The sequence below is a fragment of the Citrobacter freundii complex sp. CFNIH4 genome, from assembly GCF_002934505.1.
In the GTDB taxonomy this organism is placed as follows: domain Bacteria; phylum Pseudomonadota; class Gammaproteobacteria; order Enterobacterales; family Enterobacteriaceae; genus Citrobacter; species Citrobacter freundii.
In genome coordinates this window covers 4,405,865-4,636,550 of sequence record NZ_CP026231.1, presented here as the reverse complement: position 1 = coordinate 4,636,550, position 230,686 = coordinate 4,405,865, and the positions used below count along the sequence as shown (strand labels likewise).

At 53.0% G+C, this 230,686-nt stretch carries 222 protein-coding genes, 6 tRNA genes, 3 rRNA genes and 2 pseudogenes (1 of these 233 only partly in view); 91 read left to right on the top strand and 142 right to left on the bottom strand.

Annotated features, from left to right (window positions below):
* From argE to gldA, 6 genes are all read left to right on the top strand, one after another.
* Positions 1-760: the 3' portion of an acetylornithine deacetylase gene (gene argE, locus C2U41_RS23735; RefSeq protein ID WP_003028848.1), read on the top strand. The gene continues 392 nt to the left of window position 1, outside the view; only the last 760 of its 1,152 coding nucleotides appear in the window; its start codon lies beyond the left edge, outside the window; it ends in the stop codon at positions 758-760.
* A 269-nt stretch (positions 761-1,029) separates the two neighbouring features.
* A complete protein-coding gene (gene ppc, locus C2U41_RS23730) occupies positions 1,030-3,681 on the top strand; it encodes a phosphoenolpyruvate carboxylase (protein ID WP_003840542.1) in 2,652 nt (883 codons plus the stop codon).
* Between the two features lie 212 nt (positions 3,682-3,893).
* Entirely contained in the window at positions 3,894-5,627 is a 1,734-nt protein-coding gene (locus C2U41_RS23725) for a phosphoethanolamine transferase CptA (protein ID WP_048216979.1), read from the top strand.
* 151 nt (positions 5,628-5,778) lie between these two features.
* A complete protein-coding gene (locus C2U41_RS23720) occupies positions 5,779-6,627 on the top strand; it encodes an AraC family transcriptional regulator (protein ID WP_044701855.1) in 849 nt (282 codons plus the stop codon).
* Positions 6,628-6,874: 247 nt separating this feature from the next.
* Entirely contained in the window at positions 6,875-7,537 is a 663-nt protein-coding gene (fsa, locus tag C2U41_RS23715) for a fructose-6-phosphate aldolase (RefSeq protein ID WP_048216980.1), read from the top strand.
* A gap of 12 nt (positions 7,538-7,549) precedes the next feature.
* On the top strand, positions 7,550-8,653 hold the full coding sequence (gldA, locus tag C2U41_RS23710; protein ID WP_048216981.1) for a bifunctional L-1,2-propanediol dehydrogenase/glycerol dehydrogenase: 1,104 nt from the start codon (positions 7,550-7,552) through the stop codon (positions 8,651-8,653).
* 86 nt (positions 8,654-8,739) lie between these two features.
* On the opposite strand, the gene katG is transcribed toward gldA, so the two are convergent.
* The 3 genes from katG to C2U41_RS23690 all read right to left on the bottom strand — a co-directional run bounded on the left by katG (position 8,740) and on the right by C2U41_RS23690 (position 13,040).
* Positions 8,740-10,920, bottom strand: a complete 2,181-nt coding sequence (gene katG, locus C2U41_RS23705) for a catalase/peroxidase HPI (RefSeq protein WP_048216982.1) — start codon at positions 10,918-10,920, stop codon at positions 8,740-8,742.
* 166 nt (positions 10,921-11,086) lie between these two features.
* The gene (gene metF, locus C2U41_RS23700) at positions 11,087-11,974 is read right to left on the bottom strand and encodes a methylenetetrahydrofolate reductase (RefSeq protein ID WP_003028830.1); all 888 of its coding nucleotides are present in this window, start codon (positions 11,972-11,974) and stop codon (positions 11,087-11,089) included.
* 157 nt (positions 11,975-12,131) lie between these two features.
* On the bottom strand, positions 12,132-13,040 hold the full coding sequence (locus tag C2U41_RS23690; RefSeq protein ID WP_048216983.1) for a LysR family transcriptional regulator: 909 nt from the start codon (positions 13,038-13,040) through the stop codon (positions 12,132-12,134).
* A gap of 89 nt (positions 13,041-13,129) precedes the next feature.
* Between C2U41_RS23690 and C2U41_RS23685 the strand changes: the two genes are divergently transcribed.
* Entirely contained in the window at positions 13,130-13,507 is a 378-nt protein-coding gene (locus tag C2U41_RS23685) for a carboxymuconolactone decarboxylase family protein (RefSeq protein ID WP_003028825.1), read from the top strand.
* A gap of 38 nt (positions 13,508-13,545) precedes the next feature.
* Here the strand turns inward: C2U41_RS23685 and C2U41_RS23680 are convergent, their stop codons facing one another.
* Positions 13,546-15,102, bottom strand: a complete 1,557-nt coding sequence (locus tag C2U41_RS23680; protein ID WP_048216984.1) for a bifunctional metallophosphatase/5'-nucleotidase — start codon at positions 15,100-15,102, stop codon at positions 13,546-13,548.
* Between the two features lie 133 nt (positions 15,103-15,235).
* On the opposite strand from C2U41_RS23680, the gene C2U41_RS23675 reads away from it, so the two are divergent.
* Positions 15,236-16,411, top strand: coding sequence for a hypothetical protein (locus tag C2U41_RS23675; RefSeq protein WP_048216985.1), 1,176 nt, complete (start codon positions 15,236-15,238; stop codon positions 16,409-16,411).
* Between the two features lie 35 nt (positions 16,412-16,446).
* Here the strand turns inward: C2U41_RS23675 and metL are convergent, their stop codons facing one another.
* Together metL and metB are read right to left on the bottom strand one after the other, a co-directional pair.
* Positions 16,447-18,879 carry a bifunctional aspartate kinase/homoserine dehydrogenase II gene (gene metL, locus C2U41_RS23670; protein ID WP_003028820.1) on the bottom strand — a complete coding sequence of 811 codons (2,433 nt, stop codon included), beginning with the start codon at positions 18,877-18,879 and terminating at the stop codon, positions 16,447-16,449.
* Between the two features lie 2 nt (positions 18,880-18,881).
* Positions 18,882-20,042 (bottom strand): cystathionine gamma-synthase, encoded by a 1,161-nt coding sequence (gene metB, locus C2U41_RS23665; RefSeq protein WP_048216986.1) that lies wholly within the window; start codon positions 20,040-20,042, stop codon positions 18,882-18,884.
* Between the two features lie 264 nt (positions 20,043-20,306).
* Between metB and metJ the strand changes: the two genes are divergently transcribed.
* The gene (gene metJ / locus C2U41_RS23660) at positions 20,307-20,624 is read left to right on the top strand and encodes a met regulon transcriptional regulator MetJ (RefSeq protein WP_003028816.1); all 318 of its coding nucleotides are present in this window, start codon (positions 20,307-20,309) and stop codon (positions 20,622-20,624) included.
* Between the two features lie 52 nt (positions 20,625-20,676).
* Here the strand turns inward: metJ and C2U41_RS23655 are convergent, their stop codons facing one another.
* The 3 genes from C2U41_RS23655 to rpmE all read right to left on the bottom strand — a co-directional run bounded on the left by C2U41_RS23655 (position 20,677) and on the right by rpmE (position 23,413).
* Complete coding sequence (locus tag C2U41_RS23655) at positions 20,677-22,101, bottom strand: MFS transporter (protein WP_048216987.1); 1,425 nt, start codon at positions 22,099-22,101, stop codon at positions 20,677-20,679.
* A 78-nt stretch (positions 22,102-22,179) separates the two neighbouring features.
* Entirely contained in the window at positions 22,180-22,860 is a 681-nt protein-coding gene (locus C2U41_RS23650; RefSeq protein WP_003028811.1) for an oligogalacturonate-specific porin KdgM family protein, read from the bottom strand.
* Positions 22,861-23,200: 340 nt separating this feature from the next.
* Positions 23,201-23,413: a 50S ribosomal protein L31 gene (rpmE, locus tag C2U41_RS23645; protein WP_003028810.1), complete on the bottom strand. Its 213-nt coding sequence runs from the start codon at positions 23,411-23,413 to the stop codon at positions 23,201-23,203.
* A 204-nt stretch (positions 23,414-23,617) separates the two neighbouring features.
* Here rpmE and priA point away from each other — a divergent pair, with 204 nt between their 5' ends.
* The 8 genes from priA to C2U41_RS23595 all read left to right on the top strand — a co-directional run bounded on the left by priA (position 23,618) and on the right by C2U41_RS23595 (position 32,514).
* Complete coding sequence (gene priA / locus C2U41_RS23640) at positions 23,618-25,816, top strand: primosomal protein N' (RefSeq protein WP_048216988.1); 2,199 nt, start codon at positions 23,618-23,620, stop codon at positions 25,814-25,816.
* Between the two features lie 156 nt (positions 25,817-25,972).
* Positions 25,973-26,998 carry a DNA-binding transcriptional regulator CytR gene (gene cytR / locus C2U41_RS23630; RefSeq protein WP_003028807.1) on the top strand — a complete coding sequence of 342 codons (1,026 nt, stop codon included), beginning with the start codon at positions 25,973-25,975 and terminating at the stop codon, positions 26,996-26,998.
* A gap of 93 nt (positions 26,999-27,091) precedes the next feature.
* Positions 27,092-28,072, top strand: coding sequence for a cell division protein FtsN (gene ftsN, locus C2U41_RS23620; RefSeq protein WP_071684741.1), 981 nt, complete (start codon positions 27,092-27,094; stop codon positions 28,070-28,072).
* A 91-nt stretch (positions 28,073-28,163) separates the two neighbouring features.
* Positions 28,164-28,694: an ATP-dependent protease subunit HslV gene (hslV, locus tag C2U41_RS23615; protein WP_003028805.1), complete on the top strand. Its 531-nt coding sequence runs from the start codon at positions 28,164-28,166 to the stop codon at positions 28,692-28,694.
* Positions 28,695-28,703: 9 nt separating this feature from the next.
* Complete coding sequence (hslU, locus tag C2U41_RS23610; RefSeq protein ID WP_003028803.1) at positions 28,704-30,035, top strand: HslU--HslV peptidase ATPase subunit; 1,332 nt, start codon at positions 28,704-28,706, stop codon at positions 30,033-30,035.
* A gap of 67 nt (positions 30,036-30,102) precedes the next feature.
* The gene (gene menA, locus C2U41_RS23605) at positions 30,103-31,032 is read left to right on the top strand and encodes a 1,4-dihydroxy-2-naphthoate polyprenyltransferase (protein WP_003028801.1); all 930 of its coding nucleotides are present in this window, start codon (positions 30,103-30,105) and stop codon (positions 31,030-31,032) included.
* 92 nt (positions 31,033-31,124) lie between these two features.
* Positions 31,125-31,610 (top strand): ribonuclease E activity regulator RraA, encoded by a 486-nt coding sequence (gene rraA, locus C2U41_RS23600; protein ID WP_003028798.1) that lies wholly within the window; start codon positions 31,125-31,127, stop codon positions 31,608-31,610.
* 160 nt (positions 31,611-31,770) lie between these two features.
* The gene (locus C2U41_RS23595; RefSeq protein ID WP_003840511.1) at positions 31,771-32,514 is read left to right on the top strand and encodes an SDR family NAD(P)-dependent oxidoreductase; all 744 of its coding nucleotides are present in this window, start codon (positions 31,771-31,773) and stop codon (positions 32,512-32,514) included.
* Between the two features lie 202 nt (positions 32,515-32,716).
* Here the strand turns inward: C2U41_RS23595 and zapB are convergent, their stop codons facing one another.
* Positions 32,717-32,962: a septal ring assembly protein ZapB gene (zapB, locus tag C2U41_RS23590; protein WP_088732415.1), complete on the bottom strand. Its 246-nt coding sequence runs from the start codon at positions 32,960-32,962 to the stop codon at positions 32,717-32,719.
* Positions 32,963-33,390: 428 nt separating this feature from the next.
* Here zapB and C2U41_RS23585 point away from each other — a divergent pair, with 428 nt between their 5' ends.
* From C2U41_RS23585 to fpr, 4 genes are all read left to right on the top strand, one after another.
* A complete protein-coding gene (locus tag C2U41_RS23585; protein WP_003028793.1) occupies positions 33,391-34,236 on the top strand; it encodes an MIP/aquaporin family protein in 846 nt (281 codons plus the stop codon).
* A gap of 21 nt (positions 34,237-34,257) precedes the next feature.
* Positions 34,258-35,766, top strand: coding sequence for a glycerol kinase GlpK (gene glpK, locus C2U41_RS23580; protein ID WP_003028792.1), 1,509 nt, complete (start codon positions 34,258-34,260; stop codon positions 35,764-35,766).
* Between the two features lie 135 nt (positions 35,767-35,901).
* A complete protein-coding gene (gene glpX / locus C2U41_RS23575; RefSeq protein WP_003840506.1) occupies positions 35,902-36,912 on the top strand; it encodes a class II fructose-bisphosphatase in 1,011 nt (336 codons plus the stop codon).
* 95 nt (positions 36,913-37,007) lie between these two features.
* Positions 37,008-37,754, top strand: coding sequence for a ferredoxin--NADP(+) reductase (gene fpr / locus C2U41_RS23570; RefSeq protein WP_048216990.1), 747 nt, complete (start codon positions 37,008-37,010; stop codon positions 37,752-37,754).
* A gap of 63 nt (positions 37,755-37,817) precedes the next feature.
* Here the strand turns inward: fpr and C2U41_RS23565 are convergent, their stop codons facing one another.
* The gene (locus tag C2U41_RS23565) at positions 37,818-38,246 is read right to left on the bottom strand and encodes a DUF805 domain-containing protein (RefSeq protein WP_048216991.1); all 429 of its coding nucleotides are present in this window, start codon (positions 38,244-38,246) and stop codon (positions 37,818-37,820) included.
* A 100-nt stretch (positions 38,247-38,346) separates the two neighbouring features.
* On the opposite strand from C2U41_RS23565, the gene C2U41_RS23560 reads away from it, so the two are divergent.
* Positions 38,347-38,943 (top strand): YiiQ family protein, encoded by a 597-nt coding sequence (locus tag C2U41_RS23560; protein ID WP_003028785.1) that lies wholly within the window; start codon positions 38,347-38,349, stop codon positions 38,941-38,943.
* Between the two features lie 111 nt (positions 38,944-39,054).
* Complete coding sequence (gene tpiA, locus C2U41_RS23555) at positions 39,055-39,822, top strand: triose-phosphate isomerase (RefSeq protein ID WP_003028783.1); 768 nt, start codon at positions 39,055-39,057, stop codon at positions 39,820-39,822.
* A gap of 39 nt (positions 39,823-39,861) precedes the next feature.
* Here tpiA and C2U41_RS23550 read toward each other — a convergent pair whose 3' ends face one another.
* From C2U41_RS23550 to fieF, 6 genes are all read right to left on the bottom strand, one after another.
* Complete coding sequence (locus tag C2U41_RS23550; protein ID WP_103848533.1) at positions 39,862-41,334, bottom strand: DASS family sodium-coupled anion symporter; 1,473 nt, start codon at positions 41,332-41,334, stop codon at positions 39,862-39,864.
* 113 nt (positions 41,335-41,447) lie between these two features.
* On the bottom strand, positions 41,448-42,752 hold the full coding sequence (locus C2U41_RS23545; RefSeq protein WP_003840496.1) for an SLC13 family permease: 1,305 nt from the start codon (positions 42,750-42,752) through the stop codon (positions 41,448-41,450).
* 73 nt (positions 42,753-42,825) lie between these two features.
* The gene (locus C2U41_RS23540) at positions 42,826-43,575 is read right to left on the bottom strand and encodes a CDP-diacylglycerol diphosphatase (protein ID WP_016151272.1); all 750 of its coding nucleotides are present in this window, start codon (positions 43,573-43,575) and stop codon (positions 42,826-42,828) included.
* Between the two features lie 104 nt (positions 43,576-43,679).
* Positions 43,680-44,669 carry a sulfate/thiosulfate ABC transporter substrate-binding protein Sbp gene (gene sbp / locus C2U41_RS23535; protein WP_048216994.1) on the bottom strand — a complete coding sequence of 330 codons (990 nt, stop codon included), beginning with the start codon at positions 44,667-44,669 and terminating at the stop codon, positions 43,680-43,682.
* A 203-nt stretch (positions 44,670-44,872) separates the two neighbouring features.
* Entirely contained in the window at positions 44,873-45,835 is a 963-nt protein-coding gene (pfkA, locus tag C2U41_RS23530; RefSeq protein ID WP_003028778.1) for a 6-phosphofructokinase, read from the bottom strand.
* 183 nt (positions 45,836-46,018) lie between these two features.
* The gene (gene fieF / locus C2U41_RS23525; protein WP_003028775.1) at positions 46,019-46,921 is read right to left on the bottom strand and encodes a CDF family cation-efflux transporter FieF; all 903 of its coding nucleotides are present in this window, start codon (positions 46,919-46,921) and stop codon (positions 46,019-46,021) included.
* A gap of 286 nt (positions 46,922-47,207) precedes the next feature.
* On the opposite strand from fieF, the gene C2U41_RS23520 reads away from it, so the two are divergent.
* The gene (locus tag C2U41_RS23520; RefSeq protein ID WP_103848532.1) at positions 47,208-47,933 is read left to right on the top strand and encodes a hypothetical protein; all 726 of its coding nucleotides are present in this window, start codon (positions 47,208-47,210) and stop codon (positions 47,931-47,933) included.
* Positions 47,934-47,971: 38 nt separating this feature from the next.
* On the opposite strand, the gene C2U41_RS23515 is transcribed toward C2U41_RS23520, so the two are convergent.
* Positions 47,972-48,208, bottom strand: a complete 237-nt coding sequence (locus C2U41_RS23515) for an ogr/Delta-like zinc finger family protein (protein ID WP_374208663.1) — start codon at positions 48,206-48,208, stop codon at positions 47,972-47,974.
* 52 nt (positions 48,209-48,260) lie between these two features.
* The gene (locus tag C2U41_RS23510; RefSeq protein WP_103848538.1) at positions 48,261-49,388 is read right to left on the bottom strand and encodes a phage late control D family protein; all 1,128 of its coding nucleotides are present in this window, start codon (positions 49,386-49,388) and stop codon (positions 48,261-48,263) included.
* A 161-nt stretch (positions 49,389-49,549) separates the two neighbouring features.
* Between C2U41_RS23510 and C2U41_RS23505 the strand changes: the two genes are divergently transcribed.
* From C2U41_RS23505 to C2U41_RS23480, 6 genes are read left to right on the top strand one after another with little or no spacing between them, the layout of a single operon-like run.
* Complete coding sequence (locus C2U41_RS23505) at positions 49,550-50,746, top strand: phage tail sheath subtilisin-like domain-containing protein (protein WP_103848531.1); 1,197 nt, start codon at positions 49,550-49,552, stop codon at positions 50,744-50,746.
* Positions 50,747-50,758: 12 nt separating this feature from the next.
* Positions 50,759-51,274, top strand: a complete 516-nt coding sequence (locus tag C2U41_RS23500) for a phage major tail tube protein (protein WP_103848530.1) — start codon at positions 50,759-50,761, stop codon at positions 51,272-51,274.
* A 14-nt stretch (positions 51,275-51,288) separates the two neighbouring features.
* Positions 51,289-51,627, top strand: a complete 339-nt coding sequence (locus tag C2U41_RS23495) for a phage tail assembly protein (protein WP_101361061.1) — start codon at positions 51,289-51,291, stop codon at positions 51,625-51,627.
* 8 nt (positions 51,628-51,635) lie between these two features.
* Positions 51,636-51,752 (top strand): GpE family phage tail protein, encoded by a 117-nt coding sequence (locus C2U41_RS30215; RefSeq protein WP_015698216.1) that lies wholly within the window; start codon positions 51,636-51,638, stop codon positions 51,750-51,752.
* A complete protein-coding gene (locus C2U41_RS23485) occupies positions 51,753-54,683 on the top strand; it encodes a phage tail tape measure protein (protein WP_103848529.1) in 2,931 nt (976 codons plus the stop codon).
* A gap of 11 nt (positions 54,684-54,694) precedes the next feature.
* Positions 54,695-55,144, top strand: coding sequence for a phage tail protein (locus tag C2U41_RS23480; RefSeq protein ID WP_063922329.1), 450 nt, complete (start codon positions 54,695-54,697; stop codon positions 55,142-55,144).
* Positions 55,145-55,270: 126 nt separating this feature from the next.
* Here the strand turns inward: C2U41_RS23480 and C2U41_RS23475 are convergent, their stop codons facing one another.
* The 18 genes and pseudogenes from C2U41_RS23475 to C2U41_RS23395 form a co-directional block, all read right to left on the bottom strand.
* Positions 55,271-55,873 (bottom strand): tail fiber assembly protein, encoded by a 603-nt coding sequence (locus C2U41_RS23475; RefSeq protein WP_233901277.1) that lies wholly within the window; start codon positions 55,871-55,873, stop codon positions 55,271-55,273.
* A gap of 1 nt (position 55,874) precedes the next feature.
* Positions 55,875-56,015, bottom strand: coding sequence for a hypothetical protein (locus C2U41_RS30210; RefSeq protein ID WP_442861387.1), 141 nt, complete (start codon positions 56,013-56,015; stop codon positions 55,875-55,877).
* A gap of 716 nt (positions 56,016-56,731) precedes the next feature.
* Positions 56,732-57,710 (bottom strand): annotated as a pseudogene (locus C2U41_RS23470) (phage tail protein); the annotation flags it as partial.
* A complete protein-coding gene (locus tag C2U41_RS23465) occupies positions 57,707-58,315 on the bottom strand; it encodes a phage tail protein I (RefSeq protein WP_103848528.1) in 609 nt (202 codons plus the stop codon). The gene C2U41_RS23465 and the pseudogene C2U41_RS23470, both read right to left, overlap by 4 nt.
* Entirely contained in the window at positions 58,308-59,219 is a 912-nt protein-coding gene (locus C2U41_RS23460; RefSeq protein WP_103848527.1) for a baseplate assembly protein, read from the bottom strand. The genes C2U41_RS23465 and C2U41_RS23460 overlap by 8 nt, the downstream gene beginning before the upstream one ends.
* A complete protein-coding gene (locus C2U41_RS23455; RefSeq protein ID WP_103848526.1) occupies positions 59,216-59,581 on the bottom strand; it encodes a GPW/gp25 family protein in 366 nt (121 codons plus the stop codon). The genes C2U41_RS23460 and C2U41_RS23455 overlap by 4 nt, the downstream gene beginning before the upstream one ends.
* A complete protein-coding gene (locus C2U41_RS23450; protein WP_103848536.1) occupies positions 59,578-60,207 on the bottom strand; it encodes a phage baseplate assembly protein V in 630 nt (209 codons plus the stop codon). Before C2U41_RS23450 ends, C2U41_RS23455 begins: the two co-directional genes overlap by 4 nt.
* A 180-nt stretch (positions 60,208-60,387) precedes the next feature.
* On the bottom strand, positions 60,388-61,020 hold the full coding sequence (locus tag C2U41_RS23445; RefSeq protein WP_060568737.1) for a phage virion morphogenesis protein: 633 nt from the start codon (positions 61,018-61,020) through the stop codon (positions 60,388-60,390).
* Positions 61,021-61,488 (bottom strand): phage tail protein, encoded by a 468-nt coding sequence (locus tag C2U41_RS23440; RefSeq protein ID WP_103848525.1) that lies wholly within the window; start codon positions 61,486-61,488, stop codon positions 61,021-61,023.
* A gap of 57 nt (positions 61,489-61,545) precedes the next feature.
* Positions 61,546-61,830: a hypothetical protein gene (locus tag C2U41_RS23435; protein ID WP_063922335.1), complete on the bottom strand. Its 285-nt coding sequence runs from the start codon at positions 61,828-61,830 to the stop codon at positions 61,546-61,548.
* Positions 61,830-62,354, bottom strand: a complete 525-nt coding sequence (locus C2U41_RS23430; RefSeq protein WP_103848535.1) for a DUF2514 family protein — start codon at positions 62,352-62,354, stop codon at positions 61,830-61,832. The genes C2U41_RS23435 and C2U41_RS23430 overlap by 1 nt, the downstream gene beginning before the upstream one ends.
* Before the next feature lie 41 nt (positions 62,355-62,395).
* Positions 62,396-62,785 carry a M15 family metallopeptidase gene (locus C2U41_RS23425; protein ID WP_103848524.1) on the bottom strand — a complete coding sequence of 130 codons (390 nt, stop codon included), beginning with the start codon at positions 62,783-62,785 and terminating at the stop codon, positions 62,396-62,398.
* Entirely contained in the window at positions 62,778-63,107 is a 330-nt protein-coding gene (locus C2U41_RS23420; RefSeq protein ID WP_103848523.1) for a phage holin, lambda family, read from the bottom strand. Before C2U41_RS23420 ends, C2U41_RS23425 begins: the two co-directional genes overlap by 8 nt.
* Before the next feature lie 9 nt (positions 63,108-63,116).
* The gene (locus tag C2U41_RS23415) at positions 63,117-63,320 is read right to left on the bottom strand and encodes a tail protein X (protein WP_001514728.1); all 204 of its coding nucleotides are present in this window, start codon (positions 63,318-63,320) and stop codon (positions 63,117-63,119) included.
* Positions 63,320-63,808: a head completion/stabilization protein gene (locus C2U41_RS23410; RefSeq protein ID WP_001514727.1), complete on the bottom strand. Its 489-nt coding sequence runs from the start codon at positions 63,806-63,808 to the stop codon at positions 63,320-63,322. The genes C2U41_RS23415 and C2U41_RS23410 overlap by 1 nt, the downstream gene beginning before the upstream one ends.
* A 99-nt stretch (positions 63,809-63,907) precedes the next feature.
* Positions 63,908-64,753 (bottom strand): phage terminase small subunit, encoded by an 846-nt coding sequence (gpM, locus tag C2U41_RS23405; RefSeq protein ID WP_103848522.1) that lies wholly within the window; start codon positions 64,751-64,753, stop codon positions 63,908-63,910.
* A gap of 44 nt (positions 64,754-64,797) precedes the next feature.
* Positions 64,798-65,844: a phage major capsid protein, P2 family gene (locus tag C2U41_RS23400; RefSeq protein ID WP_101360959.1), complete on the bottom strand. Its 1,047-nt coding sequence runs from the start codon at positions 65,842-65,844 to the stop codon at positions 64,798-64,800.
* 38 nt (positions 65,845-65,882) lie between these two features.
* The gene (locus C2U41_RS23395; RefSeq protein ID WP_103848521.1) at positions 65,883-66,722 is read right to left on the bottom strand and encodes a GPO family capsid scaffolding protein; all 840 of its coding nucleotides are present in this window, start codon (positions 66,720-66,722) and stop codon (positions 65,883-65,885) included.
* 146 nt (positions 66,723-66,868) lie between these two features.
* Here C2U41_RS23395 and C2U41_RS23390 point away from each other — a divergent pair, with 146 nt between their 5' ends.
* Both C2U41_RS23390 and C2U41_RS23385 read left to right on the top strand, forming a co-directional pair.
* Positions 66,869-68,587 (top strand): terminase large subunit domain-containing protein, encoded by a 1,719-nt coding sequence (locus C2U41_RS23390; RefSeq protein WP_103848520.1) that lies wholly within the window; start codon positions 66,869-66,871, stop codon positions 68,585-68,587.
* A 2-nt stretch (positions 68,588-68,589) separates the two neighbouring features.
* Positions 68,590-69,636 carry a phage portal protein gene (locus C2U41_RS23385; RefSeq protein WP_060568730.1) on the top strand — a complete coding sequence of 349 codons (1,047 nt, stop codon included), beginning with the start codon at positions 68,590-68,592 and terminating at the stop codon, positions 69,634-69,636.
* Positions 69,637-70,018: 382 nt separating this feature from the next.
* Here C2U41_RS23385 and C2U41_RS23375 read toward each other — a convergent pair whose 3' ends face one another.
* The 15 genes from C2U41_RS23375 to C2U41_RS23310 form a co-directional block, all read right to left on the bottom strand.
* Complete coding sequence (locus C2U41_RS23375; RefSeq protein ID WP_103848534.1) at positions 70,019-70,714, bottom strand: DNA methylase; 696 nt, start codon at positions 70,712-70,714, stop codon at positions 70,019-70,021.
* 103 nt (positions 70,715-70,817) lie between these two features.
* Positions 70,818-71,033, bottom strand: a complete 216-nt coding sequence (locus C2U41_RS23370; protein ID WP_103848518.1) for a hypothetical protein — start codon at positions 71,031-71,033, stop codon at positions 70,818-70,820.
* A gap of 15 nt (positions 71,034-71,048) precedes the next feature.
* Entirely contained in the window at positions 71,049-73,688 is a 2,640-nt protein-coding gene (locus tag C2U41_RS23365; protein ID WP_103848517.1) for a replication endonuclease, read from the bottom strand.
* A complete protein-coding gene (locus C2U41_RS23360) occupies positions 73,681-74,601 on the bottom strand; it encodes a DNA cytosine methyltransferase (protein ID WP_103848516.1) in 921 nt (306 codons plus the stop codon). The genes C2U41_RS23365 and C2U41_RS23360 overlap by 8 nt, the downstream gene beginning before the upstream one ends.
* 9 nt (positions 74,602-74,610) lie before the next feature.
* Positions 74,611-74,784: a hypothetical protein gene (locus C2U41_RS29540; protein WP_181013968.1), complete on the bottom strand. Its 174-nt coding sequence runs from the start codon at positions 74,782-74,784 to the stop codon at positions 74,611-74,613.
* Positions 74,784-75,053: a hypothetical protein gene (locus tag C2U41_RS23355; protein WP_103848515.1), complete on the bottom strand. Its 270-nt coding sequence runs from the start codon at positions 75,051-75,053 to the stop codon at positions 74,784-74,786. The genes C2U41_RS29540 and C2U41_RS23355 overlap by 1 nt, the downstream gene beginning before the upstream one ends.
* Positions 75,053-75,250 carry a hypothetical protein gene (locus tag C2U41_RS23350; RefSeq protein WP_103848514.1) on the bottom strand — a complete coding sequence of 66 codons (198 nt, stop codon included), beginning with the start codon at positions 75,248-75,250 and terminating at the stop codon, positions 75,053-75,055. Before C2U41_RS23350 ends, C2U41_RS23355 begins: the two co-directional genes overlap by 1 nt.
* A complete protein-coding gene (locus C2U41_RS23345; protein WP_233901276.1) occupies positions 75,250-76,110 on the bottom strand; it encodes a DNA adenine methylase in 861 nt (286 codons plus the stop codon). Before C2U41_RS23345 ends, C2U41_RS23350 begins: the two co-directional genes overlap by 1 nt.
* 10 nt (positions 76,111-76,120) lie before the next feature.
* Positions 76,121-76,687, bottom strand: coding sequence for a 3'-5' exonuclease (locus C2U41_RS23340; protein ID WP_103848513.1), 567 nt, complete (start codon positions 76,685-76,687; stop codon positions 76,121-76,123).
* Entirely contained in the window at positions 76,684-76,908 is a 225-nt protein-coding gene (locus tag C2U41_RS23335; protein ID WP_048998574.1) for a hypothetical protein, read from the bottom strand. Before C2U41_RS23335 ends, C2U41_RS23340 begins: the two co-directional genes overlap by 4 nt.
* Before the next feature lie 67 nt (positions 76,909-76,975).
* Positions 76,976-77,248, bottom strand: coding sequence for a hypothetical protein (locus C2U41_RS23330; RefSeq protein WP_016155219.1), 273 nt, complete (start codon positions 77,246-77,248; stop codon positions 76,976-76,978).
* Positions 77,249-77,461: 213 nt separating this feature from the next.
* The gene (locus C2U41_RS23320; RefSeq protein ID WP_016155217.1) at positions 77,462-77,695 is read right to left on the bottom strand and encodes a phage filamentation protein Fil family protein; all 234 of its coding nucleotides are present in this window, start codon (positions 77,693-77,695) and stop codon (positions 77,462-77,464) included.
* A gap of 12 nt (positions 77,696-77,707) precedes the next feature.
* Complete coding sequence (locus tag C2U41_RS29535; protein WP_168188465.1) at positions 77,708-77,881, bottom strand: hypothetical protein; 174 nt, start codon at positions 77,879-77,881, stop codon at positions 77,708-77,710.
* Positions 77,871-78,074, bottom strand: coding sequence for a DUF4761 family protein (locus C2U41_RS23315; protein ID WP_103848512.1), 204 nt, complete (start codon positions 78,072-78,074; stop codon positions 77,871-77,873). Before C2U41_RS23315 ends, C2U41_RS29535 begins: the two co-directional genes overlap by 11 nt.
* A 12-nt stretch (positions 78,075-78,086) precedes the next feature.
* Positions 78,087-78,368 carry a Cox family DNA-binding protein gene (locus C2U41_RS23310; protein WP_032969839.1) on the bottom strand — a complete coding sequence of 94 codons (282 nt, stop codon included), beginning with the start codon at positions 78,366-78,368 and terminating at the stop codon, positions 78,087-78,089.
* Between the two features lie 100 nt (positions 78,369-78,468).
* Between C2U41_RS23310 and C2U41_RS23305 the strand changes: the two genes are divergently transcribed.
* Both C2U41_RS23305 and C2U41_RS23300 read left to right on the top strand, forming a co-directional pair.
* Positions 78,469-78,792, top strand: coding sequence for a helix-turn-helix domain-containing protein (locus tag C2U41_RS23305; RefSeq protein ID WP_103848511.1), 324 nt, complete (start codon positions 78,469-78,471; stop codon positions 78,790-78,792).
* Positions 78,793-78,858: 66 nt separating this feature from the next.
* Complete coding sequence (locus C2U41_RS23300) at positions 78,859-79,839, top strand: phage integrase (protein ID WP_001514704.1); 981 nt, start codon at positions 78,859-78,861, stop codon at positions 79,837-79,839.
* A 176-nt stretch (positions 79,840-80,015) separates the two neighbouring features.
* On the opposite strand, the gene cpxP is transcribed toward C2U41_RS23300, so the two are convergent.
* Entirely contained in the window at positions 80,016-80,516 is a 501-nt protein-coding gene (gene cpxP, locus C2U41_RS23295; protein WP_003028767.1) for a cell-envelope stress modulator CpxP, read from the bottom strand.
* Between the two features lie 150 nt (positions 80,517-80,666).
* Between cpxP and cpxR the strand changes: the two genes are divergently transcribed.
* Both cpxR and cpxA read left to right on the top strand, forming a co-directional pair.
* Entirely contained in the window at positions 80,667-81,365 is a 699-nt protein-coding gene (gene cpxR / locus C2U41_RS23290) for an envelope stress response regulator transcription factor CpxR (RefSeq protein ID WP_003028763.1), read from the top strand.
* Positions 81,362-82,735: an envelope stress sensor histidine kinase CpxA gene (gene cpxA / locus C2U41_RS23285; RefSeq protein ID WP_003840485.1), complete on the top strand. Its 1,374-nt coding sequence runs from the start codon at positions 81,362-81,364 to the stop codon at positions 82,733-82,735. The genes cpxR and cpxA overlap by 4 nt, the downstream gene beginning before the upstream one ends.
* Positions 82,736-82,796: 61 nt before the next feature.
* On the opposite strand, the gene yiiM is transcribed toward cpxA, so the two are convergent.
* Positions 82,797-83,471, bottom strand: a complete 675-nt coding sequence (gene yiiM / locus C2U41_RS23280) for a 6-hydroxyaminopurine reductase (protein ID WP_003028749.1) — start codon at positions 83,469-83,471, stop codon at positions 82,797-82,799.
* A gap of 152 nt (positions 83,472-83,623) precedes the next feature.
* On the opposite strand from yiiM, the gene C2U41_RS23275 reads away from it, so the two are divergent.
* Positions 83,624-84,520, top strand: a complete 897-nt coding sequence (locus C2U41_RS23275) for a dihydrodipicolinate synthase family protein (protein ID WP_003847870.1) — start codon at positions 83,624-83,626, stop codon at positions 84,518-84,520.
* A 41-nt stretch (positions 84,521-84,561) separates the two neighbouring features.
* Here C2U41_RS23275 and kdgT read toward each other — a convergent pair whose 3' ends face one another.
* Together kdgT and sodA are read right to left on the bottom strand one after the other, a co-directional pair.
* Positions 84,562-85,545 carry a 2-keto-3-deoxygluconate transporter gene (gene kdgT / locus C2U41_RS23270; protein WP_048216996.1) on the bottom strand — a complete coding sequence of 328 codons (984 nt, stop codon included), beginning with the start codon at positions 85,543-85,545 and terminating at the stop codon, positions 84,562-84,564.
* A 233-nt stretch (positions 85,546-85,778) separates the two neighbouring features.
* Positions 85,779-86,399 (bottom strand): superoxide dismutase [Mn], encoded by a 621-nt coding sequence (gene sodA, locus C2U41_RS23265; protein ID WP_003840480.1) that lies wholly within the window; start codon positions 86,397-86,399, stop codon positions 85,779-85,781.
* Positions 86,400-86,688: 289 nt separating this feature from the next.
* Between sodA and rhaT the strand changes: the two genes are divergently transcribed.
* A complete protein-coding gene (rhaT, locus tag C2U41_RS23260; RefSeq protein ID WP_003840477.1) occupies positions 86,689-87,723 on the top strand; it encodes an L-rhamnose/proton symporter RhaT in 1,035 nt (344 codons plus the stop codon).
* On the opposite strand, the gene rhaR is transcribed toward rhaT, so the two are convergent.
* A complete protein-coding gene (gene rhaR / locus C2U41_RS23255) occupies positions 87,720-88,568 on the bottom strand; it encodes an HTH-type transcriptional activator RhaR (RefSeq protein WP_103848510.1) in 849 nt (282 codons plus the stop codon). The genes rhaT and rhaR overlap by 4 nt on opposite strands.
* Positions 88,569-88,699: 131 nt before the next feature.
* A complete protein-coding gene (gene rhaS / locus C2U41_RS23250; protein ID WP_103848509.1) occupies positions 88,700-89,548 on the bottom strand; it encodes an HTH-type transcriptional activator RhaS in 849 nt (282 codons plus the stop codon).
* Positions 89,549-89,851: 303 nt separating this feature from the next.
* Between rhaS and rhaB the strand changes: the two genes are divergently transcribed.
* The 5 genes from rhaB to rhaM all read left to right on the top strand — a co-directional run bounded on the left by rhaB (position 89,852) and on the right by rhaM (position 95,049).
* A complete protein-coding gene (rhaB, locus tag C2U41_RS23245; protein WP_103848508.1) occupies positions 89,852-91,321 on the top strand; it encodes a rhamnulokinase in 1,470 nt (489 codons plus the stop codon).
* The gene (gene rhaA / locus C2U41_RS23240; RefSeq protein WP_103848507.1) at positions 91,318-92,577 is read left to right on the top strand and encodes an L-rhamnose isomerase; all 1,260 of its coding nucleotides are present in this window, start codon (positions 91,318-91,320) and stop codon (positions 92,575-92,577) included. The genes rhaB and rhaA overlap by 4 nt, the downstream gene beginning before the upstream one ends.
* A 58-nt stretch (positions 92,578-92,635) precedes the next feature.
* Positions 92,636-93,463, top strand: coding sequence for a rhamnulose-1-phosphate aldolase (gene rhaD / locus C2U41_RS23235; protein ID WP_003847879.1), 828 nt, complete (start codon positions 92,636-92,638; stop codon positions 93,461-93,463).
* 126 nt (positions 93,464-93,589) lie between these two features.
* Entirely contained in the window at positions 93,590-94,738 is a 1,149-nt protein-coding gene (fucO, locus tag C2U41_RS23230) for a lactaldehyde reductase (protein WP_003847880.1), read from the top strand.
* Positions 94,735-95,049, top strand: a complete 315-nt coding sequence (rhaM, locus tag C2U41_RS23225; protein ID WP_003847882.1) for an L-rhamnose mutarotase — start codon at positions 94,735-94,737, stop codon at positions 95,047-95,049. The genes fucO and rhaM overlap by 4 nt, the downstream gene beginning before the upstream one ends.
* 57 nt (positions 95,050-95,106) lie before the next feature.
* Here rhaM and C2U41_RS23220 read toward each other — a convergent pair whose 3' ends face one another.
* Positions 95,107-95,655, bottom strand: coding sequence for a helix-turn-helix domain-containing protein (locus C2U41_RS23220; RefSeq protein WP_003028726.1), 549 nt, complete (start codon positions 95,653-95,655; stop codon positions 95,107-95,109).
* 101 nt (positions 95,656-95,756) lie between these two features.
* Here C2U41_RS23220 and C2U41_RS23215 point away from each other — a divergent pair, with 101 nt between their 5' ends.
* The 6 genes from C2U41_RS23215 to C2U41_RS23190 all read left to right on the top strand — a co-directional run bounded on the left by C2U41_RS23215 (position 95,757) and on the right by C2U41_RS23190 (position 101,629).
* The gene (locus C2U41_RS23215) at positions 95,757-96,416 is read left to right on the top strand and encodes an AzlC family ABC transporter permease (RefSeq protein WP_103848506.1); all 660 of its coding nucleotides are present in this window, start codon (positions 95,757-95,759) and stop codon (positions 96,414-96,416) included.
* Positions 96,416-96,739, top strand: a complete 324-nt coding sequence (locus C2U41_RS23210) for an AzlD domain-containing protein (protein ID WP_003847885.1) — start codon at positions 96,416-96,418, stop codon at positions 96,737-96,739. The genes C2U41_RS23215 and C2U41_RS23210 overlap by 1 nt, the downstream gene beginning before the upstream one ends.
* A 182-nt stretch (positions 96,740-96,921) precedes the next feature.
* The gene (locus C2U41_RS23205) at positions 96,922-97,368 is read left to right on the top strand and encodes a PTS fructose transporter subunit IIA (RefSeq protein WP_003847887.1); all 447 of its coding nucleotides are present in this window, start codon (positions 96,922-96,924) and stop codon (positions 97,366-97,368) included.
* A 10-nt stretch (positions 97,369-97,378) separates the two neighbouring features.
* Positions 97,379-98,824 (top strand): PTS fructose-like transporter subunit IIBC, encoded by a 1,446-nt coding sequence (locus C2U41_RS23200; RefSeq protein WP_003847888.1) that lies wholly within the window; start codon positions 97,379-97,381, stop codon positions 98,822-98,824.
* Positions 98,814-99,884: an aminopeptidase gene (locus C2U41_RS23195; RefSeq protein ID WP_003847889.1), complete on the top strand. Its 1,071-nt coding sequence runs from the start codon at positions 98,814-98,816 to the stop codon at positions 99,882-99,884. The genes C2U41_RS23200 and C2U41_RS23195 overlap by 11 nt, the downstream gene beginning before the upstream one ends.
* Positions 99,884-101,629, top strand: coding sequence for a putative frv operon regulatory protein (locus tag C2U41_RS23190; RefSeq protein ID WP_003847892.1), 1,746 nt, complete (start codon positions 99,884-99,886; stop codon positions 101,627-101,629). The genes C2U41_RS23195 and C2U41_RS23190 overlap by 1 nt, the downstream gene beginning before the upstream one ends.
* A 56-nt stretch (positions 101,630-101,685) precedes the next feature.
* Here the strand turns inward: C2U41_RS23190 and C2U41_RS23185 are convergent, their stop codons facing one another.
* Positions 101,686-101,898, bottom strand: coding sequence for a DUF1471 domain-containing protein (locus tag C2U41_RS23185; RefSeq protein ID WP_003825262.1), 213 nt, complete (start codon positions 101,896-101,898; stop codon positions 101,686-101,688).
* A gap of 129 nt (positions 101,899-102,027) precedes the next feature.
* Here C2U41_RS23185 and C2U41_RS23180 point away from each other — a divergent pair, with 129 nt between their 5' ends.
* Together C2U41_RS23180 and C2U41_RS23175 are read left to right on the top strand one after the other, a co-directional pair.
* The gene (locus C2U41_RS23180) at positions 102,028-102,549 is read left to right on the top strand and encodes a Crp/Fnr family transcriptional regulator (RefSeq protein ID WP_046671348.1); all 522 of its coding nucleotides are present in this window, start codon (positions 102,028-102,030) and stop codon (positions 102,547-102,549) included.
* A gap of 58 nt (positions 102,550-102,607) precedes the next feature.
* Positions 102,608-103,114: a YgjV family protein gene (locus C2U41_RS23175; protein ID WP_071697864.1), complete on the top strand. Its 507-nt coding sequence runs from the start codon at positions 102,608-102,610 to the stop codon at positions 103,112-103,114.
* Here the strand turns inward: C2U41_RS23175 and fdhD are convergent.
* Positions 103,081-103,917, bottom strand: coding sequence for a formate dehydrogenase accessory sulfurtransferase FdhD (gene fdhD / locus C2U41_RS23170; protein WP_071696218.1), 837 nt, complete (start codon positions 103,915-103,917; stop codon positions 103,081-103,083). The genes C2U41_RS23175 and fdhD overlap by 34 nt on opposite strands.
* A gap of 193 nt (positions 103,918-104,110) precedes the next feature.
* Here fdhD and fdnG point away from each other — a divergent pair, with 193 nt between their 5' ends.
* Genes fdnG through fdhE form a run of 4 tightly spaced genes read left to right on the top strand, consistent with a single transcriptional unit; the run spans position 104,111 to position 109,634 of the window.
* On the top strand, positions 104,111-107,161 hold the full coding sequence (gene fdnG, locus C2U41_RS23160; RefSeq protein ID WP_085952512.1) for a formate dehydrogenase-N subunit alpha: 3,051 nt from the start codon (positions 104,111-104,113) through the stop codon (positions 107,159-107,161).
* A 12-nt stretch (positions 107,162-107,173) separates the two neighbouring features.
* Positions 107,174-108,076, top strand: coding sequence for a formate dehydrogenase O subunit beta (fdoH, locus tag C2U41_RS23155; protein WP_003028691.1), 903 nt, complete (start codon positions 107,174-107,176; stop codon positions 108,074-108,076).
* Positions 108,073-108,708 carry a formate dehydrogenase cytochrome b556 subunit gene (gene fdoI / locus C2U41_RS23150; protein ID WP_003028686.1) on the top strand — a complete coding sequence of 212 codons (636 nt, stop codon included), beginning with the start codon at positions 108,073-108,075 and terminating at the stop codon, positions 108,706-108,708. The genes fdoH and fdoI overlap by 4 nt, the downstream gene beginning before the upstream one ends.
* Positions 108,705-109,634, top strand: a complete 930-nt coding sequence (gene fdhE, locus C2U41_RS23145) for a formate dehydrogenase accessory protein FdhE (protein ID WP_003028685.1) — start codon at positions 108,705-108,707, stop codon at positions 109,632-109,634. Before fdoI ends, fdhE begins: the two co-directional genes overlap by 4 nt.
* A 36-nt stretch (positions 109,635-109,670) precedes the next feature.
* Here the strand turns inward: fdhE and C2U41_RS23140 are convergent, their stop codons facing one another.
* Positions 109,671-110,045: a type II toxin-antitoxin system VapC family toxin gene (locus C2U41_RS23140; protein WP_003028682.1), complete on the bottom strand. Its 375-nt coding sequence runs from the start codon at positions 110,043-110,045 to the stop codon at positions 109,671-109,673.
* Complete coding sequence (locus C2U41_RS23135; RefSeq protein ID WP_043018956.1) at positions 110,045-110,287, bottom strand: CopG family transcriptional regulator; 243 nt, start codon at positions 110,285-110,287, stop codon at positions 110,045-110,047. The genes C2U41_RS23140 and C2U41_RS23135 overlap by 1 nt, the downstream gene beginning before the upstream one ends.
* Positions 110,288-110,492: 205 nt before the next feature.
* On the opposite strand from C2U41_RS23135, the gene C2U41_RS23130 reads away from it, so the two are divergent.
* Positions 110,493-111,401 carry an alpha/beta hydrolase gene (locus C2U41_RS23130; RefSeq protein WP_103848505.1) on the top strand — a complete coding sequence of 303 codons (909 nt, stop codon included), beginning with the start codon at positions 110,493-110,495 and terminating at the stop codon, positions 111,399-111,401.
* Positions 111,402-111,551: 150 nt separating this feature from the next.
* Here the strand turns inward: C2U41_RS23130 and fabY are convergent, their stop codons facing one another.
* From fabY to C2U41_RS23095, 6 genes are all read right to left on the bottom strand, one after another.
* On the bottom strand, positions 111,552-112,493 hold the full coding sequence (gene fabY / locus C2U41_RS23120; protein WP_003825286.1) for a fatty acid biosynthesis protein FabY: 942 nt from the start codon (positions 112,491-112,493) through the stop codon (positions 111,552-111,554).
* A 44-nt stretch (positions 112,494-112,537) separates the two neighbouring features.
* A complete protein-coding gene (gene dtd / locus C2U41_RS23115; RefSeq protein ID WP_003840439.1) occupies positions 112,538-112,975 on the bottom strand; it encodes a D-aminoacyl-tRNA deacylase in 438 nt (145 codons plus the stop codon).
* The gene (locus C2U41_RS23110) at positions 112,972-113,844 is read right to left on the bottom strand and encodes a virulence factor BrkB family protein (protein WP_003028669.1); all 873 of its coding nucleotides are present in this window, start codon (positions 113,842-113,844) and stop codon (positions 112,972-112,974) included. Before C2U41_RS23110 ends, dtd begins: the two co-directional genes overlap by 4 nt.
* Positions 113,838-114,437 (bottom strand): glucose-1-phosphatase, encoded by a 600-nt coding sequence (gene yihX / locus C2U41_RS23105; RefSeq protein ID WP_016151258.1) that lies wholly within the window; start codon positions 114,435-114,437, stop codon positions 113,838-113,840. Before yihX ends, C2U41_RS23110 begins: the two co-directional genes overlap by 7 nt.
* A gap of 105 nt (positions 114,438-114,542) precedes the next feature.
* On the bottom strand, positions 114,543-115,346 hold the full coding sequence (locus C2U41_RS23100) for a DeoR/GlpR family DNA-binding transcription regulator (protein WP_032950678.1): 804 nt from the start codon (positions 115,344-115,346) through the stop codon (positions 114,543-114,545).
* Between the two features lie 33 nt (positions 115,347-115,379).
* The gene (locus C2U41_RS23095; RefSeq protein ID WP_103848504.1) at positions 115,380-116,276 is read right to left on the bottom strand and encodes a sugar kinase; all 897 of its coding nucleotides are present in this window, start codon (positions 116,274-116,276) and stop codon (positions 115,380-115,382) included.
* A 166-nt stretch (positions 116,277-116,442) separates the two neighbouring features.
* Here C2U41_RS23095 and yihU point away from each other — a divergent pair, with 166 nt between their 5' ends.
* From yihU to ompL, 8 genes are all read left to right on the top strand, one after another.
* Positions 116,443-117,339, top strand: a complete 897-nt coding sequence (yihU, locus tag C2U41_RS23090; protein ID WP_008323155.1) for a sulfolactaldehyde 3-reductase — start codon at positions 116,443-116,445, stop codon at positions 117,337-117,339.
* Between the two features lie 10 nt (positions 117,340-117,349).
* Positions 117,350-118,225, top strand: a complete 876-nt coding sequence (gene yihT, locus C2U41_RS23085) for a sulfofructosephosphate aldolase (protein ID WP_003028656.1) — start codon at positions 117,350-117,352, stop codon at positions 118,223-118,225.
* 14 nt (positions 118,226-118,239) lie between these two features.
* Positions 118,240-119,481 carry a sulfoquinovose isomerase gene (gene yihS, locus C2U41_RS23080; RefSeq protein ID WP_003028654.1) on the top strand — a complete coding sequence of 414 codons (1,242 nt, stop codon included), beginning with the start codon at positions 118,240-118,242 and terminating at the stop codon, positions 119,479-119,481.
* A gap of 18 nt (positions 119,482-119,499) precedes the next feature.
* Positions 119,500-120,342: an aldose-1-epimerase gene (locus C2U41_RS23075; RefSeq protein ID WP_071687350.1), complete on the top strand. Its 843-nt coding sequence runs from the start codon at positions 119,500-119,502 to the stop codon at positions 120,340-120,342.
* Between the two features lie 48 nt (positions 120,343-120,390).
* Entirely contained in the window at positions 120,391-122,427 is a 2,037-nt protein-coding gene (locus C2U41_RS23070) for an alpha-glucosidase (protein WP_103848503.1), read from the top strand.
* A gap of 45 nt (positions 122,428-122,472) precedes the next feature.
* Positions 122,473-123,855, top strand: coding sequence for an MFS transporter (locus C2U41_RS23065; protein ID WP_003028647.1), 1,383 nt, complete (start codon positions 122,473-122,475; stop codon positions 123,853-123,855).
* Positions 123,856-123,901: 46 nt separating this feature from the next.
* Positions 123,902-125,323: an MFS transporter gene (locus tag C2U41_RS23060; RefSeq protein ID WP_003028645.1), complete on the top strand. Its 1,422-nt coding sequence runs from the start codon at positions 123,902-123,904 to the stop codon at positions 125,321-125,323.
* Between the two features lie 66 nt (positions 125,324-125,389).
* On the top strand, positions 125,390-126,082 hold the full coding sequence (gene ompL / locus C2U41_RS23055) for a porin OmpL (RefSeq protein WP_003028643.1): 693 nt from the start codon (positions 125,390-125,392) through the stop codon (positions 126,080-126,082).
* A gap of 70 nt (positions 126,083-126,152) precedes the next feature.
* Here the strand turns inward: ompL and typA are convergent, their stop codons facing one another.
* On the bottom strand, positions 126,153-127,976 hold the full coding sequence (gene typA / locus C2U41_RS23050) for a ribosome-dependent GTPase TypA (RefSeq protein ID WP_003028641.1): 1,824 nt from the start codon (positions 127,974-127,976) through the stop codon (positions 126,153-126,155).
* 380 nt (positions 127,977-128,356) lie between these two features.
* Here typA and glnA point away from each other — a divergent pair, with 380 nt between their 5' ends.
* The 4 genes from glnA to C2U41_RS23025 all read left to right on the top strand — a co-directional run bounded on the left by glnA (position 128,357) and on the right by C2U41_RS23025 (position 132,739).
* Entirely contained in the window at positions 128,357-129,766 is a 1,410-nt protein-coding gene (gene glnA, locus C2U41_RS23040) for a glutamate--ammonia ligase (protein ID WP_003028638.1), read from the top strand.
* A 281-nt stretch (positions 129,767-130,047) separates the two neighbouring features.
* Entirely contained in the window at positions 130,048-131,097 is a 1,050-nt protein-coding gene (glnL, locus tag C2U41_RS23035; protein WP_003028636.1) for a nitrogen regulation protein NR(II), read from the top strand.
* A gap of 10 nt (positions 131,098-131,107) precedes the next feature.
* Complete coding sequence (gene glnG, locus C2U41_RS23030; RefSeq protein ID WP_003028633.1) at positions 131,108-132,517, top strand: nitrogen regulation protein NR(I); 1,410 nt, start codon at positions 131,108-131,110, stop codon at positions 132,515-132,517.
* A 111-nt stretch (positions 132,518-132,628) separates the two neighbouring features.
* Entirely contained in the window at positions 132,629-132,739 is a 111-nt protein-coding gene (locus C2U41_RS23025) for a YshB family small membrane protein (RefSeq protein WP_003028631.1), read from the top strand.
* Positions 132,740-132,828: 89 nt separating this feature from the next.
* On the opposite strand, the gene hemN is transcribed toward C2U41_RS23025, so the two are convergent.
* The 3 genes and pseudogenes from hemN to C2U41_RS29810 all read right to left on the bottom strand — a co-directional run bounded on the left by hemN (position 132,829) and on the right by C2U41_RS29810 (position 135,257).
* Positions 132,829-134,202, bottom strand: coding sequence for an oxygen-independent coproporphyrinogen III oxidase (gene hemN / locus C2U41_RS23020; protein WP_003847923.1), 1,374 nt, complete (start codon positions 134,200-134,202; stop codon positions 132,829-132,831).
* Positions 134,203-134,390: 188 nt separating this feature from the next.
* A complete protein-coding gene (yihI, locus tag C2U41_RS23015) occupies positions 134,391-134,906 on the bottom strand; it encodes a Der GTPase-activating protein YihI (protein ID WP_016151253.1) in 516 nt (171 codons plus the stop codon).
* Between the two features lie 165 nt (positions 134,907-135,071).
* Positions 135,072-135,257 (bottom strand): annotated as a pseudogene (locus C2U41_RS29810) (hypothetical protein).
* 209 nt (positions 135,258-135,466) lie between these two features.
* Between C2U41_RS29810 and yihA the strand changes: the two are divergent.
* Positions 135,467-136,099, top strand: a complete 633-nt coding sequence (gene yihA / locus C2U41_RS23010) for a ribosome biogenesis GTP-binding protein YihA/YsxC (protein WP_003847926.1) — start codon at positions 135,467-135,469, stop codon at positions 136,097-136,099.
* Between the two features lie 119 nt (positions 136,100-136,218).
* Here the strand turns inward: yihA and C2U41_RS30205 are convergent, their stop codons facing one another.
* Both C2U41_RS30205 and polA read right to left on the bottom strand, forming a co-directional pair.
* Entirely contained in the window at positions 136,219-136,266 is a 48-nt protein-coding gene (locus C2U41_RS30205) for a spot 42 RNA, inhibition of DNA synthesis (RefSeq protein WP_071892919.1), read from the bottom strand.
* Between the two features lie 166 nt (positions 136,267-136,432).
* A complete protein-coding gene (polA, locus tag C2U41_RS23005) occupies positions 136,433-139,219 on the bottom strand; it encodes a DNA polymerase I (RefSeq protein ID WP_003840413.1) in 2,787 nt (928 codons plus the stop codon).
* A 363-nt stretch (positions 139,220-139,582) separates the two neighbouring features.
* Here polA and C2U41_RS23000 point away from each other — a divergent pair, with 363 nt between their 5' ends.
* Complete coding sequence (locus tag C2U41_RS23000; protein ID WP_003028622.1) at positions 139,583-140,518, top strand: acyltransferase; 936 nt, start codon at positions 139,583-139,585, stop codon at positions 140,516-140,518.
* A 13-nt stretch (positions 140,519-140,531) separates the two neighbouring features.
* Here the strand turns inward: C2U41_RS23000 and dsbA are convergent, their stop codons facing one another.
* The 3 genes from dsbA to C2U41_RS22985 all read right to left on the bottom strand — a co-directional run bounded on the left by dsbA (position 140,532) and on the right by C2U41_RS22985 (position 142,504).
* Positions 140,532-141,155 carry a thiol:disulfide interchange protein DsbA gene (dsbA, locus tag C2U41_RS22995; protein WP_003028621.1) on the bottom strand — a complete coding sequence of 208 codons (624 nt, stop codon included), beginning with the start codon at positions 141,153-141,155 and terminating at the stop codon, positions 140,532-140,534.
* Positions 141,156-141,171: 16 nt separating this feature from the next.
* Positions 141,172-142,158, bottom strand: a complete 987-nt coding sequence (locus tag C2U41_RS22990; RefSeq protein WP_102191201.1) for a serine/threonine protein kinase — start codon at positions 142,156-142,158, stop codon at positions 141,172-141,174.
* Between the two features lie 76 nt (positions 142,159-142,234).
* Entirely contained in the window at positions 142,235-142,504 is a 270-nt protein-coding gene (locus tag C2U41_RS22985) for a YihD family protein (protein ID WP_003028616.1), read from the bottom strand.
* 126 nt (positions 142,505-142,630) lie between these two features.
* Here C2U41_RS22985 and mobA point away from each other — a divergent pair, with 126 nt between their 5' ends.
* Together mobA and mobB are read left to right on the top strand one after the other, a co-directional pair.
* Positions 142,631-143,158, top strand: coding sequence for a molybdenum cofactor guanylyltransferase MobA (mobA, locus tag C2U41_RS22980; RefSeq protein ID WP_230320601.1), 528 nt, complete (start codon positions 142,631-142,633; stop codon positions 143,156-143,158).
* Entirely contained in the window at positions 143,155-143,658 is a 504-nt protein-coding gene (gene mobB, locus C2U41_RS22975) for a molybdopterin-guanine dinucleotide biosynthesis protein MobB (protein ID WP_003028613.1), read from the top strand. The genes mobA and mobB overlap by 4 nt, the downstream gene beginning before the upstream one ends.
* 130 nt (positions 143,659-143,788) lie before the next feature.
* Here the strand turns inward: mobB and rrf are convergent.
* The 9 genes from rrf to pepQ form a co-directional block, all read right to left on the bottom strand.
* A 5S ribosomal RNA gene (gene rrf, locus C2U41_RS22970) occupies positions 143,789-143,904 on the bottom strand.
* A gap of 91 nt (positions 143,905-143,995) precedes the next feature.
* Positions 143,996-146,902 (bottom strand): 23S ribosomal RNA (locus C2U41_RS22965).
* Between the two features lie 206 nt (positions 146,903-147,108).
* Positions 147,109-147,184 (bottom strand) — tRNA-Ala (locus tag C2U41_RS22960).
* 105 nt (positions 147,185-147,289) lie between these two features.
* Positions 147,290-147,366: transfer RNA gene (locus tag C2U41_RS22955), tRNA-Ile, on the bottom strand.
* Between the two features lie 72 nt (positions 147,367-147,438).
* Positions 147,439-148,980: ribosomal RNA gene (locus C2U41_RS22950) — 16S ribosomal RNA — on the bottom strand.
* Together the 16S, 23S and 5S rRNA genes with 2 tRNA genes alongside form the textbook arrangement of a ribosomal RNA operon.
* Positions 148,981-149,355: 375 nt before the next feature.
* Positions 149,356-149,901, bottom strand: a complete 546-nt coding sequence (gene hemG, locus C2U41_RS22945; RefSeq protein ID WP_003017846.1) for a menaquinone-dependent protoporphyrinogen IX dehydrogenase — start codon at positions 149,899-149,901, stop codon at positions 149,356-149,358.
* An 11-nt stretch (positions 149,902-149,912) separates the two neighbouring features.
* Positions 149,913-151,364 (bottom strand): Trk system potassium transporter TrkH, encoded by a 1,452-nt coding sequence (gene trkH / locus C2U41_RS22940; protein ID WP_003017848.1) that lies wholly within the window; start codon positions 151,362-151,364, stop codon positions 149,913-149,915.
* A 38-nt stretch (positions 151,365-151,402) separates the two neighbouring features.
* Positions 151,403-152,017: an IMPACT family protein gene (locus C2U41_RS22935; RefSeq protein WP_103848943.1), complete on the bottom strand. Its 615-nt coding sequence runs from the start codon at positions 152,015-152,017 to the stop codon at positions 151,403-151,405.
* Positions 152,017-153,348, bottom strand: coding sequence for a Xaa-Pro dipeptidase (gene pepQ, locus C2U41_RS22930; RefSeq protein WP_103848944.1), 1,332 nt, complete (start codon positions 153,346-153,348; stop codon positions 152,017-152,019). The genes C2U41_RS22935 and pepQ overlap by 1 nt, the downstream gene beginning before the upstream one ends.
* Positions 153,349-153,537: 189 nt before the next feature.
* Between pepQ and fadB the strand changes: the two genes are divergently transcribed.
* Together fadB and fadA are read left to right on the top strand one after the other, a co-directional pair.
* Entirely contained in the window at positions 153,538-155,727 is a 2,190-nt protein-coding gene (gene fadB / locus C2U41_RS22925) for a fatty acid oxidation complex subunit alpha FadB (protein WP_103848945.1), read from the top strand.
* A 9-nt stretch (positions 155,728-155,736) separates the two neighbouring features.
* Positions 155,737-156,900, top strand: a complete 1,164-nt coding sequence (gene fadA / locus C2U41_RS22920) for an acetyl-CoA C-acyltransferase FadA (protein ID WP_061066935.1) — start codon at positions 155,737-155,739, stop codon at positions 156,898-156,900.
* A 178-nt stretch (positions 156,901-157,078) separates the two neighbouring features.
* On the opposite strand, the gene C2U41_RS22915 is transcribed toward fadA, so the two are convergent.
* The 4 genes from C2U41_RS22915 to ubiD form a co-directional block, all read right to left on the bottom strand.
* Positions 157,079-158,059, bottom strand: coding sequence for a LacI family DNA-binding transcriptional regulator (locus tag C2U41_RS22915; RefSeq protein WP_003017867.1), 981 nt, complete (start codon positions 158,057-158,059; stop codon positions 157,079-157,081).
* Between the two features lie 7 nt (positions 158,060-158,066).
* Positions 158,067-158,981: an ROK family protein gene (locus C2U41_RS22910; RefSeq protein ID WP_003844652.1), complete on the bottom strand. Its 915-nt coding sequence runs from the start codon at positions 158,979-158,981 to the stop codon at positions 158,067-158,069.
* 227 nt (positions 158,982-159,208) lie between these two features.
* Complete coding sequence (gene fre, locus C2U41_RS22905) at positions 159,209-159,910, bottom strand: NAD(P)H-flavin reductase (protein WP_003017873.1); 702 nt, start codon at positions 159,908-159,910, stop codon at positions 159,209-159,211.
* 40 nt (positions 159,911-159,950) lie between these two features.
* Positions 159,951-161,444, bottom strand: a complete 1,494-nt coding sequence (gene ubiD / locus C2U41_RS22900; protein WP_003844649.1) for a 4-hydroxy-3-polyprenylbenzoate decarboxylase — start codon at positions 161,442-161,444, stop codon at positions 159,951-159,953.
* 204 nt (positions 161,445-161,648) lie between these two features.
* Between ubiD and rfaH the strand changes: the two genes are divergently transcribed.
* A complete protein-coding gene (gene rfaH / locus C2U41_RS22895; RefSeq protein ID WP_003017881.1) occupies positions 161,649-162,137 on the top strand; it encodes a transcription/translation regulatory transformer protein RfaH in 489 nt (162 codons plus the stop codon).
* Between the two features lie 5 nt (positions 162,138-162,142).
* On the opposite strand, the gene tatD is transcribed toward rfaH, so the two are convergent.
* The 9 genes from tatD to udp form a co-directional block, all read right to left on the bottom strand.
* Positions 162,143-162,925: a 3'-5' ssDNA/RNA exonuclease TatD gene (gene tatD / locus C2U41_RS22890; protein ID WP_032950643.1), complete on the bottom strand. Its 783-nt coding sequence runs from the start codon at positions 162,923-162,925 to the stop codon at positions 162,143-162,145.
* Positions 162,926-162,966: 41 nt separating this feature from the next.
* On the bottom strand, positions 162,967-163,758 hold the full coding sequence (gene tatC / locus C2U41_RS22885; protein WP_103848946.1) for a Sec-independent protein translocase subunit TatC: 792 nt from the start codon (positions 163,756-163,758) through the stop codon (positions 162,967-162,969).
* A 2-nt stretch (positions 163,759-163,760) separates the two neighbouring features.
* Entirely contained in the window at positions 163,761-164,309 is a 549-nt protein-coding gene (tatB, locus tag C2U41_RS22880; protein ID WP_003841235.1) for a Sec-independent protein translocase protein TatB, read from the bottom strand.
* 3 nt (positions 164,310-164,312) lie between these two features.
* Positions 164,313-164,567 (bottom strand): Sec-independent protein translocase subunit TatA, encoded by a 255-nt coding sequence (tatA, locus tag C2U41_RS22875; protein ID WP_003017888.1) that lies wholly within the window; start codon positions 164,565-164,567, stop codon positions 164,313-164,315.
* 78 nt (positions 164,568-164,645) lie between these two features.
* On the bottom strand, positions 164,646-166,286 hold the full coding sequence (ubiB, locus tag C2U41_RS22870; protein ID WP_003841233.1) for a ubiquinone biosynthesis regulatory protein kinase UbiB: 1,641 nt from the start codon (positions 166,284-166,286) through the stop codon (positions 164,646-164,648).
* Positions 166,283-166,888 (bottom strand): ubiquinone biosynthesis protein UbiJ, encoded by a 606-nt coding sequence (gene ubiJ / locus C2U41_RS22865; protein ID WP_103848947.1) that lies wholly within the window; start codon positions 166,886-166,888, stop codon positions 166,283-166,285. Before ubiJ ends, ubiB begins: the two co-directional genes overlap by 4 nt.
* Before the next feature lie 13 nt (positions 166,889-166,901).
* Positions 166,902-167,657, bottom strand: a complete 756-nt coding sequence (gene ubiE, locus C2U41_RS22860) for a bifunctional demethylmenaquinone methyltransferase/2-methoxy-6-polyprenyl-1,4-benzoquinol methylase UbiE (RefSeq protein ID WP_003017897.1) — start codon at positions 167,655-167,657, stop codon at positions 166,902-166,904.
* A 94-nt stretch (positions 167,658-167,751) separates the two neighbouring features.
* A complete protein-coding gene (rmuC, locus tag C2U41_RS22855; protein WP_096890398.1) occupies positions 167,752-169,182 on the bottom strand; it encodes a DNA recombination protein RmuC in 1,431 nt (476 codons plus the stop codon).
* A 140-nt stretch (positions 169,183-169,322) separates the two neighbouring features.
* Entirely contained in the window at positions 169,323-170,084 is a 762-nt protein-coding gene (udp, locus tag C2U41_RS22850) for a uridine phosphorylase (protein WP_003017903.1), read from the bottom strand.
* A gap of 265 nt (positions 170,085-170,349) precedes the next feature.
* Here udp and C2U41_RS22845 point away from each other — a divergent pair, with 265 nt between their 5' ends.
* Positions 170,350-171,156, top strand: a complete 807-nt coding sequence (locus C2U41_RS22845; RefSeq protein ID WP_016151242.1) for a dienelactone hydrolase family protein — start codon at positions 170,350-170,352, stop codon at positions 171,154-171,156.
* Between the two features lie 54 nt (positions 171,157-171,210).
* Here the strand turns inward: C2U41_RS22845 and metE are convergent, their stop codons facing one another.
* On the bottom strand, positions 171,211-173,472 hold the full coding sequence (metE, locus tag C2U41_RS22840) for a 5-methyltetrahydropteroyltriglutamate--homocysteine S-methyltransferase (RefSeq protein ID WP_103848948.1): 2,262 nt from the start codon (positions 173,470-173,472) through the stop codon (positions 171,211-171,213).
* 235 nt (positions 173,473-173,707) lie between these two features.
* Here metE and metR point away from each other — a divergent pair, with 235 nt between their 5' ends.
* On the top strand, positions 173,708-174,661 hold the full coding sequence (gene metR, locus C2U41_RS22835; RefSeq protein ID WP_048217002.1) for an HTH-type transcriptional regulator MetR: 954 nt from the start codon (positions 173,708-173,710) through the stop codon (positions 174,659-174,661).
* Here metR and C2U41_RS22830 read toward each other — a convergent pair.
* The 3 genes from C2U41_RS22830 to pldB all read right to left on the bottom strand — a co-directional run bounded on the left by C2U41_RS22830 (position 174,549) and on the right by pldB (position 177,356).
* On the bottom strand, positions 174,549-175,448 hold the full coding sequence (locus C2U41_RS22830) for a carboxylate/amino acid/amine transporter (RefSeq protein ID WP_049002227.1): 900 nt from the start codon (positions 175,446-175,448) through the stop codon (positions 174,549-174,551). The genes metR and C2U41_RS22830 overlap by 113 nt on opposite strands.
* 75 nt (positions 175,449-175,523) lie before the next feature.
* Positions 175,524-176,324 carry a sugar/pyridoxal phosphate phosphatase YigL gene (gene yigL, locus C2U41_RS22825; RefSeq protein WP_003017910.1) on the bottom strand — a complete coding sequence of 267 codons (801 nt, stop codon included), beginning with the start codon at positions 176,322-176,324 and terminating at the stop codon, positions 175,524-175,526.
* Between the two features lie 15 nt (positions 176,325-176,339).
* The gene (gene pldB / locus C2U41_RS22820) at positions 176,340-177,356 is read right to left on the bottom strand and encodes a lysophospholipase L2 (RefSeq protein WP_003017911.1); all 1,017 of its coding nucleotides are present in this window, start codon (positions 177,354-177,356) and stop codon (positions 176,340-176,342) included.
* Positions 177,357-177,466: 110 nt separating this feature from the next.
* Between pldB and rhtB the strand changes: the two genes are divergently transcribed.
* Entirely contained in the window at positions 177,467-178,087 is a 621-nt protein-coding gene (rhtB, locus tag C2U41_RS22815; RefSeq protein WP_003828938.1) for a homoserine/homoserine lactone efflux protein, read from the top strand.
* 162 nt (positions 178,088-178,249) lie between these two features.
* On the top strand, positions 178,250-179,134 hold the full coding sequence (locus C2U41_RS22810; RefSeq protein WP_032938478.1) for an Rpn family recombination-promoting nuclease/putative transposase: 885 nt from the start codon (positions 178,250-178,252) through the stop codon (positions 179,132-179,134).
* A gap of 38 nt (positions 179,135-179,172) precedes the next feature.
* Here the strand turns inward: C2U41_RS22810 and rhtC are convergent, their stop codons facing one another.
* The 3 genes from rhtC to pldA all read right to left on the bottom strand — a co-directional run bounded on the left by rhtC (position 179,173) and on the right by pldA (position 182,644).
* A complete protein-coding gene (gene rhtC / locus C2U41_RS22805) occupies positions 179,173-179,793 on the bottom strand; it encodes a threonine export protein RhtC (RefSeq protein ID WP_003828942.1) in 621 nt (206 codons plus the stop codon).
* A gap of 63 nt (positions 179,794-179,856) precedes the next feature.
* Positions 179,857-181,686, bottom strand: coding sequence for an ATP-dependent DNA helicase RecQ (gene recQ / locus C2U41_RS22800; RefSeq protein WP_003841217.1), 1,830 nt, complete (start codon positions 181,684-181,686; stop codon positions 179,857-179,859).
* A gap of 88 nt (positions 181,687-181,774) precedes the next feature.
* On the bottom strand, positions 181,775-182,644 hold the full coding sequence (gene pldA / locus C2U41_RS22795; protein ID WP_003017916.1) for a phospholipase A: 870 nt from the start codon (positions 182,642-182,644) through the stop codon (positions 181,775-181,777).
* 165 nt (positions 182,645-182,809) lie between these two features.
* Here pldA and yigI point away from each other — a divergent pair, with 165 nt between their 5' ends.
* Entirely contained in the window at positions 182,810-183,277 is a 468-nt protein-coding gene (yigI, locus tag C2U41_RS22790; RefSeq protein ID WP_103848949.1) for an acyl-CoA thioesterase YigI, read from the top strand.
* 51 nt (positions 183,278-183,328) lie between these two features.
* On the top strand, positions 183,329-184,222 hold the full coding sequence (gene rarD, locus C2U41_RS22785) for an EamA family transporter RarD (protein WP_048217004.1): 894 nt from the start codon (positions 183,329-183,331) through the stop codon (positions 184,220-184,222).
* 73 nt (positions 184,223-184,295) lie between these two features.
* Here the strand turns inward: rarD and corA are convergent, their stop codons facing one another.
* The 8 genes from corA to lptM all read right to left on the bottom strand — a co-directional run bounded on the left by corA (position 184,296) and on the right by lptM (position 191,228).
* Positions 184,296-185,246 (bottom strand): magnesium/cobalt transporter CorA, encoded by a 951-nt coding sequence (gene corA / locus C2U41_RS22780; protein WP_003017920.1) that lies wholly within the window; start codon positions 185,244-185,246, stop codon positions 184,296-184,298.
* 153 nt (positions 185,247-185,399) lie between these two features.
* A complete protein-coding gene (ysgD, locus tag C2U41_RS29805; protein ID WP_212723238.1) occupies positions 185,400-185,456 on the bottom strand; it encodes a YsgD/CorL family protein in 57 nt (18 codons plus the stop codon).
* A gap of 148 nt (positions 185,457-185,604) precedes the next feature.
* Positions 185,605-187,767 (bottom strand): DNA helicase II, encoded by a 2,163-nt coding sequence (gene uvrD, locus C2U41_RS22775; protein WP_003017922.1) that lies wholly within the window; start codon positions 187,765-187,767, stop codon positions 185,605-185,607.
* Between the two features lie 64 nt (positions 187,768-187,831).
* Complete coding sequence (gene yigB, locus C2U41_RS22770; protein WP_003017925.1) at positions 187,832-188,548, bottom strand: 5-amino-6-(5-phospho-D-ribitylamino)uracil phosphatase YigB; 717 nt, start codon at positions 188,546-188,548, stop codon at positions 187,832-187,834.
* Positions 188,548-189,450: a tyrosine recombinase XerC gene (gene xerC, locus C2U41_RS22765; RefSeq protein WP_003841210.1), complete on the bottom strand. Its 903-nt coding sequence runs from the start codon at positions 189,448-189,450 to the stop codon at positions 188,548-188,550. Before xerC ends, yigB begins: the two co-directional genes overlap by 1 nt.
* Entirely contained in the window at positions 189,447-190,154 is a 708-nt protein-coding gene (locus tag C2U41_RS22760) for a DUF484 domain-containing protein (protein ID WP_003841208.1), read from the bottom strand. The genes xerC and C2U41_RS22760 overlap by 4 nt, the downstream gene beginning before the upstream one ends.
* Positions 190,151-190,975, bottom strand: coding sequence for a diaminopimelate epimerase (gene dapF, locus C2U41_RS22755; RefSeq protein ID WP_003841207.1), 825 nt, complete (start codon positions 190,973-190,975; stop codon positions 190,151-190,153). The genes C2U41_RS22760 and dapF overlap by 4 nt, the downstream gene beginning before the upstream one ends.
* A 49-nt stretch (positions 190,976-191,024) precedes the next feature.
* Positions 191,025-191,228 (bottom strand): LPS translocon maturation chaperone LptM, encoded by a 204-nt coding sequence (gene lptM, locus C2U41_RS22750; RefSeq protein ID WP_003017937.1) that lies wholly within the window; start codon positions 191,226-191,228, stop codon positions 191,025-191,027.
* A 138-nt stretch (positions 191,229-191,366) separates the two neighbouring features.
* On the opposite strand from lptM, the gene cyaY reads away from it, so the two are divergent.
* Entirely contained in the window at positions 191,367-191,687 is a 321-nt protein-coding gene (gene cyaY, locus C2U41_RS22745) for an iron donor protein CyaY (RefSeq protein WP_003017943.1), read from the top strand.
* A 94-nt stretch (positions 191,688-191,781) separates the two neighbouring features.
* Here the strand turns inward: cyaY and cyaA are convergent, their stop codons facing one another.
* Positions 191,782-194,328: a class I adenylate cyclase gene (gene cyaA / locus C2U41_RS22740; protein WP_003017946.1), complete on the bottom strand. Its 2,547-nt coding sequence runs from the start codon at positions 194,326-194,328 to the stop codon at positions 191,782-191,784.
* A 390-nt stretch (positions 194,329-194,718) separates the two neighbouring features.
* Between cyaA and hemC the strand changes: the two genes are divergently transcribed.
* The 4 genes from hemC to hemY are packed head-to-tail and all read left to right on the top strand — an operon-like array spanning position 194,719 to position 198,796.
* On the top strand, positions 194,719-195,660 hold the full coding sequence (hemC, locus tag C2U41_RS22735) for a hydroxymethylbilane synthase (RefSeq protein WP_003841203.1): 942 nt from the start codon (positions 194,719-194,721) through the stop codon (positions 195,658-195,660).
* Positions 195,657-196,397: a uroporphyrinogen-III synthase gene (gene hemD / locus C2U41_RS22730; protein ID WP_003017952.1), complete on the top strand. Its 741-nt coding sequence runs from the start codon at positions 195,657-195,659 to the stop codon at positions 196,395-196,397. The genes hemC and hemD overlap by 4 nt, the downstream gene beginning before the upstream one ends.
* Before the next feature lie 21 nt (positions 196,398-196,418).
* The gene (hemX, locus tag C2U41_RS22725) at positions 196,419-197,594 is read left to right on the top strand and encodes a uroporphyrinogen-III C-methyltransferase (RefSeq protein WP_048217005.1); all 1,176 of its coding nucleotides are present in this window, start codon (positions 196,419-196,421) and stop codon (positions 197,592-197,594) included.
* A gap of 2 nt (positions 197,595-197,596) precedes the next feature.
* On the top strand, positions 197,597-198,796 hold the full coding sequence (hemY, locus tag C2U41_RS22720; protein ID WP_032938472.1) for a protoheme IX biogenesis protein HemY: 1,200 nt from the start codon (positions 197,597-197,599) through the stop codon (positions 198,794-198,796).
* A gap of 455 nt (positions 198,797-199,251) precedes the next feature.
* Here the strand turns inward: hemY and C2U41_RS22715 are convergent.
* The 18 genes from C2U41_RS22715 to trxA all read right to left on the bottom strand — a co-directional run bounded on the left by C2U41_RS22715 (position 199,252) and on the right by trxA (position 214,442).
* Positions 199,252-199,328 (bottom strand) — tRNA-Pro (locus C2U41_RS22715).
* 41 nt (positions 199,329-199,369) lie between these two features.
* Positions 199,370-199,455 (bottom strand) — tRNA-Leu (locus tag C2U41_RS22710).
* A 20-nt stretch (positions 199,456-199,475) separates the two neighbouring features.
* Positions 199,476-199,551: transfer RNA gene (locus C2U41_RS22705), tRNA-His, on the bottom strand.
* Between the two features lie 56 nt (positions 199,552-199,607).
* Positions 199,608-199,684, bottom strand: a tRNA-Arg gene (locus C2U41_RS22700).
* Positions 199,685-199,786: 102 nt separating this feature from the next.
* Positions 199,787-201,172: a bifunctional threonine/serine APC transporter ThrP gene (thrP, locus tag C2U41_RS22695; protein WP_103848950.1), complete on the bottom strand. Its 1,386-nt coding sequence runs from the start codon at positions 201,170-201,172 to the stop codon at positions 199,787-199,789.
* Positions 201,173-201,449: 277 nt separating this feature from the next.
* Entirely contained in the window at positions 201,450-202,190 is a 741-nt protein-coding gene (gene wecG / locus C2U41_RS22690) for a lipopolysaccharide N-acetylmannosaminouronosyltransferase (protein WP_003844623.1), read from the bottom strand.
* Complete coding sequence (gene wzyE / locus C2U41_RS22685) at positions 202,190-203,545, bottom strand: ECA oligosaccharide polymerase (RefSeq protein WP_003017967.1); 1,356 nt, start codon at positions 203,543-203,545, stop codon at positions 202,190-202,192. The genes wecG and wzyE overlap by 1 nt, the downstream gene beginning before the upstream one ends.
* Complete coding sequence (locus tag C2U41_RS22680) at positions 203,542-204,621, bottom strand: TDP-N-acetylfucosamine:lipid II N-acetylfucosaminyltransferase (protein WP_046671401.1); 1,080 nt, start codon at positions 204,619-204,621, stop codon at positions 203,542-203,544. Before C2U41_RS22680 ends, wzyE begins: the two co-directional genes overlap by 4 nt.
* Positions 204,618-205,868: a lipid III flippase WzxE gene (wzxE, locus tag C2U41_RS22675; protein WP_103848951.1), complete on the bottom strand. Its 1,251-nt coding sequence runs from the start codon at positions 205,866-205,868 to the stop codon at positions 204,618-204,620. The genes C2U41_RS22680 and wzxE overlap by 4 nt, the downstream gene beginning before the upstream one ends.
* Position 205,869: 1 nt before the next feature.
* Positions 205,870-207,000, bottom strand: coding sequence for a dTDP-4-amino-4,6-dideoxygalactose transaminase (gene rffA / locus C2U41_RS22670; protein WP_016151232.1), 1,131 nt, complete (start codon positions 206,998-207,000; stop codon positions 205,870-205,872).
* Positions 207,001-207,004: 4 nt separating this feature from the next.
* The gene (gene rffC, locus C2U41_RS22665) at positions 207,005-207,682 is read right to left on the bottom strand and encodes a dTDP-4-amino-4,6-dideoxy-D-galactose acyltransferase (protein WP_103848952.1); all 678 of its coding nucleotides are present in this window, start codon (positions 207,680-207,682) and stop codon (positions 207,005-207,007) included.
* Positions 207,679-208,941 carry a UDP-N-acetyl-D-mannosamine dehydrogenase gene (gene wecC / locus C2U41_RS22660; protein ID WP_016151230.1) on the bottom strand — a complete coding sequence of 421 codons (1,263 nt, stop codon included), beginning with the start codon at positions 208,939-208,941 and terminating at the stop codon, positions 207,679-207,681. Before wecC ends, rffC begins: the two co-directional genes overlap by 4 nt.
* Positions 208,938-210,068, bottom strand: a complete 1,131-nt coding sequence (gene wecB / locus C2U41_RS22655) for a non-hydrolyzing UDP-N-acetylglucosamine 2-epimerase (RefSeq protein WP_032948215.1) — start codon at positions 210,066-210,068, stop codon at positions 208,938-208,940. Before wecB ends, wecC begins: the two co-directional genes overlap by 4 nt.
* 55 nt (positions 210,069-210,123) lie before the next feature.
* Positions 210,124-211,170, bottom strand: a complete 1,047-nt coding sequence (gene wzzE, locus C2U41_RS22650) for an ECA polysaccharide chain length modulation protein (RefSeq protein WP_103848953.1) — start codon at positions 211,168-211,170, stop codon at positions 210,124-210,126.
* 12 nt (positions 211,171-211,182) lie between these two features.
* Complete coding sequence (gene wecA / locus C2U41_RS22645) at positions 211,183-212,313, bottom strand: UDP-N-acetylglucosamine--undecaprenyl-phosphate N-acetylglucosaminephosphotransferase (protein ID WP_176602770.1); 1,131 nt, start codon at positions 212,311-212,313, stop codon at positions 211,183-211,185.
* 202 nt (positions 212,314-212,515) lie between these two features.
* Positions 212,516-213,775 carry a transcription termination factor Rho gene (rho, locus tag C2U41_RS22640; RefSeq protein ID WP_103849465.1) on the bottom strand — a complete coding sequence of 420 codons (1,260 nt, stop codon included), beginning with the start codon at positions 213,773-213,775 and terminating at the stop codon, positions 212,516-212,518.
* Between the two features lie 87 nt (positions 213,776-213,862).
* A complete protein-coding gene (locus C2U41_RS22635; RefSeq protein WP_049259789.1) occupies positions 213,863-213,982 on the bottom strand; it encodes a rho operon leader peptide in 120 nt (39 codons plus the stop codon).
* Positions 213,983-214,112: 130 nt separating this feature from the next.
* A complete protein-coding gene (gene trxA / locus C2U41_RS22630) occupies positions 214,113-214,442 on the bottom strand; it encodes a thioredoxin TrxA (protein WP_001280776.1) in 330 nt (109 codons plus the stop codon).
* 143 nt (positions 214,443-214,585) lie between these two features.
* Here trxA and rhlB point away from each other — a divergent pair, with 143 nt between their 5' ends.
* Together rhlB and gppA are read left to right on the top strand one after the other, a co-directional pair.
* On the top strand, positions 214,586-215,854 hold the full coding sequence (gene rhlB, locus C2U41_RS22625; RefSeq protein ID WP_003017994.1) for an ATP-dependent RNA helicase RhlB: 1,269 nt from the start codon (positions 214,586-214,588) through the stop codon (positions 215,852-215,854).
* A gap of 136 nt (positions 215,855-215,990) precedes the next feature.
* Positions 215,991-217,472: a guanosine-5'-triphosphate,3'-diphosphate diphosphatase gene (gene gppA, locus C2U41_RS22620; RefSeq protein WP_003844615.1), complete on the top strand. Its 1,482-nt coding sequence runs from the start codon at positions 215,991-215,993 to the stop codon at positions 217,470-217,472.
* A gap of 47 nt (positions 217,473-217,519) precedes the next feature.
* Here gppA and rep read toward each other — a convergent pair whose 3' ends face one another.
* A complete protein-coding gene (rep, locus tag C2U41_RS22615) occupies positions 217,520-219,541 on the bottom strand; it encodes a DNA helicase Rep (RefSeq protein WP_003829018.1) in 2,022 nt (673 codons plus the stop codon).
* An 84-nt stretch (positions 219,542-219,625) separates the two neighbouring features.
* Here rep and ppiC point away from each other — a divergent pair, with 84 nt between their 5' ends.
* Entirely contained in the window at positions 219,626-219,907 is a 282-nt protein-coding gene (gene ppiC / locus C2U41_RS22610; RefSeq protein WP_003017999.1) for a peptidylprolyl isomerase PpiC, read from the top strand.
* Positions 219,908-220,026: 119 nt separating this feature from the next.
* Here ppiC and ilvC read toward each other — a convergent pair whose 3' ends face one another.
* Positions 220,027-221,502 (bottom strand): ketol-acid reductoisomerase, encoded by a 1,476-nt coding sequence (gene ilvC, locus C2U41_RS22605; RefSeq protein WP_003018001.1) that lies wholly within the window; start codon positions 221,500-221,502, stop codon positions 220,027-220,029.
* A 164-nt stretch (positions 221,503-221,666) separates the two neighbouring features.
* On the opposite strand from ilvC, the gene ilvY reads away from it, so the two are divergent.
* Both ilvY and fabV read left to right on the top strand, forming a co-directional pair.
* Positions 221,667-222,569 carry an HTH-type transcriptional activator IlvY gene (gene ilvY / locus C2U41_RS22600; protein ID WP_003018003.1) on the top strand — a complete coding sequence of 301 codons (903 nt, stop codon included), beginning with the start codon at positions 221,667-221,669 and terminating at the stop codon, positions 222,567-222,569.
* 172 nt (positions 222,570-222,741) lie between these two features.
* Positions 222,742-223,935 carry an enoyl-ACP reductase FabV gene (gene fabV, locus C2U41_RS22595; RefSeq protein WP_032950617.1) on the top strand — a complete coding sequence of 398 codons (1,194 nt, stop codon included), beginning with the start codon at positions 222,742-222,744 and terminating at the stop codon, positions 223,933-223,935.
* Positions 223,936-223,998: 63 nt separating this feature from the next.
* On the opposite strand, the gene ilvA is transcribed toward fabV, so the two are convergent.
* From ilvA to ilvL, 6 genes are all read right to left on the bottom strand, one after another.
* Positions 223,999-225,543 carry a threonine ammonia-lyase, biosynthetic gene (gene ilvA / locus C2U41_RS22590; protein WP_003844611.1) on the bottom strand — a complete coding sequence of 515 codons (1,545 nt, stop codon included), beginning with the start codon at positions 225,541-225,543 and terminating at the stop codon, positions 223,999-224,001.
* 5 nt (positions 225,544-225,548) lie between these two features.
* Complete coding sequence (ilvD, locus tag C2U41_RS22585) at positions 225,549-227,399, bottom strand: dihydroxy-acid dehydratase (RefSeq protein WP_103848955.1); 1,851 nt, start codon at positions 227,397-227,399, stop codon at positions 225,549-225,551.
* Positions 227,400-227,459: 60 nt separating this feature from the next.
* Positions 227,460-228,389, bottom strand: a complete 930-nt coding sequence (locus tag C2U41_RS22580) for a branched-chain amino acid transaminase (protein ID WP_003018014.1) — start codon at positions 228,387-228,389, stop codon at positions 227,460-227,462.
* Positions 228,390-228,406: 17 nt separating this feature from the next.
* Positions 228,407-228,670 (bottom strand): acetolactate synthase 2 small subunit, encoded by a 264-nt coding sequence (ilvM, locus tag C2U41_RS22575; protein ID WP_003018017.1) that lies wholly within the window; start codon positions 228,668-228,670, stop codon positions 228,407-228,409.
* A complete protein-coding gene (gene ilvG / locus C2U41_RS22570) occupies positions 228,667-230,313 on the bottom strand; it encodes an acetolactate synthase 2 catalytic subunit (RefSeq protein WP_003841174.1) in 1,647 nt (548 codons plus the stop codon). Before ilvG ends, ilvM begins: the two co-directional genes overlap by 4 nt.
* Positions 230,314-230,452: 139 nt before the next feature.
* Entirely contained in the window at positions 230,453-230,551 is a 99-nt protein-coding gene (gene ilvL / locus C2U41_RS22565; protein WP_001311244.1) for an ilv operon leader peptide, read from the bottom strand.
* Between the last annotated feature and the right edge of the window lie 135 nt (positions 230,552-230,686).

Genomic DNA, 230,686 nt, shown 5'->3' with positions numbered 1-230,686 from the left:
ACTGAAAAAACCCCTGTACATTCTGGCCACTGCTGACGAAGAGACCAGCATGGCGGGAGCTCGCTACTTCTCTGAAACTACCGCTCTGCGCCCGGACTGCGCGATCATTGGCGAACCCACATCCCTGCAACCGGTGCGCGCACACAAAGGCCATATCTCTAATGCGATACGCATTCTGGGACAGTCGGGTCATTCAAGCGATCCGGCGCGTGGCGTTAATGCGATTGAACTGATGCATGATGCCATCGGCCATATCATGCATCTGCGCGATGACCTGAAAGCGCGCTATCACCATGATGCCTTTACCGTCCCGTATCCAACGTTAAATTTGGGCCACATCCACGGCGGTGACGCCGCCAACCGAATCTGCGCCTGCTGCGAATTGCATATGGATATTCGCCCGCTACCGGGTATGACGCTAAACGATCTCAATGGGTTACTTAACGAAGCGCTGGCCCCTGTCAGCGAACGTTGGCCGGGTCGCCTGACCGTATCGGAACTGCATCCGCCGATTCCCGGCTATGAGTGCCCACCTGACCATCAACTGGTAGAGGTGGTTGAGAAACTGCTGGGCGCACAGACTGAAGTGGTGAACTATTGCACCGAAGCGCCGTTTATCCAGACGCTTTGCCCAACGCTGGTATTGGGTCCAGGCTCCATTAATCAGGCGCATCAGCCGGATGAGTATCTGGAAACGCGCTTTATTAAGCCAACCCGCGAATTAATCACCCAGGTTGTGCACCATTTCTGCTGGCATTAACTGCTTGTCACCCCGCTAATCCTTTAGTGTTAAGCGGGGCGATTTTTTAACATTTCCATAAGCAACGCTTATTTGATTGGATGTGAATTAAATAACGTAAATTCACGGCATTTATTCGTTTGCTGAACCGATTTCGCAGCAATTGACGTCACGTGTTTTACGTGGCTTTATAAAAGACGGCTAAAAAGTTAAGTCCGCAAGATTTTGCGTGATAGTCAGGCGCGAAAGATACAGGACATATTCAAAATAGATGGGGTGTCTGGGTTAATATGAACGAACAATATTCCGCGTTGCGTAGTAATGTCAGTATGCTCGGCAAAGTGCTGGGAGAGACCATCAAGGATGCGTTGGGAGAGAACATTCTTGATCGCGTAGAAACAATTCGAAAGCTGTCCAAATCATCTCGCGCTGGCAATGAAATTAATCGCCAGGAATTGCTCACCACACTGCAAAATCTGTCTAACGACGAGCTGCTGCCGGTTGCCCGCGCATTTAGCCAGTTCCTGAACCTGGCCAACACCGCCGAGCAGCACCACAGCATTTCGCCAAAAGGCGAAGCAGCCAGCAACCCGGAAGTGATTGCTCGCACTCTGCGTAAACTGAAAGAGCAGCCCAACCTCAATGACGCCACCATCAAGAAAGCCGTAGAATCACTCTCTCTGGAGCTGGTACTCACCGCCCACCCGACCGAGATCACTCGTCGTACGCTGATCCATAAAATGGGTGAAGTGAACGCCTGCCTCAAGCAGCTTGATAACAAAGACCTCGTCGATTATGAACGCAACCAACTGATGCGCCGTCTGCGTCAGCTCATTGCTCAGTCCTGGCATACGGATGAAATCCGCAAACTGCGCCCAAGCCCGGTTGATGAAGCCAAATGGGGATTCGCGGTTGTTGAAAACAGCCTGTGGGAAGGTGTGCCGAACTACCTGCGCGAGCTGAATGAGCAACTGGAAGAGCATCTTGGATATAAGCTGCCAGTTGATTTTGTCCCGGTTCGATTTACCTCCTGGATGGGCGGCGACCGTGACGGCAACCCGAACGTAACGGCGGATATCACCCGTCACGTGCTATTGCTCAGCCGCTGGAAAGCGACAGACCTGTTCCTGAAAGACATCCAGTTTCTGATTTCTGAGCTGTCGATGGTGGATGCTACACCGGAGCTGATGGCGCTGGTAGGTGAAGAAGGCGCAGCGGAACCTTACCGCTATCTGATGAAAACCCTGCGTTCTCGTCTGATGGCGACCCAGGCCTGGCTTGAAGCTCGTCTGAAAGGCGAGAAATTGCCGAAACCTGCGGGACTTCTCACCCAAAACGAACAGCTCTGGGACCCGCTTTACGCGTGCTACCAGTCTCTACAGGCCTGTGGTATGGGCATCATCGCCAATGGCGAATTGCTCGACACCCTGCGCCGCGTGAAGTGTTTCGGCGTACCGCTGGTGCGTATTGATATTCGTCAGGAAAGCACCCGTCATACTGAAGCCTTGGGCGAACTGACTCGTTATCTGGGCATTGGCGACTACGAAAACTGGTCGGAAGCTGATAAACAGGCTTTCCTGATCCGCGAACTGAATTCCAAGCGTCCGCTCCTGCCGCGTAACTGGGAGCCGAGCAATGACACCCGTGAAGTGCTCGACACCTGTCAGGTCATTGCCGAAGCCCCGTATGGCTCCATTGCCGCCTATGTTATCTCGATGGCGAAAACGCCGTCGGATGTGCTGGCCGTGCATCTGCTGCTGAAAGAAGCCGGAATTGGTTTTGCTATGCCGGTCGCTCCGCTATTTGAAACGCTGGACGACCTCAACAATGCCGATGACGTCATGTCCCAGCTTCTGAATATCGACTGGTACCGCGGCTTTATTCAGGGCAAACAGATGGTCATGATCGGCTACTCTGATTCCGCAAAAGACGCGGGCGTGATGGCGGCGTCCTGGGCGCAATACCAGGCTCAGGACGCGCTGATCAAAACCTGCGAAAAAGCCGGTATCGAACTGACGCTGTTCCACGGTCGCGGCGGATCCATTGGTCGCGGCGGCGCGCCTGCGCATGCGGCGCTGCTCTCTCAACCGCCAGGCAGTCTGAAAGGCGGTCTGCGCGTGACAGAACAAGGGGAGATGATCCGCTTTAAGTACGGCCTGCCGGAAGTGACCATCAGCAGCCTGTCGCTGTATACCGGAGCAATTCTGGAGGCCAACCTGTTACCACCGCCAGAACCGAAGGATAACTGGCGTCATATCATGGATGAGCTTTCCGATATTTCCTGCGAGCTATACCGTGGATATGTTCGTGAAAACAAAGACTTCGTCCCTTATTTCCGCTCAGCTACACCGGAGCAGGAACTGGGTAAATTGCCGCTCGGTTCACGTCCGGCAAAACGCCGTCCGACCGGCGGCGTTGAGTCTCTGCGTGCTATACCGTGGATCTTTGCCTGGACGCAGAACCGTCTGATGCTCCCGGCCTGGCTTGGTGCTGGTACCGCGCTGCAAAAAGTGGTTGAAGATGGTAAGCAAAGCGAACTCGAAGCGATGTGCCGCGACTGGCCATTCTTCTCCACACGCCTTGGCATGCTGGAAATGGTTTTCGCGAAAGCAGACCTGTGGCTGGCAGAGTATTACGATCAGCGCCTGGTCAAAAAAGAGCTGTGGCCGCTGGGTGAAGAGCTACGCCAACGCCTGGCAGCAGATATCGATGTCGTACTGGCGATTGCCAACGACTCACATTTGATGGCCGACCTGCCGTGGATTGCCGAGTCCATTCAGTTAAGGAATGTTTATACTGACCCGCTGAACGTCTTACAGGCAGAATTGTTACACCGCTCACGCCAGGCCGAAGAGCAAGGCCATGAACCGGATCCACGCGTTGAACAAGCGCTGATGGTGACTATCGCTGGTGTTGCAGCCGGTATGCGCAATACAGGCTAACGCCCCCTCCCGCTGTCGCCTTCGTGCTATTGTACGAAGGCGACAGTAAAAACAGCTGTTACAACCACTTCATTTTCAATATATTCCCGCCTGAACATATTCACTACGTGAATATTACAACAGCAAAACACGATCCTGAGATCGTGATGCTTCAGTTCCTCTTAATGTTTAGTCGCTACTCTTGGCGCTACGATTAAAGACAGGCTCACATTATGCAATCCTTACAACTCCAGTCTAAACCCGCCTTTAGCTGGAAAGCCCTGGGTTGGGCGCTCCTCTATTTTTGGTTTTTTTCCTCATTACTGCAGGCCGTTATCTATTTTAGCGGCTATAGCGGATCTACCGGCCTACGCGACTCCCTGCTGTTCAGCTCGCTGTGGTTGATCCCGGTATTCTTATTTCCAAACCGTATCCGCATTATTGCTGCCGTCATTGGCGTAATTCTATGGGCGGCCTCGCTGGCAGCTCTGAGCTATTACGTCATTTACGGGCAAGAGTTCTCGCAAAGCGTTCTGTACGTAATGTTTGAAACCAATGCGAACGAAGCCAGCGAGTACCTGAGTCAATACTTCAGCCTGAAGATCGTCTTAATTGCGCTGGCATATACAGCAATGGCAATTCTGCTATGGACACGTCTGCGTCCGGTACATATTCCATCACCCTGGCGCTATCTGGTGTCGTTTGCACTGTTATACGGATTGATTCTGCATCCGATGACAGTGAACACATTTATCAAACATAAGCCGTTTGAAAAAACGTTGGATGGCCTTGCTTCACGTATGGAGCCCGCCGCGCCGTGGCAATTCATCTCCGGGTATTATCAGTATCGTCAGCAGTTGACCTCGCTCAATAGCCTGCTGAATGAGAACAATGCCCTGCCGCCGCTGGCCAACTTTAAAGACAGTTCAGGTGACGCACCGCGTACGCTGGTACTGGTGATTGGTGAGTCAACGCAACGTGGCCGCATGAGCCTGTATGGCTATCCGCGTGAAACGACGCCAGAACTGGATGCGCTGCATAAATCCGATCCTAACTTCACCGTATTCAATAATGTCGTGACTTCCCGTCCGTACACCATTGAAATCCTGCAGCAGGCGCTGACCTTCGCTAACGAGAAGAACCCGGATCTGTATCTGACTCAGCCGTCCCTGATGAACATGATGAAACAGGCGGGTTATAAAACCTTCTGGATCACTAATCAGCAGACGATGACCGCCCGCAACACCATGCTGACGGTGTTCTCTAAGCAGACGGATAAACAGTTCTATATGAACCAGCAGCGTACGCAAAGTGCGCGCGAATATGACAGCAACGTGCTGGCGCCATTTAAAGAAGTACTGGCCGACCCGGCACCGAAAAAGTTCATCATCGTGCATCTGCTGGGTACGCATATTAAGTACAAATTCCGCTATCCGGATGGCCAGGGTAAGTTTGACAATAATATCGACCATGTTCCCGCAGGTCTGAGTAACGATGAGTTGGAAGCCTACAACGATTACGACAGCGCGAATGTTTACAACGATCATATTATTGCCAGCCTGATCAAAGACTATAAAGCGACCGATCCGAACGGCTTCCTGCTGTACTTCTCCGATCATGGCGAAGAGGTTTACGATACGCCACCGCACAAAACGCAGGGTCGTAATGAAGACAACCCAACGCGCCATATGTACACGGTGCCGTTCCTGTTGTGGACTTCGGAAAAATGGCAGGCCGCGCACCCGCGTGACTTCTCACAGGATGTGAATCGTAAATACAGCAGCTCAGAGCTTATCCACACATGGTCTGACTTAGCGGGCTTCACCTACGATGGCTTCGATCCAACTCGCGCCATTACCAATCCGCAGTTCAAAGAGACAACCCGCTGGATTGGCAATCCGTACAAGAAAAATGCCCTGATAGATTACGATTCCCTGCCTTACGGCGATCAAATCGGTAATCAATAACCGTCTGCCGGATGCGCTACGCTTATCCGGCCTACAGCTCGCAAAGACTTGTAGGCCGGATATGGCATTAGCCGCCATCCGGCAATAATCACTTGAGGGCGATTGTTTTCAACGTTACTGTTTCCCTGTCTGCTGCCTGCAAGGGATTAACATGTATCACGACGTCAGCCATCTTCTCTCCCGCCTGATTAACGGCCCCACGCCGCTGCGGCAGATTTATTTCGCCAGCACCAATAGCACAACGCCGGAACTGGCGTATCAGGTCGATTTTCCCCGGCTGGAAATTGTGCTGGAAGGTGAATTTGCGGATTCTGGCATCGATAAGGTGCTTACCCCCGGCGATGTCTTGTTTGTTCCGGCTGGCGGCTGGAATATTCCGCAGTGGGCCACACCGGTCACGACACTCAGCATTCTGTTCGGCAAACAGCAACTGGGTTTCAGCGTCGTCCAATGGGACGGCAAGCAATATCAAAACCTTACCCACCAGAACGTCGCTCGGCGTGGGCCGCGTATTGGCTCTTTTCTGCTGCAAACGCTCCATGAGATGCAAATGCAGCCGCAGGAGCAGCAAACGGCCAGGCTAATCGTTGCGAGCTTGCTGAGCCACTGTCGCGATCTGCTCGGCAGCCAGATCCAAACCGCATCACGTAGTCAGGCGCTTTTCGACGCCATTCGCGGCTATATTGACGAACGCTACGCTTCACCGCTCACCCGTGAATCCGTCGCACAGGCGTTTTACATTTCACCCAATTACCTCTCCCACCTGTTTCAAAAAACGGGCGCTATCGGTTTTAACGAATACCTGAACCACACGCGACTGGAACACGCAAAAACGCTGTTAAAGGGTTACGAGCTGAAGATCAAAGACGTGGCGCACACCTGTGGGTTTATTGACAGCAACTACTTCTGCCGCCTGTTTCGCAAGAATACTGAACGTTCGCCGTCAGAGTATCGTCGGCAGTATCACAGCCAGTTGACGGAGAAAAAAACTGACCAGTAATACTCGCATACTGGGACAGAAAACGGAGACAAAGGTAATATTTACTGGATTTTTGTATTATCAAAAAACATATACCATCACATATCACTTACATGTGAGGTATCTCTCACTTTTATAGACATATTACATTTATCCAGCTTTTGACAGATTTGTCAGATAGCACCGCGTGACGAAACACTCTTATTCTGTGCATAGCAAAGCAACCCGGCAACGGGCAGCTAACGGAAAACGTAGAGGGTGTTTTTGTATGGAACTTTATCTTGATACCGCCAACGTCGCGGAAGTCGAACGTCTGGCCCGCATCTTCCCTATCGCGGGCGTCACCACCAACCCAAGCATTGTGGCAGCAAGCACAGAATCCATCTGGGATGTGCTGCCACGCCTGCAGAACGCCATTGGCAAAGAGGGCATTCTGTTTGCCCAGACCATGAGCCGGGATGCGCAGGGCATGGTGGAAGAAGCTAAACGCCTGAGCAATGCGGTGCCCGGTCTGGTAGTGAAAATCCCGGTGACATCCGAAGGTCTGGCCGCGATCAAGATGCTGAAAAAAGAGGGTATCACCACGCTGGGAACCGCCGTTTACAGTGCTTCTCAGGGGCTACTGGCTGCGCTGGCAGGAGCGAAATATATCGCGCCTTACGTTAACCGTATCGACGCGCAGGGCGGCGACGGAATTCGCACGGTACAGGAACTGCAAACGTTACTGGAACTGCATACACCGAACAGCATGGTGTTGGCGGCCAGCTTTAAAACTCCGCGCCAGGCGCTGGATTGCTTGCTGGCAGGATGTGAAGCAATCACCCTGCCATTAGACGTAGCGCAACAAATGCTCAATACCCCTGCGGTAGAGTCAGCGATAGAGAAGTTTGAGCAGGACTGGAACAACGCATTTGGTCACATCAACCTGTGAGGGAAATAAAGTATGGATCGCATTATTCAATCACCTGGTAAGTACATCCAGGGTGCTGATGTTATTACCCGTCTTGGCAGCTACCTCAAACCACTGGCAGAGCGCTGGCTGGTCGTTGGGGACAAGTTTGTCTTAGGCTTTGCCCAACCTGCGCTGGAAAAAAGCTTCCATGACGCCGGATTGGCGCTGGAAATTGCACCATTTGGCGGCGAATGTTCGCAAAACGAAATCGACCGCCTGCGTGGCGTGGCAGAAAAAGCGCAATGCGGGGCCGTGCTCGGTATCGGCGGCGGTAAAACGCTGGATACCGCCAAAGCGCTGGCGCACTTTATGGGTGTACCGGTCGCCATTGCGCCAACCATCGCCTCCACCGATGCACCGTGTAGCGCACTGTCCGTCATTTACACTGATGCCGGTGAATTTGACCGCTATCTGCTGCTGCCGAACAACCCGGACAGGGTCATTGTTGATACCAAAATTGTCGCGGGCGCACCGGCGCGTCTGCTGGCAGCAGGTATCGGCGATGCGCTGGCAACCTGGTTTGAAGCACGCGCCTGCTCACGCAGCGGCGCAACAACCATGGCGGGTGGTCAATGCACTCAGGCCGCACTGGCGCTGGCGGAGCTGTGCTTCAATACGCTGATCGAAGAAGGTGAAAAAGCGATGCTGGCTGCAGAGCAGCACGTGGTTACACCAGCACTGGAGCGCATTATTGAAGCCAACACCTATCTGAGTGGCGTCGGTTTTGAAAGCGGTGGTCTGGCAGCGGCTCACGCCATTCATAACGGTCTGACCGCAATCCCGGATGCACATCATTATTACCACGGCGAGAAAGTGGCTTTCGGTACGCTGACGCAGTTGGTGCTGGAAAACGCGCCAGTCGATGAAATAGAAACCGTTGCCGCGCTGTGCCATTCCGTTGGCTTGCCGATTACCCTGGCGCAACTGGATATCAAACAGGATATTCAGGCGAAAATGCGCATTGTGGCTGAGGCAGCCTGTGCCGAAGGCGAAACCATCCACAACATGCCTGGCGGCGCAACGCCGGACCAGGTGTATGCCGCCCTGCTTGTGGCTGACCAGTACGGTCAACGTTACCTGCAAGAGTGGGAATAACCTGCAAATAGAAAATCCCCGCAAATGCGGGGATTTTTTTATTCCTACCATGCCGGATCCGCGCAAGCGGCATCCGGCATCGTCTGTTACAGCAGATCGAAACGATCCAGGTTCATCACTTTCACCCATGCGGCCACGAAATCTCTCACGAACTTCTCGTGGGCATCGCTGCAGGCATAAACTTCAGCCACTGCGCGCAATACAGAGTTAGAACCAAATACCAGATCGGCGCGGGTTGCGGTGTATTTTACTTCGCCGCTCAGACGGTCACGACCTTCAAAAAGCTCTTGTGACTCATCAACCGCCTTCCACTCATGGCGCATATCCAGCAGATTGACGAAGAAGTCAGTGCTGAGTACGCCTGGACGATCGGTAAAGACACCGTGCTGGCTACCATCAAAGTTGGTGCCCAGTACGCGCATACCGCCCACCAGCACGGTCATTTCCGGTGCGGTTAGCGTCAGCTGCTGTGCTTTATCGATCAGCAGCGACTCGGTGGTCGATACGTCAGGACGGGCGCGGTAGTTACGGAAGCCATCGGCGATCGGCTCAAGCAGTTCAAACATCTCAATATCCGTTTGATCCTGGCGCGCATCCACGCGGCCCGGCGCAAAAGGTACCTTAATGCTGACGCCCGCAGCACTTGCCGCCTGCTCGATACCAACAACCCCGGCCAGCACGATAATATCGGCCAACGAGGCGGTATGGGCAGACTTATAAATCCCTTCCAGCACAGGCAGAACGCGTGCTGCGGTGGCATTCACATCCCAGCTGCGCTGTGGATCCAGCGCCAGACGCGCACCGTTAGCGCCGCCACGTTTATCCCCACCGCGGAAAGTCGATGCCGACGCCCATGCTACTGATACCAGTTCGCCCACGGACAGCCCGGAAGCGGCAATGGTCGCTTTCAGTTTCAGGATATCTTCTTCGCTTGGGTTGAAGAACGCATGTGGCAGCGGGTCTTGCCAAATCAAATCTTCTTTTGGCACTTCCGGTCCGATGTAACGCGCTTTTGGCCCCATATCACGGTGCGTCAGTTTAAACCACGCACGAGCAAACGCTTCGTTGAACGCCTGCGGATCGTTCAGGAAACGGCGGGAGATTTTCTCGAACTCAGGATCGAAACGCAGCGTCAGGTCGGTAACCAGCATCGTCGGCTTACGTTTTTTCGATGGATCAAACGGATCAGGAATAATTTCTGGCGCGTCAACCGCTTCAAACTGAATAGCGCCTGCCGGACTGCGGGTTTGTACCCACTCGTATTTGAACAGGTTCTCGAAGAAATAGTTGCTCCATTGGGTTGGCGTCTGCGTCCAGACCACTTCCAGACCGGATGTAATGGCATCCGCGCCCGCGCCGCTGCCGTAGCTGCTCGCCCAGCCCAGGCCTTGTGCTTCAATCGGTGCGGATTCAGGATCGGCGCCTACGTGCGAAGCCGGTGCAGCTCCGTGGGTTTTGCCCAACGTATGACCACCGCCAATCAGCGCCACGGTTTCTTCGTCGTTCATACCCATATTACCGAAGGTCGCGCGAATAGCTGCTGCCGCTGAAAGCGGTTCGCCGCTATGGTCCGGCCCTTCCGGGTTCACATAGATAAGGCCCATTTCGGTTGCGCCCAACGGCGCTTTGGCCAGTTCTTCCGGGTGACGGTGAGTCAGCCAGGCTTTTTCATCACCCCAGTTTACGTCGAGATCCGGTTCCCAGACATCTTCACGACCAGCACCAAAGCCGAAGGTGCGGAAGCCTGAGTTTTCCAGCGCCACGTTACCCGCGAGGATAAACAGGTCGGCCCAGGAAATTTTCTGGCCATATTTCTGCTTGATTGGCCACAGCAGACGACGCGCTTTATCAAGGCTTACGTTGTCCGGCCAGGAGTTCAGTGGTGCAAAACGCTGCTGTCCGCGACCCGCGCCACCGCGTCCATCGATGGAGCGATAGGTCCCTGCACCGTGCCATGCCATGCGGATAAACAATCCAGCATAGGTTCCCCAGTCAGCGGGCCACCACGGTTGAGATTCGGACAGAAGGGCTCTGAGATCCCCTTTCAGGGCAGAGTAGTCGAGTTTGCTAAACTCTTTGCGGTAGTCGAAGTCCTCACCCAGCGGGTTAGAACGGTTGGAATGTTGGTTTAAAAGATCAACGCGCAGTTGATTTGGCCACCAGTCGCGGTTGTTCGTTCCTGCTCCCGCGCTCTGGTCGTGACCGCCCTGATGAAAAGGACACTTACCGGCAGTTGATGTGTTCTGGCTATCGTCGGACATGCTCATCTATATGCTCCCTTTACAGTGTTCTGACTACGATATACACCACCAGTGATAAGATATAGTCGAAATAACCCACAGATTCGATAGCTAATTCCTTTTATATTTTACGTTACAGAGATGTAGATCAAAATGATCAACAAAAAGCCCTCCGTAGAGGGCTGGGATCTGTTTAGTTCGGTCTTACACCCAGTGTGTGACAAATAGCGTAGCTCATCTCGGCACGATTAAGGGTATAGAAGTGAAAATCCTTCACCCCTTCGCGGCTGAGAATCTTCACCATGTCCATGGCGATATTAGCGCCCACCAGCTTGCGGGTTTCCGCGTCATCATCCAGACCATCAAACATGGTCGACATCCACGCCGGAATGCGGACGTTGGTCATGTCGGCAAATTTTTTCGCCTGCTTAAAGTTGGAGACTGGCAGGATACCCGGAATAATTTCCACATCGATACCCGCAGACACGCAGCGATCGCGAAAACGCAGATAGCTTTCTACATCGAAGAAAAACTGGGTGATCGCCCGGTTCGCACCGGCATCAACCTTACGCTTCAGGTTCAGCAAATCAGCCTGAGCGCTCTTCGCTTCCGGGTGCACTTCCGGGTAAGCCGCAACGGAGATATCAAAGTCTGCAACGTCTTTCAGTAGCGTCACCAGGTCAGAAGCATACATATCCGGTTTACCGCTTCCCGGCGGCAAATCACCGCGCAGGGCAACAATATGACGAATACCGTTGTTCCAGTAGTCCTGAGCAATGGTACGCAGCTCATCACGGGTCGCATCAATACAGGTCAGGTGCGGCGCTGCTTCAAGACCCGTGCGATCCTTAATGCCTTTAATAATGCTGTGCGTACGGTCGCGCTCACCAGAGTTTGCACCGTAAGTGACTGAAACAAACTTCGGCTTCAGGCTGCTCAGGCGATCGATGGAGTTCCACAGGGTTTGCTCCATTTCACTGGTGCGCGGCGGGAAAAACTCAAATGAAACGTTAATCTGACCGGCAACTTCTGCCAGGCTCTGATTCAGGGCTTCCCGCTGGTTGGCGTGAAAAAAGCTCATACCTTACCTCATCAATCTTTTGTCGTTATATGTTGTGTTGTGAACTGCTATACGTTTAGACGTCTAGATGTAAAAATGACGGAAAAGCATGCTGGCGTCAACACAAAAATCATCGCTAAAGGTGAGGAATACTCAGTCAACGTGAAAAAAATTCACATCAGTCTGAATTGATGAGGGATTGCGCCATGACCGTCTGCAGCCACTCTAATTTCTTTACGTTTTCAGGCAGCATCAGCAGCCCCGTGCTAATACGCAATTCGGTATCGGTAAGCGGCAGGAATATCACCCCCCGACGTTGGATAGCGGAAAAAGAGGCCGGAAGCAGACTCAGACCTTCACCCTGCGCGATCCGCGCCAACAACACATCATGTTCCAGCGGTTCTTCAATACAGGCAGGAGAGTAACCAGCATGACTAAAAATATGTCGGGTGTAATCAAAAAAGGCAGGGTTACGTTCACGTTTGAACCAGAACAGCGGTCGGTGGCTCAGCGACTTTAATGAGAGTGACGACAGCGCCGCCTCTGGCCAGAGCGCGGGTAAGGCGACGATCATCGATTCTTGCCAGCCGAGCGGCGTGACGCTAAGCCCCGAAGTCTCAAGCGGTAACGCCACCAGCGCGGCATCCAGCTTTCCACGACGCACCATACGCGCGAGTTCAGGCGAACCATGACGGACAATATGTCGCTTCTGCGCATGCGTAGTCAGCTGTGACTCAAGCGCAGCAAAAACGCCCTGTTCAAACGCCGTGCTTAACCCTAAGCGCAGAGATGGCTCCCCGACTTGCGTTAATTGACTCAACGCAGCGTAGGTTTTGTCCTGAAGATCAAGCAGCGGGCGTACCATTTCAAGTACGCGCTGGCCGTCCTCCGTCAGCGTTAATCCACGGGTATGACGGACAAACAGCGTGACCCCCAGGCGATCTTCAAGCTGGCGAATGTGGCGGCTCAACGGTGGTTGCGACATAAACAAGCGCTGCGCAGCCCGGCTCATATTGTTCTCTTCCGCTACTACGGAAAAGTAGCGCAGTAGACGAATATCCAGAGAGTGTAATGGCGATGTTGTCATACCGAAAAGGTATCACGGAAACGGTATTATCCAAATCATTCTACGCCCCCTATTCTCTCGCCATACGCCACACCTACGAGGGAAAAATCATGGAATCAGAACGTTTTATTACCGGCCAGAAAATGCTGCAACAGGTAGATGGTAAAGGGGGAGAGGCCGTCGTTGAGAGCCTGAAGGATATCGCGCCGGATTTTGCCCGCTACCTGCTGGAATTTCCGTTTGGCGACATCTATGCACGTCCAGGTCTGGACCTGCGCAGCCGGGAAATTGCCACTGTCGCCGCTTTAACGGCAATGGGCAATGCCGCCCCGCAGTTGAAAGTGCATATTGGCGCGGCATTACACGTTGGTTTAACGCAGGATGAGATCGTTGAAGTGATTATGCAGATGGCCGTATATGCCGGCTTCCCTGCCGCACTCAATGGTTTGTTCGCCGCGAAAGAGGTGTTTGCCTCTCACAGAGGCTAAAACAACAGGCCAGCGGATTGTCTGCTGGCCTGAGCTCACTATGGTTTCACATCTGCCACACGCATGCCTTTAAGCTGCTCATCCGTCAGCGTATTTCCCGCTTTGAAATAGTCAACGACAGCATTAGAGACATAGTAACCTCCGGAGGTATTTCGCGTTTTTCCTTCGGTAAATGCCGTAAAGCCATCACCGCCGTCTGCCAGGAAGCTATTGGTGGCAATGTGATAAACCGTGGCATCCTCAATCGGTTTACCGTTTAACGTTAGTACGGTGACGCGCTGACCGACTGGTTTACTGCTGTCATACTTCATCTCCAGTCCTTTGGACACCTGCAATACACCGTTGCTTAAACCCGCGCCGTGCTCCATCAGGCTACGCAACTGTTTACCGGTGAGATCCATTGTTGCCAGCTCGTTGGGGAACGGGAAGGTGCTAATGACTGCACCCATCGTGATAGCACCTGCTGGGATTTCATTACGGATACCGCCCGAATTAGTGAGCGCTAATTGAGTATCTTTACCTGCCGCCACCAGCAACGCATCTGCCGCCAGATTGCCCAACGAAGAAGATTCACCGTAAGCACGCGTCAGCTCAACCGGAGAGTTTGCAACCGTCTGTTGTACCACCTTATCAAGCTTTTTATTCCAGCCATCAATGACCTGTTTCGTCTGCGGGTCTGGCTGCCACTCATCAGCATAAATGGTCTTCAGCTCGAAGTTCTTCACGGTAAATTGATGCGGTTTCTGCTGATAATCCAGCACCAGTTTACCCACATCAATACCGCCGCTGTCGGTAGAAAGAATCAGAGTGTTACCGACTTTAATCGGCTCCGGCGTGCCCACATGCGCATGGCCGGTAATCAGGATATCCAGCCCCTTTACCTGACCTGCGGTCTGGATGTCTTTATCCAATGCACGGCGCACATCTGTACTTCCCTGACTAGACTGACGCGCTGGCGTACCTTCATGGATCAGCGCCACAGTGAGATCGACTTTACCTTTAAGCTCATCGATATAGCGTTGCAACCACTTCACTTCATCCCGCGCTTCAATACCGACACGTGTCGCAGCAGAAACCGTATCATCAAAAGCAAACACGCCGTGCAGGCCAATCACACCAATCTTCACGCCATCTTTTTCAATAATGGTGTAAGGCTTATCCCAGAACATTTTGCTGCTGTTCTGATAAAAGATATTACCCTGCACGATGGGGAATTTCGCCTGACTCAGTTGTAGTAGCGTGTTATCCCAACCGTGATCGAATTCATGATTACCCATGGTGACAGCATCAAAATTCATGGTGTTCATGATATCGATAATCGCCTTACCCTTGGTCAGGCTGCTGATATACGGCCCGGTAAAATAATCACCGGCATCAAAAAACCAGGTGGCGCTATTTTTCGTTTTTTCCTGCTTCACCATCGTCGTGATATTAGCCCAACCACCAATATCACGCGTGCCATTAGCAATCCATGGGACTTTATAAGGTTCAACGTGGGCGTGAAGATCGTTGGTATAGATAATCGTGACATCTTTGGCACTCGCCCAAAGCGGCAACGATACCAGAACACCAACAGCAAGCATTTTTAACTTCATAATCAATCCCTTTCAGTCATATAAAGAATCGCTACGTTACGTTCTGAAAGGTTTTTTTATGTGAGAAAACTCACATCCACTGGTGATAGTCGCGGGTCAAAATCAACGACCATTAAAAATCGTTGGTAATACGATGACGTCACTGTTCACCATCAATTGCTGTAAGTCCTTCGGCTGTAAAAATCTGGGGCTGGCGAGCTCACCAGATTACAGCTGGCCCGAGTATCGGTTGGGTTATGCTGCGCTGCATTGCCGGGCATGCGGCAGCTATCCCCCGCTGTTTAATGAGGAACAGTTTGGTGGGTGGTTGTCAGCATATTTAACGGATTTTGCCGCCCAAAGCGGTCATTTTTGCCCACTATGTTATCAGCGGGAAACCATCCTCTATGGGCATAATCCTCAGGGCAGCCAACGCGTTCAGTGCCGGAGCTGCAAACATGTCTGGACACCAAAGCAGCAGCCGCTCACCACCATTGTTCCACCAGAACAAATAGCGACGGTTCCCTTAATCGTCCCTTTTCAGGGAGCCTGCACCGACCAGAAACTTTATGTATTACTCAGTTTTGACGCTATTCGCGGCAATATTTTGCATATTTCCAGTAATTTCACGCCCCATCTCGTAGGGGATACATTACGATACCGCTGGCGTAACAACGTTGAACCCGCGGTCATTCATGACGATATCGTTGAACGAGTAAGACAGAGGGAAACCCTGTTTTTACGCCGCAGCCAGTTTGATGAAATCCAGTACGGCAGTGCCATGCTCAAACGAAATGCCAATGGCGCAGTTTTACGCCCGGTCATTACCGCGCACGGACATTTCCGCATACTGAGCCATCTCTGGCCTGAGGTAAAAACGCACATTATTGCCCACGAATGTTTTCTGCGCGGCGCGGCGATTACCGCATGGGCGCAGCAATATCGCGATCATCACGCTTCGCTTTGGTTTATTGATGAAGAGATCAATAGCGATAAGTGCACACTGCCCTGGCGATTACTGGGTAAAACCTGGCAGGGGTGGTGGCGAAACCAGTGGCAAATTTGGCAACAAGGCGACACACGCAAAATGGTGTGTCTGTTAACGGAGGGTCAGGTTGAAAAAGGGGCGTCAATCACACTGGCGGCAGGCCACCATTTTCTCGTCTGGTTACAGCAGCAGGCGGAGTTTCGGGATAGCGCCCGTTACTCGGCTCATTCGGTGTTTCAGACGATAAGGACGCTGGCGGAGCAATACAACACCCTGATCACCCAGCGCGATTTGCCCGGTGGCGCTGCCGCTTACCGGGCCTACGGTTCATGCCATATGTAAGCCGGATAAGCGTAAGCGCTATCCGGCAACACAAACTACAGCAACTGCGCTAAACGGTTGATGTCAGACTGAATCGCCCCAGCGGTGACGTCACGGCCCGCGCCCGGTCCACGTATCACCAGCGGGTTATCGCGATACCAGCGGCTCTCTATGGCGAATACGTTATCGCACGGCAACAGCGCCGCCAGCGGGTGTTCAGGGCGAACCGCTTCAACACCAACGCGAGCTTTGCCGTTAGCATCAAAACGCGCCACATAGCGCAGCACCAGCCCCATTTCACGCGCCGCTTCCAGACGCTGCACCATCTGCTCGTTCAGCTCATCGCCATTCTCAAAGAAATGGTCAATAGAGCCTTCTTCACAATGCGCAGGCACCAGCGATTCCACGCGAACCTGGTCCGGTTCGATGTCGTAACCCGCTTCACGCGCCAGAATCACCAGCTTACGCATCACATCTTTGCCGGAAAGATCTACGCGCGGATCGGGTTCAGTCAGACCCTGTTGCCATGCCTGATCCACCAGATCGGTGAATGGGACCGTGCCATCAAATTGCAGGAACAACCACGACAACGTGCCGGAGAAGATCCCGCTGATCGACAAAATAGTATCGCCACTATCAATCAGATCGCGCACGGTATGGTTGATCGGCAAACCTGCACCCACGGTGGCGTTATATAACCAGTGGCGACCCGTTTTTTCGAAAGCGTCATGAATCTGGCGGTAATTATTACTGCTGCTCGCCCCGGCCAGTTTGTTGGCGCTGATGACGTGGAAACCATGGCTGGCAAAATCCAGATACTGATCCGCCAGTTGCTCGCTCGCGGTCACATCCAGCACCACTAAATCATCATACGGGTGAGCACGCATCCACAGGAATAGAGACTCTTCATCCTGCTCTACCGCCTCGTCATCAAAGAAAGCTAACGCGCGGCTGGCATCCAGCCCTTCGTAATTCAGCAGGCTACGACGGCTATCAACCACACCCGCCAGCACAAACTCTAATCCGGTACGCGCCGAGAGCGTGCTCTGCTCGCGAGCGAACAGCTCCAGCCAGCGCGACCCAATGTTACCTTTGCCGAACAACACCAGACCAATGCGTTTTTCAGCACGGAAGATTGACTGATGCAGACCCTGAATCAGGCTCTCCGTTGGCCCAGTACGCAGTACCGCGACCAGGCTGATGCCCTCTTCCGACTGCCAGGTGAATTCAACCGGCTGACCTTTCAACTGTTGCCAGAAACGGTGGCAGTGCAGCGGATTACGGGTGACGCCCGCCCCGACCATCGCCACCAGCGCCAGCCCCTGGCGCAGACGCAGCTCGCCTGGCAGGCCAGCTTCATCCAGAATTTTCAGCGCGCTGTCAGCGACTTCGGAGGTGTAGCAAAATTGCAATAGCTGGCGGTCAGGATGCACGCCCACTGCCAGCGGACGCACCTGGCTACGTTTTAAAACCTGGTCAATCTCTTTATAAGCCAGCTTAAAATCCTGGCCAGTCGGAACCAGAAACTCGATCAGGCAGACGTCATCATGACTGGTCACAATACGCGCCCCGGTACCGGAGGCCAGTACTCGCTCAATACGCGTTGAACCCTGCTCTGGGGTATAGCTACAACGCAACTGGAGATCGATATCGCTACCGGAAACCGGCTGTAAGGTACGGGCATGGAGAACCGGTGCCGCCAGACGCGCCAGCTCGCTGGCTTCATCCAGACGCAGCAGCGGCAGCAAACAGGCGTCTTTTACTTTACGCGGATCCGCGCTGTAAACCCCAGCGACATCGCTCCAGATAGTTACTCGGGAAACGCCCGCCAGCGCACCAACCTGCGTCGCCGAGTAGTCAGAACCGTTACGCCCCAGTAGCACTGTTTCACCGGCATTGCTGCGGCTAATAAAGCCGGTAACCACCAGGCGTTTACCCGGATGCTGCGCCAACAGTTGCTGCAGTAATGGGTAAGAAAGACCTTCATCTACCTGCGGCTGGGCACCGCGTTCAGCACGTAAAAAATCGCGCGCATCCAGCCAGGCCGACTCCAGCCCCTGTTGATTAAGGACGGCAGACATCAAACGCGCGGACCATACCTCACCATGCCCAACAACCTCAGCATAGACGGCATCGTTCACGCCGCTGTCGAGTAACCCGGCCAGGCGTTCCAGATCGTGAATAAACGCGCCAATCAGTCCATCCGCCACCTCGGGAGGTAACAAACCGCTGATAAGCTCACTTTGATAGCGACGTAACGCCTGTTGAACCTGATGCGCAGAAAGGCGATCGGTCTGGCTTAATTTCAGCCAGCTAATCAACTGGTTAGTGGTACTGCCTGCGGCTGAAACAACCATCATGTCATCAGGCTGCGAGTAATCCGCCATAATGCCTGCGACACGCAGATAACATTTCACGTCTGCCAGACTACTACCACCAAATTTGTGCAGTTGACGACCCTTCGCCCCTGCCTGCGCAATCACACTCATGTTTACCCCTTGTTTGCAGCCCGGAAGCCATTTTCCAGGTCGGCAATTAAATCTTCGCCATCTTCAATACCGGTGGAGATACGCAGCAGCGTTTCGGAAATTCCGGCAGCAGCACGCGCTTCTGGTGCCATGCCCGCGTGTGTCATAGTTGCGGCGTGGGAGATCAGACTTTCAACGCCCCCTAACGATTCCGCCAGCGTAAACAATGACAACCCGCCGAGGAAACGGCGCAGCGTTTGCTCATCGCCATCCAGTTCAAAACTTAACATCGCGCCAAAGCCTTTTTGCTGACGCGCAGCAATCTCATGGCCCTGATTATCCGGCAATGACGGGTGATACAATTTTTTCACCAGCGGCTGAGTTTGCAGATAATCGACTATCGCCTGAGCATTACGTTGCGCCACCTCCATACGAGGAGACAAAGTACGCAGGCCGCGCAACAGCAGATAACTATCAAACGCGCCGCCGGTCACACCAATATTATTCGCCCACCATGCCAGTTCAGTGACCGTTTCCGGATCTTTGGCTATAACCACACCAGCCACCACGTCTGAGTGACCGTTTAAATATTTCGTGCATGAATGCAACACCAGATCGGCGCCTAATGCCAGTGGATTTTGCAGTGCCGGGCTTAAAAAAGTGTTGTCCACCACGCTGACCGCGCCAGCGTCGCGCGCCAGCCGGCAGATTTTCGCAATATCCACCACGCGCAGCAGCGGGTTGCTTGGGCTTTCTACCAGCACCAGCTTCGGTTTTTCTGCCAGCGCCGCCTGCAACGCCTGTTCATCGCCTTGATCGACAAACAGTACGCGATAACAGCCACGTTTTGCCAGACTGTCAAACAGTCGGTAGCTCCCGCCGTAGCAGTCGTGCGGTGCAACCAGCAGATCGCCAGGCTTAAGGAAGACAGTGGTCACCAAATGAATCGCCGACATGCCAGTATTGGTCAGTACAGCACCTGCACCACCTTCCAGTTCCGCCAGCGCACGCTGAACGACATCACGCGTTGGGTTGCCGCGACGCGAATAGTCATGAACACGGGGTTCATTAAATCCGGTAAAGTTATAGGTGCTGGAGAGGTGAATCGGCGGGACAACGCAACCGTACTGTTCGTCGTCATTTAACCCGCTACGCACTGCGATGGTGGCCTGTTTACGCGTCATATTGAGAAGATCCTGGCTGAGTCGGTGAAAAGTCAGGCACCAGAGTAATCATTGTTACTATAGCCGTCAATACATCTGGACATCTAAACTTCTTTGCGTATAGATTGAGCAAACTGGAAATAGCCGTTAAAATTATATGCATTAGCGTACATCTGCGTCGGCTACTTCGTGTCAGGGCCGCGCCACTACGATAAACTACGCACAATTATGGTCCGGGCTCAGGTTCTGGCCTCAATATTAATGACAAAGAGGATTAGGTATCTCATGGCTGAATGGAGCGGCGAATATATCAGCCCATACGCTGAGCACGGTAAGAAGAGTGAGCAAGTCAAAAAAATTACGGTTTCCATTCCTCTGAAGGTGTTAAAAATCCTTACCGATGAACGCACGCGTCGTCAGGTGAACAACCTGCGCCACGCCACCAACAGCGAACTGCTGTGTGAAGCGTTTCTGCATGCTTTTACCGGGCAACCATTACCCAACGATGAAGACCTGCGTAAAGAACGCAGTGATGAAATCCCGGAAGAAGCAAAGGTAATCATGCGTGAACTGGGTATCAACCCGGAAACGTGGGAATACTGATTGTTAGAACAGATGAGAAAAGGCGGGATTGCTCCCGCCGCTTCTCGCTATGTTACTTACTGATACCATTAAGTTTATTCAATGTTTCTTCCATTTTGAGCGTCTCTTTACGGTTCAATGGATAGAAATAAATCAGAATAACCGCGGCCAAAAACAGGCATAACGCCGGTAAAAGATTCGCCATCGTATAGATGTTTTCCTGCACAATGCTGGTTTGCACAGCGCCACCTGTTGACGATGATTGATAACCAATGATGGCCAACATAAAGCCGCCAATGGCTCCTGCACACGCCTGACCAACCTTGCGGGCAAAGAAGTTCACACCATAGACGGTACCATCCTCGCGATCGCCGGTGACATACTGGTGATAATCACACACATCGGTCATAAACGCCCAAATCATCAGGTTGAATAGTCCAGCCCCCAACGTCGCCAGGAACAGGAAAACCAAATAGACTTTCGCGTCGGTAATGTGGATGAAGTACATAATCAAATACATCGCTACTGCAAAGAGTAGCGCGCCGACGCTGGCCTCTTTTTTACCAAACCGCTTTGTGAGCCAGGATGCCGATGGTGCCAGCAAAACCAGGGAACCAAAGGTAAACAGCAACGCGACTGACATCGCCTCTTTATTGTGGAAATAGTCATTAAACAGGTAAGTCATATTGGTACCGGACAATCCCTGATTAATCACAATCAGCAAATCCACAACCACTAAAACAATCAGCGCCTTATTGCGTACCAGTCCCTTCAGCAACACCGAAACGGGCATGCTCTCTTTTCTCTCCACGCGCACGCGTTCGGTCGTTAACTGACAGGTCAAGGATAAAAAGATAAAGCCCAGCACTGCGCAACCAATGGAAATCCAGAAGAAGTGTTGCCCGGAAATCACCTGGCTTCCGTCCACCAGGGTGGTGTACATCAGGATCGGGATGAAAAAGCCGGTTGCCCCACCGCCGATAGCTGACCCAACGCTGCGCCAGGTTGACAGCGAGACACGATCATCCGGATTCGAGCTAATCGCCGCAGACATAGCACCGTACGGAATACTCACGGTCGATAACAGCGAACCGTAAATGAAATAGGAGCAACAGATGTAGATAATTTTCGCCGTATAAGAAAAATCATTCACAAACGGCAGGAACAGGACAACTGCAATGATGCAAAATGGATACTTCATGCGACGCACCCACGGGTTAAAACGTCCATGTACCGTCAATTTAGAGGTATCGCATAAGCGCCCTACACCAACATCAACGAACGCATCAAAGAGTTTGGTCACAAAATAGAGTGAGCCAACAATAACGCCGGAAATACCGAGGACGTTAGTGTAATAAATCATTAGAAAACTATTAACCAAGCCAAGAATAAAACAGGTTCCGAGGTCACCACATAAATAACCAATTTTATCTCGAATTCCGAAAGGTCTGACGGCAGTGGGTTCATTATTTCCGATAATAGTTCCATCATTAGACATGATGTCAACTCCTTAGACATATTATTCACACAAACTATGCTTATCGATGTAATCAGTCGATATGAAAGCTATTACCGGTTAGAAGTTATAACCAAGACCGACACGATAACGGGTCTGACGATCGTCTGTCGTTGTTGTGTTATAACCCGAGGAAACGTTACCAACCTCAACAAATGGAACCCAGGAGCCTAGTTTATACGCCACGCGGAAGTTATATTCATAATCATCTTTCCGGTTGTTATATAAATCTTCGCTATCGGCAATTTTATAAATACCATTTAACTCAAACATCCAGTCATTGACGTTATAACCAAGCCAGGCTTCCGGACGATAGACCATGCGGTCATCTTTGCCGTCAGTGTTTCTGCGCATGTACTCCTGACGATAGCGGAACGCGGTCCACCAGCTGTCGTTAATGTTGTACTGCACGCGGATATAAGGTTTATAAATCGTGATGTTATCGCCCGTTTCGATCGCAATACCTGGCTGCCAGATAAGATCCCGCCAGGTAAACTGGTAGCTTGCAGTATACTCGTTGCCATTACTTTCCATATTATTCCACGCATCATTAGATTGCGTATCTTCGGAACGTGAAATGGCTTCGACTGCGACACCAAAACCAGTCGCAAAACGGTGAGACATATAAACACGATCGTAATTACGCCCATCGTCATAATATTCATGCCGGTAATCAACATAACCCGCTTGTGCGGCCGCAGAGAATAATGGAATCAGTAATAACGCAGATTTAAATTTCATGACAATCCCTCTTCACACTCAACAACGGAAATTCCCCATCTCGTCCCGTCCATTAATGGGAAACGATGAAGGATTAAGAATAATTTTATATTTCCACGAAAGTGTATTTTAGAAAGAAAGCAGAAACCTTTGGTATTTTGCCAACAATTGGCATGAGTGGCAGAAATCAGAAGATAAAAATGACGCAGATCACTACTAGAAACATTTTACCTAAAAAAATAAAAACACTGTTTCATTTATTAAACAAAAAACATCATTCAACACATCAATATAAATTTTAGTCTTCAAGCGCAGATACAAAAAAAGCGCCATAAGGCGCTTTTTTTCTGACAGCTGAAACTTACTTGCTGCCTGGGATGCTGAAACGCTTGTTGAAGCGATCAACACGGCCACCGGTAGCAACATCACGCTGCTTGCCAGTATAGAACGGGTGGCACTTGCTGCACACGTCGAGGTTCAGATCGTGACCGACAGTAGAGCGGATTTTAATGACGTTACCGCAAGAGCAGTTTGCAGTAATTTCTTCGTATTTCGGGTGAATATCTTTTTTCATGGGAAAACCTCGGTTTAAGGCCGCGTCGCTCTTCCAGCCCTAACGCCAGACACCACGCGATGTTAATAGTATAGGTCAGTGATACAAATTTGTATCAAAGGCGGCGAATCATACAGAAATTAACCTGCTCATGCAAACTGATCCGCATTCTACCCTCCACTAATGTGTATACTAACCCGCCAGATTTCAAGTCAGGATGATTCAATGCCCGTTGCGCACGTTGCCTTACCTGTTCCGCTACCTCGCACCTTTGACTACCTCCTGCCGGAAGGCTTGAGCGCCAAAGCCGGGTGTCGTGTACGCGTGCCTTTTGGCAAGCAGCAGGAGCGCGTGGGTATCGTCCTGTCCGTCAGCGAGCACAGTGAACTACCGCGGAGCGAATTGAAAGCCGTTCTCGAAGTGCTGGACAGCGAACCGGTCTACTCAACCTCTGTCTGGCGTCTGCTGTTGTGGGCGGCGGATTATTATCATCATCCTATCGGTGACGTACTGTTTCACGCTCTGCCAATTTTACTGCGCCAGGGACGTCCGGCGACAAACGCGCCCATGTGGTACTGGTTTGCCACTGAAGAAGGCCAGGTTATTGACCTCAACAGCCTGAAGCGTTCTCCCAAGCAGCAACAGGCGCTGGCTGCGCTACGCCAGGGAAAAATCTGGCGCGACCAGGTGGCTGAACTGGAATTTAATGACGCCGCATTACAGGCACTGCGGAAAAAAGGGCTGTGCTCCCTGGCGAGCGAAACGCCAGGCTTTAGCGACTGGCGTACGCACTACGCGGTTTCCGGTGAGCGTCTGCGGCTGAATACCGAACAGGCCACCGCCGTCGGGGCGATCCACAGCACATCAGACAGTTTTAGCGCCTGGCTATTAGCGGGCGTGACGGGATCGGGTAAAACAGAGGTCTATTTAAGCGTACTGGAAAATGTGCTCGCCCAGGGCAAACAGGCGCTGGTAATGGTGCCGGAGATTGGCCTGACGCCGCAAACTATTGCCCGTTTTCGCGAACGCTTCAATGCGCCGGTCGAAGTCCTGCACTCGGGTTTAAATGACAGTGAACGTCTTTCGGCATGGCTGAAGGCGAAAAATGGTGAAGCGGCAATTGTTATCGGCACGCGCTCGTCGCTGTTTACGCCGTTTAAAAATCTGGGCGTGATTGTCATCGACGAAGAGCACGACAGCTCTTATAAACAGCAGGAAGGCTGGCGTTATCATGCGCGCGACCTCGCGGTTTATCGCGCCCATAGCGAACAAATTCCCATCATTCTCGGCTCAGCCACCCCTGCGCTGGAAACGCTGTGCAACGTGCGGCAGAAAAAATACCGCATGTTGCGCCTGACGCGCCGTGCCGGGAATGCACGCCCAGCCACTCAGCACGTGCTGGATCTCAAGGGTCAGCAGGTACAGGCCGGGCTCGCCCCTGCGCTTATCGCCCGTATGCGTCAGCATCTGCAAGCGGATAACCAGGTGATCCTGTTTTTAAACCGCCGGGGTTTTGCGCCTGCCCTGCTGTGCCACGACTGTGGCTGGATTGCTGAATGCCCGCGCTGCGATCACTACTACACGCTGCATCAGGCGCAACACCATCTGCGCTGCCATCATTGCGACAGTCAGCGTCCGATACCGCGTCAATGCCCTTCCTGCGGCTCAACGCACATGGTTCCGGTAGGACTCGGCACCGAACAGCTTGAGCAGGCTCTGGCGCCTTTTTTCCCCGGCGTGCCAATCTCACGCATCGATCGCGACACTACCAGCCGCAAAGGGTCGCTGGAGCAACATCTGGCAGAAGTGCATCGCGGCGGCGCGCGAATCCTGATCGGCACGCAAATGCTGGCGAAAGGCCACCATTTCCCGGACGTCACCCTGGTGGCGCTGCTGGACGTTGACGGCGCGCTGTTCTCCGCAGATTTCCGGTCGGCAGAACGCTTCGCCCAGCTCTACACGCAGGTTTCCGGGCGTGCTGGCCGCGCCGGGAAGCAGGGCGAAGTGGTACTGCAAACGCACCACCCTGAACATCCGCTGCTGCAAACCTTGCTGTATAAAGGGTATGACGCCTTTGCCGAGCAGGCGCTGGCAGAGCGACAAACGCTCCAGCTTCCCCCATGGACCAGCCATGTGATCGTGCGGGCAGAAGATCACAACAACCAGCATGCGCCGATGTTCTTACAGCAGTTACGAAATCTGATTCAGGCCAGTCCGCTGGCCGATGAAAAACTGTGGGTGTTAGGCCCAGTTCCCGCCCTGGCGCCCAAACGTGGCGGTCGCTATCGCTGGCAAATTTTGTTGCAGCACCCGTCGCGAATTCGCCTGCAGCATATCGTCAGCGGAACGCTGGCGCTGATTAATACGTTACCCGATGCACGTAAGGTTAAATGGGTGCTGGATGTCGATCCCATCGAGGGATAATCCCTCACGATGCGAGGCGGATCGTAAAATTAAATATCCATCACACTTTTTATGAAAATTCTGTAACCGCTTCCATTCACTATCTGATAAAAATGTTTCAGATGAAGGCTATTCAAGGACGAGTCTGTGCCAGCAGCTCTCTGGCGAGGAGAAAGAGTGAAACCGAATAAGCAGGTTGCCGCCGCTACGATGAAAGATGTTGCTCTGAAGGCGAAAGTCTCAACGGCAACCGTATCCCGCGCATTAATGAACCCAGACAAAGTCTCGCAGTCAACCCGTAACAAGGTTGAGCAGGCAGCGCTTGAAGTGGGATATTTACCCCAATCAATGGGACGTAACGTTAAGCGTAATGAGTCGCGTACCATTCTGGTGATTGTGCCGGATATCTGCGATCCGTTTTTTAGCGAAGTGATTCGTGGCATCGAAGTCACCGCCGCAGAACAGGGATATCTGGTGCTTATCGGCGATTGCGCGCACCAGAACCAGCAGGAAAAAACCTTCCTTAACCTCATAATTACCAAGCAGATCGATGGCATGGTGCTGCTCAGCTCGCGCCTGCCGTTTGATGCCAGCGTGGAAGAGCAACGCAACTTGCCACCGATGGTTATGTCCAACGAGTTCGCGCCAGAGCTGGAACTGCCCACCGTGCACATTGATAACCTCACCGCCGCCTTCAACGCGATGAACTATCTGCTGGAACTGGGGCATAAACGCATTGGCTGTATCGCCGGGCCCGAAGATATGCCGCTGTGCCATTATCGTCTGCAAGGTTACGTTCAGGCACTACGTCGCAGCGGAATTACGGTCGATCCGCATTTCATCGCGCGCGGTGACTTTACCTATGAAGCGGGGGCCAATGCGCTTAAACAGCTCCTGGCGCTACCACAGCCGCCTACCGCGGTCTTTTGTCACAGCGATGTCATGGCGCTTGGCGCCCTCTCTTACGCCAAACGTCAGGGTCTGAAGGTGCCCGACGATTTATCGATTATCGGCTTCGATAACATTTCGCTCGCGGAATTTTGTGATCCACCCCTGACAACCGTCGCACAGCCGCGTTTCGATATCGGACGTGAAGCTATGCTGTTACTGCTCGATCAATTACAAGGACAGAACGTCAGCAGTGGCTCACGATTACTGGACTGCGAGCTTATTATTCGGGGCACTACCCGGGCACTGACGTAAAGTAAAGTGCTTTCGGACTCCCCTGTCTGGTCAAAGGCCCGCCGCTTAAGTAACATGGCGGGCTGACGAACGAATAAATACAGCGAAACGATAGTGGCACAACGAGATTATGTACGTCGCGGCCAACCGGCACCTTCGCGGCGCAAGAAGAGCACATCACGGAAAAAACAACGCAATACGCCTGCGGTATCGCCCGCAATGGTTGCTATTGCTGCAGCCGTACTCGTGACCTTTATCGGTGGTCTGTACTTCATTACGCATCACAAGAAAGAAGAGTCCGAAACGCTGCAAAACCAGAAAGTCACCGGTAATGGCATCCCGCCAAAACCGGAAGAGCGCTGGCGATACATTAAAGAGCTGGAAAGCCGTCAGCCTGGCGTACGTGCGCCTACCGAACCGTCTGCCGGCGGCGAGGTGCTGAACGCCGATCAGCTAACCAATGAGCAGCGCCAGCTATTGGCGCAAATGCAGGCTGATATGCGTCAACAGCCAACGCAGCTCAACGAAGTGCCGTGGAACGAACAAACGCCTGAACAGCGTCAGCAAACGTTGCAGCGCCAGCGTCAGGTACAGCAACAGCAATGGGCCAACACGCAGCAGCAGGCTCAACAGCCGCGCACGCAACCACGGGTAGCGGAACAGCCTTACCAGCAGCCGCAAACGCGTACGGCGCAAACCGTGCCGGTACAGCAGCCGAAAGCACAGCCAAAACCGGCGGCGCAACAGCCGTATCAGGATTTGCTGCAAACGCCTGCGCATACCACCGCCGCTCAGCCGAAAACGCAACCGGCCGCGCCAATAACGAATGAAACGCAACCGCCAAAACAGACGGCGGAGAAAAAAGATGAACGCCGTTGGATGGTTCAGTGCGGGTCATTTAAAGGCGCTGAGCAGGCAGAAACCGTGCGCGCGCAGCTGGCCTTTGAAGGGTTCAACTCGCGTATTACCACCAATAACGGCTGGAATCGCGTGGTCATTGGTCCGGTCAAAGGCAAAGAGAATGCCGACAACACCATCAGCCGCCTGAAGGTTGCTGGTCACACAAACTGCATTCGACTCGCCACTGGGGGTTGAAACCCCCAAAATCCCCCCCATCTATACTTGCATTACGCCCCGCATACTGTGCGGGGCCTGTACATTGCATTTGTAACCAAGGGGTCTGCTCGTGACAACAATAGTAAGCGTACGCCGTAACGGCCATGTGGTAATCGCCGGTGATGGTCAGGCCACACTGGGTAACACCGTAATGAAAGGCAACGTGAAGAAAGTCCGCCGTCTTTACAACGACAAAGTCATCGCGGGCTTTGCGGGCGGTACTGCGGATGCATTCACGCTGTTTGAACTGTTTGAACGCAAGCTGGAAATGCACCAGGGCCACCTGGTGAAGGCTGCCGTTGAACTGGCAAAAGACTGGCGTACAGACCGTATGCTGCGCAAACTCGAAGCGCTGCTGGCCGTCGCAGATGAAACGGCATCGCTCATCATCACCGGTAACGGCGACGTCATCCAGCCAGAAAACGATCTGATTGCCATCGGCTCCGGCGGTCCCTACGCCCAGGCTGCTGCACGCGCTCTGCTGGAAAACACCGAGCTTGGTGCACGCGAGATTGCTGAGAAAGCGTTGGATATTGCAGGGGATATCTGCATTTATACCAACCACTTCCATACCATCGAAGAATTGAACTCCAAAGCGTAAGGATCCCCCATGTCTGAAATGACCCCACGCGAAATTGTCAGCGAACTGAACAAACATATCATCGGCCAGGATAACGCTAAGCGTTCCGTGGCGATTGCCCTGCGTAACCGCTGGCGTCGTATGCAGCTCAACGAAGAGTTGCGCCATGAAGTCACGCCGAAAAACATTCTGATGATTGGCCCGACCGGCGTCGGTAAAACCGAAATCGCCCGTCGCCTGGCAAAACTGGCCAACGCGCCGTTCATCAAAGTTGAAGCAACCAAATTCACCGAAGTTGGCTATGTTGGTAAAGAAGTTGACTCGATCATCCGCGATCTGACCGATGCTGCCATTAAGATGGTTCGCGTTCAGGCAATCGAGAAAAACCGCTTCCGCGCTGAAGAGATGGCGGAAGAGCGCATTCTCGACGTGCTGATCCCACCGGCTAAAAATAACTGGGGACAGTCTGAACAGCCGCAGGAACCTTCTGCAGCGCGTCAGGCGTTCCGTAAAAAACTGCGTGAAGGCCAGCTGGATGATAAAGAGATCGAAATCGATCTCGCGGCCGCACCGATGGGCGTTGAAATTATGGCGCCTCCGGGAATGGAAGAGATGACCAGCCAGCTGCAGTCCATGTTCCAGAACCTGGGCGGTCAGAAGCAAAAACCGCGTAAGCTGAAAATCAAAGACGCGATGAAACTGCTGATTGAAGAAGAAGCGGCCAAACTGGTGAACCCGGAAGAGCTGAAACAAGAAGCTATCGACGCCGTTGAGCAGCACGGGATCGTGTTTATCGACGAAATCGACAAAATCTGTAAACGCGGTGAATCCTCCGGCCCGGACGTGTCCCGCGAAGGCGTACAGCGCGACCTGCTGCCGCTGGTTGAAGGCTGCACGGTCTCCACCAAGCACGGTATGGTGAAAACAGATCATATTCTGTTTATCGCCTCTGGCGCATTCCAGGTGGCGAAACCGTCTGACCTGATCCCAGAACTGCAGGGTCGTCTGCCGATTCGTGTCGAGCTGCAGGCGCTGACCACCAGCGATTTTGAGCGTATCCTTACTGAACCGAATGCCTCCATCACCGTGCAGTACAAAGCGCTGATGGCGACTGAAGGTGTGGACATCAACTTCACTGAATCCGGTATTAAACGCATTGCCGAAGCGGCCTGGCAGGTTAACGAAACCACCGAAAACATCGGTGCACGTCGTCTGCATACCGTTCTGGAACGTCTGATGGAAGATATTTCCTATGATGCGAGCGATTTGAACGGCCAAAGCATCACAATTGATGCCGAATATGTGAGCAAACATCTGGATGCGCTGGTCGCAGATGAAGATCTGAGCCGTTTTATCCTATAATCGCGTTCAATGCATTTTCATCACTGTTGATGGGGCTGATAAAGCCCCATTTTTATTGGCGCTAAATATGACTGAACAACAACAAATTAGCCGCTCACAAGCCTGGCTGGAAAGTTTACGACCTAAGACCTTACCGCTCGCCTTCGCGGCGATCATCGTCGGTACGGCATTAGCATGGTGGCAAGGATACTTCAATCCGCTGGTTGCTCTGCTGGCATTGATTACGGCGGGATTACTGCAAATTCTGTCCAATCTCGCTAACGACTATGGCGATGCCGTCAAAGGCAGCGACAAGCCCGACCGCATAGGACCGCTGCGCGGTATGCAAAAAGGGGTCATCACCCAACAGCAGATGAAGCGGGCGCTGATCGTCACCGTGGTCTTGATCTGCCTGTCCGGTCTGGCCCTGGTTGCTGTGGCCTGTCACACGCTGGCAGATTTTGTCGGCTTCCTGGTGCTCGGCGGCCTGTCGATCATCGCCGCAATCACCTATACCGTAGGCAATCGCCCTTACGGATATATCGGTCTGGGCGATATTTCCGTGCTGGTGTTCTTCGGCTGGCTGAGCGTTATGGGAAGCTGGTATCTGCAGGCGCATACGTTGATTCCGGCGCTCATTCTGCCTGCTACCGCCTGCGGCCTGCTGGCAACTGCCGTGCTCAACGTCAACAATCTGCGCGATATCAACAGCGACAGAGAGAACGGCAAGAACACACTGGTCGTGCGTTTAGGCGCTGTCAATGCCCGCCGCTACCACGCCTGTCTGCTGATGGGCACGCTGGTCTGCCTGGCCCTGTTTAACCTGTTCTCACTGCAAAGCCTGTGGGGATGGCTGTTTATCCTCGCCGCTCCGCTGCTGATTAAACAGGCGCGATACGTGATGCGTGAGATGGATCCTGCGGCAATGCGCCCAATGCTGGAACGCACCGTAAAAGCGGCATTGTTAACTAACCTGCTGTTTGTCGTTGGAATTTTCTTAAGTCAGTGGTCTCTTTAACTGACAAATATCAATTAACAATTGATGATTTTGCCAACAGTACACATAGCGCGATATACTAAAAATTCTCGCAGCAGCTGAACGTTGAGCCTATGAAATACGATACATCCGAGCTTTGTGACATCTATCAGGAAGATGTCAACGTCGTGGAACCACTGTTCTCTAACTTTGGAGGACGGTCGTCGTTTGGCGGACAAATCATCACGGTAAAATGTTTCGAGGACAACGGGTTGCTGTACGATCTGCTCGAACAAAACGGCCGTGGTCGCATTCTGCTGGTCGATGGCGGTGGTTCTGTCCGTCGTGCGCTGGTCGATGCCGAACTGGCTCGACTGGCCGTACAGAATGAATGGGAAGGTCTGGTCATCTACGGCTCAGTCCGTCAGGTAGACGATCTGGAAGAACTGGATATCGGCATTCAGGCGATTGCCGCGATTCCGGTCGGTGCCGCAGGGGAAGGTATTGGAGAAAGCGATGTACGCGTCAACTTTGGCGGTGTAACGTTCTTCTCTGGCGATCACCTGTACGCCGACAACACCGGTATAATCCTCTCCGAAGACCCGCTCGATATCGAGTAAAGAGAACACCGCAATTCGGTGTGATGCCAGTCGGTTAAACAACTGACTGGCTTTTTTTTTGCCACACCACCCTTCCGATTCCCCCATCCAGCGCATTGACGAAGAAAAAACTCTCTCTATACCTAATGATGAATCTCATCACTCTCATCACGAGGTCATCATGCATATCGATCTGACAGGTAAAAAAGCGCTGGTCACCGGAGCCAGTCGTGGATTAGGGCGCGCCATTGCACTGTCGCTGGCGAAAGCCGGTGCTGATGTTGTTATAACCTATGAAAAATCTGCGGAGAAAGCCCAGGCCGTTGCCGATGAAATTACAGCACTTGGCCGCCATGGTGAGGCGATTCAGGCAAACAGTGCAGACGCTCAGGCGATTCAGAATGCCGTAAACCGCACGGTACAGTCACTCGGAGGACTGGATATCCTGGTCAACAACGCAGGGATCGCACGCGGCGGCCCGCTGGAGTCGCTGTCACTGGAGGACATCGACGCATTGATTAACGTGAACATCCGTGGCGTGGTAGTTGCCATACAGGCCGCGCTACCGCATCTCCCTGAAGGTGGGCGAATCATCAATATTGGTAGTTGTCTTGCCAACCGCGTCGCCCAGCCGGGGATTGCCGTCTACGCGATGACTAAATCAGCGCTCAACTCGCTAACCCGTGGCCTGGCTCGCGATCTCGGCCCACGGGGTATTACCGTTAATCTTGTCCATCCCGGCCCAACTGACAGTGATATGAACCCGGCAGATGGCGAGCAGGCAGAATCCCAACGGCAGCTTATTGCTACAGGGCATTACGGAACACCGGAGGATGTTGCAGCGGCGGTGACGTTTCTGGCAAGCCCAGCGGCTGGGCAGATTTCCGGCACCGGTCTGGACGTAGATGGGGGTTTGAATGCCTGAAATTAACGTTGTGTTGCGGTAAAACGATTGTATTGCCGGATGACGGCTTACGCCTTATCCGGCCTACACAGGAACGATTACGCAATAGATTTCGTCTTGTAGCAAGGCGGCAAACGAAGGTATCCCCAGGAGCGTAGTAAACTACGTGACTGGGGTAACTGAGCGCAGCCAACGCAGCTACGGCACGAAAGATGAAGCGTAATTAGACTTCTTCCATACGACCCAGCAGGGCATGCAGACGATCCTGCCAGCCATTCTGCTGTTCTTTCAGGTTGTTGTTCTCACGCTCCAGCTCTTCACGCTGCTGCTGTGCAGTCTGAACTTCCTGCGACAGTGAGTTGTTCTTTTCTTTCAGCTCTTCGATTTCCATCTGTAACAACGTGATGGTATCAATCGCCTGCTGTACTTTTGCTTCCAGTTTCTCAAACACTTCTAATGACATCGTCATACCTCTCCTGAATTGCAAGGCGTTGATGGATAAAAATCCTCGTCCCGATAACCGGCGACGCCTTAATAAAAACGAGCGCACTCTACTTAACACCGATTGTATGAAGCCGCGTCATCCCTGTCCAGCGGCATCCCGCGCAGATTGCGGTTTGCAACACTTTTAGTCTTTCTCCTGGTGACATGACTGTCATAACTCTTAAGTGTTAACAGATTGATCAGTGAAATGATTCAGCTCACACTATTTTTGTATAACAAATACCGCACAATGGCGCGAAAACGCTCATTTTGTTGATGCAGTACACACATTTTAATTTCGATATTTCTCGTTTTTGAGCGTTAACGATAAATTAACAGTGTGCCTACCGGCTCCGGGGATGTCAGTGACCTTCTCGCACACAATAAACATTAAACTCTCTTCAGGATCCGATTATGAGTCAAACCTCAACCTTAAAAGGCCAGTGCATTGCTGAATTCCTCGGTACCGGGTTGTTGATTTTCTTCGGTGTGGGCTGTGTCGCTGCACTCAAAGTAGCTGGTGCTACTTTTGGTCAGTGGGAAATCAGTATCATCTGGGGTCTGGGGGTAGCAATGGCTATCTATCTGACCGCAGGCGTTTCTGGTGCACACCTGAATCCCGCGGTAACCATCGCACTCTGGCTGTTCGCCTGTTTTGATAAACGCAAAGTTGTCCCTTTTATTATTTCGCAAATTGCCGGCGCCTTTTGCGCAGCGGCATTGGTTTACGGGCTTTATTACAATCTTTTCATCGATTTTGAACAAACCAACCATATCGTGCGTGGCACTACCGAAAGCCTGGGTCTGGCGGGTACTTTCTCCACCTATCCGAATCCGCATATCAATTTTGTGCAGGCCTTCGCGGTTGAAATGGTCATTACCGCTATTCTAATGGGGCTGATTCTGGCTCTGACCGACGATGGTAACGGTGTACCTCGTGGTCCGCTGGCACCACTGCTGATTGGCTTATTAATTGCCGTTATTGGTGCTTCCATGGGTCCGCTGACAGGTTTTGCGATGAACCCGGCACGTGACTTCGGACCGAAACTCTTCGCCTGGATGGCCGGATGGGGTGAGATTGCCTTCACAGGTGGTCGCGATATCCCTTACTTCCTGGTTCCGGTATTTGGCCCGATTACCGGCGCGATTTTGGGCGCATGGGCATATCGCAAACTGATTGGTCGCCATTTACCGTGCGATGTCTGCGTGATTGAAGAAAAAGACGCGGCGGCCAACACTCAACAAAAAGCTTCGCTGTAATGTGACTACGGGACAAAAATTATGACTGAAAAAAAATATATCGTTGCGCTCGACCAGGGCACCACCAGCTCCCGCGCGGTCGTAATGGACCACGATGCGAATATCGTTGCCGTTTCACAGCGCGAATTCGAGCAAATCTACCCGAAAGCAGGTTGGGTAGAACACGACCCAATGGAAATTTGGGCAACCCAAAGCTCTACGCTGGTTGAAGTTCTGGCGAAAGCCGATATCAGTTCCGATGAAATTGCAGCGATCGGTATTACCAACCAGCGTGAAACCACCATCGTCTGGGAGCGTGAGACCGGTAAACCAATCTACAACGCCATTGTGTGGCAGTGTCGTCGTACCGCAGATATCTGCGAAAAGCTTAAGCGCGATGGCATGGAAGAATACATCCGTAACAACACCGGCCTGGTGATTGACCCGTACTTCTCTGGCACCAAGGTGAAATGGATCCTCGACCACGTTGAAGGCTCGCGTGAGCGCGCTCGTCGCGGCGAACTGCTGTTTGGTACCGTGGACACCTGGCTTATCTGGAAAATGACGCAGGGACGCGTACACGTCACGGATTACACCAACGCTTCACGTACCATGCTGTTCAACATCCACTCCCTGGACTGGGATGACACGATGCTGGATGCGCTGGATATTCCGCGCGCCATGCTGCCAGAAGTGCGTCGCTCTTCTGAAGTGTACGGTCAGACCAACATTGGTGGTAAAGGCGGCATTCGTATTCCTATCTCCGGTATCGCCGGTGACCAGCAGGCAGCTCTGTTTGGCCAGCTGTGCGTAAAGGAAGGGATGGCGAAAAACACTTACGGTACCGGCTGCTTCATGCTGATGAATACCGGTGAGAAAGCCGTTAAGTCCGAAAACGGACTGCTGACCACCATCGCCTGCGGACCGACCGGGGAAGTGAACTACGCGCTGGAAGGTGCGGTATTTATGGCTGGCGCATCCATTCAGTGGCTGCGCGATGAAATGAAACTCATCAGCGATGCATTCGACTCTGAGTATTTCGCCACCAAAGTGAAAGACACCAACGGCGTGTACGTCGTTCCGGCATTTACTGGCCTGGGTGCACCGTACTGGGACCCGTATGCACGTGGCGCCATCTTCGGCCTGACCCGTGGCGTAAACTCCAACCACATCATCCGCGCAACGCTTGAGTCTATCGCTTATCAGACGCGTGATGTTCTGGAAGCGATGCAGGCTGACTCCGGTATTCGTCTGCACGCCCTGCGCGTTGACGGCGGTGCGGTCGCCAACAACTTCCTGATGCAGTTCCAGTCTGACATTCTGGGCACCCGCGTAGAGCGTCCGGAAGTTCGCGAAGTCACCGCATTAGGTGCAGCGTACCTGGCTGGCCTGGCAGTAGGCTTCTGGCAGAATCTGGATGAGTTGCAGGAGAAAGCGGTCATCGAGCGTGAATTCCGTCCAGGCATCGAAACCACCGAGCGTAACTTCCGTTACAGCGGCTGGAAAAAAGCGGTCAAACGCGCCATGGCATGGGAAGATCACGACGAGTAATACGTCATTGCCGGATGGCTACTTTGGCTTATCCGGCAAAATCTTCGTGCGGGGGCAACCCCGCACACACATCAATAATCTCGCCCCCTCCCCTGTGCTACACTTCGCGCCATTCCTTTCAGCTACGAGTTTGCAATGAGACGAGAACTTGCCATTGAATTTTCACGCGTGACCGAAGCGGCCGCGCTGGCTGGCTATAAATGGCTGGGCCGCGGCGATAAAAATACCGCTGACGGCGCGGCAGTGAACGCCATGCGTATTATGCTCAACCAGGTCAACATCGACGGCACCATCGTGATTGGCGAGGGTGAGATTGATGAAGCGCCGATGCTGTTTATCGGTGAAAAAGTCGGGACCGGTCTTGGTGATGCGGTCGACATCGCCGTCGATCCTATCGAAGGTACACGCATGACGGCAATGGGTCAGGCAAACGCGCTGGCCGTACTGGCTGTGGGCGATAAAGGCTGCTTCCTGAATGCGCCAGATATGTACATGGAAAAGCTGATTGTCGGCCCAGGCGCAAAAGGGTCTATCGACCTGAACCTGTCGCTGGAAGCCAACCTGCATAACGTTGCCGCTGCACTCAATAAACCGCTGAGTGAGCTGACCGTAACCATTCTGGCCAAACCACGCCATGATGAAACGATCGCCGAAATGCAAAAACTGGGCGTGCGCGTCTTCGCTATTCCAGACGGCGACGTTGCGGCCTCCATTCTGACCTGCATGCCAGACAGTGAAGTTGACGTGCTGTACGGCATTGGCGGCGCACCTGAAGGTGTGGTTTCCGCAGCGGTGATCCGCGCACTGGACGGCGACATGCAGGGCCGTTTGCTGGCGCGTCATGACGTCAAAGGCGACAGCGAAGAGAACCGTCGCATTGGCGAACAAGAACTGGCTCGTTGCGCCGCCATGGGCATTGAAGCGGGCAAAGCGCTGCGCCTCGATGAAATGGCGCGTAGCGACAACGTCATTTTCTCCGCCACCGGCATCACCAAAGGCGATTTGCTGGAAGGGATTAGCCGTAAAGGTAATATCGCGACCACCGAAACGCTGCTGATCCGCGGCAAATCACGTACGATCCGTCGCATTCAGTCGATTCACTACCTCGATCGTAAAGATCCCGATGTGCAGGCGCACATCCTGTAATTGATTTGATCAATAGAGCCTTCCAGCCCATATGGGCTGGAAATCTTTCGTCCAACGAACGAAGATAAGGCAATCAAAGCAGACAGGAGAAAACCATGGCAGATTGGGTAACAGGCAAAGTCACAAAGGTGCAAAACTGGACCGATGCCCTGTTTAGTTTGACCGTGCGAGCTCCAGTTCTTCCTTTCACTGCAGGTCAGTTCACTAAGCTTGGCCTTGAGATCGACGGCGAACGCGTCCAGCGCGCCTATTCTTACGTAAATGCCCCTGATAACCCCGATTTAGAGTTTTATCTGGTGACGGTTCCCGACGGCAAACTCAGCCCTCGTCTGGCAGCACTGAAGCCAGGCGATGAAGTGCAGGTGGTGAGTGAAGCTGCTGGTTTCTTCGTGCTGGATGAAGTCCCCGATTGCGAAACGCTATGGATGCTGGCGACCGGCACGGCTATCGGCCCATATTTGTCGATTCTGCAGTTAGGCAAGGACCTGGATCGCTTTAAAAATCTGGTGCTGGTCCACGCCGCGCGCTATGCCGCCGATTTGAGCTATCTACCGTTGATGCAGTCGTTGGAAAAACGCTACGAAGGTAAATTACGCATCCAGACGGTTGTCAGCCGTGAAACAGCCGCAGATTCGCTGACCGGACGTGTACCGGCGTTGATTGAAAGCGGTGAGCTAGAAAAAGCAGTCGGGTTGCCAATGGATAAAGAAACCAGCCATGTGATGCTGTGCGGAAACCCGCAAATGGTACGCGACACGCAGCAGTTGCTGAAAGAGACCCGGCAAATGACCAAACACCTGCGCCGTCGACCGGGCCATATGACCGCAGAGCACTACTGGTAAGAACGTTTCAATGCCCGGTAAACACCCGGGCATTTTGCCGGATGGCGCTTACGCTTATCCGGCCTACGAGTCAGCTCTGTACTTTACGTCCTGCGTATCCTTACCATATTTATTCGCGTCCTGGGTGCCAATGAACGCCCCCAGATCGATAAGCATACCAACCAGAATCAACGTTGGAACAAAGCGGCCTACCGCCCATTGCCAGACGCCGGGTAAAATCGCCCAATTTCCGGCCAGCAGCATCCACGCCAGGATCATCAACAGCGCCCACGCTCCGGAGCGCCCCCGGTCATGCAGACGTTTTACCGTCACTGCCGCCGTTGGCCATAGCAGACACACCAGACAAAAAGCCGCGGTCTGAATATCGAGTAATTCTTTGCTCGCCAGCGAAAACAGAACCAGCATGCTGACGATCCAGAGGCCAATCCAAATCCAGAAATCACGGCGCCCGATGCGCCCTTTAAATGAGAATAACCACTGCTGTATGGTCATGTAAGTTCCTTTATTATTACCTTCCAGAACAGTTTACCCTTTTGACAAGCTCGACGGTTACCGTTTTAATCGTGAGCAATGAGAATGAAAGGTACGATTGATGAAGCAAGGATTTACACTGTTTTTATTATTGTTTTCAGCCTTAACCGCGAGCACTGCGGTACTGGCGGAAGAGCCGTCGACGGCAACCACGGCCCCCTATTTACTGGCGGGCGCGCCGACCTTTGACCTGTCGATTAGCCAGTTTCGTGAAAACTTTAATACGCAGAATCCGAAGCTTATTCTGAATGAGTTCCGTGCCATCGACAGCAGTCGCGATCGAGCAAATCTCACCCGCGCAGCCAGTAAAATCAATGAAAACCTGTATGCGTCTTCCGCTCTTGAACGCGGCACCCTTAAAATCAAAAGCATGCAGATAACCTGGTTACCCATTCAGGGGCCAGAACAAAAGGCAGCCAAAGCGAAAGCGCTGGAATACATGACCGCCGTCATCCGCACCGTCGCGCCGCTGCTGACGAAAGAACAGAGCCAGAAAAAGCTGCAAAAACTGCTCGCCGCAGGCAAAGGTAAGCGCTATTACGCTGAAACAGAAGGCGCAATTCGCTATGTTGTTGCTGACAACGGTGAAAAAGGACTGACCTTCGCTGTTGAACCGATTAAGCTGGTACTATCAGAAAGTCTTGAGAAGGCGAATTGATGACAAAAAGCAAAGCCTTTCAGGGGATGAATCTCTATACTGTTTCACAGACCATGCTGCCCTCACGGGCGGCCATATTCCTTAATTCGCTGACAAGCGTGGAGAAATGAAATGCGACATCCTTTAGTGATGGGTAACTGGAAACTGAACGGCAGCCGCCACATGGTAAACGAACTGGTTGCTAACCTGCGTAAAGAACTGGCTGGCGTTGCTGGCTGTGCAGTAGCGATTGCTCCACCGGAAATGTATATCGACCTGGCGAAACACGCCGCTGCCGGTAGCCACATCATTCTGGGCGCGCAGAACGTTGACCTGAACCTGTCTGGCGCATTCACTGGTGAAACAAGTGCTGAAATGCTGAAAGACATCGGCGCGCAGTACATCATTATCGGTCACTCTGAGCGTCGTACTTACCACAAAGAATCTGACGAGCTGATCGCTAAAAAATTCGCCGTGCTGAAAGAGCAGGGTCTGACTCCAGTTCTGTGCATCGGTGAAACCGAAGCAGAAAACGAAGCGGGCAAAACTGAAGAAGTTTGTGCACGTCAGATCGACGCGGTTCTGAAAACTCAGGGCGCGGCAGCATTCGAAGGCGTCGTTATCGCTTACGAACCAGTATGGGCTATTGGTACCGGCAAATCTGCAACTCCTGCTCAGGCTCAGGCTGTTCACAAATTTATTCGTGACCACATTGCTAAAGCTGACGCGAAAATCGCTGAGCAAGTTATCATCCAGTACGGCGGTTCTGTAAACGCAGCTAACGCGGCAGAACTGTTCGCTCAGCCGGACATCGACGGTGCGCTGGTTGGTGGTGCTTCTCTGAAAGCAGATGCCTTCGCAGTCATCGTTAAAGCAGCAGAAGCCGCTAAACAGGCTTAAGTTGTTAAGGCGGGAGGAGCCCTCCTCCCGCTGTATTAACTACCAGTATCCCAACCAGTGCCACCAGAAGGCGCCGGTCACACCCCAAATGGTCAGGTTGATCACACTCATCACCAGCCCCGTTTTCCACCACTCCGCCAACGTGACATAGCCCGAACCAAAGATAATAGGCGCAGTACCCGTGCCATAGTGCGTGAGCGACATCATCAAGGAGGAGGAGAAACCGAGCATTAAACCAAGCAGCGCTGGCGGCGCGCCGAGGCCTAAGCCTGCGGCAAAGAACGCAGCGAACATAGCCGTAATATGCGCAGTTGTGCTGGCGAAAAAGTAGTGCGAGTAGACGTAAAGCAGGATTAACAACAGCGTCGCAACACTCCAGTGCACGCCAAGATGGTCGATTGCGCTACCCACGCTGGTTGCCAGCCATCCTACCAATCCCAGTTTGCTGAGAAAATCCGCCATCATCACCAGCGCGGCAAACCAGACTATCGTATCCCATGCCCCGCGGCATTTAAGAATGTCATCCCAGCTCAATACACCCGCCATCAATAGAATCGACAATCCAATTAACGCGGCGCTAGTGGGGTTTACGCTCCAGGCACTGCCCATCAGCATTGCTGGAACACCCGCCCATAGACAGAGCAGCAAAATGAACACCCCCAGGGTGATTTTCTCTGCCAAAGAAAGTGGACCCAGCGCATCCAGTTTTTGCCGCGCAAACTGCGGCGCATTTGGCGTGCGCGTGATAGCTGGCGGATAGAGCCACCAGATTACAATCGGCATGACAACCAGTGATACCAGTGCGGGAAGAAGCGCCGCAATAGCCCACATTCCCCAGGTCATGTTCAGCACGCCATCCGTCCCCTTTGTCAAAAAACTGACGATTAACGGATTAGGTGCGGTCGCGGTGATGAACATTGCCGAGCTGATCGGGTTAATGTTGTAGTTCACCAGCGCGAGATAACGGCCCGTTGAGCCATTCTCGGCATGGCCTGGCTGCGAGCCGAGGCTCTCCGCAATCGCCCACATTACCGGGTGGATAATGCCACCACCACGCGCGGTATTGCTTGGCGTTACGGGTGCAATTAGCGTTTCCGCAAGGGTTAATGCCCACGCAATACCCAGCGTTCTTTTACCAAAGAGCGCAATAAACCCGTAGCCAATACGCGCGCCCAGGCCGGTCTTTAACAGACTTTGCGACAGCATAATGGATAAACCAATCAGCCAGATTAGCTGGTTAGAAAAACCACTCAATGCATCGTTCAATGCCGCGGAGGGTTTGCCTGGGTTAGTAACGCCTGTCATCGCCACCAGCATAATCGCCACAATCGCAATTGCACCAATGGGCATAGCTTTACCGATAATCGCGGCGATCGTACCAATAAACAGTGCCAGCAGGTGCCATGCTTGCGGGGTTACGTCAGGAGGACACGGGATAACAAACCAGATGGTCAGCGTAATCACAAGCGAGATGATGGCAGGCCAGCGGCGGATGGGGGTCAAACTGTCCATGAATCAATCCTTGAGTTTCCAGTGCGCAAATCTGCGCTCAGGCATTAACCGATATTGCCGCGCATAATACAATTCACTCACTCACAAAACATAAAATTAACATTTTGATACAGCTACAGTTTTCCCAACACCGTAAACCAGGCGTAATCCAGCGGCAGAAGAATCAAATACGTTGCCGCCGCCAGTGCGATACACAGCAGCATCCCTGCCCTTGCAGGTACTTTCCCGAGCGCCATCGCCACCACGATCGGTGAAGCCTGATACGGCAACAGTGGTGTGGAATAACCCAGCACCTGGATCATAATCACCGACAGCAGCGGGAATCCCGTCGCATCGGCAAAGCTTTGCGCCAACGTGGTATACAGCGCCGGAACACCGTTCGCCGTCATAATAAAATTAAGCGCCGTGGTAATACCGGTCAGCGCGAGGAAACTGGTAAACGGCTTTTCCGCATCCAGCGGCATCACCTGTAACAGCGCTTCGCCAACGGCGCTACCAATACCTGTCTGCGTGACGGTGATCGCCAGCCCCAGAATACCCGCCACATAAATACAGGTACGAATGTTGACCCCAGTGGAAAACTCGTCGCCATTGATAAAGCCAACCCGTGGGAGCAATGTGATAACTGCCGCCGCCAGCCCGGTCCACGCGGGGCCAATGCCGTGCCAGCTTTCGCTTACCCAAAGAAGCAACACCACCGCTAACATCCAGGCCAGACGTTTTTCATCTCCACTCATCGGTTCCGACGGCGTGAGATCGCGTGGCGCATGGGGCTTGCCAGGGAACAGCCAGCAGATAAGCACGATGAGAACTGCGCCTTTAAGCCAACCCAGAACCGGCGTATGCAGCAGCAAATAGGGAAGATAATTGAGGTGGATGCCGTAAGAGCCTTCCGCCGCGCCGCTCATCACCAGATTCGGTACGTTTGCGGGTAAAATCGTCGCAGAAAGCTGGAATGTCCCAAACCCAACGGCCAGTGCCAGACCATACCAGGCGCGCGTACCATCGTTAATTCCAGCTCGTTTCGCCATCGCTGCGACAATCGGCATCAGCAGCGCAATGCGGCCCATGTTGGATGGCATTACAAACGCCAGCGCGTAACTCAACAGCACCACACTCGCCACCATTAACGGCCAGGAGTCGGTCAACCGTGATGACAGCGCCCTCGCCGCCCTGTCCGCCAGCCCCGTTTTACGAATCGCGATACCCAGCACAAAGCCGCTAAACACCAACCAGAATGCGGAGGACGCAAAGCCGCCAAAGATCACATCCGGTGGCGCGATTTTGGCGACCATCGCCACGGCAAAGAACAGCAGCGCCGTTATAAACTCCGGCAGCAGCGACGTAGCCCAGAGCAGAATGGTGATGCCAACCACCAGAGAGGGGATAAACAGAGGGTGTGTAAGCCAGAGCGACATGCCTGTCTCCTGTTGTTTTTTTCAACAAGAATACGGGGACAGGCATGCGGAGTAAACGCCAGATTAGGTGGGGTTAACGCAGAATATCACATTGATGATCCTGAATTTCCTCAGCGGAGGCGAGATTCAGCGCCAGCAGATTGCGCTGAGTAGCCAGCAGAACAAAGGATTCATCGCTCTGACGCACCATCGCCAACGCATAGCTGCCCATATGCTCACGTGCATCCGGCACCTCTTCTGCCAGCATCATAAATGGGCTGCGTTGTGCCAGTTCATTTTCCGTGACGCGACGCGCCAGATATTCATGACCGCGCAGCCCACCTGGTAGAGGTAGCCAGCGGGTGCTGATTTTCGCCAGGTTGTCATCCAGCTGTTTTCTGACATCGGTTCGCAGGCAGGAGATATGAATATGCAGGTGATTTTGAGTACGCCCGCTACGTGAGTTAATGGTCAGAGAGACTGCTTTGTCAGGGATTTCCTGGCCGTATTTTTGGCTCATAAAGCTACGCGCCTGCCAGGCCAGCCAGAAAAAGTTCGGCGTGCCTGATTTCAACAGCAGTGGGCTTTCCGTACCGTTAATGCGATAAGTGGGCATCAACAAATATTGCAAAGGGCCGTTACGGTCTTTGAACACCACATATCCGGCATCCGTCTTCACTTCTGCGCATGGTGCAGGATCCTGCTGCTGCAACTGGTGCGGTAAGCATTGTTGAAGGACGATCTGGCGTAATGCGTCCGGGTTGCCGGTGAATTTCCAGTACCCGATGCCTGCAGCGGCGGCGACCACAATCACCGCCAGTAAAAGATAGCCTGCTTTTTTCATTACGCGTTTCCTGTATCCCATTGAAGGGCAAGAGTAACGCAAAACCATGACAAATAAAAAACCCGGTCGCGTTAGGCCACCGGGTCGGTAAATCACAGACTTATTTAGCGTTTGCTGATCTGGTCGAACGTACCGCCATTAGAGAAGTGCTCTTTCTGCGCTTTTGTCCAGCCGCCAAACTCTTCGTCGATGGTGAACAGCTTCAGCTGCGGAAATGCATTTTCGTATTTCTTCGCAACGTCTGTATCACGTGGACGATAGTAGTTTTTCGCTGCAATTTCCTGGCCTTCCGGAGAGTAGAGATACTTCAGATAAGCTTCCGCCACCGCTTTGGTGTCTTTCTTTTCCACCACTTTATCGACCACGGAAACGGTCGGCTCCGCGAGAATAGATTCACTCGGCGTCACTATCTCAAATTTGTCTTTACCCAGCTCGTTCGTTGCCAGCAGCGCTTCGTTTTCCCAGGCGATCAGCACATCACCGATACCACGTTCAACGAAAGTATTGGTTGAGCCACGTGCACCAGAATCGAGCACCTCAACGTTTTTATACAGGGCCTTCACAAAGTCTTGTGCCTTGGCCTGATCGTTGTTGTTGTGGTGCAGGGCATAGCCCCATGCCGCCAGATAGTTCCAGCGTGCGCCGCCTGAGCTTTTCGGGTTTGGTGTAATCACTGACACGCCGGGTTTGATCAAATCGTTCCAGTCATGAATTTGTTTGGGGTTGCCTTTGCGGACCAGGAACACGATGGTGGAGGTGTAAGGCGCAGAGTTATCCGGCAAGCGCTTAATCCAGTTTTTATCAATTCGACCACGTTCAGCAATGGCATCCACGTCATATGCCAGTGCCAACGTCACCACATCGGCTTCAATACCGTTGATGACAGAGGTCGCCTGTTTACCAGAGCCGCCGTGCGACTGGCGGATCACGACGTTATCGCCCGTTTCCTGCTTCCAGTGCGCGCTGAAGGCTTTATTGTACTGCTCGTACAGTTCACGTGTTGGATCGTACGATACGTTAAGTAACTGAATATCCTTTGCCAGAACGCTGGTTGATGCCAGCAATAATGTTAACCCTACGCCCCATTTGTTCATCGCCCAGCTCTCTTATGTGATGTTGTGATGAGCAAAGCGTGCCAGAAAGGCATCCAAACATTAAAGAATAAAAAAAGATTTGCTATAACTTCGGGGAATAAATGAGGAAGGTTGTGCCGGATGACGACTTACGCCTTATCCGGCCTACAAGAGTACACTCTGTAGGCCCGGTAAGCGAAGCGCCACCGGGCAACAAAAAACAATCAGTACAGTTTTTTCGCGCAGTCCAGCCAGTCACCTTTGAATGGACGCTTCATGTTCTCGATAGCATCGATGATATCGTGGTGAACCAGTTGCTCGTTCTGAATACCGACACAGCGACCGCCATGACCTGCCAGCAGCAGTTCAATAGCATATGCGCCCATACGGGATGCCAGGATACGATCGTAAGGAACCGGGGAACCACCACGCTGAATGTGACCCAACACGGTCGAACGCGTTTCGCGGCCCGTTTCCTTCTCGATGTAATGCGCCAGTTCGTCAACGTCACACATGTGTTCAGTGATCGCTACGATTGCGTGTTTTTTACCTTTCGCGATGCCCGCTTTGATTTCAGCAACCAAATCGTCGCGACTGAATTCCACTTCCGGAACCACTACGAACTCACAACCACCGGCAATTGCAGCCGCCAGGGTCAGATCGCCACAGTAGCGGCCCATCACTTCAACGATGGAAATACGCTGGTGAGAAGAAGAGGTATCACGCAGACGGTCAATCGCTTCTACTACAGTACCCAGAGCGGTGAAGTAACCGATGGTGTAGTCGGTGCCCTTGATATCGTTGTCGATAGTGCCCGGCAGACCGATGCATGGGAAGCCCATTTCAGTCAGGCGTTTTGCACCCATGTAAGAACCGTCACCGCCGATAACAACCAGCGCATCAATGCCACGCTTTTTCAGGTTTTCGATAGCCACCGCACGCACGTTTTCGTCGCGGAATTCCGGGAAGCGAGCTGAACCGAGGAAAGTACCGCCACGGTTGATCATGTCGGACACGCTGTAGCGGTCAAGCTGGACCATACGGTCTTCATACAAACCCAGGTAGCCATCATGGATCCCCATGACTTCCAGCCCTTCCGTCAACGCTGCACGTACAACACCACGGATTGCTGCGTTCATGCCCGGCGCATCACCGCCGCTTGTCAACACACCGATTTTCTTAATCATGACTACCTCTGAACTTTGGAATGCAAAATGAAATCTGCTGCCGGAAGTCGATTCCGCATATCGAAACGATCCAACGAATATGCAGATAGTATAACAATCACTTCCTGCTGAATTGATTCAGGTCAGGCCAAATGGTGGTAATTTATACACAAAATGCTGGCCCGGTTCACTTTTTACAACGAATTATGAAAGCTCAAACACCTTGCCTTCCTTGGGTACGACTGAACAGGGATCCTGATGAATGATGACATCCGATCCCGGGAAACGCCGTAAAATTGCCTGCTCAACCTGTTCAGCCACTAAATGCGCCTGAACGAGCGGCAGATTATCTTCCATTTCCAAATGAATCTGAATAAAGCGGGTCGGCCCTGACTGCCGCGTGCGAAGATCGTGAGCGCCGCTGACCCCAGGCCATGACGTCACGATATCAATAATTTCCTGACGTTCCTCATCGGGTAAAGCGCGATCCAGCAAAGATTGCACTGCCTCATACCCCATGCGTAATGCGCTATATAAAATATAGATGCCAATCCCGAGCGCAAACAAGGCATCCGCACGATGCCAGCCGTACCATGCCAGCCCGAGCGCAATGAGAATCGCACCGTTCATCATAACATCAGACTGATAATGAAGCATATCTGCCCGAACGGCCTGACTTTGCGTACGCTTCACTACCCAGCGCTGAAACGAGACCAGAATGATTGTACACACTAACGCAATGATGGTGACAACCACCCCAACGCCGGGATCTTTCATCGGCGTCGGTTGGATGAGATGCTGAATCCCGGTCAGGAATAAAAACAGCGCCGAACCGGAAATAAACATGCTTTGCGCCAGCGCCGCCAGTGATTCCGCTTTTCCGTGTCCGAACGTATGTTCATCATCGGCCGGTTGCAGCGAATAGCGCACCACCAACAGGTTGGTTAACGACGCCGCAATGTCCACCAGAGAATCCACCAGTGCAGCCAGAATACTGACCGATCCGGTGTACCACCACGCGAAAATTTTGATCAATAGTAACAGCGATGCCATCACGGTCGCCGCGATTGCCGCCCGGCTCACCAGCCGCCCATAGGTATGATTCATAAACACTCCAGCCAGAATATGCCGCTAGTATAACGGATGAAGTAAAACAGTCAGGCAATAACCGAGTGACAAATTTTGGGCAAAAAAAACCCCCACATCATGTGGGGGAAGACAGGGATGGTGAAGAAATCCAACCAGTAACACAATGGAATAAAAGGATTTATTCTAATCTTCGTCTACATTTTGACTACACTTCGACAAAGAAGCAGCCAGGCGCACCGCGCTTGGCTGTTCCGTTTTTGAGCACCATCGACAATAATACCCGCCTCAATACGGAGGGTATCCAATGGAAAAAATCATCACCATCATTGCAGCGATAGCCGGTATCGCTTTCTGGGTCGGGCTTATAAATCCTAAGTGGGTTTTTATGCCAAACAGGAAAAAATCTTCACTCGTCTATTTTGCAATCTGTATTATCGTTAGCGCTATTGGCGCGAGCGTATCCCCAAAGCAAGCAACAGCACCGCAAGCGGCAGCAGCGCCAGTCGCCACACCACCACAGAAAAAAGAATTCGAATACGCAACTAAAACGCTCAATGATTGGCGTCTTAGCTCTCAAAAAGAACGCCGCAACATCATTGAAACATTCACAAAAATCAATGAGTTTCCACAATCTTCAATCAATGGTTTTTATGGTTGCGTAAGCGAATATTCATACACAAAATCCAAAGATCTCCAGCTCGGCATGGTGCTCGATTGGTGCCAGGGTGATTACAAAAATGACCCAACATCCTTGGATAATCGCGTCACGTTTGACACTTTCGAAGATCAATTCAACCATTGGAGCGGGGCGTATAAACCATTAGAGACCGCCATCAAGAAAAGCATGAATGACGATGATTCATATGAACACGTAGAAACAACCTATCGGGTGATGATGAAAGGCACACCTCATGCCATTGTTAGCACAACATTCAAAGGCACAAACGCTTACGGGGCAGTAGTAAAACAAACAGTTTCTGCGGATGTAGATATTAAAACCGGTCAGATAATAAAAATAATTGAACAGTAGAAACAAAGAACCCGCCTATTCTCAGGCGGGTTTATTTTTTACAACACCAAACTTAACTGATCTTCGCCGTGATGACTTCGCGGGAAAACATCTTGAGGAACCACCGCGCCGGGGACTGGTTGAGTCTGGTTTAATGATTCGTCTATTTGCGTCATGCTGGTAAAACAGTAGCCGCACAACATGTTTTGACACTGGTGATAACTGCGTCGTACTAAATCACTCAACTCTACACTGGTACGAGTTTTCGCAACTGCACGGCAGCGAGGACAGCGCATTGCCATACGCGGGCCTCCTCTGGGCTGGTTAATATCACGTCAAGTATAACGCTTAACCCGTTGATTCGTCACCCGCCTCAGCGGTCCACTCATCAATCTTAACTTCCAGCTCCAGCGAGGTGGTAAAGCCGCCGCTGCCGATATCATGCACACATCGGGTAATCGTCCAGTAACCATTATCAATCGTGGACTTAAAGCCCGATACACTTGCCGATTGTTCCGGGTACAAATCCGCCCGGCCCCGCGCCAGCGTGATAGAGAATGACGCCGCGCCACGCTGTAACTGGCTCCACTTCGCCGCTGCTGCCCGCTTCGCTGCCTTCTCTGTTTTAAACGTCTTGCGGATCACGAATACGTTGCCTTCCGCGCCCGCCATGTAATCCCCTTCCTTGCTGCTTGAGGCGGGTTCTTTTGGCTTCTTCGGCTGGGTTGTCCGACGACTTCTGCGGGTGTTTGTTTGTACCGTGGTGGCGGGCTTTTTACCGAAATTCAGATCCAGCCAGTAAGCGGTAACGCCGGTATAAGCATCACGATCGGCAATGCTAAAACTGTGCTTGTCGCCGCTGGCCCGCACAATGCTGATCGCCGGTAAAGGTTTACCGCTCTGGGTTACGCCCTGCCCCGGCGTGATGAACAGCAACATGCCGTTTTTGACAGTGGCAACCGCACCCAGCATATCCGCCATTCTGGTGAGAAAACTGATATCTGATTCACTGGTTTGGTCAGCGTGATCGATCTCAATCTTCGCCAGTTCCTCACTCACCCCGGCGCGCAGGTCGTACCGGCTGGCAATACTGGCAACCACATCGCCAACGGTAATATCGTGCCAGGAGTATTCACGCTTCACGTTGAACGTGTCGCGAAAGTCTGCGCTGCGGGCGCTGATGGTGAGCTGATCAGGCGGGCCACGGTGCGCAACCTCATCAACGGTGTACAGCCCTTTAAATATCAGCGGGTCATTATCCCAGCCCAGCGAAACGGAAATCTTCGCTCCACGCGATGGCATAACGATCTGTCCGTCTGAATCATCCAGCGTGAGATCAAGCGTATCCGCTTCAAATCCCCGGTTGTCCGTCAGCGACAACGAGATCAAACGATCATCCAGCGCGGTGAGCTGCTTGCCCTCAATCTGAATACTGAACGCCGGGCGGGGAGAATAACGCGCATCATCATCCAACATCTTATTGGTTCCCTCATTGGTGAGGGTACCATCGTCGCCACGCGCGCGCGTACAGACAACGCGGGGCTGTTGTTGCGGTCTGCTGACAACGCCCACCTCTCGCACCAGCTGGCAATTGTCGCAATGATAAGTGGCAATCATTGACCTGGCGAGGCAACTACATGGCCACAAATTACCATCACGGTGTAACCGTCACGGAAACCACCGATCTGAGCACGATGATCACCGATATTGATTCGGCGGTTATCGGCGTCGTTTGTATCGCTGACGATGCAGACGAAGAAGCGTTCCCGCTGGATACCCCTGTACTCATTACCCGCGTGGCTAACATGCTGGGCAAAGCAGGCAAAACCGGCACCCTGTTCACCACCCTGAAAGCCATTTCAGACCAGACCAGCCCACAGACCATTGTGATCCGCGTGGCTGATGCGTCAAAAATTCCACCACCGGAAACCGGCACCGCTCCGACTCAGGATCAACTGGTCATTGGTGGCACCGACCCGGTAACAGGACTTTTCACCGGCATGTATGCGCTGTTATCGGCGGAGATGCGTGTTGGCGTCCGTCCGCGTGTGCTTGCCGTTCCCGGCCTTGATACTCAGCCAGTAGCGGCGCAACTCGGCGTGATGGCGGAGAAGCTGCGCGCCTTTTCTTATGTTTCAGCGAACGGCTGCAACACCATTGCAGAGGCAAAGGAATACCGCGAGCAGTTTGCCCAGCGTGAAATGATGGTCATCTGGCCTAACTTCATTTGCTACGACACCAACGCGGGAGCAAACGCCACCGTGCCGGTGGGTGCTCATGCGGTAGGGATGCGCGCCAAAATCGACGCAACGCAGGGCTGGCACAAAACCATTTCCAACGTTCCGGTTAACAACGTGCTGGGGATGGATCGCGATATCTATTTCACCCTACAGGGCACCGATACCGATGCGGACGAGCTGAACGCAGCAGGCGTCACCACCCTGATCAAACAGGACGGCTATCGCATCTGGGGATCACGTACCTGCGACGAAGAAACCTACATCTTTGAGAGCTACACCCGTACCGCTCAGATTGTGGCTGATACCGTGGCAGAGGCTCACTTCTCCTATGTTGATAAGCCGCTCACCCCGTCGCTGGTAAAAGATATCGTTGACGGTATCAACCGCAAGCTGACGTCCTATGTGACGGCGGGCAAGCTGCTGGGTGCGCGCTGCTGGTATGACCCTGAACCGAATACCAGCGAAACGCTGCGCAACGGGCAGCTCACCATCAAATACAACTACACGCCTGTCCCGCCGCTGGAAAATCTCAGCCTGGTGCAGGAGTTCACTGATGAATACTTCGCTACGTTTTCCAGCGCAGTGAATAACTAACCGGGGGCGCGTATGGCTCTGCCTAACAAACTTAAATACTTCAACATGTTCTTTGACGGGGATAACTATTTCGGCATGGTGCCGGAAATCACCCCGGCGAAGTTAACCCGCAAAACAGAGGATTATCAGGCCGGTGGTATGCCGGGTTCTGTCGCGGTCGATCTCGGCTTTGATGCCGGGGCGCTGGATATGGATATCACCCTTGGCGGCATGGATGCGGGGCTGCTGAAAAAATGGGGCATCGCCACCGCCGATGGTATGCAAACGCGCTATGCCGGGTCTTACCAGGATGACTCAACCGGCGAAGCGGTACCCGTTGAAATCCAGACGCGCGGACGCTTTACGGAGATGGATCCGGGCACGTCCAAAACCGGGAATGATACTTCCCATAAGTACACCCTGAAAAATACCTATTACAAGCTGACCATCAACGGCGAAGAAATCATTGAAGTTGATGTGCTCAATATGATCTACAAAGTTGGCGGCGTTGACATGATGGAAAAACACCGCGCCAACATTGGCTTATAAGGAATTAACACACCATGACCAAAGTAACCGGTAAAGAAGTTGTAACGCTCAATGCGCCTATCGTTCGCGGTAAGACGGCAATCAGCGAAATCACGATCACGCCAGTCTTAAAGCAGGCCGGATCGCTGCGTGGCTTAAAAGTCTATGACGTTCTGACGTCGAATTATGATGCGCTGGTTGTTCTGCTGCCGCGCGTCACCGCCCCGGCGCTGACCGCTGACGAAATCGCCCGCATGGATACGTGGGACTTCTGCCAGCTCGCCAACGCGGTGGTTGATTTTTTGCAGCCACCTTCGGATCAGAGCGTGACGGATACGGGCAGCGCGTCATCCGATGCCCCTGCGAACGCATAGAAAACTTAATGGCGGATATCGCCGTCATTTTCCACTGGCGACCAGCGGAGATGGACGCCATGACGGTAGAGGAACTTCTGTTATGGCGTGATCAAGCCGCTGCGCGCAGTGGCGGAGATCAATAAATGGCAGACCGCAAATTAAATATTCAGGTGGCATTCAGCGCCCTGAATAATATGTCTCAACCTGTCAACGCGGCGCGCCAGAGTGCCGCCGCGCTGGCCTCTCAAATCAAGCAGACGCAGAGCAGCATCAGAGGGCTTGAGCGTCAGGCTACCAGCTTTGACCGGCTGACCAACGCCAACAAAAAAACCACCGATCAACTGGCTCAGGCAAAGACGCAGGCGCGTGAAATGGCGGCGGCTTTCGGCCCACTTAAACAGCGCAGTGCTGAACAAGTTACCGCCCTCAATCAGCAGCGAGCAGCGATCCGCAACCTGACAGCCCAGCAGAAAACGGAACAGGCCCAGCTCAACCAGTTACGCGCCAGCTTCTACAGCGAAGGAATTGCGATTAGCAGTACAAGCCGGGCAACAGAACAAATCAGCCAGCGCACCGCGCAGTACAATCGCCAGCTTACTGAGCAGCAGCGGCGGCTTGAGTCCGTTACGCAGGCGCAGGCCCGCTATGCCCGCGCTAAAGAAACCGGTGAAAAGCTACAAAGCGCAGGTATGAAGACCGCAGCGACCGGCGCGGCGGTACTTGCTCCCGTCGCTGCTGCCATCAAGAGTTACAGCAGCCTGGAAGACGCCATGAAGGGCGTATCCAAACAGGTGAACGGCCTGCGCGATGATGACGGCAACCGCACCGCTCAGTTTGCTGAGATGCAAAAGGCCATCAAAGACGCTTCCGAAAATCTGCCGATGCCCAACGGTGCTGTTGATTATGCCGCCCTGGTAGAGGGTGGCGCGCGTATGGGCGCAGCTAACAGCGATGATCCATGGCAGAAGCAGAAAAAAGATCTGCTTACGTTTGCCAACACTGCCGCTATGGCCTCAAAGGCGTTTGAGCTGCCTGCCGATCAGCTGTCGGAAAGCCTGGGTAAGATTGCAGGCCTGTACAAAGTACCAATACAAAATATTGGCGAATTAGGCGACGCCATTAACTATCTTGACGACAACGCCAAATCAAAAGGCTCCGAAATAATTGATGTTCTGTTGCGAGTGGGCGGCACCGCCGATCAGCTCGGCTATAAGAACGCGGCGGCGTTAGGGTCTACATTCCTGACCCTTGGTGAAGGCGCAGAGACTGCTGGTACTGCTGTTAAAGCGATGGTGCGCGAGCTGGGCAACGCCATGGTGCAACCTGATCGGTTTATGGAAGGTCTGGACGCGCTGGGGCTGAGCGCGGAGAAGGTGCAGAAGAACATGGCAAAAGACGCCATGGGCACCATCATGGCGGTGATGGAAGCCACCAAAAAGCTTGATGACGACAAGCAGCTAAACGTTCTTACTCAGCTTTTTGGTGATGAATACGCCATGGCAGTTAGAAAGGTCGCCAACAACCTGCCAGAGCTGCGCAGGCAGCTCGAATTAACCCACGGCACCGCGTCTAAAGGCTCCATGAAGCGGGAATCCGATATTGATAAAGATTCACTCTCATCACAGTGGCAGATAACCAAAGCGGAGTTTGGCAACAATTTCAGTGCTCTGGGTGAAACCATGCGCGGGCCAATGATGGCGATCATGAAATCAGTCGGGGGCGTCCTGCAATCAATCCGGGGCTGGGTTGAAGCCAATCCTGCACTGGTTGCAGCCATCATGAAAACCGTCGCCGCAATTGGTGCCATTCTCACGGTGCTGGGTACGCTTATGCTGGCGCTGGGCGCAATACTCGGCCCGATGGCGCTTGTACGTTTGAGCTTTACCACGCTGGCAGGTGAAGGCGGGATCGCCAAACTGCTGACCAGCATCACCCGGCTTGGCGGCGCGTTTCAGTGGCTGGCTGGTTCGCCCATGCAGGCGCTGCTTACTGCCGGTCGGGCGGTCTTTGGCCCCCTGATCACGCTGCTGGCGGGTATCTCTGCCCCGGTCTGGGGTTTGATTGCCCTGTTTGCTGGCGTCGCTATTGCGATCATCCAGTTCTGGCAACCTATCAAGGCATTTTTCAGCGGGTTCTTTACCGGCCTGATGCAGGGGCTACAGCCGATCTTTTCTATCGTTTCCGCCGTATTCTCGCCGCTGGTACCCATATTTGACGCCATTGTCTCCGCGCTCAGTACGGTATGGGACTGGTTTACAAAACTGTTTGAGCCGATCCAGTTCTCCACCGAGGCACTGAAATCCTGCACCAGTGCCGGGGAAGCCTTCGGCAACGTGGTAGGTGGTGCTATCTCACTGGTTCTCTGGCCCGTTGAACAGCTCTGGAAAGGTCTGGATCTGGTGCTGGAAAAGTTGGGCCTGATCCCCGACCAGGCAGAGAGAGCCAAAAAAGCCGTTGAGCAGGTGAACACGCAGAAGAAACTTACCGGGCTGGCGGATACGCTTGCCGGGGATCTTAAAGCGGTCACGACACAGGCGAAAAAAGAAGAAGAGAAAAAAGACCAGAAGCGAAAAACGGAACAGAGCCAGCAGCAGCAGGCGCTTGCCAATAACCTGAAAGGCCCGGCGAATCTCGCACCGAAGATCAGCGGTAGCCTGGATAAAATCGCCAGCAATACGGCAGAGAAGAAAGACGGCCCCGGTGAAATCGTCTTCAAAAACAAACAGCCGTACATTCCTATCCGTGGCGGGTACGCCGAACCGGTGCAGCAGGTTCAGCGGCAGGTGCCATCACTCACAGCATGGATGCAGCAGCAGGCTGGCGCGCTCGTTTCTTCGGTGCTGCCGTACAGCGTTCAGCAGCCTGCCACCCGTTCGCCAGTGTCGGCGGTTCCGTCTGCGGCTTCCGTCGCGGCGCTGATGCCTGGCGGCGACGTGTTTAACTTTGAAATCAACATCAACGACGCGGGCCAGATGGATGAACAAAAACTTGTCCAGCGCATCCGCGAAGAGTTCACCGTTGCCCAGCAGCAGGCCGCACGGCGTAAACGCTCGCAACTGACCGATCACGAATAAGGGGCATAACCATGATGATGATATTGGGCATGTTTCCGTTTGCGCTGCAAACGACGCCCTACCAGACGTCGAACCAGTCGAATACATGGCGACACGTCAAAAACGATCGCGTGGGGAAATCCCCGCGCTATCAGTACATAGGCCCGGATGAAGAGCCGATCACGCTCTCCGGTACGCTGTACCCCGAAATCAGCGGCGGCGATGTGTCGCTCACTACGCTGGAGACAATGGCATACACCGGCAGAGCCTGGCCCCTGATTGAAGGTACCGGCAAGATTTACGGTATGTATGTGATCGACGGGTTAACCCAGAATCGCACTGAGTTCTTTCAGGATGGGAAAGCGCGGAAGATTGATTTTACCCTCAGCCTGAAAAAGGTCAGCGAGGATATCAGGGAGAAGCTGGCGGAAATTACCAACGATGATGTGCTGTCTATGGTGAAAGCGGGGGTGAATTTCTAACTTTATTTTTTATGGCCAACACGTTCATTGTTGGCAGTGTGGTACCGAAATCATCGGGCACCGTCACTTTTAACCGTGCTACAGCACGGTCATTTATGGCGGTGCTGTAGCTTCTATCAAAGGTTCCTATGCTGGAAATGCTGGCCACTCAACATCTGGCGCACTACTCAAATCCAGGCGCCGCAGTTTAGTGCGACATTCCCGGAGTGCATTTAGCTCGGCCAGTTCAGAATCGGTAATATCACCATCATCCTGCGCCTCAACAAGACGATTGATGCGAAGTGTCAATGCTGACATTCTGCTGGTACGTTCAGCTTCGGCGGTCGCAACATAATCAATCACAGGTACTGACGCTACAGGATAGCCATTGTCATCAGGCTTAATGATTTTACCTTTACCCTGAGCATCAAAGAGTGCCTTATAATCAGAGTCCGTAACCGGAATTGCATCCTCAGGCCATCCCGCGCCAGATTCGTACTCATGCTTGTCATCTACCGGGTAAAAGCCCTGACGTGAAGCACTGTAATAATATCGCCACGACAATACCGGTCGCCCGGTATCATCGGGAACAATAATTTTCCCCGTTTTAACTCCCGCCTGCAGCTGTTGATAATCCATGCCAGTAACTGCAACTACATCAACCGGCCATTCAGAAGGGAGCGCATCTGCATCCTCTGGTAACTCAAAAAAGTTGTTCCATGACGCACTGTAATAATATTGTGATTTCATATCAGTATCCGATTGCCAGATATTTACCGGAGCGAGGGCTATTATCACTCGCACCTTTTTGAAGTACCGCGCCAGAGGATGAGTAACTCTGACTCCCTATTTGCTGCGCTGCACCGCCATTACCGGGAACAGGAATAACCATCAGGCACCCATTTTTGAACGCTTTGGGGAAAGTCACGCTAGTGCCTGCTCCTCCTGCAGCATCAGGTATGTTCCAGCCTCCAACACGGAACTGGAGCTGAGATGAAAAAGCATCCCACCACAACCCATTCCCGTCAGTAGACATGCCGTCTTTCATGAATGCATCCAGCCAGCCGCCCCATTTACTTCCTGTTAAATTACCGTCAGTAGCCAGAATGCAGGTGCTACCAACCTGGAGACTGGTTTCAGCTGTGAGCTTTCCTTTAAAGAAATTATTCCCCGGCGTCAGCGAGGCAATATCGTTGCCACCAACCTGAATAACCAGGTTGTTAGCGCCGCCAATTAGATTCACATCGCCATCACGCAATACGACCTTTGGTGCCTTAAGTGATTCAGCCGCGGCTACCTGTTTAACGTGATAAAAACTATCTGACGTCAGCGTTGCAACATCTTTACCGCCAACCTGCATGACAAGATTATTTGGACCTGAGTAGAAAATAATATCCCCATCTCTGAAGATGTATTTTGGTGACTGAAGAACCTCACCTGCAGAGATAATTTTTTTATGAAAGAAGCTACCCGCTTTTATTTCTGCAACAGGCTCCCCACTCACGGTAAAGACTAATGTCGTACCATCTTGAGAAGAGGTGAGTCTTATCTTTCCATCCCGTAAAGTTATAGAGGGTGCCTTCAGTCCACCAAACTCTGGAGAGTCGGTCTTTCCCAGACCAAGGTATTGAAGAAGTCCCGCAACATCCTTGCCACTCAGGTTGGTCAGCGTGGCGTCTTTCTGCTGCTTTCCAGCAAGCGCATTCGTCATGGTAGTGGCGAAGTTCGGATCGTTACCCAGTGCAGCCGCCAGTTCATTCAGTGTATCCAGCGCCGCCGGGGATGATGCCACCAGTGCCGCAATAGCTGATTTCACAAATGCCGTGGTGGCAACCTGCGTATTGTTCACGGTCTGCGCAGCAGTGGGTGCCGTTGGCGTTCCGGTCAGGGTCGGGCTTGCCAGTGGAGCTTTCAGCGCCAGTGCGTTATTTAGGGCCGTGACCACATCCTGCACAAAAGCTGTGCTGGCAATCTGTGTGGTATGGGTTCCTGCCGGTGCAGTTGGTGCTTTCGGCGTCCCCGTCAGCGTAGGGCTTTCCTTAGTGGCGTACTGAGTATGAGGGTCCGCTGCGGCAAGGTGTTTAGCCATCAGATCATCCACATACACCCTAAGCTCCAGCACCTTGTCATCCACATATTTGCGGGTTGCCAGAACCACTGACGGGTCAATTTTCAGGGTAATGTTATCGGTACTGCTGGTAATAAGCACCATTCGCACCGTCTGCGTGCGTCCGCTCCCCTCAGCCAGCTGCGGCTTGTAGCTCTCAGGGCAATTGCCCACGGCAATCAGTGCGCCGGTTTCATCAAAAAGACCGACCTCACGAATCCACCAACCGCCCTCAGTTTCTGGGATCACCTGCTCAGCAATAATCTGGCTGCTGTTCTGCGGATCGATATACAGCATATTCAATGCCGCACGGCGCTTTTCAGCAACCAGCGCTGTCTGCTGCGCGCTGGGCGTTGGCAACACTCCACCACCGTCGCCCACAGCCATCTGGGTAATCTTAAGCGGGACACCAAGCGCGGCGGCGCTTGCCAGTTTCGCCGCGCCGATATCCGTCAGCAGGGTATAAAATTTTGCGCTCATGGATTCACTCTCATTGTGTCAATAACATGGACTGCCCCGCCCTCGTAAGCGGTGCCGCCGGAAATAATGGTTTCGTTGATATACGGGTAGATCGTGATTTCCTCTCCGGTGTAGGTGGCTGCCCCCACAAAATAGGGGCCGCTGGTCTGCAGGTTGATGGACATGCCGACCAGATGGCGGCTGCACGGCTTGGCGTCACCAATCAGGCGCTCCAGTTCCAGATAGGTTTCTTCCGTAATGCCCTGGTCCTGCACGCCAATATCCAGGCGAAACGTGCCCGGTTTCTCGCCGGTCTGCCACCACTCAATGATGCGGATCAGGAAGCCGAACGGCTCCACCACGCGCCGCACGGCGCTGGTTGTTCCCTTGTGCTGATGGATGTAGAAAGCATCTTGCACCACGCGGCGCTTGACGTTTTCCGCCCAGCTTTCGTCCCAGCGATCAACGGAGAAAGCCCACGCCAGATAGGGCAGCAGGTCAACCGGGCAGGTGTACGGATCCCAGAGCTGACGCAGCGGTACCCGCACTTCCCCCAGAGAGGCGCAGACGCGGGCGGCGACACGCTCAAGGCGCGTTGAGCTGGGCGGCGTGAGGGTTTTACTCATCGTATCCCCCAACGGTTATGGTGTAGCCGGTACAGTGGGACGCCTGAGTATCATCAAGCACCATATCCGCCACCGGCTGCGCCAGCTCCACCCGCTGCACTCCTTCTACATGCAGCGCGGCATAAATGGCAGACAGCCGGATATCCCGCCCCAGACGACGCTGATCGGCTATGTACGCTTGTAACTTCTGCTCAGATGCCTGGCGGATGGGTTCCGACTCCGGCCCCGGATAGATATACAGCGTGGCATCAATCTCATAAGGCACGATCTCCGCCGCCTGCACGGTCACGCGATCGGCAACCGGGCGCACCTCTTCGCCATTCAGCGCGCTGGCAACGATATCGATCAGCTCCTGGCTGGCGGTGCCGTCACCCTCGCGGGAAAGCACAGAGATGGTAACGCAGGCAGGCGTTGGGCTTACGGCAGACACATCAGCAACGCGCCCATCAGCAGACAGGCCGAAAAATTCATATGCCGCCGTTGGCCCGGCGACGCTCAGCCCTTCAAACGCCTGCGGTGTGCGGACGCGCAGATCGGCATCCGATTCCATCACTGCAGGCACAGGCGGTACAACGCTGTCATCTTCCGGCGTGATGGTCAGGCGCTCCACATTGAAATTTGCCGCCAGCTGATCCAGATCACTGCCCACGGAGTACGCTACCATTACCGCGCGCGCCGCTTCGTTCACGCGCTGGCGTAACAACAATTCGCGATAACAGTTTTCTTCCAGCAGCATGGTGATCGGCTCAGATTCCAGCGAGAGAGTGCGCCTGATAACGTCCTGCTCATCTTCCTGGTAAAGCGCGATAAACGCCTCTTTACGCTCATTGAACAGCGTTTCAAAGTCCAGCGGCTCCACCACTACCGGAGGCGGTAATTGTGAAAGGTCAATTGTTCCGCTCATGCCTGCACCTGCCTGCCGATCGTTACGTCCGTGGTAAAGGGTGATTGGGTATCGGTACGACTGGCTTTGATGGTGGCAACCATCTGCCCCGCCCCGGTTTCCGTCAGCACAATATTGGTCAGCGAGATACGCGGCTCCCAGAGGAAAAGCGCGCTGTATATCGCGGACATAATGCGAAGGCGCGTTACAGCGTTACCTGGCTGATCAATCAGGTTATTGAGCTGCGAGCCGTAGGCGCGGCGCATAACGCGAGAGCCAACCGGCGTTAGCAAAATGTCATTGATGGACTGAGAAATGTGCTCGTTATCGGTGAGCGCTTCACCGGTTTCGGCGTTCATCCCGCGATATCTTGCGCTGGTCATTGTGGGCCGTCCGTCTGGCTTTCGCCACGTTCTACGCCGCCATGTTTGTGGGTATGCACCACAACGCCATTTGATGTAATGCTGCCGCCGCTATGCTCAACATTGCCGGTCATCTTGCCACCCTGTTTCATCTCAAACGTGGAGCATGAGAGCTTTTGAGTGCAGATCACTTCCGGCGTATCAAGAGTGATTGAGGTTGTTGCGGTGCAGGTAATTTGTGGGGCCGTCGCTGCGATGGATTCCAGCGCCTTAACCGTTGCGCTCTTCACTCCAGTAACAACCAGCGCACCGGCTTCCGGGTCATAGGCTATTTTCGCCCCGTCAGGGAACAGGATCACATCTGACGCCGCGCCGCTATCAGGTGGCTTCACGCTGTCGCTGTACAGGCTCCCCCAGATAATCGCGTTGTCAAAGTCTCCACCCGGAGACAAAAGCAATACCTGCTCACCCGGCGTTGGTGCCCACCATGTAACCGCCGTTCCCGCCCGTAAGGTTGCCCAGCGGATCCAATCGGCATCATTTCCCCCGCTTTTCACGCGGGCAACGTAGCGCTCATGATCGACTTCGGTCACGGTACCGACGCGGACAACATTACAGAGCAGGCGGTTGAGTTCGTTCAGGTTCATAAGCTGGCTTGCGTTATTAAATTTACAGCCAGTTTCATGATCCACGCGCGCGCAAGCAACGCGCTGGCGTTGTCAGGAGTTGGTAACAATGGATGGCGGTACCGGCAGACACTGCCAGCTATGACAGTGCCGGGAAAAAACATCGAGCACCGTCACTTTTAACAGTGCTGCAGGAAGGTGTCAGGGTTGCAGAAAACTGACGATGGTATCCGCCAGCCAGTCGAGATCGCTTTCCGTAAAGCCCAGCAATTCACGCGCGGGGTAACGGGTGCGGGCACCGGGTGCCACGGTATCAACCTCACCATACTGGTGAACGCTGGCGATCTCGGCGGTATGCCCGGAGTAACCCACCACGGCGGCGCTGGCGGTACCGTATGCCTTGAGAAAGCGAGCGGTGCGCAGGCGGCGGAACATCTTTTCTTTGCGGGTGGTGGTGCGCTTGGTCTGGTTAAGATGGATCTCAATATAGCGCTGAATATCGCGCTTATAGAACGTGCGCAACGCCCCTTTATCAACATCATAACCGGTGATAGCACGCTGCTCTCCGCGCCCGGTGGTGCGCCAGTTGCTCAGCTCACGGGTTTCATCTTTCCACAGGAATTTAACCCCGCCCTGAGTGCGCAAAATCTTACGGCGGCGCGGTGTATAGCTTTCCCCGCTGGGATTTTTCTGGCTGTTGATGCGCTGCTGCTGGCGTTTGCGCAGGCCAATAGCCACTTCGCGCGTGAGCTTACGGCGCTGGCCCGGTGCGAGCTGCGCCGCCACGGTTGCCAGATAATCATCAAGGGCATGAAACAGCGGATCAACGTTCATTTAGTCCGTCCACGTCTCGCCGCTTACCGTATCTTCAAAGACCAGTGACCAGGCACCCAGCTCCGGCCCCGGCATAGGATCAGCACGGTGATGTATAACCGGCTTACCCTCTTCAACTTTGACAACAACCGCCTCACTGGCCTGAATTTTGATAAGCACGTCCATGGTGGAATTGCTCAGGATATCCGCTTCAAAGGTGATGCCATCGCGGGCGCGGTCAGGGTTGAATAGCAGCTCAGGCTGATACAGGCGCGCCCATGCCAGAATTGGCAGGCTGAGGGAATCCAGCGGCTCAGGGTAATCCATCGCCAGCACCTCAATGGTGTACTCGTATTCAAACGAGGCAGAGCGCTGCCCGGTGCTCACCATGCGCCCCTTCTGTACATACACCGCCAGATTATCAGGGTTGTCACGCAACCATGGCACCGCGTGGCTGATATGCTTGCGTAGTAGATCGGGTTTAAGCATGTGAAGCCCTCACGAAAAAGCATTATCGCAGGCATCCACAGACACCTGCTGGAATGCTTATTCTTCGACAACCGCGCCTTTCGGCAAATCTACGGCACCAAATACCGGGCACCCCGGATAATTATCATCTTCCACGGCATCCAGCACCGACTGAGTAAACCACTCAGTACGCGCGCATTTGTCTGCCGCCTGATAATGGATCAGATACTGATTCTCGCTATTGGCGTATTGAGCGCGGGCCTGAATCTCGCCCCACTCATCGCTAACGCGGATATTCACCAGTTGCGAGAGGCTAAACTTAAAATTCTGCGGTGTAGCCGCATACTGCATTTGCTTTTCCATCACTTTCCCTTACCTATTGAATTATAAGAAGCCTCACAGGCTAATCCTCGGATTCTTGCCTGATCAGCAATTGCCGCCAGCTCTCCCGCTCGCTGGTCAGCGCGGCGGAACAGCTCGGCAAGCAGCTCGCTGCCGGTGGTGCCTGTCGCGCTTTCGCTGGCAGTTGCGGCACGGCGGGCGCGTTCACTTGCTGCCAGTCTGGCGGCGAGTTTTGCGGCTTCGTCATGCAGCCCGTCAGAAACAGCGCGGGCATGGTCAGCATCAGCAGCAGCCTGAGCAATCTGCCCCTCAGCCCTTTTCTCAATCGCATCTATTTCACCCTGTCGGCGTTGTTCTTCAGCTCTGGCTTCTGCCTGCCGCTTTGCCAGCGCGGTAGCATCGTCGGCATCCCGCTGTTTCCATTTAAGTGCCCATGCCGTATTAGCCTGGCTGGCACCAAACCATGAACCAGAAAGGAAGACACCACCCAGAATTAGCGCAACCAGAAGGCCGCGCCAGTGTCGCCTGAGCCAGTTCAGAATCATGCAGGATAAGCCGCGCCAGTGTCGCCTGAGCCAGTTCAGAATCATGCAGGATAAGCCGCATAAGGTAGCTGGAAGTGAGGGCCGTCTTTCAGGGTTTTCCAGTCACCGCCCCATTCAACGGGGATATTCAGCTCTTTTCCCGCCTGTTTGAAGGCTTCGGAAATCTGCTGGTAATATTTCCAGTCCCATGAGCCTGCCGGAGTGGGATACGCAAACACATCAACCGCATGGCCTGAAATATGCCTGCTGTTCATCGTCTGACTTTTCCCCTCAGCAACAAGCTGTTTTTGCCGCTCTACAGTGCGAAGCCCTTCGGTGATACCAAAATCAACGGCAGAAAGTTGAAGGGCGCGGCGGACGACTTTCACAAGGTCAGCGTTAACACCTTTCAGGTTATCTTCACTTCTCTGGCTGAATTTAAATTCACTCATTTCCTTTCGCTCCCCCGATACGGGTTTCAATAAAGCCGGTCACTTTGTTGCGCACCTTGTCAGCCCCCATAAAACCTATGGATGCGCCCATGAAGGTAACGGCATTAGACGGCAAGCCCAGATATTCCAGCGAACCGGCAACCGCCAGCGTAACGATCCCGCAGACCAGTGAACCGGTGGCGGTTTTCAGCATTGACTGACCGTCATACAGACTCATAAGCGCCGAAATGCTCAGCGCAGCGCCTGCCGCGTAAAGCGTCGGCAGATAAGTAGCAATCCATTTCATTGTTTGTTCCAGCATCCCCGTAGGTACGTCGCTCATGGCAACCTCTCAATCCCATAGCTGCACGGTTTCCCGCTGGGTGGGTGGTGGTAATTCGGGAAGATAAACAACCTGCCCGGCACTCAGCAGCGGGCCGCTGTCGCACAGCCCCGGATTGGCTTCATGCACGGCTTCGGTTACTCCCGCCGTCCTGCCGTAATACCGCCAGCAGAGTTCATCAACGGTGTCATCCTGCTGCGCCTGCACGTTCATCAGCACAGCTCCGCAAGGCCGCGATCTTCATTCTGGATATCGCGAATCGACCAGCGAACATCACGCCAGAGCGTATCTATCTGGGTGCTGAGCGCCTGCGCGTGGTCATCCCCTTTACTGGTGGTATCAATATCGCGATACCCTTCAATCAGCAGGGCTTTGGTCAGTGACCAGACGGCATTTTTATAGCGCCAGACCTTCACCGATTCGCCATTCACCGGATCGGCGGGGATCTCCGCCAGAGTCAGATAACCGGCATCAACCTGAACCTGACGCCACAGAAGAAGCTGATCGTTGACGTGGGCCACTGCCTCAATGGTGCGGGACATAAGGCGATCGGTCGTTACCTGCCCGTCAAGGCGCATCGCCCGGCGCAAATCAGCCAGCACGATGACAGGCCAGAAAGGCAGGCTCTCAACCTTTGCGCCGCCATCGTCCGGCGCGGGATCTGATGGCGGTCTTACCGGTTCAGTGGCGACCAGGCTCATACAGGACTCTCCATAAGGCAGGCGGTGGACGGTGTGACGCAGTAGAGGCTTGGCCTTATTACGTCACACCGTGCCGCCTGGTGCGCGGGGGCACATTCGTTATGACTTCGCGTTTTTACGCGTCGTCTTGTTCTTTGCTGCTGGCTTTTCCTGGCTGTTTTTCGGCTTTTTGGCTGCGGTGGTGCGCGGCGCTTTCTCCGGCGCTGCTTTCACGGCCTCTGGCTTCGCTTCCGGCTGTACCGGTGGCGTATCGCCCTCACCTTCTACGCCGCTGGCTGCGGTCAGCTTTTTGATATTGCGATCCAGCAGTTCGATATCACGCGCCACACCAATTTTTGCGTTGAGCCTGATAGCTTCCTGCAAATGCGAGCGGGCAAGCTGCTGGGACTCAACGTCCTGATTAAGGCGCACGGTGTACCCCATGACCTTAAACAGCTTGGCCCTTACCTGATCGGGCATATCTTCATGGGTGGTGATGCCGTTCAGCGCGTTGAGGTTGTCAATGCTCACGCTCGCCTTTGCCGGGTTCGCTTTGAAGGCGGCAAGGATGGGATCGCAAATTTCTTCAACCAGTACCGTGGCGGTGGTGCGCTTGTACTGGTCAGGCATCGGGATTTTATGGCGCAGCACGTACTGACCTATCCGCAGCGCCTGCGCAATATCACCGGCATCCGCCGCCCAGATCATTACGGTGGTGATCACTTCATCCGCCTGGCCTGTATCCGCTGCCAGTGCGCCATCAATCCACGGCAGGTAATCCGGCAGGCGTTCGCTTTTGAGCTTCGCCTTACCGGCATTCGACTGGATGCGGCTTAGGTCGGCTTTATCCATGCGCAAGCGGAAAAGCACCTGCTCGTAGGCTGTTCTGTCGGCTGTTGTCGCCCCGCGATTACTGCGGCGCTCTGCCATCACCCGATCAAAGTGTTTTTGTGCTGGTGTTAACATTTATGCCCCCTGAACAGGCCAGCGCACTGCTGGCCTGCGGCGTCTTATGGTGCTGGGTCTGGCTCGGCGGCGGTGATGCCTTCGATCAGACAGCCATAGCCGTAGTCTTCAATGACGTAAGCATCATTCGAAGAGCTGTACGTTGAGACACGGTTATATTCCGGCTCTTCAACGATGCGGCGACGGTGCCCACCTTCCTGCCAGTAAATAGACAGGTTTTCCCAGGAGGTAATGAACATGCTGCCATCAGGGAAGAATGGCGCGATAAATGACGGCAGGTTGCCGATCGTTTTGCGCGATGCAATCAACTGCCCGGCAAGTGCTTCGGAGTTAGGGTTATTGGTGCTTACAGCGTTGATGATCGGGAATGAACGGTTTACCGTCAGATTACGCCCGGTAATCACCACCAGATCAGGCGAATCCTTGTACCACTCATCCATTAGCGAGTTGACTGCATCAAATACGATGGAGTCATAGTTACCGTAATCACCTTTCGCGATCACCTGATTGGTGTCGTCACGGCTGGTCACGGTGACATCTTTCATCACGCGCTGAGCTGCGTTCGCACGGTACTGCTGGAGCCAGCCGATACCGCAATCCTGCAACAGCGGGTTGGCGGCGCGGTCTGACTTCTCCGCGTAGCTGGTACCGTTGAAGCCGATCATGATGCGATCGAGCGCAATACGCTTGATGATCTGATTGCTGAGGCGCTGCTGAAAGTCCGGGAATTTTGCCCAGGCATCAAGCTGCGTGTACGGCGTAAAGGTATCGGCGTTCACCTTGTTACAGGTGTACTTATTCGAATCCAGCGCCGCCACAGAGGTAGGCTGACGGCGATCCGTGGTGGAATTGTTGGTACTGGATACCGGGCCACTAACACCCAGCCCGATTTTTTCACCGGTCTGATCGTTAACGCCGTAAATGTTAATTTTTTTCAGCATCTCAGACGACTGCTGGATCTTATCCTCAAGCGTCTGCTCAACGCTCGGATCAATGCTGTACGCCTTGGTGATGTGAGCAGCACTGATATGGTTCAGTTCAGCCTGTCGCTGAATGTACTTATCAAACAAATCGCGGGTTGTATTACGCATCTTATTATCCTTTCCTGAGCCTGACGCACTGAGCCTTATCAGCAATCAGCCAGATGTTGAGTTGATTGACCATCGCCGCCAGTTGCAGGCGGGCGCTGGCTGTACTGATCGGCGTCCTGGCCTTTCAGTTTCTCTTCCAGCGCTTTGAAGTCCTTACGCAGACTTTCCAGCTCGGTAGCGTCAGCCTTACCTTTCACCGCAGCGGAAAGCTGGGTTGTGCTGTCCAGCAGCTTGCCCTGGCTCTCGGCAATCGCCTCGATAGCTTCACGGTTTTCACCGTTCTGCTGGCTAAACTGCTGTTGCGTACCGCCCAACAGCGCCTTAACACGGGCAAAGAAGTTTTTGCCTTCATCCTGCGGCGGCTGCTCATCTTCAAATTCCATCGTGGATTCAACGGCGGCGGTGAAGAAACAAGCCGGATCATGCTTACGGGATGCCAGCGGGTTAACGGTGTTTTTGGAACAAAACTCCATCATTTCCGTGCCCAGACTGGCGGGGCTATCGGTACAGGCCAGCCCCATCAGGTAGGCTTCGCCGGTATCTGCAAAAGAGGGATGCACTTCAATGCTGTGATAAATCTTCTGGCGGTTCTTTTTCAGGGCAACCAGATCATCAGTGGCATCAACCTGCACATACAGGCCCATTTTGCCTTTCAGCGGCTCTTCGGTGATCTCCTCTGCCTTGACGGCAATAACATCGCCATAAGCACGAAAATCACTGTTTGGAGAGTAGCCCCGGAGGTGCTCCAGATTGACGCGGGCACCGTATACGGTTGGGTTAAAGCGTTGAGCCATCTGCACAATGTGCTGACGCTCCAGCGTCCGACCGTCGCAGGTAGCACCCTCGACAGCAACGCGAAATGGTTTTGACTTTGGCATGTCGAAATCCCGAATGAGTGAGTGATATTAACCAGTGCCCCTATCATTCCCGCCGCAGCCGAAACGCGCAAAGCGTTGCCGTTGTTGCCGTTTTCCGACAATGACAACCCAAAGCGACGCGCGCGCGGGCGCGGTACTCTGCCAGCATGAAACAGACTTCCCACGATGAGCCACGGATTGCCGCTAAGGTCATGTACTGGCAGGCATACAGCATCACGCAGATCGCAAAATCGATCGGCGTGAGTACCAACACCCTGTATTCATGGCGTCGCCGCGATAAGTGGGACGAGTCCACCGCACTGGAGCGCGTACAGGATCGGATGCAGGTGCGGCTATTACGTCTGACGGAAAAGCCAGACCTGACGGCGCATGACTTCAAAACCATTGACCTGTTAACCCGTCAACTGGTGCGGATGGAGCGCGAAGAGCGCCGCAGCGAAGAGAAGGGGCGCGAGAAGAAACCGAAAAACCACTTTACGGAAGAGCAGATCGGGGATCTGCGCACTTTGGTGCTGGATTCACTCTACGAGCATCAAAAACGCTGGTACAAACAGCGCGAACGCCGCAACCGCTTTATTCTCAAATCGCGCCAGATTGGTGCCACCTGGTACTTTGCCCGCGAAGCGCTGTTACGAGCGCTGGAAACCGGCAACAACCAAATCTTTTTATCGGCCAGCCGTGCCCAGGCGTTCCAGTTCAAGAAGTTCATCCAGCTACTGGCTGCACAGGTTGGCGTTGAGCTGAAAGGCGGCGACGCCATCACCCTGAGCAATGGCGCAACGTTCTACTTTCTCGGCACCTCAGCAGCAACAGCGCAGAGCTACACCGGGGATCTGTATCTGGATGAAGCATTCTGGATCAATAATTTCCTTGAGCTGCGTAGGGTCGCCGCAGGTATGGCAACCCATGAAGGGCTGCGCCGTACCTACTTTTCTACGCCATCCACAGAGGAGCATGAGGCTTACGCATTCTGGACTGGCGACCTGTTCAACAAGGCAAGGCCCAGAGGTGAACGGGTAGAAATAGACGTCAGCCACAAGGCGCTGAAAACTGGCAAGCTGGGCGGGGATGGGATCTGGCGGCAGATTGTCACCATTGAAGACGCGGTAAAACTCGGCTTCAACCTGGTGAAAATTGAAACCATCAAGATGGAGAACTCCCCAGAGGAATACGACAACCTTTACCGTTGCCGCTTCGTCACCGTGGGTGAACGCGCCTTTAACTACAACGCCATGATCGGCTGCTGCGTTGACGGCTTCAACGATGATGTATGGCCCGACTGGAACCCATTCGCACCCAGACCGATAGGCGATCGCGGGGTATGGGTAGGCTACGACCCCAATGGGGGAAGCGGTAATGGTGACTCTGCCGGGCTGGTCGTCATAGTTCCGCCAACGGTGCCGGGCGGCAAGTTCCGCATCATTGAACGCATCCAGCTTAGAGGTATGGAGTTTGAGGAACAGGCAAAAGCTATTGAGGCACTTACTGAGCGTTACAACGTCCAGCACATCGCGATCGATGGCACTGGCGGCTTTGGTGATGCCGTCTGGCAATTGGTAGTCAAATTCTTCCCGCTGGCGGTGAAGTACCAGTATTCCGTACATCTCAAGCGCGCCATGGTAATGAAAGCGCTTATGTTGATTCGTGCCGGTCGTCTGGAGGTGGATGCGGGAATGCTGGATCTCGTCCAATCATTTATGACGGTTCGCAAGGTGCAGAAAGGCGGGGTTATGACCTACGTTTCCGACCGCAAACGCGGCAGCAACCACGGCGATCTTGCCTGGGCATCAATGACAGCTTTGTATAACGAGCCGATCGGCAGCGAAAGCGGCGGCGGTAGTGACAGTTTTGTAGAGGAGTTTTAAACGTGAGCCGCAAAAAGCAAAAGTTTCAGGCCAGACCTCAGCCGGTTGCCAGCGAACAAACCGCAGGCATTGAGTCATTCAGCTTTGGCGACCCGGTAGCCATCACCGATCGCAGCATGTTGCTGGATTGCATGGAGTGTGCTGATAACGGCGTATATTTTGAACCACCGATCAGCCCCTACGGCATCGCCCGGATGTTTGATTCAACGGCCTATCATCAGTCGCCGCTGGTCTTTAAGCGCAATGTGATCACATCCTGCTACATCCCTCACCCGCTACTGAGCAGGCAGGAAATGAGCGCGTGGGTGCTGGATTATCTGGTATTCGGCAACAACTACATGGAGGTGCGCCGTAACATGCTGGGCGAACCTATCGCGTTGAAACATGCCCAGGCTAAATATACCCGGCGCGGCAGCGACCTGAAAAAAGATCAATACTGGTTTATCACCCGTCGCGATGCAGACTACCCATTCAAGCCGGGCAGCATCTGCCAGATAAAAAACCCCAGCATTCACCAGGAGATCTACGGCGCACCTGAATACATGGCCTCGTTACAAAGTGCCATGCTCAACAGTGAAGCGACCATGTTCCGCCGTAACTACTACATCAACGGCAGTCACGCCGGGGTAATCGTCTACCTGACCGACCCGATCGCCAACAACAAAGATGTTGAGAGCCTGAAGAAGTCATTGAAGGATGCACGCGGCGGCGGCGCTTTTAAAAACCTGTTCGTATACGCAGCAGGCGGGAAGAAAGACGGCTTGCAAATCCTGCCATTCAGCCAGATAGCGGCAAAGGATGAGTTTACCGGCATCAAGGACGCAACGCGGGATGATATGCTTGCCGCGCACCGCGTCCCGCCTCAACTGATGGGGGTGATGCCAGGCAACGCCGGGGGGTTTGGTGACGTTGAGAAAGCCGCCCGCGTCTTCTCAATCAACGAGCTGACGCCGATACAAGAAAGCCTGAAAGAGCTGAATGACTGGCTGGGCATTGAGGTGATCCGCTTCAACCCTTACGCCCTCGCAACCCCATCAACAGCCGCCTGACCATTCAAAAAGATTGATGCCCCACCCTGGCAGAGGGTGAGCGCAGCCAGCCCGAAAGCCAAACGCCATATAAGCCCCTCAGCGCCACGCTGGCAGGGGCTTTTCTTTTCCACCCCCTCACCTGACCACCTCGCAATCACATCCAAACAGAGCCGCACAGACGCGAAAAGCGGCATGAACAGGTATACCCTCCTTACCCCCTCAGCGCGCGATGGTTCCCCCGCCTCGCCCGCACACAAAACCCCCGTCTTTTTGTGCAAACTTGCAAATCACGGCAAGCCCCGCCGCATCAGGGCTTGCCTGGTAAAATTACCATCAAAAAAATTGTGCAAATATGCGCGTAATTTTGCACCAAAAACGCGCACTTTCTGAAAACGAGTACTTAACCGGCGTCAACCTCATTGAGCGCCGCCATAATTGCCAGCCTCTCAGCAGGCGGTAACGCCGCATATTTCGCGCGCCAGCGCTCAACTTTCCGCTTAATGCGGCTGCGATCGTTGTAATCTTTGCCAGCAAAAGCGTGGGAATATGCCCGACCTTCGCCGTAGTTCATCCAGATTTTTTCTGTTCTCACCCCGCCGCGCGTCATGGCCTGAAATTCCATACTGCGCCAGCCCGTTAACGTTTCGTCATAAAGCTGCGACGGGTAGCCAGACAGGATCACGCTGACGTTTTCCGGCAGGCTCATGAGGCAGGCTAACAGACGCTCATGATCGGCAACGGTATATTCATGACGGTAGCGGGCGCGACTGGTGCGCGTTTCTGGCAGATAGGGAGGATCGGAATAGACCAGCACGCGGCCATGTTGAGTAAAGTCTTCTCTTTCCAGAAAGCCTACAGCATCTCCGTGATAAAGATGCAGCGGGGGCGGAGTCTCTCCCATCTCTGCCCAGCGATTCCGCGTTAATTTGAAGGCATTTTCATCGACATCAATTCCAATCGTCCTGGCTGCGAGTGGCTTGTAAAACATTACCGCACCACTGCCCAGATGTGTTTCAATGTAGGTATCATGTGGCGGCATTTCAGCAATAATCTTTTGATAAACCCCACTCGCCGCTTTACTTCCCAGATAGCTCATAACTTTCTTGCTCCAAAAAAACAAATCTGCAGCACCGCCAAAAATGACGGCGCTCGATAGAATGGCCAGCACAGCCAAAAGTGACCATGGCAGACCAGCGCTCTCACAGCTTCATCAGGTTTTTGATCACAATCCTGGTGACAAGGCTGTTGGTCTGCTTAGCTTTTTCCAGGATATAAGTGCAATGCTGGTCTTTAAGCTCCTCTGGGTTGACACATTGCCCCGCCCCATGCTCAACGGTTACTGATCCATTGCCGTTATAAACAATGTGCCCTTCTGCGTCGTACCCTTCGAAGTAGCTGATATAACTTGATTTCATTTTCGCTCCTTAGCATCAATCCCGGCTTTTTCGCTTAGCCGCCTTCTTCCAGCGCGTGACCAGGTCACACACCGCCATGTATTCAGACGTCGGTTTATCTTTCTCACCGGCACGCCATGCCTTCACTTCCTGCAACCGGCCATTGCTCATGGCGATCAGTCCACCGCCATGGCGAACGCGGGCGCCGCCAGCAACCGACCTCACAACGTCATCGCTGACGAAAATCCTGCAACTACGCAGCTGAGCGCCGATGCTGGCGATGGTTTCCTGGCTGACGCCGTCTTGTTTCGCAGCATCCCTTTGCTGTACCTGTCGCAGTGCCGCTTCGGCTTTTTTCTTCTGGTATTCCGCAACTGCGGCAGCATAGTTATCCGCACGCCGCTCCGCTTCGGCCCGCAGCTGTTCGCGCCAACGCTGTTCTGCCTCTTCCGGTGTCAGGCTCATATCTTTCGCAGCGGCCACTTTTGGCCCCCACGTCAACGCAGTTTCATCATCAACAGACGTGCGCAGGCCGCGCGCGGTACGCTCGAAGGCTTGATCTGAGCTTTCGCGGCCAGAGTTTTTCAGTCTGCTGGTGATTTCCTGCCGCTGCTGGCGTGAATATCGGCGCAAATCTTCGATATTCAGCGGAAGTTCTGTCATTTGACTGTCCGGGTGATCAATACCGGCATGCATCGCCGGTTTTGACGGTGTAGTACCAGCTGGCACCGCCACTCTTAACGGTGGTTTTTCGTCCGTTTCGGAGCGCCCCGTACAGTTATTGACAGAACTCCGAGGGGCCGCTGCGCGGCCTTCTAAGGTCAAAATCTCGACCGGCGACGGCTTACGCTTCGGCACAATTTTGTAATCGGTGGTGCGGGTAAAAATGACTGATTCGTTGCCCGTATACGGGCAATAGACGCCCGTAATTTTGGCGACCGTGTCACCATAATCATTACCGTTTTCGGTGTACTCATAGTTAAGGCGAACGCGCAGACAATCGCGCGCGACAAAGGGGCCACCCTGAGCGTTGGTGTATCCCGGCCAGTCTGGCGCATCGGCTGCTGCACGCGCGGCTTCAAGTTCCGGATGTAATACAAGCTCGCGACTACCTAACCGGCGCAATTCGCGCCAGGTGGTAACGGGAGCGCCGCCAATCTGCTGAAACTGGCGGATGTTCCAGCGTGAAGCCCAGGCGCGTACACGTTTCGCCATCTCCCTGACCGGCTGGCCTGACTCAAGATCCACCTCACCATCCATGCCGTAGCCATCGATGTTTTTCGAGATGTATTTCGCGATATAGCCCGTTGCAGACCCAAATTGCTCGTCAATCGGCGTAACGGTAAAACGGTGCTCTGAAGCACCTTTCTCGTTACCGTCCTCTTTCATGGCGTGTTTGCGGAAAATGGCGGTTGCATAATCCACCTCTTCAGGACGCAGGAACAACAACAGATGCCAGTGCGGGGTAGAGTCATGATGTGGTTCGGCTACACGAAAACCAAACGTGCGAATGCCTTCGCGACCCCATTTAGCGCGCACTCTGGCCCAGACTTTACAGAGGTATTTCTGTGTCTGACGTGGGCTGACATCGCGATATTTGTCGTTTCTTCTGCCTGAATTAACATGCGTGGAGTGGTAGCGTGACGGAGCTGTTAGTGTGTAGAACATGCCTACCAGCCCCATTTCGTTAGCCAGATCCTCAAATCCACGCATGCGCACCATCAGTTCATGACGAGCAATCTTAGGATTGGAAACGCTCCCCATAACCTTATCCAGCAATGAGCTGCGTTCGCCGGTGTCCTGATCTTCCAGCTCCATCGCCTGGAGGTATTCGAAGTTCGCCTTTTTCTGGGCTACCCATTCCCTGAAGCAAGGATCAGAGCAATAAGGTGAAGCCACCTTGCTGACATAGCCTGTCGCTATCATGAGATGTTCGCGCCAGCAATCATGTATGCGGCGAATTTTGCCCAGCCACCATTTTTCCGAGTGAAGCCTTCCGGCTGCTCGCAAAGCCTCGTCGGCATCCAGCTCTTCATCGCAATAACGTTGCCAGCCTGGGATTGCGATATTGAGCGTTGTCGCCTTGCTGGCTATGGCTCCGTAGGCATAGAGCGAGGAAAATTCCAGATCAGCTGTTTGTTCATACTGAAAATCAAACTCGCGCATAAACTCGCTTTTCATCAGATTCGCAAGTTTATACGCCAGTCTTTTCAGGCGTTTTTTGTCCGCCCACGGCAACAGGTGAAAGTCATCACGCAGCGGTAAAAGAATTGCAGGAAGCGTACTTTGTGGCAGGTATTGCGCATTTACCGCATCCACGCGACGTAAAACATGGCGTTCGAACGTACTGAACAACCAGCGCATTACATCTTTTGGCTTGTTACGATCGAGGTTTTCAAGATGCTGGGCGAAGCGCTTGCGGATAAATGCCGGGAGACTTTGCACCCTGCGGCGGAGGTAGTTAGCACGGCCTTTGCGGTCAAATGCCTCTCGTGCATCACTCTCGCGCGGGCGCATGGGGGCACGATAAACAGCATCAACAAGATCACCATAGGCGAGCGCCTTGCGCTCACCTTTTGGGGTGAGATATTCAATCGCTGAATCGTCGGCTTTGTTGGGATTGATGGCCTGCCGTCTGGCGTTCCATTCCCAGGCTAACGCGTTGAGATCAGACATAGCTCACCGTTGCCATGTAAGACTTTATGAACGTTGCCGCCGCTTCGATATTGATAGCGTTGCCGTAGGTGCGCAGCTTTCCCACTCTGGCGGAAACCCCATTAGCCAACGGGAATGATCCGGATCTAACTGGCCTCCACTTTCCATCTCTGCAAAAGAGCCAGTCAGCAGTTCCCCAGACGCCGTTAACCGGACCGGGCCTGCTATCTGCGCTGCCACATCCAGCGTATCCGTTGACAGCTTCCCGTGCCGCATCCTGCCCCCCAGATACCCACCCTTTCCATCCCTCGCAGCAGGGGTGGGCCAGCCCGCAAGACAGGCAAAGTCCTGTAAGTTCGACTGCCGACCAGCCAGCTTCCTGGCGATCACCTTCTCGGCATCCTGATAAGCGTTCTTCGTATTGCTCGCGGTTGGTGTCGGCCAGCCAGTAAGTACGCTCCCGGATGTGCGGCGCACCGACGCCCGCAGACGGAAACGCCGACGCCCCGAAGGCATAGCCCAAACTTTCCATGTCAGTTTGTACAAGGTCGATCCAGTCTTCAGCATCTTTACTTGAAGACTGTTCGCCAAATACCACGACAGGGCGGCGCTGGCCGATAAGCCAATGTGCGGCGGGCCATAAGTGCCGCTCGTCAGCAAACCCAAGTCCCTTGCCTGCCGCGCTGAAAGGCTGGCATGGGCATGAAGCTGTCCAGGCTGGACGGTCATCAGGCCATCCTGCACGACGCAGTGCGAGCGACCAGCCGCCGATTCCAGCGAAGAAATGGCATTGTCTGAAACCTTTAAGGTCATCTGGTGTTACATCCTCAATTGAACGTGTATCAACAACACCTGGCGCGATATGGCCGGCGTCGATCAGATTGCGCAAATGCTGCGCGGCGTGGGGATCGATTTCGTTGTAGTAAGCAACCATGCGGACCACCTAAACATTCACGGTGTCGCCGGTCTTAACCTGACGAGCATCTTTTTCGGTATTGCAGATAACGGTTGTCTGGCTGTAGCCACCCCAGCTCGACACCTCTACTTCGACGATCCAGAAATCACGGTATGGACGAACGTCGAGTACGCGAGTTACTACTGCATCAACGGTGTTCATCAGAATGGCAACTCCTCGTCAGGGTCTTCTTGAAGGAGTTGCAGCCGCACAAGACGACCTCTCTCAATGCCCTGATCGTCGCTGCCTATACCGGATACACATGATCTGGAGATTGGAACGTTTGCATCCAGGATGAATGCCCTAAAATCAATCAGGGTGAAGGTGTGGTATTGCTGACGGCCAGTTATGCGGTAAACCATCGCTGTTACTGCGGTGCAATCTCCAGACTCTTCGGCGGGATCTACCGCCATCCAGACAGGCTTGCTCATCAGAACGGCACTCCATCATCAAACCCGTAAAATGCCGCCTGGTGCCAATGCACCCACAAATCTTTGAGGCCCACTTTTTCCGCAGGGCAAAGCCAACCGATTTCAATCTCGCCTATGGTTGCGAAAAGCATATTCAGACTTTGGATACCGTCGTCTTCATGCCTGACCAACTGGCACAACATAGAATCAATGACCATCACGCCACCTCTTTAAATTTGCGAGATATGCGGAGTACACCGATCACCTCGCCAGCCATATCGCGACTTTTGGCACTCACGGAACGGCGGACACTCAGGGAGTGAAGCTTGAAGGCGGAATAAATTTCGCGAGTTTCAGGTGTGTCGCTGTTTGAGATGATCGAGCGGGTGCCATGCTGGCGATTGACATCCAGCAAGGCTTTAACCAGCTCACGATGATCGTCCAGGGTGAATGGTTTGCCGTAAGCGGTGAAGTTGGCAGTTTCACTGGCTGGAATATATGGTGGATCGCAATAAATCACCGCGTCATGAGCGAGTTGCATAACGTCAGGGATAGAATGCCGGAAATCACTATGGATAAAGACCGCTTTTGTATCGCTGGCCTTTTCGGCGAATATGCGCACTTCCTTTTCAGGAAAGTAAGGCGCGGCATATTTACCAAATGGAACGTTAAATCCCCCCCTCAGATTAGTGCGATACAGCCCGTTAAATCCATGGCGGTTCAGATACAGAAATAATGCTGCATACAGCAAAGCCTGATCAGGCCTGGAGGTATCACTCCACTGCATGGAGTTAAAAAGCGTCCTTCGTGCGTAGTAACGATCTTCGGTGTTATCGCTATGAAACATCGATCTCGTGATGTTGATCAGGCGTTCGGTGTCAGTCGTGACCACACGGAAGAAATTGATCAGCGCGCGATTGCTGTCGCAAAGAATGTATCGGCGATAATCCGTGTTCAGAAACACAGTTCCGCTGCCAACGAATGGTTCTATCAGGCAATCAGCTTTCGGCAAATGCTTCAGCAGCTGCGGCATAACGCGAGCTTTACCGCCCGCCCATTTAATTGGTGATCTGATCATTATCTTGCCCTCACAACGATTCGAGGTGTGGGGAGGTCAGGCGCTGCCAGATCTCGCAAACCTGCTCAGCCTGATAGGCCGCATCTGTCAGGGTGTAACGTACAAGGGCGTTTCTCGCATGAGGTACATATCCTGTGACTCCGGCGAGATCCAGAAGGGAACGAATGCAACGGAATTTTGTACCATCGGGGAAAACTCCAGAAACCTCAGTGCGTTCTACGGCATACCGCAGCGATACTAATTTTTCCGGCGTATCTTTAAACCAGACAAATAACGGGGCGCATTGGTGTTCAGTGTTATTGACAATGAAGGCCGCAAGGTCGCACAGTACATCTTCTTCATGTTCGCTGGCGCTCATCAGCTCAGCCCGCCAGTGAGAGTCTTTCTTCATCCACTCAAAAGCGGTTTGAATGCTGACTTTCCCCTTTAATCCTTTCACTGTCCGGACGTTGATCGGAGCATAAAAGCTCTCCCCAATCTGGCCTGTTGATGGTTCAAAGAAGACGGCTTCAATGGCACACAGAGGTGAAGACAGCTTCTCGCTAATGTTTAATAAATCGACCATTAAATGATTCATGATTTGTTATCCTCATTGATGATTAATTCGCGGCTGACGATCCACCGCTCGACTGATGAATAAATCTCTTCTGGTGTGGCGCTTTCCTTTTTCAGCTGGCCGACAAAAATACGAAGCAACCCCAAAAGGTGAGCGCGTTCGTGTTTTCGTGCATTGGTGCTTATCTCTACAAACTCCGGATCACTTATTTCGCTATCCAGCTTTATTGACTTAATCGACATGCAACCTCCTGAAAAAGGCAAAACGAATCCCCGGCAAAATGAATGCCGTTAATTTAAGCCTTCTTAATTAGTGGTTAGGGCGAGGTTTTCTTTTAACTTGTTTAAACAACCTTTCGTGCCAGTAATAAAGAAAATCAATAAAAGTCATTCGCGCCCGCGCATGATTCCCGCGAATTGTTTTTTCAAGACCATAAATGATTAAATCAATTGATGGGCTGTCAGGAGTTACAACAATGCGCGCACCATTTTTTAAATTAACAGTAAAGCCTTTCTCCGCGTTTTCTACCGCTTCGCGAATAAGCATTTCCCGTTCCCACGATGTTTTCTCTTCTGTAAACATATAAACCTCATGGTTTGTTTGGTGGCATATATGGTTCAGCAACTACATCCAGTTCTGCCACTCTTTTAGCGGCATAGACCAGCTCGTTATCACTCAGGCCAAGAAGCGATTGAATCCGCAGTAGCGCAAGTTCCGCCTTTGCCACTCTAACTCTTCGAGCTTTCCGCATTGCTTGCTGGGTAGCTTGCGAAAGCTGGTGCGCTCCGATCAGACTCATTTGCAGCCACACTTTTTAAAAAGGTGGATTACAGCACTCAATAAACCCTTATTTATTTTTGCCGTATAAACAAACGGTTTATTCATTTCTTTAATAAAACGAACCTTATTAGGTTCTGGCTTAAAGAAACGTCCGTCAGGAGTTTCAATCCATCCGCGAGTGTTACTGTAATGCGTAACCTGACAACCATGCTTTAACAGGCTGGCAAGTGACGGCGTGTTATCGTTCATAAAATGCCCCTATTACAATTGTCTTCGCGCCTTGCGCTCCACTTCTTCACGTCGAGACCTAAATTCAGATAATGCTTTATCTTTTTTCTGGTTTATCTTTTTACAGTGCATTCTTATCAGGATCTGAATCAGGCTCAAAACAAACACGGCAAAAATAAAAAGCCCGATAGCCATTTCAAGTTTCATTTCTTCCACCATTTTTTAGTTTATCAATGGTTCGCATTGCTTCGGCTAAAGCAAAATCACGCCCTAAATAATTTCCATTATTTAACACGCTATATGCCGTTTTCATCGTAATAGCATTGCGCGGGCATTTATGAATGGTGAAGCCACGATAAATATAACTATGGCGGCTTAATTGTATTAACTGGCCCGTCATCTCATCGACTCCTTACAGACCAATCCACAACAGCCAGGCATCACGCTGCTCTTTCGGGCGGTTGTAATACGCATCACGCATCGCGCGGTTGAACTCAGGAATGTAGATCCAGTTTTCAGCACGAGCGCCCAGGCTTTCCGGGTTCTTCCATGGGATGATCGGTAACTTACCGTCTTCAATCATGCTCTTAACCGTGGCGGGCTTCTTGCCGATCAGCTCAGCAAATTTCGGGTACGGAACCGCGTCAACAGCATGACGCACTTCAATGAACCCCTCTAACTCTTTGTCTGTCATGTGTCATAATCCCCATTGGCGCTAGGCGCTTATTTCGGCTTGTAACTGCTTAAATTGGCAGTTATCAAGGGTAGAAATCACCACCCTTAAGGAGAATGTTATGGTAGAGATATCCACCCCGTCAAGTGGCATGGGTGAAAAAATTCGTGAGATAAGAGATGCGGAAGGGCTAACCAGACAGCAATTCTTTGAATTAACAGGCATACCTGCTGGCACTCAAAAATATTATGAGACTGGAAGGGTTGAGAGCATCGGGAGCGATATCTTGCTCAAGATCACGCAACATGAACGATTCGTTAAATACACGCTGTGGCTGATGACAGGTAACACCGCCCCAGACGCCGGACAAATAGCACCGGCTCTCTCTCTTGATGGGCCAGAGGCTGCGGCAACATCGCGCCGCTCCGCCCGCAAAACTGGCTAACGCTGCACCATGATTTCATTGACTGGATAGATTCACTTTCACTCTGCAATACCGGAGGGCTTCGCTATGTCGATTAAGAAGCTCGAAGGTGGTCAGTATGAAGTAGACGTATGGCCTCGTGGGCGTAATGGAAAACGCATCCGCAGGCGATTTGAAAAGAAACAAGAGGCGGTTCTTTTTGAGCGTTATGTATTGGCTAACGCTGATAAAAAAGAATGGCTTGGCGCGAGCGTAGATCGCCGCACGTTAAGCGAGTTGTTAGATACCTGGTGGCTGCTGTATGGGCAGACTCAGGAAAATGGCGAGATAGAAAAGCGGCACCTGAAAAAGACAATCAGGGCGCTTGGAGATCCAGCAGTTAACCGGCTTGATAAGCGCACCATCGCCCGACACCGCAGCCAACGACTGGATGACGGGATTAGCGCCGCAACGATCAACCGGGATATATACCGTTTTTCCGGCATGTTCAGCACGTTGATTAAGCTGGATGAGTTCAGGAAGGAGAATCCTTGCAAGGGATTGGAACCACTGAAAGAAGCGCCGCCAGCTATGACCTATCTCGCCAAATCAGAGATCAGCAAGCTGCTGGATACCCTGACCGGCGATGATCGGCGCGTGGCGCTGTTATGCCTCAGCACTGGCGCACGTTGGGGAGAAGGCAGCACCCTGCGAGGTGAGCAGGTTAACCATGGGCGTGTGACGTTCCTCAAAACCAAAAACGGGAAAAAGCGAACGGTTCCAATATCGGCAGAGCTGGAGAAGGAGATCAAGACCAGTGACACCGGGCCATTGTTCAAAGTTGATTATGAAAACTTCTGCGAACGGCTCAGGCAGGTTAAACCAGACTTGCCACGCGGGCAGGCTACGCATGTGCTCCGGCACACGTTCGCGAGCTGGTTCATGATGAACGGGGGGAACATTATCGCGTTACAGCAGATTCTGGGTCATGCGAGCATTCAGCAAACGATGGTTTATGCTCACCTCGCCCCCGATTACCTGCAACACGCGGTGACGTTAAACCCACTTGGCGGCGGGCTGGCGGTGTGACAATGTTGTCTACATCTTGTCTACACCCGTAACGCTATATCCTTCTTGTAACTGCTTATGGCTGTTGCAAGGAGGATTGATTTATAAGGGATTTTTTCTAAGTACCTGATAAAAAAAACCCCCTCATCATGAGGGGGAAGACAGGGATGGTGTCTATGGCAAGGAAAACAGGGTTACTACTGGGAACGTGAGTTGCTACTACTCAATAAATTCAACGATGAGCTTTTTTTCCAGTGCGCTACGTCGCGCAGTTGCTCCATTCGTTGTTCATGTTTCTCATTTAAAACCGCTTGCTGCTCGGGCGTTAACAGGCGATACATCTGGTTGCGGATCCTGGCTATTTCAACCTGGCGGGCAACCTGTTCTTGCGCCATTCTTTCTGCCTGAGCGCGCACTGCGCTTTCATCAAATTTCTCTGCGGTGACAAGGCGATGCATTGTCTCCATTTCGCTAACATTAACAGGAGGCTGTTCGTGTCTTGCCTGCTGCATTAAATCTCGCATCTGTTGACGTTGATGTTCGGTTAAACTGATACCGTCAAACATGTGGCTCTGAACGCTACGTTGCGATGAGCCTTCACCCAGGTGCCAGTGATCGCCTGTGACGACTTCAGCTGCATGGCTAAATGTACTGAGTGCCAGCGTTGAGGCCATGACGGCAGCGCTAACTTTGCCCATCACTTGCTCCCAAAATCTTTTCTGTCGCGATTCAACGAGAGACAGTTTACGATTCGGGCTGCAAACATGCGTCAGGGGGTGTAAAACAACGTAAAGTCATAGATTAGCGACGCCTGATGACGTAATTTCTGCCTCGGAGGTACGTAAACAATGAATAAAATCCTGTTAGTTGATGATGACCGAGAGCTGACTTCCCTGTTAAAGGAGTTGCTCGAAATGGAAGGTTTTGATGTGCTGGTTGCCTATGATGGGGAACAGGCGCTTGAGCTTCTGGATGACAGCATCGATTTACTTTTGCTCGACGTCATGATGCCGAAGAAAAACGGCATTGATACGCTGAAAGCACTTCGTCAGACACACCAGACACCCGTAATCATGCTGACCGCTCGCGGCAGCGAATTGGATCGCGTACTTGGCCTTGAGCTGGGCGCGGACGACTATTTACCCAAACCGTTTAACGACCGTGAACTGGTCGCGCGCATCCGCGCTATTCTGCGTCGCTCACACTGGAGCGAACAGCAGCAGAACAGCGATAACGGCTCGCCGACTCTGGAAGTAGATGCGTTAAGCCTTAATCCGGGTCGCCAGGAAGCCAGCTTTGACGGGCAAATTCTGGAGTTAACCGGCACCGAATTCACCCTGCTTTATTTGCTGGCACAGCATCTCGGTCAGGTGGTTTCGCGTGAGCACCTGAGCCAGGAAGTGCTGGGTAAACGCCTGACGCCTTTCGATCGCGCTATCGATATGCATATCTCGAACCTGCGTCGTAAGCTGCCAGAGCGTAAAGACGGACACCCGTGGTTTAAAACCCTGCGTGGTCGCGGCTACCTGATGGTTTCCGCTTCATGATAGGGAGCTTAACCGCGCGCATCTTTGCCATCTTCTGGTTGACGCTGGCACTGGTGTTGATGTTGGTACTGATGTTACCCAAGCTCGACTCACGCCAGATGACCGAGCTACTGGACAGCGAGCAGCGCCAGGGGTTAATGATTGAGCAACACGTTGAAGCTGAACTGGCGAACGATCCACCCAACGATTTGATGTGGTGGCGTCGCTTGTTTCGGGCGATAGACAAGTGGGCGCCGCCAGGACAGCGGTTATTACTTGTTACGACGGAAGGACGCGTGATCGGCGCAGAACGCAATGAAATGCAGATCATTCGTAACTTTATTGGTCAGGCCGATAACGCAGACCATCCGCAAAAGAAAAAATACGGTCGCGTTGAGATGGTCGGGCCTTTCTCCGTCAGAGACGGTGAAGATAACTACCAGCTGTATCTCATTCGACCAGCCAGCAGCTCACAATCTGACTTTATCAACCTGCTGTTTGACCGACCGCTGTTATTGCTGATCGTCACCATGTTAGTCAGCTCTCCGCTATTGCTCTGGCTTGCCTGGAGTCTGGCGAAACCAGCGCGTAAGTTGAAAAACGCGGCGGATGAAGTGGCCCAGGGCAACCTGCGTCAACATCCGGAGCTGGAAGCCGGTCCGCAGGAGTTTCTGGCGGCAGGTGCCAGCTTTAACCAGATGGTGACGGCGCTGGAACGGATGATGACCACGCAGCAACGTCTGCTGTCGGACATCTCTCACGAGCTGAGAACACCGCTAACACGTCTGCAACTGGGTACCGCTCTGCTGCGCCGTCGTAGCGGTGAGAGCAAAGAGCTGGAGCGCATTGAAACAGAAGCACACCGACTAGACAGCATGATCAACGACCTGCTGGTGATGTCACGTAATCAGCAGAAAAACGCGCTGGTCAGTGAAACGGTGAAAGCTAATCAGCTGTGGGGCGAAGTGCTGGATAACGCCGCCTTTGAAGCTGAGCAGATGGGTAAATCGCTCACGGTGAATTTCCCGCCGGGTCCGTGGCCGCTGTACGGTAACCCAAATGCGTTGGAAAGTGCGCTGGAAAACATTGTGCGCAATGCCCTGCGCTATTCACATACGAAGATTGAAGTTGGCTTCGCGGTGGATATCGACGGGATTACCATCACCGTGGACGACGATGGCCCAGGTGTAAGCCCTGAAGACAGAGAACAGATTTTCCGTCCGTTTTATCGTACCGATGAGGCGCGCGATCGCGAGTCTGGCGGAACAGGTCTGGGTCTGGCGATTGTTGAAACCGCAATCCAGCAGCATCGTGGCTGGGTGAAGGCCGAAGACAGCCCGCTGGGTGGTTTACGGCTGGTAATTTGGTTACCGTTGTATAAGCGTTCCTGAGTCTCTCTGTGTTGCCGGATGGCGGCGTAATGCCTCATCCGGCCTCCACGGACAGGGGGAATTATTTCCCCCACAAACGGCGGGAATTGTCTTCGATCTTGCCGCTTAAACGACGCTTTTGCATCGTTCTGGTCCAACTTTTTGATAACCCGGCAGCCGACAGTAAACGGTGATATTGCGAATCATCAAACGGCATATGCCAGGCGATAGCAATTGCCTCCCGCACGCTGACGTCGCTCACGCGTGACGCCAGGATCAACGGCGCGTCTGCAGATACCAGCCCTGCCGCGACGACGCTGCACAGCCAGCCCGTCTTACCTGCATCCTGCATCTGGCAGGCCATATCGCTGATGCCAAAATGGAAATTCAACTTAAAGCACGGCGAGCGCGGCTGCGTGACCTGAATCAACGCCTCTCCCCACTGGAAAATGTCACCAATATACACATTCTCTTCAGTCAGCCCCTCAGTAGAGAGGTTCTCACCAAACGCGGGCGCGACAAATAGCTCCGCCTGCTCCGGAAACGCTTGTCTCCAGTGCTGATAGTGTTCACGCGGATAGTGACACAGCGCGCGATCCGGCCCGCCATGAATTTTCGCTTCCGCCTGTTCATCTCCCGTCAGCCCCAGTTCGGTCAGCATCAGCTCACCGTCAATCTGGACTTTAGCAATCGCGCTGGGACGGCTTCCCGTGTAGTCCCGAACTTTGCCCGTAAAAACATCGACCGGATATCGCATCTGTTCCCTCTCCCGATAAATTTCCCCCATTACACCACATTTATTTTACCCCAGTCGCTCAAAATGAGAGCACGGTTCACATGAAACTTAGGGACACATGCTATCAATGTAAGCTGGTTTTGAAACATCATTTCAAATAAGGAGTCGACAACGTGACTGGTCAATCGCAATTTGCTGGCGTCTGGTGTCCTTCCATTACGCCAATGGACAATGACGGTAAGATCGATCTCAACGGTCTAAACCAGCATCTCAAACGCCTTACCGAGGCCAAAATCGATGTGATTTTGCTGATGGGCAGCATCGGGGAATTTGCTTCCTTTACGCTCGAAGAAAGGCTATTGCTGATCCGCGAGGCCCGCGCCATGAGCTCGCTGAAGATGGTCGCCAACGTCTCATCCACCTGCCAGAATGATGTATTGTTGATGGCGCAGGAAGCGTATCGCTCAGGTTACGATGCCGTGATGATCCTGCCGCCCTACTACTACGGACAAACGGCGAAACAGCTGCTGAGCTACTTCCGTCAGTTGGGGCAGAAACTCAGCGGCAAATGGTTTGCCTATAACTTCCCGGCACGCACCGGCTGCGATTTAACCCCCGAGCTGGTTGCCTCCCTCGCCGCTGAGTTCCCGAATTTCGCTGGTATCAAAGACACCGTCGACTGCCAGTCTCATACTCGCAGTATGATTCAGACTACCCGCGCCGTGCGGGAGGATTTTGCCGTGCTGTCCGGCTACGACGAATACTATATTCCCAACCTGTTGGCAGGTGGCGCAGGGATTATTTCAGGGTTGAACAACGTCATGCCGGAACTGTTTGTCAGCGCGCGGGAAGCGTTTAAGCAGGGCGACCTGGCAGCGCTTCGCGATATTCAGGACCAGATTGGCACCTACATGTCCATCTATGCCATCGGCGAAGATTTTGTCACCACCATCAAAACCGTGGTATCGCGTAAGTTTGGCTATTGCTCCGGCGTGTCACGTAATGCCGGTGGAGAGTTGAACGAGAGTGAGTGTAGAACAATCGATGAGGTGTTTGTCGTCAAAGGGTAAATAATTAAGCCGGATGGTGCAGACCATCCGGCTTAAGAGACTTACTTCACGGTGCCACGAAGATCAATTTCTGCCGCCCTTGCTTTGGCCCTTTTTGACCAGATAGACGTGATAATCGGCACCAGAATGGAGGTCACAATCACCGACGTGGCGACCAGGGAAGTTGCTGCCGGTGCCATCGGTTTAAATGCCGGAACCATTTCAGCAATCAGCACAGGCGTAGCAACCGCCGCCCCCGCAGAACTGGAAGCCGCAATCCCCGCCGTACCATCGCCACCACCAATCAGTTTATCGGCGATAATCAATGGAATACCAGTGATGATAATCACTGCCACGCCCAGCAGAATACCCAGCACGCCGGTCTGAGCAATCACGCTCAAATCAATGGTGTTACCTAATGCGAAGGCAAAGAACGGGATCAGCGTCTGCACGGCCTTACTGAAGAATTCCCGCAGCTCAGGATCCAGATTACCCAGCGCAAAACCAATCAGGAACGGCAATACTGCGCCAACAAATACGTGCAGTTCAAACGACGCGATCCCGGCAGTTCCCAGAATCACCATGGTCATCAGCGGGCCAGACTCCAGCGACATCAGGACAAACGCCCCAGCCTCTTCTTTGGTGCCGTACTGCTGCATAATCGAGGCATACAACCCGCCGTTGGTCATATCCATCGCGGCCACCAGCGCCAGCGTAGACAACCCAGCGAAGAATCCGACCTCTACGCCATGTTCTGGCAGAATGCGTGAGGCAATCGCTGCAACCACCCACGCCACCAGAATCTTGGTTATGACTAACGTACCTGATTTACGCAGCACGGTGCCGGTGGCGCTTAGCTTGATCGACGCCCCCATGCAAAAGAACCAGACCGCCAGGATAGGTACCGTACCGGTGATCATACCGTTGGTAAAGGAGCCGAAGTATTTCCCGGCGCCGGGGGAAAAGGTGTGACACAACGCGCCCAGGAAAAGCGGCACCAGCATCATACCGCCTGGGATTTTCTCTATCGTACGTTTGATCTGCATTTCCATCACCTGTAGACATAAAAATGGGGCAATTTTTATGGGCGATTGCATCTTGCTTTGAGATGCGCCCGTCTTGATGAAAAGAAGATAGACATTCATAGAGACTATAAAAGTGATCCCACTCGCATAATAAAACCTTGTTTCAATTTAAGTGGATCATTGTTTTTATATTGAGTTTGATCACAAAAAAACCCCACAAGCATCGCTTGCAGGGCTTCGTTAAAGCATAGAACTTATTTTTTTGCTGCGAAACGCGCGGCAGCTTCGTCCCAGTTCACGACGTTCCAGAACTCTTTGATGTAGTCCGGGCGACGGTTCTGGAATTTCAGGTAGTAAGCGTGTTCCCAAACATCCAGGCCCACGATTGGGAAACCGGAAGCGCCAGAGATAGCTTCACCCATCAGCGGGGAATCCTGGTTGGCGGTGGAAACAACAGCCAGTTTGTCACCTTTCAGCACCAGCCACGCCCAGCCGGAGCCAAAGCGGGTTGCCGCTGCTTTTTCAAATTCAGCTTTGAAGTTGTCAACGGAGCCAAAGTCACGTTCGATAGCCGCTTTCAGGTCACCCTGCAGCGTAGTACCGGTTTTCAGGCCTTTCCAGAACAGGCTGTGGTTAGCGTGACCGCCCGCGTTGTTACGCAGTACGGTTTTCTTGTCTGCTGGCAGTTGATCCAGTTTGGTGATCAGCTCTTCAGCGGACAGGCTGGCGAATTCTGGCAGGCTTTCCAGCGCAGCGTTCGCGTTGTTTACGTAAGCCTGGTGGTGTTTGGTATGGTGGATTTCCATCGTCTGCTTATCGAAGTGCGGTTCAAGGGCATCATAAGCGTACGGCAGGGATGGCAGTGTATAACTCATAATCATCTCCAGTATTGTCGGGCGGCCTGTGTTAACGCCGCGTAAGCAGTTGGGTCATTATAGTTAATTAAATGATATTGAAAATGATTATCAATGCCGTACTTTTTACAAGGTTTTAATAGCGCATGTTGATTGCTAAAGATGTGAACCGAATCACCCAGTTAACGTGATGATTGCCAACATGCGCAAAATGGCGGCAATCGTTAAAAGGTTAACACCCTGCGTAATTTTTAAACTCGTTTGGTCGGAGGGGTCATTACCGACGATAAAAAATAACGAGGATTAAGTCATGAGTAACGCGATTACGATGGGTATCTTTTGGCATTTGATAGGCGCAGCCAGTGCCGCCTGTTTCTATGCCCCGTTCAAACAAGTCAAACATTGGTCATGGGAAACGATGTGGTCGGTTGGCGGGATCGTCTCTTGGCTTATCCTGCCATGGACCATTAGCGCCATGTTGCTTCCCAATTTCTGGGCCTACTTCAGTTCTTTCAGCCTCTCTACGCTGGCGCCGGTGTTTCTGTTCGGCGCAATGTGGGGGATTGGCAATATCAACTATGGTCTGACCATGCGCTATCTCGGTATGTCGATGGGGATCGGCATTGCAATTGGGATTACGTTGATTGTCGGCACGCTGATGACCCCAATTATCAACGGCAACTTTGATGTGCTGATCAATACTTCCGGCGGACGCATGACGCTGCTTGGCGTACTGGTCGCGCTGATTGGCGTCGGTATTGTGACTCGGGCCGGTCAGTTAAAAGAACGCAAAATGGGCATCAAAGCGGAAGAGTTCAACCTGAAAAAAGGGCTGGTTCTGGCGGTCATGTGCGGCATTTTCTCCGCCGGGATGTCATTTGCGATGAACGCCGCTAAACCAATGCACGATGCCGCCGCCGCGCTGGGTGTCGATCCATTGTATGTCGCCCTGCCCAGCTACGTGGTTATCATGGGCGGCGGCGCGTTAGTCAACCTGGGCTTTTGCTTCATTCGTCTGGCAAAAGTGAAAAACTTGTCGATAAAAGCCGACTTCTCGTTAGCCAAACCACTGATTATCACCAACGTGCTGCTGTCTGCGCTTGGTGGCCTGATGTGGTATTTGCAATTCTTCTTCTACGCCTGGGGCCACGCGCGTATTCCGGCTCAATATGATTATGTAAGCTGGATGCTGCACATGAGCTTCTATGTTCTGTGCGGCGGGATTGTCGGGCTGGTGCTGAAAGAGTGGAAAAACGCGGGTCGCCGTCCGGTCAGTGTGCTAAGCCTTGGCTGCGTGGTGATCATTGTCGCGGCAAACATTGTGGGTCTGGGAATGGCCAGCTAATCATGTTGGGTGCTGAGATGATGCCACTGGCTGGGCGTCATCCCGGTTTCCCGCGTGAACACCACCGAAAAGTAGTTACTGTCCTCAAAGCCGCAGCGCATGGAAATCTCACTAATCATCAACCGACTATGTTTGAGCAGATACTGCGCATGGCAAACCCGCACCTGGCGGAGATACTGGTTGATGGTCATCCCGGTCTGGCTGCGAAACTGCTGGCGCAAAACGCGCTCGCTGCACCGTTCGCGCTCGCAAAACTTATTCAGTTCGAACGCATGCTCATGGCTACCGGCTAACGCGGTGATCAGTTTATCCAGCAGCGTTTCGCTCGACGTTGCCGGGAGCGTATCCGTTGCATAACGATGCCGTTTAAGGTGGGTCACCAGTTGCCCGAACAGCAGCTCAGCCATGGTAAAAGCCTGCGCATCACGTTGATTACTTTCATGCTCAAGCTGGCTTATCACCTGTCTGACCTGGCTCATGCCAACGCTACCGAGTCGCCAGTGCGGGTGCCTCGGCGCACCATCAAATCCGGGGATCGCCCCTTGCCAGTCAACATTCAGCGTCAACCGCTCCGGGCAGTAGATGATATTTTGTAGCACAAGGTCGTTAACGGAAGTGTAGGAGTGTTTATCTTCGGCGCGAATGTAAAACAGATCGCCACGGGTTATCCGGTACGGGCGATCGTTAAGGACATGCAGGCCATTACCGCGCCAGACCAGAACCAGCTCGCAAAACTCATGGGTATGCTCAGCAAAGACATCCTGCGGATAACGATCGGCTACGGCGACAGCCTGCTGCTCATGCGCAAAAAAGTCTGATTTCAGAAGGACCAGATGGTTCGCCATCACAATATTCCCTGCCGGGTGGCGGCTACGTGTCACGTAATCTGTAGGCCGGATAAGGCGTAGCCGCCATCCGGCGTTAAGGGACATGATTATCTGAGATTCGGCGATAAAAAACGTTGATAGCTTTCGCGTTACTGGAGGCTGCTTGCCACAACGAGATCGCGCCCCTGACGAATATCGCGTGGCGACCACTTGAACTCACGGCGAAAAAGCGTCGAAAAGTGGTTACTGTCGCCGAATCCACAGAGATAAGCGATGTCTGTCACGCTGTCATCACTGTGACGAAGCAGATGCCGAGCCTTGATCAGCCGCAAGCGGTTAAGGTAGCGCTGCGGCGTCAATCCGGTTTGCTGTTTGAGCTGGCGATGCAGAGTACGCAAAGAGAGGGAAAACTTCTCGGCCAGCGCCTCCCAACATACCTCGTCGGCAAAGTTATCTTCCAGCCACGCCATCAGGAGGTTAAGCCGCGCGTCGTTATCGGTCGCTGCTTCCATCAGGCTGCTTTTACGCAGCAGCACCAGCAACTGCATAAACAGGATCTCGCGATTTGCCGCCGTTGGTGTATCCATCCCCTCACCGAGCGCTTCCATCTGCCCCACCAGTTGTCGAACCTGCTGCAACACATCCTGATTCACCCGCCAGTGCGAAGGATACTGCCCATTCTGTTCCTGAGGTAAAAGCTGATTCAGCCCAGCCAGAAATTGAAACGCATCCGGGGAGCGATACAACACATTGGTCAGGCACAGATTGTCAGTATGTTCATATAAATGCCGGTCATGATCGCGAACGAAACACACCGTACCGCCGCTGATGGTGTAAGGCTGTCCGTTGAACACATGGATCCCCGTTCCATGTTCGACCACCACAATTTCATGAAAATCATGATGATGTTCTGGAAACGCAGGTTGAGGAAGCCGCGGTTCAATAGCCACTGGCGCTTTACCTGTCGGAAAAAAATCCACGCAATGCAATATCGTCATGATGACATCCTTCCCGATCAAATGAACATGGCTGAATAGTAATTAAGGGTTATCACCCTCACCTTAAATTTTTGACGCCAAAGTGCGTAAACACGGTCAATTCTTCAAGAAATGGCGGGAAAGATCGGGAATTGCGGAAGACGTCACATCCGCTAAAACCGACCCTTTTAATAGAAATTGTGAACAGCATCACGTTCACCTTTGCCATGTTGCCAGCCGCTAATTGTGGCTGTCACTGTCAAGAAGGTACGCGTTATCTGGGGTTCTTAGACTGAGTGCAATAAAACTCAGAAGGACCTCGCTATGACTTTTCGCCATTGTGTCGCAGTCGATCTCGGCGCATCCAGTGGGCGCGTAATGCTGGCGCGTTACGACAGTGAACACCGCACCCTGACGCTGCGTGAAATCCACCGCTTCGTGAACTGCCTGCAAAAAACAGACGGTTTTGACACCTGGGACATCGACAGCCTGGAAAACGATATTCGTCTTGGCCTGAAAAAAGTCTGCGATGAAGGCATTCGGATAGACAGCATCGGCATTGATACCTGGGGCGTGGATTACGTTCTGATCGATAACGTCGGTCAACGTGTCGGTCTGCCGGTCTCTTACCGTGACAGCCGCACGACCGGCATTATGGCGCAAGCGATGGCGCAGCCGGGTAAAGGTGAAATTTACCGCCGTAGCGGCATTCAGTTTCTGCCCTTTAACACCCTGTATCAGTTGCGTGCGCTGGTTGAACAACAGCCAGAACTGCTCCCGCAGGTGGCCCATGCCCTGCTGATCCCCGACTACTTCAGCTTTCGCCTGACCGGCAAAATGAACTGGGAATACACCAATGCCACCACCACCCAGTTAGTCAATATTAATACCGACGACTGGGATGACACTCTGCTGGCGTGGACCGGAGCAGACAAAGCCTGGTTTGGTCGTCCGACACATCCGGGGAACGTAATTGGTCACTGGATTTGCCCGCAGAAAAATCAAATTCCGGTCGTAGCCGTCGCCAGTCACGACACGGCCAGCGCGGTCATAGCTTCTCCGCTGGCCGACAAAAACAGCGCCTATCTCTCTTCCGGGACCTGGTCGCTGATGGGCTTTGAGAGCAGAACGCCGTATACCAACGATGCGGCACTGGCGGCGAATATCACCAACGAAGGCGGCGCGGAAGGGCGCTACCGTGTCCTGAAAAATATTATGGGGCTGTGGCTGCTCCAGCGCGTATTAAAAGAGCGCCAGATTTCCGACCTGCCAACGCTTATCAGCCAAACGCAAGCGCTGCCGGCCTGTCAATTCCTGATAAACCCGAACGACGATCGCTTTATCAACCCCGACGATATGAGTGCAGAAATTCAGGCAGCATGCCGTGAATCAGGCCAACCCGTACCCCTGCAAAACGCCGAACTGGCGCGCTGTATCTTCGACAGCCTGGCGTTGCTGTACGCCGACATCCTGCAAGAGCTGGCACAACTGCGTGGTGCAGCATTTAGCCAACTGCACATTGTCGGTGGCGGCTGCCAGAACACCTTACTGAACCAGTTGTGTGCAGATGCCTGCGGTATTCGCGTGGTATCCGGGCCAATTGAGGCCTCCACGCTCGGCAATATTGGCATCCAGCTGATGACGCTGGACGAGCTGAACAACGTTGATGATTTCCGTCAGGTGGTGCGCGCTAACTACGAACTGACCACCTTCATTCCCAATCCTGAAAGTGAAATTGCCCGCTACCAGACGCAGTTTCAATCACTACGACAGACAAAGGAGCTTTGCGCATGACCACTCAACTTGAACAAGCCTGGGAACTGGCAAAACTGCGTTTCGCCGCGGTAGGCATTGATGTCGAGGCGGCCTTACGCCAGCTCGATCGTCTGCCGATCTCCATGCACTGCTGGCAGGGCGATGATGTCGCCGGTTTCGAAAATCCGGAAGGTTCGCTCACTGGCGGTATTCAGGCTGCCGGTAACTATCCGGGTAAAGCGCGTAACGCCACCGAACTGCGGGCCGATCTGGAGCAGGCGCTGAGCCTGATTCCGGGTCCAAAACGTCTGAATTTGCACGCGATCTATCTGGAATCTGATACGCCGGTTGCCCGCGATCAAATCAAACCTGAGCACTTTAAAAACTGGGTGGAGTGGGCGAAAGCGAACCAGTTAGGACTGGATTTCAACCCATCCTGCTTCTCACACCCGCTGAGCGCCGACGGTTTCACGCTGGCCCACGCCGATGACACCATTCGCCAGTTCTGGATCGATCACTGCAAAGCCAGCCGTCGCGTCTCGGCGTATTTTGGCGAGCAGTTGGGTACGCCATCAGTGATGAACATCTGGATCCCGGATGGCATGAAAGACATCACTGTTGATCGTTTAGCGCCGCGCCAGCGTCTGCTGGACGCGCTGGACGAAGTGATCAGCGAGAAACTCGACCCGGCGCACCATATCGATGCCGTCGAAAGCAAGCTGTTTGGCATCGGTGCGGAAAGCTACACCGTGGGCTCTAACGAGTTCTACATGGGTTACGCCACCAGTCGCCAGACGGCGCTGTGTCTGGATGCGGGTCATTTCCATCCGACCGAAGTGATTTCCGACAAAATCTCCGCCGCCATGCTGTACGTGCCGCGCCTGCTGCTGCATGTCAGCCGTCCAGTGCGTTGGGACAGCGATCACGTGGTGCTGCTGGATGATGAAACGCAGGCGATTGCCAGCGAGATCGTGCGCCACAACCTGTTTGACCGCGTACACATCGGCCTCGACTTCTTCGACGCCTCCATTAACCGCATCGCCGCGTGGGTGATCGGTACCCGCAATATGAAAAAAGCCCTGCTGCGCGCGCTGTTAGAACCGACCGAGCAACTGCGCCAGCTCGAAGCCAGCGGCGACTACACCGCACGCCTGGCCCTGCTGGAAGAGCAAAAATCGCTGCCGTGGCAGGCCGTCTGGGAGATGTATTGCCAGCGTCACGACACGCCAGCGGGCAGCCAGTGGCTGGACAGCGTGCGCACTTATGAAAAAGAGATTTTGAGCAAACGTAGCTAACCGTGACACCAGGCTTGTAGGCCCGATAACGTTCGGGCAATAAACAGGAACACCGAACATGCAAAACATTACTACTTCCTGGTTCGTCCAGGGGATGATAAAAGCCACTTCTGATGCGTGGCTGAAAGGCTGGGACGAGCGTAACGGCGGTAACCTGACGCTGCGTCTTGATGAAGCAGATATCGCGCCATTTAGCGCCGATTTCCACGAAAAACCACGCTATATCGCGCTGAGTCAGCCGATGCCGCTGCTGGCGAATACGCCGTTTATCGTCACCGGTTCGGGGAAATTTTTCCGCAACGTCCAGCTCGATCCAGCAGCCAATTTGGGCGTGGTGAAAATCGACAGCGACGGTGCGGGCTACCACATCCTCTGGGGCCTGACTCACGAGGCTGTACCGACCTCTGAACTGCCGGCTCACTTCCTCTCTCACTGCGAACGCATTAAAGCGACGAACGGTAAAGACCGCGTGATCATGCACTGCCATGCCACCAACCTGATCGCTCTGACCTACGTGCTGGAAAACAACACCGCGCTGATTACCCGCAAGCTGTGGGAAGGCAGCACCGAGTGCCTGGTGGTGTTCCCGGATGGCGTTGGTATTCTGCCGTGGATGGTGCCAGGTACAGATGAAATTGGTCAGGCGACCGCCGAGGAAATGCAGAAACACTCGCTGGTACTGTGGCCATTCCACGGCGTGTTCGGCAGTGGACCCACCCTCGACGAAGCGTTCGGTTTGATCGATACCGCAGAGAAATCCGCTGAGGTTCTGGTCAAGATTTACTCGATGGGCGGTATGAAGCAGACCATTACGCGTGAAGAGCTGATCGCACTTGGCAAACGCTTCGGCGTGACGCCGCTGGCCAGCGCCATAGAGCTGTACTGATACCTCCCCACTCAACGCCGGATGCAGCTTCGCCTTATCCGGCCTACATGACGGTGCGCATTTCACCGTAGGCCCGATAAGCGTAGCGCCATCGGGCACCAGGGAATTTTTTTAAGGAGAATAGTGATGAGCTTTATGTTGGCACTGCCAAAAATTAGCCTGCATGGCGCCGGCGCGATTGCCGATATGGCGAACCTCGTGGCGAATAAACAATGGGGCAAAGCGCTGATCGTCACCGATGGTCAACTGGTAAAGCTGGGCCTGCTGGATAGCCTGTTTGCCGCGCTGGATGAACATCAGATGTCTTACCACCTGTTTGATGAGGTGTTTCCAAACCCGACGGAAGAGCTGGTGCAGAAAGGTTTCGCGGCGTATCAGGACGCCAAATGTGACTACATTATTGCCTTCGGTGGCGGTAGCCCGATCGATACGGCTAAAGCGGTGAAGATCCTGACCGCCAACCCCGGCCCTTCTACTGCTTACTCCGGCGTAGGCAAAGTGAAAAATGCGGGTGTACCGCTGGTCGCCATCAATACCACCGCCGGTACGGCAGCAGAGATGACCAGCAACGCGGTCATTATCGACTCTGCCCGTAAGGTCAAAGAGGTGATCATCGACCCGAATATCATCCCGGATATCGCCGTGGATGACGCCAGCGTCATGCTGGACATCCCGGCATCCGTCACCGCCGCAACCGGTATGGACGCCTTAACCCACGCGGTGGAAGCCTATGTTTCCGTTGGTGCGCATCCGCTCACCGACGCTAACGCGCTGGAAGCGATTCGCCTGATCAACCTGTGGCTACCAAAAGCGGTCGACGACGGTCATAATCTCGACGCTCGTGAGCAAATGGCGTTTGGTCAGTATCTGGCGGGGATGGCCTTTAACAGCGCTGGTCTCGGTCTGGTGCATGCGCTGGCGCACCAGCCGGGCGCAACCCATAATCTGCCACACGGCGTCTGCAACGCCATCCTGCTGCCGGTAATCGAAAACTTTAACCGTCCAAACGCCGTGGCGCGCTTTGCCCGCGTAGCGCAGGCGATGGGCGTCGATACCCGTGACATGAGCGATGAAGCGGCAAGTATGGAGGCCATCAACGCGATTCGTGCACTCAGCAAGCGTGTCGGTATTCCTGCGGGCTTTAGTTCACTTGGCGTGACGAAAGAGGATATTGAGGGCTGGCTGGATAAAGCGTTGGCCGATCCGTGTGCGCCGTGCAACCCGCGCACCGCCAGCCGCGACGAGGTCCGCGAGCTGTATCTGGAGGCGTTATGATTCGCAAGGCCTTTATAATGCAGGTGAATGCCGACGCGCACGTTGAGTACCAGCGTCGGCACAATCCCATCTGGCCAGAACTGGAAGCGGTGCTGAAAGCACACGGCGCCCATCACTACGCGATTTATCTCGATCAGGCGCGCAATCTGCTGTTCGCCACCGTTGAGATTGAGTCCGAAGAACGCTGGAATGCCATTGCCAGCACCGACGTTTGCCAACGTTGGTGGAAGCATATGCGCGACGTAATGCCGGCCAACCCAGACAACAGCCCGGTCAGCGCAGAGCTAAAAGAAGTGTTTTATTTGCAGTAGTCTTGTAGGCCGGATAAGGCGCTAACGCGCCGCATCCGGCACAACGCAACATAACAGTTAGTTCTGCTCAGAAACCAGAATCGCCTGGGTGTCAGGCTCCAGCGCTTTAAAGATATGCGCCTGGTCAGCGGGGTAACAAATATAGTCGCCCTCGCCTAACTCCTCCGGTGCTTCCGTCAATCCCACCATCGCCTTACCCTGCGTCACGATGATGTGTTCAACCGATCCCGGCGGATGCGGCTGTGAAATCCGATCCGCACCCGGCTGCGTCAGCAGCAGATAGATATCCCGCCGTGCCCCCGGTGGGCAGGCGGCCAGTAAAATGGCCTGATAGTGGGCCTGCTCAGCCACAACTTTTGTTCCTTCGCCGCGGCGAATCACCTGCGTTTTTTGTTCCTGCGGCTCCAGCAGGCGCGCAAAGGGAATATCCAACGCCACACACAGCGACCAGAGCGTTTCCAGGCTAGGATTGCCATTGCCCGCTTCCAATTGCGAGAGTGTCGATTTTGCAATCCCTGCGCGACGGGCAATCTCTGCCAATGACAAACCGGTGCGCTGACGTTCACGCACCAGGCTTTTCGCGATCATACTGATGGGCTGGGTCATTCACGACTCCATGTTCTTTATATCGAACGAATCGTTCGACTTGTAATATTAACTGGTCGCGTTCATTATAATGGAAATTCGTTCGATATGGCTAAAATGGTATGAAACATTATTTTTCCAGTCTCAAAGGCGACACAATAAAAGCAATATTTTTAGTCTGTCTGGCCGTCGGCGTAGTCGGCATGTCATACGGCTCGCTGGCAATGGCCTACGGCTTCCCGCTGTGGGTACCGTTTGTGCTCTCTATTACCGTGCTGGCGGGTGCATCCGAGTTTATGTTTATCGGCATCGTCGCCAGCGGCGGTAACCCACTGGCGGCTGCGGCTGCCGGTTTACTGGTCAACACCCGACACATCCCGTTTGGCGTCACGGTGCGCGATCTTGTGGGCTCCCGGGCTGCGAGTTTCCTCGGCTGTCATATCATGAACGACGAAAGCGTAGTATTCGGCCTGTCGCAAAAAACACCCGAACAACGTAAAGCAGCCTATTGGCTGTGCGGTCTGGGCGTCGCTATTTTCTGGCCTGTTGGCACACTGATCGGCGCGGGCGTCGGCAAACTGCTCCCCGCCCCGGAAACCATCGGTCTGGATGCCGTCTTCCCTGCAATTTTATTGGCCTTAGTGGTCCCGGCCTTTAAAAACCGCACCACACTGATTCGCGCCTGTAGCGGTGCCGGGTTGTCGCTTGCCGCCATCCCCTTTGCGCCGGTCGGTTTACCGGTTTTGCTCTCACTGTTTGGCTTACTGACGAGGAAAAAATAATGGGCAACATGACGCTGTTTATCGTCGGTATCGCCATCTTATCTCTGGGAACCTATTTAATGCGTTTAGGCGGAGCGAAGCTTGGGAGTCGTTTAGCGTTCTCGGAACGCTCGCAGGCGCTGCTTTCCGACGCCGCAACGGTACTACTGTTCTCCGTTGCGCTGGCGACCACCTTTTACGAAGGCGAACACTTTGCCGGTATGGCGCGGGTTCTTGGGGTTGGCTTCGCGGTATTTCTCGCCTGGCGCAAGCTGCCGCTAATCGTGGTGATCGTTGCCGCCGCGGTGGTGACCGCATTGTTAAGGATGGCGGGAATACACTAAAAAAATAATTACCCTGGCGAAATATTCATCAGGGTAATCGCCTGTAGCGTTGTGTGTTTTACCCCACAAAACCACGCGCTAACTCGGCCCCAAATTGTCATTCCACGCTGACATATTGCCGCTCATCTCTTCGCCATCTCGCCGTTAGAATCAAATCAAATAGTTTTAACGGAGCCCCCCACATGACAACCCTTACAGCTAACTGCATTGACCTGAATATTCAGGGGAATAGCGTGTATGCCATCCTCAAGCAACTGGCAGATATGGCGTTTCAGAATGGCTATGTCTCCGATCGCAGCATTTTCCTGCAAACGCTATTGCTGCGCGAAAAGCTGCATTCCACCGGCTTTGGCTCGGGTATTGCCGTCCCGCACGGTAAGAGCGCCTGCATCAGGCAGCCCTTTGTGTTGTTCGCGCGCAAGTCAGAAAACGTGGACTGGAAAGCCAGCGACGGCGAGGACGTCAACTGCTGGATCTGCCTCGGCGTGCCACAAACCGGCGAGGACGATCAGGTCAAAATCATCGGCACCCTGTGCCGCAAAATCATTCATCAGGATTTCATCGATCAACTGAAGCAAGGTGACGCCAGCCAGGTGCTCGCCCTGCTTAATCAGACCTTAACCTCATAAGGACGCGGCTATGGAGTCATCCTTACGTTTAGTGGCGATCACCAACTGTCCGGCGGGGATCGCCCACACTTATATGGTGGCAGAGGCGCTGGAGCAAAAAGCGCGCTCGCTCGGCCACACGATTAAAGTCGAAACCCAGGGCTCAAGCGGCGTCGAAAACCGCCTGAGCAATGAAGAGATTGCCGCTGCCGATTATGTCATTCTGGCCACCGGTCGCGGCCTGAGCGGCGAAGACCGGGCACGTTTTGCCGGGAAAAAAGTCTATGAAATCGCCATTTCCCAGGCGCTAAAAAATATCGACCTGATTTTTACACAGTTACCGACGCATTCCCAACTTTTCGCCGCCGATAGCAGCGTGAAACTGGGAAAACAGGAGGTCCAGCACGGTAGCGTAATGAGCCACCTGATGGCGGGCGTTTCCGCCGCGCTGCCGTTTGTTATCGGCGGCGGTATTCTGGTCGCCATCGCCAATATGCTGGTGCAGTTCGGTTTGCCCTATACCGATATGTCGAAAGGCGCGCCGTCGTTCACCTGGATTGTTGAATCGATCGGCTATCTGGGCTTTACCTTTATGATCCCGATTATGGGGGCATATATTGCCTGGTCGATTGCCGATAAACCCGCTTTTGCCCCAGCATTTCTGGTGTGTTATCTGGCGAACGATAAAGGCCTGCTGGGTACGCAGTCCGGCGCAGGATTTCTCGGCGCGGTCGTACTCGGGCTGGCAATTGGCTACTTTGTCCTTTGGTTTCGCAAGGTTCGCCTCGGCAAAGCGCTACAGCCACTGCTTGGTTCTATGCTGATCCCGTTTGTCACTTTACTGGTGTTCGGCGTACTGACTTACTACGTCATCGGCCCGGTGATGTCCGACATCATGGGCGGTCTGCTGCACTTCCTGAACACCATTCCTCCATCCATGAAAATGGGCGCGGCCTTCCTCGTTGGTGCGATGCTGGCATTTGATATGGGCGGGCCAATCAATAAAACGGCCTGGTTCTTCTGCTTCTCACTGCTGGAAAAACATATCTATGACTGGTACGCCATCGTCGGCGTGGTGGCGCTGATGCCGCCCGTCGCGGCGGGAATCGCTACCTATTTAGCGCCTAAACTGTTTACGCAACAGGAGAAGGCCGCCGCCAGCAGTGCGATTGTCGTCGGCGCCACCGTCGCTACCGAGCCGGCCATCCCCTACGCACTGGCCGCGCCGCTGCCGATGATTACCGCCAATACGCTCTCCGGTGGCGTTACCGGCATGCTGGTTATCGCCTTTGGAATCAAACGCCTCGCGCCGGGTTTAGGTATCTTTGATCCGCTGATTGGCCTGATGTCTCCGGCGGGATCATTTTACCTGGTGCTGGCTATCGGTCTGGCACTGAACATTTCGTTAATTATTATCCTGAAAGGGTTGTGGCTGAAACGTAAAGCCGCGCAGCAGGAGCTTGCCCATGAACATTGAGTTACTTCAGCAGTTATGCGAAGCCAGCGCCGTCAGCGGCGATGAACAGGAAGTTCGTACTCTTCTCATTAACGCGCTGGAATCCAGCGTCGATGAAATCACCTTCGACGGCCTCGGTAGCTTTGTCGCCCGCAAAGGCAACCGCGGGCCGAAGGTGGCGGTTGTCGGCCATATGGATGAAGTCGGCTTTATGGTCACGCATATCGACGAGAGCGGATTTTTGCGCTTCACCACCATTGGTGGTTGGTGGAGCCAGTCGATGCTGAACCACCGGGTCACCATTCGCACACGCAAGGGATTTAAAATCCCTGGTATTATCGGCTCCGTCGCTCCGCACGCGTTGACGGAAAAGCAGAAACAGCAGCCGCTGACCTTTGACGAGATGTTTATCGATATTGGCGCTAACAGCCACGAAGAAGTAGAAAAATACGGGATTGCGATCGGTGACTTCATTAGCCCGGAAGCCAATTTCGCTCGCTGGGGCGAAGATAAGATCGTCGGTAAAGCGTTGGATAACCGCGTCGGCTGCGCGCTGATGGCTGAGCTGTTACAAACCGTCGATAACCCTGACATTACCCTGTACGGCGTGGGCAGCGTGGAAGAAGAGGTCGGGCTGCGCGGAGCGCAAACCTCGGCCGAGCATATCAAGCCCGACGTGGTGATAGTGCTGGATACCGCAGTTGCGGGCGATGTGCCCGGAATCGACGCCATCAAATACCCGCTCAAGCTTGGCGATGGCCCTGGCCTGATGCTGTTCGATAAGCGCTATTTTCCCAATCAACAGCTGGTCGCCGCGTTAAAAGCGTGTGCCAAAAACAGCGATGCGCCTTTGCAGTTCTGCACCATGAAAACCGGGGCGACGGACGGCGGACGCTATAACGTTATGGGAGGGGGTCGTCCGGTGGCGGCACTCTGCCTGCCGACACGCTATCTCCACGCCAACAGCGGCATGATTTCCGCAGCAGATTACGACGCGCTGTTTACGCTGGTGCGCGAGCTGCTGAGCTCGCTGACGGCAGAAAAAGTGAAATCCTTCACCGACTTTCTCCAGGTGAATTAATGTTATCGGAACGCCAGTTAAAAATTGTGGATATTCTTGAACAGCAGCCGTGTCCGTTGGGCGAGCTGGCGCGACAAACTGGCGTTTCGAGTCGAACCATCCTGCGTGATATTGATTACCTCAATTTTACCCTCAGCGGTAAGGCTCGTATTCAGCCTGGCGGCAACGCGGGTTATCAACTGGATATCGTCGACAGACGCGGTTATTTTCAGCTTCTGCAACGCCATGATAATGATGACCGGTTGCTGGCCTTTCTTCTGCTTAATACCTTTACACCCCGCGTACAGCTGGCTTCAGCACTCAATTTACCTGAAACCTGGGTGGCAGATCGTCTCCCGCGTTTGAAACAGCGCTATGAGCGCGCCTTTTGTCTTGCCAGCCGCCCGGGCGTCGGTCATTTCATTGATGAACCAGAAGAAAAACGCATAATCCTGCTGGCAAATCTGCTTAAAAAAGATCCACTCTTAATTCCACTGCCAGGTATTACCCGAGACAACATCGACAGGCTCAACACTGCATGTGAAAAACTTGATGAATTCCCGTTCATCTCGGGAGAGTACCTGGCAAGTCTGGTGCTGGCAGTCTACGCCCTGCGTAATCAGCTCACCGGATCGTGGCCGGAGTGTCGGTATATATCACTGAAAAATGCGGTGGAACAAGGAGGAGTCTACCTTGGCGAAAACGCTTTCAGAACCCTGATCGGTCTTCTGGAAATCAGGCAACGTCAGGCAATGACCATCTCGGCCGATGCGGTGACCTGCTTGTTAAAAAGCGTTCCCGGCATTGCCGCGTTGAACGTTATCGATGCCCAACTGGTTGAAAATATTACTGGCCACCTGTTGAGATGCGTCTCTGCCCCGGTTTGGGTACCGGAGCATCGCCAGAGCAGTATGCATAACCTGAAGTCTACCTGGCCTGCCGCTTTCGATTTGAGTTTGCGTTTTATCGCCCTGTTGCGCGAAAAACTGGATATCCCGTTGTTCGATAGCGATCTCATCGGGCTTTACTTCGCCTGTGCGCTGGAGCGGCATCAAAACGAGCGTCAGCCGGTCATTTTATTATCCGACCAGAATGCTATCGCCACCATCAACCAACAGGCTATTGAGCGGGATGTCCTGAATTGTCGGGTGATCATTGCGCGAAATACAAGTGAAGTCAGCGCCATCAGCGAAGAAGTCACCCCGCTGTTAATCGTCAACAATAGTCACTATCTGCTTGATGAATCTCTAAAAAACACCTTAACCATCAAGAATATTATCACCGCAGCGGGTACCGAGCAGATCAAACACTTCCTTGCGACGGCCTTTATCCGCCAGCAGCCCGAACGTTTCTTTTTACAGCAGGGCTGCTTCCATTACGCCAATATGAAGGCCGAAAGCTGGCAGAGCATCATCGGTCGGATCTGCGGCCAGCTTGTGGCCCAGGGCCATATCACTGAGGACGAAGCGCTACGCATTTGCGCCCGGGAGCATGAAGGTGAAAACTTGATAGTGAATCGCCTGGCGATTCCTCATTGCTGGAGCGAACAGGAGCGTCGTTTCCGCGGTTTCTTTATCACCCTCGCACAGCCCATTTTGGTGAATAACGAACCCGTCAGTCATGTCCTGATCGCCTGTGCCGCCGCCGAGGCGCGGCATGAACTAAAAATCTTCAGTTATTTATCCAGCGTACTGAGCAGCCATCAGGCTGATACTATTGCGGGATTGACCGGATATGAAGCGTTTATTGCATTGCTCAGGCAGTAAATATCCGAAATGAAAAAAGCGCCTCAAGGGCGCTCTTTCGACAGTACTGAGGTATCTTATTTCAGCAGTTCAGCAGTCATGTGCACGCGGTTACCGGTGTAAGCCTGAGTGATTTTATAATCGCTGGCGCCTGCACGTTCAGCCTGGGCGGCAATTTTTGCTTCAGCACTTTCCAGCGTAGAACCGGTTGCAGTAACTGTCTGAGCAGCGAAAGAACCGAAAGAAGTAGCCAGAGCGATAACTGCGACAAAAGTTTTGATGCTTTTCATGATATAAACCCTTTAACTTAGTTGTTTGAGTAAGGCACCGTGCCTTGATGTGATAAATAATAGCCCTCACATCGCACAACTAAAAGCGGAAGGATTTGCCAGTCTTATTCAAATTATTTGAGAGATAAAGTGTCACGTAATCAGGAATCACAATGGCTTGCTGGCAGCCGTAGAAAAACGCAACCGGCAGGTAGTTGGTTACTTCGTCAAGGTGAACCACAAAGTAAAATTCATCTTTTGCATCATGGTGTTGCTCGTGCGGTTTATCACGCGGACAACGGCATTGAAAGGGTTAAAGAATTCTACTTTGCCGGAGAATACTGCTTTCTGTACCTGAACTGGCTAACTAACACGCCTGCCGATTACAGTCTGCAAATGATCGCCGCTGGAAAAACCACTGAAATCCCCTTGGCGTTGCTGGATGCACCGGAAAATCAGGAGATTAAGACCCAGCTACTGGTCCAGCAATTGATCTACAAAGAGAAAAAAGAGCAAATGCTGCTGCTCAATACCCCAGAGCAACGCTACCAGTACGTACAAACACACTTCCCGGACTGGGAGTCGCAGCTCACTCAGCGTGATCTCGCCAACTATATCGGCATTACCCCCGTTAGCCTGTCCCGTATTCGCCAGCGTCTTAACAAAGGTTAACGCCTTACGTTGATGCGTCGATTATTGTCCCGTCACTCTTTAATCGATGGCGACCACAATGAACGCATTTCTTCTCTCTCAGATGCTGGCTGGCATCAGCTTCTTACTGGATATTTCCGCTTTTCATTTTCAACGCCGGGCTATCACTTTAACGCTGCTCACCGGCTCTACTTCCCTGTTAGCTATCCATTTCTATCTTTTGGATCAACACGCTGCGGCTGGGCTAATGATCATTGCCGCTTGCCGCTATGCGACGGCCATCATCACGTTTCACCGCTGGGTGATGTGGGGATATATGCTGGGATCGCTGCTGTGTAGCATTGATCTTTGGCAAAATCTGTCGAGTATTTTGCCGCTGATGGGAAGCCTGTTGATGACTTTTGCGTCGTTTCAAAAACGCAGCGGAAAATTACGGGGATACACATTGTGCGGAAGCCTGTGTTGGCTACTGAACAATGTGATTGTTGGCTCGCCGGTTGCCGTAATCATGGAACTAGCATTTTCAGGCAGTATTCTGGCCGCCTGGTGGCGTCACTGCGCGACCAGACGCTGTGGATGCGTATAAATCGTCGCCCTGCCCGGTTTGCAAAAACCCACCAGCGTCAGGTTACAGCGCTCGGCAACTTCTACCGCCAGCGTTGTCGCGGCAGACACAGCAAACAGAATCTCCACGCCGCACATCGCCGACTTCTGCACCATCTCGTAGCTGGCCCGGCTGGAGACTAATACCGCGCCCTGTTGCCAAGTTTCCCCTTCGATTGCGCGTCGCCCCAGTAGTTTATCCAGCGCAACATGACGCCCAACATCTTCATGCCCGCCCGCCAGATGACCTGACGGCTGTACCCAGGCAGCCGCGTGCGTGCAGCCTGTCAGTTGCCCCACGGGTTGAAAATCATTGAGATGGCGTAAAGCGTGATCGAGATTCGCCAGATCGAATGTCTGGGTAAACGGCAGCGGCTGGACTGGCTTGCCAATGTCATTGAGCTGCTCCACGCCACAAACGCCGCAACCGGTGCGACCGGCCAGCGCGCGACGACGTTCCTTCAGCCCCATAAATCGGCGACTGGACAGCTCAACCTGCACTTCTAATCCGTTACAGGAAGGAACCACTTCCATTGCGTAGATATCCTGCGGGCGCTCAATAATGCCTTCAGAAAGTGAAAAGCCCATCGCAAAGTGCTCAAGATCTTTCGGTGACGCCATCATCACCACGTGCGAAATCCCGTTGTAAACCAGCGCAACCGGTACTTCCTCAGCGACGACATCCGGCTGAGGATGTTGCAAATCCTCGCGTTTCCAGAGGGTCAGCTGGCGCGATCCTGTCAAAGTCGTCACATTTTTGATGTTTTCTCGAATAATCTTATTCACTTTCTTTTAACCATATTGGAACACGCATACCAACATTGTGGTATTCTTTACAAACCCCTCCTGGAGGGAGGGAAATTCACCCAATTCTGGACCTTTGCGGTCCCGTCCGCAAAGAAAAATAACAACCACTTCCCTCACGCTCGAGTAACGGAAAAGTGAAGGGAACGTGACAATGTCGAAAAAGGAGCAAACCATGCAGGTCAGCAGAAGGCAGTTCTTTAAGATCTGCGCTGGCGGTATGGCAGGCACCACGGCAGCGGCACTGGGTTTTGCACCCGGCGTAGCGCTCGCGGAAACACGGCAATATAAACTGCTGCGTACCCGCGAAACCCGTAACACCTGCACTTACTGTTCCGTTGGCTGTGGACTGTTAATGTACAGTCTCGGTGACGGAGCAAAAAACGCCAAAGCATCCATCTTCCATATCGAAGGGGACCCGGATCACCCGGTTAACCGTGGCGCGCTGTGCCCGAAAGGGGCAGGACTTGTGGACTTCATCCACTCCGAAAGTCGCCTGAAATTCCCGGAATACCGCGCACCAGGCTCTGATAAGTGGCAACAGATTAGCTGGGATGAGGCATTTGACCGCATCGCTAAACTGATGAAAGAAGATCGCGACGCAAACTACGTTGCACAAAACGCCGAAGGTGTAACCGTTAACCGCTGGCTTTCCACCGGGATGCTGTGTGCTTCCGCTTCCAGTAACGAAACCGGCTATTTAACGCAAAAATTCTCCCGCGCGCTCGGTATGCTCGCGGTCGATAACCAGGCACGCGTCTGACACGGACCAACGGTAGCAAGTCTTGCTCCAACATTTGGTCGCGGTGCGATGACCAACCACTGGGTCGACATTAAAAACGCCAACCTCGTTGTGGTGATGGGCGGTAACGCCGCTGAAGCTCACCCGGTCGGATTCCGCTGGGCGATGGAAGCTAAAATTCACAACGGCGCGAAGCTGATTGTGATCGATCCGCGCTTTACGCGAACCGCAGCGGTGGCTGATTTCTATGCGCCGATTCGTTCCGGTACTGACATTGCTTTCCTGTCAGGCGTCTTGCTGTACCTGCTGAACAACGAAAAATTCAACCGCGAATACACTGAGGCCTATACCAACGCCAGCCTGATCGTGCGTGAGGATTACGGTTTCGAAGATGGCCTGTTCACTGGCTACGACGCGGACAAACGCAAGTATGACAAAACCAGCTGGAACTACGAGCTGGATGAAAAAGGCTTCGCCAAACGCGATGTCACCCTGCAACACCCGCGCTGCGTGTGGAACCTGCTGAAACAGCACGTCTCCCGCTACACGCCGGACGTTGTAGAAAATATCTGCGGTACGCCAAAGGCTGACTTCCTGAAGGTCTGTGAGTACATCGCAGAAACCAGTGCCAAAGATAAAACCGCGTCGTTCCTGTACGCCCTTGGCTGGACACAACACTCCGTAGGTGCGCAGAACATCCGTACCATGGCGATGATCCAGTTGCTGCTTGGCAACATGGGGATGGCCGGCGGCGGTGTTAACGCCCTGCGCGGTCACTCCAACATTCAGGGTCTGACCGACTTAGGCCTGCTGTCACAAAGCCTGCCGGGCTATATGACGCTGCCGAGCGAAAAACAGACTGACCTGCAAACCTACCTTGCCGCCAACACGCCAAAACCGTTGCTGGAAGGTCAGGTGAACTACTGGGGCAACTACCCGAAATTCTTCGTCTCGATGATGAAAGCCTTCTTTGGTGATAAGGCGACAGCGGAAAACAGCTGGGGCTTCGACTTGCTGCCGAAGTGGGACAAAGGGTACGACGTGCTGCAGTACTTCGAGATGATGAACCAGGGCAAAGTGAATGGCTATATCTGCCAGGGCTTTAACCCGGTCGCGTCATTCCCAAATAAAAACAAGGTCGTGGCTTCACTGTCCAAACTGAAATTCCTGGTCACCATCGACCCGCTCAACACCGAAACGTCTACCTTCTGGCAGAACCACGGTGAGTCGAACGATGTGGATCCGTCGAAAATCCAGACCGAAGTATTCCGTCTGCCGTCCACCTGCTTCGCCGAAGAGAACGGTTCTATCGTTAACTCCGGTCGCTGGCTGCAGTGGCACTGGAAAGGCGCGGATGCCCCGGGGATTGCCGTTACCGATGGTGAAATCCTCGCCGGTATCTTCCTGCGCATGCGCAAGATGTATGCCGAGCAGGGTGGCGCGAACCCGGAACAGGTGCTGAGCATGACCTGGAACTACTCCACACCACACGAACCGGCTTCGGAAGAAGTGGCGATGGAGAGCAACGGTAAAGCGTTGGCCGACATTATCGACCCGGCAACAGGTGCAGTCATCGTTAAGAAAGGCCAACAGCTTAGCTCGTTCGCCCAACTGCGTGACGACGGCACCACTTCCAGCGGCTGTTGGATTTTTGCCGGTAGCTGGACGCCGGAAGGCAACCAGATGGCACGTCGCGATAACGCCGACCCATCAGGCCTTGGCAACACGCTGGGCTGGGCATGGGCGTGGCCGCTCAACCGACGCATTCTGTATAACCGCGCTTCCGCTGATCCGCAGGGGAATCCGTGGGATCCAAAACGTCAGATCCTGAAATGGGATGGGGCGAAATGGAGCGGGATGGATATTCCGGACTACAGCGCCGCCGCACCTGGCAGCAACGTTGGGCCGTTCATCATGCAACCGGAAGGGATGGGACGCCTGTTTGCTATCGATAAGATGGCGGAAGGTCCGTTCCCGGAACACTACGAGCCGTTTGAAACGCCGCTGGGGACTAACCCGCTGCACCCGAACGTTATCTCTAACCCTGCCGCGCGCATCTTTAAAGGTGACGCGGAAGCACTGGGTAAAGCAGATAAATTCCCGTACGTCGGTACGACCTATCGTCTGACCGAGCACTTCCACTACTGGACCAAGCATGCGCTGCTCAATGCCATCGCACAGCCGGAACAGTTTGTGGAAATTGGCGAGAAGCTGGCGAATAAACTCGGTATCTCTCATGGCGATACCGTCAAAGTCTCCTCTAACCGCGGCTACATTAAAGCCAAAGCAGTGGTGACTAAACGTATTCGCACGCTGAAGGCCAACGGTCAGGATATCGACACCATCGGTATTCCGATTCACTGGGGCTACGAAGGTGTGGCGAAAAAAGGCTTTATCGCTAACACGTTAACGCCATTCGTCGGTGATGCGAACACGCAGACGCCGGAATTTAAGTCCTTCCTCGTGAACGTGGAAAAGGTGTAACGGAGACGACCTATGGCTTATCAATCGCAAGACATCATTCGTCGTTCCGCCACTAACGGTTTCACCCCCGCGCCTCAGGCGCGGGACCATCAGGAAGAGGTGGCGAAGCTTATCGACGTCACCACCTGTATCGGCTGTAAAGCCTGTCAGGTGGCGTGTTCTGAATGGAACGACATCCGTGATGAAGTGGGCAACAACGTTGGGGTGTACGACAACCCGGCTGATTTGACCGCTAAATCCTGGACGGTAATGCGCTTCTCGGAAGTGGAACAGAACGACAAACTGGAGTGGCTTATCCGCAAGGATGGCTGTATGCACTGTGCCGATCCGGGCTGCCTGAAGGCGTGTCCGGCTGAAGGCGCAATCATTCAGTATGCCAACGGTATCGTCGACTTCCAGTCCGAGCAGTGCATCGGCTGTGGCTACTGTATCGCAGGCTGTCCGTTCGACGTGCCGCGCCTCAACCCGGAAGACAATCGCGTCTACAAATGTACGCTGTGCGTTGACCGTGTCGTGGTCGGGCAAGAACCGGCCTGCGTGAAAACCTGCCCAACCGGCGCGATTCATTTCGGTACTAAAGAGTCGATGAAAACGCTGGCAGGCGAGCGTGTGGCGGAGCTGAAAACGCGTGGTTACGAAAACGCGGGTCTGTACGATCCGGCAGGCGTTGGCGGTACGCACGTCATGTACGTATTGCACCATGCTGACAAGCCGAATCTGTATCATGGCCTGCCGGAGAACCCGGAAATCAGCGCCACCGTGAAATTCTGGAAAGGCATCTGGAAACCTCTCGCAGCCGTCGGCTTTGCAGCGACATTTGCGGCCAGTATCTTCCACTACGTCGGTGTAGGCCCGAACCGCGCGGAAGAGGAAGAAGACAACCTGCATGAAGAAAAAGACGAGGTGCGCAAATGAAACGACGTGACACCATCGTGCGCTACACGGCGCCGGAACGCATCAACCACTGGATCACTGCCTTCTGCTTCATTCTGGCGGCAGTGAGCGGGATGGGCTTTCTCTTCCCGTCTTTTAACTGGCTGATGCACATCATGGGCACTCCGCAACTGGCGCGAATTGTGCACCCGTTTGTCGGCGTGATCATGTTTGCCTCGTTTATCATCATGTTTTTCCGTTACTGGCACCACAATCTAATCAATCGGGATGATATCTTTTGGGCGAAGAATATTCGTAAGATTGTCGTCAACGAGGAAGTAGGTGACACGGGACGTTATAACTTCGGCCAGAAATGCGTATTCTGGGCGGCGATTATCTTCCTGGTCCTGTTGCTGGTGAGCGGAGTGGTCATCTGGCGTCCGTATTTTGCACCTGCTTTCTCAATCCCGGTGATCCGATTCGCGTTAATGCTGCATTCATTTGCCGCAGTAGCGCTAATTGTGGTTATCATGGTGCACATTTACGCCGCCCTTTGGGTGAAAGGCACCATTACCGCGATGGTGGAAGGATGGGTTACCAGCTCATGGGCGAAGAAACATCACCCGCGCTGGTACCGTGAAGTCCGCCAGAAACAGGAAAAGTCATCTGAATGAGTATTCGCATAATCCCGCAAGATGAGCTGGAGAAGAGCGAGAAACGCACGGCGGATATGATTCCGCCGTTATTATTCCCCAGACTCAAAAATTTGTATAACCGCCGTGCTGAGCGCCTGCGCGAGTTGGCCGAGAACAACCCGCTGGGCGACTACCTGCGCTTTGCCGCGCTGATCGCCCACGCGCAGGAAGTGGTGCTGTACGACCATCCGCTGCAGATGGATCTGACCGCGCGTATCAAAGAAGCGAACGATCAGGGCAAACCGCCGCTGGATATCCACGTCCTGCCACGCGACAAGCACTGGCAAAAGCTGCTGCAGTCGTTGATTGCTGAGCTGAAGCCAGAGATGAGCGGTCCCGCGTTAGCGGTGATCGAGAATCTGGAAAAAGCCTCAGAGCAAGAACTGGAGCTGATGGCCAGCGCGCTGTTTGCCTCTGATTTTGCCTCCGTCAGCAGCGACAAAGCACCGTTCATTTGGGCTGCCCTGTCGCTCTACTGGGCGCAGATGGCAAGCCTGATCCCCGGCAAAGCCCGTGCGGAATACGGTGAACAGCGTCAGTACTGCCCGGTGTGTGGTTCAATGCCGGTCTCCAGCATGGTGCAAATCGGTACCACCCAGGGTCTGCGTTATCTGCACTGTAACCTGTGCGAAACCGAGTGGCACGTGGTGCGCGTGAAGTGCAGCAACTGCGAGCAGAGCCGTGATTTGAACTACTGGTCACTGGATAACGAACAGGCGGCAATCAAAGCTGAAAGCTGCGGCGACTGCGGGACATACCTGAAGATTCTCTATCAGGAAAAAGACCCGAAAGTCGAAGCCGTGGCCGACGATCTCGCTTCACTGATGCTGGACGCGCACATGGAGCAAGAGGGCTTTGCCCGCAGCTCCATCAACCCGTTCCTGTTCCCGGGTGAAGGGGAGTAAGTTCTTCGCACTACCGGGCGGCGTAAGTCGCCCGGGTTATAATGTATACGGGGTGACCACACCGGATAGGCCTGCAAAATCCTTAGTATTTCGCGTAACCAGCGTAAGACGATGAATCTGTGCTGTTGCCAAAATAATGGCATCCGGCAATTTCATCCCATATTCCTGTCTGATACTCACGCTTCGTTCAGCAATATCCTGTGAAACGCCGATCACGTTAAAAGCACCTAGCGCAACACGAGTACGGGCTTCCTGATGGTATTTTTTTGCACCCACCATCACCTCCATCCATGTAATGAGGCTGATTGCATTCTGCGGCGGCCATGTTTCTATCGCTAGTTTTGCTTCATTTCTCCCACTAAACAGATCGATGAGGATGTTGGTATCAAAAAGCGCGGATCCTTTGACCATTACCATTCCTCACGGAGTTTACGCTGGTATTCAACACCATCTTCCTCACAGCCTTGCCACAGCCCAAGAGCACGTGAAATTGTGGTTTCAGCCTGATCCTGCCTCTCAAGATACTGTTCAACGGCCTCCCGTAAAAGTTCTGCTCGCGGCAGGTTGCGCTGCACCTTGAGATCATCAAGACGTTTAATCACTTCATCTGATAAATCGAGTAAAATTCTGCCCATATCCATCCCAGCCATCATACTCATATATACCTCCAGTATATCATCAGCGATTAATTTCCACACAACATACACCTGAAAAAAGCGAGAAAATAGCCTCCACGCGAACGATTTTTACTTTTGCGAGCCGCTTTCCAGATTCATTCCCACCCCTATTTTTCCCATTTTCATTCTTAGTAATCCAGGTTATAAACCTGTATATCCATACAGATAAGAGTATTTAAAAATGGCACTGGAAAGCGGGATTGCGCAGTTAGTTGAGGCATTTATCGCGGCGGGACGCCCTTCTTCCCGTGAGCAGAATATTGATGACCGGAGAGCGGCCTATATTACCAGTACGGCGCTGGCCGGAGAAACTGAAACCCGCGTACAGGTTGAAGATATTGAACTCGATGCCATGGCATTTCGCGTTATTTCGCCGCGGGGCAGCACGGGAAATCTCCCCTGCGTTATCTATTATCACGGTGGCTGCTTTGTCAGCGGTGGATTTGCCACACATGATAACCAGCTAAGGCAACTCGCCTGGTACAGCGGCTGTCGGGTCATTGCGGTGCAGTATCGCCTCGCACCAGAGCATACCTTCCCGGCAGCACATAACGATGCTGAAACCGGGGCCAACATTATCTGGAAGTATGCCCAGAAACTGGGGGTAGACCGGGACAATATTACGCTTGCTGGCGACAGCGCAGGTGGACACCTGGCGCTAGTCACCGCACTACGCCTGAAAGCGGCCAGGCAATGGCAACCTGCACAGCTTATGCTGATCTACCCGATGCTGGACGCAACCGCCAGCTTTGCGAGCTATGACCATAATGGACGGGATTACATTATCACTCGCGATACACTGCTTTCGGGCTACGAAATGTATATGCCGAAAACCGATCCATTACATCCCGAAGTCAGCCCACTCTGGCGCAAAGACTTCAACGGTTTACCGCCCACGCACATCATTACTGCCGAATTCGACCCACTTCGAGATGAGGGTGAAGCCCTGTATCAACGGTTCCTGGAGCAAGGCGTGGAGTGCTCTTGCCAACGCTATCTCGGCGTCATCCACGGTTTTTTCCAGTTGGCAGGGGTGAGCCCGGCGGCACGAAATGTGATGCGAGATGTGGCCTGGCGGCTTGGCCAATAAGGATGTTCATGAGTTCTGAAATTAAGGAAGGTACCCGTCAATACAATCATCGACAGCATGCGATTTTTATCAAAATGCGGATTATGGCATTTTCATAATCCGCATTTTACATCAGCAAATGAACCCAACATTACATTTTAGCCAGAGGACCTACTCTTCCTCGTTACCGCCTTCTTCATATGCGCCAAACGGTTTCGCAGGTAGCACAATGTAAGTACCTTCAAACACGACGCCCGGTGTGTCATCGCCAAACACCCCGACCTGCATCTGAACGCGCGCCTTGCGACCTCTTGCCAGGCGGTCGAGGTCACCGCTCAACGACCCTAGATCGGCAATAGCAGTTGGTTTCCCGGTGATCGGCCTGCTGTATCGGATATGCGCGTCGGCCAGGATTATTGTCCCACCCAGATGACGCTCGCGCAGCATCAGCCAGATAAGTCCCCAGCCCGTTAGCGTAGCCAGTGAAAACAGGCTACCGGCAAACAGGGTATGGTGCGGATTCTGATTGCCTGTCTCGGGCATCGTGGTGATAAATTTCTGCCCAGTGTACTGCTGAATGCGTACGCCCATTTTCTCACTCAATGGAATATGTTCGTACCAGGCTTGTTGTAACTGTCCGCACCAGTCACCGCGATGGAGAATATCGTCCAGCGTCGCAATGGGCTTAATCATCAAAAAGTGGCGCACCGGCGTGGTTTGCGGCGTGGTGATTTCCCCCTGGCTCACAAAACCGAGCTTGGCGAAAAATTCGACCGCATCTTCACGGGCACTACAGGTTACGCGTTTGACCCCTTCCTGACGCGCCACAGACTCCAGAGTCATCGCCATCAGCGTGCCCAACCCTTTCTCTTGCACGGAAGGGTCTACGGCCATAAAGCGTATGGAAGCTTCATTATCCGCATTGATATACAGACGCCCTACCGCAACCAGATTCCCCTCTTCGTCCACCACCATCTGGTGATGCGCCATCGCGTCCCAGGCATCCCGTTCGGAGCCTTTTGGCTGGTGCAATGGTTTACGCAGCATCTCCCAGCGAAACTGGTAGTAACGCTCCAATTCTTCTTCTGTTTGCGGTACTCGAAGGTGATACATAGTCGTATTCTCTCTTGTTGTCCGCGGCCATACCGGTAGCTGGTTCATACTTGTAACCAGAACGTCACCGGGCCATCATTAACCAGTGAAACCTGCATATCCGCAGCGAATCGACCGGTTTGCGTATTCATTTCCTGTTGGCGGCAACGCTCAACAAAGTATTCATACAGCGCTTCTGCATGCTCGGGCGCTGCGCCTTTCGAAAACCCCGGGCGCATGCCACGCTCGGTATCTGCCGCCAGCGTAAACTGTGAAACCACCAGCACGCTGCCGCCTGACTGCTGCACGTTGAGGTTCATTTTACCTTCGGCATCGCTAAAGATTCGATAACCGAGTACACGCTCGCACAGGCGATTCGCTTTCTGTTCGTCATCATCCCTTTCGACACCTAACAGGACCAAAAGTCCTGGGCCAATTTCACCCGTCACCTCGCCCTCCACGGTGACGCTGGCACGGGTTACGCGCTGAATTAATGCAATCATGGTTGCTCTGCTTCTTCTTCTTTTGCGGCTTGTTTAAGTTTGCGATATTCCCCGAGAGTGACAGTTATTTCCGCGCCTAGCAAGACGATACACCAGGTCCAGTATACCCAGACAAATAAAATGGGGATCACCGCCAGAACACCGTAAATGAGCTGATAAGACGGGAACATCGTGATATAGAGCGCAAATCCTTTCTTTCCGGCTTCGAACAACACAGCAGCCACAAAGGCACCAATAACCGCATCACGGTTGGGTACACGCGTAGTCGGTACAATGCTGTAAAGCAGCCAGAACGAGAGCCAGGAAAGCACCAGCGGGAAAATACGCAGGACGTTATCAATCACCGTGTTGAGATCGCTGGCCCAGCGCAATGACAACAGATAAGAGCTGATCGCCAGACTGGCCCCCGCCAACAGCGGCCCCAGCGTTAAAATCATCCAGTAGACGGCGAAAGAGTAAACTTTAGGGCGAGTACGCTTACTGCGCCAGATAGTATTCAACGCATTATCAATGGCATACATCAACAATAACGCTGTGACAATCAGCCCGCATGCCCCGACTGCCGTCATTTTGTTCGAGTTGGCGACAAACTGTTCGATATAACGTTGAATGACGTCTCCCGTTGCCGGGATAAAGTTTGCGAAAATAAAATGACGTAACTGGACACTGACGTCGGAAAACATCGGAAATGCGGCGAAAAGCGCAAATACGACGGCAATAAGCGGCACTAATGAGAGCAACGAAACGTAGGCAAGATTCCCTGCCAGCGTCGTCATATTGTCCTCATCAATCCGCTGCCATAATAGCTTCAGCCAGTCTCGTACAGGACGCGTATGATGCCTGGCTTGCTGCTGAACATTTTTTAGCATAACAACGTCGCGAAATAGTCAGGAATGGTCTTTTTATCGACGACCTGGATACTGGTGATCCCTAACCGGTTAGCCCCTTCAATATTATCGGCGTTATCGTCAAAAAAGACCGCATCGTGCGCAGAAAAACCTTCAGACTGCAGGACGTGCTGGTAAATCCGCGCTTCCGGTTTACGCATGCCCAGGTCCTGGGAAAGGTAAATATGGTCAGCAGCCTGACGGATCTCGGGATATTCATCCGGCCAAAACGTGGTGTGCAGGCGGTTAGTATTCGACAAGACGACCACCCGATGTCCCTGCTCACGCAGCTTTTGCATGATGTCGATGACCTCAGGGCGCAAGGCGACAAAAACGGCCTGCCAGCCGTGAGAGAACTGCTCGTAACTTAGCGGCAGCGCCATCTCATGACATAGCGCCTCGGCAAAGGCTTCATCCGTTATTTCGCCTCGCTCGTGCTGGTGAAAAGCCTCCCCCATGGTGAAACTTTGCTTTAGCGAAGCCAGCGGTACACGACTTAGATCGCTCCATGTGCCCAACACGCGGTTGAAGTCGATATCGACAATCACATTACCCAAATCAAAGATATAGAGCATGCCCTTCTCCTTATTCGCCGTGGATGAATAACTGTAGCGGGAAAGGAGAAGTTTGACTATGCGAGAGTGATGGCTGCGAAGTTATCGGGCCATCATTGGGAAGAATTACACGGCCAGAGCATCATCCTGTGAAGGACTCACCTGCACAATTTCAACCTGCTGTGACTGGAGTAAATTGTGCAATGCCGGACCTGGGTATTCATCAGTAAACAGCGCAGTCACCTGAGACACGTTACCAATTTCTACCGCGGCAGAAGCCGTATATTTCGTATGATCCGCTGCCAGCAGAATGTGTCTTGAATGGGACATCATCGTTTTCACTACGCTGGCTTCATTGACATCAAACTCCAGCAGCGCGCCATCATTTTCGATCGCGCCAACGCTGGTAACCAGGTAGTCGGCCCGAAAATCAGCCACAAATGCTGAAGCAGAAGGGCCAATGATGCCGCTGTTGTGCGGGCGTAACGTTCCACCTGGTACCATAACTTCAAAACGTGGGTTGTTATACAGAATGTGCGCCACGCGTAGGCTGTTGGTAATAATGCGCAAATGATTATGGTTTAACAGCGCGCGGGCCACCTGCTCAACGGTGGTGCCAATGGTAATAAACACCGTTGATCCATCGGGAATGTAGTCAGCCACCGCTTCCGCGATGGCCTTCTTCTCTTCCGTCCAGGAAACTTCACGCTGCTCAAACGCCGTATTCACCACGCTGGAGGCTCTGCCCGCGCCACCATGATGACGCGTAATTAATCCCTGCTCGCTGAGTTTACGAATATCACGACGCACAGTTTGCGTGGACACGTCCAGCAGGCTCGCCAGCTCGTCGATATTCATATAACCGCGCTCGCTAATCAGCATAAGCAGTTGATCGTGTCGCGGATTACCGGTCAGTTCGGTAAGACTCATGAAATTTCCTCGAAAAACCATTGCCCTGGCATTTTATACAAAAAGTGACAGAAAAGATCGGGTTTGATCACAGTCAGGGATTCCGGACCTTCCTCCAAGGCGAGTGCATTTTAACGCAGCAACCCCACTGGCAAACCTGACGGCCTCTTCTGGAGCATCGCCGTCAGCCAGGCTGAATGCGAGCGCACCGTGGAAAACATCCCCAGCTCCCGTAGTATCCACAACATCGACTTTAAATCCAGATTGATGCTGCAACGTATTATTTTTTATCCAGTCACAGCCTTCGCTCCCTCGTGTCACATAGACATGACCATTTGTGAGCGTTTTTGCTTGTTTAAGTCCAGCTTCAGAATCATTTATCCCGGTTAAACGCGCCAGACCCGGTTCAGAGAACGCCGCATGATCGCTCAACGCCACCAGCTCGCTGATATCTTGTGGCGTGACGTCACCATCCAGTACCGTCATCACTCCCGCCCGACGCGCCAGCGTGAACGCCTGCCTGGCGCCTTCGTGCCAGCGAACATCCGCCAACACCACATCCCACTGGGAAAAATCGATCTCATTCAGCCAGGCAGCATCCGGCAGTAAATCCGGGCTGGGATAGTTAACGATAATCCGTTCTCCTTGCGCATCAACCATAATTGCCGATTGCGAAGACTTTGCCCCCGCATAGCGCCGGGTGTAGCGGGTGTTTACCCCCAGGGATTCCAGCTCCGCCAGCAGGCTATTTCCGGTGTCGTCATCGCCCACACGGCCAATAAAGTCCACCTGCGCGCCCAGCTTCGCTGCAGCCACTGCGGCCGTTGCAGCAGGCCCGCCGCCCACTTCCGTATAACGCTTCGCCACATACTTACCTCCTTCGGTTGGTAAACCTTCCACGTAATAGATGCGATCCATCACGGCAATACCTACACAAGCAATACGAATCATGGTCATTCCTTAGGCGTTTCAAGATGGGATCATTTTAATTTCACAAAATGTTTAAAAAGTGACGGCTGTCAATTTTTTGACCATAAATTACAAATACGATCAAAAACAGACAAAAACAAACGACCTTAAATGACAAAAAATGACATCCACGTCTCAGGAGAACGTTATGGCAGTTATAGCATTTATCGGATTAGGTCAGATGGGTTCACCCATGGCGAGCAACTTGCTGAAGCAGGGTCATCAACTCAGCGTCTTTGACGTTAACCCGGATGCCGTTCAGCGCCTGGTGGAAAAAGGAGCCCAACCTGCCAGCAGCCCGGCTCAGGCAGTAAAAGGGGCAGAATTTGTCATCACAATGCTGCCAAACGGCGATCTGGTGCGCAGCGTACTGTTCGGCGAGCAGGGTATCTGTGAAAGCCTTTCCCCACAGGCATTAGTGATTGATATGTCGACTATTCACCCACTGCAAACCGACAAACTGATCGCCGATATGCGTGACAAAGGCTTCGACATGATGGATTGCCCGGTTGGACGTACCTCCGATCACGCTATAGCGGGAACGCTGTTGCTGTTGGCAGGTGGAACGGCACAGCAGGTAGAACGCGCCACACCGGTTCTGATGGCGATGGGTAATGAATTGATCAACGCAGGCGGTCCCGGCATGGGCATTCGCGTCAAGCTCATCAACAACTACATGAGCATCGCGTTAAACGCCTTGTCTGCTGAAGCCGCCGTGTTGTGCGAAGCGCTCGGCCTCTCCTTCGATGTGGCCTTGCAAGTCATGAGCGGCACTCCCGCCGGGAAAGGCCACTTCACTACCTCCTGGCCGAACAAAGTGCTGAAAGGCGATCTTTCCCCGGCCTTCATGATCGATTTAGCTCACAAGGATCTTGGCATCGCGCTGGACGTTGCCAACCAACTACATGTGCCGATGCCGCTCGGTGCCGCCTCCCGCGAAGTCTATAACCAGGCACGCGCCGCTGGCCGTGGCCGGGAAGACTGGACGGCCATTCTTGAACAGGTTCGCGCATCCGCCGGGCTAAATAAACACACAGATAAGTAAGGACTGAACAATGACGAAGTACACCCTGAAAGATATCACCCGAGCTTCCGGCGGTTTTGCCATGCTGGCGGTCGATCAGCGCGAAGCCATGCGCTTAATGTTTGCCGCTGCGGGTGCAAAATCCCCGGTCAATGACAGCGTGCTGACCGATTTCAAAGTCAATGCGGCAAAGATCCTGTCCCCCTATGCCTCCGCCATTCTGGTCGATCAGCAGTTCTGCTACCGCCAGGTTGTAGAGCAAAACGCGGTAGCCAAAAGCTGCGCCATGATTGTGGCCGCTGATGAGTTTATTCCGGGTAACGGAATTCCGGTCGATAGCGTAGTGATTGATAAAAAAATCAACCCGCAGGCTGTGAAGCAAGATGGCGCCAAGGCTCTCAAATTGCTGGTGCTGTGGCGTAGCGATGAAGATGCCCAACAGCGTCTGGACATGGTGAAAGAATTCAATGAGTTATGCCATTCCAATGGGCTGCTGAGCATCATCGAGCCGGTTGTTCGCCCACCGCGTCGTGGCGATAAGTTCTGCCGTGAACAGGCCATCATCGATGCCGCGAAAGAGCTGGGCGACAGCGGTGCCGATCTCTACAAGGTCGAAATGCCGCTGTACGGCAAAGGAACCCAACAGGAATTGCTTAGCGCCTCTCAGCGCCTGAATGAAAACATCAACATGCCGTGGGTCATTCTCTCCTCTGGTGTGGATGAAAAACTGTTCCCACGCGCGGTCAGCGTAGCAATGACCGCAGGCGCATCCGGCTTCCTGGCCGGGCGTGCGGTCTGGTCATCCGTCGTGGGTCTGCCGGATACCGAACTGATGCTGCGTGATGTTTCCGCACCGAAGTTGCAGCGTCTGGGCGATATCGTCGACGAAATGATGGCCCGCCGCTAATAGAGGATCAAAGCATGAAATGGTTTAACACCTTAAGCCACAACCGCTGGCTGGAACAAGAAACCGATCGCATCTTTAACTTTGGTAAGAACGCGGCGGTGCCCACCGGGTTTGGTTGGTTAGGAAACAGTGGTCAGGTCAGAGCGGATATGGGAACACATCTGTGGATCACCGCCCGCATGCTGCACGTCTATTCCGTTGCCGCCTCCATGGGTCGCCCAGGTGCATATCAACTCGTCGACCACGGCATTAAGGCGCTGAACGGCGCGCTACGCGACACACGCTACGGCGGTTGGTACGCCTGCGTCAATGACGAAGGCGTGATGGATGCCTCCAAGCAGGGTTATCAGCATTTCTTCGTTTTACTTGGCGCGGCAAGCGCGGTCACTACCGGTCATCCACAGGCCAGAAAATTGCTGGATGACGCCATCGAGGTGATTGAGAAGTACTTCTGGAGCGAAGACGAACAAATGTGCCTGGAGTCCTGGGACGAAGCCTTCAGCCAGACAGAAGATTATCGCGGCGGCAACGCTAACATGCACGCGGTCGAGGCTTTCCTGATCGTGTATGACGTTACTCATGACCGTAAATGGCTCGATCGCGCACTGCGTATCGCTTCGGTGATTATTCACGACGTGGCCCGTAGCGGGGAGTACCGCGTCAATGAACACTTCGATTCACAGTGGAACCCAATCCGCGATTACAACAAGGACAACCCAGCTCACCGTTTCCGCGCCTACGGTGGCACGCCGGGTCACTGGATCGAGTGGGGCCGCCTGATGCTGCATCTGCATGCTGCGCTGGAAGCTCGCTTTGAAACGCCTCCTGCCTGGCTGCTGGAAGATGCAAAAGGACTTTTCCACGCCACTATCCGCGACGCCTGGGCACCGGACGGCGCAGACGGTTTTGTCTATTCGGTGGATTGGGACGGCAAACCGATCGTTCGCGAAAGAGTGCGCTGGCCGATAGTCGAAGCGATGGGTACCGCCTACGCCCTGTACACCCTCACAGGCGACAGCCAGTACGAAGCCTGGTACCAGAAATGGTGGGATTACTGCATCACCTACCTGATGGATTACGAGACCGGTTCATGGTGGCAAGAGCTGGACACCGATAACAAGGTGACCACCAAAGTCTGGGACGGCAAGCAGGATATTTATCACCTGCTGCACTGCCTGGTGATCCCACGTCTGCCGCTGGCTCCGGGCCTTGCTCCGGCTGTTGCCGCCGGTCTGCTGGATATCAACGCTAAATAAGTAACAAGGTGGGCTGCCATGCATAGCGGTGGAAAAACCATTCATCTTCAGGCCGGACACTACCAGGCGAAAATCGTCACGGTTGGCGCTGGGCTAGCAGAATTGACGCACCGTGGGCGTCATATCGTTATTCCCCACAAACCGGAAGAAATGCCGCTGGCACACTTGGGGAAAGTGTTAATCCCCTGGCCAAACCGCGTTGTAGACGGCAGCTATCACTATAACGGCAAGGATTACCAGCTTGCCGTTAACGACTCAGTGTCACATACCGCCATTCATGGGTTACTGGCCTGGCGGGACTGGCAGATTAACCAGCAGTCGGCATCGGAAGTGTCGCTGACGATTTTTCTGCCGCCTTCTTATGGTTATCCCTTCGCGCTGGTTTCAGAGGTGATTTACCGACTGGAGGCAACCCGTGGACTGCACGTTTTTATCCGCACACAGAATGTGGGTGACGAAATCGCGCCGTATGGCGCGGGAGCACATCCCTATTTGACCTGCAATCTGCAACCCATTGATGACTGTGAATTAACACTCCCGATGAGTGAAGAAACATGTGATGAACGATATTTCACCACGCCGCAACGCATTGCACAGACCGCTATCGATCATACGTTCAGGACTCTGCCACCTGACGCTGAGTGGGAAGTCAGGATGACCAGCCCATCGCAAAACATGTCCACTTTTTTACGCAGCCACCAGCCCTGGTTGCAAGTGTATACCGGCGAAAAATTAGCACGGCGCGGCCTGGCGGTTGAACCGATGACCTGCCCGCCCGACGCCTATAACTCCGGAATAAGCCTGATTCATCTCGCGCCCGGAGAACAACATCAGATGCATTTTTTAATCGGCAGTGAATAACAGATTTCCGACAAATTACCGAATTACCCTATTTTTACGGAGACGACAATGAATTCGCTACAACAACGGTCAACCGCCATAGAACTCACATCATTACCTGGTGGATTTGCTTTAACGTACCACCAGCGCCTGATTTTACGCCACAGCACAGAAACGCCCTGCCTGTGGGTCGGCGCTGGCGTTGCCGACATTGACATGTTTCGCGGCAACTTCAGCATTAAAGACAGGCTCAATGAGAAGATTGCTCTAACTGGCGCCACGGTAAGCGAGTCCCCAGACGGCTGGCGGGTGCATTTCAGCCGCGGTGATACCATCAACGCCACGCTGCATATTTCCACCGATGAACAGGGTCGCCTGAAGCTGGATCTGCACAACGGCGATCTCAACCATAACCGCATCTGGCTGCGTCTGGCCGCCAGGGCGGACGATCATATTTACGGCTGTGGCGAACAGTTCTCTTATTTCGACTTACGCGGTAAGCCGTTCCCGCTGTGGACCAGCGAACAAGGCGTGGGCCGAAACAAAAACAGCTATGTCACTTGGCAAGCCGACTGTAAAGAGAACGCCGGTGGCGACTACTATTGGACCTTCTTCCCACAGCCGACCTTCGTCAGCACGCAGAAGTACTACTGCCACGTTGATAACAGTTGCTATATGAATTTCGACTTCAGCGCGCCGGAGTATCACGAACTGGCGCTGTGGGAGGACAAAACCACCCTGCGCTTTGAGTGCGCTGATACCTACATCTCTCTGCTGGAAAAACTGACTGCGCTGTTAGGACGCCAGCCGGAGCTGCCGGACTGGATCTACGATGGCGTCACGCTCGGTATTCAGGGCGGTACTGAGGTTTGCCAGAGCAAACTGGACACCATGCGTAACGCAGGCGTGAAAGTAAACGGCATCTGGGCGCAGGACTGGTCCGGGATCCGCATGACCTCCTTTGGCAAGCGCGTGATGTGGAACTGGAAGTGGAACAGCGACAATTATCCGCAGTTGGATAGCCGTATTAAGCAATGGAAAGAAGAAGGCGTGCAGTTCCTCTCCTACATCAACCCGTATGTTGCCAGCGATAAAGATCTCTGTGCCGAAGCGGCCAAACACGGTTATCTGGCGAAAGATGCATCCGGCGGCGATTACCTCGTAGAGTTTGGCGAGTTTTACGGCGGCGTGGTCGATCTGACCAACCCGGAAGCCTACGACTGGTTCAAAGAGGTCATCAAGAAAAACATGATCGAACTGGGCTGCGGCGGCTGGATGGCAGATTTTGGCGAATACCTGCCGACAGATACGTATCTGCACAACGGCGTCAGCGCCGAGATCATGCACAACGCCTGGCCCGCACTGTGGGCGAAATGTAACTACGAAGCGCTACAGGAGACCGGCAAACTCGGCGAGATCCTGTTCTTTATGCGTGCGGGTTACACCGGCAGCCAGAAATACTCCACCATGATGTGGGCGGGCGATCAGAACGTGGACTGGAGCCTTGACGACGGTCTGGCTTCCGTCGTTCCTGCAGCGCTGTCGCTGGCGATGACCGGTCACGGTCTGCACCACAGCGATATCGGCGGCTACACCACCCTGTTTGACATGAAACGCAGCAAAGAACTGCTGCTGCGCTGGTGTGACTTCAGCGCCTTCACGCCGATGATGCGTACCCACGAGGGTAACCGCCCAGGCGATAACTGGCAGTTTGATGGTGATGCTGAAACCATCGCCCACTTTGCACGAATGACCGCCGTGTTTACCACCCTGAAACCGTATCTCAAACAGGCCGTCGCGCAAAACAGCGCTACCGGTCTGCCGGTGATGCGCCCGCTGTTCCTGCATTACGAAGACGATGCGCGTACCTATACCCTGAAATATCAGTATCTGCTGGGACAAGATCTTTTGGTCGCGCCGGTTCACGAGCAAGGCAAGTCCGACTGGACCCTGTATCTGCCGGAAGATAGCTGGATAAATGTCTGGACCGGGGAAACCTATCAGGGCGGTGAAATTACCGTGGATGCGCCGATTGGCAAGCCTCCGGTGTTTTATCGCGCGAAGAGTGAATGGGCGTCACTGTTTGCCACTTTACGCAACATCTAATACGGCTCGCCCGTGGGGAGACTCACGGGCACATGGAGAATAATAATGAGTCAGACTTCTTCTAATCCGGCAACCCTACGCTTGCCGTTCAAAGAAAAACTCGCCTATGGGATGGGTGATTTAGGTTCCAATATCCTGCTGGACATAGGTACGCTCTATTTACTCAAGTTTTATACCGATGTTCTTGGTTTACCTGGAACTTATGGCGGTATCATTTTCCTTATCGCCAAGTTTTTTACCGCGTTTACTGATATGGGGACTGGGATTATGCTCGACTCGCGCCGCAAAATCGGCCCGAAAGGCAAATTCCGCCCGTTCGTTCTGTATGCCGCATTTCCAGTGACGCTGCTGGCGATTGCGAACTTTGTCGGTACACCATTTGAAGTCACCGGTAAAACGGTGATGGCAACGGTACTGTTTATGCTGTACGGACTGTTCTTCAGTATGATGAACTGCTCTTACGGTGCGATGGTCCCCGCGATCACCAAAAACCCGGACGAACGCGCCTCGCTGGCTGCCTGGCGACAGGGCGGAGCCACTCTTGGCCTGCTGCTGTGCACCGTCGGTTTTGTGCCAGTAATGAACCTGATCGAAGGCAACTCACAGTTGGGCTATATCTTCGCTGCCACCTTATTCTCTCTGTTCGGCTTGCTGTTTATGTGGCTGTGCTATGCCGGGGTTAAAGAACGCTACGTGGAGGTGAAACCCGTTGATGCCGCGCAAAAACCGGGATTGCTGCAATCCTTCCGCGCCATCGCAGGTAATCGCCCGCTGTTTATTCTGTGCGTTGCCAACCTTTGCACACTTGGCGCGTTTAACGTCAAGCTGGCGATTCAGGTCTATTACACCCAGTACGTACTGAACGACCCGATCCTCCTTTCCTGGATGGGCTTTTTCAGCATGGGCTGTATCTTCATCGGCGTCTTCTTGATGCCGGGAATGGTCAGACGTTTCGGCAAGAAAAAGGTCTACATCGGCGGTTTGTTGATTTGGGTCGCGGGCGATCTGCTGAACTACTTCTTTGGCGGCGGTTCCGTCAGCTTTGTCGCTTTCTCGTGCCTGGCGTTCTTCGGCTCAGCATTCGTCAACAGCCTGAACTGGGCGCTGGTCTCCGACACGGTGGAATATGGCGAATGGCGTACCGGCGTACGTTCGGAAGGAACGGTATACACCGGCTTCACCTTCTTTCGTAAAGTGTCACAAGCGCTGGCAGGATTCTTCCCCGGCTGGATGCTGACGCAAATCGGCTACGTCCCCAACGTGGTGCAATCTGCCAGTACGGTCGAAGGGTTGCGTCAGCTGATCTTTATTTATCCCTGCGCGTTGGCGGTGATCACCATTGTAGCTATGGGCTGTTTCTACAACCTTAACGAGAAAATGTATGTCCGCATCGTTGAAGAGATAGAAGCGCGTAAACAAACCGTTTGATAATAATAATGAATAGCGCTCTACGGGGCGCTATTGAGGAGCGATTATGTCTTTTCATGATCCGCTAACGCTAAAACTGAGCCTGCGTGAAAAATTCGCCTACGGAGTGGGTGACTTCGGCTCAAATTTGATGCTGTGTATCGGCACGCTGTATCTGCTTAAATTTTATACCGATGAACTAGGGATGCCGGCCTGGTACGGTGGGATTATCTTTTTAGTAGCGAAGTTCTTCACCGCCTTCACCGATATTCTGACCGGCGTGTTGCTGGACTCAAGGCGTAATATTGGCGCAAAGGGGAAATTCAGACCCTTTATTTTGTATGCGTCATTTCCTGTCGCCGTCGTCGCCAGCGCGCAATTTTTAGCGACAGGCTTTACGCTAACGGTGAAAACGGGGCTGGCAACGGTGTTGTTCATGCTGTTCGGCCTGTTCTATAGCCTGATGAACTGTTCCTACGGCGCGATGGTGCCTGCAATTACTAAAAATCCACATGAACGCGCTCAGCTCGCCGCCTGGCGTCAGGGCGGCGCTACCGTAGGCCTGTTACTGTGTACCGTTGGCTTTATGCCGATTCAGGCGCTATTTGTCAGTTCGCCTTCGCTGGGGTATCTGATTGCCGCACTGCTCTTCTCTGTCTGCGGATTGTTCAGTATGTGGTGGTGCTTTAGCGGTGTGAAGGAACGCTATATCGAAATCGTGCCGGATCACCATAAACCCAGTATTCTCAAATCGTTCTGCGCCATTTTCCGTAACCCTCCACTACTGGTGCTATGTGTTGCCAACTTGTGCACGCTGGCGGCATTCAACATTAAGCTGGCGATTCAGGTGTATTACACCCAGTACGTGCTGAACGATATACATCTGCTGTCGTGGATGGGTTTCTTCAGCATGGGATGCATTCTGGTTGGGGTACTGCTGGTTCCCACAGCTGTAAAACGCTTCGGTAAAAAACAGGTTTACCTCGGCGGTCTGGCGCTATGGGCAATCGGCGATGTGCTGAACTTTTTCTGGGGCAGCACGTCATTTTTATTCGTGATGTTTTCTTGCATGGCCTTCTTCGGAACCGCTTTTGTTAACAGCCTGAACTGGGCGCTGGTTCCGGATACGGTCGATTATGGCGAATGGAAGACGGGGATCCGTGCGGAAGGTTCGGTATATACGGGTTATACCTTTTCTCGCAAAATTTCCGCGGCGCTCGCAGGCTTCCTGCCTGGGATTATGCTGACACAAATCGGTTATATCCCCAACATAGCCCAGAGCGATGCTACCCTGCTCGGTTTGCGTCAACTCATTTTTCTCTGGCCTTGCGGACTTGCAATTATTGCAGCACTCACAATGGGCTTCTTTTATAAACTCAACGAAACACGTTTTGCTTTTATTATTGAGGAAATCAGCCAACGGAAGAAAAACAACATCCAACCGGACCCTATTACCAATAAAAAGAATACCTCTGCTGTAAACGTATAAAAATAATAGCCGCCTATTCCATCCCAATGGATGGCGGCCTCCCTACGCTTAAAAAATGGATTTATCATGAAAAAATTAACGACAATAATTTTCTTATCCTCTGTGGTATCAACTTCTGCTTTCGCTGGAGCCTATGTAGAAAACCGCGAAGCATATAACCTGGCGTCCGATCAAATAGAGGTCATGATGCGCGTCGGCTATAACTCTGATATGGGTGCGGGCATCATGCTCACCAACACCTACACGATGCAACGCAAGGATGAGCTAAAACACGGCTATAACGAAATAGAGGGCTGGTACCCGTTATTTAAACCGACAGATAAATTAACAATCCAACCTGGCGGGCTAATAAACGATAAGAGTATTGGTTCTGGCGGTGCTGTTTATCTGGATGTTAACTATAAATTTACACCATGGTTTAATCTTACCGTGCGTAATCGATATAATCATAATAACTACAGTTCAACCGACCTGAACGGTGACCTGGATAATAATGATACCTATGAAATAGGTAACTACTGGAACTTTGCCATTACTGATAAATTTTCCTATACCTTTGAACCGCACTATTTTATGCGAGTCAATGACTTCAATAGCAGCAACGGAAAAGATCATCACTGGGAAATTACCAATACCTTTAAATATCGGATCAATGAACACTGGTTGCCCTACCTGGAATTACGCTGGTTAGATCGCAATGTTGAACCCTATCATCGCGAACAAAACCAGATTCGTGTTGGGGCAAAGTATTTCTTCTGATACTGCTGATGATAAAAAAAGCCGCTGATAATCAGCGGCTTTTTTATGCTTACCTGAGAAAGAGCGTTAATTACTCTTCTTTCGCGCCACGCATTGCACGGCGACGATCGTTTTCAGTCAGGTGACGCTTACGGATACGGATAGAGGTTGGGGTAACTTCTACCAGTTCGTCGTCATCGATGAATTCCAGAGCCTGCTCCAGAGTCATCTTAACCGGCGGAACCAGAACCGTTGCTTCGTCAGTACCGGACGCACGCATGTTGGTCAATTTCTTACCGGTCAGGCAGTTTACAGTCAGGTCGTTAGAGCGGCTGTGAATACCGATGATCTGGCCTTCGTAAACTTCAGCACCGTGACCCAGGAACAGCTTACCGCGGTCCTGCAGGCTGAACAGTGCGAACGCAACTGCTTTACCCTGGCCGTTGGAGATCAGTACGCCGTTCTGACGCTGACCCACATCACCCGCACGAACGTCGTCGTAGTGGCTGAAGGTGGAGTACAGCAGACCGGTACCGGAAGTCATGGTCATGAATTCTGAACGGAATCCGATCAGACCACGGCTTGGGATCACGTAGTCAAGACGTACGCGGCCTTTGCCATCTGGATTCATGTTTTTCAGGTCGCCTTTACGCTCACCCAGAGCCTGCATGACAGAACCCTGATGCTGCTCTTCGACGTCCAGCGTTACGTTTTCGAACGGCTCTTGTTTACGGCCATCGATTTCGCGGAAGATAACTTTCGGACGGGAAACCGCCATTTCGAAACCTTCACGACGCATGTTTTCAATCAGAACAGACAGGTGCAGCTCACCACGACCGGATACGCGGAACGCATCCGCATCTTCGGTTTCTTCAACGCGCAGCGCAACGTTGTGCACCAGCTCTTTGTTCAGGCGGTCAAGGATCTGACGAGAGGTAACATATTTACCTTCTTTACCACAGAACGGAGAGGTGTTTACGCAGAAGAACATGGTTACGGTCGGTTCATCAACGGACAGAGCCGGCAGCGCTTCGACGTTCTGCGGATCGCAGATGGTGTCGGAGATGTTCAGTTCGCCCAGACCGGTGATCGCGATGATATCGCCGGCTTCGGCAATATCGCTCTCGATACGTTCCAGACCCAGATGAGTCAGAACTTTACCGACTTTACCGTTACGGGTTTTGCCTTCGCTATCAATGATAGTGATCTGCTGGTTCGGTTTAACTTTACCGCGTTTAATGCGGCCGATACCGATTACGCCAACGTAGTTGTTGTAGTCCAGCTGAGAGATTTGCATCTGCAGCGGGCCATCAAGATCTACGTTCGGAGCCGGTACACGATCAACGATAGTCTGATACAGCGGAGTCATGTCTTCAGCCATATCTTCGTGATCCAGACCTGCGATACCGTTCAGCGCGGAAGCGTAAACGATCGGGAAGTCCAGCTGTTCGTCGGTAGCGTCGAGGTTAACGAACAGGTCGAATACCTGATCAACAACCCAGTCAGGACGCGCGCCAGGACGGTCAACTTTGTTGATAACAACAATTGGCTTCAGGCCATGGGCAAAGGCTTTTTTGGTCACGAAGCGCGTCTGCGGCATCGGACCATCCATTGCATCCACCACCAGCAGCACGGAGTCGACCATGGACATTACACGTTCAACTTCACCACCGAAGTCGGCGTGCCCCGGGGTATCAACGATGTTGATACGGTAGTCATTCCATTTGATAGCGGTGTTTTTAGCGAGGATGGTAATCCCACGCTCTTTCTCCAAATCGTTGGAGTCCATCACGCGCTCTTGGGTTTCAGCACGTGCATCGAACGTACCGGATTGTTGGAGCAGCTTGTCTACCAGGGTCGTTTTACCATGGTCTACGTGCGCGATGATGGCGATGTTACGCAAATTTTCGATCACAACTTTGCCTCAGGCATTTTAGAAATAGCGCGTTATTGTACACGGATTAATCGCAGTACAAAACAGGATCACAAACATCCTCCGCAAACAAGTATTGCAGAGTTTCTTTGTGATCACATTCACGGAGCGTTAAAAGGGGTAATCTGACATGCTCTGCACCAATATGGTGCTTAATGTTCACATTAAAGCACTATAATGGTGCAATACAACCTTCATGGTGCAGCCCCTTTGCACGATAGTGCGCATGATAACGCCTTTTAGGGGCAATTTAAAAGTTGGCACAGATTTCGCTTTATATTTTTTACGGCGACACGGCCAATTTTTTGCAGAATTGAAGACTTCGTTACCACGACGACCATGACCAATCCGGGAGAGTAAGTATGTCCGCTGAACACGTTTTGACGATGCTGAACGAACACGAAGTGAAGTTTGTTGATTTACGCTTCACTGATACCAAAGGTAAAGAACAGCACGTCACTATTCCTGCTCATCAGGTAAATGCCGAATTCTTTGAAGAAGGCAAAATGTTTGACGGCTCCTCAATCGGTGGCTGGAAAGGCATTAACGAATCAGACATGGTTCTGATGCCAGATGCGTCGACTGCACTCATCGACCCGTTCTATGAAGAGTCTACCCTGATCATCCGTTGCGATATCCTGGAACCGGGTACGCTGCAGGGCTATGACCGCGACCCGCGCTCCATCGCAAAACGCGCTGAAGAGTATCTGCGTTCTACCGGCATCGCAGACACCGTTCTGTTCGGGCCAGAGCCAGAATTCTTCCTGTTTGACGACATCCGTTTCGGCGCGTCTATTTCCGGTTCCCATGTGGCAATCGATGACATCGAAGGCGCATGGAACTCCTCCACCAAATACGAAGGTGGTAACAAAGGTCACCGTCCTGGTGTGAAAGGCGGTTACTTCCCGGTTCCTCCGGTAGATTCTTCTCAGGACATCCGTTCTACCATGTGTCTGATCATGGAAGAGATGGGCCTGGTTGTTGAAGCGCATCACCACGAAGTGGCGACCGCTGGCCAGAACGAAATCGCGACCCGCTTTAACACTATGACCAAAAAAGCGGACGAAATTCAGATCTACAAATACGTTGTGCACAACGTTGCGCACCGTTTCGGTAAAACCGCGACCTTTATGCCAAAACCGATGTTCGGTGATAACGGTTCCGGTATGCACTGCCACATGTCCCTGTCCAAGAACGGCGTAAACCTGTTCTCTGGTGACAAATATGCGGGTCTGTCTGAGCAGGCGCTGTTCTACATCGGCGGTGTAATCAAGCACGCTAAAGCGATCAACGCCCTGGCTAACCCGACCACCAACTCCTATAAGCGTCTGGTCCCAGGCTACGAAGCGCCGGTAATGCTGGCTTACTCTGCCCGTAACCGTTCTGCTTCTATCCGTATTCCGGTTGTTGCTTCTCCGAAAGCGCGTCGTATTGAAGTGCGTTTCCCGGACCCGGCTGCTAACCCGTACCTGTGCTTCGCAGCACTGCTGATGGCTGGTCTTGACGGTATCAAGAACAAGATCCACCCGGGCGAAGCCATGGACAAAAACCTGTACGACCTGCCGCCGGAAGAAGCGAAAGAGATCCCACAGGTTGCTGGTTCTCTGGAAGAAGCACTGAAAGAACTGGATCTGGACCGTGAGTTCCTGACTGCAGGCGGCGTGTTCACCAATGAAGCGATCGATGCGTATATTACGCTGCGTCGCGAAGAAGATGACCGTGTGCGTATGACTCCGCACCCGGTAGAGTTTGAGCTGTACTACAGCGTTTAATCGTTTGAGTTGCCGTGGAAATTTTAGCCTGCTCAGGCAGGCTTGAGATCGATGGCGAATGATAAGACGCCTGATGGCGCAAGCTTATCAGGCCTACCGGTAACATCACCTTGTAGGCCGGATAAAGCAAAGCCGCCATCCGGCATCTGCGTTTGCCAGTCATCTGTAGCCCATCCCAGGATGGGCTTTTTTCTCCACTAACAACCTGCTTTCTCGCGCTTTTTTGATGTAAAAAGCTATAATGCACTAAATTGGTGCAACACTTTTCAGGAGACTGCTGAATGGCAACCGGCACGCTGCCCGATGCTGGGCAGATCCTCAATTCTTTAATCAACAGCATCTTACTCGTCGACGATGAGCTGGCGGTACATTACGCCAACCCGGCGGCACAGCAGCTGCTCGCCCAAAGCTCCCGCAAACTGTTTGGTACACCGCTTCCCGATCTGTTGAGTTATTTCTCCTTAAACATCGGACTGATGCGAGAGAGCCTGGAAGCAGGCCAGGGCTTTACGGATAACGAAGTGACGCTGGTGATAGACAGCCACTCACATATCCTGTCAGTGACCGCTCAGAGGCTGCCTGATGGCCTTATCCTGCTGGAGATGGCGCCAATGGATAACCAGCGCCGTCTGAGTCAGGAGCAGCTCCAGCACGCCCAGCAGATTGCCGCCCGCGATCTGGTGCGCGGTCTGGCGCACGAAATCAAGAACCCTTTAGGTGGATTACGCGGCGCAGCGCAGCTACTCAGCAAAGCGCTTCCGGACCCGGCGCTGACCGAATATACCAAAGTCATTATTGAGCAGGCCGACCGCCTGCGTAATCTGGTCGACCGTCTGCTGGGACCACAACAACCTGGCATGCATGTCACTGAAAGTATTCACAAGGTGGCGGAGCGCGTGGTGGCGCTGGTCTCAATGGAGCTCCCGGAAAACGTCACGCTGATTCGTGATTACGACCCGAGTCTGCCCGAACTACTGCACGATCCGGACCAGATCGAGCAGGTTCTGTTAAACATCGTGCGCAATGCTTTGCAGGCGCTGGGAGCGGAAGGCGGTGAGATCATTCTGCGTACCCGCACCGCGTTTCAGCTCACGCTGCACGGCGTACGTTATCGCCTGGCGGCACGGATTGATGTTGAGGACAACGGTCCGGGTATTCCCTCGCATTTGCAGGACACGCTGTTCTACCCAATGGTCAGCGGTCGCGAAGGCGGTACTGGGCTTGGATTATCCATCGCCCGCAATTTAATTGATCAACATTCCGGCAAAATTGAATTTACCAGTTGGCCGGGTCATACCGAGTTCTCGGTTTACCTGCCTATCAGGAAATAAGGTGACGTTTATGCAACGAGGAATAGTCTGGGTCGTTGATGACGATAGTTCCATCCGTTGGGTGCTTGAACGTGCGCTCGCAGGGGCAGGGCTAAGCTGTACCACATTTGAAAGTGGTAAAGAGGTGCTGGACGCGCTGGCCAGCAAAACGCCTGACGTACTGTTGTCGGATATTCGCATGCCGGGCATGGACGGTCTGACGCTGTTAAAACAGATTAAACAGCGGCATCCGATGCTTCCGGTCATCATAATGACCGCGCACTCCGATCTGGATGCTGCCGTCAGCGCCTATCAGCAAGGGGCGTTTGATTATCTGCCCAAACCTTTTGATATTGATGAAGCCGTGGCGCTGGTCGAACGTGCCATCAGCCATTATCAGGAACAGCAGCAGCCGCGCAATGTTCAGATCAACGGCCCAACAACCGACATCATCGGCGAAGCGCCGGCAATGCAGGACGTCTTTCGCATTATTGGCCGCCTGTCCCGATCGTCAATCAGCGTATTGATTAACGGGGAGTCCGGGACCGGTAAAGAGCTGGTCGCCCATGCGCTGCACCGTCATAGCCCGCGCGTCAAAGCGCCGTTTATCGCCCTGAACATGGCGGCAATCCCAAAAGATTTGATCGAATCTGAGCTGTTTGGTCATGAGAAAGGCGCGTTTACCGGGGCGAATACCATTCGTCAGGGGCGCTTTGAACAGGCCGACGGCGGTACGCTATTTCTCGATGAAATAGGTGATATGCCGCTGGACGTGCAAACGCGTTTATTGCGCGTATTAGCCGATGGACAGTTTTACCGCGTTGGCGGCTATGCGCCCGTGAAGGTGGACGTACGTATTATCGCCGCCACGCACCAGAATCTGGAACTACGCGTACAGGAAGGCAAATTCCGCGAGGACTTATTCCATCGTCTGAACGTCATCCGCGTGCATTTGCCGCCGCTGCGTGAACGTCGGGAAGATATCCCACGTCTGGCGCGCCATTTCCTGCAGGAGGCCGCGCACGAACTGGGGGTTGAAGCCAAACAATTACACCCGGAGACCGAGGCGGCGCTGACCCGTCTGGCCTGGCCGGGTAACGTGCGTCAGCTTGAGAACACCTGCCGCTGGTTAACCGTCATGGCCGCCGGCCAGGAAGTACTGATTCAGGACTTACCAGCCGAGCTGTTTGAAACCACCGTGCCTGACGCACCGTCCCATATGCAGCCAGACAGCTGGGCAACCCTGTTGGCACAGTGGGCAGACCGGGCCTTGCGTTCCGGTCATCAAAACCTGCTTTCTGAGGCTCAACCGGAAATGGAGCGCACGCTGTTGACCACCGCGCTACGTCATACCCAGGGGCACAAACAGGAAGCCGCACGCCTGCTTGGCTGGGGCCGTAATACCTTGACGCGTAAGTTAAAAGAACTCGGAATGGAGTGACGATTCGTCACTGTGTAAAGATTGATAATTGAGCGCAAATTGCTGCTATTTTGCGCTTTACTGTTCCGATGAGTTAAGTATGATCGTGCCCGGCAAACGGGGGAAGTCATCATGCTGGAATCAATGATTAATCTGCTGTCGAGCGGTGCGGTCGAGAGCCATACGCCACAAACTGCGGTTGCCGCAGTGCTGTGTGCGGCGCTGGTTGGGCTGTTCAGCTGAAGGCGCGCCGGATGGCGCTAACGCTTATCCGGCCTACAGATTATTGCGACGTGTAGGCCCGGTAAGCGTAGCGCCACCGGGCAACCCGGTTAAATGACGCGGGAGAACTGCTGCATGCGTGCTTTCTGCCGCAGATAGGCATCAAAGCACATGCAAATATTACGGATCAACAGGCGCCCCTTCGGCGTAACCTGAATCCCCTTCTCATCCACATCCACCAGCCCATCTTTCGCCAGCGGTGCCAGCAGTTTCAGGTCTTCGGCAAAATAGTCAGCGAAGTTCAGAGCCCATTGCTGTTCCACAGCGGCATAGTCGAGGCGGAAGTTACAGATCAGGAGCTTAATAACATCACGACGAATGCAGTCATCGCGGGTCAGGGCAATTCCGCGCCACAGTGCGTCCCCCTGCTCGTCTACCTGCTGATAATAGCGCTTCAGCTCTTTCTGGTTCTGCGCATAGTTGTCACCAATCATACTAATGGCTGACACGCCCATTCCCAGCAGATCGGTATCACCCTGGGTGGTATAACCCTGGAAATTACGATGCAGCACACCCTTGCGTTGAGCAATCGCCAGCTCATCATCCGGCCGAGCAAAGTGATCCATACCAATGAACTGATAACCGGTTTCGGTCAGTGAAGAAATGGTTTCCTGCAGGATATCCAGCTTCTGCTGCGCGCTGGGCAGGTCGGCGTCTTTAATCTTGCGCTGAGCGGCAAACAGCGTCGGCAGGTGCGCGTAGTTGAAGACGCTCAGTCGGTCTGGATTCAGCTCAGCAACGCGTTTCAGGGTAAAGGCGAAACTTTCCGGCGTCTGTTTTGGCAAACCATAAATCAGATCGATATTCGTTGAGGTAAAGCCAATCTCGCGCGCATGATTCAGCAGCGCAAAGATAAACTCCTCATCCTGCTCACGGTTCACCAGGCGCTGAACTTCTTTATTGAAGTCCTGCACCCCCATGCTCAGGCGGTTAAAACCTTCAGCGCGTAAATGATCGAGCACATCCAGCTCAATTTCACGCGGATCCACTTCGATCGAGATTTCGGCGTCGTCGTTAAAGTTAAAGTTGCCACGCAGCAGCGACATCAAACGGCTGATTTGCGCTTTATTCAGATACGTTGGCGTGCCGCCGCCCCAGTGCAGCTGACTGACATGACGTCCGGCAAACAGCGGTGCGCGATGAATAATTTCTTGTTCTAAGACATCGAGGTATTGATCGGCTTTATGCTGCTGGCGAGTCACGACCTTGTTACAGCCACAGAAATAACACAGCTTGTGGCAGAACGGGATGTGAACGTACAGCGAGAGAGGACGCTCAGGATAACGCGCCACGGCCTTTAGAAATGCTTCAGTGCCGTAGTCTTCAGAAAACTCCAGCGCGGTCGGGTACGAGGTATATCGTGGCCCGGAATAGTTATATTTCTGGATCAGGGCCAGGTCCCAGTCTATTAACTGCTCTGACATGCTCACTCCTTCCGATGGCGTCTCTGGCGGGTACGGCGTACCGACTTAACCCCAGTACGGGTGATAAGTCGGTTGCGCAGCCACTTCTGTCGCCGCGACAACCGCTGTAGTTTAACGAATAACCACACCAGATAACATATAACCGGAAGGGTTATAAGCAGGACGGGAAGACCCACGGTGTAAAACCGTTAGTTGCCGCCTTTCAGCAGGCGCATCATGTCTTCCTGCTTTTCTTCTTCTTCTTCCTCTTCTTCCTCGTCATCGTAAGAAAGACCCAGCTTTTGCATCAGCTCATCAATGCGGTCCAGCTTGGCATCAACCCAGGACTGATCTTCCGCGCTCAGGGTCTCTCCTGCTTCAAGACGCTCCAGCAGCGCATCCAGGCGCTCATCCGTTTCCAGTAAATCCAACTCAGCCTGTGGTGAAAGCATAGGTTTCTCACTCTTCGGTTTGTGCTGTTTGGTGACTTTTTCGGTCACGCCCAATGGAATGGGGGTTTTGCTGCCAATACGAGGATCTTTTTGCTTATTTTGGTTTCCGCCACCAGATGCGCCTTCGCTACCGGACGCACGGCTACCTGCCGCATGACCACGGTGTTTTTTCTGGCGCTTACGGTCGCGAGCTTCCTGGTTAATTTCTTCGCGTGTTTTACGACGCGCTTTTGCAGGACCTTTACCGCGTGGTGTAGAAGTTGGTTTCATCATGATTCGTCTTTGGCTGTTTTATTCAGTATATAATTGCGCCGGAATCTAGCAGAAATAAAGAAAAAAGGCGACAGAGTAATCTGTCGCCTTTTTTCCTGACTCTCAACCCTTACGGGCTCTACAATCCCTGTTGGCTATCAACACACCCTGTTTTTCCCTTAGCCTCTAACATTCCGTGTTGTTTCCATTTCCTTTTACTAACGTCTCCGGACGTTTGTCTTCCTGACAATCCTGTGTCTTCGCCTCCTGGCGCTCCTGACCCTCATCCTGAGTCGTCTATCCTGTCAGCTTCCTCGCTATGGATGCTACTTTACCGTTTTGGTTTAAACGTACAAGTAACCTAGGTAACAATTTCTGATTTTAAGAATAGCGCCCAAATGTAACTCTATGATTTATTTTATTTCTGTCATTTTTTACTCTGTCATCTCGTATAGAAACTGTCGGCAATGTCTCACAAAGCGCGTGGTTTTTACTCACACAGCCCACTCGTCGAAAAACCAGCCTTTTGCTGGGGTTCAGGTATAATCGCTGCAAAGCCCTGATTGATGGAGAGGACTGCTTTGACTAACTTGAATTATCAACAGACGCACTTTGTGATGAGTGCGCCTGATATTCGCCACTTACCTTCCGACACGGGTATAGAAGTGGCTTTTGCTGGCCGTTCCAACGCAGGCAAATCCAGTGCGCTAAATACCCTGACGAATCAAAAGGGTCTGGCGCGTACATCTAAAACGCCAGGTCGTACTCAGCTCATCAACCTGTTTGAAGTCGTTGACGGCAAACGCCTGGTCGATTTGCCAGGATACGGTTATGCCGAAGTTCCAGAAGAGATGAAGCGTAAATGGCAGCGCGCGCTGGCTGAATATCTGGAAAAACGTCAGAGCCTGCAAGGTCTGGTGGTACTGATGGATATTCGTCACCCGTTAAAAGATCTCGATCAACAGATGATCCTGTGGGCGGTTGAGAGCAACGTTCAGGTTCTGGTACTGCTGACTAAAGCAGATAAGCTGGCCAGCGGTGCACGCAAAGCGCAGTTGAATATGGTACGCGAAGCCGTACTGGCATTTAACGGTGATGTGCAGGTAGAAGCATTTTCATCGCTGAAAAAGCTGGGTGTGGACAAACTGCGGCAAAAACTGGATAGCTGGTTTAGTGAACTGGCACCGGTTGAAGAGATGCAGGACGGTGAATAACCCACCGTATTGCCGGATGGCGCCGCTGCGCGTCTTATCCGGCCTACAGCATGTACAAAACTTTTCTTTCGCACAATAAAAAACGCCCCAGTCATTACTGACTGGGGCGGCTAAAATATTCAGCCAAATCCGATTACGTGAAGTAAAAGGTCTGAAAGATAGAACATCTTACCTCTGTACCCTACGAGAATAACTTTACTCTTTTTTGAGCAGCTCAGAAAGCACTTTTTGTAATTTTTTTTCATTCCTTACATAGGGAATTCTAATGGACATCACAAAAAGTTCTCTCTTATGTTGCTTAGTTACGAAAAAGAGCCGTTATTCAGTAAACCCTTAGTGCGCCTGATCCCAGTTTTCGCCACTACCGACTTCCACCAGCAACGGCACGTCAATCTGGGTCTCGTTTTCCATCAGTTGGTGGATCTTTTTAGAGACGCTCTCGAGGTCATCTTTATGCACTTCAAACACCAGTTCATCGTGTACCTGCATGATCATACGCACACGCGGTTGCTCGGTTTGCAGCCATCTGTCCACCGCAATCATCGCTCGTTTGATAATGTCTGCGGCAGTACCCTGCATCGGGGCGTTAATTGCCGCGCGTTCTGCACCTGCACGACGAGCACCATTACTGGATTTAATATCCGGTAAATAGAGACGGCGACCTTCCAGCGTTTCTACATAACCCTGCTCTTTCGCCTGCGCGCGGGTGCGTTCCATATATTCCAACACGCCAGGGTAGCGTTCGAAGTAGAGATCCATGTACTTCTGTGCTTCTTTACGCGGAATATTCAACTGGCGCGCCAGACCAAAAGCGCTCATCCCGTAGATCAAACCGAAGTTGATGGCTTTCGCGCTGCGGCGTTGCTCGCTGGTCACAGAATCAAGCGGTAAACCAAAGACTTCTGCCGCCGTTGCGCGGTGAATATCTTTACCTTCGGCAAACGCGGTAAGCAGACCTTTATCACGTGAAAGGTGCGCCATGATACGCAGTTCAATCTGTGAGTAGTCCGCAGAGACAATCACGTAGTCTTCTGGCGCAATGAACGCCTGACGAATACGACGACCTTCGTCATTACGTACCGGGATGTTTTGCAGGTTCGGATCCGTTGAAGACAAGCGACCCGTTGCGGTAACTGCCTGATGATAGGAAGTGTGCACGCGCCCGGTCTTCTTGTTAATCATCAACGGAAGCTTATCCGTATAGGTCGACTTCAGTTTGGCTAACCCACGATATTCCAGGATAACTTTCGGCAACGGATAATCCAGCGCGAGCTCTTCCAGCACCTCTTCTGACGTTGATGGTGCGCCACCAGGGGTTTTCTTCAGCGGCTTAATACCCTGCTTTTCAAACAGGATGGTTTGCAGTTGCTTGGTGGAAGACAGGTTAAACGCTTCTCCGGCGATCTCGTGCGCTTTTTGCTCCAGCTCGTTCAAACGCAGCGTCAGTTCTTCTGAATGCTTGTGCAGAACAGCCGGATCGATTTTCACACCGTTGCGCTCAACACGAGACAAAACTGGCACCAGCGGCATATCGATATTTTCAAAGACGTTCAGTGGCCCTTTATGTTGCTGTAATTCTGGCCACATTTTCAGATGCAGCTGTAGCGTAACGTCGGCGTCTTCCGCAGCGTAACGCCCGGCTTCTTCCAATGCTATCTGGTTAAAGGTCAGCTGGTTTTTGCCTTTTCCAGCGATCTCTTCAAAGGTGATAGTTTTATGTTTAAGCCAGCGGTCCGACAGGCTGTCCATATCGTGTCGGCCAGCAACGCTGTTAAGAATGTAGGATTCAAGCATGGTGTCAAAGGTGATGCCGCGCAGCTCGATGCCATAGTTCGCCAGGATACCGCGATCGTACTTCAGGTTCTGCCCGACTTTGTGCGCGTTCTCATCTTCCAGCAGCGGCTTCAGCAGCTGCAGCGCGCGATCGCGAGCTATTTGATCGGGGGCATCCAGGTAATCGTGGGCAACAGGAACATATGCCGCCACACCCGGTTCAATGGCAAAAGACAGGCCAACCAGATTCGCGGAAATATTGTCCAGGCTGTCAGTTTCAGTATCGAAGGCAAAGACAGGTGCTTTTTTCAGCTTCGCAATCCACTCTTCCAGCGTCGCTTCGTCCAGAATCGTCACATAGTTATCATACGAAAGAACCGTAGCCGGCTCCTCAGGCGTTTCATCGACGACAATAGTTTCTTGCGGTTTTGCCGCCGGCTTCGTCCCTTTCGCCTGTAGCCATTTACCCGCTTCAACGTCAGTAACCCAACGTTTGAATTCATACTGTTTAAACAGGCCAAGCAGTTCTTCCGCCGCCGGTTGACGGACTTCCAGCTGCTCGCAGGTCAACTCCAGCTCAACATCCGTTTTGATAGTAGCCAATTGATAAGAGAGGTACGCCACCTCTTTATTCTGCTCAAGTTTGCCCGCCATGGTTTTCGCACCACGGAATGTCAGCCCCGCAATTTTGTCTGATTCAGCATAGAGAGTATCCAGCCCACCCAGCCCCTGCAGCAGAGCCTGCGCAGTTTTTTCACCTACGCCTGGAACGCCAGGGATGTTATCTGAGGAATCCCCCATCAGCGCCAGGAAATCGATGATCAGTTCCGGCGGGACACCGTATTTATTTACCACCTCATCCGGGCCGAGGATCGTATTGGTCATGGTGTTGATAAGGGTGATATTCGGCGTCACCAACTGAGCCATATCTTTATCACCAGTGCTAATCAGCACCGGACGACCCACCTTCTCTGCTTCCCGCGCCAGCGTACCGATGACATCATCCGCCTCCACGCCAGAAACCGCCAACAGTGGCAGCCCCATCGCTTTTACCATCGCATGCAGAGGTTCAATCTGCGCACGCAGATCGTCCGGCATGGGTGGGCGGTGCGACTTATAGTGTTCGAATAACTCATCACGGAAGGTTTTACCCTTGGCGTCGAATACCACCGCCGCGTGGGTCGGCTGATATTGCAAAATCAAGCTACGCAGCATGTTGAGGACACCGTACATCGCACCCGTAGGTTCTCCTGCACTGTTAGTCAGCGGTGGGAACGCGTGGTATGCGCGATACAGGTAAGATGAGCCATCTACAAGGATAAGTGGGTTTTCTGGGATCTGAACCATAATGTCCGTGCCTGTTTATCAGATTATGGGTAAAGGATGCCACAGACAGGATGAAAACATGAGTTTTTCGCCGCATTTGTCGAAAAACTTTTGTAGATCTTCTGCTTTGCGCGCAAAGACAGCTGTGGATAACTTTGTGAATAAATAATTTACAGCTCTTTAAATATAACAAGGCAATTATTGCCTCATAATATTTTTATATGTATTTCAATGAATTAAATAAATACACAGCATTTTATTCCATTTTTACAGCTTATATCCTGATGTGGATAGATATTCCTCTTTTTTCTATTGAGGGAAGATCCATCATTTGGTTCGTTTTCTGATAAAATCAGCCCCTTGCGCCTCTTTCGCGCACTGTCTATGGCTAACCTTTTGAATAATTTAATTATGACGAGAATACTCGCTGCGATAACGCTGTTGCTGAGTATCGTATTGACCATATTGGTCACGATTTTTTGTTCTGTGCCGATCATCCTTGCGGGAGTTGTGAAACTCCTTTTGCCTATTCCTGTCGTCTGGCGCAAGGTTTCTGTCTTCTGTAATTTCATGATGTACTGCTGGTGTGAAGGTCTGGCGCTACTGCTGCACCTTAATCCACGGCTAAAGTGGGATGTTGAAGGACTGGAAGGTCTTAGCAAGAAAAACTGGTATCTGCTCATTTGTAATCATTACAGCTGGGCCGATATCGTTGTGCTTTGCGTTCTGTTCCGTAAGCACATCCCGATGAATAAATATTTCCTCAAGCAGCAGTTGGCCTGGGTACCCTTTATTGGCCTGGCCTGCTGGGCGCTGGATATGCCGTTTATGAAACGCTATTCACGTGGCTATCTGCTTCGCCATCCGGAACGCCGTGGTAAAGATGTCGAAACAACGCGTCGTTCCTGCGAGAAATTTCGCGTACACCCGACAACCATTGTGAATTTTGTCGAAGGTTCGCGCTTTACCAAAGATAAACGTGAGCAAACCCGCTCGCCCTATCAAAACCTGCTCCCTCCTAAGGCGGCCGGTATTGCAATGGCATTGAATGTACTGGGTTCACAGTTCGATAAAATGTTGAACGTCACGTTGTGCTATCCGGAAAACAGCAGTCGACCGTTCTACGACATGCTGAGCGGTAAGTTAACGCGGATTGTCGTGCGGGTGAATCTGGAGCCAATTCATGAAGAGTTGCACGGTGATTACGTGAACGATAAGGGATTCAAGCGTCGGTTTCAGCTCTGGCTAAATACGCTATGGAGTGAGAAAGACGCGCAGCTCGACGCGATTAAAGCCTCAAATAAAAAAGCCGGTCAGTGACCGGCTTTTGCTTTTATTTCTGACCAACCAGGTACTTCACGGTATCCGCATACTGTTGTACGAAAATATCCATGCTGCTGGTATCCATGCCCTGCGGGTTGACCTGATATTTGCCATTCACGAACATAGCCGGAACGCCCTGCAGCTGTAAATCAGCCGCCGCTTTTTCCTGCTGTGCCACGAGTGATTTCACCACGAAGCTGTTCCATGCCGCATCATAGTCTTCACCTTTAATACCTGCGTCGACAAACACTTTACGGATATCAGCAACAGACTGAACGGTCTGGGTTTTCTGAACGCCTTCAAACAGCGGAACGGTGACCTGATCTTCAACGCCCAGCGCCATTGCAACCGCCCATGCCTGCGTCAGATCTTTACCCAAAGGCCCGAGAAACTCGACGTGGTATTTGGTCATCTTGGTGCCTTCCGGCAGCTTTTTCTTCACATTATCAGATACGTGAAGCACTTCTTCAAACTGGTAGCAGTGCGGGCAGTAGAAGGAGAAGAACTCCAACACTTGCGGTTCACCCGCAACTGGCTTTTCCAGAGTGATGTATTGTTTGCCATCCTGGAACTGCGCTGCGGATGCGCTAAAAGCTAAGACCATACCAGCCAGCGCCAGCCATATTTTTTTCATGTTCAAGTTTCTCCGGTTAATACATTGGCGTTAATTGTAAGGGGGGCTCTTGCAGAATTTTTGCCTGCTCAATAAAGGTCGCGGTCTGACGATGCCAGTAATCTTCCCCGGTTAACCACGGGAAGTTTTTTGGAAATGCAGGGTCAGCCCAACGTCGAATTAGCCAGGCAAGATAATAAACTAAACGCATAGCGCGTAAAGGTTCTATCAGTCCGATTTCAGAGATGTCGAACTCACTAAACTCTTCATAAGCCTCGATAATGGTTTCAAGCTGCATACGTTGTTCAGCTTTATCGCCATTGAGGAGCATCCATAAATCCTGAATAGCCGGACCGTTGCGGGCATCATCTAAATCGACAAACATCGGGCCATCGCGCCACAGAATATTACCGGCATGACAATCGCCGTGCAGGCGTAACGTGGTAAAACGCGTATGCCAGCGTTCGGTAACGATCGCGATAAGCGCATCCGTTGCCTTCAGGAAGGCCGCTTTTTGCCCTGATGGGATTAGCTGTGCGTGTTCAAAAACTTTACGCGGCTCAGTCAGGTATTCTTCAAGGCCGATCGTTGGGCGGAAGGCAAAAGTACGCTTGCATCCGGTCTGGTGCATACGCCCGAGATAGCGCCCCACCGCCTCCATCTGATCGATGTTGTCGGCTTCAAACTGACGTCCACCGACGCTGGGAAAGATCGCATAATGGAAACCCTGATGGCTTAATAGCGTTTGACCGCTGAATTCCAGCGGAGCAGCTACCGGGACTTCATCGTTTACCAGTTCCAGAGCAAACTGGTGCTCTTCCTGGATCTGATCGACAGACCAACGTTCAGGGCGATAAAACTTAACGACAAAGCGTCGACGGTCTTCGTCCTGGAATTGATAGACACGGTTTTCATAACTGTTAAGCGGGGTAAGCCCGGAGTCCACCCGGATCCCCTGCTCAAACAGTGCATCCATGATGGTATCCGGGTGTAGCGTCTGGAAATTAAAAGCGTTGTCGTTCATCCCATCATCCGGAAAATACTACGAATGATTCAGGATATCATTTCGCAGCGCTTTCGGTGGCGGCGATTACAAGCTTTTACTCTTTAATTACGCCACGTGCGCGGAGTAGTGCAGTTTTAAAATCTTCTTCATAATCTTTCTGAATACCTGGAATGACCGCATCTTTCGCCGAGTCACGCATTTTCAGGTGATAGATCAGAATGTCATCAGTTAAATCCGCCAGTTCGCCGTCAAAACCTGACTCTTGCGCCAGTTTCTGTAAAAATTGCATCAGGTTAAGATCGGGTTCCTTCTGCCAGGCAGGCTGGAGGAGTTCAATAACTTCATTCAGACGTTTACATTTCATGGTTGTGCTCCTTAGGCTCAATACAGATACGTTAGCAGGGTCAATCCCACATTAAAAGAGGCGATATCAGTGATTCTGGATAGTGCAATAACAGGGGTTGTGCTGGCTGGCGGTAAGGCCAGACGGATGGGCGGAACCGATAAAGGTCTGCTTGAGCTGGACGGTAAACCTCTTTGGCGACATGTGGCCGACATTCTCGCTTTGCAGGTCGAAACCGTGGTGGTTAATGCCAATCGCCACAGGGATATATACCAGCAAAGCGGCCTGAAAGTTATTCCCGATTCATTGGCCGATTTCCCTGGCCCACTGGCCGGGATGCTATCGGTATTCCTGCAGCAAACGGGGGAATGGTTTTTGTTCTGCCCGTGCGATATGCCCTATATTCCTCACGATCTGGTCGCTCGTTTAAAAGAGCAGCGCAAAGCAGCACCGGTTGTCTGGGTGCATGATGGTGAAAGAGATCACCCAACCATTGCGCTGATGCACCGCTCTATGCAGCCTTTACTGCAGGATTATCTTCAGTCCGGTGAACGACGCGTTATGGTCTTTATGCGTCTGGCTGGCGGTCATGCTGTCGATTTCAGCGATCATAAAGATGCGTTCGTAAACGTGAACACCCCCGAAGAGCTCGCAAAATGGCAGGAAAAATCATGATCCCATTACTCGCCATTGCGGCATGGAGCGGCACGGGAAAAACCACGCTGCTCAAAAAGTTGATCCCGGAACTACGTGCCAGAGGTATACGTCCCGGATTGATTAAGCATACTCATCACAAGATGGATGTCGACAAGCCCGGTAAAGATAGCTATGAGTTACGCAAAGCTGGTGCAGCACAAACTCTGGTCGCCAGCCAGCAACGTTGGGCATTAATGGTAGAAACACCGGAAGAGCCCGAACTGGATTTAGCGTATCTGGTAAGCCGGATGGACGCTTCAACGTTGGATATGGTGTTGGTCGAGGGATTTAAGCATGAACCTGTCGCTAAGATCCTACTTTTCCGCGAAGGCTGCGGGCATAGTCCTGAGGAATTGGTGATGGATGACTATGTTATAGCGGTTGCCAGTGACGTTCCGCTGGCGGTGGATGTTCCATTGTTAGATATCAACAACATACAGCAAGTAGCTGATTTTGTTACGCAATGGGCCAGAAGATAACTGCGGTGTCGTGATCTGCCTGATGCGCTGCGCTTATCAGGCCTGCACAATACATTCAGCCCGGCGGTTTTACCCCGCACACACGCAAAAAAGCCCATCCGTCAGGATGGGCTTCTTCACTTTATTTGATGCCTGGCAGTTCCCTACTCTCGCATGGGGAGACCCCACACTACCATCGGCGCTACGGCGTTTCACTTCTGAGTTCGGCATGGGGTCAGGTGGGACCACCGCGCTACAGCCGCCAGGCAAATTCTGTTTATCAACACGCTTTTGCATGTCGATATAATCTGTAATCAAGCTGAATGTCGTCTCTTCGCCAAAACATCTTCGGCGTTGTAAGGTTAAGCCTCACGGTTCATTAGTATCGGTTAGCTCAATGTATCGCTACACTTACACACCCGACCTATCAACGTCGTCGTCTTCAACGTTCCTTCAGGAGACTTATAGTCTCAGGGAGAACTCATCTCGGGGCAAGTTTCGTGCTTAGATGCTTTCAGCACTTATCTCTTCCGCATTTAGCTACCGGGCAATGCCATTGGCATGACAACCCGAACACCAGTGATGCGTCCACTCCGGTCCTCTCGTACTAGGAGCAGCCCCCCTCAATTCTCCAGCGCCCACGGCAGATAGGGACCGAACTGTCTCACGACGTTCTAAACCCAGCTCGCGTACCACTTTAAATGGCGAACAGCCATACCCTTGGGACCTACTTCAGCCCCAGGATGTGATGAGCCGACATCGAGGTGCCAAACACCGCCGTCGATATGAACTCTTGGGCGGTATCAGCCTGTTATCCCCGGAGTACCTTTTATCCGTTGAGCGATGGCCCTTCCATTCAGAACCACCGGATCACTAAGACCTGCTTTCGCACCTGCTCGAGCCGTCACTCTCGCAGTCAAGCTAGCTTATGCCTTTGCACTAACCTCCTGATGTCCGACCAGGATTAGCTAACCTTCGTGCTCCTCCGTTACTCTTTAGGAGGAGACCGCCCCAGTCAAACTACCCACCAGACACTGTCCGCAACCCGGATTACGGGTCCACGTTAGAACACCAGCCATTAAAGGGTGGTATTTCAAGGATGGCTCCATGCAGACTAGCGTCCACACTTCAAAGCCTCCCACCTATCCTACACATCAAGGACCAGTGTTCAGTGTCAAGCTATAGTAAAGGTTCACGGGGTCTTTCCGTCTTGCCGCGGGTACACTGCATCTTCACAGCGAGTTCAATTTCACTGAGTCTCGGGTGGAGACAGCCTGGCCATCATTACGCCATTCGTGCAGGTCGGAACTTACCCGACAAGGAATTTCGCTACCTTAGGACCGTTATAGTTACGGCCGCCGTTTACCGGGGCTTCGATCAAGAGCTTCTCCTTACGGATAACCCCATCAATTAACCTTCCGGCACCGGGCAGGCGTCACACCGTATACGTCCACTTTCGTGTTTGCACAGTGCTGTGTTTTTAATAAACAGTTGCAGCCAGCTGGTATCTTCGACTGATTTCAGCTCCATGAGTAAATCACTTCACCTACATATCAGCGTGCCTTCTCCCGAAGTTACGGCACCATTTTGCCTAGTTCCTTCACCCGAGTTCTCTCAAGCGCCTTGGTATTCTCTACCTGACCACCTGTGTCGGTTTGGGGTACGATTTCGTGTTACCTGATGCTTAGAGGCTTTTCCTGGAAGCAGGGCATTTGTTACTTCAGCACCGTAGTGCCTCGTCATCACACCTCAGCGTTAAAAAGGTACCGGATTTACCTGGAACCTCCGCCTACATGCTTAAACCGGGACAACCGTCGCCCGGCTAACATAGCCTTCTCCGTCCCCCCTTCGCAGTAACACCAAGTACAGGAATATTAACCTGTTTCCCATCGACTACGCCTTTCGGCCTCGCCTTAGGGGTCGACTCACCCTGCCCCGATTAACGTTGGACAGGAACCCTTGGTCTTCCGGCGTGCGGGTTTTTCACCCGCATTATCGTTACTTATGTCAGCATTCGCACTTCTGATACCTCCAGCATACCTCACGATACACCTTCAACGGCTTACAGAACGCTCCCCTACCCAACAACACATAGTGTCGCTGCCGCAGCTTCGGTGCATGGTTTAGCCCCGTTACATCTTCCGCGCAGGCCGACTCGACCAGTGAGCTATTACGCTTTCTTTAAATGATGGCTGCTTCTAAGCCAACATCCTGGCTGTCTGTGCCTTCCCACATCGTTTCCCACTTAACCATGACTTTGGGACCTTAGCTGGCGGTCTGGGTTGTTTCCCTCTTCACGACGGACGTTAGCACCCGCCGTGTGTCTCCCGTGATAACATTCTTCGGTATTCGCAGTTTGCATCGGGTTGGTAAGTCGGGATGACCCCCTAGCCGAAACAGTGCTCTACCCCCGAAGATGAATTCACGAGGCGCTACCTAAATAGCTTTCGGGGAGAACCAGCTATCTCCCGGTTTGATTGGCCTTTCACCCCCAGCCACAAGTCATCCGCTAATTTTTCAACATTAGTCGGTTCGGTCCTCCAGTTAGTGTTACCCAACCTTCAACCTGCCCATGGCTAGATCACCGGGTTTCGGGTCTATACCCTGCAACTTAACGCCCAGTTAAGACTCGGTTTCCCTTCGGCTCCCCTATACGGTTAACCTTGCTACAGAATATAAGTCGCTGACCCATTATACAAAAGGTACGCAGTCACCCCATAAAGAGGCTCCCACTGCTTGTACGTACACGGTTTCAGGTTCTTTTTCACTCCCCTCGCCGGGGTTCTTTTCGCCTTTCCCTCACGGTACTGGTTCACTATCGGTCAGTCAGGAGTATTTAGCCTTGGAGGATGGTCCCCCCATATTCAGACAGGATACCACGTGTCCCGCCCTACTCTTCGAGTTCACAACCTGTGCATTTTGGTGTACGGGACTATCACCCTGTACCGTCGGACTTTCCAGACCGTTCCACTAACACACAAGCTGATTCAGACTCTGGGCTGCTCCCCGTTCGCTCGCCGCTACTGGGGGAATCTCGGTTGATTTCTTTTCCTCGGGGTACTTAGATGTTTCAGTTCCCCCGGTTCGCTTCATTACGCTATGTATTCACGTAATGATAGTGTGACGAATCACACTGGGTTTCCCCATTCGGAAATCGCCGGTTATAACGGTTCATATCACCTTACCGACGCTTATCGCAGATTAGCACGTCCTTCATCGCCTCTGACTGCCAGGGCATCCACCGTGTACGCTTAGTCGCTTAACCTCACAACCCGAAGATGTTTCGTAAAACACCATCGTGTTGCGAAAATTTGAGAGACTCGAACACACCGCTTTTCATTTCTTATTACGGATAAATGAAACAGTGTGTCGTTTCAATTTTCAGCTTGATCCAGATTTTTAAAGAGCAAAACTTCGCAGTGAACCTTTTCAGGTACACTCTGAAGTTTTCTTGTGTTTTTGCAGTAAAGATGGTGGAGCTATGCGGGATCGAACCGCAGACCTCCTGCGTGCAAGGCAGGCGCTCTCCCAGCTGAGCTATAGCCCCATCGTAGTTATCTCATTCACCTTAATTCCTGCTGAGACAAGGCGTGGAGCGGCGAAGCATACTGAAGTATGCGAGTCGTTTCACAACGCGGTATCAGAAAGAATTTGGTAGGCCTGAGTGGACTTGAACCACCGACCTCACCCTTATCAGGGGTGCGCTCTAACCACCTGAGCTACAAGCCTGCAGAGATTTTCTTACTGCTAATTTTTCATCAGACAATCTGTGTGAGCACTACAAAGAACGTTTCTTTAAGGTAAGGAGGTGATCCAACCGCAGGTTCCCCTACGGTTACCTTGTTACGACTTCACCCCAGTCATGAATCACAAAGTGGTAAGCGCCCTCCCGAAGGTTAAGCTACCTACTTCTTTTGCAACCCACTCCCATGGTGTGACGGGCGGTGTGTACAAGGCCCGGGAACGTATTCACCGTGGCATTCTGATCCACGATTACTAGCGATTCCGACTTCATGGAGTCGAGTTGCAGACTCCAATCCGGACTACGACATACTTTATGAGGTCCGCTTGCTCTCGCGAGGTCGCTTCTCTTTGTATATGCCATTGTAGCACGTGTGTAGCCCTACTCGTAAGGGCCATGATGACTTGACGTCATCCCCACCTTCCTCCAGTTTATCACTGGCAGTCTCCTTTGAGTTCCCGGCCGGACCGCTGGCAACAAAGGATAAGGGTTGCGCTCGTTGCGGGACTTAACCCAACATTTCACAACACGAGCTGACGACAGCCATGCAGCACCTGTCTCAGAGTTCCCGAAGGCACCAAAGCATCTCTGCTAAGTTCTCTGGATGTCAAGAGTAGGTAAGGTTCTTCGCGTTGCATCGAATTAAACCACATGCTCCACCGCTTGTGCGGGCCCCCGTCAATTCATTTGAGTTTTAACCTTGCGGCCGTACTCCCCAGGCGGTCGACTTAACGCGTTAGCTCCGGAAGCCACGCCTCAAGGGCACAACCTCCAAGTCGACATCGTTTACGGCGTGGACTACCAGGGTATCTAATCCTGTTTGCTCCCCACGCTTTCGCACCTGAGCGTCAGTCTTTGTCCAGGGGGCCGCCTTCGCCACCGGTATTCCTCCAGATCTCTACGCATTTCACCGCTACACCTGGAATTCTACCCCCCTCTACAAGACTCTAGCCTGCCAGTTTCGGATGCAGTTCCCAGGTTGAGCCCGGGGATTTCACATCCGACTTGACAGACCGCCTGCGTGCGCTTTACGCCCAGTAATTCCGATTAACGCTTGCACCCTCCGTATTACCGCGGCTGCTGGCACGGAGTTAGCCGGTGCTTCTTCTGCGAGTAACGTCAATCGTTGCGGTTATTAACCACAACGCCTTCCTCCTCGCTGAAAGTACTTTACAACCCGAAGGCCTTCTTCATACACGCGGCATGGCTGCATCAGGCTTGCGCCCATTGTGCAATATTCCCCACTGCTGCCTCCCGTAGGAGTCTGGACCGTGTCTCAGTTCCAGTGTGGCTGGTCATCCTCTCAGACCAGCTAGGGATCGTCGCCTAGGTGAGCCATTACCCCACCTACTAGCTAATCCCATCTGGGCACATCCGATGGCAAGAGGCCCGAAGGTCCCCCTCTTTGGTCTTGCGACGTTATGCGGTATTAGCTACCGTTTCCAGTAGTTATCCCCCTCCATCGGGCAGTTTCCCAGACATTACTCACCCGTCCGCCACTCGTCACCCAAGGAGCAAGCTCCTTTGTGCTACCGTTCGACTTGCATGTGTTAGGCCTGCCGCCAGCGTTCAATCTGAGCCATGATCAAACTCTTCAATTTAAGTTTGATGCTCGTGAATTAAACTTCGTAATGAATTACGTATGTTCACTCAGAGACTTGGTGTTCATTTTTCGTCTTGCGACGTTAAGAATCCGTATCTTCGAGTGCCCACACAGATTGTCTGATAAATTGTTAAAGAGCAGTGCCGCTTCGCTTTTTCTCAGCGGTGCGGGGTGTGCATATTACGCCATCCCGCTACGAAGTCAAGCATTTAATTTCGCTTTCTTCGCCGGAGTTCTCAGTGGAACCCCGCTGACCCGGCGGCTTGTAATCCGTTGTTCCGTGTCAGTGGAGGCGCATTATAGGGAGTTATTTCAGGCTGACAAGGGGAAATTTAAAATAATCTTCCGAGTGCGTGTTTTTTATTCTTTACGTTTATTTTAACGACGTTTTGTTGGTTAATTGGGCTATTTCCCGCGCGAATCTCGCAACCTGTTCCCAATCGGTATACACCACTTCTTTATTCGTATCCGTTTCACCACCTGACATCTTCATTATCAGTTGGATCATAACGCGGTCATACCAGCGATAGCGGGGATACAGCAAAGCACCCGCAATGACTGCACTGTGATCTGGTCGCCACGGCGAACTCATCAGGAACTTACGCGCATAGCTGTTGGTTTGCGGCGTACGTTTCTCCGGTTTACGGGCAACGAGGTTTACGGAGTAGAACGCACTCGGCATCGAATTCAGCCGTGTGGCATGCTTTTTCACAAACTCCTGAAAAGCAGCATGGTAATGACCATAGCGAATCGAGGCGCCAATCACCACGCTGTCATAATTTTGCCAGTCCGGCTCCGCGGTACGATGCAAATTAACAACATCTGCCCAAACGCCCAGCTCTTTGAGTTCAGAAGCCAGATATTCCGCGATTTCACGCGTTTGCCCGTCCCGGGAAGAAAAAAGAATCAGTGTTTTCACGTGTTACTCCATTATTCACGCCAGAAGGTAGGGGTAAAGAGCACCAGCAGAGTAAAGACCTCCAGACGACCAAACAGCATATTGGCAATCAGGATCCACTTCGCCACAGGGTTCATACTGGCAAAGTTGTCGGCAACAACCCCCAGTCCAGGCCCCAGGTTATTCAACGTTGCCACAACAGAGGCAAACGCGGAGAAGTCATCAACGCCGGTCGCAATAATCGCCAGCATACTGATAATAAAGACCAACGCATAGGCAGAGAAGAATCCCCATACGGCTTCAAGAATTCGCTCCGGCAACGCACGGTTACCCAGTTTGATACTGTAAACCGCATTCGGATGAACCAGTCGTTTCAATTCGCGGTTGCCTTGCTTAAACAGCAGCAGGATACGAATCACCTTCAAGCCCCCCCCCGTCGACCCGGCACAGCCGCCGATAAAAGCAGAACACAGCAGCAGCACCGGCAGGAACAGCGGCCAGCGGGCAATACTGTCCGTGGTAAATCCGGCAGTCGTCGCCATCGATACCACCTGGAAAAAGGCCTGGTTGATCGTCGTGAGCGCCGAGCCATAGGTATTGTGTATCCACAGCACCAACGTACAGACAGCCACCAGCGTCAACTGCACGCCGATGAACATGCGGAATTCCGGATCGCGCCAGTAAACCTTCAGACTACGCCCACTTAATAAAGAGAAGTGCAGACCATAGTTACAACCGGAGATCAGCAAGAAGATTGCAATAATCGTATTAATCGTGGGACTGTCGAAATACCCCACGCTGGCATCGTGTGTGGAAAAACCACCGATGGCAATCGTGGCAAAACTGTGCCCAATGGCGTCAAACGCGGGCATCCCGGCAAACCATAGCGCCAGCGCGCACGCCACCGTCAGTAATACATAGATAAGCCACAGCGTTTTCGCCGTTTCGGCAATACGCGGGCGCATCTTATTATCTTTCAGCGGCCCCGGCATTTCTGCCCGATAAAGCTGCATCCCACCCACGCCAAGAATAGGCAGGATAGCCACCGCCAGCACGATGATCCCCATCCCGCCGAACCATTGCAGCATCTGGCGATAAAAGAGAATCGCGTGTGGCAATGAATCCAGCCCCACCAACGTCGTTGCACCGGTGGTGGTCAATCCGGAAAAGGATTCAAAAAAAGCGTCGGTTATCGTCAGGTTTGGGCTTTCCGCAAAGATGAACGGTAGCGCACCCACGCTGCCCAGAACGGTCCAGAACAAAACGACAATCAGAAATCCTTCGCGCGATTTCAGCTCGCCCTTCTCTTTACGGTTTGGCCACCACAGCATGGAGCCGATCGCCAAAGCAACGAAGAAAGTTTGGGTGAATGCACGCCCTGCCCCGTCACGGTAGATGAGCGCTACCAGTCCAGGGATAATCATTGTCCCCGAGAATAAGATGACCAGTAGTCCAACGATTCGGGTGATGGCGCGAAAATGCATCTCTGCCGCTTCCTTAGTTCTTTAAAATGAGGTGGGGATTATTCTTCAATCGCTAACAATTGCAATGAACCACGACTAAAATCCGCCAGTTTTGCCGAAAACTCATCCACTTTGGCAAAAGGAAGCGCCACCCTGAGTCGAACAAAAGCCTGGTAATCACTGGCAACGACTTTACCGTCAAACTGCCCCAGCAAAGCTTCAATGCCTGCCAGCTGACCGTACTCACACTGCAAAGTATATTCGGTTAATGGCGTCTTGCGCTGTGTCGTTAACTGGCGCAACGCCTGATTCACACCGCCGCCGTAGGCTTTTACCAATCCTCCAGTACCGAGAAGGATACCGCCGTAGTAGCGCACGACTACAGCGGTAATCTCACCGACACCGCTCCCCATCAGCTGTGCGAGCATTGGCTTGCCTGCCGTTCCCGCAGGTTCACCATCGTCTGAAAATCCAAGCTGTTGTGAATCATTCGGCGAGCCCGCCACCCACGCCACGCAATGGTGACGGGCATCCGGGTGTTCAGCTTTCACTGACTCAACAAAGGCTTTCGCCGCTTCGACTCCATCGGTATGAGCAAGAAGCGTAATGAAGCGGCTTTTCTTGATTTCTTCAACAACGGTGACCGGTGCCGCAGGAATTAACCAACTGTCCATTACGCCAGTTTTAAATCCCGCGTCATGTTTTCAACGTTGTTCTCGTGGATCACCACATTATCTTCAATACGAATGCCACCGAACGGTTTCAGCGCTTCAATTTTCTGCCAGTTGAAGTGTTTGCTGAACTGCCCTTCACGCCACGGCGCTAACAGAGACTCAATAAAGTAAATACCTGGCTCAATGGTCAGCACCATTCCCGGCTGGAGCACGCGAGTGCAGCGCAGGTACGGGTATTTCGACGGCGCAGCGAGATGCGTGCCGCTGTCATCCTGCATAAAACCAGCAACGTCATGAACCTGCAGACCCAGCGGATGACCAATACCGTGCGGCATAAACGGCCCGGTGAGATCGTTCTCCACCATCGCTTCTTCACTCATATCGGTGATGATTTGATGCTTACGCAGCAGCTTCGCGATGCGCTGATGGAACTGAATGTGGTAATCCACGTAGCTGGTACCTGCTTTCATGGTGGCAATCAGCGCCAGCTCTTCGTCGTTAACGTCTTTCACCAGATGCGCATAGTCGTTGTCGCTTTTCGCCGACCAGGTACGCGTCAGGTCTGCCGCATAGCCGTTGTATTCCGCGCCAGCGTCGAGCAGGAAGCTGCGGATTTCAGACGGCGCCTGATGATCCAGCTTGGTGTAATGAAGAACCGAAGCATGCTCGTTAAGCGCCACGATGTTGCTGTATGGCACGTCGGTGTCGCGGTGACCGGTGGCAGTCAGGTAAGCGAGGTTGATGTCAAACTCGCTCATTCCGGAACGGAACGCTTCTTCTGCTGCACGGTGTCCATTTACCGCCATTTTCTGCGCTTCGCGCATACAGGCCAGTTCGTAGTCCGTTTTATAGGCACGGTAATAATGCAGGTAGTCAATCACCCCTTTCGGGTTGATGTTGCTGGCCGCGATGTCCAGTTGCAGGGCACGTTCCGGAACCGGGCCAATGTAACCGATATTGCCGCGAGCAGCTGGCAGTTGGCTACCGATACCATCCGCTTTCGGCAGCGCGATGATCTCGATTTCTTCCGTCCAGAAAGAGGTAGGCAGCGGCTCAACGTTGTGCCAGTAATCGACCGGCAGGTAGAACCACAGTTTCGGCTTGTTTACGCCATCCACCAGCAACCAGCAGTTAGGAACCTGCGTGACAGGCACCCAGGCTTTGAATTGCGGATTGACCTTAAACGGGTACGGATGATCGTCGAGAAAGACGTTAACAAGTTCGCCTGAGTGAATAAGTAACGCATCCAGCTTGAAGCGCTCCAGCGCGTCGCGCGTCCGTTCTTGTAAGGTAACGATATGATTTTTATAGAGTGCGGCCAGTGATTCCATTTTCTATCCTTCTGTTTTTTTGACCTCAAGTCTCCGCATCTTAGCACATCGCTTTGTGAGTGCGTGATTTCTGCCGAGCGTGATCGAATCGTCATTTCTTTAATCATTCATTTGCATTTTATTAACATAAAACACACACTTCGATTCATCTGGTATGACCAGATCACCTTGCGGATTCAGGAGACTGACATGCTTTACAAAGGCGACACCCTGTACCTCGACTGGCTGGAAGATGGCATCGCCGAACTGGTGTTCGATGCCCCTGGTTCGGTCAATAAACTCGACACGGCCACCGTTGCCAGCCTGGGCCATGCGCTTGATGTGCTGGAAAAACAACCGAATTTAAAAGGGCTGCTTCTGCGCTCTAACAAAGCAGCCTTTATTGTTGGTGCCGATATCACCGAATTCCTTTCACTGTTCCTCGTGCCTGAAGAGCAACTGAGCCAGTGGCTGCATTTTGCCAACAGCGTCTTTAACCGCCTCGAAGATCTACCTGTTCCGACCCTCTCAGCGGTAAATGGCTATGCGTTGGGCGGTGGCTGCGAGTGTGTCCTGGCAACCGACTATCGTCTGGCAACGCCGGACCTGCGCATTGGCCTGCCGGAAACCAAGCTGGGCATTATGCCGGGCTTTGGCGGCTCCGTGCGTATGCCACGTATGCTGGGTGCGGACAGCGCACTGGAAATCATTGCGGCAGGTAAAGACGTTGGTGCTGAGCAGGCGCTAAAAATCGGTCTGGTCGATGGCGTAGTGAAGCAAGACAAACTGCTTGATGGCGCGATTGCGGTATTACGTCAGGCGATTAACGGCGACCTTGACTGGAAAGCCAAACGTCAGCCGAAGCTGGAGCCGTTGAAACTCAGCAACATTGAAGCGGCTATGAGCTTTACCATCGCCAAAGGCATGGTGGCGCAGACGGCAGGTAAGCATTATCCCGCACCGATTACTGCGGTAAAAACCATTGAAGCAGCGGCTCGTTTTGGCCGTGAAGAAGCGCTGAATCTGGAAAATAAAAGCTTTGTGCCGCTGGCGCACACCAGTGAAGCTCGCGCGCTGGTTGGGATCTTCCTTAACGATCAGTTCGTGAAAGCCAAAGCCAAAAAGCTCACCAAAAATATTGAAGCACCAAAGCAAGCGGCAGTGCTGGGTGCAGGCATTATGGGCGGCGGCATCGCTTACCAGTCAGCCTGGAAAGGCGTGCCGGTTGTCATGAAAGATATCAACGACAAATCATTAACGCTGGGCATGACCGAAGCGGCCAAACTGCTGAACAAACAGCTTGAGCGCGGCAAAATTGACGGTCTGAAAATGGCGGGCGTGATTTCCACTATTCATCCAACCCTCGACTATAGCGGTTTTGAGCGTGTGGACGTGGTGGTTGAAGCGGTCGTGGAAAACCCGAAAGTGAAAAAAGCGGTACTGGCGGAAACCGAAGATCAGGTACGCCCGGACACCGTACTGGCGTCGAATACCTCGACCATCCCAATCAACGAGCTGGCCAGCGCGCTCAAGCGCCCGGAAAACTTCTGTGGGATGCACTTCTTTAACCCAGTACACCGCATGCCACTGGTTGAGATCATTCGCGGCGAGAAAAGCTCGGATGAAACCATCGCCAAAGTTGTCGCATGGGCAAGCCAGATGGGCAAAACGCCAATTGTGGTCAACGACTGCCCCGGTTTCTTCGTGAACCGCGTGCTGTTCCCGTATTTTGCCGGTTTCAGCCAGCTGCTGCGCGATGGGGCAGATTTCCGCAAAGTCGATAAAGTCATGGAAAAACAGTTTGGCTGGCCGATGGGCCCGGCTTATCTGCTGGACGTGGTGGGAATTGATACCGCACATCACGCGCAGGCAGTGATGTCCGCAGGCTTCCCTCAGCGTATGCAGAAAGATTATCGCGACGCGATAGACGCCCTATTTGATGCTAACCGTTTCGGACAGAAAAACGGTCTTGGATTCTGGCGTTATAAAGAAGACAACAAGGGCAAGCCGAAAAAAGAAGAGGATGCCACCGTTGATGATCTGCTGGCAGAAGTCAGCCAGCCGAAACGCGAATTCAGTGATGAAGAGATTATCGCTCGCATGATGATCCCAATGGTCAACGAAGTGGTACGGTGCCTGGAAGAAGGCATTATAGCCAGCCCGGCAGAAGCCGATATGGCACTGGTGTATGGCCTGGGCTTCCCTCCGTTCCACGGCGGCGCGTTCCGCTGGCTGGATACGCTCGGCAGCGCGAAGTATCTCGATATGGCCCAGCAGTATCAGCACCTCGGAGCGCTGTATGAAGTTCCGGCTGGTCTGCGTGATAAGGCGCGCCATAACGAACCGTATTATCCCCAGGTTGAGCCTGCCCGCCCGGTTGGCAGCCTGAAAACGGCTTAAGGAGTCACAATGGAACAGGTTGTAATTGTTGATGCGATCCGTACCCCGATGGGCCGTTCAAAAGGGGGGGCGTTTCGTAACGTGCGGGCAGAAGATCTCTCCGCACACTTAATGCGTAGCCTGCTGGCGCGTAATCCGGCACTGGAGCCAACCGCGCTGGATGACATTTACTGGGGCTGTGTGCAGCAAACGCTGGAGCAGGGTTTCAACATCGCCCGTAACGCCGCGCTGCTGGCGGAAATTCCGCACTCCGTTCCGGCGGTCACCGTGAACCGCCTGTGCGGTTCATCAATGCAGGCGCTGCACGACGCGGCACGTATGATCATGACCGGCGATGCTCAGGCATGCCTGATTGGTGGCGTGGAGCATATGGGCCATGTACCAATGAGCCACGGCGTTGATTTCCATCCGGGCATGAGCCGCAACGTAGCAAAAGCGGCGGGGATGATGGGTCTGACCGCAGAAATGCTCTCCCGCATGCACGGCATCAGCCGTGAAATGCAGGATGCTTTCGCCGCACGTTCACATGCTCGCGCCTGGGCTGCAACACAGTCTGGCGCATTTAAAAACGAAATCATCCCAACCGGCGGTCATGATGCCGACGGCGTGCTGAAGCAGTTTAACTACGATGAGGTTATCCGCCCGGAGACAACCGTTGAAGCGCTCTCCACCCTGCGCCCGGCGTTCGATCCGGTTAGTGGAACGGTCACTGCCGGTACATCCTCCGCGCTCTCCGACGGCGCAGCGGCGATGCTGGTGATGAGTGAAAGTCGCGCCCGTGAGCTGGGTCTGACGCCACGAGCCCGTATTCGTTCGATGGCTGTTGTTGGCTGCGACCCGTCAATCATGGGTTACGGTCCGGTTCCAGCCTCAAAGCTGGCGCTGAAAAAAGCGGGACTCTCCACCAGCGACATCGGCTTGTTTGAGATGAACGAAGCCTTTGCCGCTCAGATCCTGCCGTGCATTAAAGATCTGGGACTGATGGAGCAGATAGACGAGAAGATCAACCTCAACGGCGGCGCGATCGCTCTGGGCCACCCACTGGGATGCTCCGGGGCACGTATCAGCACCACCCTGCTCAACCTGATGGAACGCAAAGACGTACAGTTTGGCCTGGCGACGATGTGTATCGGGTTAGGTCAGGGCATCGCGACGGTATTTGAGCGAGTTTAATCAAAGATAAATTCCCCTAAATAATTCGCGCTGCATCGCGGCGGCAACTGAGCGAATCCCCGGGAGCATAGATAACTATGTGACCGGGGTGAGCAAAGGCAGCCAACAAAGAGGCAGTGTGAATTATGACGGGGAAAGGTTTAGTTGCCGTTCTTCCCGCCTGTCAGGGGCGGGTTTTTTATTTCCCTGAACTACCACGCACCACTAACTGCACCGGCAACAGCAGATTCTCTTCCTGATTTTCTTCCAGCAATAAACGCAGCGCTTCACGCCCCAATTGTTGTTTATCAACCGCAATGGTGGTGAGTGGTGGATGTGACCAGGCCGCAGCATCAATATCATCAAACCCCACCAACGCAAGATCTTCCGGGATACGTATACCCTGCTGCGCACACACCCGTTGAACAACCAGCGCTGCCGCGTCGTTATAGGCAAAAATAGCGTCGGGCGGCTCTGGCAGGCTGAGCAATTCATTAATCGCCTCCACCAAAGATTGCTCGGTATCCAGCAGTGGCGGCGCAATGGCTTCATACTCTGGCGGCATCAGCAAACGGGCTTCATACAATGCCTGACGGTAGCCCTTCTCGCGCTGACGGATGCTGTAGTGCGCAAGCGAACTGGCAAGAAAAGCGATACGGCTGCGCCCTTGCGCAATCAGATGTTGCGTGGCCAGATAACCGCCCTGGGTATTGTCCGGGTTCACGCAAGGCAGGCCCGGCGCCCAGAGATCCACCAGCACCAACGGCAGTTTCATCTGTTGCAGCAAGCCAAGTAATTCAGGCTCAAAAAATCCCGCGCAGATTAGCGCATCAGGCTGGTGCAACATCACCTGCTCACTCACTGCATCGCCTGGACCAATGGAGAGAAAGCTCAGCGCAATACCATGGTCACGACAGTTATCTTCTATCCCCAGCAGCAGTTGAGAATAAAACGGCAATGCCCGGCTGATATTGTGCTGGCGGTGCAGCAAAAACAGGACGCGTTTGATCTTGTCTGCACGCAGGCGAGAAAAATCATAACCCTGCTGCTGCGCCACAGAAATAATGCGCAGCCGGGTATCTTCACGTAGCCCTGGCTGCCCTTTCAGGGCGCGGGAAACCGCGCCAACCGAGACACCACAAGCTTCGGCAATGTCCCTGATACGTACAGGTTTAGTCATGTCACTCTCATTGATTTACGCTGGCCTTTTGTGCCCCCAGCCAGGCCGCGCCGCGTACGCCGCTGCTGTCACCGTGTCGGGCCTGAACGATCGGCGTACGACACTGTTTACCAAATACGTACTGCGCCACTCGCGCCTGCAAGCCTGAGTACAGTAAAGTGATATTGGATACCCCACCGCCCAGCACGATAACATCGGGATCGAGCGTATTCACCACCCCCGCCAACGCGCGCGCCAGTTGATCGCAATAGCGTTCCCATAACAAACAGGCATCTGCATCACCCGATTCTACCCGCTGCATAATATGTGGCACATCTGCATGTTGTGCGGTGTGACTCATATACTGACGCTCCAGGCCGCTGCCGGAAATAAAGCTCTCAATACAGTTCACCTGTCCGCAATAGCATGTCACTTCAGCCCCATCCCGAGATTCGTGGTAGCGCGGCAATGCATTATGTCCCCACTCTCCTGCACAGGCGTTAGGTCCGGAGATCAAACGGTTATCGATGCATAGTCCACCGCCGCAACCGGTACCGAGGATCACACCAAATACCACGCTATGCCCGTGTCCGCTACCGTCCATCGCTTCCGACAGGGTAAAGCAGTTGGCATCATTAGTAACAGGCACGGGTATTCCTAACGCTCGCTCAAGGTCTTGAGCAAAAGCCTGCTGATTCAACACCAGGATGTTCGAATTCTTAATCAAACCTTCGCTATCCACCGCGCCAGGCACTCCAACACCAACCGATAAAGACTGATTAACGGCCAGTCTGGCCTTAGAAATCATCTCCGTCACGGCCTGGAAAAAATCACCGTAACTCTGCTTTGGTGTCGCACATCGCTCGCGGTAAACAATTTCACCCGCGTTATCAATCACCACCGCTTCAATTTTAGTCCCGCCGATATCCAGTCCGAGCCTCATGGTTTTCCCTCGTTGATGTCCAGCAATGTGATGCGATACAGCTTGCCCATTTTGTTTACTAAACAAAATGAGACCCGTCACAAAAAATCAGTTTTATGGTTAATAGATAGGAAAAACATGTTTACTAAAAATGTTCTGAAAAGAGGAGCAGTGAGACCGGGCTTGCACCCTGTTAGAAGAAGTAAGGTTGATGATGGATGCGCCGGAAGGACTCCGGCGCACAGCGCTTAAATGAACGCGAACGCGTCGCCAAACAGGCGATCTTCACGTGCCTGACGCTCATTACAGAACAGGTCGCGCGCGATTTTTGCCATCTCAAAACGACCGGCAATGTAGATATCGTGTTCCGCCAGAGTACCGTAATCCTGCAATACTGCCGTTAACACGGTTCCCGTACGACCACGCCAGCCGTCTTCAGGCTGCTCTACCACCGGCTCAACACGCAGGTTCGGGTGATTCACCGACAATGCTTCCAGCTCTGAGAGATCGTAGAGATGCTTCTCTTCGCGCCCGCCCCAGTAAATAGTGATATCGCGGTTGGGATTGCGTGCCAGCGCGGTAAGCAGAATAGAACGCACGTAAGAGAACCCTGTACCTCCGGCAATCAGGATCAGCGGGCGCTCGTCTTCATCACGCAGCCAGGCTTCGCCATGCGGAATATCGACTTTGATTTCCCGGTCTTTCAGAATACGGTCCATCACGGCCATGGCGTAAAGATTTAGCTCAGAGGCGCCAACGTGCAGCTCAATGAATCCTTGCTCGTCCGGCGTTGATGCCATGGAGAACGGACGCTTATCCCTTTCGTCCATCACGACCATTAAATACTGGCCAGCACGAAAGGAAAACGCCGCGTCTGGCACTAAACGAACGCGATATACGGTGTCAGTTATAGCTTCTACCGAGGTCACTTTACAGCTTAAGGTTGTCATGCGCTCTCTCTGTCGGATCAATAGGCAAAACGATCGCGCCTCAGGCGCTTTTGCCGTCATTAAAGATGGCCAGTTCATCCCAAATTGCGTCAATACGCGCAGTCACTTCAGGATCTTTTTTAATCGGGCGTCCCCATTCGCGTTGGGTTTCGCCCGGCCATTTATTTGTGGCATCCAGCCCCATTTTTGAACCAAGGCCGGAAACCGGCGAGGCAAAGTCCAGGTAATCAATTGGCGTATTCTCTACCAGTACCGTATCCCGGGCGGGGTCCATACGGGTAGTAATAGCCCAAATTACATCATTCCAGTCGCGCGCGTTAACGTCATCATCGCAGACAATAACAAATTTGGTGTACATGAACTGGCGCAAAAACGACCAAACACCCATCATGACGCGTTTGGCATGGCCTGCGTACTGTTTTTTCATCGTCACCACGGCCAGACGATATGAACAGCCTTCCGGAGGCAGGTAAAAATCGACGATTTCCGGGAACTGCTTTTGCAGAATAGGAACGAATACTTCGTTCAGCGCCACGCCGAGCACTGCTGGCTCATCAGGCGGGCGTCCGGTATAGGTAGAGTGATAAATAGCATCTTCACGCTGGGTAATGTGGGTGACGGTAAAGACCGGGAAATTATCTACTTCGTTGTAGTAGCCGGTATGATCGCCATAGGGCCCTTCTGGAGCCAGCTCGCCCGGTTCGATGTACCCTTCCAGTACGATTTCTGCGCTGGCAGGCACTTCCAGGTCGTTGGAAATACATTTGACCACTTCGGTCTTGGTACCGCGCAACAGCCCGGCAAATGCGTACTCGGATAATGTATCAGGAACGGGCGTCACGGCCCCCAGAATGGTCGCAGGATCTGCCCCCAACGCCACTGAAACCGGGAAACGTTCACCAGGATGCGCCGCGCACCACTCCTGATAATCAAGCGCGCCGCCGCGATGGGACAACCAGCGCATAATAAGCTTGTTTTTACCAATCAGCTGCTGGCGATAGATGCCCAGATTCTGCCGCTCTTTATGCGGACCACGCGTGACGGTGAGTCCCCAGGTAATCAGCGGCGCGGCATCTTCCGGCCAGCAGGTCATAATCGGAATGCGGTTTAAATCAACGTCATCGCCTGAGTAGATTTTTTGCTGACAAGGCGCACCGCGCAACCGCTTAGTCGGCATGTTCAACACCTGCTTAAACTGCGGCAGCTTATCAAACAGATCGCGGAATCCTTTCGGTGGCTCTGGCTCTTTCAAAAACGCCAACAGTTTACCGACTTCTCGTAGCGCCGAGACATCTTCTTGTCCCATCCCCATCGCAACACGCTTTGGTGTGCCAAACAGGTTACACAGCACCGGCATTGAATAGCCTTTCGGATTCTCAAACAGTAAGGCAGGCCCACCGGCACGCAGAGTGCGATCGGCAATTTCAGTAATTTCCAGGTGGGGATCCACCTCAAGCGAAATGCGTTTGAGCTCGCCCTGCTGTTCAAGCAGCGTCAGGAAGTCGCGTAAATCGTGATATTTCATGGCGTCCATTGTGGCCTCTTCGTAAGCGCTTCATTATACGGCGTTCATCATTGTGATGCTGTATTTTTGTTAAATTAGCGTGAACTCTGGCGATACATATAAGCCCTGGGAGTATATACCCATTGGGTTTCAGCCTGCGTTGAGGCGGGTATAATTAACTTAACGCATGGCTTTTGCTATGCTGGCGCTCAGAACAAGCGGATAAGAGTTATTATGCAATCCTGGTATTTACTGTACTGCAAACGTGGGCAACTTCAGCGAGCCCAGGAACACCTGGAAAGGCAGGCGGTGAACTGCCTGACGCCTATGATCACCCTGGAAAAAATAGTGCGCGGTAAACGTACCACAGTCAGTGAACCACTATTCCCTAATTACATGTTTGTCGAGTTCGACCCGGAAGTGATCCACACCACCACTATCAATGCCACGCGTGGTGTCAGCCATTTCGTCCGTTTTGGCGCGACGCCTGCGACAGTTCCTTCTCCCGTTATTCACCAGCTTTCTATCTACAAGCCTGAAGGAATTGTTGACCCGCAAACTCCTCAGCCAGGGGACAGCGTGATTATTACTGAAGGGGCGTTTGAGGGGCTAAAAGCGATCTTCACCGAACCGGATGGCGAAGCGCGTTCCATGCTACTGCTTAACCTGTTGAATAAAGAGGTTAAGCAGAGCGTGAAAAATACCGGCTTTCGAAAAATTTAAGCCGTTTAGAAGGTCACTTCGAACAGCGTTCGGACGTTAGCATCAATGCTTGCTGACAGCCATTGAGGATTTTCACCGCGCCAGTGGGCAATACGCTCAAGAATATGTGGCAGGTGCGCCGGTTCATTGCGCCGTGACGTCGGTTTAGGCGTTAAGTCGCGAGGGAGTAGGTAAGGCGCATCGGTTTCAATCAGCAGCCTTTCCACCGGAATAAACGGCAGCAGTTCCCGCAGTTCCATCCCCCGGCGCTCATCACAGACCCAGCCGGTGATACCGATATAGAGTCCCCGGTCCACGCAGTCCTGCATCTCCTGTCGCGTTCCGGTAAAACAGTGCAGCACCGCGCCTGGGAGGCTATCCAGCCACGGCTCCAGCAACGTCAGAAAACGCTCGTGGGCATCCCGACAATGCATGAAAATCGGCATCTGCAGTTCAGCAGCAATGCGCAGCTGCGCCTCAAAAGCACGTTCCTGCTCCTGCGGCGTGGAGAAATTGCGATTGAAATCCAGACCGCACTCGCCAATAGCGACCACCTCAGACTGGTTTGCCAGCGAGATAATCTCGTCTTCCGTTGAGGACTGCCATTGGCTGCTGTCATGCGGGTGCACGCCAGCCGTGGACCAGCAATGCGGATAATGCTGTGCCAACTTTAGCGCCTGCTGGCTTTCGTGCAGGTTTGTTCCGGTCAGAAGCATACCGTTTACGCCCGCAGCAAAGGCGCGCGCCACAACATCATCCCTGTCTTTTGCAAATTGTGAACTGGTTAAATTAACGCCAATGTCAAACATGCTACCTCCCATATGACAACCGCCCTGACGGGCGGTTGAATTTACTCTTCTGTTTTCTCGGTGGCTTCGGCTTCTTTTGCTTCTTCAGCCTCGTTGTCCTCATCTCGCGTACGTCGCTTGCCGACATAGAAACGAGAGAAGAAAACGCCCACTTCAAACAGGCAGTACATCGGTATCGCCAACAACGTTTGCGAGAAGACATCTGGCGGGGTCAGTAACATCCCGACGACGAATGCTCCCACCACAACGTAAGGTCGTTTCTTACGTAAATCGTCTGGCGTCGTAATGCCCATCCAGCATAGCAGCACAATGGCGACAGGGACCTCAAAAGAGACACCGAAAGCCATAAATAGCGCCATGACGAAACTGAGATAGCTGGCAATGTCCGTTGATACCTGTACGCCTTGCGGAGCCGTGTTAGCCAGAAAACCAAACGCCAACGGGAAGACAACAAAATAGGCGAATGCCATGCCGATGTAGAACAGCAACGAACTGGAGACCAGCAGCGGCACAACCAGGCGACGTTCATGTTTGTACAAAGCAGGCGCAATGAATGCCCATACCTGGTAGAGGATCACTGGCGCTGACAGGATCAGCGACACCATGAAGGTCAACTTGATTGGCGTAAAGAACGGCGAAGCCACATCGGTGGCGATCATCGTTGCACCCTGCGGCATCTGTTTAATCAGAGGCGCTGCAACCATATGGTAAATGTCGTTGGCAAAATAAACCAACGCCAGAAAGATCGCGATTACCGCAATAATGCAGTTCAGGAGTCGCTTACGCAGCTCAATAAGATGCGTGATGAGCGGTTGGGTATCTTCTACAGACATGTTTACGGTTTATCACTCGACGAGGGTGAGGATTCGACAACAGGTGCGGCAGCTTTCTTTTCTGCATCCATCAACGTAGCGGAAGTGTTTTCCGTCGGCTCTGGCGTTTTAGCACCCGTGGATTCCGGTTTTTGCTCCGGCGAACTGGCCTGATTTTCAGCGGCGGCAGGGGTGACCCCTTCTCGCTGCGCTTCACCTTCTTTCACCACCGGATTATGGATAGTGTGCGCTTCATCGCTCGCTTTCTCAGGATCGTGCACGCTGTAAGAACGCTTCATCGATTCCGCCGCTTCACGCAGCTCATCCATTGACGCTTTCAGCTCCGGGGTCAGATTTGTCAGGCTCGCTTTCTCTACTTTCTTCAGGCTGTCCTGAAACTCCTGAAGCTTAAGCTCCTGGGTCAGTTCATTCTGAACAGTAGTTGCCAGGGAACGTAAAGCACGCACCCAGCCAGCAACCGTTTTTACCGCTACGGGTAATCGTTGCGGCCCCAGGACAATGAGGCCGATCACGAACACCAATAACAGTTCGCTAAAACCGATATCAAACACGGATTATACCTGCTCTTTATCTTGGCTTTTGGCGTCTTCCTTTTTCACTTCGCCCTGCTTATCGGTGATGGATTTAGCTGTAAAATCAGCGTCCTGGCTGGTTTTATCTTGCTTAGGCTCATCATCACCCATCGCTTTTTTGAAGCCTTTAATCGATGCGCCAAGATCGGAACCGATGGAGCCGAGTTTCTTGGTGCCAAATAGCAGTACAACGATGACGGCAATGATCAACAACTGCCAAATACTGATACCACCCATACATGTTCCTCTGTCATAGATGATGAATTAATAAGGCCGTAGTATACGTTACACGGCCTGCCTTGGGCGATGAAAAATTCAGCGCATTTTGCGCCAGCCGATTAACCAGGCTAAGACACCGCCTGCCATCAACCAGCCCGGCATAAGCCCCCACTCAGGGCGGCTTACCAGCAGGAATGTTCCACTTAGCAACAATGTTGCGCCAATGCCCAATAAATAACGGGATTGTCCCTGGCGTACATGATTCGCGTGAAGCTCGCGGGCAATCTTATCAACACTGTGCTGTAAATATTTGCCCTGGCGCAAACTGTCATACACCAGTTCAGGTATTTCTGGCATTTTTTCGACCCAGAACGGTGCTTTTTCTTTAAATGCCCTAACGAGCGCCGGAATACCGACCTGATCTTTAATCCAGGATTCGAGGAATGGCTTAGCCGTTTTCCACAAATCTAACTGCGGGTAGAGCTGTCGTCCGACACCCTCAACGTACAGCAGCGTCTTCTGTAGCAATACCAGTTGAGGCTGGACTTCCATATTGAAGCGGCGCGCAGTGTTGAACAAATTCAACAGCACATGACCAAAGGAAATCTCCGCCAGCGGTTTTTCAAAAATCGGCTCGCACACGGTACGAATGGCAAATTCAAACTCTTCAACGTTGGTATCCGGTGGAACCCAACCAGAATCCACGTGCAGTTCAGCAACTTTGCGGTAATCGCGGTTAAAGAACGCAATGAAGTTTTCAGCCAGGTAACGCTTATCTTCTTTGTTTAAAGAGCCCACAATCCCACAATCAATACCAATGTATTTCGGGTTTTCAGGGTGCTCATAACTGACAAAAATGTTCCCAGGGTGCATATCCGCATGGAAAAAGCTGTCGCGGAATACCTGAGTAAAGAAGACCTGAACACCACGTTCAGCCAGCAACTTCATATTGGTGCCGTTCTTCTCAAGCGTGGTGACATCTGAAACCGGGATACCGTAAATGCGCTCCATCACCATCATGTTCTGACTGCAATAGTCGGAATACACTTCCGGGATGTACAGCATCGGGCTATCTTCAAAATTACGTCGTAGCTGAATGGCGTTCGCCGATTCGCGCAGCAGATTTAGCTCATCAATCAACGTTTTTTCATATTCACGGACGACTTCTGTTGGTCGCAGGCGACGCCCATCTGGCAGCAGACGAGGAACCCAACGAGCCAGGCGGTAGATCAGTTTTAAATCCGCTTTGATGACCGGCAGTATGTCCGGGCGAATAACTTTGATCACCACCTCTTTGCCATTCGATTTCAATCGCGCAGTGTGAACCTGAGCAACAGACGCAGATGCCAGCGGCGTGATTTCAAAATCATCAAACCATTCCTCGACGGGCAGCCCGCCCATGGCCTCTTCGATTTGTTTTTTCGCTCTAAGCCCATCAAACGGGGCAACACGATCCTGCAATAGCGCAAGCTGATCGGCGATATGCGGAGGGAAAAGGTCACGACGGGTGGAGAGCATCTGCCCAAACTTGATCCACACCGGGCCGAGTTCCTGTAAAGCCAGTCTCAGCCTTTCTCCCAGCGGTTTGTCTTTATGTCGGTTGGGCATCCAGAACAACGAGTATCGCCACAACCTAAGCGGCAGCGTGATTCGCATTTTGGGGATGAGTTCATCAAGACCGTAGCTTAAAAAAGTGCGAATGATGAAATAAAGGCGCCGTACTTCACCTGGCGTCATTTGGCCTCCAGTTTTTCCAGCCGTTTGGCCAGAGATTCAACCGCGCGCTCAACGGCTGCCGTTTCTTCAGCAAACCATGCAACCTCTAGTGGGCCAGGAGCCATGCGCCACTCTTCGGTGATCGCTTCGGCGACATAGCGCTGCTGGCGCTGAAAGTTATGGCACAGGAACTTCGCTCCACCACGCAAGACTTTGCTGACCCCTTCCGCGACGATATCGCCGGTATAGGGTGCTAACAGTTCTGCAGGATCCAACTCCGCCAGATCGGCCAGCACAACAAAGTTCTGTACTACCTGGATATCACCCTGGACTTCCAGTTCACCGCTGCGGATAAGCGTGGTGAGTTGCTGTCTGTCACGCAATTTCGGTAACACACTGGCATATGTGATTACGGTGCAATCGGCTTCGCCTTCCCACGCCCCCAGCACATCGACCTGGCGCTCACTAAACACCAGGACTAACGATGTTGAAAATCCTTTGAGATCAACACGTAGCACTTTGCCCTGTAAACGCGTTCTGGCTGACTTGAGCGCAGGAGAGCGGTACAGAAAGGTGTTGAGCAGATTTTCAACGCCTGCGGTCACTAAGGGTTTTAAAGGCATCCCCACTCTCCTGTCAGAACTTGTATCCACGATGCAGCGCAACGACACCTGCTGTCAGGTTGTAGTAATCAACGCTTTCGAACCCGGCATCTTGCATCATTGCTTTTAAGGTGTCCTGATCGGGATGCATGCGGATGGATTCCGCCAGATAGCGATAGCTGTCCGCATCGCTTGCTACCATTGAACCTATACGCGGCAGAACATGGAAAGAGTACGCGTCGTAGGCTTTGCTCAACGGTTCGATAATCGGCTTGGAGAATTCCAGCACCAGTAAACGTCCGCCCGGCTTCAATACGCGGTACATGGAGCGTAATGCTTTGTCTTTATCCGTAACGTTGCGCAGACCGAAAGAGATGGTGATGCAGTCAAACGTGTTGTCAGGGAAAGGTAGTGCTTCAGCATTCGCCTGAACGTACTCAACGTTACCCACCACACCAATATTGCGCAGCTTTTCGCGACCCATTTTGAGCATTGAGTCATTGATATCCGCCAGCACAACTTTGCCGGTTTCGCCTACCATGCGAGAGAATTTCGCCGTCAGATCGCCGGTACCGCCTGCTAAATCGAGAACGGTTTGCCCGCGACGCACGCCACTGCAGTCAATGGTGAAGCGCTTCCACAAACGATGAATGCCAAATGACATTAAGTCATTCATAACGTCATATTTAGAGGCCACAGAATGAAAAACGTGGGCCACCATGTCAGCTTTCTGCTCTTTAGCGACGGTCTGAAAGCCAAAGTGCGTCGTTTCTTGTGAATTATCCACCATCTCAGTGCCTGCTCATCCAAAAAATGTTCGAGAAGTGTAACAGATTGGGCCAATTTGCCCTACCCTTCTGCCGGGTTCAACTACCCCAAATGGACTAGTTTGATTGCTGATTTACCGCTTCACCATCGGGGCAAGATGCATCTTGTTGCGTCTCAGGGACCGAGCGCAAGCGGTATTCTTCATCCTGCGTAGTGGCTTGCTCAGCCAGCTCAGGATTAATCTCGCGCTTAATTTCTACACCTAAACTGCGAAACGCTTCTGCCTGCGACAGGACGTTTCCACGACCGGAAGAGAGTTTTTTCATCGCCTGTCGGTAATTATCCTGGGCTTTGTCCAGGCTTTGACCTATTGCCGACATATCATCCACAAACAACCGCATCTTGTCATAAAGTTTGCTGGCCCGATCGGCAATTTGTTGCGCATTACGACTCTGATGCTCGTAGCGCCACAGGTTGGCAATCGTGCGCAATGCCACCAACAGCGTGGTAGGGCTCACCAGCATAATGTTATTTCTAAGCGCTTCGGTAATCAGTTCGGGCTGTCTGTCGAGCGCCAGCAAAAAAGCGGGCTCAACGGGGATAAACATCAGCACATAGTCAAGCGTACGCAGCCCCGGAAGCTGCTGATAGTCTTTGCGGCCCAGCAGACGAATGTGGTTGCGCACCGAGGCGATGTGCTCCTGCAACGCGCTCTCGCGGGTGAATTCATCTTCAGCGTTAAAATAGCGTTCATAGGCGACCAGCGTCATTTTCGCATCAATCACCACATCTTTGCCCTGCGGTAATCGGACAATAACATCTGGCTGCATCCGCGAACGGGCGTCGTTTTCGATGCTGACCTGGGTTTCATATTCATAGCCTTCGCGCAGACCGGAAGCCTCAAGCACCCGCGTGAGTACGACCTCGCCCCAGTTACCCTGCGTTTTGTTATCGCCTTTTAATGCCCGCGTCAGGTTTACCGCTTCCTGTGCCATCTGCGCATTCAGTTGCTGGAGATTACGAATTTCGTGCGCCAGAGTATGACGTTCCTGTGCCTCTTTACCAAAGCTATCCTGAACCTGGCGTCGAAAACCGTCCAGTTGTTCGCGAAGCGGTGCCAGCAGGCTGTTCAGGCTTTGGCGATTTTGCTCATCTACGCGGCGATTGCTGTGCTCGAATATACGGTTCGCCAGATTTTCAAACTGCTCGCTCAGGCGCTGTTCGCTGTTGATCATCTGACGAATCTTATCTTCCGCATGCTGTTGCGTTGCTTCCAGCCGGGTGGTGACTTCCCGGAGATCAGCTTCCAGAGAGGTGTTGATACTGTGCAGGCTGCGCAATTCGTTATTAAGCAGTTCGCACTCATCACGCCAGTGGGCTTCCTGTGAGAGTTGTTGCCGGGCGGCACTTAGCGCGATATCCAGTTCACGTCGTTCTTCGATGAGATCGGCACGGATCCTGTCGGCGTGCGCTTTTGTTGCCAGCCACCCAACCAGCAGCCCTGCGGCTAACGCCAGCACGGCACTCATCATAATTGAAATATCCACAACGCCCCCTTACAGCAACGACTTACCCGCACAAAATAGAATTGTGCTGTATAAACGTCCAGTTTAAAAGGAATTTCCTGCGAGGTACTACGCAAAATAAAAAGGCCGAACGCGTCGGCCTTTTTGAATAGACGGGAGAATTACAGTAAACGACGCGCAGCTTCCACCACGATTTTTACCGCATGGCTTTCTGTTTGTTTCATCGTTTCCGCATTAGGGATCTCTTGCTGAGTACGGTTCACGATAACACCTGCGACCATACCGGCACGCAGACCCTGGCTTGCGCACATGGTCAGTAGCGTGGCAGATTCCATTTCGTAGTTCATAACGCCCATAGACTGCCACTCTTCCATCGAGCCTTTGAAACGGCTCACGACGCGACCAGAGAAGGTGTCGTAACGTTCCTGGCCCGGGTAGAAGGTGTCAGAAGATGCGGTAACGCCCACGTGGGTAGTGGCGCCGATAGATTTCGCCGCTTCCACCAGCGCGGTGGTGCACTCGAAGTCCGCAACGGCCGGGAACTCCATTGGCGCGAAGTGCAGGCTTGCGCCGTCCAGACGGACAGACGCCGTGGTGACCAGGACATCACCTACATTGATATGCGGCTGGATAGCGCCAGTCGTACCGATACGCAGGAAGGTACGAATGCCCAGTTGTGCCAGTTCTTCAACGGCAATAGAGGTTGACGGGCCGCCGATACCGGTAGAGCAAACGATCACGGCTTTACCATCCAGCTCAGCACGCCAGGTAGTGAACTCGCGATGAGATGCCAGCTTAACCGGCTTATCCATCAGCGCGGCGATCTTTTCCACACGCTCCGGGTCGCCAGGGACGATAGCAAGCGTAGCCCCTTGTAAGTCGCTCTTAGTGAGGCCGAGATGAAAAACATCAGACTTAGACATAAAAACTCCTCTGTGAATCGGTTTTGTCAGAAGAAGCAAAAACACACTTTACCGAAGGCATGAACATATTTTCGTGACAGTCATCACTATGATGTAAATCAATTGCATTCAATTACCATCAAAAAGTGATGCGTATCACATAAATGATGCGATGTAAGGAAGCCCTGCACAAAAGATAGCCCGTTTAAGGCAATGTGGTTCGTTGCATGTGTCTATAGTTAACAATGCGCTTTTTGGCTGAATATTTAAGGGTACGGAGAATACCATGACAACACGACAATCTGGCTTTGCACCTGCTGTATCTCCACCGACGTCTACCACGGTTCACACTCCGGATAACGAAATTATCGCCGGTGTAACGTCCATACCTTCACAAGGCGATGATATGCCAGCGTATCACGCACGACCAAAACAAACCGATGGCTTGCTTCCCGTGGTCATTGTCGTGCAGGAGATTTTTGGTATTCATGAGCACATTCGTGACGTTTGCCGCCGTCTGGCTCTGGAAGGGTATCTGGCTATCGCACCAGAACTCTATTTTCGCGAAGGCGATCCCAATGACTTTGCCGACATCCCCACGCTGCTCAGCGGCCTTGTCGCCAAAGTGCCTGACTCTCAGGTACTGGCCGATCTGGACCACGTCGCCAGCTGGGCCTCCCGCAACGGAGGAGATGCGCACCAACTGATGATCACTGGATTCTGCTGGGGTGGACGCATTACCTGGTTGTATGCCGCACATAATCCGCAGTTAAAAGCGGCCGTGGCGTGGTATGGCAAACTGGTGGGTGATAAAACCCTCAACTCGCCGAAACATCCCGTTGATATCGCAACCGATCTTAACGCCCCCGTTTTGGGACTTTATGGCGGCCAGGATACCAGCATTCCGCAAGATACCGTTGAAACAATGCGTCAGGCGCTGCGCGCCGCCAATGCGAAAGCGGAAATCGTGGTCTATCCCGATGCCGGACATGCGTTTAACGCCGATTATCGCCCGAGCTATCACGAAGAGTCCGCGAAAGACGGCTGGCAGAGAATGCTGGAGTGGTTCGCGCAATACGGTGGGAAGAAATAATTCCCGCCAGGCAAACCAATAAACAAAACGGAGGCATCAGCCTCCGTTTTGTTTTTACGCCTGACGCAGATTCTGCGCCGCTTTAACCATGTTTGCCAGCGCAGCACGGGTTTCCGGCCAGCCGCGCGTTTTCAGGCCGCAGTCCGGGTTCACCCACAGACGCTCAGCCGGAATACGCTGCTCGGCTTTCTTCAGCAAAGCTTCAATCCACTCCACGCTCGGGACGTTCGGCGAGTGAATGTCGTAGACGCCCGGCCCGATTTCGTTCGGATAGTCGAACTCTTCGAACGACTCCAGCAGCTCCATATCAGAACGTGAAGTCTCAATAGTGATCACGTCCGCGTCCAGCGCCGCAATGGAGTCCATGATGTCGTTGAACTCGCAGTAACACATGTGGGTGTGGATCTGGGTTTCATCCTTCGCCACTGCCGCGTTAATGCGAAAGGCTTCCACGCCCCACTCCAGATACGCCGCCCAGTCGCTGCGACGCAGCGGTAAACCTTCACGCAGTGCCGGCTCATCAATCTGGATAATGCCGATCCCCGCTGCTTCCAGATCCGCCACTTCATCACGCAACGCCAGCGCAATCTGCTTCGCGATGGTTTCACGCGTCACGTCTTCACGCGGGAATGACCAGCAAAGAATGGTCACCGGACCGGTCAGCATACCTTTTACCGGTTTGTCGGTCAGTGACTGGGCATACTTCGCCCACTCCACGGTGATCGCTTCCGGGCGGCTGACGTCGCCAATGACTACCGGTGGCTTCACGCAACGGGAGCCATAGCTCTGCACCCAACCGTTCTGGGTAAAGACGAACCCGTCCAGATGCTCACCAAAGTATTCCACCATGTCGTTACGCTCGGCTTCACCGTGTACCAGCACGTCGAGCCCCAGACGCTCCTGTTCGGCGATCGCCTGTTTGATATGTTCCGCGATACCGGTGCGGTAGTTACCGGCATCCAGATTGCCCTTTTTGAAGTCCAGACGCAGACCGCGAATTTCGGTGGTTTGTGGGAATGAGCCGATAGTCGTGGTCGGCCATGCCGGCAGATTAAAGCGGGCACGTTGCGCCTCAGCACGAACCGGATAAGCGTTGGCGCGCTGGCTGTCCTGGGCAGTGATCGCCGCCAGACGTTTTTCCACTGCGGCATTGTGGACACGAGTAGAGTGACGACGAGCCTGAATCGGTGCGCTCCATTCGATAATTGCCGCCGTATCACCGCTGTTCAACGCATCACGCAGCAGCGCCAGCTCGCCGCATTTTTGCAGGGCGAAGGCAAACCAGCTCTTCACCTCTGCATCAAGGCGGGTTTCCACGCTGAGATCAATGGGGCTGTGCAGCAGGGAGCAGGAAGAAGCCACCCACAGGTCACGTTTCCCGACGATATCTTTAATTTGCGCATATTTTTCGCTGAGATCGGCGCGCCAGACGTTGCGCCCGTTCACCAGGCCCGCTGACAGCAGCCAGTCGGCAGGCAGACGTTTGTGCAGCTCGGCGACATCATCTTTACCGTGCACGAAGTCGACGTGCAGTCCCTGCACCGGCAGCGCGGTAATGGTATCCAGGTTTGGCGTTACGCCTTCGAAGTAGGTGGTCAGTAACAGCTTCACCTGGCCCCGCAATGCATCATAAGCTGGTTTGAAGGCGTCCAGCCACGCTTGCGGCAATTCCAGCACCAGAGCAGGTTCGTCAATCTGTACCCACTCAACACCGCGTTTTGCCAGCTCCGCCAGCACCTGCTGGTAAACCGGCAGAATGTCGTTCAACAGACTCAGGCGGTCAAACTGTTCGCCCTTCACTTTCCCCAGCCACAGGTAAGTTACCGGCCCCAGCAGCACAGGTTTCACCTTGTGCCCGAGCGCCAGCGCTTCGTCTACTTCATCCAGCAGTTGCGTCCAGGTCAGTTTGAACTGCTGACCTTTGGTGAACTCTGGCACCATGTAGTGATAGTTGGTATTAAACCATTTGGTCATTTCTGCCGCCGCCGCTGGCTCACCGGTCGGTGCGCGGCCACGGCCAATACGGAATAAGGTATCGATATCGACCGAGCCGTCTTTATTCTGATGACGAGCCGGAACGTTGCCGAGCAGCAGGCTGGTAGTCAGCACGTGATCGTACCAGGCAAAATCACCTACCGGCAGCAGGTCAACACCCGCCTGCTTCTGCTGCTCCCAATGGCGGGCACGCAGCTCGCGGCCAACGGCCAGCAATTCTTCACGGGAGGAATTTCCCGCCCAGTAGCTTTCTTGCGCTTTCTTCAACTCGCGACGCAGGCCAACGCGAGGGAAACCGAGGGTGTGATTCAATATTGTCATTTTTCTTCCTCTAATTATATGTAAATCCTATGGATTTTGAATTTAGGGAAGGCGGCAAGTTTACTCATCCCCAGGAGCTTACTGAAGTAAGTGACTGGGGTGGGGAAACGAAGCCAACGCACCATAAATTTAAAAGACGAAGGATTTTAGCCGTCCAGATGTTTACACATCCATAATTGGCGGTTACTGTATATTCCTCAAGCGCAATTTGTTCATGCCGAAGTGAAGGACTTTCATGATCGAGATTAAACACCTGAAAACGCTCCAGGCGTTGCGGAATAGCGGTTCGCTGGCAGCCGCCGCGGCGACGTTGCATCAGACCCAATCCGCTCTTTCTCACCAGTTCAGCGATCTGGAGCAGCGCCTTGGCTTTCGACTTTTTATCCGTAAAAGCCAGCCTCTGCGCTTTACGCCGCAGGGAGAAATCCTGCTGCAGTTAGCTAATCAGGTGTTGCCGCAAATTGGTCGTGCGCTGCAGGCTTGCAACGAACCGCAGCAAACCCGGCTGCGAATCGCAATTGAATGTCACAGTTGTATTCAATGGCTGGCGCCCGCGCTGGAGAATTTTCGTGCCAACTGGCCACAGGTGGAGATGGACTTTAAATCCGGCGTGACGTTCGATCCACAACCAGCGCTACAGCAGGATGAGCTGGATCTGGTGTTAACCTCCGACATTCTGCCGCGCAGCGGATTGCACTACTCACCGATGTTTGATTTTGAAGTCCGCCTGGTACTGGCGCCTGACCATCCGTTGGCCAGCAAAACGCAAATCACGCCGGAAGATTTGGCCAGCGAGACGCTGCTCATTTACCCAGTGCAACGGAGTCGACTGGATGTATGGCGGCATTTCCTGCAGCCTGCGGGCGTGAGCCCGTCGCTGAAGAGCGTGGATAACACCCTGCTGCTGATTCAGATGGTTGCAGCCAGAATGGGTATCGCGGCGTTACCGCACTGGGTGGTGGAGAGTTTTGAACGCCAGGGTTTAGTAGTGACTAAAACCCTGGGTGATGGATTGTGGAGCCGACTGTACGCCGCCGTGCGTGATGGCGAGCAGCGACAGCCGGTCACAGAAGCGTTTATTCGCTCAGCGCGGAATCACGCCTGCGATCACCTGCCGTTTGTGCGGAGTGCGGAACGACCCACTTTCGATGTACCCACAGTGAGGCCACTATCACAGCCGCGCCAATGATGAAGCTTGGCCAGTGAGGCTGTTGATGCCAGATAGCCAGGTTGACCAACAGCCCGGCCGGGACATGCATATTGTTCATGATACCCAGTGTGCCCGCATCCACTTGGGTCGCACCGTAGTTCCACATAAAGTAACCAACGCCGGACGCTGCCACGCCAAGAAAGACCAGAATTCCCCACTGTAGCGTGGTTGCAGGCATTTTTTGCGCATTGCCCAGCATGAACCAGGCCACGACAGCCACCATAAAGGCACCCATGTAAAACCAGGCAAAAGCATTATGCTGTGGCATTGGGCGGGTTTCCATCAGACGCTTGTAGCCCACCATACCGATGGCAAAACTAATGTTGGAAAGCTGCACCAGCAGCAGGCCAGTCCAGAAGTGGCTGGTTACCTGATCGTAACGAATAATCCCCGCGCCAATCACCGCCAGTAACGCACTGAAAGCGTAGCTCCAACGCAAACGGCGCCCGCTCATCAGGTCATAAATCAGCGTGATGTAGAGCGGCGTCAGCACGGTGAAAAGCAACAGCTCTGAAACCGTCAGATACAGGTAGGCGTGAAAACTCAGCATATACATAATGCCAAGCTGCATGGCCCCCACCAGCATATATAGCGCGATCGTTTTTACGCTGTGCCCACGGGTTCGTAAAAACGGCAGGAACACCAGCGCCGCGAGTCCAACGCGCACCAGCACCGCAAAATAGCTATCGACATGACCAGCAAGGTACTCGCCAAACAGGCTGAAGGAAAAGGCCCACAAAATAGTGGTAATGATGAGTAGCGCCACAATGGATGTCTCTTAGAACAGGGAACATCCATTGTAGCGGAGAGTTTAGTTGACAACTGGTCAACTAAAGAACAATTACTTTAAAAAGAGATCGCGCAGGTAGTGCGGCACGGCATCGTCGGCGTTGAGTCCGATGACTTCCAGCTCCGGATGCAGATCCTTCAGGCGCTGGTGGGCATTGCCCATGATGCAGCCTTTGCCCGCCATGGAGAGCATTTCCGCATCGTTCATCCCATCGCCAAAAGCGATGCAGTCTTTCAGGCTGTAGCCCATCGCTTTCGCTACCGCTTCCAGCGCATGACCTTTCGACACGCCGCCCGCCATGACTTCCAGACAGGTAAGCGTAGAGAAGCTGACGTTGACGCGATCGCCCCAGCGGGCGTTAATCGCCTGCTCCAGCGGTAGCAGTCTTTCGTGAGAGTCGGTGGTGAAGAACACTTTGCTGACGCCTTCAGGCTCCAGTAATGCAGGTTCAAACAGGGAATAGTTAAACACTGCTTCTTTGAAGAATCGCATTTCGTCCGGACGATGGCGATTCATAAACCATTCATCATCGCGATAAACGTTGGTCACGATATCCGGATTTGCATTCACTACGCCAAACAGGTCGCTGGCAATGTCGCGATCCAGGTTATGGGAAAAAACCAGATTCCCGTCAGAATCATGCACCCGCGCGCCGTTGGACGTGATCATATAGGTTTTAATGCCGAGGTTATCGCGAATTTGCCCCACATCAACATGATGACGGCCAGTCGCAAACACGAAGTTAACGCCGCGAGCGGTCAATAACTTCAGCGTCTCTTTGGCATAGGGGGACAGAGTATGGTCGGGGGAAAGCAGCGTACCGTCTAAATCAGACGCAACAACCTGATACATAAGAAAATTAAACCTCTAGGCAAAGCGGGTTCCGCTGGATGAGTTATGTTTGTCGAAAAATTCGACAATAGCGTTAAGCGCGACTGAGCGCATGGCGTCCTTTTCAAAAAGGATCTCATGGTACGCGCCTTTTATGACAAGCGGCTGACCTCCTTCTACAGGATGGCCCGCTGCGGCGCGGAGTTCACAAAAACGATCGTGCATGCGGTTATCCACTACACGTTCTTCTTCAGCCTGAATCAGCAGCGTCGGCGTCGCATCATCCCCAGCGCCAGCCAAAACCTGTTCACCAGCCAGAATCCCTTCGCGTACCCAGTGATAGGTGGGACCACCAACGCGCAACCGCGGCTCATCAGCATAGAAGCGTAGATTGCGCCGATAGCGCTGTCGACTATGGGTTAACGCATTCATACCGAACGGCAGCGCCCGCCAGCGCCCGGTTCCCATCGCATAGCCTTCGCGGATCCGCGGATGCCCTTCAGCCCAGTCCAGAATGTGGCGCACCATCCAGTCGGGAAAGCGCATCACAATACCAAACATCGGTGCACAAAGCGCGATGGCATCACACTGATTCGGGTGGCGCTGCAGGAATAACGTGGCAATCGCCCCGCCCATTGAATGCGCCAGGATATAGCGTTTTCTCCACGGGCCGGGTAGCACCTCCTGCTGCCAGAAGGCGGTTAGATCGTCGACATAGTCATTAAAGTTATCGACATGACCGCGATGCGGATCCGAAAGCATTCGCCCGGAACGCCCCTGACCACGGTGATCGATAATGAGCACGTCAAAACCAGAATGAAACAGGTCATACGCCAGTTCAGCGTATTTCACATAGCTTTCAATGCGTCCAGGACAGACGACGATGACGCGATCGTTTTTTTCTGCATGAAAACGCACAAAATGTACGGGGATATCATCCACACCCGTAAATTCCGCTTCTTCCCGCTGACGCCAGAAATCTGTCAGTGGCCCCATGGAAAAAGCAGCAAACGCGTTTTCTCTTGTTTCCCAGTCTTTTTGCTGCTGAAACATCGGGTATCCAGCCTCGTTGACCAAGTAAAATCGTTTTTTTCGCCGTCGTTGATACAACCTAACGGCAGTAGCGTATTGTGGCATAAAAATAGACAATCCGGGAGTTTCTCATGACCTTTGAATGGTGGTTCGCCTACCTGCTGACCTCTATTATTTTGAGCTTGTCTCCAGGCTCTGGCGCAATCAACACTATGACCACTGCCATCAGCCATGGTTATCGCGGTGCCAGCGCGTCGATTGCGGGTTTACAGACCGGGCTGGGCATTCATATCGTTTTGGTAGGCGTGGGGCTGGGAACGCTATTTTCACGTTCGGTGATCGCATTTGAGGTGCTGAAGTGGGCGGGAGCGGCCTATCTGATTTGGCTGGGTATTCAACAATGGCGGGCTGCGGGCGCTATCGATCTGAACACCATGGCGAATACACAATCACGCAGCCGCCTGTTCAAACGCGCGGTCTTTGTGAATCTGACCAACCCCAAAAGCATTGTTTTTCTTGCCGCCCTGTTCCCGCAGTTTATCCTGCCGCAGGAACCGCAACTGATGCAGTACGTGGTGCTTGGCGTTACGACCATCGTGGTCGATATCATTGTGATGATCGGTTACGCGACGCTGGCCACGCGCATTGCAGGCTGGATTAAAGGACCAAAGCAAATGAAGGCGCTCAACAAAGTGTTTGGCTCGCTATTTATGCTGATAGGCGCTCTGCTGGCATCGGCAAGGCATGCCTAGCCAATGGAACGGCACTCGCAAAGAAATGCTAACAGTATGAACGTCTGAATATGACTTTCCGCACTTAGCCGCAAAGGAGGAAAAGTCTTTTATTCTGCGCTGTTAGGTGTTGAATACCAGTGTAAGAATGCCGCCACTCTCACTTCTCACGGATGATGGACGATGGCGGAAGCAACGACACCCCATGACGCAGTATTTAAGACCTTCCTCTCCCGCGTGGAAACCGCGCGGGACTTTATCGAACTTCATCTTCCTCCCTCGTTAATCAAAATCTGCAAACTGGAAACGCTCCGTCTGGAATCAGGCAGTTTTGTGGAGGACGATCTGCGCCCCTATTTCAGCGATATTCTCTACTCACTGGAAACCACCAGCGGACAAGGCTATGTACATGTGCTTATTGAGCATCAAAGCTCACCTGACAAGCATATGTCATTTCGCCTGATGCGCTACGCTATCGCCGCGATGCAACGTCATCTTGAGGCTGGAAACGACACTCTACCGCTGGTGATTCCAGTGCTCTTTTACCATGGCAAGCAAAGCCCATGGCAAGGCTCAATGAACTGGCTGGATCACTTTGAGGATTCGGGAACCGCCCTTCAACTTTACAGCACACCGTTTCCGTTGGTGGATGTGACGGTTATTCCAGATGATGAAATCATGCAGCATCGCAGTATGGCGGCGCTGACATTAGTGCAAAAGCATATTCGCCAGCGCGACATGGCACAGCTGCTGGATAAACTTACCCGCCTGTTTATGCTGGAGAAGATGAGCGGACAACAAATAACCGTGCTGGTAAACTACATGGTGCAAGCAGGGAATACACAAGATGTTCAGACATTACTGTATAAGCTGGCACAGCGTGTGCCGCAGCATGGAGACAAACTGATGACAATGGCGGATCAACTAAAGCAGATAGGCCGTGAAGAGGGCAAACGCATTGCCCTCACTGATGTAGCAAAAGCAATGCTCAAGCGAGGTCTTGATACCGATGCGATTATGGAAATGACCGGCCTTTCGAAGGATGAATTACAGAAGCTTGCGCAATAAACCGTACTCCGCCTGGGACTCCCAGGCGGGTAACAAACTTAGCGCGAAATAATCAGGTGGATGCCGAAACCCGCGAACAGCGCCCCGGCAAAACCGTCAATCCACTTCGCCAGGCGCTGATAGCCACGACGCATCTTCGGCAGCGCAAACAGGCTGGCAACCACGGTAAACCACGCCAGCGTTTCCACAATAATCAGGGCAAAAATCCCCCAACGCGCTCCCGTTCCGACGTTGTCGCCAACAAATAACGAGAAGACGGAGCCAAAATAGATAATGGCTTTAGGGTTCGCCAGATTGGTCAGCAGGCCTTTCAAGAAGCTGCGTCCGCTCTGCGCCAGCTCAACCTGCGGAGTGGGAGCTGCAACATCCTGTTTTTTAAATGCGCCGCGCAGCATCTGGTAACCCATCCAGCACAGATACAGCCCCCCACCTACCATAATAATGGTGTGCAGCCAGGCCATTTTTTCGATAATCAGATGCAGGCCGAGCAGCGCCACGCCAGCCCAGACCATGACGCCGCAGGTAATACCCAGCACGCCCATCATCGCTTCTTTGCGCGAACGGCTAACCGCAGTTTGAGAAACAAAAAAGAAATCGGGACCGGGGCTCATCAGCGCAACGATATGCACCAACGCAACGGTGAAAAATAGCGTTAACATAAAAATGACTCGCGGGGGAATAGTTCAGTGAGTCACCATCCTGGCACTTTTTTGCCCGGCTGACTACTCTTCGTCGTCACCATCAACGTGTGCGCGGATAAGCGCCATAAACTCTTTGCCAAAACGTTCAAGTTTACGCATTCCCACGCCGTTGACGCTCAGCATTTCACTCGGTGAAACCGGCATTTGTTCGGCCATTTCAATCAACGTAGCGTCGTTGAACACCACGTACGGCGGGATGTTCTCTTCATCAGCAATGGCTTTACGCAGCTTACGCAATTTGGCGAATAGTTTGCGGTCATAGTTGCCGCCGAAGGATTTCTGCATCGCGCGCGGTTTCAGCGCCACAATACGCGGCACGGCAAGCTGTAGTGGAACTTCACCGCGCAGCACCGGACGCGCGGCTTCGGTTAACTGTAACGCGGAGTGATGAGCAATATTCTGCGTCACCAGGCCCAGGTGAATAAGCTGGCGAATAACGCTCACCCAGTGTTCGTGGCTTTGCTCGCGACCAATGCCATAGACCGGCAGTTTGTCATGAGCCAGTTCGCGAATACGCTGGTTATTCGCTCCGCGCAGCACTTCCACGACGTACCCCATGCCGAAGCGTTGGTTAACACGGTAAATCGTCGACAGCGCTTTACGCGCATCCATGAGTCCGTCGTACTGCTTTGGCGGATCGAGGCAGATGTCGCAGTTACCACACGGCTCCTGACGCCCTTCGCCAAAATAATTCAGCAGCACCAGGCGACGACAGGTTTGTGCCTCGGCAAACGCCCCCATCGCATTGAGCTTATGCCGTTCGATATCCAGCAGTTGCCCAGCGGGTTTCTCTTCGAGGCAACGGCGTAGCCATGCCATATCAGCTGGATCGTAAAACAGCATCGCTTCCGCCGGTAGACCATCACGCCCGGCGCGGCCGGTTTCCTGGTAATAGGATTCGATATTGCGCGGAATGTCGAAATGCACCACGAAGCGTACGTTAGGTTTGTTGATCCCCATACCGAACGCCACGGTCGCCACCACGATTTGCAGGTCGTCGCGCTGGAATTTCTCCTGCACCTCGGCGCGTACGGCATTTTCCAGCCCGGCATGATAAGCCCCGGCGCTGATGCCACGGCTTTGCAGACGCGCGGCGGTGTCCTCGACTTTAGCGCGACTGTTACAGTAGATAATGCCAGACTTACCGCGCTGCTCTTGCACGTAGCGCATCAGCTGATCGAGCGGCTTAAACTTCTCCATCAACATGTAGCGAATGTTCGGGCGGTCAAAGCTGCTGATCTGAATTAACGGGTCGTTGAGTCCCAGCAGACGCACAATATCCAGCCGGGTTGTCTCATCCGCGGTCGCGGTCAGCGCCACAAACGGCAGGGTTGGGAAACGTTGGCGCAACTGTCCCAGCGCCGCATATTCGGGGCGGAAATCATGCCCCCACTGCGAAATACAGTGCGCTTCATCAACCGCCAGCAGCATCGGATTCCAGTGCGCCAGATGCTCAAGGAAGTTATCCAGCATCAGACGTTCGGGCGCAATGTACAGTAAGCGAATCTGTCCTGTACGACAGCCTGCCATCACCTCAAGCTGCTGCTCACGACTTTGAGTAGAGTTAAGGCACGCCGCCGCCACGCCGTTGGCCAGCAGTTGATCGACCTGATCCTTCATCAAGGAAATCAGCGGAGAAACAACAACGGTGAGTCCGTTTAGCAATAATGCGGGAATTTGATAGCACAGGGATTTACCGCCGCCGGTCGGCATAACGACCAGGCAGTCGCGACCAGAGAGCACGGTATCAATGATTTCTTCCTGACCAGGGCGAAACTGTTGGTAGCCAAAGGTTTCTTGCAAAACCTGTTTAGCGCCCATTTCCAGATTCAACACTTCCGCCTGCGCCACATTAACCCCATTAGCCTGAAATAAAAACAGGCGCTATTTTCAGCGCCTGAGAGAGAAACTGCAACGATTAAAATACTCTCAATACTTATCAGAAGATATCGTTGAGCATCACGCCCACACCAACACGGGTCTGATTGAAGTTATAGTCAATCAGCGATTCGCCGTAACCGCTGTAAACCTGGGTGTAAAGACGAACATGCTTCGTAATGGGGTAACTGACACCCAACTCAGCGCCACCGTAACCGGTATTCCAGTTGTACTGACCTTTCGCACTTAAGACGGCGTCACCGAGGTGATAACCCAGTTTGAGCTGATAGTAGCCCATATATTTTGTGATATCCGGGTTATCATCAGTGCTGCCGATGACGTACCACGGCTTAACTTCCACCAGCCAGTTACCGTTTTCAGCCATCAGGCGAGTATAAAGACGGTTCCAGCTACGTGAAGTGGGATCGGAGCGGCCGTTAGAGTCATGGTTATAACCCATTTCGACATCACGAAGCGTCCAACCGGCAAAGCGGTAGTCGGTGGCGAAACCGAGGAACAATTGCGGTTCGTAGTTGGTTTCGCGAAACGGTGAAGACTCTTCACTGTTAGAAAGCTGCCACCAGGATTTCTGGGTATAGGAGCCGCCGAGTACCGAATTTGGGCCTAATATCCCGCGCCACAGCGGAAACGCCAGGCTTAGCTGAAACTTAACCTCATCTTTGCGCGCATTTTCGGACCAGCTATAGCTGCTGATCGCCTCTTTGTTCATGTCGCTGGTATTGGTGTAGATAAGATAGTTAGTGTCATAAGGATAAAGCGTGAAAGGGTTGTCATGTTCCTGCAGCATGTTGGCGATAATACTGCCACGAACCGCCGGTGCATCATGAATCTCTTTCACTGTCGCTTCCTGCGCATACGCGGTCAACGGCAGCATGACTGCTGGTAGTAACCATCCCAAAATCGCCCGCATCGGTACTGTTCTCCTGAACCAAAATATTGATGAATTGTATAATTATCTGGCAAGTATTCTACATACTTAGCGAGTTCCTCGTTAGTTATCCCGTCCTAAAGTAGAAAACAACAAATAATAAGCATAATATCAACATTTAATTAACCATTAAGATGTAGGGATCATATGTCTGCTGTACTTACTGCTGAGGAAGCGCTGAAGTTAGTGGGTGAAATGTTTGTCTATCATATGCCGTTTAACCGGGCGCTGGGACTTGAGCTTGAACGCTATGAGAAAGAATTTGCTCAATTAGCCTTTAATAATCAACCGATGATGGTCGGCAACTGGGCGCAAAGCATTTTGCATGGCGGCGTGATCGCCTCGGCGCTGGACGTCGCCGCCGGACTGGTGTGCGTTGGCAGTACGCTAACCCGCCATGAGACGATCAGTGAGGACGAACTGCGTCAGCGGATGTCACGCATGGGAACCATCGATTTGCGCGTTGATTACCTGCGCCCAGGGAAAGGGAATCGCTTTACCGCCACCAGCAGCCTGCTGCGGGCGGGTAATAAAGTCGCCGTGGCACGCGTGGAACTGCATAACGAAGAACAGCTTTATATTGCCAGCGCAACCGCCACTTATATGGTGGGGTAAGCAGCCAAAAAAAGGTAAACTGCTGTTACATTTCTGCAATGAGTTTTCCCGATGGATGCTAAACAAACGCGGCAGGGCGTGTTACTCGCTCTTGCTGCTTATTTTATTTGGGGTATCGCACCTGCCTACTTCAAGCTGATTTACTATGTCCCGGCGGATGAGATCCTGACGCACCGTGTCATCTGGTCATTTTTCTTCATGGTGGTGCTGATGAGCATCAGCCGCCAATGGTCGGGTGTCAAAACGCTGCTCCAAACGCCAAAGAAGATCTTCCTGCTGGCGCTCTCGGCGGTGCTCATCGGCGGAAACTGGCTGCTGTTCATTTGGGCGGTCAATAATCACCATATGCTGGAAGCCAGCCTCGGCTATTTTATTAACCCGCTGGTGAATATTGTGCTGGGAATGCTTTTCCTCGGCGAACGCTTTCGTCGCATGCAGTGGCTGGCGGTACTGTTAGCCGCATGCGGCGTGCTGGTACAGCTGTGGACCTTCGGATCGCTGCCAATCATCGCGCTGGGACTGGCGTTCAGCTTTGCGTTCTATGGCCTGGTGCGCAAGAAGATTGCGGTCGAAGCACAAACCGGCATGCTGATCGAAACCCTGTGGCTTTTACCCGTTGCAGCCATCTATCTGTTTGGCATTGCCGACAGCCCAACCAGCCATATGGGGCAAAACCCGATGTCGCTCAATTTGCTGCTGATTGCTGCGGGTGTCGTGACCACCATTCCGCTGCTGTGCTTTACCGGCGCGGCAACCCGCCTGCGTCTGTCGACGCTGGGTTTTTTCCAGTACATTGGCCCTACGCTGATGTTCCTGCTGGCGGTAACGTTCTACGGTGAAGTACCGGGTGCGGACAAGATGGTCACTTTCGCGTTTATCTGGGTCGCGCTGGCGATTTTCGTGATGGATGCGATTTATACGCAACGACGGATTCGTCGGAGCTAGGGGATTGCCGGATGGCGCTTCGCTTATCCGGCCTACAAAAGCACATCACCGTAGGCCGGATAAGTCACCGCCATTACAGCCAGTTCTTGCGCTTAAAGTACAGATACGGCGCCAGACCGGCGAGCATCATAAAGACAATCGCCCCAGGATAACCAAAGCTCCAGTGCAGTTCCGGCATGAACTCAAAGTTCATCCCATAGCTGGACGCCACCAGCGTCGGCGGCAGGAACACCACAGAAACCACCGAGAAGATCTTGATGATGCGGTTCTGCTCGATGTTGATAAAACCCATCGCCGCCTGCATCAGGAAGTTAACCTTCTGGAACAGCGATTCATTGTGCGGCAGCAGAGATTCGATATCGCGCAGGATCTCACGCGCCTGCTCCAGCTGACTGCCCGGCAACCGCGCTTTACGCACCAGGAAGTTCAGTGCACGTTGGGTATCCATCAGACACAAGCGTACCTTCCAGCCGATATCTTCCAGTTCCGCCAGCGTCGACAGCGCTTCGTCATATTCATCGCCCTGACGCCCTTCCATGATCACACGGCTGAGTTTTTCCAGGTCGCTGTAGATGTTTTCGATCTCATCCGCCAGCTGTTCAATTTTGGTTTCGAACAGGTCGAGCAACAGCTCGTAGGCATTGCCATCCACCATAGCCTGGTTACGCGCACGCATGCGGTACAGGCGAAAGGCCGGCAATTCGCGCTCACGCAGGGTAAACAGACGGCCTTCGCGAATAGTAAATGCGACGGTTGAGTTACCCGCGTGATCGTCGGCATCTTCATAAAAGAAGAAAGAGTGAATGTGCAGACCGTCTTCGTCTTCAAAAAAACGCGCGGATGCTTCGATGTCTTCCAGTTCAGGGCGCGTAGCCAGATTCTGGCCCAAGTCCTTTTGCACACGGTTTCGTTCTTCGTCATCCGGCTCGACTAAATCGACCCAAACCGAACTGGCCAGGTGCTCGATCTCGTCTGCCTCAAGGCGAGTTAAACGATTGTTTTCCAGTTGAAATGCGCTCAGCATGACCGGGACTCCCAATGCAAAAAATTATCGGACAGTTCGGAGGGCACACAGAAACAAATTGGGTTTCAGACCATTAAACAGCCTGACTCAGCGCGACGGGAAAAATAGAAGGTCGCTGACAACCGCGAAGGCTATCAGCAAAAAGGGATAGCCTTAGGAGTTGATCCTGGATGACAGGATAATGAGCCAGTATCTACTGGGTGTGTCCAAGGCGAATGTCCTCTTAGCGTAATCGTGCGCGCATGTTACGCCAGCAAAATTTTGACGTCAACACGCAACGAAACGCTAGCCTGGATAAATTACCTGCTCATCAGTAAGGCTAGCAGATCGTTACAAAATAATGATATTTTTCTGAAAGTTATACCGTTTCCAGTCGGGCATAGGCCGCCACCAGCCATTTGATCCCCTGCCCCTGGAACGCGACCTGCAAACGACTGTGCTCGCCGCTGCCTTCCAGATTGACAATGGTGCCCTCGCCAAACTTGGCATGGCGTACGCGCTGGCCAAGCTTATAGCCGGTATCGTTTTCCGCCATTGGCGTGCCCATTCGCTGATGGCTTACCGGGCGGCTGACCGTGGCGCGCAGACGTACCTCTTCAACACACGCTTCCGGCAGTTCACCAATAAAGCGCGACGGGCGATGGTAAACCTCTTTACCGTACAGACGACGCGTTTCGGCGTAGGTCAGCGTCAGCTTTTGCATCGCGCGGGTCACGCCGACGTAGGCCAGGCGGCGTTCCTCTTCGAGACGTCCGCCTTCGTCCAGCGACATCTGGCTGGGGAACATGCCTTCTTCCATGCCGACGATAAACACCTGCGGGAACTCCAGACCTTTCGCCGAGTGCAGGGTCATCAGCTGAACCGCATCCTGCCAGGTATCCGCCTGCCCTTCGCCCGCCTCCAGCGCGGCGTGAGACAGGAACGCCTGCAACGGCATTAAGTCTTCATCTTCCTCGTTGTAGCTAAACTGGCGCGTTGCCGTCACCAGTTCGTCTAAGTTTTCGATACGCGTCTGGCCCTTCTCGCCTTTTTCCTGCTCGTACATCATGCGCAGGCCGGAGTCTTTAATCACCCGGTCAGTTTGCACGTGCAGCGGCATATCGGCGGTCTCCTGGGCCAGTGCGTCAATCAGCTCCATAAAACGCTGTAAGGCGCTGGCAGCGCGCCCCGCGAGGGCTTTTTCCTGCAACAGCTCACGACAAGCCTGCCACAACGTTAGCTGGCGGTCACGGGAGGTCTGACGCACCACATCTAAAGTACGATCGCCAATCCCGCGGGTCGGTGTATTCACCACGCGCTCAAATGCGGCGTCGTCATTGCGATTAGCGATCAGGCGCAGGTAAGAGAGCGCATCTTTGATTTCCTGGCGTTCGAAGAAGCGCATCCCGCCATAAATCCGATACGGCATGCTGGCCTGTAACAACGCCTCTTCCAGTACGCGCGACTGGGCGTTGCTGCGGTACAGAATAGCGCATTGTTCAAGCGCGCCACCGTTGTCCTGCCAGGTCTTGATGCGGTTAACCACAAAACGCGCTTCATCAAGTTCGTTGAACGCGCAGTAAAGCGAGATCGGTTCACCGTCGACACCGTCGGTCCACAGCTTTTTACCCAGACGCCCGTTGTTGTTCTCAATCAGGGCGTTAGCTGCGCTGAGGATATTGTTGGTCGAGCGGTAATTCTGCTCCAGACGAATGGTTTCTGCGCCCGGGAAATCGGTTAGGAAGCGCTGGATGTTTTCCACCTGCGCCCCGCGCCAGCCGTAGATCGACTGGTCGTCATCACCCACGATCATCACTTTACCGGTATCGCCCGCCAGCAGGCGGATCCAGGCGTATTGAATGTTGTTGGTATCCTGAAATTCGTCCACCAGGATATTGGTAAAGCGTTCGCGATAGTGCTGCAGGATATGCGGCTTGTTGAGCCACAGTTCATGGGCGCGCAGTAGCAGCTCGGCGAAATCCACCAGCCCGGCGCGATCACACGCTTCCTGGTAAGCCTGATACACTTTCTGCCAGGTTTGCTCAACCGGGTTGCCATAGCTCTGCAGATGGTGCGGGCGCAGCCCTTCGTCTTTCTGACTATTGATAAACCACATCGCCTGACGCGGCGGCCACTGCTTCTCATCCAGGTTCATCGCCTTGATCAGGCGCTTGAGCAGACGCAGTTGGTCTTCGCTGTCGAGGATCTGGAAATCCTGCGGCAGGTTGGCATCCATATGGTGCGCGCGCAGCAGACGGTGCGCCAGACCGTGGAACGTCCCCACCCACATACCGCCCTGGCTGGTTCCCATGATCTGACCAATACGGTGGCGCATTTCCGCTGCCGCTTTGTTGGTAAAGGTTACCGCCATAATCGAATACGGCGAGTTGTTCTCTACCGTCAGTAACCAGGCGATACGGTGCACCAGCACGCGCGTTTTACCACTCCCCGCACCTGCCAGAACCAACATGTTGCTGCGTGGCGCGGCCACAGCCTGGCGCTGTTCGTCATTGAGGCTATCGAGCAGGTAAGAAACGTCCATTGGCACCGCCGGAATCAACAGGGCCCAGCCGGACCCCTGGGAATTTATACAGAGTTGTTGGTGATTATATCAGCGAGGTCAGAGATGCCAACTGTGAAATTTCGATATGCGGCAGCAAACGGCTGTCAGCGGTGTGCATCAGGTCGGCATTTTCCGGTTTGATCCAGCAGGCCTGCATACCACAACGGATAGCGCCCGCGACGTCTGTCGTCAGGTCATCACCCACATGCAGGATCTCACCTACAGGCATTTTCAGTTTTTCCGCCGCCAGCGTGTACATGTCGCTGAACGGTTTTGATCGTCCGTCGGGACCGGCGCGCAGCACAAATTCAAAGTAATCACCCAGGCCAAACAGTTCCGGCTGCGCGTTACCGTTGGTGATCGCCACCAGCGGCCATTTGCGAGCCAGCGCTTTCAGCGTGTCATGCGTCGTCTGTGGGACTTCAATGCGGCTACGCCATTTGGCAAAATTCATCATCGCCGCATTCGCCCCCATTCTGGCTTCTGCCGCTGACAAACCCGCCTCCAGCATAGCGCGTTCTACGGCCCGGTGACGCCATTGGGTAACATCGTGATAGATTTCCGGCTCGGCGTCACGAACGGCCTGACGCAAGCGCTGTAGGTCGCTATTTTGCAGCGAATTCAACGCCGGATGGTAATTCTGTACAAACGCGAGCGCTTCCTGCTCGGTGCGTGTGATAACGGGACGGTTATCGTAAAGGGTGTCATCAAGGTCAAAGGTGAGCGCAGAAATGCGCCCCAAAGGCCGGTAAAAACGCATTATTTCCCCCGTTTGGCGCGCGGATGCGCCGCATCGTACACTGAAGCCAGGTGTTGAAAATCAAGATGGGTATAGATTTGAGTTGTGGAGAGATTGGCATGACCCAATAACTCCTGCACTCCGCGCAGATCGCCGCTCGACTCCAGCATATGCGTCGCAAAGGAGTGGCGTAATTTGTGGGGATGTACGTGGCTGTTCAGCCCCTGCTTGATACCCCATTCAGCAAAGCGTTTCTGCACGTTACGCGCCGAGATGCGTTTGCCCAGTTTGGACAGAAATAGCGCATCGTCATCGCAGCCAAAGAGTCCGCGCAGATCCAGCCAGTGCTCAATCCACGCCACCGCATTGCGGCCAATCGGCAGGCGACGCTCTTTACTGCCCTTACCCATCACCCACACTTCGCCGGTGTCGAGATCGAGATGTTTAATATCCAGCCCAACCAGTTCAGATAAACGCAGACCCGCGCCGTACATCACTTCCAGCATCGCTCTATCACGCACGGCAAGGGGGTCGTTGAGATCGATATCCAGCAGACGATTAACGTCGTCGACATCGATATTTTTAGGCAGATGACGCGGTGCTTTCGGCGCGGAAACGCTTTTTGCCGGATTGGCTTTCAGTTCGCCCTGATTAACCAGCCAGTCGAAGAAACTGCGTAACGCGGAGAGACGCAGCGCCAGACTCGCCGGCCCCAATCCTTTACGACGGCTGCGAACAGCAAAACTGCGGACCATGAGCGCATCACATTGTTGCCAGCTTTGCAGACCGGTCTCTCCAGCTAACGCAATGATGGCATCAAGCTGACGCTGATAATTAAGCAAGGTGATCGGGCTAAGCTGACGCTCAACGCCCAGATAGCGCAAAAAGCGCGCCACATCCTGAGAAAGGGGTGAATCGGTCATACGCGTTCAATCCAGCGCTCCAGCAGCTCCGGCAACATCAGCGAGATTTCCTGCAGCAATTGCGTGCCTTGCCCCTGCTGGTAATGATTAACATCACGACTGCTAAACAGCATCACGCCAAGGGATCCATCCTGCCCGAGCATCGACATCGCGACTGAGCCTATGGCTTTCGCCTCCGGCATCATGACCAGCAATTCAGGACCATTGAGCGGCCCAAGATAGTGCTGCGACTGGCCCAAACGCTGGATACGCAACGGTTCAAAAGCCTGACGGCTTAATGCCAGATGGGTGAATTTTGAGGGCGCGCCTAGTCGCCAGCGATCCGGGAACAGACGAACCGTCGCTCCTGCCAGCCCTAACTCACGCGCCCAGCGATGAAATCGCATCAGCATATCGTCAAGGCTGCTGGCCGCCACCAGACGTCCTTGCAGATTTAACAGACGATAGAACAGGCTTTCATTGGCGTTGGCCTGTTCCATCAACAGCGCCATGTTCTCTTCCAGCACGTTAATATGATTACGCGCCCGCGCCATATGCCATTCCACTAAAGAGACCGTGCCCCGCACTGGGTGCGGAACTCGCATCGCTTCAACAGCCTGGGCATTACGGATAAAAAACTCAGGATTACGTTGCAGATAATCGACGACCGCCCGATCGTCGAGCTCCATGAGCGTTTCCTGTAGTTCTTCCCCTGGTTGCTTCATAAGTGAATAAATCCGTCGTAGACATGTGCCGCCGGGCCAGTCATATACAGCGGATGACCCGGACCTTTCCAGGCGATATCAAGTCGACCGCCCGGTAATTCCACCCTCACTTCTTCTGCCAGCAGCCCCTGCTGGATACCGACTGCAACGGCGGCGCATGCACCGCTGCCGCAGGCCTGCGTTTCACCCGCACCGCGCTCATAGACGCGCAGTCGGATATGCTCGCGTTTTACCACCTGCATAAATCCGATGTTGGCGCGTTCAGGGAAGCGTTCATGGCTTTCCAGAACCGGTCCCAGTGTTTCTACCGTGGCCGTATCAACATCATCAACCTGAATCACGCAGTGCGGATTCCCCATTGAAACCACGCCGCACAATACTGTCTGTTCGGCCACGCGCATAATATAGGTCTTCTCTGCTTTATTAGCGCGAAAAGGAACCTGCGAGGGTTCAAAATTGGGTTCGCCCATATTCACCCGCACCAGCTCGTCGTCGGTTACGGTTAATACCATACGACCATTCGCGGTACTGACGCGAATATCGCGCTTATTGGTCAGCCCTTTCAGGCGAACAAAACGGGCAAAACAGCGGGCGCCATTGCCGCACTGTGACACTTCACTGCCGTCGGCATTAAAAATACGGTAGTGGAAATCCAGCTCCGGATCATACGGAGGTTCAACCACCAGCAGTTGATCAAATCCAACGCCGAGATGTCTGTCGGCCAGGCGGCGGATCAGCTCTGGTGAGAAAAAGACATTCTGCGTTACCGCGTCGACGACCATAAAATCGTTGCCAAGGCCATGCATTTTAGAGAATTGCATCATTCACTCCGTTCACGCGGGTACAGAAATGTAAAATCTATTCCTGCCGTTAGTAATTCACCTGAGAAGGCCCATCACTAATCCCACGATCGTTTTTCTCAGGCGTGGTGGATTGCGATTGCGGCTGAACGCTCTTGGTCGGAGGCGGCGCGGTTTTATCAGCTGGTGGGAAATAGAGCGGGCCTTTTAGCCCACAGCCCGTCAGGCTGAACAGAGTAAAAATGACAGCGAGTGGCTTTAACACGTTTTTCATTATTGATGGCCTGTAAAGTTCATGCTTTCTGTTTTCTATCATCGCAGGAGAAGGCGTAAAAGCAAGAGTTTGGCTAAAAACTGCATCGCGATTTATTCCACGTTATACTGCGGGCATCACGAAAAATAGGATAAGAAAATGAACGACAGTGAATTTCATCGCCTTGCTGACACCCTGTGGATGACCATTGAAGAACGTCTGGATGACTGGGATGGCGACAGCGATATTGATTGTGAGATCAACGGCGGCGTTCTGACCATCAGTTTCGAAAACGGCAGCAAAATTATCATTAACCGTCAGGAGCCGCTGCACCAGGTATGGCTGGCGACCAAACAGGGCGGCTACCATTTTGACCTGAAAGGCGACGAGTGGATCTGCGACCGAAGCGGCGAAACGTTCTGGGATCTGCTGGAACAGGCGGCAACGCAGCAGGCAGGTGAAGAGGTGAGCTTCCACTAAGTGTGATTGCCGGATGCGCTTCGCTTATCCTGCCTGGGTATCTCGCGCATTTGGAGGCCGGATAAGGTGTTTACACCGCCATCCGGCACTATGCTTAAGAGAAGTACTGCTGCAACTGCGGCGCGTCGTTGTCCTGATTGACGGGCGGAACAGCGCTAATCGGCTGGGTGCGGAACGGAATCACCTGCGCGCGCCCGTCGGTTTTCACAATCTGATAGAACTGCGGCAGGTTAAAGTTGATGAAGCTGGAGCCGTAGGTAAAACGATCGTGCGACGATGAGTAGAAACGGCTGACGTCGCGTACCAGTTCCTCTTTACTACCTTCGCAGTGGTGATACACCTCAGCCCGATTGCTTTCGTCCAGAATGTAGATATTAAAGCCCTGCTCATCACCCGTTTCTTCGAAAAAGAACTGAATAATCCCTTCACTGGCAAAACCGTCTACCACCGACGGCAGTTTCACATGGTTGGTCTCAACCTGGACCGAAAGCCCGTGCAGTTTGTTATGTGAAATCGCGCCATAGAATTCAATCGCGTTTTCCAGCTTCTGCACCGAGACGTTCAGGCGCTCGAAGAACAATCCCCACGTCTGGCCGGAAACACGTAGCGCTTTGAAACGTCCGGTTTCCTGACGGGTGCTGGACAGACGTAATTCGATGCACTCAGACACCAGTTGCTGAACGCGGGTGCGAATTAAACCGCGCAGATGCTGGCTATAGCAGAAGACCTCGACGCTATCTGGCGGCGCGGCATCCTGGTGCATTTTGCCCAGAATCGTTTTTAACGCTTCAATCATCGCCTGCTCGCCGTTGAAGTGCAGCGTACGCACTTCATTCCACGAGTTGCGGTACAGCAGGTCTACGCTACCCACCAGGCATTTTTGCTCTTCACCAAAACTGAAGACGTCCAGCTTACGGAAATCAAAATGCACCACCTGATTGCGAAACGCTGCCGTCGGGTCATATTCGAGGTTAACGATAATCGCCAGATGGCGAATTTCGCATGGGCTATAGAGCGCTTTCGGCGTTGGCGCAGGCAGTCGCAGCGGGAAGTGGTGCGACACGTCGGCGACCATTTCCTGCAGCTTCGGCAAATCAACAATGCCGTTGCCCTTAATAAACAAATGCGTACGCGAGGTCAGCAGGCCATTGAACCATGCCCACGCCACCAGCTTGTTGAGATAGCGGTTATATTCCAGCGGCTGATGGCTGATGATCGAGTCCATGTTAGGCGCGCGGTTGTAGAGATACCAACCCGAACGGTTGGCACGACCCGGCGGTACATGGATAAAGGTCAGATTCGGTTCCGAGAGATCCGGAGATATCTGCGGGTTCACCAGCGTGACCTTACCCGGCAACGCTTCAAACGCAGCATACAGCTTACGGGTCAGCACGCCGATATCCTGCGGACTGGCGCTGACGCTGAGGTTATTGCGCCGCGCAAAGCGGATCAGGTTACGATAGCTCTGCATCATCGCATCGAGCAGTTCGTTATGCGCTTCACGTACCTGGTCAATCTTCCAGTTAGCGCGGTTATCCAGCATGGTCAGACGGGTGTCATCCCAGCCCCACTCTTTCACTAACTGACTTAATACTTCACGACGCCAGCCCACGCAGGCGCGCTCACGGCTCAGTTTCTCGCACACTTTTAAGTAGAAACATCGACGTACTAAATCCAGGCGCGTCGGATCTTCGATCGCCGTGAGGTACTCGGTAACGCGCTCCAGCATCATGCAGTAAGGGTCGAGACCAAAAGAGACGATCTCGCCGTCATGCAAGCGCTGTTTAATGTCTTTCGCCAACAGTCGTGGGTTGGGATATTCCCAGGAATAGGCTTCCAGCAACAGCGTTTTCAGTACCGCTTTGTACGGGGAGTCGATACTCTTGTACAACTGCCAGAGGCTGGCGCCAAAGTACTCTTCGGCGGAAAGCGAACTGAGTCCGCCGAGATCCAGCCATTCATTTGGCGTTAACACCCCCTGTGCGTAGAGCGTCATGACGTAATCGTCGTAGTGCTCTTCTTCGTCGCCCGGCACCATATTCCACAGAATACGTTTACCCGCGAGGCGCACAGCGGTGCGATAGAATTCATCCAGCAACAGGATATGCTGCGTCGAACCACAATCTTCACCACCCAGACTGCCGCTTTCATTGTGACGGAAACGGTTTTCATCAATCAGGAAGAAACTGACTTCCACACCCAGCGAGGCCGCCCAGCTTTCCAGCAGGCTACATTTTCGCTGCAGCAGCTGGCGCTCTTCGCTATCCAGCCAGGATTGATGGCAGACCCAGATATCAAGGTCAGACGAACAGCTTTGCCCTACCGAAGAGGTACTGCCCATTGAGTAAACGCCGGTGATCGGCAGTTCGCCCTTCGGCGGGTCCTGCGGCGACATACCGCGGTACAGTTCCAGCTCGTTCAGGTAGTGGCGTTGGGTTTCATCAGGCGTGTAAAGGCATATGCCCTTGGGAACGTTACCATCAAGGTAACCCGGCATCAGCGGATGGTGGTAGTGCAATAATGTCGGCAGCAGACTGTATACCTGCTGGAAAGCAGGTCCCATGGCAGCAAGCGCGCGATCCACACGCAGTTGATTTATGGCATCCAGTCTCTGTTTCAGAGTCTCAATATAGAGGTACAAGACGTATCGCCTGATGTTGCATCCGTCATGGCGTCGATAGCAGCGGCGCAAACGCTCACCACCCTCGTCATCAGTCCGGATAAACCGTATGTCAAAAATAACCGTTACCTTTTTCCCCTGCACTTTTATTAGTTACAGATGAAAAAATGGTCTAAAACGTGATCAATTTAACACCTTGCTCATTGACCGTAAAGAAAGATGCGCTACATACCAGTGTAGCACCGTTCGTTACGTGTAAATTCCTTCATACGGTCGGGAGGTTTTTCTCGTCATTATTCACTGACAGTGATGATGCAGCGCCTTTCCTCTCACTTACGTTTGAGCGTAACGCTGACATCCCTTTGATAAGGATGTTAGGATGGTCAATGATTGATAATGACGGTAACAAGCATGTTAGACAATGTTTTGAGAATTGCCACACGCCAAAGCCCCCTTGCGCTCTGGCAGGCACATTATGTCAAAGACGCCTTAATGGCAAACCACCCAGGTCTGATCGTGGAACTGGTTCCTATGGTAACCCGTGGCGATGTGATCCTTGATACCCCGCTGGCGAAAGTCGGAGGGAAAGGGTTGTTTGTTAAAGAGCTGGAAGTCGCGCTGCTGGAAAAACGCGCCGATATCGCCGTGCATTCCATGAAGGATGTGCCGGTTGAATTCCCTGACGGTCTTGGACTGGTCACCATTTGCGAGCGAGAGGATCCGCGTGATGCTTTCGTCTCAAATAAGTACAACACGCTGGATGAACTCCCCGCAGGCAGCATCGTTGGGACATCCAGTTTGCGTCGCCAGTGCCAGTTGGCGAAGCGTCGCCCGGATCTCGTCATCCGTTCGCTGCGCGGCAACGTAGGCACGCGCCTCAGCAAACTGGATAACGGCGATTATGACGCCATTATTCTGGCGGTCGCTGGATTAAAACGTTTAGGTCTTGAGTCGCGAGTCCGTACCGCTCTGCCGCCGGAAGTCTCCCTGCCCGCTGTCGGACAAGGCGCAGTAGGCATAGAATGTCGACTGGATGATATGCGCACTCAGGCGCTGTTAGCGCCGCTCAACCATGAAGAAACCGCGCTACGCGTCAAAGCAGAACGCGCCATGAACACCCGCCTGGAAGGGGGATGTCAGGTACCTATTGGTAGCTATGCCGAAATCATCGACGGTGAAATTTGGCTACGTGCGCTGGTCGGCGCGCCAGACGGTTCACAGATGGTATGCGGAGAACGTCGCGGCGCCACACAGGATGCCGAACAGATGGGCATCTCTCTGGCAGAAGAACTGCTGGAGAATGGTGCGCGCGCCATTCTGGCTGAAGTTTATAACGGAGAAGCACCCGCATGAGTATTCTGGTCACCCGCCCGTCTCCCGCAGGGGAAGAGTTAGTGAGCCGTCTGCGCACACTGGGGCAGGTGGCCTGGAGTTTTCCGCTCATCGAGTTTTCACCTGGTCGGGAACTGGCAACGCTTGCTTCCCGACTGTCGGCGCTGACGGAGAACGATCTGGTCTTCGCCCTCTCGCAGCACGCCGTTACCTTTGCAGATGCCGAGCTTCAGCAGCAAGAGAAAAGCTGGCCATCCCTTCCGCAATATTTTGCCATTGGCCGTACAACGGCGCTGGCGCTGCATACTGTTAGTGGCTTCAATATTCACTACCCTCTGGATCGGGAAATTAGCGAAGTCTTGCTACAATTACCTGAATTACAAAATATTGCGGGAAAACGCGCGCTTATATTACGCGGCAACGGTGGCCGTGAGCTGATAGGTGAAACCCTGACGGCACGCGGAGCCGATGTCGATTTTTGTGAATGTTATCAACGCAGTGCAAAATATTACGATGGTGCAGAAGAAGCGATGCGCTGGCAATCCCGTGGCGTAACCACGGTGGTCGTCACTAGCGGAGAGATGCTACAACAGCTCTGGACGCTTATTCCACAGTGGTATCGTGAGCACTGGTTACTACGCTGTCGGCTGCTGGTCGTCAGTGAGCGTCTGGCGCACCTCGCCCGGGAACTGGGCTGGCAAGATATTAAGGTCGCTGATAACGCCGACAACGATGCGCTTCTACGCGCATTACAATAACTCTCATAATGGGATGCCATAATGACGGAACAAGAAAAATCCTCCGCCGTGGTTGAAGAGACCAGGGAGGCCGTGGAAACCACGTCACAGCCAGTTAATACTGAAAAAAAGAGTAAGAACAGCACGGCGCTGATTCTGAGCGCTGTGGCAATTGCTATTGCGCTGGCAGCAGGCGTTGGGCTGTACGGCTGGGGGAAACAACAGGCAACAACACAAACGGCAACCAGCGATGCGCTGGCGAACCAGCTGACGGCACTGCAAAAAGCGCAGGAAAGCCAGAAAGCTGAACTGGAAGGTATTATTAAACAGCAGGCAACGCAGCTGGATGAAGCCACTCGCCAGCAGGCCGCGCTGGTCAAACAGCTTGATGAAGTCCAGCAAAAAGTCGCCGCCATCTCCGGCAGCGATGCTGGAACATGGCTGCTGGCGCAGGCTGATTTCCTGGTGAAACTGGCTGGTCGCAAATTATGGAGCGATCAGGACGTCACTACCGCCGCGGCGCTGCTGAAAAGCGCCGATGCCAGTCTGGCAGATATGAACGACCCGAGCTTAATTACCGCGCGACGTGCGATTACTGACGATATCGCGAGCCTCTCCGCGGTGACTCAGGTCGACTATGACGGCATTATCCTGAAAGTGAATCAACTCTCTAATCAGATCGATAACCTGCGTTTGGCCGACAACGACACCGACGATTCACCGATGGACTCGGACAGCAGCGAGCTTTCCAGCTCGATTAGCGAATGGCGCGTCAATCTGCAAAAAAGCTGGCAGAACTTTATGGACAGCTTTATCACCGTGCGCCGTCGTGATGAAACTGCCGTACCGCTGCTGGCACCGAACCAGGACGTTTACTTACGTGAAAATATCCGTTCCCGCCTGTTAGTAGCTGCACAGGCCGTGCCGCGTCATCAGGAAGAGACATACCGCCAGGCGCTGGAAAATGTCTCCACATGGGTGCGTGCTTACTACGACACCGACGATGCAGCGACCAAAGCGTTCCTTGAAGAAGTAGACCAACTGAGCCAGCAAAGCATCAGTATGGATGTCCCGGAAACGCTGCAGAGTCAGGCTATTCTCGACAAGTTAATGCAGACCCGCGTACGTAATTTACTGGCGCAACCTGCCACAGCACCGGTAGCAGCAGCGCCAGCGCCTTCGACAGACGCTCCGGCAACCGCGCCGCAAGGAGAATAATGATGCTAAAAGTATTGTTGCTCTTTGTGCTGTTGATCGCCGGGATCGTCGTCGGTCCGATGATAGCCGGTCATCAGGGCTATGTGCTGATCCAGACGGATAACTACAATATCGAAACCAGCGTGACGGGCCTGGTGATCATCCTGATCGTCGCCATGGTCGTCCTGTTTGCGATTGAATGGCTGTTGCGCCGAATTTTCCGCACCGGCGCACATACCCGTGGGTGGTTTGTGGGTCGTAAACGTCGTCGCGCCCGTAAGCAGACCGAACAGGCGCTGCTCAAACTGGCAGAAGGTGACTATCAGCAGGTTGAGAAGCTGATGTCGAAAAATGCCGATCATGCAGAACAGCCAGTAGTGAATTACCTGCTGGCGGCAGAAGCGGCTCAGCAGCGCGGTGACGAAGCTCGCGCCAACCAACACCTTGAGCGTGCTACCGAACTGGCGGGAAATGATACGATCCCGGTAGAAATCGCTCGCGTTCGCCTGCAACTGGCGCGTAATGAAAATCACGCCGCACGCCACAGCATAGACAAACTGCTGGAAGTAACGCCACGTCATCCGGAAGTGCTGCGTCTGGCTGAGCAGGCCTACATTCGCACCGGCGCATGGAGTTCCTTGCTGGATATCATCCCATCCATGGCAAAAGCGCATGTGGGTGATGACGAGCACCGCGCCATGCTGGAACAACAGGCATGGGTTGGCTTGATGGATCAGGTCCGCGCCGATCAGGGCAGCGAGGGGCTGCGTGCATGGTGGAAAAACCAGAACCGTAAAACTCGTCATCAGGTTGCTTTGCAGGTAGCAATGGCTGAACATCTGATTGAGTGTGACGATCACGATACGGCGCAGCAGGTCATCATTGATGGTTTGAAACGTCAGTACGATGACCGTCTGGTGCTGCCGATCCCGCGTCTGAAAACCAATAATCCGGAACAGATAGAAAAAGTGTTGCGCCAGCAGATTAAAGCCGTGGGCGATCGCCCGTTGCTGTGGAGTACGCTGGGTCAGTCGTTAATGAAGCATGGGGAATGGCAGGAAGCCACGCTCGCCTTCCGTGCCGCTCTCAAACAGCGCCCGGATGCCTATGACTACGCCTGGCTTGCTGACGCGCTGGACAGACTGCATCAACCGGAAGAAGCCGCCACCATGCGTCGTGATGGCCTGATGTTGACGTTGCAGAACAACAATCCCCCGCAGTAACTCCTGAATGCCCGGTGGCGCTTTCGCTTACCGGGCCTACATATTTTTCATCTCGTATACACAAAATCATTCGAGAAGCAGCTCGAAGGATTTTGTGTATGCATAAAAAAACGCCCGCTCGGTAAGGAGCAGGCGTTAAACAGGTCTGTATGACAACATAAATGGGTGCTTCACTCAACGTTATGTCCATGGTGTTTGATGAGGCTACGCGACATCTGTCTGTGGACGATAAGCACCGTAAATGGCTCTGCATCATTCCTGAGTTTATGAGGCCAGAGGGCGAACATAAGAGATGGAATGAGCATCTACCCGCATATTATTGCACAAGGCATGCCACGATTGCACTGCAAAAACCAGGTATTCGGACTTTTTAAGACATCAGGTAATTCGCGGGAATAAAGGCTGAGAAGGGAAAATCAGAAAACAAAAAACCCCGCCGAAGCGGGGTTCAAAATTGGTCGGCGAGAGAGGATTCGAACCTCCGACCCACTGGTCCCAAACCAGTTGCGCTACCAAGCTGCGCTACTCGCCGTTTTACTGCTTTTTGAATTTTTAGTTCAATTCTTTAAGTCGTGGTGCGAGGGGGGGGACTCGAACCCCCACATCCTAAGGACACTAACACCTGAAGCTAGCGCGTCTACCAATTCCGCCACCTTCGCATTTCACAACTTTAAATTAATGGGGTGGCTAATGGGATTCGAACCCACGACAACTGGAATCACAATCCAGGGCTCTACCAACTGAGCTATAGCCACCACTGCAAATCTTTTACGCGGTATTAAAACCACCGCAGCTCTGGCACCCTACTAAATGGTGCGCCCGACAGGATTCGAACCTGAGACCTCTGCCTCCGGAGGGCAGCGCTCTATCCAGCTGAGCTACGGGCGCTTAGCGCCGTTGCGGGGCTGGATATTACGGAGGTCTCGGTCTTCTGTCTAGTGCTTTTTTAAAATAAATTATCGTTTGGTCATGGTTTGTGCGTTTTGTCGCTTATTCCCGCAATTTATGGGCTGTGCCATGACGATTCAGACCAAAAACCTTATAAATGAACGTCACGGCCAACAAGAAACCCATGCCAACAAAAAGCGACATTCGGGTATCTTCATTAAAGTACATGCCAATTAATACGCAAATCAGGAACGCCATCGTCAAATAATTCGCCCACGGGAACAGAATGGAGCGGAATGGATGACTGGCAATCGCCGCTTTATGCGCCTGACGGAAACGCAGCTGGCTTATCAGGATCACAAACCACGGCACCATCCCCGGCAACACGCTGGCGCTATAGACATAAACAAACACGCGCTGCGGATTGGGAATGATGTAGTTCAGGCACGAACCAATCAGCAGGATCGCGATAGAAATGGCCACGCCGGCAACCGGTACGCCATGGCGAGAAACTTTCCCAACAGCGGCGGGGAGCTGGCGATTCTTGGCCAGCGCGTAGAGCATACGCCCACAGCTGTACATGCCACTGTTACAACCCGACAGCGCCGCCGTCAGGACCACAAAGTTAATAATCCCCGCCGCGGCGGTAATACCAATATTGGCAAAGGTGAGAACAAACGGACTGCCGTTGCTGCCAATCTCGTTCCACGGGAAAATAGTGACGATAACAAAAATTGCGCCAACGTAGAAAATCAGGATACGCCACAGCACTTTACCTACCGCGCTACGCAGCGTGACCTGTGGGTTCTTCGCTTCACCTGCAGTAATGCCAATCAGCTCCACGCCCTGGTAAGAAGCCACGACAATACACAATGCTGTCAGGAAGCCCTTCCAACCACCGGCAAAGAAACCGCCGTGTTCGGTCAGGTTGCCAAAGCCGATCGCCTGACCGCCATTACCAAAACCGAAGAAAATCACCCCTAACCCAATGACGATCATCACAATGATGGTGGTCACTTTGATCATGGCAAACCAGAACTCAATTTCACCATACAAGCGAACTGCGGCGAGGTTCGCCAATGCAACCAGTCCGACCGCGATCAGTGCGGGTATCCATTGCGCCATTTCCGGGAACCAGAACTGGACGTACACCCCGATGGCGGTAATCTCTGAGATCCCCACCGCCATCCACATAAACCAGTATGACCAGGCGGTGAGATAGCCAAAGAAGGGGCTCATATAACGGTGAGCGTAAACAGCGAATGAACCGGCAACCGGCTCGAGGAATAACATCTCCCCCATAGAACGCATAATGAAAAATACGAACAGCCCGGCGACGATATACGCCAGCAGAACCGAAGGTCCCGCCCATTTCAGGGTACTGGCGGCCCCCATAAACAGCCCGACGCCAATAGTGCCCCCGAGGGCAATTAATTCGATGTGACGAGCCTCCAGCCCACGCTGTAGCTCAGGTTTGTTCTCGGCCATAAATCCTCTTGTTGTGTTTGCATGCTGTCCGGTATTACCGGTTCTCGTTATGGGTACATCTTGTTATGTCATAACAGGCTATACGACACCGACCGCTTAGCAGTTGGCGTCAAAACTCCACGGCACTGAAATGATTGTTGCGAATGGTTTCCTAAAATCGCTTAAATGGCAATTAAAGCATTCAAAAAATGAATATATTGTGCGAGAAAGCAGCGATTATGTTGTGAATAAGTAGCGTAATTAGCAGATCACGCTACTTATCAGAGGAGAGAGGGCGTCAGAGGTTGCCGGTATAGTGCCAGCGTAGATAGCGTAATAAGCGAAGTTGTCGAGTAATACGGCTCGGTTGCGACAATAAGCGATACAGCCACTCCAGCCCCAGATTTTGCCAGATTTTAGGCGCACGCTTAACGTGACCGGTAAAGACGTCGTAGGTGCCACCCACGCCCATATACAGCGCGTCAGGGTGAGTCTTGCGGCAATCACGCATAAAGATCTCTTGTTTCGGCGAACCCATCGCCACCGTCACAATTTGCGCGCCGCTGGCGTGAATACGCTCAAATAACGCCTGACGCTGCTCTGAGGTAAAATAACCATCCTGGCTACCCACAATGTTCACACGCCACTGTGCACGTAGTTTTGCCTCTGTTTGCGCCAGAACTTCAGGCTTGCCACCAACCAGGAAAACAGGCGTTCCGTTTTGCCCGGCTCGCGCCATCAGCGCTTCCCAAAGATCAGCACCGGCCACACGTGAAACCTGCGCCTGCGGGAATTTTTTGCGCACCGAACGCACCACGCTAATCCCATCCGCATATTTGAACTCCGCGGCGTTGATCAGCTCCCTCACTTCAGGATTATCTTCTGCTGTCAGCATTTTCTCAGCGTTGATAGCCACCAGCGTTCCTGACCTGAGGTGTCCTTCGGCAAACAGGTAATTCAGCGCATGTTGCATATCGCGCCAGCCAATCAGTTGTAATCCGCGCAGCGAATACAGCGGCGCAGTTATGTTATCTGTCATTACGATCCTTCAATTTGTGTCCGGGGCAGCGACTTGATTCGTTTATGGATGAGTCCTGCGCTATCGAATAGCCAAAACAGCAGTTTTGCCATCAGTAGGCAAACGCCAAAAATCACGAGGAAAAAGACCACTCGCGAGACAAACGAATCCAGCCCTTCACGTGCCAACACGATCATATTGAAAATGGCGCCAAAACAGAAACTGTGCAAAATCGCCGCCTTATAGCGATTGGTTTCTTGGTTACCTAGCTCATACAGCCAGTCGAACCACTTGATAATGAGTCCAACGACAATCGCGCCTAATGGTATAAAAAGCGCCCCGCCCATCACCACCAGTGAACCAATTAACGTCGGCGAAATCGCCAGCCCTGAGTGGTTGTTCAACACTTCCCAGGTAAAGTAGTTCGCTGAGTTGAGTACAATACTCGGCCGCCCAGGCCACAGCCAGGAAGGGATAAAGACATAGAAGTCACGAACAATCGGCGCCAGCCCCTGGAACTCAATATTGTGGTAATTCTGCAGCAACAGCGCCAGGTTCTCCCACGGCGAGAAGGTGTCGCGCGTAAGGTACAGGAACGTATAGAACGCCTCATCGCCGCTAACGCTCATTCCGTAGCGCTTCAAGGCCAGCCAGAACATCCCGACAATACCCAGCACGCCTGCGGCGACCAACATCCACAGCGAAATCCAGCCGCGAATAATGCCGATAAACAAGAAGATGGCAAACGCAATGATGATATTGGCGCGCGTCCCGCCCACAATCATATAGGTCAGCAAACCAAACGCGACGGTGCTCACCAGGAAGAACAACCACGCTTTGCTGTCCTGACGCAGGAAATAAACCACCAGCATGGCCGGAATGAAGAAGTAGAAGAAACGCTTCAGAGCGACCCCAGAGACTTCGCTGGAAAAAATCTGGCTATAGGATTGCAGTCTGAACAGCAGGAATCCGTTGTGCATAAAGAAGACGCCCACGCTCACCAGCGCAATCGCCATCAGGATAACCCAGGTCAAATGGGCTTCAACGCGATTGATAGTAAACAGCGGCCTGCGCGGCTTACCCTCTACTCGCTTACGCAATCGCGTTTTATACGTCACGTAGTAGACGGCATAGAAACAGGCTGCTGACAGCAAGGCCTGCAGCAGGATCTCCGGCGGAGCCACCGCCACATCAAAGCGGAACACCAGGATGCTGGTTAACGGGAATCCGAAGAAGAACGTCAGCAAGAACAACAATGAGAAGAAAACATTGAAGTTAAAACGTACGCGGCGGAACTCAAACCAGGTCAGCGTGGCGATAAACAAGGTGGAGAGCAGCCAGACTACCAGCAGACCGCTGAATTGCATCAGGCTCATACGGTTTCTCCTGAAGCAATGCGCAGCGCGTTATACCACGGCTGCAGATAATTCGGGCTAAAGAAGGTAATCGTGTTTTTATCTACCGATGCCAACTGGCGCTGCGCTTCACGTACGACGCCTTCATTGAGATCATCCGTGGTAAATAACACCGGAAGATTCTGTTCCACCATATCCTGCCAGAAGGGATTTTCACGGTTGAGCACGCACGGGATACCCGCCTGGATCAGCAAACACAGGGTACCGATCCCCTGCTGTCGGGCAAAAATAAAGTAACCCAAATCGCATTGCCGCAATAATGTTAGATAGGCATCAAATTCCAGCTTTTCACTTAAAATCTGCAGATTATCAGCGCTAAATAATGCCATACCGGCCTGGCGAACCTCATCGATATAGGCATCATTATTGGCGGGGTAACCCATCGGTACAATCACGTTCACCGTGTCGCCGAACTGCTGATGGACAGCACGCAGCGCGGCAACATGCTCATTGCTGCGATCGCCAGAGTTGCCAACCAGCACCGTCATCTTGCCGCTGCGCTGACAATCATTGCTCATGTTATTGAGTGAAGGATCCATTCGCGTTGGGAAATAGAGCAACTCACCCCGTACATGCGGATGTTGCTCGGCGAAATAACGTAAATCGCCCCGTGTGGCAAACACGCAGCCCACGCGATTCTGCGCCATGCGGCGAATCGGGTAAAACAGGCGGAATTTCAGCCCACTGGAGACTTCGTATAAATCAGCACCCCAGATATGCCAGTAAAACTGCGTCGGTTTAATTCTCCCGCCCAGCAGCGCCAACCACAGGCTGGTGTTGAACTGACCGTGGAAGAAGAATCGCTGTTGGCGATTCGCTTTTGCTTTCGCGATAACTGCTTCGGCTAACGCTTTTTTCCCGCTGTAAAAACTCAGCGATAACGCCGGGCAGCTCTCACTGAATCCCGCATCCTGACCGGCAACCATAAACGTGCGCGCGTGCTCGCTCGTCGCGGCAAGCGAGTCGTTGAAAAACCGCAACACGGTTTGGTTATGGTGAGGGATATCCGATCCCAGAACGTGAATCAGTACAGTCATGCCCGCCTACGCCAGAGTAAAAACACGCCACAACAAAGTGAAAAATAGACGATGTACGTTGCCATATAAGCCTGTGCCGCTCCCAGCGCACCATGTGCAGGGATCAGCCAGTGAGCAAACACCGTCAATAACATGAACTGGCTAATTTCAGCCAAAATATAAAACCGCAGTGATGCTTTCGCGATCACCAGATACCCAAAGACATACGCCCCAACTTTTAGTACATCGCCAACCAGTTGCCAGGCAAACAGATCGCGCATGGCGGTGAATTTTGCGGAGAAAAGCAGCCAGATAGCAAAGTCACGCAGTAGCCAAACGGTAAAGCTCGCGGCGGCAACTGCTGGTAACACGAACTTCAGCGACTTAACCACCTCGCGCGTAATGTCGCGCTTTTCAGTCAGTCGCGACAACGTCGGCAGCAAGTAAACGCTGAATGAAGCGGTAATGAATTGCAGATAAGCATCAGAGATACTGCTTACCCCCTGCCAAATCCCCACATCATCCCAACTGTACTGCGCCGCCAGCAGGTTTCGCATCATCACGTATGCCACAGGCAACGTTACGGAGGTAATCAGCGCCATCAGCGTAAACTTGCTTAGCTGTCCAGCCAGACCGTTATCCCACGAGGGTTTCAGGTAATGCAGAGGAATCGCCCCGCGCTTAATCAGCATAATAGCGGCAGGGATAACGACCAACGCGGGCACTAATGCCAGACCCAGCAAAGCGCCTTCATACCCTCCCAGGCGATAACAGCCATAATAAGCCACTACGCCCACCAGGCTACCCACAATCAGCGACAGCGCGTTACACGCCGCATCGCGAAAACCCTTCATCAACGCCAACAGCAGATTCGCCCAGGCAATGCCCATCTGCACCAGCGCAACCAGTCTTACCAGCCCCTGATAATGAGTATGACCAAACAATCCCTGACTGATTGGTGCGGCCGCCAGCAGAAAAATCACCGCCATCAGCGTAGAGAATCCCAGCACCATCGCGGAAGATGTACCGACGACCTTGCGGAGCTGGTTCGGATCGTCATGGTGCTGCGCAACATATTTCGTGACGCCGTTGAAAATGCCGGCCCCCGCCAGGACACCAAGCACGGTGACCATCTGGCGGAAGTTACCCGCCTGCCCCACGCCTGCCGGGCCAAACGACACCGCCAGCAGCTTCACGACCAGCAAACCCGCACCAATTTTTACCAGCGTACTGGCTGCCGTCCATAAGGACGCTTTAGCAAGCGACATTTCAGGCGAAGTAGTTGAGTAAGGTCGAAATTACCGTTCGCTGGTTGACCGGCGACAGGTTGTAGAACAGCGGTAAACGCAGCAAACGCTCGCTCTCTTTGGTGGTGTAACGATCAACACCGGCAAATACGCCGAATTTGTCGCCAGCCGGGCAATCATGCAGCGGGATATAGTGGAACACCGCCATAATTTCAGCTTCTTTCAGGAAGTTAATCAACGCCGTGCGATCGTCGATATCGCGCAGCTTGATGTAAAACATATGGGCGTTTTGCACGCAGCCGTCCGGTACAGAAGGCAGCTCGATACGTCCGGTACGCGCCAGCGGTTCAAGAGCATCATAGTAGTTCTGCCACAGAGTCAGACGCTGCTGGTTAATGCGGTCCGCTGCTTCCAGTTGCGCCCACAGATAAGCGGCCTGTAGATCGGACATCAAATAGCTGGAGCCGATATCACGCCAGGTATATTTATCTACCTGGCCACGGAAAAACTGGCTGCGGTTTGTCCCTTTTTCACGGATGATCTCTGCACGTTCGACTAATTTTTTATCATTAATCAGCGTCGCGCCGCCTTCACCACCTGCAGTATAGTTTTTGGTCTCATGAAAGCTAAAGCAACCGATGTGACCAATCGTCCCCAGCGCCCGACCTTTGTAAGTCGACATAACGCCCTGGGCCGCATCTTCCACCACAAACAGGTTATGTTTGGTCGCCAGCGCCATAATAGTATCCATTTCGCAGGCCACACCCGCGTAATGCACCGGCACAATCGCGCGGGTTTTGTCGGTGATCGCCGCTTCAATCAGCGTTTCGTCAATGTTCATGGTATCCGGGCGGATATCAACAAAGACAATTTTCGCGCCTCGCAGCACGAAAGCATTGGCCGTGGAGACAAACGTATAGCTTGGCATAATGACTTCATCGCCAGGCTGGATATCCAGCAGCAATGCCGCCATCTCAAGCGATGCGGTGCAGGAAGGCGTCAGCAATACTTTCTCGCTGCCAAAATGCTGTTCCAGCCACTGCTGGCAGCGACGGGTAAAACCGCCGTCGCCACACAGTTTGCCGCTGTTCATCGCAGCCTGCATGTAATCGAGTTCAGTGCCCACCACCGGCGGTGCGTTAAATGGAATCATCGTGTCACCTGTATAACCAATACGCGGTGCTTTCCACATTCGCACCACTGTGTATATAACGTTTAAGCGCGGCGGTATTGCCCATTTGGGTCGCCACACGCAGTGCTGTTTTACCGTGAGCCTGCGCCCAGCAAAGCGCGGCCTGCATCAGTTCTGCTCCCGCCCCACGCCCGGCTAGCAGGCCAATTCGCGCCTCGGTCGCATTCAGTTCACGCAGCGAGACATAGCCACGAATCTCACCTGTTGGTGTACGAAAAACGAGGCATTGATGATCGAACGTCCCCAGCACCGCGTTTTCAATCCACTGCGCATAAAAACGCGCGCTGGCATCTGCGGCATACCACGGGGGGCGAAAACGACTTTGCGCGAACGCCTGTCCTGCCAGATGGCGTAATGCAGGGATATCCGTAGTTTGTGCGACCTGCGCACCGGGGTCACCATGTGCACACGTCACTGGCAGCACAAAATCCACTTCACCTTCAACCAGTGAGAAGCCCAGCTGTTGCAGGGCATCTAATTCTTGGGTATTGGCGGCAGGTATTTTTGCCTGTACCCGCGACCAGGGCTGCAACGCATCCGCAGTCAGAACCGGCGCATGTTGGTCAAAACGTACAATGGCGCTATTGACGCCAAAGAACGTATTTTCCCAGCTAAGCGGCTCAATACTGGCGCGGATTTTCACCGCCAGACCCCTTTGGTATCAACGACATATTGCTGGTGAACCGCATCGCCTTTAATGGCTTTAAATTCATTGTGGTCGACAAGCAAGACCAGTACATCGGCACTTCCCAGGGCATCGTCCAGCGTTGCCAGTTGGCACAGACCGTCCAGTTTTTTCGGCAGTTGATGGATATTCGGTTCCACCACCAATGTTTCGCCTTTGTGCCAATGCGCGATACTTTGCGCAATTCCCATCGCCGGGCTTTCACGTAAATCATCGATATTCGGTTTAAATGCCAGACCAAAACAGGCAATTTTCACTTCGCTGGCCCGTTTATTGGTATCCGCCAGACAGTCGGCCACGGCAGCTTTTACCCGATCGACCACCCAATGAGGCTTACCGTCGTTTACCTCACGCGCGGTGCGAATCAATTTCGCCTGCTGCGGGTTCTGCGCCACGATAAACCACGGATCAACCGCGATACAGTGCCCGCCAACACCCGGACCCGGTTGCAAAATATTCACGCGCGGATGGCGATTTGCCAGGCGAATCAGTTCCCAGACGTTGATCCCCTGATCGGCGCAAATCAGCGACAACTCATTAGCGAAGGCGATATTGACGTCGCGGAAACTATTTTCAGTCAGCTTGCACATTTCCGCAGTGCGCGCGTTGGTCACGACACATTCACCCTCAAGGAAAATGTTGTACAGTTCGCTAGCACGCGCGGAACAGACGGAGGTCATTCCCCCAATCACGCGGTCGTTTTTAATCAGTTCAACCATCACCTGGCCCGGCAGCACGCGTTCTGGACAATAAGCAATGTTAACGTCAGCCTGTTCACCGACCTGCTGCGGGAAAGTCAAATCAGGACGCATTTCAGCCAGCCATGTGGCCATCTGTTCGGTAGCCCCGACAGGCGACGTCGATTCAAGGATCACCAACGCGCCTTTTTTCAGCACCGGAGCAAGAGACTTGGTTGCGGCTTCCACATAAACCATATCGGGTTCGTGCTCCCCCTTAAACGGAGTAGGCACAGCAATCAGAAAGGCATCCGCATCTACAGGGGTTGTGGTCGCACGCAGAAATCCATTTTCGACCGCCGTTTTCACTACGGCGCCCAAATCTGGCTCAACGATATGAATTTCACCGCGATTAATGGTATCCACCGCGTGTTGATTTACATCTACGCCAATCACATGCTTTTGACGGGAAGCAAAGGCAGCCGCCGTCGGCAGTCCGATATAACCCAGCCCAATGACAGAAATGGTCGTAAAACTCATAGCGATATCCGATTATTTTTTAACGCGTGTAAAATGCGGCCACATGCCTGCCCGTCACCATACGGATTATGGGCGCGGCTCATGGTCTGATATTCATTATCGTCATGCAGCAAACGCGTGACTTCTTCGACAATACGCTGCGGGTCTGTCCCTACCAGACGTACTGTACCTGCAGTAATCGCTTCCGGACGTTCCGTCGTTTCGCGCATCACCAGTACCGGTTTCCCCAAAGATGGGGCTTCTTCCTGAATCCCACCGGAGTCGGTCAGGATCAGCCAGGCATGATTCATCAGCCAGACAAACGGCATGTAATCCTGCGGTTCAATCAGGATGACGTTTTCAACGTGACCCAGAATGCGATTCACCGGTTCGCTAACGTTAGGATTCAGGTGCACCGGATAGACAATCTGTACGTTCTGATTGGCCGCAGCAATTTCCGCCAGCGCGTGGCATATGCGTTCAAAACCGCGACCGAAGCTTTCACGACGATGACCGGTCACCAGTATCATCTTTTTATCAACAGCCAGGAAAGGATAACGTTCTGCCAGATCGGTACGCAGCACCTCATTTCCCAGTACACGGTCACGAACCCAGATCAACGAATCAATAACCGTATTACCTGTAACGAAGATACGGCTATCAGAAATATTTTCCCGTAGCAGGTTTTGGCGCGAGTTTTCTGTTGGCGCAAAATGATACATCGCCAAATGCCCCGTCAGCGTACGGTTCGCCTCTTCCGGCCAGGGAGAGTAGAGATCGCCTGTACGTAAACCCGCCTCCACATGCCCTACCGGAATACGCTGATAGAACGCGGCCAGGCTAGTGGCAATGGTGGTCGTGGTATCGCCGTGAACCAACACAACGTCGGGTTTAAAGTCAGCCAGAATAGGCTTTAATCCTTCCAGTATTCGGCAGGTAATTTCTGTTAGTCCCTGACCTGGCTGCATAATATTGAGATCGTAGTCAGGTACAATGGAAAAAAGGTTCAACACCTGATCGAGCATCTCGCGATGCTGCGCCGTGACGCAAACTTTTGCCTCAAAATCAGGATCTTTTGCCAACGCATGAACCAGAGGTGCCATTTTTATGGCCTCCGGTCGCGTGCCAAATACAGTCAGTACTTTCACATCGATTCTCTTCGGATTGGCAGTGAGGGCCCAGCCCCTCACTGCAACGATATTGCTAAATCGTGCGGCGACGGGTTAACGCGACACCAGCACCGATCAGAGCCCCAACGATGCCCCACATAATCATCAGGAAGGCACGACGAGGGCTGTCACGTTTTACCGGTTCCTCCGGCGTACGCAAATAACGATAGGTCTGAAAACGCGGATCCAGAGTTAGCCCAACGTTCAGTGTGTTAAGCATGGCTCGGTTTTGGAAGTAGTCCAGATCGAAATCGGGACCAACAGATTGCAGGTTTTCGAGTCGCGCCTGCAGCATAGGGCGTCCAAGCAAAAACAGTTCTGAATCAGGTAATTCTTCAGCCGGAACGTCAGTGGAAGTACGCGAAATATTATGCTGTTCAGCAATTTTGAGTGCCTGCTCAATGTTGTGGACTCGGCGAGAGAAAATCGATTTCGCCACTTCTTCCTGGCGTTTTACCTGTGCCTTCATCTGCACGGTGCGCGCAGCCCAGGCTCCCTTTAACTCGTCGTTCAGATGACGCGCAGCACGCTGACTGGCAAACGCAACATACTGACGCAACAGATTGTTGGCATCGGGTGCCGTCTCGGCAATCAGCTTCACGCTGTCATTGGTATTACGAACCGCATCGCCAGGCATAAACTGAATGTTATTGATCAGTTCATCCAGCATCGCCGCATCGGCTTTGCTGTTACCCACCATACGTTGCTTGTAGTAATCAGTCTGCTGCCAGAATTCACGGCGCGTATCCCATGAGGCAAGCTGCATAATAAATTCTTTATAGGCTTCATCCATCACTGACGGTTGATCCGCTGATGCAAGACTGGCCTTGATGTCCAGGTTACGCAAGAATTGCTGCTGAGAGTAATAACCGCCCAACATATTGACCGTGGGCCTGTCTGAAATCGCCGTCGCACTCCACTCCTGACGAGCAAAGAACGTATAGGCGAGAGCGACTAACGCGAAGGCGAGAGCCATACCGACAATCCACACTTTCCCTGCCCATAAGGCACGAAACAACCCACGGATATCCAGTTCATTTTCTGCGCTCACGGCGTGTTCCCCCGGTAATGGTTGTGTCATCGCATCCTCAATTTACTTGGTTAAGTTTGGTTTGCCTTCGCGGTGCCTTCGTAGTCTGCGCTTAACTCGCTTAATAAATCTCGCCACCTTCCATGCTCGCTTAATACAGTAACCGTAAAGACCGAATGCCAGTAAAAAGAGCACCAACATGGCCCATTCAGGGACTAAACGAAAATATTCAGCCAGTGCACCGATAGAGGCCAGAATCGCTGCAGCCAACGTGATCAGAACAAATGCCTGTCTGGAAGTAAACCCGGCGCGCATCACTAAATGATGAATATGCTGGCGATCTGCAGAGAAAGGACTCATGCCTTTACGTAAACGACGATACATGATCGCCACCATATCCATTAACGGAATGGCGATAATCCACAGAGCCGTGACCGGGCTAATAGGATGCGTTTTACCTTGAGTGGTCTCCAGCAGGATCCAGATTACCGTAAAGCCAATCAGCGTACTCCCCGCATCGCCCATAAAGACTTTATAGCGGCGTCCGAGAATCCCCAGGTTCAGTAGGATGTAAGGCAGAATGGCGGCGATCATGGCAAAACACCAGATTGCCAGGCTTGTCTGGCCATCGAACCACAGGATAAACCCCATCGCTGCGAATGAGACGCTGGATAGCCCGCCTAACAAGCCATCAATGCCATCAACCATATTAAAGGCGTTAATCGCCGCCCAGACGGCAAAAAGGGTGAGAAAATAACCAAAGGGACCCAACAACAACTCCCACGGGCCAAAAATATATCCCAGGCTACTTAGATAAAGCTCACCTTTTACCATCATCACAATAGCAATCGCCGCCTGAACGACTGCTCGTATTTTTACGCTGATGTCAAAACGATCGTCAAGCGCGCCAACAAACACCAGCACACCTGCACAGAAGAGGTATAAAGAGGCATGGGGAATGTAATAATCCGAAAGGCCAAACATGAAATTGATTCCGGCAAACACAGAAATCCCGCCCACTAACGGAATAATCCCTTGGTGACGTTTGCGGAAGTTTGGCTTATCCACTAAACCTATTTTTATGGCTACTTTTCGTGCCAAAAAAATAAAAATGGTTGTGAATAAAAAAATACTAACTAGCTCAGAGAAAGCAGCGAGTAGATTCACAGTGTATGTGTTCTCAGCATATATCATTTCCTTAAAGTATAATGCGTTAAGACGCCCCCTTGAAGAGAGCAGCTAAAACATTACACTTCCTACCTCTTGTCGGTCATGCCGCACATTGTGACAATCCATGACGCCGATAATAATGACAATTTTATCTGACCAAACATTAGGATGAATCGTAAAAGCAAAACGCCACGTAAAAACGTGGCGTTTTCAGATGATGCCCGAATCAGGAACGCTTCATCATATCGAAGAAGTCGTCATTGGTCTTGGTCATCGCCAGCTTGTTAATGAGGAACTCCATGGCGTCGATTTCACCCATCGGATGGATGATTTTACGCAGGATCCACATTTTCTGCAGCTCTTCCTGGGTGGTGAGCAACTCTTCTTTACGGGTACCGGAACGGTTGTAGTCGATAGCCGGGAAGACGCGTTTTTCAGCAATCTTACGAGAGAGGTGCAGTTCCATGTTGCCGGTACCTTTAAACTCTTCATAGATAACTTCATCCATTTTAGAGCCGGTATCAATCAGCGCAGTCGCGATGATGGTCAGGCTACCGCCCTCTTCCACGTTACGTGCAGCACCAAAGAAACGCTTCGGACGATGCAGGGCGTTGGCGTCCACACCACCGGTCAGTACTTTACCGGAAGCAGGAACCACGGTGTTATATGCACGTGCCAGACGGGTGATGGAGTCAAGCAGAATGATAACGTCTTTCTTGTGTTCAACCAGACGTTTCGCCTTCTCGATAACCATTTCCGCAACCTGAACGTGGCGGGAGGCTGGTTCGTCAAAGGTAGACGCAACCACTTCACCTTTCACCAGACGCTGCATCTCGGTAACTTCTTCCGGACGTTCGTCAATCAGCAGCACCATCAACACGCAGTCAGGATGATTGTATGCAATGCTCTGCGCGATGTTCTGCAGCAGCATGGTTTTACCCGCTTTCGGCGGAGCAACAATCAGACCACGTTGGCCACGACCGATCGGCGATGCCAGATCCAGTACACGCGCCGTTAAATCTTCAGTAGAACCGTTACCACGTTCCATACGCAGACGAGAGTTTGCGTGCAGCGGCGTTAAGTTCTCAAAGAGGATTTTGTTACGGGCGTTTTCTGGTTTGTCGTAGTTAACTTCGTTAACTTTCAACAGCGCAAAGTAGCGTTCACCTTCTTTCGGCGGGCGAATCTTACTAGAAATGGTATCACCAGTGCGGAGGTTGAAACGGCGGATTTGGCTGGGAGAAACGTAGATGTCATCAGGACCGGCGAGGTAGGAGCTGTCTGCAGAGCGGAGGAAACCAAATCCATCCTGCAATATCTCCAGCACACCGTCACCAAAGATATCTTCGCCACTCTTTGCGTGCTGCTTCAGGATGGCAAAAATAATGTCCTGCTTGCGCATACGAGCCAGGTTTTCAAGGCCCATATTTTCGCCGAGAGTGATCAGCTCAGAAACCGGCGTATTCTTTAATTCGGTAAGATTCATAATGGTGTGAGTTCTTAAACTTGGGGTAAATCTCGAACTTAATGTTGTGAATGGTATGGCAGGGTCATCCATGCCTGTTTACGGCCATCAACTCATGTCTGTTCGCTGTCTGGTCACAGGAAAGTACGCAGAACTGAAACGACAAGACGGATTGAGTGACAAGCCAGGAATCTGTCCACTTCTCGCGCGAGAAACAACGGGAAGTATTGGATATAACTAGATTCAAACTTAATAAGGTATGTTTAATACGAAGTCAACACTAACTTAGCACGACTCAAGTCGGGCGTCCAGTCATCCGAATCATTTCGAAGTATGGTCGCCCGATCATGAGACTTCCTTACGCTAAATTAGCGTCGAGGAATTCTTTCAACTGACCTTTGGACAGCGCGCCGACTTTTGTCGCCGCAACTTCGCCGTTTTTAAACAGCAACAGGGTCGGGATGCCACGGATACCATACTTCGGCGCGGTGCCTGGGTTTTGGTCAATGTTCAATTTAGCAACCGTCAGTTTGCCCTGATATTCGTCAGCGATTTCATCCAGAATCGGAGCGATCATTTTGCACGGACCGCACCACTCTGCCCAGAAATCAACGAGGATTGCTCCGTCCGCTTTGAGTACATCCGTGTCAAAACTGTCGTCAGTCAGGTGAATAATTTTATCGCTCATAATAACTCCACAGGAATAAGCCTGGTGCATTGGTGTAGCATTAATCAACGACGTGTTGATGTAGCATTAACCAACTAAAGGTTGACTTTATTTCACCGGATACGCTTTCGTAAAGCAATAGTAAGCTGATATTCTACCACACTATGAGCAAAACACATTTAACAGAACAGAAGTTTTCCGACTTCGCCCTGCACCCAAAGGTGATAGAAGCCCTTGAAAACAAAGGCTTTCATAACTGTACGCCCATTCAGGCCCTCGCGCTGCCGCTAACGCTGGCTGGTCGTGATGTTGCCGGGCAGGCGCAAACCGGTACCGGAAAAACGATGGCGTTCCTGACGTCAACGTTTCATTATCTTCTCTCTCATCCCGCGATTGCCGATCGCAAGGTGAACCAACCGCGTGCGTTAATTATGGCGCCAACGCGTGAGTTAGCCGTGCAGATCCACGCCGATGCCGAGCCGCTGGCACAGACCACTGGTCTGAAATTAGGCCTGGCGTATGGCGGCGACGGTTACGATAAACAGCTGAAAGTGCTGGAAAGCGGCGTCGATATTCTTATCGGCACGACCGGTCGTCTCATCGACTATGCAAAACAGAACCACATTAATCTGGGCGCGATTCAGGTCGTGGTGCTGGATGAAGCCGATCGTATGTACGATCTGGGCTTTATTAAAGATATCCGTTGGCTATTCCGTCGTATGCCGCCAACCACCCAACGTCTGAATATGCTGTTTTCTGCAACCCTCTCTTACCGCGTTCGCGAACTGGCGTTCGAACAAATGAATAACGCTGAGTACGTTGAAGTCGAACCGGAACAGAAAACTGGCCATCGCATTAAAGAAGAGCTCTTCTACCCCTCCAACGAAGAGAAAATGCGTTTGCTGCAAACGCTGATTGAAGAAGAGTGGCCAGATCGCGCCATTGTTTTTGCTAACACCAAGCATCGTTGTGAAGATATCTGGGGCAGCCTTGCTGCAGACGGTCATCGTGTCGGTCTGCTGACCGGTGACGTGGCGCAGAAAAAACGTCTGCGAATCCTTGATGAATTCACCCGTGGCGATATCGACATTCTCGTTGCGACGGATGTTGCTGCACGTGGTCTACATATCCCAGCCGTAACGCACGTATTTAACTATGACCTGCCGGATGACTGTGAAGATTACGTTCACCGTATCGGTCGTACCGGTCGTGCTGGCGCAAGCGGTCACTCTATCAGCCTCGCTTGTGAAGAGTACGCGCTGAATTTACCCGCAATCGAGACCTATATCGGCCACTCGATTCCGGTCAGCAAATATAACCCGGATGCGCTGATGACCGACCTGCCGAAGCCGTTGCGCTTAACGCGTCCGCGCACAGGCAATGGCCCACGCCGTACCGGTGGTGCTCCGCGTAATCGTCGTCGTTCAGGTTAAGAAACGTTATGCCATACACAAAATCATTCAGCCTGTATCAAGGCGGCAAGAAAACGAATCCCGATGAACCTACTTTAGTAAGTGATTCGGGTGAGAGAACGCAGCCAATACAGATACAGGTTGAAGGATGAAGTGTATGAATTCTACTTCGCTGTATGCGGCAATCGATCTCGGCTCAAATAGTTTTCATATGCTGGTTGTACGCGAGGTGGCAGGAAGCATCCAGACGCTCACTCGTATCAAACGCAAAGTGCGTCTGGCTGCTGGACTCAACGGTGACAACGAGCTCTCTGTTGAAGCGATGGAGCGCGGCTGGCAATGTTTGCGCCTGTTTGCAGAACGTCTGCAGGATATTCCGCATCCACAAATCCGCGTGGTCGCCACGGCAACATTACGCATCGCCGTAAATGCCGATGTGTTTATTGCTAAAGCGCAAGAGATCCTCGGCTGCCCTGTCCAGGTGATTAGCGGTGAAGAAGAAGCGCGCCTGATTTATCAAGGTGTGGCCCACACTACCGGCGGCGCAGATCAGCGTCTGGTCGTCGACATTGGCGGGGCCAGCACAGAGTTGGTTACCGGTTCTGGCGCGCAAACCACTTCCCTGTTCAGCCTGTCAATGGGCTGCGTCACCTGGCTCGAACGCTATTTTACCGATCGTAATCTGGCACAGGAAAACTTTGACGAGGCCGAGAAAGCCGCTCGCGAAGTTCTGCGCCCGGTCGCCGACAAACTGCGTTTTCATGGCTGGAAAGTTTGCGTTGGTGCCTCTGGCACCGTCCAGGCGTTGCAGGAAATCATGATGGCGCAGGGCATGGATGAGCGCATTACGCTGGCCAAACTTCAGCAGCTTAAGCAGCGCGCCATTCACTGCGGTCGTCTGGAAGAGCTGGAAATCGAAGGGTTAACGCTGGAACGTGCGCTGGTTTTCCCCAGCGGGCTGGCCATTCTGATTGCTATTTTCACCGAACTGAACATTCAATGCATGACCCTGGCCGGCGGCGCATTACGTGAAGGTCTGGTCTACGGTATGCTGCATCTGGCGGTGGATCAGGATATTCGTAGCCGCACATTACGCAATATCCAGCGCCGCTTTATGGTCGATACAGAGCAAGCACATCGTGTTGCCAATTTAGCGACTAAATTTCTCGATCAGGTAGAAAAAAAGTGGCATCTTGAACCGATTAGCCGCGAACTACTGATTAGTGCCTGTCAGTTGCATGAAATTGGCCTAAGCGTTGATTTTAAACAGGCACCACAGCATGCCGCTTATCTGGTGCGCAATCTCGATCTTCCGGGTTTTACACCTGCGCAAAAGAAACTGCTAGCGACGCTGTTACTCAACCAGACCAATCCCGTCGATCTCTCTTCGCTCCACCAGCAAAACGCAGTGCCACCGCGCATCGCGGAGCATCTTTGTCGTTTGCTACGCCTGGCGATCATTTTCGCCAGTCGTCGCCGTGACGATCTTGTGCCGGAAATTCAACTGGATGCAAGAAACGAGCACCTGACGGTCACTCTACCAGAAGGCTGGCTGGAACATCATCCGCTGGGTAAAGAGTTAATCGATCAGGAAAGCCAGTGGCAAAGCTATGTCCACTGGCCGCTGGAAGTGCGTTAGATGCTGGTTGCCGGATAGTGCTTACACATATCCGGCCCATAAAATACCTACTTCGCTTTAGCTTTCGCCATCATTGCCCGAATATTAGCGATGCTGGCCTGCCCTTTTTGCATCCGCTCCTCTGCGCTCACCACTTTTCGCTCTTGCTCCCAGATAACGTCATCCTGTGGCAGCTCCAGAAGGAAACGACTCGGTTCCGGACGCACCAGCTCACCGTACTGACGACGCTCTTTACATAGCGTGAAGATGAGCTCTTTTTGTGCACGCGTAATCCCTACATAAGCCAGACGACGTTCTTCGTCGATATTGTCTTCATCGATACTGCTCTGGTGCGGCAAAAATCCTTCTTCCATTCCCACCATAAACACGTATGGGAACTCCAGCCCTTTTGAGGCATGCAGTGTCATCAATTGCACCTGATCCAGCTCTTCTTCACTCTCTCCACGTTCCATCATGTCGCGTAGGGTAAAGCGGGTAACAACCTGGGTCAGGGTCATTGGCTCTTCCAGCTCACTGCCTTCCAGCATCTCCGTCATCCAACTGAACAGCGTATTGACGTTTTTCATACGCATTTCAGCCGCTTTCGGGCTCGGCGAGGTTTCATACAGCCAGGATTCGTAATCAATACCGTGGATAAGATCGCGCACAGCGGCAACCGGCTCACGCTCCGCCAGACGCTGAATTTCCCCCAGCCAGTGCGTAAAGCGAGTCAGAGAATCATACCCGCGCCCGGTCAGTGTCTGGCTAAGCCCCATATCAAAGCTGGCGGTAAACAGGCTTTTATTACGTGTCATCGCCCATTCCCCCAACTTTTGCAGCGTGGCCGGGCCGATTTCACGTTTTGGCGTGTTTACGATCCGCAAAAATGCGCTATCGTCATCCGGGTTGCTCAGCACGCGCAGATAGGCCAGCAGATCTTTAATCTCCGGACGCGAGAAGAACGACGTTCCGCCGGAAATTTTGTACGGGATACGGTTCTGCATTAGAAACTTTTCGAACACGCGCGACTGATGATTACCGCGATACAGGATGGCGTAGTCTTTATATTGCGTCTTGTTCACAAAATGATGGGCTATTAATTCCCCGGTCACGCGTTCCGCTTCGTGCTCTTCATTATTGGCACTCAGTACCTTCAGTTCAGCACCGTAACCCAACTCGGAAAAGAGTCGCTTTTCAAAGACGTGTGGATTGTTCGCAATAAGGATGTTCGCCGCCTTCAGGATGCGACCTGATGAACGGTAGTTTTGCTCCAGCTTCACCACCTGCAAAGCCGGAAAATCTTTGCTTAACAGTACCAGGTTCTGTGGACGGGCGCCGCGCCAGGAGTAGATCGACTGATCGTCATCGCCCACGACGGTAAAGCGCGCGCGTTTACCTACCAGCAACTTCACCAGCTCGTACTGGCTGGTGTTGGTATCCTGATATTCATCCACCAGCAGGTAGCGGATTCTGTTTTGCCAGCGCTCACGCACTTCTTCATTGCGCTGTAGCAGCAGCGTGGGAAGCAGGATCAGATCGTCAAAATCGAGGACGTTACACGCCTTCATATGCGCGTCATACAGACCATAGCAGTGGGCAAAAATACGATCGCGCTCACCCTTTGCACTGGCTGCCGCCTGTGCCGGAGTCATCAGATCGTTTTTCCAGTTGGAGATCGTCGAGATCAACTGCTGGAGGATAAGCTTATCGTCTTCGATTAGCCCTTCGGTCAGTTCCTTGAGCAAGGCCACCTGGTCAGTATCGTCAAACAACGAGAAGTTAGACTTCATCCCCAGCGCCGCATATTCACGCTTAATGATATCCAGTCCCAGGGTGTGGAAGGTGGAGATCATCAACCCACGCGCCTCTTTACGACCCAGCGTTTGCGCCACGCGCTCTTTCATCTCGCGCGCAGCCTTATTGGTAAAGGTCACGGCTGCAATATGGCGTGCCTGATAACCACATTCCCGGATCAGATGGGCGATTTTGTTGGTGATAACACGCGTCTTGCCGGAACCCGCTCCCGCCAGCACCAGGCAAGGTCCGGTGACGAATTCGACGGCTTGTTGTTGTCCGGGGTTCAAACGCATAAAGGGTCACTCATGAAAGTCGGGAGGGGAGAATAACAGCGTGGTAGTATAGCCAGCCTTAACCACCCCACTCAAGGCACGATCATGGCAAAAACAGCAGCAGCAGTGCATATCCTTGTTAAAGAAGAGAAACTGGCACTGGATCTTCTGGAACAGATTAAAAACGGCGCAGACTTCGGCAAACTGGCGAAGAAACACTCTATCTGCCCATCAGGCAAACGCGGCGGTGATTTAGGTGAATTCCGTCAGGGCCAGATGGTTCCGGCGTTCGACAAAGTGGTCTTTTCCTGCCCAGTGCTGGAGCCAACCGGCCCGCTGCACACTCAGTTTGGTTACCACATAATTAAAGTACTGTACCGTAACTAATAAAAAATCCCGGAGCGTTCAGGCACCGGGATTTTTTTGCCGGATGGCGGCTACGCCTTATCCGGCTTACATCTGCTGTGCGTAGGTCGGGTAAGCGCAAGCGCCACCCGACATCCTATTTAGCCAGCAACGGCAATGCGTTTCATATCGGTCATGTAACCGCGCAGTTTCTTACCAACCTGCTCGATAGCGTGGCTACGGATTGCTTCGTTCACGTCGCGCAGCTGCGCGTTGTCTACCGCACCTTCGGCAATCGCTTTGCCCAGGTCGCCGGTCTGCAGGGTGGTCATGAACTCTTTCAGCAGCGGTACGCAAGCGTAAGAGAACAGGTAGTTGCCGTATTCTGCGGTATCGGAGATAACCACGTTCATTTCGTACAGACGCTTACGGGCGATGGTATTCGCGATCAGCGGCAGCTCGTGCAGTGATTCGTAGTACGCAGATTCTTCGATGATGCCGGAATCAACCATGGTTTCGAACGCCAGTTCAACGCCCGCTTTCACCATCGCAATCATCAGAACGCCTTTATCGAAGTACTCCTGCTCACCGATTTTACCTTCAAACTGCGGAGCGGTTTCGAACGCGGTTTTACCGGTCTCTTCACGCCAGGTCAGCAGTTTCTTATCGTCGTTAGCCCAGTCAGCCATCATGCCGGAAGAGAATTCGCCGGAAATGATGTCGTCCATGTGTTTCTGGAACAGCGGCGCCATAATCTCTTTCAGCTGTTCGGACAGCGCGTAAGCACGCAGTTTCGCCGGGTTAGACAGACGGTCCATCATCAGGGTGATGCCGCCCTGCTTCAGCGCTTCAGTGATGGTTTCCCAGCCGAACTGAATCAGTTTTTCAGCATATGCCGGGTCAGTACCTTCTTCCACCAGCTTATCGAAGCACAGCAGAGAACCTGCCTGCAGCATACCGCACAGGATAGTCTGCTCACCCATCAGATCAGATTTCACTTCCGCAACGAAGGAGGACTCCAGCACGCCCGCACGGTGACCACCGGTGGCCGCAGCCCAGGCTTTAGCAATCGCCATGCCTTCTCCTTTCGGATCGTTTTCCGGGTGAACGGCGATCAGGGTCGGTACACCGAAGCCACGTTTGTACTCTTCACGAACTTCAGTACCCGGGCACTTCGGTGCCACCATCACAACGGTGATGTCTTTACGGATCTGCTCGCCCACTTCGACGATGTTGAAGCCGTGGGAGTAGCCCAGCGCCGCGCCATCTTTCATCAGCGGCTGTACGGAGCGCACCACGTCGGAGTGCTGTTTGTCCGGGGTCAGGTTAACGACCAGGTCCGCCTGCGGGATCAGCTCTTCGTAGGTACCCACTTTGAAGCCGTTTTCGGTCGCTTTACGCCAGGAAGCACGCTTCTCAGCAATGGCTTCTTTACGCAGTGCGTAGGAGATATCCAGACCGGAGTCACGCATGTTCAGGCCCTGGTTCAGACCCTGAGCGCCACAGCCGACGATGACCACTTTTTTACCCTGAAGGTAGCTCGCACCATCGGCGAATTCGTCGCGGCCCATAAAGCGACATTTACCCAGCTGTGCCAGCTGCTGGCGCAGGTTCAGTGTATTAAAGTAGTTAGCCATGATGGTGTACTCCGTGATGTTATGTTGTGGTGCTTATTATTCGGTTCGCAGATTTGTATTTGCGAGATTGAATCCACATTACAACAGGAAATTTATTGCGGAAATTGATATATTCACAACGTCACATTGCAATTTATGCAACGTAGAAAATCGGAGGCTCGTCTGTGGATTTACGCGATCTGAAAATGTTCCTGCATCTGGCGGAAAGTCGCCACTTTGGCCGCAGCGCACGGGCAATGCACGTCAGCCCCTCCACGCTTTCGCGCCAGATTCAGCGCCTGGAAGAAGATCTCGGCCAGCCGCTGTTTGTGCGCGATAACCGCACGGTCACGCTGACCGAAGCGGGCGAAGAGCTGCGCGTATTCGCCCAACAGACGCTGCTGCAATACCAGCAACTGCGCCACACCCTCGATCAACAAGGGCCGTCGCTGTCAGGCGAACTGCATATTTTCTGTTCGGTAACTGCGGCATACAGCCATCTGCCACCCATTCTCGATCGTTTCCGCGCCGAGCATCCATCGGTGGAAATTAAGCTCACCACCGGCGACGCCGCCGATGCGATGGACAAAGTGGTCACTGGTGAAGCCGATCTGGCGATTGCCGGTAAGCCCGAGACACTACCCGGCGCGGTAGCTTTCTCGATGCTGGAGAATCTGACGGTGGTGCTGATCGCCCCGGCGCTGCCCTGCCCGGTGCGTAATCAGGTTTCCGTCGAGAAACCCGACTGGTCGACGGTGCCGTTTATCATGGCCGACCAGGGGCCGGTCCGCCGCCGCATTGAGCTGTGGTTCCGCCGTCACAAAATCAGCAACCCATCGATTTACGCTACGGTAGGCGGTCATGAAGCGATGGTCTCAATGGTGGCGCTGGGCTGCGGCGTGGCGCTGCTGCCGGAAGTGGTGCTGGAAAACAGCCCGGAGCCGGTACGTAACCGCGTGATGATTTTAGAACGCAGCGACGAGAAAACGCCGTTCGAACTGGGCGTCTGCGCGCCGAAAAAGCGGCTGCATGAACCGCTGATCGACGCGTTCTGGAAGATTGTTCTGGAACGTAAATCTGCCGACTAGCTCCAGCGTCAGGCCTAAAATCAGTGGTAGATTCAGTATTGGCGCTCCTTTTCTGTATAATGTCGTGATCCATTGTAGTGGGGGGCTTGTTAACCATCGCGTTAAGCAGGCCAGAACAGACGGTGTCATTGCGCACTTGACAGCGAAAATACAAACTTAATTAGCCATCATTATGATAATCAAACCAAAAATTCGTGGATTCATCTGTACAACGACCCATCCGACTGGCTGCAAAGTCAACGTGGAAAAGCAGATCGAGTATGTTAAGCAGAACGGGAAAATCGAGAACGGCCCGTCCCGCGTGCTGGTGATCGGTGCTTCCACCGGTTACGGTCTGGCTTCCAGAATTTCTGCCGCCTTTGGCAGCGGAGCCGCCACTATCGGCGTATTTTTCGAAAAACCGGGCACGGATACCAAACCGGGCTCCGCGGGCTGGTATAACTCTGCCGCTTTCGATGAAGCAGCTAAGCGTGAAGGTCTGTACGCCAAAAGCATCAACGGCGATGCGTTCTCTGACGAATGCCGTGATGAAGTGATCAAACTGATAAAAGAAGACCTGGGTCAGATTGACCTGGTCGTTTATTCACTGGCTTCCCCAGTGCGTAAAATGCCGAAAACCGGTGAAATCGTCCGTTCTGCGCTGAAGCCAATCGGTGAGGTTTACACTTCTAAAGCGATCGATACCAACAAAGATCAGATCATCACCGCCAGCATTGAGCCGGCAACCGAAGAAGAAGTGCAGAACACCGTTACCGTAATGGGCGGAGAAGACTGGGAACTGTGGATGGGCGCGCTGAGCGAAGCTGGCGTGCTGGCTGACGGCGTGAAAACCGTAGCCTACTCCTACATCGGTACCGACCTGACCTGGCCAATCTACTGGCACGGCGCGCTGGGCAAAGCGAAAGAAGATCTCGATCGCGCCGCGGGCGAACTGCGTAACCAGCTGGCTCCGCTGCACGGCTCTGCGAACGTTGCCGTACTGAAATCCGTAATCACCCAGGCGTCTTCCGCCATTCCAGTGATGCCGCTGTACATCTCCATGGTCTTCAAGCTGATGAAAGCACAGGGGATTCATGAAGGTTGTATCGAGCAAATCAACCGTCTGATGACCACCAGCCTGTACGGTGACAAAGTGGCGCTTGATGACAACCAGCGTATCCGTATGGATGACTGGGAACTGCGTGATGACATTCAGCAGGCATGTCGCGACCTGTGGCCGCTGATCACCACCGAAAACCTGGCGCAAGAAACCGATTATGCAGGCTACAAGCAAGAATTCCTGAACCTGTTCGGTTTTGGCCTCGACGGCGTGGATTACGACGCTGACGTGAATACCGAAGTCGAATTCGACGTTATCACGCTGTAATCTGCTGATACAGTAGCAAAAAGGGTTCATGTTTTTACATGAACCCTTTTTTAATGGCTGTTGTTAACCCGCCAGGAAGAACCTGAACGCCGGGTTATGGGTCTCGTCGTGGCACTCATAGCCCAGTTCATTGAGCCGGGTTTCGAAGTCCGGTTCGTTATCGCCCAGCTCAAACGCCGCCAGTACACGGCCGTAGTCGGTACCGTGGCTACGGTAGTGGAATAGCGAGATATTCCAGTGCGTTCCCAGGGTGTAGAGGAACTTCAGCAGCGCACCCGGCGATTCCGGGAACTCAAAGCTATAAAGGCGCTCTTGCAACGGCTTAGAAGGACGGCCACCGACCATATAGCGCACATGCAACTTGGCCATTTCATCGTCTGACAGATCCACCACGCTGTAACCGCCATCTTTGAGTAGGCTAAGGATTTCCTTACGCTCCTCAACGCCGCGGCTCAGCCGCACGCCCACGAAGATGCAGGCATCTTTGGCGTCAGCAAAGCGATAATTGAACTCGGTCACCGAACGCCCGCCCAGCAGCTGGCAGAACTTCAGGAAGCTGCCCTTCTCTTCCGGAATCGTCACCGCCAGCAACGCTTCACGCTGTTCGCCCAGCTCGCAACGTTCGGAAACGTAGCGCAGGCCGTGGAAGTTAACGTTAGCGCCGGAAAGAACATGCGCCAGACGTTCACCGCGAATATTGTGCTGGGCGATGTATTTTTTCATCCCCGCCAGCGCCAGCGCCCCGGAAGGCTCAGCCACCGCACGTACATCCTCGAACAGGTCTTTCATTGCCGCACAAATAGCATCGCTATCGACAGTGATAATATCGTCGAGATATTCCTGGCACAGACGGAAGGTTTCATCGCCAATACGTTTCACCGCTACGCCTTCGGCAAAGAGACCCACACGCGGCAGATCCACCGGATGACCAGCATCCAGCGCTGCTTTCAGGCAGGCCGAATCTTCCGCTTCCACGGCAATCACTTTGATTTGCGGCATCAGCTGTTTAATCAGCACCGCAACACCTGCCGCTAATCCGCCACCACCAACAGGCACGAATACGCGATCGAGATGAGCGTCCTGCTGGAGCAGCTCCAGCGCCAGCGTGCCCTGCCCGGCAATCACCATCGGATGATCAAACGGTGGAACCCAGGTAAAACCCTGCTGCTGTGACAGTTCAATCGCTTTGGCTTTGGCTTCATCAAAATTCGCGCCGTGCAGCAGCACTTCTCCGCCGAAGCCGCGAACGGCATCGACTTTGATATCGGCGGTAGCCGTTGGCATGACAATCAGCGCCTTCACGCCTAATCGCGCAGAAGAGAACGCGACACCCTGAGCATGATTACCCGCCGATGCGGTGATGACCCCATGCGCTTTTTGCTCTTCGGTCAAGCCCGCCATCATGGCATAGGCACCGCGTAGCTTGAAGCTGTGAACGGGTTGACGGTCTTCGCGCTTCACCAGAATGACGTTATCGAGGCGCGAAGAGAGCTTTTCCATTTTCTGTAGCGGCGTTACCTGTGCCGCTTCGTATACCGGCGCACGCAGTACCGCTCTGAGATACTCAGCGCCCTCAGGAGCACCGGATAGAGGTTGTGAATCCGCCATGGTCATTATCCCCCGAGCTTCGACTTATCGCGCACCGCACCTTTGTCGGCACTGGTTGCCAGGCTGGCATAGGCGCGCAGTGCAAAGGAGACCTGACGTTGACGATCTTTTGGCGTCCAGGCTTTGTCACCGCGAACTTCCTGCGCTTCACGGCGCGCAGCGATTTCCGCATCACTCAGTTGCAGTTGAATACCACGATTCGGGATATCAATGGCAATCATGTCACCATCTTCGATAATCGCGATATTACCGCCGCTGGCGGCTTCCGGAGAAACGTGACCGATGGAAAGCCCCGAAGTACCGCCGGAGAAACGACCATCGGTAATCAGCGCACAAGCCTTGCCGAGGCCCATCGATTTCAGGAAGGTGGTTGGGTAGAGCATTTCCTGCATGCCTGGCCCGCCTTTCGGCCCTTCGTAGCGAATGACAACCACGTCGCCAGCCACCACTTTACCGCCGAGGATTGCTTCAACCGCATCGTCCTGGCTTTCATACACTTTTGCCGGGCCGGTGAATTTCAGGATACTGTCATCCACGCCTGCAGTTTTTACGATACAGCCGTTTTCCGCAAAGTTACCGTACAGGACTGCAAGACCGCCGTCTTTGCTGTAAGCATGTTCCAGCGAGCGGATGCAGCCTTCAGCGCGGTCGTCATCCAGCGTATCCCAACGGCAGTCCTGCGAGAACGCCTGGGTGGTACGGATGCCCGCCGGTCCGGCGCGGAACATTTTTTTCACCGCGTCGTCTTTGGTCAACATCACGTCATACCGATCAAGCGTTTGCGGCAGAGTCAGACCCAGCACGTTTTTCACGTCGCGGTTCAGCAGTCCGGCACGATCCAGTTCGCCTAAAATACCCAGTACGCCGCCTGCGCGGTGCACGTCTTCCATATGGTATTTCTGCGTGCTCGGCGCCACTTTACACAGCTGTGGGACTTTGCGGGACAGCTTGTCGATATCACTCATGGTGAAGTCGATTTCCGCTTCCTGTGCGGCCGCCAGCAGGTGCAGAACGGTGTTGGTGGAGCCGCCCATGGCGATATCCAGCGTCATGGCGTTCTCAAACGCCGCTTTACTGGCAATGTTGCGCGGCAGGGCGGAGGCATCATCCTGCTCGTAATAGCGTTTGGTCAGCTCGACGATGCGTTTACCCGCGTTAAGGAACAGCGTTTTACGGTCGGCGTGAGTCGCCAACAGCGAACCGTTACCCGGCTGCGACAGGCCCAGCGCTTCGGTCAGGCAGTTCATCGAGTTGGCGGTGAACATGCCGGAGCAGGAGCCGCAGGTTGGACAGGCGGAACGTTCAACCTGCTCGCTTTGTGAGTCGGAGACTTTCGGGTCAGCACCCTGAATCATCGCATCAACCAGGTCGAGCTTGATGATTTGGTCAGAGAGCTTGGTTTTCCCGGCTTCCATCGGACCGCCGGAAACAAAGATCACCGGAATATTCAGGCGCAAAGAGGCCATTAACATCCCAGGGGTGATTTTGTCGCAGTTAGAGATACAGACCATCGCATCGGCGCAGTGGGCGTTAACCATGTACTCAACGGAGTCAGCAATCAGCTCGCGCGACGGCAGTGAATACAGCATGCCACCGTGCCCCATGGCGATACCATCATCCACAGCAATGGTGTTGAACTCTTTCGCCACGCCGCCTGAGGCTTCGATTTGTTCGGCAACCAGTTTACCGAGATCGCGCAGGTGGACGTGACCCGGCACAAACTGGGTAAAAGAGTTCACCACAGCGATAATCGGTTTACCGAAATCATCATCGGTCATCCCGGTGGCGCGCCACAGTGCGCGGGCACCCGCCATATTGCGGCCGTGGGTGGTGGTAGCAGAACGATACTTAGGCATGCTTGATTAACTCCCGTCTGTCTAATAATTGGGACGGTGCGTGCCGTCCCAAATTTATGTTTATTGATTAACCTGATCCAACCAGCCGTATTTATCTTCCGTTTCACCAGTGAAGAGGCCAAAGAAGGCCTGCTGGATGCGTTTGGTGACCGGACCGCAGCGGCCTTCGCCCACCTGGATACCATCGACGCTGCGTACTGGGGTGATTTCGGCCGCGGTACCGGACATGAACACTTCGTCGGCCAGGTACAGCGATTCACGGGACAGCACCTGCTCACGCACTTCGATATCGAGATCTTTCGCCAGCTTAATGATCGCGTCACGGGTGATACCCGGCAGTGCAGAAGAGGTAAACGGCGGGGTAAACAGAATGCCGTCTTTTACTTCAAACAGGTTTTCACCCGCGCCTTCAGAGATGTAACCATTCACATCCAGGGCAATGCCTTCCTGATAGCCATGACGACGCGCTTCACTACCCACCAGCAGCGAAGACAGATAGTTACCGCCCGCTTTAGCCGCTGTAGGGATGGTGTTCGGCGCAACGCGGTTCCAGGAAGAAACCATCGCGTCGATCCCCTGTTCCAGCGCTTCAGCACCAAGGTAAGCGCCCCACGGGAACGCAGCGATGATCACGTCAGTGGTGTATCCCGCTGGCGGGTTAACGCCCATCCCCACGTCGCCAACAAACACCAGCGGACGGATATAGGCGCTGGTCAGATTGTTTTTACGAATCACCTCACGGCAAGCTTCCATCAACTCATCAACGCTCTGAGAAACCGGAAAACGATAGATCTTGGCTGAATCACGCAGACGCTGCATATGTTCGCGATGACGGAACACCACCGGCCCTTTGTGAGAATCGTAGCAACGGATGCCTTCAAATACAGAAGTACCGTAGTGCAGCGCGTGGGACATCACGTGAACCTTAGCGTCTTCCCAACGAATCATCTCGCCATTAGACCAAATGTAATCAGCTTTTTTCGTCGTCATTTTTCTTCCTTTTGCGCTCAGGCGCGGATTTGTTGTGATGTGGTTGTGCTCTGGCAGATAGCAACATGTGCAACGTCTACCAGTTTACTTAACTGACTAAACAGTAAGTCGACCGACCGGGGGCTGGCAACGGTCAATTCGATATTTATATTCTGCGCATCGCTAGCGGCTTCCATATTCATGGAGCACACCTGAAAACCGCGATGGCGTACCACGCGTAAAACACGTTCTAACGTTTCCGGATTGAACCGAGCCTCAACGGCGACCTGATGTTGCATCATGATAATTTCTCCAGCATTTCTGAGTTACTGGCACCTGGCGGTACCAGAGGCCAGACATTCTCAAGTTCGTCGATTGAGACATGAAGCAGGTATGGCCCCTCGCTGTTCAGCATGGTGTCGAGTGCCGCTTCAACCTGGTCTTTACGGGTGATGTGTTGACCTGGTATGCCGAAGGCGCTGGCCAACATGAGGAAATCGGGGTTATCGGTAAGGGTAGTTTCGCTATAACGTTCCTGGAAAAACAGCTGCTGCCATTGTCGCACCATGCCTAACCGCTGGTTGTCGAGTAAAACTATCTTCAGCGGCAACTGCTTGCGTTTTACGGTGCCGAGCTCCTGTACATTCATCATGAAGGAACCGTCACCGGAGATACAGATTACCGTATCGTTCGGGCGAGCAACCTGCGCGCCAACCGCTGCTGGCAAGCCAAAGCCCATCGTGCCCAGGCCGCTCGAGGTGATAAAATTTTCCGGGCGGGTGTAGGTCATATGCTGCGCCGACCACATCTGATGCTGGCCAACATCCGTTGTCACTACGCTGTCCGCGGGTTTGCGATCGGACAACTGCTTCAACAACAGTGGCGCGTAGATAGCCTCACCGGGATGATCATAGCGCCAGGTATGCTCTGTGCGCAGTTCAGCACTATGCTGACGCCATGCGTCAATCTTCAGCGATTGCTGCAATGCCGGCAGCAGAGAATTTAAATCACCCTGCAATGCTACGTGCGCCTGGCGCAGCTTGTTCATTTCCGCAGGGTCGATATCCATGTGGATCACGCTGGCGTTTGGTGCGAAGGTATTCAGCTTGCCGGTTACCCGGTCATCAAAACGCGCGCCCACTGCAATCAGTAAATCACATTCTTGCACCGCGAAATTTGCCGCTTTAGTGCCGTGCATTCCCAACATACCCAAATAGTATGGGTAGTCAGCCTCTACTGCGCCCAGCCCCTTCAACGTGCAGGCGACCGGCATTTGGGTTACCGCGATAAATTCACGCAGGGCCGGGACCGCCTGCGCCATACCAACGCCGCCACCTACGTACAGGATAGGTTTCTGCGCTTGTGCCAGCATTTTACGCGCCTGCTCAACGTCAGCGTGCGGGAAAACCTCTACGTTTTTGACTGTCGTAAAATACGGCTCCAGCGTACCGCTGGCCAATTGGATGTCTTTCGGGATATCAACCAGAACCGGCCCCGGACGACCGGAATTCGCCACAGCAAAAGCTTCAGCCATGATGCGCGGCAGCTCTTCCAGTGACTGCACCAGGAAACTGTGTTTGGTGCAGGACAGAGACATACCCAGAACGTCCACTTCCTGGAACGCATCCGTTCCGATGAAAGATGATGCCACCTGGCCGGTGATCGCCACCACAGGAACTGAATCTAACAGCGCATCGGCAAGGCCCGTGATCAGGTTGGTAGCACCAGGCCCGGAAGTGGCGATACACACGCCGGTTTTACCGGTCGCACGGGCATAGCCAATTGCTGCCATTGCCGCGCCCTGCTCGTGTCGGCACAACAGGTGTTCTACGCCGCCGTCATATAACGCATCGTAAACCGGCATAATTGCGCCACCAGGATAACCAAAGACGGTTTGAACCCCTTGTGCACGCAACGCATGTACCACCCACTGTGCCCCATTCATAGTTACATCCCCGCCGTAAATCTTGAGAAACAGAATTTTATGCTACCGTTCACTTTCTGCTCCTCGTGTATGTTTTTAAGGTCAAAAAAAAACCCCGGACCTTTCGGTGCGGGGGTCTTAGTTCGTTAAGGCTTGTTTTCTAAGCCTTTCCTCGTCCAAGTGCAGCCCCGCACGGTGGGATAATAATCACCACCACGCTAATCACGACCAGGCTAATCACTCGTAGAAGGGCTGTCATTTTTGTATTTTCTTGCATCTTGTTCGAAGGAATACCTAAAGAGTTACCATAGAATTTGCAAATGACACAAGATATTTTTTTATTCGTTTTTCTGACGACGTTAACGGTTTAGATAAATATCGTTGTTTTTTAAAC

Bases quoted from the DNA above. Each gene is read 5' to 3' on its own strand.
- ppc (WP_003840542.1), top strand. From the start codon at position 1,030: ATGAACGAACAATATTCCGCGTTGCGTAGTAATGTCAGTATGCTCGGC.
- C2U41_RS23725 (WP_048216979.1), top strand. From the start codon at position 3,894: ATGCAATCCTTACAACTCCAGTCTAAACCCGCCTTTAGCTGGAAAGCC.
- C2U41_RS23720 (WP_044701855.1), top strand. From the start codon at position 5,779: ATGTATCACGACGTCAGCCATCTTCTCTCCCGCCTGATTAACGGCCCC.
- fsa (WP_048216980.1), top strand. From the start codon at position 6,875: ATGGAACTTTATCTTGATACCGCCAACGTCGCGGAAGTCGAACGTCTG.
- gldA (WP_048216981.1), top strand. From the start codon at position 7,550: ATGGATCGCATTATTCAATCACCTGGTAAGTACATCCAGGGTGCTGAT.
- katG (WP_048216982.1), bottom strand. From the start codon at position 10,920: ATGAGCATGTCCGACGATAGCCAGAACACATCAACTGCCGGTAAGTGT.
- metF (WP_003028830.1), bottom strand. From the start codon at position 11,974: ATGAGCTTTTTTCACGCCAACCAGCGGGAAGCCCTGAATCAGAGCCTG.
- C2U41_RS23690 (WP_048216983.1), bottom strand. From the start codon at position 13,040: ATGACAACATCGCCATTACACTCTCTGGATATTCGTCTACTGCGCTAC.
- C2U41_RS23685 (WP_003028825.1), top strand. From the start codon at position 13,130: ATGGAATCAGAACGTTTTATTACCGGCCAGAAAATGCTGCAACAGGTA.
- C2U41_RS23680 (WP_048216984.1), bottom strand. From the start codon at position 15,102: ATGAAGTTAAAAATGCTTGCTGTTGGTGTTCTGGTATCGTTGCCGCTT.
- C2U41_RS23675 (WP_048216985.1), top strand. From the start codon at position 15,236: ATGACGTCACTGTTCACCATCAATTGCTGTAAGTCCTTCGGCTGTAAA.
- metL (WP_003028820.1), bottom strand. From the start codon at position 18,879: ATGAGTGTGATTGCGCAGGCAGGGGCGAAGGGTCGTCAACTGCACAAA.
- metB (WP_048216986.1), bottom strand. From the start codon at position 20,042: ATGACGCGTAAACAGGCCACCATCGCAGTGCGTAGCGGGTTAAATGAC.
- metJ (WP_003028816.1), top strand. From the start codon at position 20,307: ATGGCTGAATGGAGCGGCGAATATATCAGCCCATACGCTGAGCACGGT.
- C2U41_RS23655 (WP_048216987.1), bottom strand. From the start codon at position 22,101: ATGTCTAATGATGGAACTATTATCGGAAATAATGAACCCACTGCCGTC.
- C2U41_RS23650 (WP_003028811.1), bottom strand. From the start codon at position 22,860: ATGAAATTTAAATCTGCGTTATTACTGATTCCATTATTCTCTGCGGCC.
- rpmE (WP_003028810.1), bottom strand. From the start codon at position 23,413: ATGAAAAAAGATATTCACCCGAAATACGAAGAAATTACTGCAAACTGC.
- priA (WP_048216988.1), top strand. From the start codon at position 23,618: ATGCCCGTTGCGCACGTTGCCTTACCTGTTCCGCTACCTCGCACCTTT.
- hslU (WP_003028803.1), top strand. From the start codon at position 28,704: ATGTCTGAAATGACCCCACGCGAAATTGTCAGCGAACTGAACAAACAT.
- menA (WP_003028801.1), top strand. From the start codon at position 30,103: ATGACTGAACAACAACAAATTAGCCGCTCACAAGCCTGGCTGGAAAGT.
- rraA (WP_003028798.1), top strand. From the start codon at position 31,125: ATGAAATACGATACATCCGAGCTTTGTGACATCTATCAGGAAGATGTC.
- C2U41_RS23595 (WP_003840511.1), top strand. From the start codon at position 31,771: ATGCATATCGATCTGACAGGTAAAAAAGCGCTGGTCACCGGAGCCAGT.
- zapB (WP_088732415.1), bottom strand. From the start codon at position 32,962: ATGACGATGTCATTAGAAGTGTTTGAGAAACTGGAAGCAAAAGTACAG.
- C2U41_RS23585 (WP_003028793.1), top strand. From the start codon at position 33,391: ATGAGTCAAACCTCAACCTTAAAAGGCCAGTGCATTGCTGAATTCCTC.
- glpK (WP_003028792.1), top strand. From the start codon at position 34,258: ATGACTGAAAAAAAATATATCGTTGCGCTCGACCAGGGCACCACCAGC.
- glpX (WP_003840506.1), top strand. From the start codon at position 35,902: ATGAGACGAGAACTTGCCATTGAATTTTCACGCGTGACCGAAGCGGCC.
- fpr (WP_048216990.1), top strand. From the start codon at position 37,008: ATGGCAGATTGGGTAACAGGCAAAGTCACAAAGGTGCAAAACTGGACC.
- C2U41_RS23565 (WP_048216991.1), bottom strand. From the start codon at position 38,246: ATGACCATACAGCAGTGGTTATTCTCATTTAAAGGGCGCATCGGGCGC.
- C2U41_RS23560 (WP_003028785.1), top strand. From the start codon at position 38,347: ATGAAGCAAGGATTTACACTGTTTTTATTATTGTTTTCAGCCTTAACC.
- tpiA (WP_003028783.1), top strand. From the start codon at position 39,055: ATGCGACATCCTTTAGTGATGGGTAACTGGAAACTGAACGGCAGCCGC.
- C2U41_RS23550 (WP_103848533.1), bottom strand. From the start codon at position 41,334: ATGGACAGTTTGACCCCCATCCGCCGCTGGCCTGCCATCATCTCGCTT.
- C2U41_RS23545 (WP_003840496.1), bottom strand. From the start codon at position 42,752: ATGTCGCTCTGGCTTACACACCCTCTGTTTATCCCCTCTCTGGTGGTT.
- C2U41_RS23540 (WP_016151272.1), bottom strand. From the start codon at position 43,575: ATGAAAAAAGCAGGCTATCTTTTACTGGCGGTGATTGTGGTCGCCGCC.
- sbp (WP_048216994.1), bottom strand. From the start codon at position 44,669: ATGAACAAATGGGGCGTAGGGTTAACATTATTGCTGGCATCAACCAGC.
- pfkA (WP_003028778.1), bottom strand. From the start codon at position 45,835: ATGATTAAGAAAATCGGTGTGTTGACAAGCGGCGGTGATGCGCCGGGC.
- fieF (WP_003028775.1), bottom strand. From the start codon at position 46,921: ATGAATCATACCTATGGGCGGCTGGTGAGCCGGGCGGCAATCGCGGCG.
- C2U41_RS23520 (WP_103848532.1), top strand. From the start codon at position 47,208: ATGGAAAAAATCATCACCATCATTGCAGCGATAGCCGGTATCGCTTTC.
- C2U41_RS23515 (WP_374208663.1), bottom strand. From the start codon at position 48,208: ATGCGCTGTCCTCGCTGCCGTGCAGTTGCGAAAACTCGTACCAGTGTA.
- C2U41_RS23510 (WP_103848538.1), bottom strand. From the start codon at position 49,388: ATGTTGGATGATGATGCGCGTTATTCTCCCCGCCCGGCGTTCAGTATT.
- C2U41_RS23505 (WP_103848531.1), top strand. From the start codon at position 49,550: ATGGCCACAAATTACCATCACGGTGTAACCGTCACGGAAACCACCGAT.
- C2U41_RS23500 (WP_103848530.1), top strand. From the start codon at position 50,759: ATGGCTCTGCCTAACAAACTTAAATACTTCAACATGTTCTTTGACGGG.
- C2U41_RS23495 (WP_101361061.1), top strand. From the start codon at position 51,289: ATGACCAAAGTAACCGGTAAAGAAGTTGTAACGCTCAATGCGCCTATC.
- C2U41_RS30215 (WP_015698216.1), top strand. From the start codon at position 51,636: ATGGCGGATATCGCCGTCATTTTCCACTGGCGACCAGCGGAGATGGAC.
- C2U41_RS23485 (WP_103848529.1), top strand. From the start codon at position 51,753: ATGGCAGACCGCAAATTAAATATTCAGGTGGCATTCAGCGCCCTGAAT.
- C2U41_RS23480 (WP_063922329.1), top strand. From the start codon at position 54,695: ATGATGATGATATTGGGCATGTTTCCGTTTGCGCTGCAAACGACGCCC.
- C2U41_RS23475 (WP_233901277.1), bottom strand. From the start codon at position 55,873: ATGAAATCACAATATTATTACAGTGCGTCATGGAACAACTTTTTTGAG.
- C2U41_RS30210 (WP_442861387.1), bottom strand. From the start codon at position 56,015: ATGGTTATTCCTGTTCCCGGTAATGGCGGTGCAGCGCAGCAAATAGGG.
- C2U41_RS23465 (WP_103848528.1), bottom strand. From the start codon at position 58,315: ATGAGTAAAACCCTCACGCCGCCCAGCTCAACGCGCCTTGAGCGTGTC.
- C2U41_RS23460 (WP_103848527.1), bottom strand. From the start codon at position 59,219: ATGAGCGGAACAATTGACCTTTCACAATTACCGCCTCCGGTAGTGGTG.
- C2U41_RS23455 (WP_103848526.1), bottom strand. From the start codon at position 59,581: ATGACCAGCGCAAGATATCGCGGGATGAACGCCGAAACCGGTGAAGCG.
- C2U41_RS23450 (WP_103848536.1), bottom strand. From the start codon at position 60,207: ATGAACCTGAACGAACTCAACCGCCTGCTCTGTAATGTTGTCCGCGTC.
- C2U41_RS23445 (WP_060568737.1), bottom strand. From the start codon at position 61,020: ATGAACGTTGATCCGCTGTTTCATGCCCTTGATGATTATCTGGCAACC.
- C2U41_RS23440 (WP_103848525.1), bottom strand. From the start codon at position 61,488: ATGCTTAAACCCGATCTACTACGCAAGCATATCAGCCACGCGGTGCCA.
- C2U41_RS23435 (WP_063922335.1), bottom strand. From the start codon at position 61,830: ATGGAAAAGCAAATGCAGTATGCGGCTACACCGCAGAATTTTAAGTTT.
- C2U41_RS23430 (WP_103848535.1), bottom strand. From the start codon at position 62,354: ATGATTCTGAACTGGCTCAGGCGACACTGGCGCGGCCTTCTGGTTGCG.
- C2U41_RS23425 (WP_103848524.1), bottom strand. From the start codon at position 62,785: ATGAGTGAATTTAAATTCAGCCAGAGAAGTGAAGATAACCTGAAAGGT.
- C2U41_RS23420 (WP_103848523.1), bottom strand. From the start codon at position 63,107: ATGAGCGACGTACCTACGGGGATGCTGGAACAAACAATGAAATGGATT.
- C2U41_RS23415 (WP_001514728.1), bottom strand. From the start codon at position 63,320: ATGAACGTGCAGGCGCAGCAGGATGACACCGTTGATGAACTCTGCTGG.
- C2U41_RS23410 (WP_001514727.1), bottom strand. From the start codon at position 63,808: ATGAGCCTGGTCGCCACTGAACCGGTAAGACCGCCATCAGATCCCGCG.
- gpM (WP_103848522.1), bottom strand. From the start codon at position 64,753: ATGTTAACACCAGCACAAAAACACTTTGATCGGGTGATGGCAGAGCGC.
- C2U41_RS23400 (WP_101360959.1), bottom strand. From the start codon at position 65,844: ATGCGTAATACAACCCGCGATTTGTTTGATAAGTACATTCAGCGACAG.
- C2U41_RS23395 (WP_103848521.1), bottom strand. From the start codon at position 66,722: ATGCCAAAGTCAAAACCATTTCGCGTTGCTGTCGAGGGTGCTACCTGC.
- C2U41_RS23390 (WP_103848520.1), top strand. From the start codon at position 66,869: ATGAAACAGACTTCCCACGATGAGCCACGGATTGCCGCTAAGGTCATG.
- C2U41_RS23375 (WP_103848534.1), bottom strand. From the start codon at position 70,714: ATGAGCTATCTGGGAAGTAAAGCGGCGAGTGGGGTTTATCAAAAGATT.
- C2U41_RS23370 (WP_103848518.1), bottom strand. From the start codon at position 71,033: ATGAAATCAAGTTATATCAGCTACTTCGAAGGGTACGACGCAGAAGGG.
- C2U41_RS23365 (WP_103848517.1), bottom strand. From the start codon at position 73,688: ATGTCTGATCTCAACGCGTTAGCCTGGGAATGGAACGCCAGACGGCAG.
- C2U41_RS23360 (WP_103848516.1), bottom strand. From the start codon at position 74,601: ATGGTTGCTTACTACAACGAAATCGATCCCCACGCCGCGCAGCATTTG.
- C2U41_RS29540 (WP_181013968.1), bottom strand. From the start codon at position 74,784: ATGAACACCGTTGATGCAGTAGTAACTCGCGTACTCGACGTTCGTCCA.
- C2U41_RS23355 (WP_103848515.1), bottom strand. From the start codon at position 75,053: ATGAGCAAGCCTGTCTGGATGGCGGTAGATCCCGCCGAAGAGTCTGGA.
- C2U41_RS23350 (WP_103848514.1), bottom strand. From the start codon at position 75,250: ATGGTCATTGATTCTATGTTGTGCCAGTTGGTCAGGCATGAAGACGAC.
- C2U41_RS23345 (WP_233901276.1), bottom strand. From the start codon at position 76,110: ATGATCAGATCACCAATTAAATGGGCGGGCGGTAAAGCTCGCGTTATG.
- C2U41_RS23340 (WP_103848513.1), bottom strand. From the start codon at position 76,687: ATGAATCATTTAATGGTCGATTTATTAAACATTAGCGAGAAGCTGTCT.
- C2U41_RS23335 (WP_048998574.1), bottom strand. From the start codon at position 76,908: ATGTCGATTAAGTCAATAAAGCTGGATAGCGAAATAAGTGATCCGGAG.
- C2U41_RS23330 (WP_016155219.1), bottom strand. From the start codon at position 77,248: ATGTTTACAGAAGAGAAAACATCGTGGGAACGGGAAATGCTTATTCGC.
- C2U41_RS23320 (WP_016155217.1), bottom strand. From the start codon at position 77,695: ATGAACGATAACACGCCGTCACTTGCCAGCCTGTTAAAGCATGGTTGT.
- C2U41_RS29535 (WP_168188465.1), bottom strand. From the start codon at position 77,881: ATGAAACTTGAAATGGCTATCGGGCTTTTTATTTTTGCCGTGTTTGTT.
- C2U41_RS23315 (WP_103848512.1), bottom strand. From the start codon at position 78,074: ATGACGGGCCAGTTAATACAATTAAGCCGCCATAGTTATATTTATCGT.
- C2U41_RS23310 (WP_032969839.1), bottom strand. From the start codon at position 78,368: ATGACAGACAAAGAGTTAGAGGGGTTCATTGAAGTGCGTCATGCTGTT.
- C2U41_RS23305 (WP_103848511.1), top strand. From the start codon at position 78,469: ATGGTAGAGATATCCACCCCGTCAAGTGGCATGGGTGAAAAAATTCGT.
- C2U41_RS23300 (WP_001514704.1), top strand. From the start codon at position 78,859: ATGTCGATTAAGAAGCTCGAAGGTGGTCAGTATGAAGTAGACGTATGG.
- cpxP (WP_003028767.1), bottom strand. From the start codon at position 80,516: ATGGGCAAAGTTAGCGCTGCCGTCATGGCCTCAACGCTGGCACTCAGT.
- cpxR (WP_003028763.1), top strand. From the start codon at position 80,667: ATGAATAAAATCCTGTTAGTTGATGATGACCGAGAGCTGACTTCCCTG.
- cpxA (WP_003840485.1), top strand. From the start codon at position 81,362: ATGATAGGGAGCTTAACCGCGCGCATCTTTGCCATCTTCTGGTTGACG.
- yiiM (WP_003028749.1), bottom strand. From the start codon at position 83,471: ATGCGATATCCGGTCGATGTTTTTACGGGCAAAGTTCGGGACTACACG.
- kdgT (WP_048216996.1), bottom strand. From the start codon at position 85,545: ATGCAGATCAAACGTACGATAGAGAAAATCCCAGGCGGTATGATGCTG.
- sodA (WP_003840480.1), bottom strand. From the start codon at position 86,399: ATGAGTTATACACTGCCATCCCTGCCGTACGCTTATGATGCCCTTGAA.
- rhaT (WP_003840477.1), top strand. From the start codon at position 86,689: ATGAGTAACGCGATTACGATGGGTATCTTTTGGCATTTGATAGGCGCA.
- rhaR (WP_103848510.1), bottom strand. From the start codon at position 88,568: ATGGCGAACCATCTGGTCCTTCTGAAATCAGACTTTTTTGCGCATGAG.
- rhaS (WP_103848509.1), bottom strand. From the start codon at position 89,548: ATGACGATATTGCATTGCGTGGATTTTTTTCCGACAGGTAAAGCGCCA.
- rhaB (WP_103848508.1), top strand. From the start codon at position 89,852: ATGACTTTTCGCCATTGTGTCGCAGTCGATCTCGGCGCATCCAGTGGG.
- rhaA (WP_103848507.1), top strand. From the start codon at position 91,318: ATGACCACTCAACTTGAACAAGCCTGGGAACTGGCAAAACTGCGTTTC.
- rhaD (WP_003847879.1), top strand. From the start codon at position 92,636: ATGCAAAACATTACTACTTCCTGGTTCGTCCAGGGGATGATAAAAGCC.
- fucO (WP_003847880.1), top strand. From the start codon at position 93,590: ATGAGCTTTATGTTGGCACTGCCAAAAATTAGCCTGCATGGCGCCGGC.
- rhaM (WP_003847882.1), top strand. From the start codon at position 94,735: ATGATTCGCAAGGCCTTTATAATGCAGGTGAATGCCGACGCGCACGTT.
- C2U41_RS23220 (WP_003028726.1), bottom strand. From the start codon at position 95,655: ATGACCCAGCCCATCAGTATGATCGCGAAAAGCCTGGTGCGTGAACGT.
- C2U41_RS23215 (WP_103848506.1), top strand. From the start codon at position 95,757: ATGAAACATTATTTTTCCAGTCTCAAAGGCGACACAATAAAAGCAATA.
- C2U41_RS23210 (WP_003847885.1), top strand. From the start codon at position 96,416: ATGGGCAACATGACGCTGTTTATCGTCGGTATCGCCATCTTATCTCTG.
- C2U41_RS23205 (WP_003847887.1), top strand. From the start codon at position 96,922: ATGACAACCCTTACAGCTAACTGCATTGACCTGAATATTCAGGGGAAT.
- C2U41_RS23200 (WP_003847888.1), top strand. From the start codon at position 97,379: ATGGAGTCATCCTTACGTTTAGTGGCGATCACCAACTGTCCGGCGGGG.
- C2U41_RS23195 (WP_003847889.1), top strand. From the start codon at position 98,814: ATGAACATTGAGTTACTTCAGCAGTTATGCGAAGCCAGCGCCGTCAGC.
- C2U41_RS23190 (WP_003847892.1), top strand. From the start codon at position 99,884: ATGTTATCGGAACGCCAGTTAAAAATTGTGGATATTCTTGAACAGCAG.
- C2U41_RS23185 (WP_003825262.1), bottom strand. From the start codon at position 101,898: ATGAAAAGCATCAAAACTTTTGTCGCAGTTATCGCTCTGGCTACTTCT.
- C2U41_RS23175 (WP_071697864.1), top strand. From the start codon at position 102,608: ATGAACGCATTTCTTCTCTCTCAGATGCTGGCTGGCATCAGCTTCTTA.
- fdoH (WP_003028691.1), top strand. From the start codon at position 107,174: ATGGCTTATCAATCGCAAGACATCATTCGTCGTTCCGCCACTAACGGT.
- fdoI (WP_003028686.1), top strand. From the start codon at position 108,073: ATGAAACGACGTGACACCATCGTGCGCTACACGGCGCCGGAACGCATC.
- fdhE (WP_003028685.1), top strand. From the start codon at position 108,705: ATGAGTATTCGCATAATCCCGCAAGATGAGCTGGAGAAGAGCGAGAAA.
- C2U41_RS23140 (WP_003028682.1), bottom strand. From the start codon at position 110,045: ATGGTCAAAGGATCCGCGCTTTTTGATACCAACATCCTCATCGATCTG.
- C2U41_RS23135 (WP_043018956.1), bottom strand. From the start codon at position 110,287: ATGATGGCTGGGATGGATATGGGCAGAATTTTACTCGATTTATCAGAT.
- C2U41_RS23130 (WP_103848505.1), top strand. From the start codon at position 110,493: ATGGCACTGGAAAGCGGGATTGCGCAGTTAGTTGAGGCATTTATCGCG.
- fabY (WP_003825286.1), bottom strand. From the start codon at position 112,493: ATGTATCACCTTCGAGTACCGCAAACAGAAGAAGAATTGGAGCGTTAC.
- dtd (WP_003840439.1), bottom strand. From the start codon at position 112,975: ATGATTGCATTAATTCAGCGCGTAACCCGTGCCAGCGTCACCGTGGAG.
- C2U41_RS23110 (WP_003028669.1), bottom strand. From the start codon at position 113,844: ATGCTAAAAAATGTTCAGCAGCAAGCCAGGCATCATACGCGTCCTGTA.
- yihX (WP_016151258.1), bottom strand. From the start codon at position 114,437: ATGCTCTATATCTTTGATTTGGGTAATGTGATTGTCGATATCGACTTC.
- C2U41_RS23100 (WP_032950678.1), bottom strand. From the start codon at position 115,346: ATGAGTCTTACCGAACTGACCGGTAATCCGCGACACGATCAACTGCTT.
- C2U41_RS23095 (WP_103848504.1), bottom strand. From the start codon at position 116,276: ATGATTCGTATTGCTTGTGTAGGTATTGCCGTGATGGATCGCATCTAT.
- yihU (WP_008323155.1), top strand. From the start codon at position 116,443: ATGGCAGTTATAGCATTTATCGGATTAGGTCAGATGGGTTCACCCATG.
- yihT (WP_003028656.1), top strand. From the start codon at position 117,350: ATGACGAAGTACACCCTGAAAGATATCACCCGAGCTTCCGGCGGTTTT.
- yihS (WP_003028654.1), top strand. From the start codon at position 118,240: ATGAAATGGTTTAACACCTTAAGCCACAACCGCTGGCTGGAACAAGAA.
- C2U41_RS23075 (WP_071687350.1), top strand. From the start codon at position 119,500: ATGCATAGCGGTGGAAAAACCATTCATCTTCAGGCCGGACACTACCAG.
- C2U41_RS23070 (WP_103848503.1), top strand. From the start codon at position 120,391: ATGAATTCGCTACAACAACGGTCAACCGCCATAGAACTCACATCATTA.
- C2U41_RS23065 (WP_003028647.1), top strand. From the start codon at position 122,473: ATGAGTCAGACTTCTTCTAATCCGGCAACCCTACGCTTGCCGTTCAAA.
- C2U41_RS23060 (WP_003028645.1), top strand. From the start codon at position 123,902: ATGTCTTTTCATGATCCGCTAACGCTAAAACTGAGCCTGCGTGAAAAA.
- ompL (WP_003028643.1), top strand. From the start codon at position 125,390: ATGAAAAAATTAACGACAATAATTTTCTTATCCTCTGTGGTATCAACT.
- glnA (WP_003028638.1), top strand. From the start codon at position 128,357: ATGTCCGCTGAACACGTTTTGACGATGCTGAACGAACACGAAGTGAAG.
- glnL (WP_003028636.1), top strand. From the start codon at position 130,048: ATGGCAACCGGCACGCTGCCCGATGCTGGGCAGATCCTCAATTCTTTA.
- glnG (WP_003028633.1), top strand. From the start codon at position 131,108: ATGCAACGAGGAATAGTCTGGGTCGTTGATGACGATAGTTCCATCCGT.
- C2U41_RS23025 (WP_003028631.1), top strand. From the start codon at position 132,629: ATGCTGGAATCAATGATTAATCTGCTGTCGAGCGGTGCGGTCGAGAGC.
- hemN (WP_003847923.1), bottom strand. From the start codon at position 134,202: ATGTCAGAGCAGTTAATAGACTGGGACCTGGCCCTGATCCAGAAATAT.
- yihI (WP_016151253.1), bottom strand. From the start codon at position 134,906: ATGATGAAACCAACTTCTACACCACGCGGTAAAGGTCCTGCAAAAGCG.
- polA (WP_003840413.1), bottom strand. From the start codon at position 139,219: ATGGTTCAGATCCCAGAAAACCCACTTATCCTTGTAGATGGCTCATCT.
- C2U41_RS23000 (WP_003028622.1), top strand. From the start codon at position 139,583: ATGGCTAACCTTTTGAATAATTTAATTATGACGAGAATACTCGCTGCG.
- dsbA (WP_003028621.1), bottom strand. From the start codon at position 141,155: ATGAAAAAAATATGGCTGGCGCTGGCTGGTATGGTCTTAGCTTTTAGC.
- C2U41_RS22990 (WP_102191201.1), bottom strand. From the start codon at position 142,158: ATGAACGACAACGCTTTTAATTTCCAGACGCTACACCCGGATACCATC.
- C2U41_RS22985 (WP_003028616.1), bottom strand. From the start codon at position 142,504: ATGAAATGTAAACGTCTGAATGAAGTTATTGAACTCCTCCAGCCTGCC.
- mobA (WP_230320601.1), top strand. From the start codon at position 142,631: ATGGGCGGAACCGATAAAGGTCTGCTTGAGCTGGACGGTAAACCTCTT.
- mobB (WP_003028613.1), top strand. From the start codon at position 143,155: ATGATCCCATTACTCGCCATTGCGGCATGGAGCGGCACGGGAAAAACC.
- trkH (WP_003017848.1), bottom strand. From the start codon at position 151,364: ATGCATTTTCGCGCCATCACCCGAATCGTTGGACTACTGGTCATCTTA.
- C2U41_RS22935 (WP_103848943.1), bottom strand. From the start codon at position 152,017: ATGGACAGTTGGTTAATTCCTGCGGCACCGGTCACCGTTGTTGAAGAA.
- pepQ (WP_103848944.1), bottom strand. From the start codon at position 153,348: ATGGAATCACTGGCCGCACTCTATAAAAATCATATCGTTACCTTACAA.
- fadB (WP_103848945.1), top strand. From the start codon at position 153,538: ATGCTTTACAAAGGCGACACCCTGTACCTCGACTGGCTGGAAGATGGC.
- fadA (WP_061066935.1), top strand. From the start codon at position 155,737: ATGGAACAGGTTGTAATTGTTGATGCGATCCGTACCCCGATGGGCCGT.
- C2U41_RS22915 (WP_003017867.1), bottom strand. From the start codon at position 158,059: ATGACTAAACCTGTACGTATCAGGGACATTGCCGAAGCTTGTGGTGTC.
- C2U41_RS22910 (WP_003844652.1), bottom strand. From the start codon at position 158,981: ATGAGGCTCGGACTGGATATCGGCGGGACTAAAATTGAAGCGGTGGTG.
- fre (WP_003017873.1), bottom strand. From the start codon at position 159,910: ATGACAACCTTAAGCTGTAAAGTGACCTCGGTAGAAGCTATAACTGAC.
- ubiD (WP_003844649.1), bottom strand. From the start codon at position 161,444: ATGGACGCCATGAAATATCACGATTTACGCGACTTCCTGACGCTGCTT.
- rfaH (WP_003017881.1), top strand. From the start codon at position 161,649: ATGCAATCCTGGTATTTACTGTACTGCAAACGTGGGCAACTTCAGCGA.
- tatD (WP_032950643.1), bottom strand. From the start codon at position 162,925: ATGTTTGACATTGGCGTTAATTTAACCAGTTCACAATTTGCAAAAGAC.
- tatC (WP_103848946.1), bottom strand. From the start codon at position 163,758: ATGTCTGTAGAAGATACCCAACCGCTCATCACGCATCTTATTGAGCTG.
- tatA (WP_003017888.1), bottom strand. From the start codon at position 164,567: ATGGGTGGTATCAGTATTTGGCAGTTGTTGATCATTGCCGTCATCGTT.
- ubiB (WP_003841233.1), bottom strand. From the start codon at position 166,286: ATGACGCCAGGTGAAGTACGGCGCCTTTATTTCATCATTCGCACTTTT.
- ubiJ (WP_103848947.1), bottom strand. From the start codon at position 166,888: ATGCCTTTAAAACCCTTAGTGACCGCAGGCGTTGAAAATCTGCTCAAC.
- ubiE (WP_003017897.1), bottom strand. From the start codon at position 167,657: ATGGTGGATAATTCACAAGAAACGACGCACTTTGGCTTTCAGACCGTC.
- udp (WP_003017903.1), bottom strand. From the start codon at position 170,084: ATGTCTAAGTCTGATGTTTTTCATCTCGGCCTCACTAAGAGCGACTTA.
- C2U41_RS22845 (WP_016151242.1), top strand. From the start codon at position 170,350: ATGACAACACGACAATCTGGCTTTGCACCTGCTGTATCTCCACCGACG.
- metE (WP_103848948.1), bottom strand. From the start codon at position 173,472: ATGACAATATTGAATCACACCCTCGGTTTCCCTCGCGTTGGCCTGCGT.
- metR (WP_048217002.1), top strand. From the start codon at position 173,708: ATGATCGAGATTAAACACCTGAAAACGCTCCAGGCGTTGCGGAATAGC.
- yigL (WP_003017910.1), bottom strand. From the start codon at position 176,324: ATGTATCAGGTTGTTGCGTCTGATTTAGACGGTACGCTGCTTTCCCCC.
- pldB (WP_003017911.1), bottom strand. From the start codon at position 177,356: ATGTTTCAGCAGCAAAAAGACTGGGAAACAAGAGAAAACGCGTTTGCT.
- rhtB (WP_003828938.1), top strand. From the start codon at position 177,467: ATGACCTTTGAATGGTGGTTCGCCTACCTGCTGACCTCTATTATTTTG.
- C2U41_RS22810 (WP_032938478.1), top strand. From the start codon at position 178,250: ATGGCGGAAGCAACGACACCCCATGACGCAGTATTTAAGACCTTCCTC.
- rhtC (WP_003828942.1), bottom strand. From the start codon at position 179,793: ATGTTAACGCTATTTTTCACCGTTGCGTTGGTGCATATCGTTGCGCTG.
- pldA (WP_003017916.1), bottom strand. From the start codon at position 182,644: ATGCGGGCGATTTTGGGATGGTTACTACCAGCAGTCATGCTGCCGTTG.
- yigI (WP_103848949.1), top strand. From the start codon at position 182,810: ATGTCTGCTGTACTTACTGCTGAGGAAGCGCTGAAGTTAGTGGGTGAA.
- rarD (WP_048217004.1), top strand. From the start codon at position 183,329: ATGGATGCTAAACAAACGCGGCAGGGCGTGTTACTCGCTCTTGCTGCT.
- corA (WP_003017920.1), bottom strand. From the start codon at position 185,246: ATGCTGAGCGCATTTCAACTGGAAAACAATCGTTTAACTCGCCTTGAG.
- uvrD (WP_003017922.1), bottom strand. From the start codon at position 187,767: ATGGACGTTTCTTACCTGCTCGATAGCCTCAATGACGAACAGCGCCAG.
- yigB (WP_003017925.1), bottom strand. From the start codon at position 188,548: ATGCGTTTTTACCGGCCTTTGGGGCGCATTTCTGCGCTCACCTTTGAC.
- xerC (WP_003841210.1), bottom strand. From the start codon at position 189,450: ATGACCGATTCACCCCTTTCTCAGGATGTGGCGCGCTTTTTGCGCTAT.
- C2U41_RS22760 (WP_003841208.1), bottom strand. From the start codon at position 190,154: ATGAAGCAACCAGGGGAAGAACTACAGGAAACGCTCATGGAGCTCGAC.
- dapF (WP_003841207.1), bottom strand. From the start codon at position 190,975: ATGCAATTCTCTAAAATGCATGGCCTTGGCAACGATTTTATGGTCGTC.
- lptM (WP_003017937.1), bottom strand. From the start codon at position 191,228: ATGAAAAACGTGTTAAAGCCACTCGCTGTCATTTTTACTCTGTTCAGC.
- cyaY (WP_003017943.1), top strand. From the start codon at position 191,367: ATGAACGACAGTGAATTTCATCGCCTTGCTGACACCCTGTGGATGACC.
- hemC (WP_003841203.1), top strand. From the start codon at position 194,719: ATGTTAGACAATGTTTTGAGAATTGCCACACGCCAAAGCCCCCTTGCG.
- hemD (WP_003017952.1), top strand. From the start codon at position 195,657: ATGAGTATTCTGGTCACCCGCCCGTCTCCCGCAGGGGAAGAGTTAGTG.
- hemX (WP_048217005.1), top strand. From the start codon at position 196,419: ATGACGGAACAAGAAAAATCCTCCGCCGTGGTTGAAGAGACCAGGGAG.
- hemY (WP_032938472.1), top strand. From the start codon at position 197,597: ATGCTAAAAGTATTGTTGCTCTTTGTGCTGTTGATCGCCGGGATCGTC.
- thrP (WP_103848950.1), bottom strand. From the start codon at position 201,172: ATGGCCGAGAACAAACCTGAGCTACAGCGTGGGCTGGAGGCTCGTCAC.
- wecG (WP_003844623.1), bottom strand. From the start codon at position 202,190: ATGACAGATAACATAACTGCGCCGCTGTATTCGCTGCGCGGATTACAA.
- wzyE (WP_003017967.1), bottom strand. From the start codon at position 203,545: ATGAGCCTGATGCAATTCAGCGGTCTGCTGGTAGTCTGGCTGCTCTCC.
- C2U41_RS22680 (WP_046671401.1), bottom strand. From the start codon at position 204,621: ATGACTGTACTGATTCACGTTCTGGGATCGGATATCCCTCACCATAAC.
- wzxE (WP_103848951.1), bottom strand. From the start codon at position 205,868: ATGTCGCTTGCTAAAGCGTCCTTATGGACGGCAGCCAGTACGCTGGTA.
- rffA (WP_016151232.1), bottom strand. From the start codon at position 207,000: ATGATTCCATTTAACGCACCGCCGGTGGTGGGCACTGAACTCGATTAC.
- wecC (WP_016151230.1), bottom strand. From the start codon at position 208,941: ATGAGTTTTACGACCATTTCTGTCATTGGGCTGGGTTATATCGGACTG.
- wzzE (WP_103848953.1), bottom strand. From the start codon at position 211,170: ATGACACAACCATTACCGGGGGAACACGCCGTGAGCGCAGAAAATGAA.
- wecA (WP_176602770.1), bottom strand. From the start codon at position 212,313: ATGATATATGCTGAGAACACATACACTGTGAATCTACTCGCTGCTTTC.
- rho (WP_103849465.1), bottom strand. From the start codon at position 213,775: ATGAATCTTACCGAATTAAAGAATACGCCGGTTTCTGAGCTGATCACT.
- trxA (WP_001280776.1), bottom strand. From the start codon at position 214,442: ATGAGCGATAAAATTATTCACCTGACTGACGACAGTTTTGACACGGAT.
- rhlB (WP_003017994.1), top strand. From the start codon at position 214,586: ATGAGCAAAACACATTTAACAGAACAGAAGTTTTCCGACTTCGCCCTG.
- gppA (WP_003844615.1), top strand. From the start codon at position 215,991: ATGAATTCTACTTCGCTGTATGCGGCAATCGATCTCGGCTCAAATAGT.
- rep (WP_003829018.1), bottom strand. From the start codon at position 219,541: ATGCGTTTGAACCCCGGACAACAACAAGCCGTCGAATTCGTCACCGGA.
- ppiC (WP_003017999.1), top strand. From the start codon at position 219,626: ATGGCAAAAACAGCAGCAGCAGTGCATATCCTTGTTAAAGAAGAGAAA.
- ilvC (WP_003018001.1), bottom strand. From the start codon at position 221,502: ATGGCTAACTACTTTAATACACTGAACCTGCGCCAGCAGCTGGCACAG.
- fabV (WP_032950617.1), top strand. From the start codon at position 222,742: ATGATAATCAAACCAAAAATTCGTGGATTCATCTGTACAACGACCCAT.
- ilvA (WP_003844611.1), bottom strand. From the start codon at position 225,543: ATGGCGGATTCACAACCTCTATCCGGTGCTCCTGAGGGCGCTGAGTAT.
- ilvD (WP_103848955.1), bottom strand. From the start codon at position 227,399: ATGCCTAAGTATCGTTCTGCTACCACCACCCACGGCCGCAATATGGCG.
- C2U41_RS22580 (WP_003018014.1), bottom strand. From the start codon at position 228,389: ATGACGACGAAAAAAGCTGATTACATTTGGTCTAATGGCGAGATGATT.
- ilvM (WP_003018017.1), bottom strand. From the start codon at position 228,670: ATGATGCAACATCAGGTCGCCGTTGAGGCTCGGTTCAATCCGGAAACG.
- ilvG (WP_003841174.1), bottom strand. From the start codon at position 230,313: ATGAATGGGGCACAGTGGGTGGTACATGCGTTGCGTGCACAAGGGGTT.
- ilvL (WP_001311244.1), bottom strand. From the start codon at position 230,551: ATGACAGCCCTTCTACGAGTGATTAGCCTGGTCGTGATTAGCGTGGTG.